The sequence below is a fragment of the Streptomyces sp. Edi4 genome (assembly GCF_040253615.1).
Lineage (GTDB): Bacteria > Actinomycetota > Actinomycetes > Streptomycetales > Streptomycetaceae > Streptomyces.
Genome location: NZ_JBEJGY010000004.1, coordinates 4,060,641 through 4,287,106, shown reverse-complemented (window position 1 = coordinate 4,287,106; position 226,466 = coordinate 4,060,641). Strand labels below are relative to the sequence as shown.

General features: G+C 70.6%; 202 protein-coding genes, 6 tRNA genes and 4 pseudogenes (2 of these 212 cut by a window edge). 109 read left to right on the top strand and 103 right to left on the bottom strand.

Features of this window, described 5'->3' with window-relative positions:
* Positions 1–379: the end of a PP2C family protein-serine/threonine phosphatase gene (locus ABR738_RS21460; protein ID WP_350231612.1), read on the top strand. 1,046 nt of this gene lie to the left of the window's left edge; the window shows 379 of its 1,425 coding nt (coding positions 1,047–1,425); its start codon lies beyond the left edge, outside the window; it ends in the stop codon at positions 377–379.
* A pseudogene (locus ABR738_RS21455) lies at positions 376–648 on the top strand (STAS domain-containing protein); the annotation flags it as partial. The gene ABR738_RS21460 and the pseudogene ABR738_RS21455, both read left to right, overlap by 4 nt.
* Here the strand turns inward: ABR738_RS21455 and ABR738_RS21450 are convergent.
* The 5 genes from ABR738_RS21450 to ABR738_RS21430 form a co-directional block, all read right to left on the bottom strand.
* Complete coding sequence (locus ABR738_RS21450) at positions 556–1,398, bottom strand: ScbR family autoregulator-binding transcription factor (RefSeq protein WP_350231611.1); 843 nt, start codon at positions 1,396–1,398, stop codon at positions 556–558. The pseudogene ABR738_RS21455 and the gene ABR738_RS21450 overlap by 93 nt on opposite strands.
* Positions 1,399–1,478: 80 nt before the next feature.
* The gene (locus ABR738_RS21445) at positions 1,479–2,357 is read right to left on the bottom strand and encodes a response regulator transcription factor (RefSeq protein WP_350231610.1); all 879 of its coding nucleotides are present in this window, start codon (positions 2,355–2,357) and stop codon (positions 1,479–1,481) included.
* A 336-nt stretch (positions 2,358–2,693) separates the two neighbouring features.
* Positions 2,694–3,950 carry an MFS transporter gene (locus tag ABR738_RS21440; RefSeq protein WP_350231609.1) on the bottom strand — a complete coding sequence of 419 codons (1,257 nt, stop codon included), beginning with the start codon at positions 3,948–3,950 and terminating at the stop codon, positions 2,694–2,696.
* A 144-nt stretch (positions 3,951–4,094) separates the two neighbouring features.
* Complete coding sequence (locus ABR738_RS21435; protein ID WP_350231608.1) at positions 4,095–5,228, bottom strand: HesA/MoeB/ThiF family protein; 1,134 nt, start codon at positions 5,226–5,228, stop codon at positions 4,095–4,097.
* 315 nt (positions 5,229–5,543) lie between these two features.
* The gene (locus ABR738_RS21430) at positions 5,544–5,765 is read right to left on the bottom strand and encodes a hypothetical protein (RefSeq protein WP_350231607.1); all 222 of its coding nucleotides are present in this window, start codon (positions 5,763–5,765) and stop codon (positions 5,544–5,546) included.
* A gap of 141 nt (positions 5,766–5,906) precedes the next feature.
* On the opposite strand from ABR738_RS21430, the gene ABR738_RS21425 reads away from it, so the two are divergent.
* Positions 5,907–6,944, top strand: coding sequence for a LuxR C-terminal-related transcriptional regulator (locus tag ABR738_RS21425; RefSeq protein ID WP_350231606.1), 1,038 nt, complete (start codon positions 5,907–5,909; stop codon positions 6,942–6,944).
* Here ABR738_RS21425 and ABR738_RS21420 read toward each other — a convergent pair.
* Positions 6,917–7,744, bottom strand: coding sequence for an isocitrate lyase/PEP mutase family protein (locus ABR738_RS21420; RefSeq protein WP_350231605.1), 828 nt, complete (start codon positions 7,742–7,744; stop codon positions 6,917–6,919). The genes ABR738_RS21425 and ABR738_RS21420 overlap by 28 nt on opposite strands.
* Positions 7,745–7,824: 80 nt before the next feature.
* Positions 7,825–8,226: an ArsR/SmtB family transcription factor gene (locus ABR738_RS21415; protein WP_350231604.1), complete on the bottom strand. Its 402-nt coding sequence runs from the start codon at positions 8,224–8,226 to the stop codon at positions 7,825–7,827.
* A 652-nt stretch (positions 8,227–8,878) separates the two neighbouring features.
* Here ABR738_RS21415 and ABR738_RS21410 point away from each other — a divergent pair.
* Positions 8,879–10,121, top strand: a pseudogene (locus ABR738_RS21410) (MFS transporter).
* Between the two features lie 337 nt (positions 10,122–10,458).
* Here ABR738_RS21410 and ABR738_RS21405 read toward each other — a convergent pair.
* The gene (locus ABR738_RS21405; protein ID WP_350231603.1) at positions 10,459–10,674 is read right to left on the bottom strand and encodes a hypothetical protein; all 216 of its coding nucleotides are present in this window, start codon (positions 10,672–10,674) and stop codon (positions 10,459–10,461) included.
* Between the two features lie 174 nt (positions 10,675–10,848).
* Here ABR738_RS21405 and ABR738_RS21400 point away from each other — a divergent pair, with 174 nt between their 5' ends.
* Together ABR738_RS21400 and ABR738_RS21395 are read left to right on the top strand one after the other, a co-directional pair.
* Entirely contained in the window at positions 10,849–11,010 is a 162-nt protein-coding gene (locus tag ABR738_RS21400; RefSeq protein WP_350231602.1) for a hypothetical protein, read from the top strand.
* A gap of 119 nt (positions 11,011–11,129) precedes the next feature.
* Complete coding sequence (locus ABR738_RS21395) at positions 11,130–11,423, top strand: Dabb family protein (protein ID WP_350231601.1); 294 nt, start codon at positions 11,130–11,132, stop codon at positions 11,421–11,423.
* On the opposite strand, the gene ABR738_RS21390 is transcribed toward ABR738_RS21395, so the two are convergent.
* Positions 11,401–12,189 carry a VOC family protein gene (locus tag ABR738_RS21390; protein WP_350231600.1) on the bottom strand — a complete coding sequence of 263 codons (789 nt, stop codon included), beginning with the start codon at positions 12,187–12,189 and terminating at the stop codon, positions 11,401–11,403. The two genes, ABR738_RS21395 and ABR738_RS21390, sit on opposite strands and share 23 nt — an antisense overlap.
* Before the next feature lie 367 nt (positions 12,190–12,556).
* Between ABR738_RS21390 and ABR738_RS21385 the strand changes: the two genes are divergently transcribed.
* The 3 genes from ABR738_RS21385 to ABR738_RS21375 all read left to right on the top strand — a co-directional run bounded on the left by ABR738_RS21385 (position 12,557) and on the right by ABR738_RS21375 (position 15,436).
* Positions 12,557–13,429, top strand: a complete 873-nt coding sequence (locus ABR738_RS21385; protein ID WP_350231599.1) for an RNA polymerase sigma factor SigF — start codon at positions 12,557–12,559, stop codon at positions 13,427–13,429.
* Positions 13,430–13,684: 255 nt separating this feature from the next.
* A complete protein-coding gene (locus ABR738_RS21380) occupies positions 13,685–14,536 on the top strand; it encodes an RNA polymerase sigma factor SigF (protein WP_350231598.1) in 852 nt (283 codons plus the stop codon).
* A gap of 69 nt (positions 14,537–14,605) precedes the next feature.
* Complete coding sequence (locus tag ABR738_RS21375) at positions 14,606–15,436, top strand: hypothetical protein (protein ID WP_350231597.1); 831 nt, start codon at positions 14,606–14,608, stop codon at positions 15,434–15,436.
* 443 nt (positions 15,437–15,879) lie between these two features.
* Here ABR738_RS21375 and ABR738_RS21370 read toward each other — a convergent pair whose 3' ends face one another.
* Positions 15,880–16,098: a hypothetical protein gene (locus ABR738_RS21370; RefSeq protein WP_350231596.1), complete on the bottom strand. Its 219-nt coding sequence runs from the start codon at positions 16,096–16,098 to the stop codon at positions 15,880–15,882.
* A gap of 614 nt (positions 16,099–16,712) precedes the next feature.
* Between ABR738_RS21370 and ABR738_RS21365 the strand changes: the two genes are divergently transcribed.
* From ABR738_RS21365 to ABR738_RS21355, 3 genes are all read left to right on the top strand, one after another.
* Positions 16,713–17,195 carry a MarR family winged helix-turn-helix transcriptional regulator gene (locus ABR738_RS21365; protein ID WP_350231595.1) on the top strand — a complete coding sequence of 161 codons (483 nt, stop codon included), beginning with the start codon at positions 16,713–16,715 and terminating at the stop codon, positions 17,193–17,195.
* A gap of 181 nt (positions 17,196–17,376) precedes the next feature.
* Entirely contained in the window at positions 17,377–19,776 is a 2,400-nt protein-coding gene (locus tag ABR738_RS21360) for an MFS transporter (protein WP_502964233.1), read from the top strand.
* Positions 19,777–19,952: 176 nt separating this feature from the next.
* A complete protein-coding gene (locus ABR738_RS21355; protein WP_350231593.1) occupies positions 19,953–20,771 on the top strand; it encodes a YceI family protein in 819 nt (272 codons plus the stop codon).
* 24 nt (positions 20,772–20,795) lie between these two features.
* On the opposite strand, the gene ABR738_RS21350 is transcribed toward ABR738_RS21355, so the two are convergent.
* The 12 genes from ABR738_RS21350 to ABR738_RS21295 form a co-directional block, all read right to left on the bottom strand.
* Positions 20,796–21,917 carry an acyltransferase family protein gene (locus ABR738_RS21350; protein WP_350231592.1) on the bottom strand — a complete coding sequence of 374 codons (1,122 nt, stop codon included), beginning with the start codon at positions 21,915–21,917 and terminating at the stop codon, positions 20,796–20,798.
* Between the two features lie 200 nt (positions 21,918–22,117).
* A complete protein-coding gene (locus tag ABR738_RS21345) occupies positions 22,118–22,903 on the bottom strand; it encodes a TetR/AcrR family transcriptional regulator (protein WP_350231591.1) in 786 nt (261 codons plus the stop codon).
* A 78-nt stretch (positions 22,904–22,981) separates the two neighbouring features.
* Positions 22,982–24,679, bottom strand: a complete 1,698-nt coding sequence (locus ABR738_RS21340) for an MFS transporter (protein WP_350231590.1) — start codon at positions 24,677–24,679, stop codon at positions 22,982–22,984.
* A 371-nt stretch (positions 24,680–25,050) separates the two neighbouring features.
* Positions 25,051–27,159, bottom strand: a complete 2,109-nt coding sequence (locus ABR738_RS21335) for an ArnT family glycosyltransferase (RefSeq protein WP_350231589.1) — start codon at positions 27,157–27,159, stop codon at positions 25,051–25,053.
* Positions 27,156–28,499, bottom strand: a complete 1,344-nt coding sequence (locus ABR738_RS21330) for a bifunctional glycosyltransferase family 2/GtrA family protein (protein WP_350231588.1) — start codon at positions 28,497–28,499, stop codon at positions 27,156–27,158. Before ABR738_RS21330 ends, ABR738_RS21335 begins: the two co-directional genes overlap by 4 nt.
* A 65-nt stretch (positions 28,500–28,564) precedes the next feature.
* Positions 28,565–30,277 (bottom strand): HAMP domain-containing sensor histidine kinase, encoded by a 1,713-nt coding sequence (locus ABR738_RS21325; RefSeq protein ID WP_502964232.1) that lies wholly within the window; start codon positions 30,275–30,277, stop codon positions 28,565–28,567.
* A gap of 115 nt (positions 30,278–30,392) precedes the next feature.
* Positions 30,393–31,133: a response regulator transcription factor gene (locus ABR738_RS21320; protein ID WP_350231586.1), complete on the bottom strand. Its 741-nt coding sequence runs from the start codon at positions 31,131–31,133 to the stop codon at positions 30,393–30,395.
* 395 nt (positions 31,134–31,528) lie between these two features.
* The gene (locus tag ABR738_RS21315; RefSeq protein WP_350231585.1) at positions 31,529–31,891 is read right to left on the bottom strand and encodes an antibiotic biosynthesis monooxygenase family protein; all 363 of its coding nucleotides are present in this window, start codon (positions 31,889–31,891) and stop codon (positions 31,529–31,531) included.
* Between the two features lie 88 nt (positions 31,892–31,979).
* Complete coding sequence (locus tag ABR738_RS21310; RefSeq protein WP_350231584.1) at positions 31,980–32,957, bottom strand: DUF2797 domain-containing protein; 978 nt, start codon at positions 32,955–32,957, stop codon at positions 31,980–31,982.
* Positions 32,958–33,025: 68 nt separating this feature from the next.
* Positions 33,026–34,240 (bottom strand): alpha/beta hydrolase family protein, encoded by a 1,215-nt coding sequence (locus ABR738_RS21305; protein WP_350231583.1) that lies wholly within the window; start codon positions 34,238–34,240, stop codon positions 33,026–33,028.
* A gap of 341 nt (positions 34,241–34,581) precedes the next feature.
* Positions 34,582–34,654, bottom strand: a tRNA-Arg gene (locus ABR738_RS21300).
* A 566-nt stretch (positions 34,655–35,220) separates the two neighbouring features.
* A tRNA-Ser gene (locus ABR738_RS21295) sits at positions 35,221–35,314 on the bottom strand.
* Between the two features lie 306 nt (positions 35,315–35,620).
* Between ABR738_RS21295 and ABR738_RS21290 the strand changes: the two genes are divergently transcribed.
* The 3 genes from ABR738_RS21290 to ABR738_RS21280 all read left to right on the top strand — a co-directional run bounded on the left by ABR738_RS21290 (position 35,621) and on the right by ABR738_RS21280 (position 41,452).
* Positions 35,621–36,058, top strand: coding sequence for an SSI family serine proteinase inhibitor (locus ABR738_RS21290; RefSeq protein ID WP_350231582.1), 438 nt, complete (start codon positions 35,621–35,623; stop codon positions 36,056–36,058).
* 151 nt (positions 36,059–36,209) lie between these two features.
* Entirely contained in the window at positions 36,210–40,619 is a 4,410-nt protein-coding gene (locus ABR738_RS21285) for a PAS domain-containing protein (protein ID WP_350231581.1), read from the top strand.
* A gap of 233 nt (positions 40,620–40,852) precedes the next feature.
* Positions 40,853–41,452, top strand: coding sequence for an antibiotic biosynthesis monooxygenase (locus ABR738_RS21280; RefSeq protein ID WP_350231580.1), 600 nt, complete (start codon positions 40,853–40,855; stop codon positions 41,450–41,452).
* Between the two features lie 144 nt (positions 41,453–41,596).
* Here the strand turns inward: ABR738_RS21280 and ABR738_RS21275 are convergent, their stop codons facing one another.
* From ABR738_RS21275 to ABR738_RS21235, 9 genes are all read right to left on the bottom strand, one after another.
* Positions 41,597–43,255 carry a long-chain fatty acid--CoA ligase gene (locus tag ABR738_RS21275; protein ID WP_350231579.1) on the bottom strand — a complete coding sequence of 553 codons (1,659 nt, stop codon included), beginning with the start codon at positions 43,253–43,255 and terminating at the stop codon, positions 41,597–41,599.
* 164 nt (positions 43,256–43,419) lie between these two features.
* Positions 43,420–43,968 (bottom strand): SigE family RNA polymerase sigma factor, encoded by a 549-nt coding sequence (locus tag ABR738_RS21270; RefSeq protein WP_350231578.1) that lies wholly within the window; start codon positions 43,966–43,968, stop codon positions 43,420–43,422.
* A 170-nt stretch (positions 43,969–44,138) separates the two neighbouring features.
* Positions 44,139–45,227: a DUF1906 domain-containing protein gene (locus ABR738_RS21265; protein WP_350231577.1), complete on the bottom strand. Its 1,089-nt coding sequence runs from the start codon at positions 45,225–45,227 to the stop codon at positions 44,139–44,141.
* A gap of 182 nt (positions 45,228–45,409) precedes the next feature.
* On the bottom strand, positions 45,410–46,576 hold the full coding sequence (locus tag ABR738_RS21260; RefSeq protein ID WP_350231576.1) for a lipid-transfer protein: 1,167 nt from the start codon (positions 46,574–46,576) through the stop codon (positions 45,410–45,412).
* Complete coding sequence (locus ABR738_RS21255) at positions 46,573–47,019, bottom strand: MaoC family dehydratase (protein ID WP_350231575.1); 447 nt, start codon at positions 47,017–47,019, stop codon at positions 46,573–46,575. Before ABR738_RS21255 ends, ABR738_RS21260 begins: the two co-directional genes overlap by 4 nt.
* A 74-nt stretch (positions 47,020–47,093) precedes the next feature.
* On the bottom strand, positions 47,094–48,170 hold the full coding sequence (locus tag ABR738_RS21250; protein ID WP_350231574.1) for an acyl-CoA dehydrogenase family protein: 1,077 nt from the start codon (positions 48,168–48,170) through the stop codon (positions 47,094–47,096).
* Positions 48,170–49,264, bottom strand: a complete 1,095-nt coding sequence (locus ABR738_RS21245; RefSeq protein ID WP_350231573.1) for a bifunctional MaoC family dehydratase N-terminal/OB-fold nucleic acid binding domain-containing protein — start codon at positions 49,262–49,264, stop codon at positions 48,170–48,172. The genes ABR738_RS21250 and ABR738_RS21245 overlap by 1 nt, the downstream gene beginning before the upstream one ends.
* The gene (locus ABR738_RS21240; RefSeq protein ID WP_350231572.1) at positions 49,261–50,424 is read right to left on the bottom strand and encodes an acyl-CoA dehydrogenase family protein; all 1,164 of its coding nucleotides are present in this window, start codon (positions 50,422–50,424) and stop codon (positions 49,261–49,263) included. The genes ABR738_RS21245 and ABR738_RS21240 overlap by 4 nt, the downstream gene beginning before the upstream one ends.
* A 481-nt stretch (positions 50,425–50,905) precedes the next feature.
* On the bottom strand, positions 50,906–51,217 hold the full coding sequence (locus tag ABR738_RS21235; RefSeq protein WP_350231571.1) for a hypothetical protein: 312 nt from the start codon (positions 51,215–51,217) through the stop codon (positions 50,906–50,908).
* A gap of 644 nt (positions 51,218–51,861) precedes the next feature.
* On the opposite strand from ABR738_RS21235, the gene ABR738_RS21230 reads away from it, so the two are divergent.
* Positions 51,862–52,725: a bifunctional DNA primase/polymerase gene (locus ABR738_RS21230; protein ID WP_350231570.1), complete on the top strand. Its 864-nt coding sequence runs from the start codon at positions 51,862–51,864 to the stop codon at positions 52,723–52,725.
* Positions 52,726–52,766: 41 nt separating this feature from the next.
* Here ABR738_RS21230 and ABR738_RS21225 read toward each other — a convergent pair.
* From ABR738_RS21225 to ABR738_RS21205, 5 genes are all read right to left on the bottom strand, one after another.
* A protein-coding gene (locus ABR738_RS21225; protein ID WP_502964114.1) for an IS5 family transposase occupies positions 52,767–53,575 on the bottom strand; the annotation gives its coding sequence in 2 pieces (ribosomal slippage) (positions 52,767–53,227 and positions 53,227–53,575; 810 coding nt in all).
* A gap of 172 nt (positions 53,576–53,747) precedes the next feature.
* Positions 53,748–53,829 (bottom strand) — tRNA-Ser (locus ABR738_RS21220).
* Positions 53,830–53,918: 89 nt separating this feature from the next.
* Positions 53,919–54,170, bottom strand: a complete 252-nt coding sequence (locus tag ABR738_RS21215; protein WP_350231569.1) for a hypothetical protein — start codon at positions 54,168–54,170, stop codon at positions 53,919–53,921.
* Positions 54,171–54,305: 135 nt separating this feature from the next.
* Positions 54,306–54,995: an HAD family hydrolase gene (locus ABR738_RS21210; protein ID WP_350231568.1), complete on the bottom strand. Its 690-nt coding sequence runs from the start codon at positions 54,993–54,995 to the stop codon at positions 54,306–54,308.
* Positions 54,985–55,851 carry a GntR family transcriptional regulator gene (locus ABR738_RS21205; protein ID WP_350231567.1) on the bottom strand — a complete coding sequence of 289 codons (867 nt, stop codon included), beginning with the start codon at positions 55,849–55,851 and terminating at the stop codon, positions 54,985–54,987. Before ABR738_RS21205 ends, ABR738_RS21210 begins: the two co-directional genes overlap by 11 nt.
* Before the next feature lie 536 nt (positions 55,852–56,387).
* On the opposite strand from ABR738_RS21205, the gene ABR738_RS21200 reads away from it, so the two are divergent.
* From ABR738_RS21200 to ABR738_RS21135, 14 genes are all read left to right on the top strand, one after another.
* Positions 56,388–56,768 (top strand): RapZ C-terminal domain-containing protein, encoded by a 381-nt coding sequence (locus tag ABR738_RS21200; protein WP_350231566.1) that lies wholly within the window; start codon positions 56,388–56,390, stop codon positions 56,766–56,768.
* A 205-nt stretch (positions 56,769–56,973) separates the two neighbouring features.
* The gene (locus tag ABR738_RS21195; protein ID WP_350231565.1) at positions 56,974–57,243 is read left to right on the top strand and encodes a DUF6284 family protein; all 270 of its coding nucleotides are present in this window, start codon (positions 56,974–56,976) and stop codon (positions 57,241–57,243) included.
* Positions 57,240–58,097, top strand: a complete 858-nt coding sequence (locus ABR738_RS21190; RefSeq protein ID WP_350231564.1) for a DUF2637 domain-containing protein — start codon at positions 57,240–57,242, stop codon at positions 58,095–58,097. Before ABR738_RS21195 ends, ABR738_RS21190 begins: the two co-directional genes overlap by 4 nt.
* On the top strand, positions 58,097–58,429 hold the full coding sequence (locus ABR738_RS21185; protein WP_350234671.1) for an RRQRL motif-containing zinc-binding protein: 333 nt from the start codon (positions 58,097–58,099) through the stop codon (positions 58,427–58,429). Before ABR738_RS21190 ends, ABR738_RS21185 begins: the two co-directional genes overlap by 1 nt.
* A 10-nt stretch (positions 58,430–58,439) precedes the next feature.
* Entirely contained in the window at positions 58,440–58,757 is a 318-nt protein-coding gene (locus tag ABR738_RS21180) for a hypothetical protein (RefSeq protein WP_350231563.1), read from the top strand.
* A complete protein-coding gene (locus ABR738_RS21175) occupies positions 58,754–58,927 on the top strand; it encodes a pRL2-8 (protein WP_350234670.1) in 174 nt (57 codons plus the stop codon). Before ABR738_RS21180 ends, ABR738_RS21175 begins: the two co-directional genes overlap by 4 nt.
* Positions 58,928–59,004: 77 nt before the next feature.
* The gene (locus ABR738_RS21170; protein WP_350231562.1) at positions 59,005–61,131 is read left to right on the top strand and encodes an ATP-binding protein; all 2,127 of its coding nucleotides are present in this window, start codon (positions 59,005–59,007) and stop codon (positions 61,129–61,131) included.
* A gap of 205 nt (positions 61,132–61,336) precedes the next feature.
* Positions 61,337–61,810 carry a hypothetical protein gene (locus ABR738_RS21165; protein WP_350231561.1) on the top strand — a complete coding sequence of 158 codons (474 nt, stop codon included), beginning with the start codon at positions 61,337–61,339 and terminating at the stop codon, positions 61,808–61,810.
* Positions 61,811–61,832: 22 nt separating this feature from the next.
* Positions 61,833–61,991: a hypothetical protein gene (locus ABR738_RS21160; RefSeq protein WP_350231560.1), complete on the top strand. Its 159-nt coding sequence runs from the start codon at positions 61,833–61,835 to the stop codon at positions 61,989–61,991.
* Between the two features lie 19 nt (positions 61,992–62,010).
* Positions 62,011–62,340: a hypothetical protein gene (locus ABR738_RS21155; RefSeq protein WP_350231559.1), complete on the top strand. Its 330-nt coding sequence runs from the start codon at positions 62,011–62,013 to the stop codon at positions 62,338–62,340.
* 87 nt (positions 62,341–62,427) lie between these two features.
* A complete protein-coding gene (locus tag ABR738_RS21150) occupies positions 62,428–63,315 on the top strand; it encodes a bifunctional DNA primase/polymerase (protein WP_350231558.1) in 888 nt (295 codons plus the stop codon).
* A 382-nt stretch (positions 63,316–63,697) separates the two neighbouring features.
* Positions 63,698–65,245, top strand: coding sequence for a YfjI family protein (locus ABR738_RS21145; protein WP_350231557.1), 1,548 nt, complete (start codon positions 63,698–63,700; stop codon positions 65,243–65,245).
* A gap of 296 nt (positions 65,246–65,541) precedes the next feature.
* Positions 65,542–65,727: a helix-turn-helix transcriptional regulator gene (locus tag ABR738_RS21140; RefSeq protein WP_350231556.1), complete on the top strand. Its 186-nt coding sequence runs from the start codon at positions 65,542–65,544 to the stop codon at positions 65,725–65,727.
* A gap of 62 nt (positions 65,728–65,789) precedes the next feature.
* Positions 65,790–67,157 carry a tyrosine-type recombinase/integrase gene (locus tag ABR738_RS21135; protein ID WP_350231555.1) on the top strand — a complete coding sequence of 456 codons (1,368 nt, stop codon included), beginning with the start codon at positions 65,790–65,792 and terminating at the stop codon, positions 67,155–67,157.
* A 143-nt stretch (positions 67,158–67,300) separates the two neighbouring features.
* Here the strand turns inward: ABR738_RS21135 and ABR738_RS21130 are convergent.
* Both ABR738_RS21130 and ABR738_RS21125 read right to left on the bottom strand, forming a co-directional pair.
* A tRNA-Ser gene (locus ABR738_RS21130) sits at positions 67,301–67,387 on the bottom strand.
* Between the two features lie 182 nt (positions 67,388–67,569).
* Positions 67,570–69,228 carry a S1C family serine protease gene (locus tag ABR738_RS21125; RefSeq protein WP_350231554.1) on the bottom strand — a complete coding sequence of 553 codons (1,659 nt, stop codon included), beginning with the start codon at positions 69,226–69,228 and terminating at the stop codon, positions 67,570–67,572.
* Between the two features lie 421 nt (positions 69,229–69,649).
* On the opposite strand from ABR738_RS21125, the gene ABR738_RS21120 reads away from it, so the two are divergent.
* The 3 genes from ABR738_RS21120 to ABR738_RS21110 all read left to right on the top strand — a co-directional run bounded on the left by ABR738_RS21120 (position 69,650) and on the right by ABR738_RS21110 (position 72,281).
* Positions 69,650–70,477, top strand: a complete 828-nt coding sequence (locus ABR738_RS21120; protein ID WP_350231553.1) for a glycerophosphodiester phosphodiesterase — start codon at positions 69,650–69,652, stop codon at positions 70,475–70,477.
* A 53-nt stretch (positions 70,478–70,530) separates the two neighbouring features.
* Positions 70,531–71,142, top strand: a complete 612-nt coding sequence (locus tag ABR738_RS21115) for an ATP-binding protein (protein ID WP_350231552.1) — start codon at positions 70,531–70,533, stop codon at positions 71,140–71,142.
* 173 nt (positions 71,143–71,315) lie between these two features.
* Positions 71,316–72,281: a DUF5926 family protein gene (locus ABR738_RS21110; RefSeq protein WP_350231551.1), complete on the top strand. Its 966-nt coding sequence runs from the start codon at positions 71,316–71,318 to the stop codon at positions 72,279–72,281.
* Between the two features lie 194 nt (positions 72,282–72,475).
* Here ABR738_RS21110 and ABR738_RS21105 read toward each other — a convergent pair whose 3' ends face one another.
* Positions 72,476–73,018: a hypothetical protein gene (locus ABR738_RS21105; protein ID WP_350231550.1), complete on the bottom strand. Its 543-nt coding sequence runs from the start codon at positions 73,016–73,018 to the stop codon at positions 72,476–72,478.
* A gap of 200 nt (positions 73,019–73,218) precedes the next feature.
* Complete coding sequence (locus tag ABR738_RS21100) at positions 73,219–73,881, bottom strand: bifunctional DNA primase/polymerase (RefSeq protein WP_350231549.1); 663 nt, start codon at positions 73,879–73,881, stop codon at positions 73,219–73,221.
* A 462-nt stretch (positions 73,882–74,343) separates the two neighbouring features.
* Between ABR738_RS21100 and ABR738_RS21095 the strand changes: the two genes are divergently transcribed.
* Positions 74,344–75,831, top strand: coding sequence for a PP2C family protein-serine/threonine phosphatase (locus ABR738_RS21095; RefSeq protein WP_350231548.1), 1,488 nt, complete (start codon positions 74,344–74,346; stop codon positions 75,829–75,831).
* Positions 75,832–75,977: 146 nt separating this feature from the next.
* Positions 75,978–77,447, top strand: a complete 1,470-nt coding sequence (locus ABR738_RS21090) for an aminopeptidase P family protein (protein ID WP_350231547.1) — start codon at positions 75,978–75,980, stop codon at positions 77,445–77,447.
* Between the two features lie 33 nt (positions 77,448–77,480).
* Here ABR738_RS21090 and ABR738_RS21085 read toward each other — a convergent pair whose 3' ends face one another.
* Positions 77,481–77,942 (bottom strand): ATP-binding protein, encoded by a 462-nt coding sequence (locus tag ABR738_RS21085; protein ID WP_350231546.1) that lies wholly within the window; start codon positions 77,940–77,942, stop codon positions 77,481–77,483.
* Positions 77,943–78,222: 280 nt separating this feature from the next.
* Here ABR738_RS21085 and ABR738_RS21080 point away from each other — a divergent pair, with 280 nt between their 5' ends.
* From ABR738_RS21080 to ABR738_RS21040, 9 genes are all read left to right on the top strand, one after another.
* Positions 78,223–79,083, top strand: a complete 861-nt coding sequence (locus tag ABR738_RS21080) for a hypothetical protein (protein WP_350231545.1) — start codon at positions 78,223–78,225, stop codon at positions 79,081–79,083.
* Between the two features lie 106 nt (positions 79,084–79,189).
* Positions 79,190–79,906, top strand: a complete 717-nt coding sequence (locus ABR738_RS21075; protein WP_350231544.1) for a YcnI family copper-binding membrane protein — start codon at positions 79,190–79,192, stop codon at positions 79,904–79,906.
* Between the two features lie 44 nt (positions 79,907–79,950).
* Entirely contained in the window at positions 79,951–80,610 is a 660-nt protein-coding gene (locus ABR738_RS21070) for an SCO family protein (RefSeq protein ID WP_350231543.1), read from the top strand.
* Positions 80,607–81,077 (top strand): copper chaperone PCu(A)C, encoded by a 471-nt coding sequence (locus ABR738_RS21065; protein WP_350231542.1) that lies wholly within the window; start codon positions 80,607–80,609, stop codon positions 81,075–81,077. Before ABR738_RS21070 ends, ABR738_RS21065 begins: the two co-directional genes overlap by 4 nt.
* Positions 81,078–81,106: 29 nt before the next feature.
* Positions 81,107–83,050: a copper resistance CopC/CopD family protein gene (locus ABR738_RS21060; protein WP_350231541.1), complete on the top strand. Its 1,944-nt coding sequence runs from the start codon at positions 81,107–81,109 to the stop codon at positions 83,048–83,050.
* 11 nt (positions 83,051–83,061) lie between these two features.
* Entirely contained in the window at positions 83,062–84,402 is a 1,341-nt protein-coding gene (gene efeB, locus ABR738_RS21055; RefSeq protein ID WP_350231540.1) for an iron uptake transporter deferrochelatase/peroxidase subunit, read from the top strand.
* 180 nt (positions 84,403–84,582) lie between these two features.
* Positions 84,583–85,518: a prephenate dehydratase gene (gene pheA / locus ABR738_RS21050; protein ID WP_350231539.1), complete on the top strand. Its 936-nt coding sequence runs from the start codon at positions 84,583–84,585 to the stop codon at positions 85,516–85,518.
* Positions 85,519–86,101: 583 nt separating this feature from the next.
* Positions 86,102–87,391: a serine--tRNA ligase gene (gene serS, locus ABR738_RS21045; protein WP_350231538.1), complete on the top strand. Its 1,290-nt coding sequence runs from the start codon at positions 86,102–86,104 to the stop codon at positions 87,389–87,391.
* The gene (locus ABR738_RS21040) at positions 87,388–88,209 is read left to right on the top strand and encodes an HAD family hydrolase (protein WP_350231537.1); all 822 of its coding nucleotides are present in this window, start codon (positions 87,388–87,390) and stop codon (positions 88,207–88,209) included. Before serS ends, ABR738_RS21040 begins: the two co-directional genes overlap by 4 nt.
* A gap of 291 nt (positions 88,210–88,500) precedes the next feature.
* Here the strand turns inward: ABR738_RS21040 and ABR738_RS21035 are convergent, their stop codons facing one another.
* A complete protein-coding gene (locus ABR738_RS21035) occupies positions 88,501–89,187 on the bottom strand; it encodes a rhomboid-like protein (RefSeq protein WP_350231536.1) in 687 nt (228 codons plus the stop codon).
* A gap of 109 nt (positions 89,188–89,296) precedes the next feature.
* Here ABR738_RS21035 and ABR738_RS21030 point away from each other — a divergent pair, with 109 nt between their 5' ends.
* From ABR738_RS21030 to ABR738_RS21020, 3 genes are all read left to right on the top strand, one after another.
* Positions 89,297–89,980: a FadR/GntR family transcriptional regulator gene (locus ABR738_RS21030; RefSeq protein WP_350231535.1), complete on the top strand. Its 684-nt coding sequence runs from the start codon at positions 89,297–89,299 to the stop codon at positions 89,978–89,980.
* A gap of 157 nt (positions 89,981–90,137) precedes the next feature.
* Positions 90,138–91,415, top strand: a complete 1,278-nt coding sequence (locus tag ABR738_RS21025) for a CynX/NimT family MFS transporter (protein ID WP_350231534.1) — start codon at positions 90,138–90,140, stop codon at positions 91,413–91,415.
* A gap of 651 nt (positions 91,416–92,066) precedes the next feature.
* Entirely contained in the window at positions 92,067–92,447 is a 381-nt protein-coding gene (locus tag ABR738_RS21020) for a hypothetical protein (RefSeq protein WP_350231533.1), read from the top strand.
* Between the two features lie 128 nt (positions 92,448–92,575).
* Here the strand turns inward: ABR738_RS21020 and ABR738_RS21015 are convergent, their stop codons facing one another.
* From ABR738_RS21015 to ABR738_RS21000, 4 genes are read right to left on the bottom strand one after another with little or no spacing between them, the layout of a single operon-like run.
* Positions 92,576–93,295, bottom strand: a complete 720-nt coding sequence (locus ABR738_RS21015; protein WP_350231532.1) for an ABC transporter permease — start codon at positions 93,293–93,295, stop codon at positions 92,576–92,578.
* A gap of 28 nt (positions 93,296–93,323) precedes the next feature.
* The gene (locus tag ABR738_RS21010) at positions 93,324–94,235 is read right to left on the bottom strand and encodes an ABC transporter ATP-binding protein (protein WP_350231531.1); all 912 of its coding nucleotides are present in this window, start codon (positions 94,233–94,235) and stop codon (positions 93,324–93,326) included.
* On the bottom strand, positions 94,232–95,119 hold the full coding sequence (locus ABR738_RS21005; protein WP_350231530.1) for an ABC transporter permease subunit: 888 nt from the start codon (positions 95,117–95,119) through the stop codon (positions 94,232–94,234). The genes ABR738_RS21010 and ABR738_RS21005 overlap by 4 nt, the downstream gene beginning before the upstream one ends.
* Positions 95,109–96,161 carry an ABC transporter ATP-binding protein gene (locus ABR738_RS21000; RefSeq protein WP_350231529.1) on the bottom strand — a complete coding sequence of 351 codons (1,053 nt, stop codon included), beginning with the start codon at positions 96,159–96,161 and terminating at the stop codon, positions 95,109–95,111. Before ABR738_RS21000 ends, ABR738_RS21005 begins: the two co-directional genes overlap by 11 nt.
* Before the next feature lie 224 nt (positions 96,162–96,385).
* Between ABR738_RS21000 and ABR738_RS20995 the strand changes: the two genes are divergently transcribed.
* From ABR738_RS20995 to ABR738_RS20970, 6 genes and pseudogenes are all read left to right on the top strand, one after another.
* Positions 96,386–97,234 (top strand): M24 family metallopeptidase, encoded by an 849-nt coding sequence (locus ABR738_RS20995; RefSeq protein WP_350231528.1) that lies wholly within the window; start codon positions 96,386–96,388, stop codon positions 97,232–97,234.
* A complete protein-coding gene (locus ABR738_RS20990) occupies positions 97,231–99,006 on the top strand; it encodes an SDR family oxidoreductase (protein WP_502964119.1) in 1,776 nt (591 codons plus the stop codon). Before ABR738_RS20995 ends, ABR738_RS20990 begins: the two co-directional genes overlap by 4 nt.
* Positions 99,003–99,935, top strand: a complete 933-nt coding sequence (locus ABR738_RS20985; RefSeq protein WP_350231527.1) for a metal-dependent hydrolase — start codon at positions 99,003–99,005, stop codon at positions 99,933–99,935. The genes ABR738_RS20990 and ABR738_RS20985 overlap by 4 nt, the downstream gene beginning before the upstream one ends.
* Before the next feature lie 38 nt (positions 99,936–99,973).
* Positions 99,974–100,921, top strand: coding sequence for a MerR family transcriptional regulator (locus tag ABR738_RS20980; RefSeq protein WP_350231526.1), 948 nt, complete (start codon positions 99,974–99,976; stop codon positions 100,919–100,921).
* Positions 100,922–101,189: 268 nt separating this feature from the next.
* Positions 101,190–101,583 (top strand): annotated as a pseudogene (locus ABR738_RS20975) (RNA 2'-phosphotransferase); the annotation flags it as partial.
* A 25-nt stretch (positions 101,584–101,608) separates the two neighbouring features.
* Positions 101,609–102,073: a hypothetical protein gene (locus tag ABR738_RS20970; protein ID WP_350231525.1), complete on the top strand. Its 465-nt coding sequence runs from the start codon at positions 101,609–101,611 to the stop codon at positions 102,071–102,073.
* 38 nt (positions 102,074–102,111) lie between these two features.
* Here ABR738_RS20970 and ABR738_RS20965 read toward each other — a convergent pair whose 3' ends face one another.
* Both ABR738_RS20965 and ABR738_RS20960 read right to left on the bottom strand, forming a co-directional pair.
* Positions 102,112–103,011 carry an LLM class flavin-dependent oxidoreductase gene (locus ABR738_RS20965; protein ID WP_350231524.1) on the bottom strand — a complete coding sequence of 300 codons (900 nt, stop codon included), beginning with the start codon at positions 103,009–103,011 and terminating at the stop codon, positions 102,112–102,114.
* Positions 103,002–103,886, bottom strand: a complete 885-nt coding sequence (locus tag ABR738_RS20960; protein ID WP_350231523.1) for a DUF72 domain-containing protein — start codon at positions 103,884–103,886, stop codon at positions 103,002–103,004. Before ABR738_RS20960 ends, ABR738_RS20965 begins: the two co-directional genes overlap by 10 nt.
* A 191-nt stretch (positions 103,887–104,077) precedes the next feature.
* On the opposite strand from ABR738_RS20960, the gene ABR738_RS20955 reads away from it, so the two are divergent.
* Positions 104,078–104,947: a Cof-type HAD-IIB family hydrolase gene (locus ABR738_RS20955; protein ID WP_350231522.1), complete on the top strand. Its 870-nt coding sequence runs from the start codon at positions 104,078–104,080 to the stop codon at positions 104,945–104,947.
* A gap of 153 nt (positions 104,948–105,100) precedes the next feature.
* Here the strand turns inward: ABR738_RS20955 and ABR738_RS20950 are convergent, their stop codons facing one another.
* The 4 genes from ABR738_RS20950 to ABR738_RS20935 form a co-directional block, all read right to left on the bottom strand.
* Complete coding sequence (locus ABR738_RS20950) at positions 105,101–106,858, bottom strand: sensor histidine kinase (RefSeq protein ID WP_350231521.1); 1,758 nt, start codon at positions 106,856–106,858, stop codon at positions 105,101–105,103.
* A gap of 19 nt (positions 106,859–106,877) precedes the next feature.
* On the bottom strand, positions 106,878–110,393 hold the full coding sequence (gene cydD, locus ABR738_RS20945; protein ID WP_350231520.1) for a thiol reductant ABC exporter subunit CydD: 3,516 nt from the start codon (positions 110,391–110,393) through the stop codon (positions 106,878–106,880).
* Positions 110,394–110,485: 92 nt separating this feature from the next.
* Complete coding sequence (cydB, locus tag ABR738_RS20940) at positions 110,486–111,487, bottom strand: cytochrome d ubiquinol oxidase subunit II (RefSeq protein ID WP_350231519.1); 1,002 nt, start codon at positions 111,485–111,487, stop codon at positions 110,486–110,488.
* 18 nt (positions 111,488–111,505) lie between these two features.
* Entirely contained in the window at positions 111,506–113,014 is a 1,509-nt protein-coding gene (locus ABR738_RS20935) for a cytochrome ubiquinol oxidase subunit I (RefSeq protein WP_350231518.1), read from the bottom strand.
* A 309-nt stretch (positions 113,015–113,323) separates the two neighbouring features.
* Between ABR738_RS20935 and ABR738_RS20930 the strand changes: the two genes are divergently transcribed.
* On the top strand, positions 113,324–113,704 hold the full coding sequence (locus ABR738_RS20930; RefSeq protein ID WP_350231517.1) for a cyclophilin-like fold protein: 381 nt from the start codon (positions 113,324–113,326) through the stop codon (positions 113,702–113,704).
* Positions 113,705–113,732: 28 nt separating this feature from the next.
* Here the strand turns inward: ABR738_RS20930 and hisC are convergent, their stop codons facing one another.
* The gene (gene hisC, locus ABR738_RS20925; protein WP_350231516.1) at positions 113,733–114,815 is read right to left on the bottom strand and encodes a histidinol-phosphate transaminase; all 1,083 of its coding nucleotides are present in this window, start codon (positions 114,813–114,815) and stop codon (positions 113,733–113,735) included.
* A 408-nt stretch (positions 114,816–115,223) separates the two neighbouring features.
* Between hisC and ABR738_RS20920 the strand changes: the two genes are divergently transcribed.
* The 3 genes from ABR738_RS20920 to ABR738_RS20910 all read left to right on the top strand — a co-directional run bounded on the left by ABR738_RS20920 (position 115,224) and on the right by ABR738_RS20910 (position 119,029).
* Positions 115,224–116,375, top strand: a complete 1,152-nt coding sequence (locus ABR738_RS20920) for a LacI family DNA-binding transcriptional regulator (RefSeq protein ID WP_350231515.1) — start codon at positions 115,224–115,226, stop codon at positions 116,373–116,375.
* Positions 116,376–116,634: 259 nt separating this feature from the next.
* Positions 116,635–118,005, top strand: coding sequence for a metallophosphoesterase (locus ABR738_RS20915; RefSeq protein ID WP_350231514.1), 1,371 nt, complete (start codon positions 116,635–116,637; stop codon positions 118,003–118,005).
* Positions 118,006–118,189: 184 nt separating this feature from the next.
* Positions 118,190–119,029: a hypothetical protein gene (locus ABR738_RS20910; RefSeq protein ID WP_350231513.1), complete on the top strand. Its 840-nt coding sequence runs from the start codon at positions 118,190–118,192 to the stop codon at positions 119,027–119,029.
* A gap of 106 nt (positions 119,030–119,135) precedes the next feature.
* On the opposite strand, the gene thiC is transcribed toward ABR738_RS20910, so the two are convergent.
* Positions 119,136–120,914: a phosphomethylpyrimidine synthase ThiC gene (thiC, locus tag ABR738_RS20905; RefSeq protein ID WP_350231512.1), complete on the bottom strand. Its 1,779-nt coding sequence runs from the start codon at positions 120,912–120,914 to the stop codon at positions 119,136–119,138.
* Positions 120,915–121,112: 198 nt separating this feature from the next.
* Here thiC and ABR738_RS20900 point away from each other — a divergent pair, with 198 nt between their 5' ends.
* Positions 121,113–122,483, top strand: coding sequence for a YibE/F family protein (locus ABR738_RS20900; RefSeq protein WP_350231511.1), 1,371 nt, complete (start codon positions 121,113–121,115; stop codon positions 122,481–122,483).
* A gap of 4 nt (positions 122,484–122,487) precedes the next feature.
* On the opposite strand, the gene ABR738_RS20895 is transcribed toward ABR738_RS20900, so the two are convergent.
* From ABR738_RS20895 to ABR738_RS20885, 3 genes are all read right to left on the bottom strand, one after another.
* The gene (locus tag ABR738_RS20895) at positions 122,488–122,922 is read right to left on the bottom strand and encodes an SsgA family sporulation/cell division regulator (RefSeq protein WP_350234668.1); all 435 of its coding nucleotides are present in this window, start codon (positions 122,920–122,922) and stop codon (positions 122,488–122,490) included.
* A 743-nt stretch (positions 122,923–123,665) separates the two neighbouring features.
* Complete coding sequence (locus ABR738_RS20890) at positions 123,666–123,887, bottom strand: DUF5326 family protein (protein ID WP_350231510.1); 222 nt, start codon at positions 123,885–123,887, stop codon at positions 123,666–123,668.
* A 160-nt stretch (positions 123,888–124,047) separates the two neighbouring features.
* A complete protein-coding gene (locus tag ABR738_RS20885) occupies positions 124,048–124,365 on the bottom strand; it encodes a cupin domain-containing protein (protein ID WP_350231509.1) in 318 nt (105 codons plus the stop codon).
* Between the two features lie 50 nt (positions 124,366–124,415).
* On the opposite strand from ABR738_RS20885, the gene ABR738_RS20880 reads away from it, so the two are divergent.
* From ABR738_RS20880 to ABR738_RS20870, 3 genes are all read left to right on the top strand, one after another.
* Complete coding sequence (locus tag ABR738_RS20880; protein WP_350231508.1) at positions 124,416–124,796, top strand: phage holin family protein; 381 nt, start codon at positions 124,416–124,418, stop codon at positions 124,794–124,796.
* Between the two features lie 121 nt (positions 124,797–124,917).
* Complete coding sequence (locus ABR738_RS20875) at positions 124,918–126,054, top strand: cystathionine gamma-lyase (RefSeq protein ID WP_350231507.1); 1,137 nt, start codon at positions 124,918–124,920, stop codon at positions 126,052–126,054.
* Between the two features lie 102 nt (positions 126,055–126,156).
* Positions 126,157–126,639, top strand: a complete 483-nt coding sequence (locus ABR738_RS20870) for an NUDIX domain-containing protein (protein ID WP_350231506.1) — start codon at positions 126,157–126,159, stop codon at positions 126,637–126,639.
* Here the strand turns inward: ABR738_RS20870 and ABR738_RS20865 are convergent.
* Complete coding sequence (locus ABR738_RS20865) at positions 126,636–127,280, bottom strand: HAD family hydrolase (protein ID WP_350231505.1); 645 nt, start codon at positions 127,278–127,280, stop codon at positions 126,636–126,638. The genes ABR738_RS20870 and ABR738_RS20865 overlap by 4 nt on opposite strands.
* Positions 127,281–127,411: 131 nt before the next feature.
* Here ABR738_RS20865 and ABR738_RS20860 point away from each other — a divergent pair, with 131 nt between their 5' ends.
* Both ABR738_RS20860 and ABR738_RS20855 read left to right on the top strand, forming a co-directional pair.
* Positions 127,412–127,732 (top strand): hypothetical protein, encoded by a 321-nt coding sequence (locus tag ABR738_RS20860; protein WP_350231504.1) that lies wholly within the window; start codon positions 127,412–127,414, stop codon positions 127,730–127,732.
* A gap of 5 nt (positions 127,733–127,737) precedes the next feature.
* Positions 127,738–128,592 carry a GNAT family N-acetyltransferase gene (locus ABR738_RS20855; protein ID WP_350231503.1) on the top strand — a complete coding sequence of 285 codons (855 nt, stop codon included), beginning with the start codon at positions 127,738–127,740 and terminating at the stop codon, positions 128,590–128,592.
* Positions 128,593–128,686: 94 nt separating this feature from the next.
* Here ABR738_RS20855 and ABR738_RS20850 read toward each other — a convergent pair.
* A pseudogene (locus ABR738_RS20850) lies at positions 128,687–128,893 on the bottom strand (heme-binding protein); the annotation flags it as partial.
* 3 nt (positions 128,894–128,896) lie between these two features.
* Positions 128,897–130,108 carry an MFS transporter gene (locus tag ABR738_RS20845; protein WP_350231502.1) on the bottom strand — a complete coding sequence of 404 codons (1,212 nt, stop codon included), beginning with the start codon at positions 130,106–130,108 and terminating at the stop codon, positions 128,897–128,899.
* 138 nt (positions 130,109–130,246) lie between these two features.
* Here ABR738_RS20845 and ABR738_RS20840 point away from each other — a divergent pair, with 138 nt between their 5' ends.
* Positions 130,247–130,705, top strand: coding sequence for a MarR family winged helix-turn-helix transcriptional regulator (locus ABR738_RS20840; RefSeq protein ID WP_350231501.1), 459 nt, complete (start codon positions 130,247–130,249; stop codon positions 130,703–130,705).
* Positions 130,706–130,729: 24 nt separating this feature from the next.
* Positions 130,730–131,182 carry a GNAT family N-acetyltransferase gene (locus tag ABR738_RS20835; RefSeq protein ID WP_350231500.1) on the top strand — a complete coding sequence of 151 codons (453 nt, stop codon included), beginning with the start codon at positions 130,730–130,732 and terminating at the stop codon, positions 131,180–131,182.
* A gap of 66 nt (positions 131,183–131,248) precedes the next feature.
* Here ABR738_RS20835 and ABR738_RS20830 read toward each other — a convergent pair whose 3' ends face one another.
* The 4 genes from ABR738_RS20830 to ABR738_RS20815 form a co-directional block, all read right to left on the bottom strand.
* Complete coding sequence (locus ABR738_RS20830; protein WP_350231499.1) at positions 131,249–132,652, bottom strand: serine hydrolase domain-containing protein; 1,404 nt, start codon at positions 132,650–132,652, stop codon at positions 131,249–131,251.
* A gap of 106 nt (positions 132,653–132,758) precedes the next feature.
* A complete protein-coding gene (locus ABR738_RS20825; protein WP_350231498.1) occupies positions 132,759–133,541 on the bottom strand; it encodes an oxidoreductase in 783 nt (260 codons plus the stop codon).
* An 80-nt stretch (positions 133,542–133,621) separates the two neighbouring features.
* Entirely contained in the window at positions 133,622–134,200 is a 579-nt protein-coding gene (locus ABR738_RS20820; RefSeq protein WP_350231497.1) for a TetR/AcrR family transcriptional regulator, read from the bottom strand.
* Between the two features lie 116 nt (positions 134,201–134,316).
* Positions 134,317–134,892, bottom strand: a complete 576-nt coding sequence (locus ABR738_RS20815; RefSeq protein WP_350231496.1) for a helix-turn-helix domain-containing protein — start codon at positions 134,890–134,892, stop codon at positions 134,317–134,319.
* A gap of 113 nt (positions 134,893–135,005) precedes the next feature.
* Here ABR738_RS20815 and def point away from each other — a divergent pair, with 113 nt between their 5' ends.
* A complete protein-coding gene (def, locus tag ABR738_RS20810) occupies positions 135,006–135,668 on the top strand; it encodes a peptide deformylase (protein WP_350231495.1) in 663 nt (220 codons plus the stop codon).
* A gap of 461 nt (positions 135,669–136,129) precedes the next feature.
* On the opposite strand, the gene dnaB is transcribed toward def, so the two are convergent.
* Positions 136,130–137,617, bottom strand: a complete 1,488-nt coding sequence (gene dnaB / locus ABR738_RS20805; RefSeq protein ID WP_350231494.1) for a replicative DNA helicase — start codon at positions 137,615–137,617, stop codon at positions 136,130–136,132.
* A 423-nt stretch (positions 137,618–138,040) separates the two neighbouring features.
* Between dnaB and ABR738_RS20800 the strand changes: the two genes are divergently transcribed.
* Positions 138,041–139,390, top strand: a complete 1,350-nt coding sequence (locus ABR738_RS20800; protein ID WP_350231493.1) for an MATE family efflux transporter — start codon at positions 138,041–138,043, stop codon at positions 139,388–139,390.
* Between the two features lie 108 nt (positions 139,391–139,498).
* On the opposite strand, the gene rplI is transcribed toward ABR738_RS20800, so the two are convergent.
* The 4 genes from rplI to rpsF form a co-directional block, all read right to left on the bottom strand.
* On the bottom strand, positions 139,499–139,945 hold the full coding sequence (rplI, locus tag ABR738_RS20795) for a 50S ribosomal protein L9 (RefSeq protein ID WP_350231492.1): 447 nt from the start codon (positions 139,943–139,945) through the stop codon (positions 139,499–139,501).
* A gap of 18 nt (positions 139,946–139,963) precedes the next feature.
* On the bottom strand, positions 139,964–140,200 hold the full coding sequence (gene rpsR, locus ABR738_RS20790) for a 30S ribosomal protein S18 (protein WP_005315025.1): 237 nt from the start codon (positions 140,198–140,200) through the stop codon (positions 139,964–139,966).
* Between the two features lie 43 nt (positions 140,201–140,243).
* Positions 140,244–140,831: a single-stranded DNA-binding protein gene (locus ABR738_RS20785; RefSeq protein WP_350231491.1), complete on the bottom strand. Its 588-nt coding sequence runs from the start codon at positions 140,829–140,831 to the stop codon at positions 140,244–140,246.
* Positions 140,832–140,905: 74 nt separating this feature from the next.
* Positions 140,906–141,196 carry a 30S ribosomal protein S6 gene (gene rpsF, locus ABR738_RS20780; RefSeq protein ID WP_067162183.1) on the bottom strand — a complete coding sequence of 97 codons (291 nt, stop codon included), beginning with the start codon at positions 141,194–141,196 and terminating at the stop codon, positions 140,906–140,908.
* A gap of 265 nt (positions 141,197–141,461) precedes the next feature.
* Between rpsF and ABR738_RS20775 the strand changes: the two genes are divergently transcribed.
* The 3 genes from ABR738_RS20775 to ABR738_RS20765 all read left to right on the top strand — a co-directional run bounded on the left by ABR738_RS20775 (position 141,462) and on the right by ABR738_RS20765 (position 144,135).
* Positions 141,462–141,773, top strand: a complete 312-nt coding sequence (locus ABR738_RS20775; RefSeq protein ID WP_350231490.1) for a hypothetical protein — start codon at positions 141,462–141,464, stop codon at positions 141,771–141,773.
* A gap of 144 nt (positions 141,774–141,917) precedes the next feature.
* Positions 141,918–143,036, top strand: a complete 1,119-nt coding sequence (locus tag ABR738_RS20770; RefSeq protein WP_350231489.1) for a lipid II:glycine glycyltransferase FemX — start codon at positions 141,918–141,920, stop codon at positions 143,034–143,036.
* A 67-nt stretch (positions 143,037–143,103) separates the two neighbouring features.
* Positions 143,104–144,135, top strand: a complete 1,032-nt coding sequence (locus tag ABR738_RS20765) for an alanine racemase (RefSeq protein ID WP_350231488.1) — start codon at positions 143,104–143,106, stop codon at positions 144,133–144,135.
* An 87-nt stretch (positions 144,136–144,222) separates the two neighbouring features.
* Here ABR738_RS20765 and ABR738_RS20760 read toward each other — a convergent pair whose 3' ends face one another.
* Both ABR738_RS20760 and ABR738_RS20755 read right to left on the bottom strand, forming a co-directional pair.
* Entirely contained in the window at positions 144,223–145,731 is a 1,509-nt protein-coding gene (locus tag ABR738_RS20760; RefSeq protein WP_350231487.1) for a glycosyltransferase family 87 protein, read from the bottom strand.
* Positions 145,732–145,875: 144 nt separating this feature from the next.
* The gene (locus ABR738_RS20755; protein ID WP_350231486.1) at positions 145,876–148,569 is read right to left on the bottom strand and encodes a transglycosylase domain-containing protein; all 2,694 of its coding nucleotides are present in this window, start codon (positions 148,567–148,569) and stop codon (positions 145,876–145,878) included.
* Between the two features lie 375 nt (positions 148,570–148,944).
* On the opposite strand from ABR738_RS20755, the gene ABR738_RS20750 reads away from it, so the two are divergent.
* The 3 genes from ABR738_RS20750 (at position 148,945) to ABR738_RS20740 (ending at position 152,113) form a co-directional block, all read left to right on the top strand.
* Entirely contained in the window at positions 148,945–149,628 is a 684-nt protein-coding gene (locus ABR738_RS20750; protein WP_267058324.1) for a PadR family transcriptional regulator, read from the top strand.
* A gap of 50 nt (positions 149,629–149,678) precedes the next feature.
* Entirely contained in the window at positions 149,679–150,761 is a 1,083-nt protein-coding gene (locus ABR738_RS20745) for an inositol-3-phosphate synthase (protein WP_350231485.1), read from the top strand.
* A gap of 83 nt (positions 150,762–150,844) precedes the next feature.
* Positions 150,845–152,113, top strand: a complete 1,269-nt coding sequence (locus ABR738_RS20740) for an MFS transporter (RefSeq protein ID WP_350231484.1) — start codon at positions 150,845–150,847, stop codon at positions 152,111–152,113.
* 126 nt (positions 152,114–152,239) lie between these two features.
* Here the strand turns inward: ABR738_RS20740 and ABR738_RS20735 are convergent, their stop codons facing one another.
* On the bottom strand, positions 152,240–153,682 hold the full coding sequence (locus tag ABR738_RS20735) for a CCA tRNA nucleotidyltransferase (protein WP_350231483.1): 1,443 nt from the start codon (positions 153,680–153,682) through the stop codon (positions 152,240–152,242).
* 209 nt (positions 153,683–153,891) lie between these two features.
* Between ABR738_RS20735 and ABR738_RS20730 the strand changes: the two genes are divergently transcribed.
* The 7 genes from ABR738_RS20730 to trxA all read left to right on the top strand — a co-directional run bounded on the left by ABR738_RS20730 (position 153,892) and on the right by trxA (position 163,460).
* Positions 153,892–156,210, top strand: a complete 2,319-nt coding sequence (locus tag ABR738_RS20730) for a DUF6049 family protein (protein WP_350231482.1) — start codon at positions 153,892–153,894, stop codon at positions 156,208–156,210.
* Positions 156,211–156,255: 45 nt separating this feature from the next.
* Positions 156,256–158,424: a murein biosynthesis integral membrane protein MurJ gene (gene murJ, locus ABR738_RS20725; protein ID WP_350231481.1), complete on the top strand. Its 2,169-nt coding sequence runs from the start codon at positions 156,256–156,258 to the stop codon at positions 158,422–158,424.
* 128 nt (positions 158,425–158,552) lie between these two features.
* Positions 158,553–160,286, top strand: coding sequence for a protein kinase family protein (locus tag ABR738_RS20720; RefSeq protein WP_350231480.1), 1,734 nt, complete (start codon positions 158,553–158,555; stop codon positions 160,284–160,286).
* Positions 160,287–160,311: 25 nt separating this feature from the next.
* Positions 160,312–161,025 carry an RNA polymerase sigma factor SigM gene (gene sigM, locus ABR738_RS20715; RefSeq protein WP_350231479.1) on the top strand — a complete coding sequence of 238 codons (714 nt, stop codon included), beginning with the start codon at positions 160,312–160,314 and terminating at the stop codon, positions 161,023–161,025.
* Positions 161,022–161,978 carry an RsmA family anti-sigma factor gene (locus ABR738_RS20710; RefSeq protein WP_350231478.1) on the top strand — a complete coding sequence of 319 codons (957 nt, stop codon included), beginning with the start codon at positions 161,022–161,024 and terminating at the stop codon, positions 161,976–161,978. The genes sigM and ABR738_RS20710 overlap by 4 nt, the downstream gene beginning before the upstream one ends.
* A 138-nt stretch (positions 161,979–162,116) precedes the next feature.
* Entirely contained in the window at positions 162,117–163,076 is a 960-nt protein-coding gene (trxB, locus tag ABR738_RS20705) for a thioredoxin-disulfide reductase (protein ID WP_350231477.1), read from the top strand.
* A 51-nt stretch (positions 163,077–163,127) separates the two neighbouring features.
* Positions 163,128–163,460, top strand: a complete 333-nt coding sequence (gene trxA, locus ABR738_RS20700; protein ID WP_350231476.1) for a thioredoxin — start codon at positions 163,128–163,130, stop codon at positions 163,458–163,460.
* Positions 163,461–163,545: 85 nt separating this feature from the next.
* Here trxA and ABR738_RS20695 read toward each other — a convergent pair whose 3' ends face one another.
* The 9 genes from ABR738_RS20695 to rpmH form a co-directional block, all read right to left on the bottom strand.
* On the bottom strand, positions 163,546–164,163 hold the full coding sequence (locus ABR738_RS20695; RefSeq protein ID WP_350231475.1) for a GNAT family N-acetyltransferase: 618 nt from the start codon (positions 164,161–164,163) through the stop codon (positions 163,546–163,548).
* 305 nt (positions 164,164–164,468) lie between these two features.
* Positions 164,469–165,566, bottom strand: coding sequence for a ParB/RepB/Spo0J family partition protein (locus ABR738_RS20690; protein ID WP_350231474.1), 1,098 nt, complete (start codon positions 165,564–165,566; stop codon positions 164,469–164,471).
* Entirely contained in the window at positions 165,563–166,639 is a 1,077-nt protein-coding gene (locus ABR738_RS20685; protein WP_350231473.1) for a ParA family protein, read from the bottom strand. Before ABR738_RS20685 ends, ABR738_RS20690 begins: the two co-directional genes overlap by 4 nt.
* Positions 166,640–166,932: 293 nt before the next feature.
* A complete protein-coding gene (rsmG, locus tag ABR738_RS20680; RefSeq protein WP_350231472.1) occupies positions 166,933–167,658 on the bottom strand; it encodes a 16S rRNA (guanine(527)-N(7))-methyltransferase RsmG in 726 nt (241 codons plus the stop codon).
* 113 nt (positions 167,659–167,771) lie between these two features.
* Positions 167,772–168,284 (bottom strand): Jag family protein, encoded by a 513-nt coding sequence (locus ABR738_RS20675; RefSeq protein WP_350231471.1) that lies wholly within the window; start codon positions 168,282–168,284, stop codon positions 167,772–167,774.
* A 14-nt stretch (positions 168,285–168,298) separates the two neighbouring features.
* On the bottom strand, positions 168,299–169,606 hold the full coding sequence (gene yidC / locus ABR738_RS20670; RefSeq protein ID WP_350231470.1) for a membrane protein insertase YidC: 1,308 nt from the start codon (positions 169,604–169,606) through the stop codon (positions 168,299–168,301).
* Between the two features lie 3 nt (positions 169,607–169,609).
* Entirely contained in the window at positions 169,610–169,945 is a 336-nt protein-coding gene (gene yidD / locus ABR738_RS20665) for a membrane protein insertion efficiency factor YidD (RefSeq protein WP_350231469.1), read from the bottom strand.
* Entirely contained in the window at positions 169,942–170,313 is a 372-nt protein-coding gene (gene rnpA, locus ABR738_RS20660; protein ID WP_350231468.1) for a ribonuclease P protein component, read from the bottom strand. The genes yidD and rnpA overlap by 4 nt, the downstream gene beginning before the upstream one ends.
* An 18-nt stretch (positions 170,314–170,331) precedes the next feature.
* On the bottom strand, positions 170,332–170,469 hold the full coding sequence (rpmH, locus tag ABR738_RS20655; protein ID WP_006381191.1) for a 50S ribosomal protein L34: 138 nt from the start codon (positions 170,467–170,469) through the stop codon (positions 170,332–170,334).
* Between the two features lie 381 nt (positions 170,470–170,850).
* On the opposite strand from rpmH, the gene dnaA reads away from it, so the two are divergent.
* From dnaA to ABR738_RS20610, 9 genes are all read left to right on the top strand, one after another.
* The gene (gene dnaA / locus ABR738_RS20650) at positions 170,851–172,668 is read left to right on the top strand and encodes a chromosomal replication initiator protein DnaA (RefSeq protein ID WP_350231467.1); all 1,818 of its coding nucleotides are present in this window, start codon (positions 170,851–170,853) and stop codon (positions 172,666–172,668) included.
* Positions 172,669–173,573: 905 nt separating this feature from the next.
* On the top strand, positions 173,574–174,704 hold the full coding sequence (gene dnaN, locus ABR738_RS20645) for a DNA polymerase III subunit beta (RefSeq protein WP_350231466.1): 1,131 nt from the start codon (positions 173,574–173,576) through the stop codon (positions 174,702–174,704).
* Positions 174,705–174,835: 131 nt separating this feature from the next.
* Entirely contained in the window at positions 174,836–175,711 is an 876-nt protein-coding gene (gene gnd / locus ABR738_RS20640) for a phosphogluconate dehydrogenase (NAD(+)-dependent, decarboxylating) (RefSeq protein ID WP_120722444.1), read from the top strand.
* Positions 175,712–175,753: 42 nt separating this feature from the next.
* Positions 175,754–176,875 carry a DNA replication/repair protein RecF gene (recF, locus tag ABR738_RS20635; RefSeq protein WP_350231465.1) on the top strand — a complete coding sequence of 374 codons (1,122 nt, stop codon included), beginning with the start codon at positions 175,754–175,756 and terminating at the stop codon, positions 176,873–176,875.
* A complete protein-coding gene (locus tag ABR738_RS20630; RefSeq protein WP_350231464.1) occupies positions 176,872–177,417 on the top strand; it encodes a DciA family protein in 546 nt (181 codons plus the stop codon). Before recF ends, ABR738_RS20630 begins: the two co-directional genes overlap by 4 nt.
* Before the next feature lie 438 nt (positions 177,418–177,855).
* Complete coding sequence (gene gyrB, locus ABR738_RS20625) at positions 177,856–179,919, top strand: DNA topoisomerase (ATP-hydrolyzing) subunit B (RefSeq protein ID WP_350231463.1); 2,064 nt, start codon at positions 177,856–177,858, stop codon at positions 179,917–179,919.
* Positions 179,920–179,963: 44 nt separating this feature from the next.
* Complete coding sequence (gene gyrA, locus ABR738_RS20620) at positions 179,964–182,579, top strand: DNA gyrase subunit A (protein ID WP_350231462.1); 2,616 nt, start codon at positions 179,964–179,966, stop codon at positions 182,577–182,579.
* Positions 182,580–182,666: 87 nt separating this feature from the next.
* Positions 182,667–183,218 carry a DUF3566 domain-containing protein gene (locus ABR738_RS20615; RefSeq protein WP_350231461.1) on the top strand — a complete coding sequence of 184 codons (552 nt, stop codon included), beginning with the start codon at positions 182,667–182,669 and terminating at the stop codon, positions 183,216–183,218.
* Between the two features lie 97 nt (positions 183,219–183,315).
* Positions 183,316–183,389, top strand: a tRNA-Ile gene (locus ABR738_RS20610).
* A 302-nt stretch (positions 183,390–183,691) separates the two neighbouring features.
* Here the strand turns inward: ABR738_RS20610 and ABR738_RS20605 are convergent.
* Together ABR738_RS20605 and ABR738_RS20600 are read right to left on the bottom strand one after the other, a co-directional pair.
* Entirely contained in the window at positions 183,692–187,702 is a 4,011-nt protein-coding gene (locus ABR738_RS20605; protein WP_350231460.1) for an nSTAND1 domain-containing NTPase, read from the bottom strand.
* A 388-nt stretch (positions 187,703–188,090) separates the two neighbouring features.
* Positions 188,091–188,747 (bottom strand): hypothetical protein, encoded by a 657-nt coding sequence (locus ABR738_RS20600; RefSeq protein WP_350231459.1) that lies wholly within the window; start codon positions 188,745–188,747, stop codon positions 188,091–188,093.
* Positions 188,748–188,963: 216 nt separating this feature from the next.
* On the opposite strand from ABR738_RS20600, the gene ABR738_RS20595 reads away from it, so the two are divergent.
* Together ABR738_RS20595 and ABR738_RS20590 are read left to right on the top strand one after the other, a co-directional pair.
* Positions 188,964–190,187 carry an amidohydrolase family protein gene (locus ABR738_RS20595; protein ID WP_350231458.1) on the top strand — a complete coding sequence of 408 codons (1,224 nt, stop codon included), beginning with the start codon at positions 188,964–188,966 and terminating at the stop codon, positions 190,185–190,187.
* Positions 190,188–190,290: 103 nt separating this feature from the next.
* Complete coding sequence (locus tag ABR738_RS20590; protein ID WP_350231457.1) at positions 190,291–191,211, top strand: FkbM family methyltransferase; 921 nt, start codon at positions 190,291–190,293, stop codon at positions 191,209–191,211.
* A 67-nt stretch (positions 191,212–191,278) separates the two neighbouring features.
* Here the strand turns inward: ABR738_RS20590 and ABR738_RS20585 are convergent, their stop codons facing one another.
* Positions 191,279–192,040: a glycosyltransferase family 2 protein gene (locus tag ABR738_RS20585; protein WP_350231456.1), complete on the bottom strand. Its 762-nt coding sequence runs from the start codon at positions 192,038–192,040 to the stop codon at positions 191,279–191,281.
* Between the two features lie 295 nt (positions 192,041–192,335).
* Positions 192,336–192,746 (bottom strand): DUF6344 domain-containing protein, encoded by a 411-nt coding sequence (locus ABR738_RS20580; protein ID WP_350231455.1) that lies wholly within the window; start codon positions 192,744–192,746, stop codon positions 192,336–192,338.
* A 222-nt stretch (positions 192,747–192,968) separates the two neighbouring features.
* Here ABR738_RS20580 and ABR738_RS20575 point away from each other — a divergent pair, with 222 nt between their 5' ends.
* On the top strand, positions 192,969–193,103 hold the full coding sequence (locus ABR738_RS20575) for a DLW-39 family protein (RefSeq protein WP_003958712.1): 135 nt from the start codon (positions 192,969–192,971) through the stop codon (positions 193,101–193,103).
* Between the two features lie 134 nt (positions 193,104–193,237).
* Positions 193,238–194,611, top strand: a complete 1,374-nt coding sequence (locus ABR738_RS20570; protein ID WP_350231454.1) for a hypothetical protein — start codon at positions 193,238–193,240, stop codon at positions 194,609–194,611.
* Positions 194,612–194,652: 41 nt separating this feature from the next.
* On the opposite strand, the gene ABR738_RS20565 is transcribed toward ABR738_RS20570, so the two are convergent.
* Both ABR738_RS20565 and ABR738_RS20560 read right to left on the bottom strand, forming a co-directional pair.
* The gene (locus ABR738_RS20565) at positions 194,653–196,104 is read right to left on the bottom strand and encodes a serine/threonine-protein kinase (protein ID WP_350231453.1); all 1,452 of its coding nucleotides are present in this window, start codon (positions 196,102–196,104) and stop codon (positions 194,653–194,655) included.
* Positions 196,105–196,140: 36 nt separating this feature from the next.
* The gene (locus ABR738_RS20560) at positions 196,141–196,689 is read right to left on the bottom strand and encodes a helix-turn-helix domain-containing protein (protein WP_350231452.1); all 549 of its coding nucleotides are present in this window, start codon (positions 196,687–196,689) and stop codon (positions 196,141–196,143) included.
* A gap of 152 nt (positions 196,690–196,841) precedes the next feature.
* Here ABR738_RS20560 and ABR738_RS20555 point away from each other — a divergent pair.
* A tRNA-Ala gene (locus ABR738_RS20555) sits at positions 196,842–196,914 on the top strand.
* Between the two features lie 450 nt (positions 196,915–197,364).
* Here ABR738_RS20555 and ABR738_RS20550 read toward each other — a convergent pair.
* The 10 genes from ABR738_RS20550 to ABR738_RS20505 all read right to left on the bottom strand — a co-directional run bounded on the left by ABR738_RS20550 (position 197,365) and on the right by ABR738_RS20505 (position 207,555).
* Positions 197,365–197,643 carry a hypothetical protein gene (locus ABR738_RS20550; RefSeq protein WP_350231451.1) on the bottom strand — a complete coding sequence of 93 codons (279 nt, stop codon included), beginning with the start codon at positions 197,641–197,643 and terminating at the stop codon, positions 197,365–197,367.
* Positions 197,644–197,722: 79 nt separating this feature from the next.
* Positions 197,723–198,316, bottom strand: coding sequence for an NADPH-dependent FMN reductase (locus tag ABR738_RS20545; RefSeq protein WP_350231450.1), 594 nt, complete (start codon positions 198,314–198,316; stop codon positions 197,723–197,725).
* Complete coding sequence (locus tag ABR738_RS20540; protein ID WP_350231449.1) at positions 198,313–199,521, bottom strand: FAD-dependent oxidoreductase; 1,209 nt, start codon at positions 199,519–199,521, stop codon at positions 198,313–198,315. Before ABR738_RS20540 ends, ABR738_RS20545 begins: the two co-directional genes overlap by 4 nt.
* Positions 199,521–200,936, bottom strand: coding sequence for a dihydroorotase (locus ABR738_RS20535; protein WP_350231448.1), 1,416 nt, complete (start codon positions 200,934–200,936; stop codon positions 199,521–199,523). Before ABR738_RS20535 ends, ABR738_RS20540 begins: the two co-directional genes overlap by 1 nt.
* Complete coding sequence (locus ABR738_RS20530; RefSeq protein ID WP_350231447.1) at positions 200,924–202,054, bottom strand: acyl-CoA dehydrogenase family protein; 1,131 nt, start codon at positions 202,052–202,054, stop codon at positions 200,924–200,926. The genes ABR738_RS20535 and ABR738_RS20530 overlap by 13 nt, the downstream gene beginning before the upstream one ends.
* The gene (locus tag ABR738_RS20525; RefSeq protein WP_350231446.1) at positions 202,024–203,079 is read right to left on the bottom strand and encodes a PrpF domain-containing protein; all 1,056 of its coding nucleotides are present in this window, start codon (positions 203,077–203,079) and stop codon (positions 202,024–202,026) included. Before ABR738_RS20525 ends, ABR738_RS20530 begins: the two co-directional genes overlap by 31 nt.
* Positions 203,076–204,893 (bottom strand): asparagine synthase (glutamine-hydrolyzing), encoded by a 1,818-nt coding sequence (gene asnB / locus ABR738_RS20520; RefSeq protein WP_350231445.1) that lies wholly within the window; start codon positions 204,891–204,893, stop codon positions 203,076–203,078. The genes ABR738_RS20525 and asnB overlap by 4 nt, the downstream gene beginning before the upstream one ends.
* A 48-nt stretch (positions 204,894–204,941) precedes the next feature.
* Positions 204,942–205,883, bottom strand: a complete 942-nt coding sequence (locus tag ABR738_RS20515) for a PLP-dependent cysteine synthase family protein (RefSeq protein WP_350231444.1) — start codon at positions 205,881–205,883, stop codon at positions 204,942–204,944.
* Positions 205,884–205,918: 35 nt separating this feature from the next.
* Complete coding sequence (locus ABR738_RS20510) at positions 205,919–206,698, bottom strand: HpcH/HpaI aldolase family protein (RefSeq protein ID WP_350231443.1); 780 nt, start codon at positions 206,696–206,698, stop codon at positions 205,919–205,921.
* Positions 206,695–207,555 (bottom strand): TauD/TfdA dioxygenase family protein, encoded by an 861-nt coding sequence (locus ABR738_RS20505; RefSeq protein ID WP_350231442.1) that lies wholly within the window; start codon positions 207,553–207,555, stop codon positions 206,695–206,697. The genes ABR738_RS20510 and ABR738_RS20505 overlap by 4 nt, the downstream gene beginning before the upstream one ends.
* Before the next feature lie 303 nt (positions 207,556–207,858).
* Here ABR738_RS20505 and ABR738_RS20500 point away from each other — a divergent pair, with 303 nt between their 5' ends.
* The 5 genes from ABR738_RS20500 to ABR738_RS20480 all read left to right on the top strand — a co-directional run bounded on the left by ABR738_RS20500 (position 207,859) and on the right by ABR738_RS20480 (position 212,917).
* Complete coding sequence (locus ABR738_RS20500) at positions 207,859–208,434, top strand: NADPH-dependent FMN reductase (protein WP_350231441.1); 576 nt, start codon at positions 207,859–207,861, stop codon at positions 208,432–208,434.
* Complete coding sequence (locus tag ABR738_RS20495) at positions 208,431–209,750, top strand: MFS transporter (protein WP_350231440.1); 1,320 nt, start codon at positions 208,431–208,433, stop codon at positions 209,748–209,750. The genes ABR738_RS20500 and ABR738_RS20495 overlap by 4 nt, the downstream gene beginning before the upstream one ends.
* 4 nt (positions 209,751–209,754) lie before the next feature.
* Positions 209,755–210,366, top strand: a complete 612-nt coding sequence (gene epsC, locus ABR738_RS20490; RefSeq protein WP_350231439.1) for a serine O-acetyltransferase EpsC — start codon at positions 209,755–209,757, stop codon at positions 210,364–210,366.
* Between the two features lie 180 nt (positions 210,367–210,546).
* Positions 210,547–211,518, top strand: coding sequence for a PLP-dependent cysteine synthase family protein (locus ABR738_RS20485; RefSeq protein ID WP_350231438.1), 972 nt, complete (start codon positions 210,547–210,549; stop codon positions 211,516–211,518).
* A 151-nt stretch (positions 211,519–211,669) separates the two neighbouring features.
* Positions 211,670–212,917: a NikS protein gene (locus tag ABR738_RS20480; protein ID WP_350231437.1), complete on the top strand. Its 1,248-nt coding sequence runs from the start codon at positions 211,670–211,672 to the stop codon at positions 212,915–212,917.
* Positions 212,918–212,968: 51 nt separating this feature from the next.
* On the opposite strand, the gene ABR738_RS20475 is transcribed toward ABR738_RS20480, so the two are convergent.
* The 3 genes from ABR738_RS20475 to ABR738_RS20465 form a co-directional block, all read right to left on the bottom strand.
* On the bottom strand, positions 212,969–214,165 hold the full coding sequence (locus ABR738_RS20475; RefSeq protein ID WP_350231436.1) for an IS701 family transposase: 1,197 nt from the start codon (positions 214,163–214,165) through the stop codon (positions 212,969–212,971).
* A 126-nt stretch (positions 214,166–214,291) separates the two neighbouring features.
* Positions 214,292–215,218 carry an NAD-dependent epimerase/dehydratase family protein gene (locus ABR738_RS20470; RefSeq protein WP_350231435.1) on the bottom strand — a complete coding sequence of 309 codons (927 nt, stop codon included), beginning with the start codon at positions 215,216–215,218 and terminating at the stop codon, positions 214,292–214,294.
* Complete coding sequence (locus ABR738_RS20465; protein WP_350231434.1) at positions 215,215–215,829, bottom strand: ScbR family autoregulator-binding transcription factor; 615 nt, start codon at positions 215,827–215,829, stop codon at positions 215,215–215,217. Before ABR738_RS20465 ends, ABR738_RS20470 begins: the two co-directional genes overlap by 4 nt.
* A gap of 97 nt (positions 215,830–215,926) precedes the next feature.
* Here ABR738_RS20465 and ABR738_RS20460 point away from each other — a divergent pair, with 97 nt between their 5' ends.
* The gene (locus ABR738_RS20460) at positions 215,927–216,967 is read left to right on the top strand and encodes a ScbA/BarX family gamma-butyrolactone biosynthesis protein (protein WP_502964118.1); all 1,041 of its coding nucleotides are present in this window, start codon (positions 215,927–215,929) and stop codon (positions 216,965–216,967) included.
* Positions 216,968–217,352: 385 nt separating this feature from the next.
* Here the strand turns inward: ABR738_RS20460 and ABR738_RS20455 are convergent, their stop codons facing one another.
* On the bottom strand, positions 217,353–218,060 hold the full coding sequence (locus tag ABR738_RS20455; protein ID WP_350231432.1) for a DUF5324 family protein: 708 nt from the start codon (positions 218,058–218,060) through the stop codon (positions 217,353–217,355).
* A gap of 316 nt (positions 218,061–218,376) precedes the next feature.
* On the opposite strand from ABR738_RS20455, the gene ABR738_RS20450 reads away from it, so the two are divergent.
* Complete coding sequence (locus ABR738_RS20450) at positions 218,377–218,910, top strand: peptidylprolyl isomerase (RefSeq protein WP_350231431.1); 534 nt, start codon at positions 218,377–218,379, stop codon at positions 218,908–218,910.
* 84 nt (positions 218,911–218,994) lie between these two features.
* Positions 218,995–219,885: a rhomboid family intramembrane serine protease gene (locus ABR738_RS20445; RefSeq protein WP_350231430.1), complete on the top strand. Its 891-nt coding sequence runs from the start codon at positions 218,995–218,997 to the stop codon at positions 219,883–219,885.
* A gap of 311 nt (positions 219,886–220,196) precedes the next feature.
* Here the strand turns inward: ABR738_RS20445 and crgA are convergent, their stop codons facing one another.
* A complete protein-coding gene (gene crgA, locus ABR738_RS20440) occupies positions 220,197–220,451 on the bottom strand; it encodes a cell division protein CrgA (RefSeq protein ID WP_350231429.1) in 255 nt (84 codons plus the stop codon).
* Between the two features lie 137 nt (positions 220,452–220,588).
* Between crgA and ABR738_RS20435 the strand changes: the two genes are divergently transcribed.
* The 6 genes from ABR738_RS20435 to ABR738_RS20410 all read left to right on the top strand — a co-directional run bounded on the left by ABR738_RS20435 (position 220,589) and on the right by ABR738_RS20410 (position 224,962).
* Positions 220,589–221,368, top strand: a complete 780-nt coding sequence (locus ABR738_RS20435; RefSeq protein ID WP_350231428.1) for a DUF881 domain-containing protein — start codon at positions 220,589–220,591, stop codon at positions 221,366–221,368.
* A 22-nt stretch (positions 221,369–221,390) separates the two neighbouring features.
* Complete coding sequence (locus ABR738_RS20430; protein ID WP_350231427.1) at positions 221,391–222,086, top strand: class E sortase; 696 nt, start codon at positions 221,391–221,393, stop codon at positions 222,084–222,086.
* Between the two features lie 68 nt (positions 222,087–222,154).
* Positions 222,155–222,334, top strand: coding sequence for a hypothetical protein (locus ABR738_RS20425; protein ID WP_120722459.1), 180 nt, complete (start codon positions 222,155–222,157; stop codon positions 222,332–222,334).
* Positions 222,331–222,969, top strand: a complete 639-nt coding sequence (locus ABR738_RS20420) for an aminodeoxychorismate/anthranilate synthase component II (protein ID WP_350231426.1) — start codon at positions 222,331–222,333, stop codon at positions 222,967–222,969. The genes ABR738_RS20425 and ABR738_RS20420 overlap by 4 nt, the downstream gene beginning before the upstream one ends.
* On the top strand, positions 222,966–224,195 hold the full coding sequence (locus ABR738_RS20415; RefSeq protein ID WP_350231425.1) for a class E sortase: 1,230 nt from the start codon (positions 222,966–222,968) through the stop codon (positions 224,193–224,195). The genes ABR738_RS20420 and ABR738_RS20415 overlap by 4 nt, the downstream gene beginning before the upstream one ends.
* A gap of 26 nt (positions 224,196–224,221) precedes the next feature.
* Positions 224,222–224,962, top strand: a complete 741-nt coding sequence (locus ABR738_RS20410; RefSeq protein WP_350234667.1) for a class E sortase — start codon at positions 224,222–224,224, stop codon at positions 224,960–224,962.
* Positions 224,963–225,065: 103 nt separating this feature from the next.
* On the opposite strand, the gene pknB is transcribed toward ABR738_RS20410, so the two are convergent.
* Positions 225,066–226,466, bottom strand: partial view of a Stk1 family PASTA domain-containing Ser/Thr kinase gene (gene pknB, locus ABR738_RS20405; RefSeq protein WP_350231424.1) — the 3' portion only. 630 nt of this gene lie beyond the right edge of the window; 1,401 of the gene's 2,031 nt are visible here — the last part of the coding sequence; its start codon lies off the right edge, out of view — the gene reads right to left on this strand; the stop codon is at positions 225,066–225,068.

Genomic DNA, 226,466 nt, shown 5'->3' with positions numbered 1-226,466 from the left:
CAAGGGCGGCATGCTGGTCGGCGCGTTCGCCGAAGCCGTCTTCGCGTCACGCACGCTCCATCTGGCCCCCGGCGAGGGACTGCTGCTGTACACCGACGGGCTGACCGAGGCCCGCACCGCCGACGGCCGCATGCTCGCCGACACGGGCCTGGCCGACTTCCTGGCCCGGCGCCCGGCGCCGGTCAGTGCCGGCGCCCTGATCGACGACACCGTCGCGCTCCTGGACATCCTCCCCGACACCGAACGCGACGACGTGGCCCTGCTGGCCCTGTCCGTACCCACCCCCGATGCTGCTCCCGTCGGCATCACCACCACCGCTCACAGCGCCGCCGCCCCGACCGCCGACGTCTCCGTCGGGCAGGAGAACCGACGCCCATGACCGACGCATTCCACATCGACGTCCCGCACACCGACGGTGCCCTGGCCGTGATCGTCCTGTCCGGCGAGTTCGACATCGCCGCCGCACCCGCCGTACGCGCCCGCGCCCTGGAACTCATCGCGAACGGCCATCCCCACCTGGTCGCCGACCTCGCAGGTGTCACCTTCTGCGACTCCTCAGGACTGGGCGCCCTCGTCGGCATCTGGCGCTGCGCCAAGGACGCCGACGGCTCCCTCACCCTGGCGGCCATCCCCGGCCGGCTGAGCCGCCTGCTCGGCGTCACCGGGATGGACACCTTCCTGCCCGCCTACCCCAGCGTCGACGCCGCGCTTGCCGAACGCCAAGGCAACCGCACCACCGCCTGAAGCCTCTCGCCGCGCAGACGACGAGGCGTCCAACACCGCCTGCGCCGCGTCGTTTCGGGGTGTGATGACCAGGTGGCCGATCATGCCCGGGGCGACCATGCCCGGCAGCAGCAGGCGCCACATCGCGGTGACGCGCTCGGGCAGGTCGGCCCGGTCCGTATAGACCTGCGACATCACCTGCATCCCGGCGAACCCGCCCACGATGACGGACGTCGCATCGGCCAGATCCAGGCCGGGCAGGATCTCGCCCTGCGCGCGCGCCTCGTCGAGGAGGCGGCGGATGGCCGCGCTCGACTGGTCGTAGGGCGTGTCCGCCTGGCGTGGGAACGACGTCTTCTCCATCGCGAGCCGCACGATGGCGCGCAGCACCGGATCCCGCTGGAGCTGATGGGCGTACCCGAAGGTCAGGTCGATGACCGACTGCATCCTGGTGGACCGCTCGGGGGCGACCAGAGCCCCGCTGTGCTCCGCGAACAGGGCGACCGCGATGGACTCCTTGGACGGGAAATGGTGGTAGAGCGCGCCCCGGGTCAGCCCGCTGCGCGCCAGGATCTCGTTGGTGCCCGCCGCGTCGAACCCCCGGAGGTCGAACACCTCGGCGGCGGCCTCCAGAAGCGCTCGCCGCGATCTCGTGCCGCGTTCCTGCTTCGCCATGCCCCGATCCCCGCCGCTCCCTCGTCCGTGTCGATACGGACAAGTCTGCACTGTAGCGGCGAGGCGGAAGCGCGGTCCGCTCAGGGCGCGCCCAGGCGGAAGCCGACGCCCCGGACCGTCACGATCCAGTTGTTCGAACCGAGCTTGCTCCGCACGCTGCTGACGTGGGTGTCGATGGTGCGGCCCCCCGGCGCGTCCGAGTCGCCCCAGACCAGGGCCATGAGCTGGCGCCGCGTGACGATCGCGGCCGACTGCGCCGCGAGCAGGTGCAGCAGGTCGAACTCCTTGCGCGTGAGGTCGACGGGCAGGCCGTGCAGCGTGACCTTCCGGGTCTCCGTGTCGATGCGCAACGGGCCGCGCTCGATGGTCCGGACCGCGGGCGCGGGCCGGACGCGGCGCATCACCGCGGTGATACGGGCGAGCAGTTCGTGAAAACCGTACGGCTTGACCATGTAGTCGTCCGAGCCGGCCTGGAGCCCGAGCACCCGGTCGAGTTCGGTGCCGCGCTCGGTCAGGGCGATGACCGGGGTGTTGCTCGTCGCGCGGATGCCCCGGCAGACCTCGAGGCCGTCCAGGTCGGGCAGGTCGAGATCGAGCAGGACCAGATCGGCCCGCCGGTGCGTCTGGAGCGCCTGGCTCCCGGTGGTCACGGCCTCGGCGCGGTATCCGTGCCGGATCAGGTCCTGGACGAGGGCGTGCGCGGCCGGCTCCGCGCTCTCCACGACCAGGATGCGCAGGGCCGGGTACTCCAGCGGCACATACGGGTGGGTCACGGGCCCCTTGGCGCGTGGCGCCGCCCCGTCGTCCACTCGCGCCCTGTCGTCCGCTCGCGCCGTGTCGTCCGCTCGCGCCGTGTCGTCCACTCGCGCCCTGTCGTCCACTCGCGCCGTGTCGTCCGCTCGCGCCACGTCCGCGTGTGCGTCCCCGTGCGCGTCCGCGTCCGGTATCCGCTGGTCCATGTGCTGTGCCCCCCTGAACGCTGACTCGACGTCGGCCGATCACGGAAGATACCAAACAGACTTGTCTGATTGTCAACGGATAGTCAGGGCAGGGTGAAGCGACCCCTGACCATGAGGGCAGGGGGTCGGGGCGGGGCGGAGGCCGGGCCCCTCCCGTACGGACATGGAAAGGCCAGGTCAGCGGTTACCTTGCGGCCAGGTGGACCCGGAAAGGCCGCTCGACCGGCTCTGTCTGGATACCCAACTGGGTTGTCTGTTTCTTTACCGGGCGCCAGCCGGGCGGCGGCACGAAGGACCGCACGCCCCGGAGCCCCGCCTCACCCCCGCAGCCCCGCCTCACGCGGACGGTTCGGCCGCCGCCCGCTCGCGCGTGCTCTCCGGTGCGGGCGGCGCGGAGGTCGCGCCCCGCATCGGGCTGAACCAGGCGAACCCCGCGATGCACAGGCGCACGATCCCGCTCGCGGCCATGATCAGGTACAGGTCGTGGAAGGTGTTCTCGATGGCACCGCCGACGAACGCCGCGAGGGGGATCGAGGCGAAGGCCAGCATGCGGGTGGTGGCGACGACCCGGCCCAGCAGGGCGGAGGGGACGATCCTCTGGCGCAGGGTGAACCAGGACACCATGTTGATCGACGCGCAGGCATAGAGCAGCCCCCAGGCCATCCCGATCAACAGGGGCGCGCGCAGCGGGATCAGGACGAGCGTGGCGCAGCCGGCGACGGCCGTGGTGGTGAGGATGATTCGGCCCGGCGGGAACTTCCTGTTCAGGCGGCCCGCCACCGTCGCGCCCACCACGGCGCCCGCGCCCTGGGAGGCGATGAGGGCGCCGAGCACGGTCGGCGAGAAGTGCCGGTAACTCGTCAGGTAGAAAACGAAGTTGGCCTGCACGATCCAGGTCGCGAAGTTGGTGCCGGTGAACAGGAGGGAGCCGGTGAGCAGCAGCCGGTTCTTACGGAAGATGTAGCGGCCGGCTTCGGCGATCTCCTTGACAAAGGAGGGCTTCGCCGCGTCGGCGTCGCGCACGGCCCGGGGCGCCTCCACCTTGCCGATCAGGACGATGGCACCGGCCGAGACGAAGAACGACAGGGCGTTGACGGCGATCGTGGCCTCATAGCCGAACAGCGTGATGGCGCCACCCGCGAGGACCGGTCCGAGCATGCCCATGATGTTGTCGCCGGACTGCATCCAGCCGTTGGCCTGGGCGAGTTGGTCCTTGGGCGTGACGTCCGGGATGAAGCTCTGGAACGCCGGGTGGTACACCGGCTCGACACAGCCGAGCAGCAGCGCCGCCAGGAGGATCGGCCAGAGCTGGCTCGTTCCCGCGATGACGAGGGTGGCCAGTCCCGTGGCGATGGCCGCGGCGGTCAGGTCGCCGGTGATCAGGATGCGCCGTCTGTTCCAGCGGTCCGCCCACACGCCGCCCGGCAGCGAGAAGATCAGGAAGGGGACGTACTCGACGACGTAGACAAGGCTCGTGCTGAGCGCGGAGCCGGTCTGGTGCAGGACGAGCAGCGGCAGGGTGATCCGGTACACCCAGTTGCCCATCGAGGACGTCAAGTAGGCGCTCAGGAGCAGGTAGTAGCGCTTTCCCATGGCAGTCAGTCCTTCGGCCGTTCCGTCACGCGGGGGGATCTGGGTCTTGCGGTCACGCGGGGGCTCCTGGTCGCGCGGTCGCTCCGGCACCCCGCCCGTGGGCGGCGCCGGAGCGACGTGTGCGACGTGTCAGGGGCCAGGGTGTCAGGCGGGCACGGCGCCGGTCACGGGAACGGACGTACCGCACACGGCGCAGTCGTCGGACCGGGACCAGCGCTCGGCCTCGGACATCGCGTAGTCCTCGAAGCGGAGCTCCATCAGGCGGCCCGCCGCCACCGGCGGAGCAACCCCCGTGATGATCCTGGTGAGTTCGCCGATGAGGAAGCCGGTGGTCATGGTGACCAGTGGCCCGAAGGCGGCGTTGTCGCCGCCTATCCGCCGCTCGGTCTTCTCCGCGAGCAGACCGTGGGAGACCTCGTCCGTGGCCGAGACCTGGTGCCGCCAGCACTGCACACAGCCGCTTTCGCCGGGCACGACGGTGTAGTAGACGGCGCGCTGGGTGTCGAGTCCGCCGGTGGTCAGCGGGATGGAGGCGCGTACGCAGGCCTCGTTCACCCAGTTGACGATCTCCACCTTGGGGCGGTCCGCCACGCAGATGACGAGGTCGGTGCCCGCGATGACGTCGGCGACATCCTGGACCGAGGAGATCTTCATCTCGACCGGCTCGATCGTCATGCGCGAGTTGAACTCCCGGACCCGCTCGACCGCGCGGTGCAGCTTCGGCTCGCCGATGTCCGCCTCGCGGTAGAGGATCTGGCGGTTGAGGTTGGACAGCTCGACCCGGTCGAACTCCACCGCCCGGACGTGGCCCACGCCGAGCGCCGCCATGTCGAGCAGCAGGTGCGATCCGAGCCCGCCGAGGCCGAGCAGCGCCACCTTGCAGTCCCGCAGCCTGCGCTGCGTCTCGTACTTGTTGTCGCCGAGGCGGGCGTAGGAGCCGAAGAAGTTGATGTTCCGTTCCCAGCGCCTGAGTTCGTAGTCGTCCAGGATTCCCTCGGCCGACGCGTTCGCGTCGAGCAGGAACCCCGCGCTGTCGAACTGGGCCACGGCCTGGGCGACCTGCTCGCCGGTCACCTCGGGGAAGTCGGCCGCCAGGTCGCGGTGGAGCTCCGCCTCGGTGCGGGTGCCGTCCATCAGCGCGAGCAGCCGGCGGATGGCGCCGGTCGGGTCGGCGATCGTCGTGACCTCGCCGAATCCGTTGATGAGAACGGTGTCGCCGGATCCGTAGACCGGGTTGGTGTGCTTCAGGAGCGGCAGGACGCGGCTGTCCGGAGGCATGAAGGGGCTCCTATGGGAGAATCGGCTTCATCAAGTGCACAGGGCAGCACCCCGAGGGGTGCCGCCCTGTGGATGGGAGCCCCGTGGGCGTCCCTGTCCGTCGCCGGCGGGCGATTGGAGCGCTCGCCGACGACGGACCGCTGCCTCATCAGGGGGCTCAGCCCTCGAAGGACAGGCCGGCCTGGCTGGCCTTGCGGGTGTTCAGCTCGATCGCCATGAAAATCAACTCCCCTCCGCCGTACGGCACTTGATTTCCCGCCCCGAGCGGGGCGGGAAGTCTCTGGTGGGACGCGGCCCGCTCCCGGCCGCGCTCCCTCATCCCCAGCCGAAGTCGCCGGGCGTTCCTTCTCCAGGGCCCGGGTCCCCGGCGTTCGTGCCACCGGTATTCGTGGCGCCGGCGCCACCCGCGCCGGCCCGCGCAGCGGCCGTACCGTTCGAGCCGTGCGCCACGGAGATTCCCGCCTGGCCCGCCAGCGCGACGAGGAGCAGCAGCACAGCCACGAAGAAGGGGTGCGAAACGCGTTGCTCGGCAGTCATATCCCCCCCAGGACAACGACGTTCGGAGCGGACCGGCTCCGGACACGGTCACTCTGGCGTGGTCACCGCCGCCTGATCCATGATGGGGAGGGGTCCTAACTCGGCCACGCGTGTTTAGGAGGGGTTGAAATCGTGTGGAACGTGACAAGCGGCGAGTCACCTGCCGAGTTGGAGATCCACGACCACGCGCGGGCCGTGTACGGGGCGGTGGTCTCGGCCCCGGGGTCGGGGAGCGAGGAGTTGCGGCGGCGTCTCGGCCTGCCGCCCACCGCCTTCCAGCTGGCCGTGAAGCAGCTGGTGGAGCTGGGCCTGCTGGAGCGCGCCGCCAGTGAGGAGGCGTTTCTCTACCCGGTGACGCCGGCCACCGCCGTGCTGCGGGTGTGCGTGCCCAAGTTCCGTGCGATAGCCGAGGAACAGCGCCAGATGGAACGTCTGTCCTCGTTGATCGCCGCGTTCGCCCCGGTGTACACGGAGAACCTGACGCGCCACACCAGCCACTCGCTCACCGAACGTCTGGTGAGCCTCGACGTGGTGCGCCAGACCATCGCGGAGCTCGCCGCCGGGGCCCGCAGCGAGGCGCTGACCTCACAGCCGGGCGGCCCGAGACCCGAGGAACAGCTCAAGGACTCGATCGACCTGGCGGAGCGGGCACTGCGGCGCGGTGTCCGCATCCGCACGCTGTATCAGCAGTCCGCGCAGTTCAGCCACGCCACCACCGAGTACGTCCAGCGGGTGACGCGGCTGGGCGCCCAGGTGCGTACGGTCAACGACGCCTTCATGCGGCTCATCGTCTTCGACCGCACCACGGCCGTCATGTCCCTGCGCGATCTGCCCCAGGGCGCGCTCGTGGTGCGCGACCCCGACATCGTCCACTTCGCGGTCGGCGCCTTCGAGCGGGCCTGGGCGACCAGTCAGCCCTTTCCCGCGCGCTATGAGAAGCAGCAGGTCAAGGACGCCTCCGAGGCCATGAAGCTGTCGATCATGCGATTACTCGCGGAGGGTGGCGAGATCGGCGCCATCGCCAAGCGCCTCGGCGTCTCCCACCGCACCTGCCAGCGCCACGTCTCGGAGATCATGCACCGGCTCGGCGCCCGCAACCGGCTGCACGCGGGCTTCCTGATCAGCCAGCAGGGCCTGCTCGACGGCCCGGATCAGCCCATCAGCTCGTTGAACTCCTGATACGTGATCCCCCCGGCCAGCGGCTCGTACGTCCCCTCGGTCACCAGGCGCTCCACGGCCCGCCGCACTACCGCGTACGCGGCGGCCGCGAGCGAGGATCCGATGGTGACGCGGGCGACGCCCAGGGCGGCCAGCTCCTTCACCCCGAGCGCGCCGGGACCCACCAGGACGTTCACCGGCGCGTCGATGGCGCCGGTGAGGGCGGAGATGGTCGCGGCGTCCCTGACACCGGGGACGAAGATGCCGTCCGCGCCCGCCGCGAGGTAGGCCCGGGCCCGCTCCACGCTCTCCTCGACCCGCGTGGCCGGCTCCCCCACCGACGACCACCACGCGTCCGTCCGCGCGTTGATGTAGACGGGCAGCCCCGCCGTGTCCGCCGCGGCGCGGGCCGCCGCGATGCGCTGGGCCTGTTCGGCGACGGGACGCAATGTGCCGGGGCGCTCGGGGCAGCTGTCCTCGATGTTGATGCCGGCCGCGCCCGCCGCGATGACGGCTGCGACGGTGCTGGCCACCTCGCGCGGGCCCCGCCCGTACCCCGATTCGATGTCGGCGCTCACCGGGACGGGGACCGCGCCGATGATCCGCGCGACGGCGTCGAGCGCCGCCTCCCCGGACATGTGGTCGCCGTCGGCGCAGCCCGCGCTCCAGGAGATGCCCGCGCTGGTGGTGGCGAGCGCCGTCGCGCCCGCCGCGACGGCGAGCCGTGCGCCGGCCACGTCCCAGACGTTGGCCAGGACCAGGGGCGAGTCCGAGGTGTGCGAGGAGCGGAATGCGGCGATCTTGTCGCGCTGCGAGGCCATGCCCCCATCAGACCAGACAGCCGGGCACGCGCGAAGGGGCCGCCACGCGTCGAACGGGCCCGCGCGGCACCGGGGTTGGGCTAGGACTCCTCCGGGGTCCAGGCCGCGACCAGCCCGACGAGGCCGGGGAAACGCTCTTCGAGGTCGTCGACGCGGACCTGGCTGCGCCGCTCGAGGCCGTACTGGCGCTGCCGGGTGACGCCGGCCTCGCGCAGCGCCTTGAAGTGGTGGGTGAGCGAGGACTTGGGCCGGTCGAGGCCGAACCAGCCGCAGGAGTGGTCGAAGTCCTCCGACTCCAGGAGCAGTTTGCGCACGATGGTCAGGCGCAGGGGATCGCTGAGCGCGCCCATCACCGTCTCCAGGCGCAACGCCTCGACGGGCGGTTCGGGCAGCGGCGCGGGAAGCCCTTCGGGCGCCGCGACGACCTTGATGCCGGGCACGTGGTGCGCCGCCGATGGCCTGGTCGCGCTCGTCGTCCTCATTGCCGTCTCCTCGTCCACGTGACGCGCTCCTTGTACGAGTTGAATCGTACTACCTGCTAAGTTCGACTCAACTCGTACAAGGGGTGCTGAGAAGCACGGAGAGGGGACAGCCATGCCCGCATCTCGAACTGGGGCCACGCATAGGGGTGTTGAAGGACGACAGCCCGGGGCGTTGCCGGCCCCGGTGTGCGCGCCGGCTCCGGGCGCCCCCGTGGCCCTGACGGACGCGCTGGCCCCGGCGGAGGCGCCGACCCCGAAGGCCCTGGTGACTCCGAAGGCCCTGGTGGCTCCGGCGGCCCTGGTAGCTCCGGCGGCCCTCGTGGACTCGTCGGCCCTGACGGACGCGCTGGCCCCGGCGGAGGCGCCGACCCCGGAGGCCCTGGTGACTCCGAAGGCCCTGGTGGCTCCGGCGGCCCTGGTGGCTCCGGCGGCCCTGGTGGACTCGTCGGCCCTGGCGGCCCCGGTGGCACCCGTGGCTCCGATGGACGCGCCGACCTCAGCGACCCTGGTGGACGCGCCGCCCCTGGCAGCCTCCCCGGCCCCGGTAGCCCTGCCGACCCCGGCAACCCCGGCGGGCCCGGTGGCCCCGGTGCACGCGCCGACCCCGGCAGCCCCCGTGACCGCGCCGACCCCGGCAACCCCGGCAACCTCCCTGGCCCCCGGGGTCCCGGCGGACGCGCCGACCCCGGCAGCCTCCCTGGCCCCCGGGGTCCCGGCGGACGCGCCGGGCCGGTGGATTTGGGGGGCCGCCTGGCCGGTGACCGCGGTGTTCGTGCTGTCTAACGCGGCGACACCGCTGTATGCGCTGTGGCAGCGTGACATCGGCTTCTCGCGTGGCACCCTGACCCGTGATCTTCGCCTGCTACATCGTCGGCCTGCTCGGCTCGCTGCTGGTCTCGGGCGTGGTCTCCGACCGGCTCGGCCGCAAACCCGTCCTGCTGCCCGCGCTCGGCCTGGCCCTCGCGGCCTGCGCGATCTTCGCGACCGCGTCGTCGGTGGCGGCCCTGATGGTGGCCCGGCTGTTCACGGGGATCGCGGTCGGAGCGGTCGTCTCGGCCGGCATGGCCGCCGTCACCGATGTCGCGGGGCCGGCCCGGAAGCGCCGCGCCGCCCTGCTCGCCTCCTGCGCGATGGTCTTCGGCGCGGGCCTCGGCCCGTTCCTCGCCGGGTCGCTGTCCGAGACGCTGCCCGGGCCGACCGTCACCGTCTTCGCCGTCGAGGCGGCGCTGCTGCTCACCGCCGTTGTCGCGGTGGCACGGATGCCGGTGCCGCGGCCCGTCGCCCCCGCCCGGGGAAGCTGGGTGCGCGTGCCCGGAGTCCCGCGTGGCAACGGGCCTCAACTCGCCCTCGGAATCGCCGTGTTCGCCCCCGGCATCACCGCGACCTCGTTCGTCCTGTCCCTGGGCCCCTCGCTGCTCTCCGGGCTGCTCGGCACGGAGAGCCGGGTGGTCGCCGGCGCCATGGCCTTCGCCATGTTCCTGACCGCCACCGGGGTGCAGTTCGCGGTCCGGGCGCTGGCCCGCCGCACGATCCTGATCGCCGGAGCCCTGAGCACCGCGCTCGGCATGGCCGTCCTCATCGCGGCGGCGCACACTTCGTCAGCGCCCGCGCTCGTCGCCGCCGCGCTCCTGGCAGGCGCGGGCCAGGGCCTCGGTCAGCTGGGCGGCCTGTCGCTGCTCAACTCCGCCGTACCGCCCCAGCGCCTCGCCGAGGCCAACGCGGCCCTGAACATCGGGGGGTACGCCCTGGCCGGCGTGCTGCCTGTGTCGGCGGGATACCTGAGCGACGCGGTGGGACTGACGCGGGGGACCACCCTCTTCGCGGCCGTCCTGCTGGCGCTCGCGGTCATCGGCGGGCTCGTCGTGGCCCGGGGCCGGACCGACGGTCCTCACTGAGCCGTACCCGCGCGAGGGGGCGAGTGGTGGAGGGGGGTGAAGGGGAGGGGTGGACGGGGGGAGCGGCATCGGGGGGACAAGCCGCTCCCCCCGACGAGAACAGAACCCGCGAGCCCGCGCCGCGTTCAGGGGGAAGCCGGCGGCGCGCGCCCCGCAGTGGGGCCCTGTTCCTGGCCCACCGCATTCCTGCCAGATGAGGTGGGCTCGGAACCATCCTGCTCTTTCGTCACCCGCCCACCGCCGGGCGAAGGGCCCCGATCCCCGGGCCCTTGGTCCTCAACCTGTTTCCTCGACCCGTGCCGGGTGATCAACGGTTGGGTGATCAGCGGTTGGGTGATCAGCGGTTGGGTCGCTTGACCCAGCCCTTCTTCACCAGCTGGTCGCAGTGCCACTTGCTGTAGGCGGGGGACTCGCCCTTCTGCTTGGTGGCGCCCAGGCAGTCCGCGTAGGAGTACGGCGGTGCGGGCTTGGAGACGGGGGCCGCGCTCGCCACCGGAGCGGCCAGGCCGATGGCCGCGACCGCCGTGGCCAGGGCAATGCTGATTCGACGCATGGGAATTCACCTCTCGCTCAACACGGAACATTCGTGAACGCCAACGATCCTGGTCGTTCTATGACACGTCCCCGTGGTCGCGGGATCTCGCACACCGGCCCCGGCCGCCCGGCCCAAGTGCCGGTTAGACTCACCCGACCGCACAGGGGCGGCGCCGGGGAGGGGCTGGGCACAGTGGACATCAAGAAGGTCCTGCTCTACATAGCCGTGGTTTTCGTGCTGTACACGATCATCACGTCGCCAGTGCAGGCTGCCGGGATGGTCCAGACCGGGTTCGAGGGCATTTCGAGCGCGGCCAAGGGCGTCGGGGCGTTCATGACGAACCTCGTCCGCTGAACCGCCGCCGAGCCCGGTGCCCCGGCCGCACGCCCCAGCCGTAGCCGTACGCCGTGAGTCGTGAGTCGTGGCGTTCGCCCCGAGTCGTAGCCGTACGCCGTGAGTCGTAGGAGAGTCGCATGATCCGCCACCTGGTCCTGTTCAAGCTCAACGAGGGCGTGGAGCGCGACGACGAGCGCGTGGTCGCCGGGGTGAAGGCCTTCCAGGAGCTCGACGGGGTCGTGCCCGAGATCGAGTTCTGGGAGTGCGCCTGGAACATCTCCGACCGGCCGATCGCGTACGACTTCGCCATCAACTCCGCCGTCGCCGACGAGGACGCCCTCAAGCGTTACGCCGAGCACCCGGCGCACCAGGCCGCGGCCGGCCTGTGGCGCGAGTTCGCCACCTGGGTCATCGCCGACTACCCCTGCTGATCCCGGGCTGATCCCCCCCGGCTCCGCCACCGGGGCCCCGTAGAAAGAACTCGTTGCCGTCGGGGTCGAGCATGAGGGTCCGTCCGCCCTCACCCCCGGTCGCCCCCACACGGTCCGCGCCCTCGGCCCGGACCGCGCCGAGCGAGACGAGACGGTCGGTCTCCTTTTCGCGGTCGGCGCCCGGGGGCAGGGCCAGCTCGAAGCAGACGCGGTTCGGGCCCGTCTTCGGCGCCACCGGAGGACCGCCCCAGGTGAGCTTCGTACCGCCGCCCGGCGACTGGATCGCGGTCTCCTGGTCCTGGTCCCAGACCAGCGGCCAGCGCAGCGCCTCGCTCCAGAAGCAGCCGACCTCCCGCGTGCCGTCGCAGGCCAGGGCGCCGATGACGCCGGTGCCCGCGAGGAAGGCGTTGCCCGGCTCGATGACGCAGAACTCGTTGCCGTCCGGGTCGCACAGCACCACGTGCCCCTCTTCGGGGAGTTGCCCCACGTCGCAGGAGCGCGCGCCGAGCTCACGGGCACGGGCCACGATGTTGCGCTGGTCCTCCGGGGAGGCACTGGTCAGGTCGAAGTGCGCTCGGTTCTGACCGGTCTTCGGCGCCTCGCCCGGCAGGAAGCGGACGCGGAACCCGCCACCGTCGGCAGGCGCCAGCGTGACGTCGCCGCCCGGCCCGGCGACCGCCTCGCGCCCGAGGAGCCCGGACCAGAACCGCGCCAGGTCCTCCGGCCGCGCCGTACGGAAGCAGATCGCGAACAGCTCACTGGTCATATCCGGTCGTCTCCGGTCCACGGACGGTCGTTGCGGCGCGGCGCCCTCGGCGCGAGCGCAGCCTAGGGCGGCCCGGCGCCCCGCGCACCCGAGTTTCCGGCGGCCTCGGAGCCACCCGTTCAGCACAGCCCGAGGGTCGCCGGCGCGACCGGCGCCCGGCACCACCACCCGGCACCACCCGCCGCCCCGCCGTGCCCCCGAGGGAGCCGGGCCGTCACCCTTCCAGCGGGGCCATCTGCACCAACTTGCCCCCAACACGTGGATATACGGTGCTTGCACACAGTGGACATGTCTTGTGATGCTATGACCGCTTTTGACGGATGAGTTGACCGACGACCAAGACCGAGGACTAAGGGGTGGCGTGACCGTGCCGGCCAGTACTACGCCTCAAGTGCCGCCCCAGAACGAGCCCCAGGACGCCCCCGACGTGCCCGCGCAGGACTCGGAGGGCGCCAGGACTCCCGCCAGGACCTCCACCAGGGGCGCGGACACCCGCGCCCTCACCCAGGTGCTGTTCGGGCAGCTCAAGAACCTGGAGCCGGGCACCCCCGAGCACGGCCGGGTGCGCGACGCGCTGATCGAGGCGAACCTGCCGCTGGTGCGGTACGCGGCCGCCCGGTTCCGCTCGCGCAACGAGCCCATGGAGGACGTCGTACAGGTCGGCACCATCGGCCTCATCAACGCCATCGACCGGTTCGACCCGGACCGGGGCGTGCAGTTCCCGACGTTCGCGATGCCCACCGTCGTCGGTGAGATCAAGCGGTACTTCCGCGACAACGTCCGCACCGTGCACGTCCCGCGCCGGCTGCACGAGCTGTGGGTGCAGGTCAACGGCGCCACCGAGGACCTGACGACGCTGCACGGCCGCTCGCCCACCACCGGCGAGATCGCCGAACGGCTCAGGATCGGCGAGGACGAAGTGCTCGCCTGCATCGAGGCGGGCCGCTCCTACCACGCGACCTCCCTGGAGGCCGCCCAGGAGGGCGACGGGCTGCCCGGCCTGCTCGACCGGCTCGGGTACGAGGACCCCGCGCTCGCCGGGGTCGAACACCGCGACCTGGTACGCCATCTGCTGGTACAGCTGCCCGAACGCGAACAGCGGATCCTGATGCTCCGCTACTACAGCAACCTCACGCAGTCCCAGATCAGTCAGGAACTGGGAGTCTCGCAGATGCATGTGTCAAGGCTCCTGGCCAGGAGCTTCGCCCGGCTGCGATCCGCAAATCGAATCGAGGCGTGACCGGTTCGAGTGATCCGGGCTCCTGGCGCCCTCCGGTAAAAATTTTCGCCAGGAAAGTGCCGCACCCCTCGCGTCCTGCGGGTACTCCGGACCGCCTTGTCGACATGTCACTACAGCGTGTTGCCGACATGTGACATTCTGCTGAAACCGCGTTTGCCGCAGCCCCCCGTCCGGTATTCAGGTGGAGGCTGCTTCCTCCGATGGTCGTGGCCCGCCGCGACCGTCCGCGACCGCCGCAACTTCAAGGGGGTTGGCATGTCCGCAGAACAGGGCAGCTCGAAGGTGCTCACGCTCACCAAGAGCGAACCGGCACCCGACGTGCACCGACACGCCGTACACACCGCACCCATCGACACCCGCACGCTGTCCCGCTCCCTGTTCCTGCGCCTGGCCACGCTGGACACCGACAGTCCGGAGCGGACCTACGTACGCGACACCCTCATCGAGCTGAACCTGCCGCTCGTACGGTACGCGGCCGCCAGGTTCCGCAGCCGCAACGAGCCGATGGAGGACATCGTCCAGGTCGGCACCATCGGCCTGATCAAGGCGATCGACCGGTTCGACTGCGAACGGGGCGTGGAATTCCCCACGTTCGCGATGCCCACGGTCGTCGGCGAGATCAAGCGGTTCTTCCGCGACACCTCGTGGTCGGTGCGGGTGCCGCGCCGCCTCCAGGAGTTGCGGCTCGCCCTCACCAAGGCAAGCGACGAGCTCGCGCAGAAGCTCGACCGCTCGCCCACCGTGCCCGAACTGGCCGCCGTGCTCGGCGTGTCCGAGGAGGACGTGGTCGACGGGCTCGCCGTCGGCAACGCCTACACCGCGTCCTCGCTGGACTCGCCGGCCACCGAGGACGACGGCGGCGAGGGCTCGCTCGCGGACCGGCTCGGCTATGAGGACACGGCGCTCGAAGGCGTCGAGTACCGGGAGTCGTTGAAGCCGCTGCTCGCCAAACTCCCTCCCAGGGAGCGGCAGATCATCATGCTGCGCTTCTTCGCGAACATGACGCAGTCGCAGATCGGCGAGGAGGTCGGCATCTCGCAGATGCACGTCTCGCGCCTGCTGACCCGCACGCTGGCACAGCTCCGCGAGGGCCTGATCTCCGACTGACTCCGGCCTGCATCGGCCAACCCCGCTGACACCCTGGTGATCTGACGCTCCATCAGACACACTGTCGCGATGCGACGACGTGGTGCGCTGATCGGCGTCTCGGCGGTGGTGGCCCTGGGCCTCGGCGGGACGCTGGCCGCCTGCGCGGACGGCGGCGGCCGGACCGGATACGTGGCGGTGGGCGCGGCGGGCGGGTCCCCCTCGGACCCCGGCCACGCGGTCCCGCCACACGGCCGCGTGGAACTGGTCCCGCTGGACGGCCCGGGCGACGGCTCGACGGGCCCTGGTGGGGGCGCGAGTGCGCATACGGGTACGAGTCCGGGTCCGGGTTCGAGTGCGGGCCGGGGTTCGAGTGCGGGCCCGGGTGTGGGTACGGGTACGTCCGGCACATCCGGGCCGGGGCCGACGCCGTCCGGGGCGGGCTCTGCCGCGCCGTCCGGCTCCGGGCCGCCTCCGGTGCCCTCTCCCGACGCGCCGCTCCCCTCGGGCCCCGGCAAACCCGGTGGTGGGCAGGGTGGTTCGGCCCCGGATGCCCCGGGAACACCCACGCCGCCCGACCCCGGCACGCCTTCCGCACCCGCCGGTCCCGCCGGTCCCGCCGTGCTCAGCGTGGGGACGCCGAGCCGTGCGGCGGGGGCGCACCGGTGGTGCGAGAACGTCACGGTGCGGTTCCGCAACACGGGGGGTACGGAGGTGACGTCGGGCAGCGTCACGTTCGCCACGCACGTCATCGGTCTGCTCGGGGTGGACTGGGCGACCCTGACGTCCCGGCAGCCGCTGCCGGTGCCGATCGGGGCGGGGGTGGAGGTGGAGCGGACGTTCGGGGTGTGTGTGGACGCGTGGCGGGTCCCGTTGGGGATGCATGTGGAAACGAGGTCGGCGACAGCAACGTGGTCCTGAGCGCCACCCCCCGCCCCACGGGCTGAAGCCGCTGACACGGGCCAGAACGAACCCCGCCGGGGCGCGAGGAACCGGACAGGCCGGGTGTATGCCCATGCGGACCAGCACCGACCCCGCCAGGGGCGCGGGGAACTGCGCGAGCAGCGACCACGGTCCGCAGGCGAGCTCCCTGGGGGCTCCGCCCCAGACCCCGATCGGCCTCAACGGCCTCGTCCTCAAACTCCCCCAAGGCCTCAAAGGCCAGGGGGGACCCCCACGACAGGCTGGGTGTGCCCATGCAGGCGCGCACCACATACTCACCGGCACGGGCTGAGGATGCCCACCCAGGCCCGCACCAGCCCCGCCAGGGGCGCGGGGAACTGCGCGACCAGCCCGAGGCGACCCGCACCCGACGGCGCGACGCCGGTGCGGGCCGGCACGGGGTCAGGGCCGCGCGGACCAGGTCAGCCCAGGGCCAGCCAGGCCACCGCCGCGAGGATCACGATCACGGCGACCACGCCGACGATCAGCCCGACCCGCGGCCCCGCGGGCGCCGCCGCCGGCGTAGCAGGCCCGCGGCCCTGAGGCGCGCCCTCGTCGACGAAGGCGCGGAACATCTGTGTGGAGCCCGCCGGGTCGTAGTTGCCCTCGGGACCCTGGGGTGCGTGGGGGTTGTGTGCCATGGAGCAGGACCCTAGCGAAGATGGGGAACGGGCCCAACCCCCGCCCCCTGCGCGAGCATTCCGAAATGGCGCCCCCGGCACCCCGCCCGCACTCCCGGCGAGCCACCCGCAGACCCCAGCACCAACCCTGCACACCCCCACGAACCACCCGGCCAGGGCCCCCGCCCCCCCACGAGCCACCCCCACACCACCACCCGGCCAGGGCCCCGCACCCCCGCGAACCAACCACCCACACCACCACCCCAGCGGGGCATCCGCACCACCCGGGCACGACCTCAGCACGCCCCCCACACCATCCGGCACCACCCCGGCCAGGGCCCCGCACTACCCCCCACACCATCCGGCACGCCCGCCACGCACCCCGGGCCACCCTCGGCACCCCCCACACCACCACCCCGGGCAGGGGCTCCGCACGCCCCCTGCGCCCCCCTCCCCCTCCACCCCCAAACCGCATCCGCATCCGCATCCGCATTCGCAAGCCCCCCACCTGCACCTTAACTTTCCACTTGCGAATGCTTTGCATTTCCTTTGCCTCGGGGCCCCCGGATTTCGTTTGCCTTCGGCAACCAACCATCTTATGGTTGCCCTAAGCAACAAGATCTCGGGAGGTGTCCATGGCCGCGCAGAGCCTCTTTGAAGAGCTGGCCCGGCAGCTCAGTGCCATCGGCGCCGTCAAGCGCGGGCTCGCGCGGATCCTGCCGTCGGAGTGCCCCGCGGGCTCGGCCGCCGTGCTGACCCTCCTGGAGCGCCACGGCGAGATGCGGATCAGCAGGCTCGCCGAACTCCTCGCGGTGGACATGTCGGTGACGAGCCGTCACGTGGCGCACGTCGCCCAGCGGGGCTGGATCGAGAGGTCCGCCGACCCCGCCGACAAGCGCTCGCGCATCCTGCGGCTCACCCCCGAGGGCAAGGCGATGATCGACGATCTCGGGCTGCGCACCACGGAGATGTTCGCGCACACCCTGAGCGACTGGACCGACGACGAGGTTGGACAGCTCAACGCGATGCTGGCCCGCCTGCGCGAGTCCTTCGGGGACTGCCGGGCGCCGCACGTACGGCCCCCCGAGACCCGCCCACCGACCGGGGCACCCGCTTAGCGGCGCTCAGCAGAGCCGAGCAGAGCAGCCCAGCAGGGTCGGCAGAGCTCAGCAGCAAGACCCGTACACCCGCCAACAGACGTACAGGAAAAGGAATTTCATGGCTTCGACCACACCAGCCGGTGTGCGGGGCGGCCACGCCAAGCACGGGGGGCACGCGCCCGCCGACAGTGGCGCGCCGATGACTCACCGGCAGATCATGGAGGCGCTGTCCGGGCTGCTGCTCGGCATGTTCGTCGCCATCCTGTCCTCGACGATCGTCTCCAACGCCCTGCCGCACATCATCAACGATCTGGGCGGCGGCCAGTCCGCGTACACCTGGGTCGTGACGGCCTCGCTGCTCGCGATGACGGCGACCACCCCCCTGTGGGGCAAGCTCTCGGACCTGTTCAGCAAGAAGCTGCTGGTCCAGATAGCCCTGGTCATCTACGTCTCCGGCTCGATCGTGGCCGGCCTCTCCCAGAACGCCGGCATGCTGATCGCCTGCCGCGTGTTCCAGGGCATCGGCGTGGGCGGTCTCTCCGCGCTGGCCCAGATCATCATGGCCGCCATGATCTCCCCGCGTGAGCGGGGCCGTTACAGCGGTTACCTGGGCGCCACGTTCGCGGTCGCGACGGTCGGCGGACCGCTGCTCGGCGGTCTGATCACCGACACCGACTGGCTCGGCTGGCGCTGGTGCTTCTACGTCGGCGTGCCCTTCGCGGTCATCGCCCTGATCGTGCTCCAGAAGACCCTGAAGCTCCCCGTGGTGAAGCGGGACGTCAAGGTCGACTGGACCGGCGCCTTCCTGATCAGCGCGGCGGTCTCGCTGCTCCTGGTCTGGGTGACCTTCGCGGGCAACAAGTACGACTGGATCTCGTGGCAGACGTACGCGATGGTCGGCGGCTCGATCGCGCTCGGCGCGCTGTTCGTGTTCGCCGAGTCCAGGGCCAGCGAACCGATCATCCCGCTGCGCCTGTTCCGTAACCGCACCATCACGCTCGCCTCGCTCGCCTCGCTCTTCGTGGGCGTCGCGATGTTCGCCGGCACGGTCTTCTTCTCGCAGTACTTCCAGCTGGCGCGCGGCAAGACGCCGACGATGTCCGGTGTCATGACGATCCCGATGATCGGCGGACTGTTCATCGCGTCCACCGTCTCGGGCCAGGTCATCACCAAGACGGGCAAGTGGAAGGCGTGGCTGGTCAGCGGCGGCGTCCTGGTGACGGCGGGCCTCGGCCTGCTCGGCACGATGCGCTACGACACCCCGTACTGGCACCTCGCGATCTTCATGGCGCTGATGGGCCTCGGCATCGGCATGATGATGCAGAACCTGGTCCTGTGCACCCAGAACCAGGTCTCGCCCGCCGACCTCGGCTCGGCCTCCTCCGTCGTCGTCTTCTTCCGCTCCCTCGGTGGCGCGGTCGGCGTCTCGGCGCTCGGCGCGGTCATGGCCAACCGGGTCACCCACTACGTCACCGACGGTCTCACCGCGCTCGGCCCGCAGGGCGCGGCCGCCGCCAAGAGCTCCGGCGGCTCGGGCACCATCCCGGACCTGGACAAGCTGCCCGCGCCGATCCGCACCGTGATCGAGAGCGCGTACGGGCACGGGGTCGGCGATGTGTTCCTGTACGCGGCGCCCTGCGCGCTGCTCGCGTTCCTGATCACGCTGTTCATCAAGGAGATCCCGTTGCGTACCCGTGCGGTGGGCGGACCCGAGCCCGAGAAGGCGCAGAACACGGCAGCCGCCCCGGCTGCGGCCACCGTCGGGGCCCAGGTTCCCGCGCCGGCGGCGGTCGAGGCCGCGGTGGCGGACACGGTGACCGCCCCCGTCCTGGACGGCGTCCCGGTGCGCGGCACGGTCCGCGCGGCCGAGGGGGCGCCCGTCGCCTCCGCCGCCGTCACGCTGATCTCGCTCGGCGGCAGCCAGCTCGGGCGTGCGGTGGCCGGGGCCGACGGCGGGTACGTGCTCGCCGCGCCCGGCGCCGGTTCGTACGTCCTGATCGCGGCGGCCGACGGCTTCCAGCCGCAGGCCTCCACCATCGTCGTGGGCACCGAGGCGCTGGCGTACGACATCCTCCTGTCCGGCACCAGCGGCCTGGTCGGCGCGGTGAAGGCGGCGGAGAGCGGGGCTCCCGTCGAGGGCGCGATGGTGATCGTGACCGATGTGCGCGGCGACCTGCTCGCCACCGGCAAGTCCGGCGCGGCGGGCGACTTCACCTTCGGTGAGCTCGTGCCCGGGCAGGTCACCGTGGCGGTCAACGCGGACGGCTTCCGGCCGCTCGCGCTGCCGGTGGAGATCTCCGGACACGGCGTGACCCGGATCGAGGCCGCCCTCCAGGCCGGCGCGCTGGTCCAGGGCACGGTACGCGGCGGCGCCGACCGGCGTCCGCTGGCCGACGCCCGGGTCACCCTGCTCGACGCCGCCGGCAACGTGGTCGCCGGCGCGACGACGGGCGACGACGGCGCGTACGCCTTCGCCGACCTGAACTCCGGCGAGTACACGCTGATCGCGACCGGCTACCCGCCGGTGGCCGGAACGCTCACCGTGGCCGGCCGAGGCGTGGACGGCCACGACATCGAACTCGCCCACCCGGGCGAGTAGTTGACCACCGGGCGCGCCGCCGTTCCGAGCGGAGGCGACGGCGCGCCCGGCGTGGAAAGGGGCCCCGGGGAAGGGGCGGCGGGCAGGGGACGGCCCGCCGTCCCGCCCCCGGGGCCCGCCCTTTCGCACGGGGCCCGCGCACACGGGCCCGTTCGCACTTGAGGAGAGAAAACGGGATGGGACTGCGGGCACAGGTACGCACGCGCGACGGCTGGGCGATCTCGCACGCCGTGGTGACGATGACCGACATGACGGGCACGCAGGTGCTGCGGGCCGCCGCGGATCAGGACGGCTCGGTGGCGGCGGACGTGGCGCTCGCGCCCGGCCCGTACACGGTGATCGTGACGGCCGTCGGCTACGCCCCGGCCGCCTCCACGGCGCTGGTGACGGCGAGCGGGCGGGCCGCGGTGGGCACCGTGGTCCTGGCCCGGCAGGGCGGCGTGGAGCTGCCGCCGCCGGGTCCCTGGACGATCGACCCGGTGCACTCCTCGGTCGGCGCGGTCGCCCAGCACCTGGGCATCTCCAGCGTGCACGGGCGGTTCGGGGTGTTCGGCGGGCGCGTGGAGATCGCCGAGGACCTGGAGAAGTCGCGGGTCGAGGCGGTGATCGGGGCGGCGTCCATCGACACGGGCAACGCGATGCGGGACGGGCATCTGAAGTCGCCGGACTTCCTCGACGTCGAGCGCTTCCCCGAGATCACCTACCGCAGCACGGACCTGGCCCCGGCCGGACCCGACCGCTGGACGGTACGCGGTGAACTCGCCCTGCACGGCGTGGTCCGCGAGGTGGACCTCGACCTCTCGTACCTGGGTACGGGGCCTGACCCGTGGGGCGGGGTCCGGGCGGCGTACCGGGCGACGGCGGAGCTGCGCCGGGAGGACTTCGCGATGCGCTACAACCAGGTGGTGCAGGCGGGGATCTCGGCGATCGGCACGACGCTGAAGGTCGAACTGGACATCCAGACAGTCCAGGGCGAAACCCTCCCCACGGCCTGAGCCCGCACCCCGGTCACGCGGACGTCATCGTCCCCGCACGGCCGGGGAGTTCTCGCGAATCTCGTCCATGCCTTTACGGAGCGCCCCTCGGAGCCACTTGCCCAAGGGGCGCTCTCCGAAGCGGTACATCAGGTAGGAAAGCACCGCCAGCACCACGATGAGGACCGCCACGAGCACATGGGCGGGGTAGCGGTCCCGCAGCAGCGCGACGCACGTGAGGCCGATGTTCTCGTGGAGCAAGTACATGGGATAAGTCAGGGCCCCCGCCGTGGTGAGCCACCCCCACTGCACACGGTCGAGCTTCCGGAGTGCGACAAGGGCCATCAGCAGGAAGCACAGGGCCAGCAGCACCTGCGCCGGCCACACGGACGCCACATGGTGTTCGGAGGGGCCATTGAATTTCACCCGCTTCGCCATGTTCTGCTCACCGAGGAAGAACGAGAGCCCCACGATGGCCCACAGAACCGCCGTCGGCTTGAAGCGGTACATGAGGTAGAAGGCTATTCCCGCCACGAAGTAGGGGGAGTAGAGAGGCATGGTCCACATGTCCAGCACCGGGATGTCGACCGTGTAATCCACGATGCCCGCCAGCGTCCACACCGCGCAGAACAGCACACTTCCGCGGTAGGTCACTCCGCGGGCGACGACGATCGCGAAGAGCACATAGAATTTCAGCTCCGCGAACAGCGTCCAGTAGGCACCGTCGATGTCCCTGACTCCCATGCCGTGCTGAAGCATGGTGAGGTTGGTCATCACCTGGGTCCAGTTCTGGACGCTGCGGTATGTGGGCCACAGTGTGATGACGGCGGCCGTCGCCAGAACGGCGATCCAATAACCGGGGTAGAGCCTGGAGATGCGCGATACCGCGAAGTCCCCGAGAGAACGCCCCCAGGTGCTCATACAGATGACGAAACCGCTGATCAGGAAGAAGAGTTCGACCCCGATCCAGCCGTACTGCGAAAAGGAATGAAAGTGCGGGAAGACAGCCTTCGTGTTCTTTCCCCACGCTTCGTTGGTGGCCGTGTAATGAAACAGAACCACGGAGAGCGCGGCGACGACGCGCAGGCCGTCCAGAACGTAAAGGCGTCTGACCGGCCGACTCGGGGTCGGCAGGGTTATGGGCGCGACCTGTTCGCTGAGTTGCATCACACCGTCCTTGGAGAGCGAGACCCGCGCTCCGTGAACGATGCGCGCGGAGGCGTCATGACCTGAACGGCATGAGCGCCCGACAGTCTAAATGCGCGACGGCAACCGATCGGGTGGAGCCCAGTGGCGCTGCTCACCCCGCCGCCTCCGGACGTGGGCCGTGGCGCCCGGGGCGGCGCGGTCTCCGCGCCCCCGGGGCGCTAGGAGCGGGGTGGGGCGCTCAGGGCTTCGATGCCGGCGATCAGGAGCGACAGCGCGAAGTCGAAGTCGCGCTGTCGCATCTCCTGCACCGTCTCGCCGCCCCGCGCCGCCATCACCGACGCCGCGTCGGCGAACTGGTCCCGGTACTCCGGCTGGGCGGCCAGCGCCCCCATCGCCTCCTCGAAGAACTCGTCCTGCGTGCGCCCCGCGTCCGCGCACCGCTGCACGAACGTGCCCTCGATCGTGCCGAACCCGTACACGAACTGGAACACCGCCGCGAGCCCGCCCATCTGCCCGTGCGCGGGCAGCCCCGTGCGGGACAGGATGTGCTGGGCCGCCCGCGAGAACGCCATCGAGTGCGGACCGATGTTGAGGTAACGCCCGATCAGCGCCGACGCCCACGGGTGGCGGACGAAAATCGCGCGGTACCCCACGACGACCGTACGGAGCTGATCGCGCCAGTCGGCCGACTCGTCGGACAGATCGGGCAGTTCGATCTCCGCGAACACCGCGTCGAGGGCGAGTTCGAGGAGGTCGTCCTTGTTGTCGACGTACCAGTACAGGGACATCGCGGTGACCCCGAGCTCGGCCGCCAGGCGCCGCATGGAGAACTTCGCGGCGCCCTCGGCGTCGAGCAGCCGCACGGCCTCGGCGGTGATCCGGTCCCGGTCGAGCGCCGCGCCGCCCTCGCCCGGTTCCGTACGCCGCACCCGGCGGGCCGCCTTGCTCCCGAGCCACACGCTGGTACGCGCCGCAGTTTTCACGCGGTCCGCCGCCGACACCATCGCCGTCCTCCTCGGGCCTGTTCGCTGAGCCCCCCGATGGGTCATATCCGAAATTCGGGTACGCATCCCCCGACGATGCTATGCGCACCCGCCCGGCTGGTCCGGTACGGCGGCGACCCGTTCGGCGCGGTGCAGCAGGGCCGCCGCGAGCAGCCCGCCCGCGAGCACCGCCACCGCGCCGACCAGCTGACTGGTCTCGAGCCCAGAGGCGAACGCGTCGGCGATCCGCCCCCGTTCGGCCTCGCCGTGGGCGGCGGCGAGCGCGGCCGGCAGCGAGGCTGCGGCCACCGGCGCCAGCGCCGCGAACCGCGACCCGAGCACGGCCCCGAGCACCGCCACACCGAGCCCGTTGCCGAACTCGCCCAGCGTCCCGTTCACCCCCGCGCCGACCCCCGCCCTCTCCGGCGGGATCGCGCTCATGATGGCGTTGGCCATGGCCGGCATGGACAGCGCGATGCCCGCGCCCATCACGACGAGACCGAGCAGCGTGCCCCCGTAGTTGTGCCCGCCGAGCAGCGCGATCGAGGCGAGCCCCGCCGCGTTGGCGCTCATGCCGATGGCGATGGCGCGCGGGGTGCCGACCGCGGTGACCAGCTTCGCGCCGACCCCCGTCATGTTCAGCGCGACGACGCTGAGCGCGAGCGGCGCGGTGCGCAGCCCCGCCTCCAACGGGCCGTAGCCGAGCACGAATTGGAGGTGCTGGGTGAGCAGGAAGAGCGAGCCGCCCATGCCGAAGGCGACCAGGATCGACCCGGCCACCGCGCCGATGAACCTCTGGTTGCGGAAGAAGTGCATGTCCAGCATCGGATGCTCGATGGACAGCTCCCAGCGGACGAAGGCGGCAAGGAACACCGCGCCCACCGCCGCCGGGACCAGAACCTGCCCCGACAGCCAGCCGTGGCCCGGGCCGGAGATGATCGCGTAGACGATGCCGGTCATGCCGATGGTGGAGAGCAGCGCCCCGAGCAGGTCGGGCCGGTCACCCTGCGGATTCTTGGACTCCGGTACGAGCGCGAGCACGGCGACCAGGCCGAGGGCCGCGACGGGGATGTTGACCAGGAAGATCGCGCCCCACCAGAAGTGGTCCAGCATGACGCCGCCGATGAGCGGGCCGGCCGCGAAGCCGAGCGAGTTGACCGTCGCCCAGATACCGATGGCCTTGACCCGTGAGGCGTCGTCGAAGATCTGCACCACGACGGCGAGGGTGGTGGTCATGAGCAGCGCCCCGCCGATGCCCATGCCCGCGCGGGCGGCGATGAGCTGCCCCGCGTTCTGCGCGAGGCCGGCCGCGAGCGAGCCGAGGCCGAAGAGCGCGAGCCCCACCGCGAGCATCTTCTTGCGTCCGTAGCGGTCGGACGCGCTGCCCGCCGTGAGCAGCAGCCCCGACTGGACCAGCGAGTATGCGTTGATCATCCACTGGATGTCGGCGGTGGACGCGCCCAGCGAGGTGGTGAGCGAGGGGATGGCGACGTTCAGGACCGTGTTGTCGAGCAGCACGGCGAGCTGCGCCACGCAGATGACGCCGAGGATCAGCCAGCGCTGCGGATGCGGGCCGGCCCCCGGGGGATGTGCGCTGGCCCCCGGTGGCTGCGGGCTGGCCCCCGGCGGATGCGGGCTGGCCCCCGGCGGATGCCCGGGTGAGTGCCCGGCAGGCCCGCCGCTCACCGCCTCGGCTGCTGATTCCGTGCCCCGCACGCTCGGCGACGTGTCCGCGTCGTCACGGGTGTCTCCGGTGCTCCGGGTGTTTTCGGCGTTCCGGGACGTCTCTGCCGTCATGGTGCCCCCCTTGGTCCTTATACGCTGTACGAGGCGGTCGCTGTGCAGCGTATAGCAGCCCTTCTACGCCGTAAAGGGAATTGCGGCGGCGAGGAGTCCTCGCAGGTGGGGGCGGGCGCGGGGCAGGGACGGCGGGCGGGTGGAGGCCGGGGACGGCGGGCGGGTGGAGGCCGGGGACGGCGGGCAGGACGCGGGTCGGGGACGGCGGGCAGGACGCGGGCCGGGGACGGCGGGCAGGACGCGGGTCGGGACAGTCGGCAGGTGCGGGTCGGGGACGGCTGGGCGCACGGACGCCCGCTTCTCCGCACCCCCGCGCCCCCCCGTGTCCGGCGCCCACCCGCACCCCGTCCCTCAGCCCGTCCGGCGTCGCCTCAGCGGCGTACCGGCGAGGTCAGGTCATAGAACGTGGCGGTGCCCGCCGTCACCTTCCGGAACGACGACTCCACCCAGCTGCTGATCGCACTGCCCGACGCCCGGCCGCCGCCGCCGCCCATCATCCCGCCGCCGCTCGCGACGAAGTAGTGAATTTTCCCCTGGGCCACGTACGCCTGGAACTGCGCCAGGGTCGGTGACGGGTCGCTCCCGTTGAACCCGCCGATCGCCATCACCGGCTTCTGGGTGGCGAGTTGGTAGCTCGCGGCGTTCTGCGAGCCGATGGCGGCCGCGGCCCATGTGTACCGGTCCGCGTTCTTCTTCACGAGCGCCTTGGCCTGGGCGCTCACCTTGGCTCCGTCGAGCAGCCCGCCCATGCCGCCGCCACCGGCGCCGCGCGCGCCCGGGCCCTGCCCCGGACCCGCCCCCTGCCCCTGACCCGGCGCGCCCCGGCCCGGACCGCCGCCGAACCGCCCGAAGCCGCCACCCTGGCCGCCCCCGCCAGGACCACCTCCCGGCCCGCCGCCCCTGCTCGCTCCGGCGGGACCCGCAGTGACGATCGACCCCGTGTGCCCGGTGCCGAGGGTGCTCACCGTGTACGCGGCGGGCCCGGCGAGGGACGCCAGGAGGCCCGCCGCCGCGACCCCGAGCGCCACCCGGCGCGGCAGCCTGCGCGCGAGCGCCAGACCCAGCGCGGCCGCGAGCCCGCACCCCAGCACCGCCCAGCGCAGCCAGGGCAGGTAATCCGGGGTCCGGTCCAGGAGCACGTACGCCCAGACCGCCGTGCCCGCGACCGTCACCGCGAGCCCCAGCGCCGCCCAGATCCGCGAGCGCTCCTCCCACAGGACCGTCACGCCCATGCCGGTCAGCGCCGCGATGTAGGGCCCGAGGGCCACCGTGTAGTACTGGTGGAAGATCCCGGCCATGAAGCTGAAGACCACGGCGGTGGTCAGGAGCGCACCGCCCCAGGCGAGGAACGCGGCCCGCGCGGTGTCGGTGCGCCCGGCCCCGCCGCGCGCCTTCCACGTGACGACGAGACCGGCGACGAGCAGCAGCAGGGCGGCGGGGAGCAGCCAGGAGATCTGGCCGCCGATCTCCGAGTTGAACATGCGGCCGATGCCCGTCGCGCCCCAGCCACCGCCCCCACCGCCTCCGCCGCCACCGGGGCGCAGACCCGTCGGCAGTTCCATGCCGCCGGGCCGCGCGCCGCCACCCCCGACGCTGCCCGTCTCGTCGCCGCTGAGCCGGCCGAGCCCGTTGTAGCCGAAGGTGAGCTCGAGGAACGAGTTGTGCTGCGAGCCGCCCACGTAGGGACGCGACGACGCGGGCCACAGCTCCACGACCGCCACCCACCAGCCACCCGTGACAATCAATACCCCTGCGGCGAGAGCGAGTTGACCCAGGCGACGGCGCAGGGACGTGGGCGCGCACACCGCGTACAGCAAGCCGAGGGGCGGCAGGATCAGGAACGCCTGGAGCGTCTTGGTCAGGAACGCGAGTCCGATCGCGGCCCCGGCCCACACCAGCCACCTGGTCCGCGCGTCCTCCAGGGCACGCAGCACGCAGTAGACGGTGACCGTCATCAGGAGCGCCAGCAGCGCGTCGGGGTTGTTGAAGCGGAACATCAGCGCGGCGACCGGCGTCAGGGCGAGCACCGCGCCCGCGATCAGCCCCGCCGCCGGAGTGAACCGGCGCCGCACGGCCGCGTACAGGACGCCGACGGTCGCCACGCCCATCAGGACCTGCGGCAGCAGAATCTGCCAGGATCCGAGACCGAAAAGACGGACCGAAAGGGCCATCGGCCACAGCGCGGCAGGCGGCTTGTCCACCGTGATCGCGTTCGCGGCGTCGAGCGAGCCGAAGAAGAACGCCTTCCAGCTCTGACTGCCCGCCTGGACCGCTGCCGAGTAGAAGGAGTTGGCGTACCCGGAGGCGCTGAGGTTCACCAGATAGCCGGCGCAGGTGACGAGAAGCAGCGCGTACAGCGCGGGCCGCGCCCAGGCGGGGTCGTCCGGGCGGCCGCGCCACAGCCGGCCCGGCACGGACCGGGGCGACCCGGTGTCGGCGCCGCCCGCGCGCGGGGTGGCCCGGGGGGTGGTCGTGGTCATCGTGCGTCGCCCTTCGGTTCGGGGTGGAGCGGGGTCGTGGCGGCGGGGGGCGGCGTCCGGTCGGGGAAGACCCAGGCACGCAGCAGCAGGAAGCGCAGGACGGTGGCGGCGAGGTTCGCGGCGACCAGGACGGCCACCTCGGTGGAGTGCGCGACGCCCGCGTGCGCGACGTCGAGCGCCGCGAGCGAGCCGCTGGTCAGGGCGAGTGCGATGGCGAACACCGCGAGGCCCTGCGCCTGGTGGCGTACCGCGCGGTCGCGGCCCCGCACTCCGAAGGTGAGCCGCCGGTTGGCCGCCGTGTTGACCGCCGTGGAGACCAACAAGGCGGCGGCGTTGGCGAGTTGAGGCCCGGCCGCCGTGCGCGCGGCGACGTACAGGAGGAGGTGGAGGAGCGTGGAGAGAGCGCCCACCACGCAGAACCCGACGAGCTGGCGGGCGAGACCGCCCGGCACTCCGGCGAGGCGCCGGTCCCGGGGGTCGTCGCCGAACGGCCGCGCGAGGCGGTCGAGCGGCAGCGCGCCCACCGCGAGCGCCCGCCCCACGCGCCACACCCCCTTCAGGTCCTCCACCGCCGTCCTGACGATGTGGACGGTGCTGGCCGGGTCGTCGACCCAGTCCACCGGCACCTCGTGGATCCGCAGCCCGGCGCGCTCGGCGAGCACCAGCATCTCGGTGTCGAAGAACCATCCGGTGTCCTCGACCAGCGGCAGCAGCCCGCGCGCCACGTCCCCGCGTATCGCCTTGAACCCGCACTGGGCGTCGGAGAACCGCGCCGCGAGCGACCCGCGCAGGATCAGGTTGTACGTACGCGAGATGAACTCCCGTCTGGCGCCGCGCACCACCCGCGACGAACGGACGAGCCGGGAGCCGATGGCGAGGTCGGAGTGGCCCGAGATGAGCGGCGCGACCAGCGGTAGCAGGGCGTTGAGGTCGGTGGACAGATCCACGTCCATGTACGCGAGCACGGGCGCGTCCGACCCCGACCAGACCGTACGCAGCGCGCGCCCGCGCCCCTTCTCCTCAAGGCGCACGGAGCGCACTTCGGGGATCTCGTCGTCGAGCCGGCGGGCGATGCGGGGCGTCGCGTCGGTACTCGCGTTGTCGGCGACCGTGATCTGGAAGCGGTAGGGGAAGGTCCGCGCGAGGTGGCCGTGGAGGCGCCGTACACAGCGTTCCAGGTCCCGTTCCTCGTTGTGGACGGGGACGGTGACGTCGAGTACGGGCGTGCCGTCCGCCGGCTGGACGGGCAGATGCCGGCGGGCCGGGAGGGCCGCCGGACGCACCGGGCCCACCGCATGCGGCGCGGCCGTGGCGCTCGTGGCAGAACGTTCGGTTCGCATGCGCCGACCCTCGCGGGGGCCGCTGTCACACCTGTGTGGTCAGCCTGTGCCGGGCCTGTGAGACGTCATTCGGGGACGACGAGACGACCCGGGGCGGGGGCGGGTGTGGGGGCGGGGGCCGGTGTGGGGGCGGGGCTCGGCGTGGCGGTGGGCGTCGGCGTGGCGGCGTGGCCCGGCATGGCGGCGGACGTCGGCGTGGCGGTGTGGCCCGGCATGGCGGCGGACGTCGGCGTGGCGGTGGGCGTCGGCAGGAGGACGTCGAACACCGTCCGCCCGGGGGCGCTGCGCACGCTCACCCGGCCGCCGTGCGCGGCCACGACGGCCTGGACGATGGCGAGGCCGAGACCGGTGGACCCGGCGTTGCGGGAACGGGAGGCGTCACCGCGGGCGAACCGCTCGAAGACATGGGGAAGCAGCTCGGCGGGGATCCCGGGGCCGGTGTCCTCGACGGCCACGAGGACCCAGGGCCCGCGCGGCTCGATCCGGGCGGTCACCGTCGTCCCCGGCGGGGTGTGCGTACGGGCGTTGGCGAGCAGGTTGACCAGGACCTGCTGAAGCCGCCCGTGGTCGCCGCGTACGGTGACGGGCTCGGCGGGCAGGTCGAGCTGCCAGATGTGGCCCTGCCCGGCGGCCCGCGCGTCACCGACCACGTCCACGACGAGCGAAGAGAGAGCAGTGCTCTCATACGAGAGCGGGCGTCCGGCGTCGAGACGGGCGAGCAGCAGCAGATCCTCGACCAGGCCCGTCATACGGGCCGCCTCCGACTCGATGCGGCCGAGCGAGTGCCGGGTGTCGGGCCCGATGTCCTCACGTCCGCGCCGCGTCAGCTCGGCGTAACCCCGGATGGAGGCGAGCGGAGTCCTGAGCTCGTGGCTGGCGTCGGCGACGAACCGCCGCACCCGCGTCTCGCTCTCCTGCCGCGCGCTGAGCGCCTTGTGCACGTGGTCGAGCATCCGGTTGAGCGCGGCGCCCACCTGGCCGACCTCGGTCCGCGCGTCCGCCTCGGCGCCCGGCACCCGTTCGTACAGGGTCACCTCGCCGCTGTGCAGGGGGAGTTCGGAGACCCGGGTCGCGGTCGCGGCGACCCGGCGCAGCGGCCGCAGGGCCACCCCGACGATCGCGGCCCCGGCGATCCCGGCCGCCACGAGCCCGGCGGCGGTCACACAGATCACCACGATGAGCAGGGTGCGCACGGTGGAGTCGACGGCGTCGGTGGGGAAGCCCAGCACGAAGCCGCCGTCCGGATCCCACATCGCCCGGTAGTCGCCGAGCCCGGGCACCGAGACGGAGTGCACCGCGTGGTCCTTGGGCACGGCCGCGAGCGCGCGGGTCTGAACAGCGGACAGCGCGGCGCTGCGGGCCTCGCCCTGACGCTCCGGACGGACGGCCTGAGCGCCGGTCATCCGCCCGTCGCCCCCGGGCCCGGCCGCCACGGCGTGCAGAGGCTGCCCCGGCCGCGACACGACGAAGTCGATACGGCCGGCGGGGGCGACGCCTGCGGCGGTGCCGTTCCCGGCGGCGGTGCCGTTCCCGGCGGCGGCGGTGGCGCGGCCCGGGGCGGCGCCGGTGGCGTGACCGGGGGTGGCGCCGTTCGCGGCGCCGGTGGCGTGACCGGCGGTGGTGCCGTTCGCAGCGCCGGTGGTGCTGACGCCGCCCACGTGGCTGGGGTCCGTGCCGGTGAGGGGGCCGGGGTCCGGGGAGTCGTGGCCGCCCATCCGTCCGGGCATGAGCGCGCCGGCCAGCTGGTCGTCCAGCTGACGCTGGAGATTGGCACCCATCGCGAGGACCGTCACGGTGCCGATGACGGCGCCCACGACCGCGAGCAGCGCCACCGCGGACACGACGAGCCGGGTGCGCAGCGACCAGGGCCGCCGGAACCCGACCACCGCGCCCCTACTCCCCGGGCTTGATCAGATACCCCGCGCCGCGCCGGGTGTGGATCATCGGCGAGCGCCCGGCGTCGATCTTCCGCCGCAGGTAGGAGATGTAGAGCTCGACCACGTTGGCCTGCCCGCCGAAGTCGTAGGACCAGACGCGGTCCAGGATCTGCGCCTTGCTGAGCACCCGGCGCGGATTGCGCATGAGGAAGCGGAGCAGTTCGAACTCGGTCGCGGTGAGGTGGATGTTGACCCCGCCCCGGGTCACGTCGTGGCTGTCCTCGTCCAGGGTGAGGTCGCCGACGGTCAGCACCGACTCGCTTCGCAGGGCCGCCGTGCCCGAGCGGCGGATGAGGCCGCGCAGCCGGGCCACGACCTCCTCCAGGCTGAACGGCTTGGTGACGTAGTCGTCGCCGCCCGCCGTGAGTCCGGCGATCCGGTCCTCGACGGAGTCCTTGGCCGTCAGGAACAGCACGGGCACGTCGGGGAGTTCGCGGCGCAGCCGGCCGAGGACGGCGAGACCGTCCATGTCGGGCAGCATGATGTCGAGGACGACGGCGTCCGGCCGGAACTCGCGGGCGTCGCGCACCGCACCGGTCCCGTCGCCCGCGCTGCGCACTTCCCAGCCTTCGTAGCGCAGCGCCATGGAAAGCAGCTCGCTGAGCGGCGCCTCGTCGTCCACGACGAGCACACGGACGGGGCTCCCGTCCGGCCTGAGCATTTCGGTCCGCCCCTGGGGCGAGGAGGTAACGGTCATGGCCTCACCCTGTGAGGGGGCCGTGAGAACAGCCTTTCCCGTTCCTGTGATTTCCCTGAGAAATTTCACGCCGGGGCCGGATGGACAGGGTCTGAGTCGGCGGGTACAGGGGCGGCGGGATCAGGAGCGGCGGGATCAGCGTCGGCCGGTTCAGGAGCGGCAGGATCAGCGTCGGCCGGTTCAGGGGCGGCGGGATCAGGGTCGGCCGGTTCAGGAGCGGCAGGATCAGGGGCGGCGGGATCAGGGTCGGCCGGTTCAGGAGCGGCGGGCTCGCGGTCCGCGGGCTCACGCCGTCGGCCCCGTCGCGTGGCGCGGGGCGGACGCGCCCGAGGCCCGCGCGCTGCCGCCCGTCGCATGGTGTGGGGCGGACGCGCCCGAGGCCCGCGCGCTGCCGGTCACTCCTGCCCGGAGCCGGGACCTCGCTCGAACGCGTAAGCCCGCTCGACCTTGGCGACATGGACGCTGTAGCTCTCGTACCACTCCTTCCGGCCCTGGCGCTGGGCCTGCTGGTGGTCGGCGCGCCCACGCCAGTGCGCGATGGCCTCCACGTCCCGGAAGTAGCTGACCGTGATCCCGAGGCCACCCGCGTTGCGCGCGCTCTCGTGCCCGAGGTACCCCGGAATCTCCCGCACCAGCTCGTCCATCGCGTCGGCGGTCTCGCCGTACCCCCGGTCGCCCTCGGTGCGCAGGGAGGTGAACACGACGGCGTAGTAAGGCGGTTCGATCCCCGAGATCGGCCCCCGTATGTGATCGCTCATGCCTCCACCTTCGGGCGCGAACGGTGGTGCTGTCCAGAACATTTGGGGGACGACCCCGAACCGCACGGATGCCGCCCGAACTCCGGCATCAGAACAGCTGGTCCTGAACCCCGCCCTCCCGCGGCACCTCCCGTACCGGAACGGTGATCCGGCACCCCAGAGGAGCACCGTGCCCGCCGGCCTGGCCACCCCCGCCCGGGCCGGCACCAGCACCACTCCCCCTCCCCCTCGTCCCCACCTCCATGAGGCCCGCCCCCGCCGCCGTAAGGTCCCACCCCCTCATGAGCCGGGTGTCGAGCACCACAACGTGGCCGTCGGCCGCCGCCAGATGCAGATCGGGACCGGCCGCGGCGACGAGCCGGCCGCCCACCACACCGCCGTCGACCAGTTCCACGACGACCCCGGTGGCCGGGGCGAGCCCGGTGAGCCCGAACGCGCCCGCGTGGTCCACGACTTCACCGTCCACCCGCTCCAGCGACTCGGGCCACCCGGCCAGGGCGACGGCCCGCGCCCGCAACTCCGCCACCTCGGCCGTCCGCTCGGCCACCCCGGGAAGCCGGGCCCGCACGGCCCGCTTCTCGGCGTACGCGATCCGGTCCGGCACCCCGAGGGCCGCCCGCAGCAACTCCTCGCAGCGCCGGGCCGCCATCAGGGGCCCGCGCCCGAGCCAGCAGAACGCCACGGCCCCTTGTTCGAGCAGCCGGACCGAACCCCGCTCCTCCGCCGTGATGCCGACCTTGAGCAGCCCGCTCCCGAACCAGGCGAGGTAGACCCGGTAGGTGCGGGGATCGTCCACGAACGTATCCGCCGCGACGGAGTGCGTCCGGTCGAGACGGGCGCACTCGGAACACCGCGCCTGCGTGCTGCGCCCCGGCACCGGCGCCCCCACCGGACAGGGATTCCCCCGCGCCCCCACACAGCTGCGCGCCCCCGCCACCTGGAACGCCAGGACCCGCCCGTAGTCCAACGCACTGCTACGTCCCCCCTCCCACCGAAGCCGCGCCCTTCCCTCGCCGCCCTCACCCACGCCCCAACGAACCCCCTCGCACCGCCACAACCGAGCCACATCTCGAAGCTACCCCCTGCCACTGACAACGGCCCGGGGCCGGTCCCGGCCGTCCCGCGCAGCCGCCGTCATCCGGTCTTGCGCGCCGCGTCGAAGAACCGGATGATCCCGGGCACGGCCAGCCGGACCGACCCGTTGTGATCGACGTCGCCGACGTCGGTCAGCGTCGCGCCGACGCCGTGGGCCGCCAACTGGGCGGCGCAGTACGAGGAGTTGCTGTTGGCGACATCCTGGTCGCCCCGGGCGTAGTAGATGCTCACCGGTACGTCCGGCTTCCAGTCGCAGGTGTGGTCGAGCGGCCGCAGACGCTCCTTCAGGACGCCGCTCGGCTGGCGGACCTTGTTCAGGAAGTCCTCGGTGAACAGCTGCTCGGAGGTGCTGGGCAGCGCTTCGGCGATCTGCTTCTGCGTGGAGTTCCCGTCGAACAGGCCTTCCACCTTCTTGTCGTACGGGTCCTTGAAGGCCTCGCCGGGCGAGTCGTAGAGGCCGTACATCTTGTTCCAGGCGGTGGCGAAGTAGGCGAGGTAGAGGCCGGCGTGGTCGATCTCGTCATTGGCGGCGGCGGCCTCGAAGGCGGACAGATCGAAGGGGCCGCTGACCGGGGCGAGGGCGCCGAGCCGGAAGTAACGGTCGGCCTTCTCCTGGTCGAGCGCGCGTCCCACCATCATGGTCGCGGGCCCGCCCTGCGAGAAACCGCTGACCTGGACCTTCCGCTCCAGTTCCCGGCCTTTGAGGTGGGCGAGCGCACGGGTCGCCCGCAGCGCGTCGACGGACGCCGACACGGTGGCCGACGGGTCGCCGTAGGGGTGGAAGCCGGGGCCGGAGCCGAGGCCCACGTAGTCGGGGGCCGAGACCGCGCGCCCGGTCGAGGCGAAGAGCAGCGCGACGAGCCGGTCAGTGGCTTTCGGGTTCTGCGAGGCGACGTCCTTGCGGTACACGGTGGTGCCGTGCAGCCAGGAGACGGTGGGCAACCGGTGCGCGTCGTTCTTGGGCAGCACGACGAGCTGGCTCGCGGTGGTGGGGGCGCCCGCGCTGTCGGTGGTGCGGTACTCGACCCGGTAGGCCGTCACCCCGAAACGGACCTGCGCCGCGTCGATCTGCCCCCGGAGCTGCCCCGCGACCTCCTCGGGCGTCAGCTGCGCCACCTGCTCCACGGAGACGATGCCACCGCCCTGGCCCCGCCCCTGCGAGGACGACTGCCCGACTGCGGCGGCCGGAGCGGCGGCCGCGCCCACGAGAGCGGCGGCAAGGGCGAGACGAAACACTGTCTGGTATGAACTCATGCCCAAATCCTGGTAGTTGGGCCCCGCCCACACCATGGTGCTGCCCCCCCCGCCCTTACCAGGGGCCACCCCCCCTCAGGGCCCCCTAGGAGCCAGGGAGCCCTAGGAGCCAGGGACCCCTAGGAGCCGGGGCGCCCGTCACCTGCGCGTGCCGAGCTGGATTCGAACCCGCAACCGTCGCTTCGATCGCAGCCACGACCAACGGCGCGCGCGTCACCCTTGACCGCGATCGATCGCACGCCTCGCCGTCATCCAGCTCCAAGACGGCACCGTCCGAAACGGTTGCTGTACACGCCAACGCAAGAGGCCCCGGACTCGACGTCCGGGGCCTCTCACCTGTGTGCACTCGGCAGGATTCGAACCTGCAACCTTCTGATCCGTAGTCAGATGCTCTATCCGTTAAGCTACGAGTGCTTGTGCTTCCGGGGTTTTTTCTGCCCCGTCGGCGTTGCGAGAACAACATTACATGACCTGCGCCGTGACGCGAAATCCGTTAGCTCCACCGGCTCTGACCTGCGGAAATGTCTCTGCGTGAGCGAACCGGGGGCGGCGGGGTGGTCAGGGGGGATGGGCCGGACGGGGGTCAAGGACGGCGCATCCGGGCCCTGAAGAGGTGAAGCTCCGCCCTGGAGAGGTGAAGCTGCCGGCCCGAGCACGCGCACGACGTCCGACCTCCAGCAACCGGGTCCGACATTCGGCATCCAGCAACCGGGGCCGGCATCCCGCATCCCGCATCCCGCATCGGGAACGCGCTCAGCATCAGGTCCGGGACGCGTGCCGCGTCCAGGGCTGGGGCCCGCCGAGCAGCCCGGACCTGGAACGCGCGCGGGCATCCGGATCGAGAGCGGGCGCGGGGCCCTGGGCCGGCCGCCCCGGGCCGGTTCGCAACGCGGGCGCCCCGGCCGAGAAGCCGCGCGGCGCCCCCGCCGGTCCCGGAACGGGCGAAGCCCCGGCCATGAGGCCGGGGCTTCGGGTGGTGCTGGCGGAGGCGGAGGGATTTGAACCCTCGATGGGCTTTAAGACCCAAACCGCATTAGCAGTGCGGCGCCATAGACCGGACTAGGCGACGCCTCCAGCACACCGTCGCTCGCGCGAGTGGTGCGTGCAGATGATGACACAGCCTTGCGGGCCGTCACCAATCGCCCCCCACGGTACTAGGCAGGTGGGCGCGAGAGCAAAGCCGTTCCTGCGGCGCAACGCCGGGCGTTGACGCGCGTTAGACCTCCCAGGACCCCAAAGGACCGGAACTCCCCCCATACGTCCCCCCGGTGCACCCCGGGCACGTCGCGAAGACGTCGCGAACACGCTGCCGGACCCCCACCGCCCGCCCCCGCCGCCCACGACCCCCACTCCCCTCCGAACCCAGGAGACACGAGACCCATGCTGCGCCGCTTCGCCGTCACCGCTGCCGCCTCCCTCACCGCGTTCGCCGCCGCGCCCTCGGCCCTGGCCGGGCCGCTGCCCGTTCCGCTGTCGCTGCTCGGTGGCGGGCAGACCGAGGACCGCCTCACCATCACCGTCGAGCACCAGCCCGGCGTCGAGGGCACGTACACGCTCGAATGCCACCCGGCGGGCGGCACCCACCCGCGGGCGCAGGATGCCTGCGACAAGCTGGACTCGGTCACGACCTGGGGCAAGGACACCTTCGCGCCGGTGCCCCCGGGCCGGATGTGCACGTTCATCTACGGCGGCCCCGCCACCGCCCACATCACCGGCAGCTGGGCCGGGCGCCCTGTGGACGCGACGTACAACCGTGCCAATGGATGCGAGATCTCGCGGTGGGACAACCTGGTCCCGGTGCTGCCCGAAGCCAGGTAGGGCACCCCGTAGGCCCTTCACCCATACGGTGTAGTCACACAACCTTGGTGAGAGCTCCCCCCGATCCGCCGTCGCTCGCACATCCTCAGCCTTTAGACTCCCTTCCAGTGACAGGCCGCAAGGTGCAGTGGTTCAGGGAGGAAGCGTCGTCGTGAGCAGCAGGCCATCCCGAGGCGCTGCTCGCCTCGCAGCCATACTTGACGCCCTCCCGGACGGGCTCCTGCTCGTCAACTGCAACGGCACGGTCGTCAACGCCAACACCGTCGCGCTGGGAATGCTGGAGGCGCCCGGTACGGGTCTGGTGGGGCGGGGAGTGCTCGATCTCCTGCCCTCCTTCGACTCCCGGCTCATCCCCGGCTCCATGCGCCGGCCCGAGAGCGAGGACGACCAGGGCCGCACCAAGCCGACCCGGATGATCGCGCGCCGCACCGACGGCACCGAGTTCCCGGTCGAGGTGACCAGCGCCAATCTGGAGGACGGGCGCGACGCGTACGCCTCCTACGGAAGCGGCGGCGGACCCGGCTCCTACTCCGGCGACGAACTCCTCATGCTCGTCCTGCGGGACCTCTCCGGCACCGTCGACACCGAGGCCGAACTCGCCCGTTCGCAGCGGCAGACCGAGATGATCCTGCGCGCGGCGGCCGAGGGCGTCGTCGGCACCGACACCGACGGCCGGGTCGTCCTGGTCAACCCGGCGGCGGCGCAGATCCTCGGCTACCGCGCCAGCGACCTCGGCGGCCAGGAACTCCACCCGCTGGTGCTGCATTCGCGCGAGGACGGCGAGCCGTTCCCGTACGAGGGCAGCCCCCTCGCCGACACCCTCAAGTCCGGGCGCAAGCACCGGGTGCGCGGGCAGGTCATCTGGACCAAGTCCGGCGCCAAGGTGCCGGTCGACCTCACGACCGCGCCGGTGCGCGACGGCGACCTGCTCGTCGGCGCGGTGATGACCTTCACCGACCGCCGCCCCTACGAGGAGCAGGCCGCCAAGCACGCCGAGGTCCTCGACCGCGAGACCAAGCGCTACGACGCGCTCGCCGCCAGGCACCAGCAGCTGCTTTCGGTGCTCTCGGGTTCGCTGCGCGGGCCGATCGACGAGCTGCGGCGCGAACTGGCCGCGCTCGCCGCCGACGACGCCGGCCAGCTGTGGCCGGAGGCCAACCAGGTCCTGCACCACCTGGCCGCCGGGTACTCGCGCATCACCACGCTCGTCGACAACGTCCTCGGCTACCAGCGGCTCGACGCGGGCGGCGAAGAGCTCAAGAAGACCAAGGTGCTGGTCGATTCGGTCGTCGGCGCGGGTGTCGACGGCGCCGTGGAGCTCATCGGGCCCGGGCGCGCCCAGTTCGCCGTGCACACCCCGCCCATCGAGGCCGAGGTCGACGGGCCACGTCTCTCCACCGCCCTGGCCCATCTCGTCGCGGACGTGGCGGGCGTGGACGCCACCGGCAAGGCACCGGCCGCCCCCGGCGGTTACCTGGACTCCACCGTCGTCGTCGCGGCCGCCGTACGCGGCGAGGTCGTCCGCATCGAGGTGCGCGGCCCCTACGCGGGCGGCGACCCGGTCCACGCGCCCATCGTGCGCGGCATCGTGAAGGCGCACGGCGGCGTTCTGCAGACCGTGGACGTGCCGGGCATGAGCGGTTCCGCGTACGTGCTCGAAGTGCCGCTCGGCGCGGGCGCGGGCACGGTCGAGGCACCCGTGGTCCCGCAGCCCAACGAGGCGCTGCTGCCCGCGCAGCAGGACGGCGGCGGGCGCAGGCGCGGGCGGCGGGCGTCCATGGACGCGTTCCTGGAGAGCCCGGTCGCCGAGGAGAAGTCCCCGACGGGACGCCGCCGTGCGCGTGCCGAGTCCGGCTCCGCGCCCGCTTCCGGCGGTGACGCCGACGCCGGTCCCGACGGCGACCGAGCGCGGATCCCGGCCCAGCAGAACACGGGGGACGCCGTCGACGAGGGCGCGGCCGGTGGACCGGTCTCCGGTGGCGCGGCCTCCGGGTCGGGACGGCGCCGTGGCCGGCCGAGCCCTGCCGAGCAGTCCGCCGTGCGGGCCCCGGGCCAGGGCGAGGCCGCCGAGGGGTCCGTGGTCACCGGCGCGGAGAGCGCCCGCGAGTCCTCCGGCATGGGCCGCGCCGCGCTCGGCGAGACCGTGCCGCCGCAGGGCGTGCCCACCGAGACGACCGGGCGCCGTGCCCGCCGCGCGCTGCCCGCGCCCGGCGGCGCCGACGCGCCGAGCGCTCCGTCCACCGCGTCCGGCCCGTCCGGCGCTTCCGCTTCGGGCCCGGGGGAGTACGCCGCCGAGCCCACGGGCCGCCGGGCCAGGCGCGCCCTGGGTACGGCGTCGGCCAACTCCACGGGTGGCGCCGCCACCTCGGGCGGACCGGGCGGCGGGTCCGCGAACGGTCCTTCGGGCGACGCCTCGCAGGGTGCCGCGGGCGGCGCAGGGCGCGGATCCGCGAACGCCGCCGCGAACGGCCAGGAGGGTGGTTCCGCGCGGACGGCGTTCGCGCTGCCGCCCGCCGACGCCGACCGCGCGCCGCACCCCGCGCCTCCGGCCGCCACTCCCTCCGACGCCCTGGAGCCGGGCCACCCTGCCTCCGTACGCCCTGGGGGCGGCCGGCACCCGGGCGCCGACGCGTCGGGAGCCACGGGCCCCGGTCTGGTCGGTGCCGGTCCGGTCGGCAGCGGTCCTGTTGGCGCCGGGCCCACGGGCGCCCGGGCTGTGGGCGCCGGATCCGCAGCGGGACCTGTGGGTCCCACCCCTGCGGGTGCCCCGACCGTGGGAACCCCGCCCGTCGGCGCCGCGCCCATGGCCGGACCTACGGGTGCCGGACCCATGGGCTCCCCGGACGCGGGCTCCGGCCCCGTGCCGCCCCTCGGTGCGTCGCCTGTGGGTGCCCCGCCCGTCGGCGCCACGTCGGCCGGTCCCGGCTCCCCGGGTGTCGTGGCTGGTGCAGTCGACCCCGCGCGGGCTTCGTCCGCGAGTGCTCACCCCGGGGGCCCGACCGGCCCGCACCCCATGGCCCCCGCCCCAACAGGTGCTCGCCCCATGGGGGTTGGCCCCGCCGGCGGCGACCCTGCCGCAGGGCCGGGCGGAAACGCACCGGGCCGCGCCGGCCACACCCGTGGCAATCCCGGCGGCACCAACCCCAACTCCGCCGCCCCCGCAGACCCCCTGGACGATCACACCCCGCCCCAGCCGCACCCGGCCGAGGCGCCCGCATGGGCGGCCCGCGCGGTGCAGATGCCCGGTGCCCCCGGGCCCGTACCCCCGCAGAGTCCGGGCCACGAGCCGCGCCAGGGCCAGGCCCAGGGCGGACCGGCCGCAACCAGGCCCCCGCGACCCGCTCCGGCCGCACCCACCGGGCCCCTGCGCCAGCCGCTGCCCGCCGAGACCCCGCCCGGGGGGATCCCGGTCGTCTCCGGCGACACCCAGGGCCGCGCCTTCAGCGTGCGGACGCTCGGCCAGGGCGCGCCCTTCGCCCAGATGCAGGCGCAGACGCAGACCCAGACGCAACCGCAGGCACCCGCCGCACGCCCTGCCTCCGCAGCCCAGACGGCTCCGCCCGCCCCGCAGCCCCAGACCGCGCAGACGGCCGGAGGCTCGCTCGGCTCCGGCCGACGGCGCAAGCTGGGCACGCCTCCCGAGGGTGTCGAGCGGCCCACCGAAGCGCCGGCCCGCCCGCACCCCGTGCTGCCCTCGCCCCCCTCGGAGGGCCAGGGCCGCGCGTATGCGATCGGGGCGCCCGACGAGGGTGCCGAGGGTCCCGAGCCGCTTGACGGTCCCGGCGGCGCGGTGGAGGTGGCCAACCGGCCCCAGCCGCAGCCGGTCGACGACGAGCTGCCCCCGGAGCCGCTGGACAACCCGCGCCGGCTCCTGGTGTGGCCCGCGCCCGACGTCTCCACCCAGCAGGCGCTGAGCGAGCGCGGCTACCGGCCCGTGGTCGTGCACTCGCGCGAGGAGGTCGACGCGCAGATCGCGGCCTTCCCCGCCGCGCTGTTCGTCGACCCGCTGACCGGTCCCATCACCCGTACCGCGCTCCAGTCGCTCCGTCAGGCGGCGGTCGCTGCCGAGGTGCCCGTGCTGGTCACGGCGGGTCTCGGACAGGCGACGCGAGAGGCGGCGTACGGCGCCGATCCGGCTGTCCTGCTCAAGGCCCTCGCGCCGCGGGACAGCGAGCAGCACCCGCCCCGGGTCCTTCTGATCGAGGAGCACGAAGAGATCGCGCTCGCGCTCACCGCGACCCTGGAGCGGCGCGGCATGCAGGTCGCCCGCGCCGCCACCGACTCCGAAGCGGTCACCCTGGCCGCACAGACCCGCCCGAACCTCGTGGTGATGGACCTCATGCAGGTACGCCGCCGTCGTGCCGGGATCGTCGACTGGTTGCGTGCCAACGGGCAGTTGAACCACACGCCGCTCGTCGTCTACACCTCGGCGGGCATCAACCAGGCGGACCTCCCGAACCTCTCGTCCGGCGAGACGGTGCTGTTCCTCGCGGAACGCTCCACCAGTGGCGAGGTCCAGGGCCGCATCGTGGATCTGCTGGCGAAGATCGGCACCAACTAGGCACGGCGGGTTGCCGTGCCCCTCGTTACCCGAGGTTGCTGCCGTCCGTTCGGGGTGTTTCACGTGAAACCAGGGCCGCGGAAACCAGGCCATGATGCCCAGGGCCGTGAAACGAGGGTTGTTTCACGTGAAACACCCCCGGACGGACGCGGCTGAATGGCCCTCGACAGGTGGCCGGGTGGTGTGCGTACGCTGACGCGGCGCGCGACACCGTACGACCCACGAGGAGCCCTGTGGCCACCCCGCGCCCTGCCCTGCGTCAGGAACCCGCCGCCGCGCCCGAACACGCCGTCCCCGCCGACAACGGCGAGGTCACCCTGTTGATCGCACGGCAGGTCGAGGATGGGTACGAGGAGTCGTTCGAGGGGTGGGCACGCGACATCCTGGCCGCCGCGACCCGCTTCCCCGGCCACCTCGGACACGGTCTGTTCCGGCCGTCGTCCCCCGGAGCGCCCTGGTTCCTGGTGCACCGCTTCCGGGACGCGGCCGCCCTGGAGCGCTGGCAGAGCTCCAAGGAGCGCGCCCTGTTCTTCGCCACCTGCACGGGCCATCACCACACCGAGATAGCCCGGCGTGAACTGACCGGAATGGAGACGTGGTTCGCCAAGCCCGGTGAGGCCCGTCCCGCTCCGCCCCGGTGGAAAATGGCGATCAGTTCGGGCCTGGCCATCTTCCCGATCTCGCTCCTGGGCAACGCGGTGCTCGGCCCCTATGTCGCCGGGCTTCCGCTGGTGCTGCGGACCGGAGTGTTCACGGTGCTGTTCAGTGTGCTCATGACGTATGTGGCCATGCCGAACATGAGCCGTCTGCTGCGCCGCTGGCTGCACGGCTGAGCGCGATCGAGCCCGCCCAGCCGCGACCCGGCGGGCCCGGACCGCTGCTCGCGCCGGCACCGCTGCTCAGGCCGGCACCGCTGCCCGGCCGAAACCGCTGCCCGGGCTGAGGCATGCTCCAGCCAGGCCCGCTTCCGCGCGCGCCTAGCGCAGCTCCGTCACGTCCAGCTCACCGTCGGCGTACTGCCTGCGGATGACCTTCTTGTCGAACTTCCCGACGCTCGTCTTCGGCACCGACTCCACCAGCGCCCACCGCTCGGGCAGCTGCCACTTGGCGATCCTGGTGGCGAGGAATTCCTTCAGGGCCGCGTAGTCGGCGGTGGCGCCAGGTTTCAGGACGACCGTGGCGAGCGGGCGTTCGCCCCACTTGTGGTCCGGGACCGCGACCACGGCCGCCTCGGCCACATCGGGGTGGGCCATCAGCGCGTTCTCCAGCTCCTGGCTGGAGATCCACTCGCCGCCGGACTTGATGACGTCCTTGGCGCGGTCGGTGAGGCGGAGGTAGCCGTCGGGGCTGATCACACCGACGTCCCCGGTCCGCAGCCAGCCGTCCGGGCTGAACTTGTCCTGCGGCCGGAAGTCCTCGCCGCCCGCGCCGCCGAAGTACGCCCCGGCGATCCAGGGCCCGCGCACTTCCAGCTCACCCGCCGACTCTCCGTCCCAGGGCAGGAACTCCCCGCCCGGCCCGACCAACCGCGCCTCCACTCCGGCGGGGAAGCGGCCCTGCGTGATGCGGTAGGGCCACTCCTCCTCGGCGCTCAGACCGGCCGGCGGGTTGGACATGGTCCCGAGCGGCGACGTCTCCGTCATGCCCCAGGCGTGACAGAGCCGCACGCCGAGCTTGTCGTACGCCTCCATCAGGGCAGGCGGGCAGGCCGCGCCGCCGATGGTGACGTTCCGCATGGAGGTGAGGTCGCGCGGGCGGGCAGTGACCTCGGCCAGCAGACCTTGCCAGATCGTGGGGACGGCCGCCGCGTACGAGGGCTTTTCGCGTTCGATCATGTCGGCGAGCGGGGCGGGCTGGAGGAAGCGGTCGGGCATCAGCATGCTCACCCCGGACATGAACGTGGCGTGCGGCAGGCCCCAGGCGTTCACATGGAACTGCGGCACCACGACCAGTGTCGTGTCCCGGTCCGTGAGCCCCATCGACTCCGACATGTTGACCTGCATGGAGTGCAGATAGATCGAACGGTGGGAGTAGACGACGCCCTTGGGATCGCCGGTGGTGCCGGAGGTGTAGCACATGGCGGCGGCGCTGCGCTCGTCCAACTGCGGCCAGTCGTACGTCGTGGGCCGTCCCGCCAACAGCTGCTCGTACTCGTGCACCCGGGGTCCCGTGCCGTCGATGTCATCCAGGAGCGAACGGTCGCCCGGCCCGGTGATGACGACATGTTCCAGGGTCGGCAGATGGGGGAGCAGCGGCGCGAGAAGCGGAAGCAGCGAGCCGTTGACGATCACCACGCGGTCGGCAGCGTGGTTGACGATCCAGATCAGCTGCTCGGCGGGGAGGCGCAGATTGAGGGTGTGCAGGACGGCGCCCATGGAGGGGATCGCGAAGTACGCCTCGACGTGCTCGGCGTTGTTCCACATCAGCGTCCCCACGGCGCTCGCCTCGCGGACGCCGAGTTCGTCGCGCAGCGCGTGGGCGAGCTGTGCGGCCCGGGCGCCGATCTCGGCGAAGCTGCGGCGTTGCGGCTCCGCCTCGCCGGTCCAGGTGGTGACCTGCGACGCGCCGTGAATCGTCGACCCGTGGGTCAGGATCCGCGAGATCAGCAGCGGTACGTCCTGCATGGTGCTCAGCACGGCGTCCTCCCGAGGAGCGCTATGGTCCGCGCTCTGTGGCGATAGGGGTGTGCCGAATTCTGCGCACATACCGCTCGGTATGTCACTACCCGGGAGTAGTTTCGGCCGAGGTTCCGCGAAGTTACCTGCGGATACCTGGCCGGCGACTGCGGGCCGTGCCCGGATCAGGACCGTATGGGTTCGAGCTCCGGGTCCTCACGGAGCTTGCCGAGCGCGCGCGACACCGCGCTCTTGACCGTGCCCACCGAGACCCCGAGGACTTCCGCCGTCTGCGCCTCGCTCAGGTCCTCGTAGTACCGCAGGACGACCATCGCCCGCTGGCGGTCGGGCAGCTTCATGACCGCCCGCCACATCGCGTCGTGCAGCACCTGCTGATCGGCCGGGTCCGGCGCGGGCACGCTCTCCGGCTCGGGCAGCTCCTCGCAGGCGAACTCGTCCACCTTGCGCTTGCGCCACTGGGACGTACGGGTGTTGAGCAGCGCGCGGCGCACATAGCCGTCGAGCGCCCGGTGGTCCTCGATCCGGTCCCAGGCGACGTACGTCTTGGTCAGGGCCGTCTGCAACAGGTCCTCCGCGTCGCTCGCGTTCGCGGTCAGCGAGCGCGCGGTGCGCAGCAGCACGGGGCCCCTGGCGCGGACGTACGACGAGAACGACGAGTACGCGTGGTAGGGCGTCGCCGCTCGGGAGGCGGTGGAGCAGACGGGCGTTGTCATGTCTCCACGCTATGAGCGCCGCGACCCCGCGGGATCGGCCCCAGGTCCCGAAGCCATGTCCGTCTCAGGTTGTAGGGGTGGGGGTGGCTGCACCTCCTGAAGGTGGAGGACGCATCCTCGGCCCTCAGGGTTCAGCCCTCCGCCGCACCCGCTCGCCGAACCGGTCCGCCTCACGCGATCCGGGCGACCGGCGCGTCGACCTGGTTGCGGTCCACGACGAGGCGGTACCCGCCGTACGTCTCCGTCGCGTCACCGGCGTACTGGTGGATGCGCTGGTGCTGCCAGGCGTCCTCGCGCAGCGACGCCTCCTCGTACACCGCCGGCTCGGTTTGCCAGCGGGCGAACCAGATCACCGCCGGGAGGTCGCCGAGCCCCGACTGCCGGGCCTTCTCCATCTGCCGCACGCCGGAATCCGCGCTGCTGTAGAACCCGGGCAGGTAGCCGCGCCCGCGCACCTCCCGGTTCCAGGCCCGCACGAAGTCGAGCGTGGTGCGGGCGCACGCCGCGTTGCCCGCGTTGTACGCCTCCATGTCGAGGAAGAGCGGGCTGCCCGGCAGGATGCCGAGGGCCTGGGCGTCCCGCACGGCCTGGCCTCCCTCCGACTTGCCCTGCTGCGCCGGCCGGTTGCCGATCCGCACTCCCTTCTTGTTCTCGGCGTACACGCACGGCGCCTGCGAGCCCACGAACACGGGCAGCACCTGCCAGCCCATGTCGTGCGTCTGGCTCACCCAGTCCCGGTTCAGGTTCTTCTGGGCCAGGCAGTGGCGGCCCCGGCCCGAGTAGTAGATGCCGACCGCGTGGTACGGCGAACTCCGCCAGGCCCGCATCGTGGCCAGGGACGGGGTGTTGCAGGTGTCGAAGGCCCTGCCCGTGAAGTGCGCCACCTCCTCCGCGCGCTCGTTGTCCTGCCCCCGCCCCCAGTCGTCCTGACCCCAACTGCCCTGGCCCCAGACGCCTTGGTCCCAGCCGTCCCGTCCCCCATCGTCCCGTCCCTCAGCGTCCCGGTCCCAGGGGTCCCGGTCCCGGTGGTCACGGCCCCGGTGATCGCGGCCCTGGTGGTCATGGTCTTCATGGCTGCGGTCACGCTCACGGTCACGTTCACGCTCACGGTCATCGTTTCCCCGACCGGCGAGGGACCGCGCGGGGGACGGCACCTGGGGGGACGCCGACGCTGCCGCCGTCGGCGTCAGCAGAGCGGCGAGCGTGAGGAGGGCGGCGGCGGAACGGGCGAGAGTCGGCTTGATCTTGAGGCGGCGCATGGCCCGAGTGAACGGTCCCCCACACCGAGCGGCCACCGCTGAAGCCGACCGCGTCGGCCGTCCGGGCAAAGGATCAGCCGTCCGGCGGGAGAGCAGGGCCCGCAACACGGGGGAGCACCCCCTGAACACGGCGAGCGCCGCCCTGCACAACGCCTCGTCAGCCGCCCCTGCCGGGCGGTGCGTCAGCTGTCGCTGCCCAGGACAAGGCCCGAGGTCGGGACGCCCGTTCCGGCCGTGACCAGGACATGCGCCGCGCCGGGTATCTGGTTGACCGACGTTCCCCGCAGCTGCCGTACCGCCTCCGCCACGCCGTTCATGCCGTGCAGATACGCCTCCCCCAGCTGACCTCCGTGCGTGTTGAGCGGCAGCGCGTCCGCCGCGACGAAGTCGGCCGCCTCACCCGGCCGGCAGAATCCGAACTCCTCCAGCTGCATCAGCACGAACGGCGTGAAGTGGTCGTAGAGGATCGCCACGTCGACCTCGGCGGGGGTGAGCCCGGAGGTCCGCCACAGCTGGCGCGCCACCACCCCCATCTCCGGCAGCCCGGTCATGTCGTCCCGGTAGAAACTGGTCATCGCCTCCTGCCGGCGCCCGGCCCCCTGCGCCGCCGCCGTGATCACCGCGGGCCGTTGCCGCAGGTCTCTGGCCCGCTCCACGGTGGTGACGACGAGGGCCTGGCCGCCATCGGTCTCCTGGCAGCAGTCCAGGAGCCGCAGCGGTTCGACGATCCATCGCGACGCCGCGTGGTCGGCAAGGGTGATCGGCTTGCCGTGGAAGTACGCCGCCGGGTTGCCGGCCGCGTGGCGGCGGTCGGTGACGGCGACATGGCCGAACGCCTCGGGCGTCAGACCGTAGGTGTGCAGATAGCGCCGCGCGGCCATGGCGACCCAGGACGCGGGCGTCAGCAGCCCGAACGGGAGCGACCAGCCGAGCGCCGCCCCCTCCGCCGACGGCTCGCGCTGCTGCACCCCGGACCCGAAGCGCCGCCCCGAGCGCTCGTTGAACGCCCGGTAGCAGACCACGACTTCGGCCACGCCGGCCGTCACCGCGAGCGCCGCCTGCTGCACGGTGGCGCAGGCCGCGCCGCCCCCGTAGTGGATCCGCGAGAAGAAGGACAGCTCGCCCATGCCGGTCGCCTGCGCGACCGATATCTCCGGGCTGGTGTCCATGGTGAAGGTGACCAGACCGTCGACGTCCGAGGCCGAGAGCCCCGCGTCGTCGAGCGCCGCGTGGACCGCCTCGACCGCCAGCTTCAGCTCGCTGCGCCCCGAGTCCTTGGAGAACTCGGTCGCCCCTATCCCGACGACGGCCGCCCGCCCCCCGAGCGCGTCCGCCCTGCGTACGCTCATGACTCCACCCCCAAGTCCGTTGCCGCACCGTTCAGTTCGCTGCCACCAGCGGCGGGCTCCGGCCCCGGCACGTACACCCGCACGGTGCCCGTGACGTGATGGCCGAGGCCGTTGGCGCCCGTCACCCTCACCTCGGCGATTTCCCCGTCCACCCGCGTGACCGTGCCCGTCAGCGTCATCGTGTCCCCCGGATAGTTGGGCGCACCGAGTCGTATCTTCACGGCCCGGAGCCGGGACGACGGTCCGAAGCAGTCCGTGATGTAGCGGCCGACGAGGCCGTTGGTGGTCAGGATGTTCATGAAGATGTCCGGGGCCCCCTTCTCCCGCGCGAGCACCGCGTCGTGGTGCACGTCCTGGTAGTCGCGCGAGGCGACCGCGCCGGCCACGATCAGCGTCCGGGTGATCGCGATCTCCAGCGGCGGCAGCGCGTCCCCCTTCCGCACCCGCCCACCCCGCATGCCGTGCCCCCTCCACATGCCACTCCGGCTCCCGCCGCCCCTCCCTGTTGCCTGCCCGTTCATGCCCCCACCCCCTGTACGGTCCCGGTTCCAGGCGGGGCGCCTGCGGCGTCCCGCTCGGACACGATCAACTCACCCAGCTCCGCCAGCAGTTCGGGCCCGCTCCCCAGGTAGGCGTCCAGTTGCCGTCCCCACAGGAAGTGCCGGTGCACCGGATGTGCCAGGTCCGCGCCGAGGCCGCCGTGCAGATGCTGGCCCGCGTGCACGACCCGGGTGCCGGCCTCGGACGCCCACCACGCCGCCGTCAGAGCGTGCGTCCCGTACCGCAGGCCCTCGTCCCTGCGCCAGGCCGCCTCGTAGGACGTGACCCGTATCGCCTCGGTGTCCATGTACGCGTCGGCGGCGCGCAACAGCACGGCCTGGTTGGTGGAGAGGGGCCGCCCGAACTGCTCCCGCGTGGTGGTGTGCCGGACCGCCAGGGCCAGCGATCCCGCGCACACCCCGGCCTGGAGCCCGGCGAACGCGGTGCGGGCAGTGGCCAGCACGTCCTCGTACGCCTCTGCCCCGCCCACCCGTTCCGCCGGAGTGGCGTCGAGCGTCAGCCGCCCCGCCGACCAGGGCGCCGTCGTCTCCACCGGGTCGGCCACCGCGTCGGCGACGCGCACCAGCCACAGCCGCCGGTGCGCGTCCGGGACCAGGACATGGCTGGCGTCCCGCAGCCAGGTCACGAGCGGCACAGTGCCGGTCAGCTCCCCGTCCCCCAGGGCCCGTACGCGTCCCGGCCGGGACGAGAACGCCCCCGCCACCACAGCCGTGCCGTCGCGCAAGACCGGGAGCAGGCGCTCGCGCTGCTCGGTGGTGCCGTGCGCGGTGAGCGCGAGGATCCCGTAGACGCAGCTCGCCGCGAACGGGACCTGGGCCGTGGTTCTGCCCTGCTCCTCGAGGGCGAGCACCAGGCCCAGGAGGCCGACCTCCTCGACGGCCGCGAGCAGTCCCGCCCCGCACAGCGCCTTCCACAGCTCGGCATCCGTGCCCGCGCCGGCTGCCGTAAGCCGCTCATGCGTGGAGAGGTCCCCGAAGATCTGCGCCGCCAGGTCACGCAGGGCTGACTGTTCAACGGTCGGTGTGAAGTCCATCAGGCCACCTCCGCCCGGAACAGCGGAAGCTCCAACTCATCATCCACACGCGTGAATTCGAGCCGTACGGGCATGCCGATCCGCACCTCGTCCGGCGCCACTCCGATCACGTTGCTGACCATGCGCACGCCCTCGGCGAGTTCGATCAGGCCGACCGCGTAGGGCGGGTCGAAGGCGGGGAAGGGGGGGTGGTGCATCACGACGTACGAGAACACCGTGCCCGCGCCGCTCGCCTCGACCGTGTCCCAGTGCGCCGATCCACAGGCGTGGCACCCCGGCAACCAGGGGAAACGCAGCTCCGCACAGTCGTCGCAGCGCTGGATGAGCAGTCGGCGCTCGGCGACTCCGGCCCAGAACCCGGCGTTGTCCCGATTGATCACAGGCCGGGGCCGCGCCGGCCGGGGCGTCACGGGCCCGGGCATCGCGGACCCGGGCATCGCGGACCCGGCCGGCCGCTGCTGGCCCCCTTCTGCCGCAGCTCTGTCTGAACTTCCGTCCGAACCCCTGCCTGAACCCCCGCCTGAGCCGTCGCCTGAACTCCTGTTTGCCGGGGCGTACTTGAGGATGCGGAACCGGTGCGTGCCGGCGAGCTCGCCGTTGGCCAGGACGTCCATCCGGGAGGTGACGAAGTGCCCGGTCCCCAGCTTGGTGGTCTTGCGTTCCGACACCGACTCGATCACCGCGTCGTAGCTGATCCGGTCGCCCGGCCGCAGGTCACGGACGTACTCCTGCTCGCAGTCCGTCGCGACCACCGCGGCGTATCCGGCGCCGTCGAGCAGGTCGAACAGCTCGTCGTAGGCCGTGGCTCGGCCCGTTCCGTCGCCGTGCCCCGAGAGGCCACCCATCGTCCATGCTTGAAGCATGGTCGGCGGCGCTATGGCGTCCGGCCCCGTGTAGGCGGGATGGGTGTCGCCCATCGCCTCGCACCAGTGCCGGATCATCGGCGCGTTGACCAGGTCCTTGCCGACGCCGGCGCGGGCCGCGGGCTGCCCCTCGAACTTCTTCAGACGCGCCAGGAAGTCACTCCCGCTGTGCTCACCCTCCCCCGTCCCCACTCCGCGCCCACCGCCGGTCTCGCCGTGCCCCCTGCTCATCGCTTCCCCCGTTTCATCCCGAGCCGCATCGTCGCGACGATCTCCCGCTGCACCTCGCTCACCCCGCCCCCGAACGTGTTGATCTGTGCCGCCCTGTTCATCCGCTCCAGCTCCCCGTCCCCGAAGGCGCCGGGCGAACCGCCCCGGATCAGACCCGCTTCCCCCACGATTTCCTGACACATTCGATACGTTTTGACCGCGGCCTCCGTTCCCGTGAACTTCACCCCGCTGGCGTCTCCGGGCGCGAGATTTCCGGCCCCCACATCCCCCACCAAACGCCAGCTGAGCAGGCGATTCACCGCCAGCTTGGCGTGCGCGGCAGCCACGGTCGCCTTCACCCATTCGTGGTCAACCCGGCGTTCTGAAGTCACTGGATCGGGTGTGCGGGCGGCGGTGAGCGCGGCCTCGTAGAAATCCTCGGCCTGCATGCCGATCGCGGCGAGCGCGACCCGTTCGTGATTGAGCTGGTTGGTGATCAGTCCCCAGCCCGCGTTCTCCTCACCGACCAGGTTCTCCAGCGGCACCCGGATGCCGTCGTAGTACGTGGCGGTGGTGGTGAGGCCGCCGACCGTCTCGATCGGGGTCCACGAGAACCCGGGCGCGTCGGTGGCCACAAGGAGGATGGAAATGCCCCGGTGCTTGGGCACGTCCGGGGCCGTGCGACAGGCGAGCCAGATCCAGTCGGCGTTCTGGGCGTTGGACGTGAAGACCTTCTGCCCGTCGATCACCCAGGAGTCCCCGTCCCGTGCGGCCCTGGTGCGCAGGGCGGCGAGATCGGTGCCGGCCTCCGGTTCGCTGTAGCCGATCGCGAAGACGAGGTCACCGCTGAGGATCCGGGGCAGGAAGTAAGCCTTCTGCTCGGCGGTCCCGTACTTCATCAGCGTCGGTCCGACGGTGTTCAGGGTGACCATGGAGACGGGTGCGCCCGCGCGGTGGGCCTCGTCGAAGAACACGAACTGTTCGTCGGAGCCGCGCCCTTGGCCCCCGTACTCGACGGGCCAGCCGAGGCCCAGCAGCCCGTCGCGCCCGATCCGGCGCAGCAACGCCCGCTGCCCGCCCGGGTCCGTGGCGGGAGGCGGCCCGCCCGGCATCAACGCGGCGAAGTAGGCGCGAAGTTCGGCCCGCAGTAGCTGCTGGCGCTCGGTCGGAGCGAGGTGCACGACGATGGCCTTCCGCGCGGACGGGTGGGGCGTGCGGTGCGGGTGTATCCGGTGGGGCGTGCGGTGCGGGTGTACGGAATGAGGCGTGCGGGGTGGGGCTGCGGGGTGGACGCGGTGTGATCCGCGTACCGGGTCGAGGGCGGCCTGGTTCCTCGGTGTCCAGGCGTCCCGGGCGCCCCGGGTGCCCCGGGTGCTCCGAGTGCCCCCGACGGCCCCAATGCCCTCGGTGTCACGGAGCCTTGTCCCCTTCGACCGCGGGACTTCGGCACCACCGGAACCACGTTGCTGACTGTCCGTCAGGTTTGCTCGCGCTGTCAATGCCCATGCCACGAACCGGCAGCCAGCAGGCAGCAAACAGCCGAAGCCGACAGGGGCGGGGCAGCTCCTAACGCGAACGGCCCGGGCGACCGTGCCGAAGCACCGCCGCCCGGGCCGTCGATCACCCCCCGGACTGACTCGGCCCCTCAGGCGGGGCCGTGGCTCACCGCAGGCGGGCGAAGTTCACGGCGACGATCCCGTTGCCCTGGTTGATCGACGTGAACGCGGAACCGTTCACCTGGGCGGTGTTGTTCTGATTGGAGGCGCCGGAGCCGACCGCCTGCTGCTGTGTGGTGGACGAATTGCCCCGGTTGTCGTGCCCGACCCCGCTGCCGCTGACGGTCGCCACCGCCGCGTTCGATCCGTTACCCGCGATGGCTCCGTTGTCGGCGGTGGCCACACCCGAGCAGAGGGCGGCAGCCAGGGGCAGCGCGGCAACGGCGGCGAGGACGCGGGCGGTACGGATGCTTGCCATGTCAATTCCTCCAGGAACTGGAAGTACGGGTAGTTCGGCTCGTTCCGGGCCGGCCCTGCGTGGCGCAAGTACGGCCCGTTCCAAGGCAGTTGGCCGACCGCCCCGGACGCTCTGTGACGACGTCGCGACATCAGAGTTGCCCACCGAATCCCCGGCGAACCAGTCATTGGGGCACCTTTCGCCCGCAAGCGTGAGGACAAGTCGATAAACCCGTATGCGCCCCCAACTCGCTCCCCCTTCCGGCATCGATTGCGACCCCCGCCGCAGGAACCCGGGCACGCCAAGGGAAGAACCGTTTCCGCTCGGATTCGGCCAACCTGTGTCGTCACCCGCCGCTCGCCGGAAGTACATCGGGACGCCACCGTGTCGTCGTTCGGGACGGGTGGGGTCGGGGGCGTGCAAGGGGCGGGGGTGCGGGGAGTGCCCCGGGGGGCGCCAGGGGGAGCGGCCGGGGGGCCGGGGCGCGGGGGCGCGGAGGGCGCAAGGGGGAGCGGCTGAGGGGCGTCAGGGGAGGTGATCGGGGGGCCGGGCGCATGGGCACCCGGTCCCCGGGGCGGCCCCGGGGGCCGCGCCGGCCGCCCCGGACCGCCCCCCGCCGCGGAAAGGGGATTCCCTTTCTCGAACATGCGTACGAACATGGAGCCATGGCCACCATCGACCGACAGGCCGCCACCCTGGCCCTCGCCCACGCCCTGTCCGCCGCCGAGCGCGGCCTGCCCGTCATCCCGCTGTCCCGCACCAAGCTGCCCGCGCTGCCCTCGCCGCACCGGGCCGACCCCAAGCCGGCGCTGTGCCGGGGAGAGTGCGGGCTGCCAGGGCACGGGGTGCACGACGCCACCACCGACCCCGCCGGGGTGCGCGCGCTGTTCGCGGCCGCGCCATGGGCCACTGGTTACGGCATCGCCTGCGGCAGGCCGCCGCACCACCTCATCGGGATCGACCTGGACACGAAGCCGCCGGGCACCGATTCCACGGCGGCGCTCCAACACCTGGCCCTGCGGCACCTGTTCACCATCCCGGAGACGGTGGTCGTGATCACCCCGAGCGGGGGCCGCCACGTGTGGCTGACCGGGCCGCCGGACGCGGTCGTGCCGAACTCGGCGAGCCGTCTGGCACCCGGCATCGACATCCGGGGCGCCGGTGGCTACCTCGTGGGACCGGGTTCACTGAGCGCCCAGGGCATCTACCGCCTCGCGCCCGGCACCGCCCACCTGGGCCCCGCCCCCTGTCCCCGCACGCTGCTCGACCTGCTCACTCCCCCGACGCGACCCCACCACCCCCAGCGGCCGGGCGGGCATCACGGACAGGGGCTGGTCCAGTTCGTCCTGGCCGCGCATGAGGGCCAGCGCAATACCAGGCTGTTCTGGGCGGCCTGCCGCGCGTACGAGAACGGCATGGGCGAAGAACTCAACGCCGCCCTCACCGAAGCGGCCATCCGCACCGGCCTCACCCCCCGTGAGGCCCACGCGACCATCGCCTCGGCGGCCCGGATGAGCGCGACGAAGTGACGCACGGGGGCCTGCGGCCGGGGCAACTCTTAGAAGCCATCTCATTTGGCGAGTCGGCGGTAGCAGATGAGGGTGCAGGCGAGGCTGGTGAAGGCTAGGAAGTGGTCGGCCTTGCGTTCGTAGCGTCGGTGGAGGCGGCGGCAGCCGGCGAGCCAGGCCATGGTCCGCTCCACGGTCCAGCGATGGCGGCCCAGCCTCTGTGAGGACTCGACTCCCTTGCGGGCGATGCGGTGGGTGATGCCGCGTTCGCGTAACCATTGCCGCAGGTGGGCGTAGTCATATCCCTTGTCGGCGTGGAGTTTGCCGGGCTTGCGCCGTCGCGGGCCGCGGCGCGAGCGGATCGGCGGGATGCCCTTCACGAGCGGGATCAGGGCTTGGCTGTCATGCAGGTTGGCCCCGGAGATGCCGACGGATATGGGCAGACCGGACCGTTCGGTGATCAGGTGGATCTTCGAGCCGTACTTGCCCCGGTCGACAGGATTCGGACCTGTCAGGTCCCCCTTTTCAGGGCCCGCATGTTCACCGAGTCGATCGCGCACCTCGACCAGTCCAACTCGCCGCGGGCGCCGAGTTCGTCGAGGACCAGGCGGTGGAGCTTGGCCCACACTCTGGCCTTCGACCACTCCGAGAACCGCCGGTGGGCGGTCGCTCCGGACGGGCCGAACGACGCCGAAGTCAGCTGCTGCCAGGTACAACCCGACGTAGCCACGAAGACGATCGCGGCCAGCACTTCCCGGTCGCCGTGCCGACGCCGACCACCGCCCTGCGGCCGCGACGGCGCCTCCGGCACCACCCGCTGGAACAACTCCCACAACTCGTCCGGCACCAGCCGCTCAACGATCCCCACCATGACTCACAGAATACCGAGTCACCCAAATGAGATGGCTTCTTAATCGCATGAGGCTTTGCGGCCTGGGCAGCGACCCACGCCGGGCAGCGCCGCCGCCCCCCAAACCCCGAAAAGGGGCGCCCCGGCAACCGGAACGCCCCTTCTCCGCAGGCCACATGGCCGGCACACGCGGTGGGTGTGGGATTTGAACCCACGGTGACATCGCTGCCACGACGGTTTTCAAGACCGGCCGCCCGTCACTATCCATCTGACCTCTGACCTGGCACTCAAGCCCTTCCGGCCGACCCTGCCCGGCCATTCTGGCCGGAGGTTGGCCAAATACCCCCAAGGACCATGGCCGTGGTCACCGGCCGAACTTCCAGTTGGTGTCGAGGCTTGAAGCGTGCACAGCTGCAATGATCATCGTGATCGCGAGGACGCCGCCTACCCAGTTCCTGGGGTTCCCGAGTACCGACCCTAGGAAGGCTGAGCCGTAGATGACCACTGCGTACATGATCGGGACGATCATCGTGACGACACGTTTCTTGGCTGCGAAGAAGAACAGCGGTGGTGCCAGGAGGCCAGCCGACACCACAACCAAGACGATCCAGATCACCTTATGCAGCGTGTTCGCGTACATGCGGGCCCGGATGGGTGCGTTCATATGCGAGCTGCTCATACACTCCCCCTCATCTAGACAGAGTGTGGCTGACTGCTATTCACCGTGCGGGGTGTTTGAGCACATGGCGGCCTACGAGAAGCTGAGAGCTTCGGCCACAGCGGCCATGGTCGTCACGATCACATCGGCGCCTGCATCGCCTAGTGCGCGTTCCTTGCCGGGCTTGTTGGCGAAGCCGATGGAGCGCCCGCCGGTCGCTTTGGTGGCCTCCACGTCCGTCACCGAGTCTCCGACGAGGGTGCAATCGTGCGGGTGCGTTTCCAGCTCGCTGGATGCCCTCAGTAGCGAGTGAGGGTCGGGCTTCATCGCGTCCGGCCAGTACGGGGCTCGACCAACGACCACGTCCACCAGATGACGGAGTTGGTGGAGCATCAGGAACGCCCGGACGCAGGCGGTCGAGTTGTTGCTGACGATGGCGACCTTCCGGCCCGATGCACGCGCCGCTTCGAGCGCAGCCACGGCGCCCGGGATAGGCGGGCCAGCCAACCGGACAGCCGTCACCTCAGCTTTGGTCAACTCTTCTTCGATCGCCCGCAATGCGGGCTCTCCACCCTGTGGGGCAAGGCGGAGCACTTCCATGGGGTCGTCGGTGCCGTGAGCCTTGCTCCCCAAGACCGCGTCAAACTCCGACAGAGTGTCCGCGAGATGGCGCGCGACGTCGGGTGCCGGACGGCCCGCGAATACGTCGCAGATAGGCCCGTCGAAGTCGAACAGCACCGCTCGGGTGGCGCCGAGCACTTCCGCGAGAGTGCTACTTCCCATCCGGGTCAAAGTCCCTTCCGATGGTCTCCCAAACGCTGTCGAACCACATGCGCGCCTGGCTCACCTGCTGGGCACCACTGGACGACTCGCCCTCGTTCAGCGAGTAGTGGAACAGGGTGGCGTCAGCTCCCACCAGGTCGTAGATCTCTATGGCCTCGCCCTGGGTGACGACCTTGTTCGGCCTAATCGGGTAGTACCCGAAAAAGGCGTCTTCCTGGTTGATCACGTAGAGCTTGAAGAACTGCGTTCCACTGTGGACACGCACGCTTACCTTCGCCTCGCTGACCAGCCCCAGCACGCTGAGTTCGTGCATCGTGTTCGAGATGCTTCGCGTGAAGCTGACCATCATGGCGTGCATACGGGCCCGGAGGCGCGGATCGTCGGCCCCGTCCTCACGCCTGACAGGCGCCGCCTGGGGGACTGACATGTCTGGCACCAGGATGCGGATGTTGATGCTCGCGGGGGTCAGGCGCCCGATACGGATCTTGTCGATCGGTTCCTGAAGGGCGCCGTGCAGCGTCTCGCTGGAGAATCCGGCGAAGTCGATCGAAACGTTCGGGCTGGCGAAGGCCTGTTCCACGTACGGGCGCAGGCCCGCCGGGCGCTCGGTGCGGTTCCGCACGTACACGCCGCTGCCCTTGCGGGAGACGATCAGCCCCTCATCCTCCAGCTCGCGGAGAGCGCGTTGGATCGTGGCGCGGGCGAAGCCGTATGCCTCAGTCAGCTCTTTCTGCGACGGGATCTTGTCACCGGGACCCAGCTTCCGAGTCCGGATGGCGGCGCTCAAACTGCTCGCCACCTGCTCGTATGGCGGCCGGTCGTCGTCCGGGTCCAGGGGCTCAGGCGTGAACGTCATGCCCTCGATGCTACGGCCTCTTTCCTTGATTAGGACAGCCAACTTAGTCAGGTGTTGACGTGGCTAGCCAGGATGGCTACGTTACTCCTATCCGAACCGGGCTAGCCAGGTTGGTCAGGTCGATTCGGGGAGCTCTGCCCAGGAACCGCTCCCATCAGTGCTTGGTGAGTCCCGCGAGAGCGGGAGCCCCTCAGCAAGGGGTTACCGCGCTCATCAGGTAGCTGCCGGTCTTTGTGAACTGAACAGTGAACAGAGGTGAGGTGAGATCCCTTGCCCCCGCGACGGCCGGGTGACGTCCGTTGGCAACGGCACTGCGCGTCGGCGTAGTGCGCACCGTCCTGCGGCTCTGGATAACGCCTGTTTGAGCGCCACCCGCAGCGAGTTGCCCTGCTCAGCGCCAGGCAGAGAGATGGCGCCTCATCCTGCGCCGCACTCGCGTGCGGCGGCCGGTTGCCTGCTCTGCCCGTCCGGCCCGTGTGGTCGTACGGGCGGGGTTGAGGGGAGCCGGAACATCCCTTCGTTTCCTTGGAGTCCTCATGGCTGCTGTTGAGATCGTTTCGTTCGGCTACCTGCACGACGCCGCACCGTCGGCGCACCTGACGATCGACCTGCGTCACCACTTCCGCGATCCGCACGTGTCGCCTGAGCTGCGCTACATGACGGCCGACGACGAGCCGGTACGCGCCGCCGTGCTGGGCACGTCCGGCATCACGGACCTGGTGGAGGCCACGGCTACGGCGGTTGCCGCCTTCGCTTCGGGCCCGAGCGCCGGAGCCGTGACTGTCGCCGACGGATGCGCGGGCGGCAGGCACCGAGCCCCGACCTTCGCCCGCGCACTCGCTGAGCGGCTGCGCGCAGAGGGCCACCGAGTCACCGTCACCCACCGGGACATGCACCGCCCCGTCGTCCAGCGCTGACCCCACCCGCACGTCCCTTCCAAGCCCCGACCCCGCTGTACGGGGGCCGCGACGGCGCCGGATCGAATCCGGCCCGGGGCGCTGGCCGCACCTGCGGCCCGCCGCACCGCTCGCGTGTGGCTTCCACTTCAACGGCACGCGGCCCCGGAGGTGCAACTCCGGGGCCGCTTTCGAGCCGTACCACCTGCTAGGGAGACCACGACTCATGAAGAACATCGCTGCACTTCAGAAGGTTGTTACCGACCTCCTGCCTGACGGGGAGCCGTCGGCGGCCGAGCTGGACGCGATCGACGTGGAGATGCCGCTGATCCTGGCGGAAGTCGAGTTGCTGGACGCTCAGATCATCACGCTCGACCGCACTCCGAACGAGCTGGACGCCCGCCGCATCCGCCGGGCACGCCGCAAGGTCCTCAAGGCCCGCCGGGCGCTCACCAACCTGACCGCTGCGCCGGGCACGACGGGGGTCGGGGCATGAACCGCACCCCCAAGACCCTGTTGGTGCTCGCGCTGGTGGCCGTGGTCGGGATGGCGTTCCGGGTGTCGTGGAACGCGCTCAGGGACGTGGCCCGAGCGATCGGCGCGGACCACACGGCCGCGACGCTCTACCCGTTCGTGGTCGACGGTCTGATGGCTTTGGCGCTGGTCGCCACGCTCGTGCTGACCGCCGATGCCCGCCGGTTCGCGCTGCGGGTGCTGGGCACCTACACGGCCGCGTCGCTGGTCCTCAACTACGTCCACGGGCTCGTTCCGGCGCTGCACGGTGCGTCGGTCGACTGGGGACGGTTGGCCGACTGGAACCCGGCGAACTGGGCGCTCGTACTGCTCGCGACGTCACTTCCGGTCGGGTCGATCTACTTCGGGTCTGATCTCGTCGCCAAGGTCCTCCACCACCAGCCGACTCCGACCGCGAATACGGAGGAAACGGTTGAGAGCGTGAGTAATCGGTCGATGGCTGAGCAGGGGGAATCCGCCCCGCCCATGGTCACCGTGTACCGGGCGCCGATCCCGCTTCCGGTACAGGTCGGCTTCCTCAAGCCGACTCTCCCGCTCAAGCCGCTGTCTGCGATCGAGCCGGTTGCGGTTGAGCCCGTGTCCACGGTGGCGGCCGACTCAACCCGGCCGCGCCGGGCGACCGGTCGGGTTCCCGACGTCGCGCGATCGGCTCGGCCGAAGCGCACCCCGGCCGAACTCCTGCAAGAGGCGCGGGCCGCGTCGGCCGACTGGCCCGACACCCAACTGACGGCCGACCGCATCCGTAAGACGGTCCACACGTCGGCGGAGAAGGCGCGTGGTCTGCGGGATGCGCTGATCGCTGAGCGGGCCGCGTGATGGCCACGCTTCCGGTTTACCGGTGGCGTCTGGCCCCGGATGGCTTTGCCACGCGTCGTCAGCTCCGTGCTCGCGGTCTGCGGCCGGGTGGTCAGGACGTGGCGGCGCAACTGGAGCGGCCCCGGCGACGCCGTGGCCCGCTGGTCGCCTACCTCTACCGCGTCGACCTTGCCAAGCCCGTGCGTCCGATGACGCCGGGGCGGTGGGAGGCACTCGCCAAGGCGAACGCCGCCCGCCGCTGGTGTCCCTCATGCAGGCGGGATGCCGGATACGTCATCCCCGCCTCGCTCGGCACCTGCGTCCCCTGCTCTTTCCCCTCTGCCTCTCTCTGAGGAGTCTGTGATGGGTAAGCCCGACACCCGGCGTCTTGACCGGGAGATTCAGCACAACGAACGCAAGTTGGAGGCGGTCCAGAACCGGGAGCTGTGGCCGCTGAACGGCCGTGAGCGCCGTGCCGTGCTGGGCGGGGTCGTGTCCGGCGCGCGTGGTCTGCACCGTGGCACCGGCACCGATCACGGTGACCGGCGCATGGACACGGCGTGGCAGAGCGCCGAGACCCGCCTGATCGCGGAAATCACCGCGTTGCAGGTGGAGCGGCAGCGGGTCGTCACGGAAGCCGCGCGGGCCAAGGCCGCCAAGAAGTCGTCGGGGTGGTGGTGACCGTGGCCGTCCGTGAGACGCCGCCCGGTGAGTGCCCGCAGTGCTGGCAGCACGCCTACGACCGGCGCGCACACCGCCACCTGAAGCCCCGGCAGGACTGCCCGCAGTGCGTCGACCACATGGTCAACGGCTGCCCCAACGTCGTGCCCAAGAAGTCCCGGTGGTGGTGACCTGCACCCGCCCCGGCCCGCACCACTCCACACAGACCTTCCACCCCCGCTCCCGGGACAGTCAGGAGTCAACTCCCATGAGTTCCAACGTCGTTCGCCTCACCAAAGACGCCACGCCCGCCCCTCAGGGGCCCGCTGACGCGCCGAGTGTTGCTGTAGCAGCGCCGGGCGCCGAAAAGTCGTCTGTGCCCCTGTGGGTCCGCTCCGGGCGGGCCGTGCGCGCCATCGTCACCCACGAACACACCCGCACCGCCGCCCGGTTGACGGTCCGGCACGGCATGTACGCGGTGGGCGGCGCCCGCATCGTCGCCAAGCGCACGTGGGAGGGTCGCACCGCCACCCGCTACGAACGCATGCTCCGGGCCGCCGAAGCCGCAGGAAACTATGAGGTCGCCGCCGAGTGGGAGGAGCGCGGACAGCGCTTCCGCGACGCCCGCCACCGCCGCCGCATGGACCTGCTCCACTCACCGCTCGACGCCGCCAAGGGCGTGGCTGTAAGTGCCGGCATGGGCGTCGGCTCCCTGGTCGCGCTCGGTGTCGTGATGGCGGTGGCGACGAAAGACGTCACGCAGGTCGTCACGCCGTTGATGGCGACGGTGGAGTTCATCAACCTGCTGATCACCATCGTCACGGTGGTGTGGGGCCCGGCTGTCACGATCGGCCCGTTCCTCGCGCTGCTCGCTCTGTGGGCGGTCGGCCAGCACCAGCAGGCTGCCCCGAACTGGGCGCTCCCGGCTGCGGTGCGGAACGGGGAGGGCGAGCCGATCACTCCGTCCATCGTCGTCAAGGCCCTGCGCGACCTGGGCGTGCCCGCACTCGGGCGGGCCATCAAGGAGATGGGCGACGCTGGTGCGGCGATGCTCGGCCCGATCCGCATCGCCGGATGCGGCGTCGAAGTCGACGTCACCCTCCCCTCCGGGGTCTCGACCAACGAGGTGCAGAACAAGCGGCGCAAGCTCGCTGAGAACCTGTCCCGGCATGAGCACGAAGTGTTCATCACCATCCCGCAAGCCGCCCGCACCGTTCGCCTGTGGGTCGCCGACTCGGGGGCACTGGATGAGCCAATCGGGCCGTCCCCGCTGGTCACGGACGAGACGATGACCGCCGACTACGCCAAGGGCCGCGCCCCCTGGGGCGAGGATCTCCGGGGAGACGCTGCCTCGCTCAGCCTCTACCAGCGCCACCTGTTGATCACGGGTCTCTCGAACCAGGGCAAGACGGCCGCGCTGCGCTCGCTGGCGCTGTGGGCGTCGCTGGATCGGCGGGTGGAGTTCCGGATCGCTGACCTCAAGGGCGCCGGTGACTGGGCCATGTTCGATGGCCTGGCCACGGTGCTGATCCAGGGGCCAACCGATGAGCACGTGATCGAAGCGACCGAGATGGTTGAGGGCCTGGTCGATGAAATGAACCGCCGCATTGCGGCGCGTCAGGCGGACCCCACGGTGGTGTTCGACCCGCTGATCGGCGTCGTGGACGAAGCGCAGGTGGCGTTCATGTGCCCGGCCGTCGACGACCAGAAGCGGCCCTACGGCGGGTCCAAGGCCACGTCCCGGTACTTCATGGGCGTGCGCAAGGTCCATAACCAGGGCCGGGTGGTCGACGTGCTGATGCACGAGGGCACGCAGGACCCCACGGACCAGAACCTGCCCAAGCTCGTGCGGGAGGGCGCGCACACCCGTGCATCGCTCGCGCTGGGCACCGAGGCCCAAGCCGTCATGGCCCTGGGTGAGAAGGCCGTCAACGGCGGCGCCGCCCCGCACTTGCTGCGCCAGGGACTGGACAAGGGAACCCTGGTCGTCGCCTCCGACGGCATCGACATCCCCAAGGGACAGTCGTCCATCACGGTGCGCACGCACTTCATCGGCGACGACGACGCGAAGGCCATCACCGACCGGGCGAAGGCGCTGCGCGATGGGGTCACCACCCTGCACGTGGTCGAGCGAGGCGAGAAGCGTGACCCGCTCACCGACATCGCTTCTGTGGTCGGCACGGCCGAGCGGGTGCGGACCAAGGATGTCCTCGCCCGGCTCGCTGCGCTGAACGCCGATGCCTACGGCGAGTGGTCCTTCCTCGACCTCAAGCGCGTCTTGGGCGCCGCCGGGGCCGAGCCCCGCAAGTCCGACGGGGTCATGGTCGTTGACCGTGACCGCGTGGCCCGCGCTCTCGCCAACCGCGACGGCGACGGTTCCGCTTCCGCCGCATAACCCAGGGAGCCAAGCCCCGGCGGGTCAGGGAGGCAGGGAGAACTCCCTGACCCCCTCCCTGACCCGCCTCCCTCCCTCTCACCTGCGCAAATGATCTGTCAGGGAGTCAGGGAGGCCCGCAGGTCAGCACCCCCGAAACCCCCTCCACAACGCCCCTGGCAGGGGGTGTCCCTGCCTCCCTGACCATCTCCCGAAGGGATTCCGCATGTACCCCGACATCACACCCCATGGAGCCACCGTCGGCGCCGGACTGAGCGAGGCGCAAGCCGAGATGGAGGCGCGCCGGATCATCACCGACGCCTACCGGCCCACCGCCTACCGCGACGACACCCCCGTCCCTGCCCACGGCGACACCCCGCCCGTCCCCCAGCCCGGACGGCCCCCGATGAGCCAAGGCGCCACGGACGCCAGCGTGCTCATGCTCACCGGCGGCGCCACCACGACCATGGTCGGCGGCACCGCCGCCGTGCTCATGTACGCATCACAGTTCGCCGACCCCATCGTGTGCGCCCTCGTCTTCGGCGCCCCCACCGCCCTCGTGCTCGCCCTCGCCCGGCTCGCCCGACGCGCCACGCCCGCCCCGGACGTCCACCACCACTACTCGGGCCCGGTCCACCAGGAACAGCGCAACACCCACATCCGTAAGTCCATCTTCAAGCGCAACCACTTCCACAGCTGACCAGCCAGGAAGGGAAATCCCCATGGCTCACACACCGAGCAGGCCACGCAAGCGCTACCCCGGCATGGCCTCCACCACCCCGGGCGGGATCGCCTACATGGGGTCCAGGCCCAACACCGCCCCGCGCGGCAGCGAATACCCCGACACCACCCGCAACCGCCCCCGAACCCACGCCTCCTGACACCGTCGAAAGGCACCCCATGCGCACCCACACCTCCGATGAAGTCCCGCCGACACCCGAAGACGCCTACACCGGTGCCCCCAGCATCCTCAACGAGATCGCGTGGATTGCCCGCACGGCGGCCGATCCCGAGTCCCGCAGCGACCTGGACCGCGAGTACTTCCTGCGCAAAGCAGCCGTCTTCGACCGCATCGCCCTGAGCGGCGACCCCGACATCCCGTACGGCAGCGACACCGAAACCGCCCACGCCACGGCCCTCTACCTGATGGACCTCGACCACGCGCCCGTCATCTGCGACCCGCGCACCTACGTCCGCCAGCAGTACGCCCAGTGGGCGCACCAGCAGTAGCTACGCCAAGGGCGGCCCCCTCTCACGCCAATGAACCGGGGCCGCCCTTGCCTGCCAGCGCTTCTCACAGAACTGGAGACACCCAGCATGACCCAACCCACCGACAACATGCGAGAGCACCTGCGTATCGCTCTCGACCTGGCCGCCTCGCAGATCCCCGTCCTTCCCCTGCGGGCGGGAAAGGTCCCGTTCGGGAACTGCCGACGCTGCGCCGACAACGCGTGCGGCGGGCGGCCGAACATGAAGACGCCGGGACCGTGCGCCTGCCCCGGCCCCTGCCACGCGTGGGCCGCCGCGACCACCGACCCAGACATCATCAACTCCGGTGTCTGGCGCCACGCCTGGTTGCGGGCATCTGCGGTCGCCTACCACCCCGGCGGGGCGGGCCTGACGGTCGTGGACCTGGACAACGCCGACGCGATCGCCTGGGCCCGCGAGAACCTGCCCGCCACGACGACCGTGGCCACCACCCGGGGCGAGCATTGGCTCTACCTGGGGCGGATGCGGTCGGCGAACGCGGTCCGGCCGGGTGTCGACGTCAAGTCGACCATGGCCTACGCCCGCTGGCTGGGGTTCGGCTCCGGCACCATGGCGCTCCTGCCGGACGTTGTGCGCGCGCTGGTCGAGAGGGAAGAGACCACCTCCCCGCCCGGCAGGGTGGTCTCTTCCGTTCCCGGCCGGGCCGCATGGGAGCAGTCGGTGGCCACCGGCTGCCGCCACACCCCCGCCTACGTCCGCACCGGCCTCGAACGGGGCCTCGCCCGGATCGCCGCCCACGCCGAGTCCGGCGCCGGGTCGCAGGCGTTCGCCGTGGCGCAGTTCCTCGCCCACCAGCACGCCCAGTGCCCCGGCCCCTGCGGTCTGGACGTCATGGGGCGCGAGATCGTGGCTGCGGCCGTCTCCGTGGGCGTCCCCGAGGCGTACGCGGGGCGGGCCGTGGCCAACGGCATGGCCCAGGTGGTGAGGGCGGCATGACGCCCCACCGCCCCCGCACCGAGACAGCGGCGTGCGGACAACTCGCCCTGGACGGCCTTCCGGCCGCCCCGGCAACAGAACCATCCGCCGGGCGGGCGGTCGTTGCTCGTAAGACGTCGGCCGAAGGCCGTCCTTTCACGCTTGTCAGCCCTGACCCGCACCCGCCCACCCGGTCCGGCCACGGCACGGTTGTGTCCGGCTGGCTGCGGATCGTCGCCCCACCGTCCTGGACTGGCCAGGCCCGCGCGCGCTGCTGGTGCGTGTGCGGCTTCCAGCGGGACGCCATCGGCCGGGCGGCCGTCCTGCAACTGATCGCCGCGCACGGCGAACACCGCACCTCATGCCCGCTGTTGAGCCCGACTTCGGAAGGAAGGGCCGCCGCATGACGACCAACGACACCAGCGCGGACCTGTGGGAAGGGTTCGAGCACATCGAACCCGAGCAGATCACCGGCCCCGCCTGGGACGAACCTGTCCCCCTCCGTACCCGCCCGCCGCTCCCGGACTTCCCCGTGGACGCCCTGCCCGCCTGGCTGTCCAGCATGGTGCGCGGTGTCGCCGAGGAGACCCAGACCCCCGCCGACCTCGCCGGATGCCTGGCTCTGGCCGTCCTGGCCACCGCCGCCGGGGGACGCGTCAAGGTGTGCGTGCGTGGTCATTGGCGTGAGCCTGTGAACATCTACACCGCCATCGCCCTGCCGCCCGGCAACCGCAAGTCAGCCGTCTTCGACCTGATGGTGCAGCCCCTGCTCGATGCCGAGAAAGCCCTGATCGAACTGTCCGGGCCGGTACGGGCAGAGGCGGAAACCCTGATGGCACTGGCCAAGTCCGCCGCCACCAAGGCCGCAGAGAAGGCCGCCGGGGCGGATGCCGGACTCCGCGAGACGCTGACCGCCGAAGCCGTCCAACTCGCCCAGGACGCCGCGAAGATGCGGGTTCCCGCCGAACCGCAGCTTGTCGCGGACGATGTGACCCCGGAGAACGTCGGGACGCTCCTGGACGAGCAGGGCGGGCGCATCTCGTGCCTGAGCGCCGAGGGCGAGCTGTTCGACATCATCGCCGGGCGCTACACCGGCAAGCCCAACATGGGCATGTTCCTCAAAGGCCACGCAGGCGACATGCTCCGCGTCAACCGGCAGGGCCGCAGCGCCCAGCACGTCGCCTCACCGGCCGTCACGATCGGTCTGGCCGTGCAGCCGGAAGTCCTGGACGCGCTCAGCCGTATCGACGGGGCCGACGGACGCGGACTCCTGGCCCGCTTCCTGTACTCCAAGCCCCTGTCGCTGGTCGGCTCCCGCAGCCTGACCCCCGCCCTGCTGGACGAGCAGGTGGCCGCCACCTACGCCAAACACCTGGCAGGCCTCACGCTCGCTCTGGCGGACTGGACCGACCCCGCTCTCATCCAGCTCACCCCGGAAGCCGACGCGGTTCTGCTGGCCTTCCAGAAGGTCACCGAATCGCGCCTGGGGCCGGACGGGAGCTTCGCACCGATCGTGAAATGGGCGTCCAAGCGGGACGGGGCCGTGGCCCGCATCGCCGGACTCCTCCACCTCGCCACCCACCCCGAAGACGGATGGCACAAGCCCATCGAAGCCCCGACGATGGCCGCCGCCACCGAGCTGGGCGACTACTTCACCGCGCACGCCCTGGACGTGTTCAGCGCCATGAGCGCAGGCCCCGCCCACGAATCTGCCGTGACCGTCCTCGCCCAACTCGTGGCCACCAACCCCGCGCAGTTCACCAAGCGCGAGCTGTTCCGCACCCTGCGGCGGGCCGACTTCCCCGCCATCGGCGACCTGGACCCGGCCCTGGCCCTACTCGAAGAACACGGCTGGGTCCGCCAGCAACCGCCGCCCCCGCGCACGGGACGCGGCGGCCGACCCCCGTCGCCCCGCTACGAAACCCACCCGCGCATCGCACGCGGAGCCTGACACAACCCCCAAACCGCTGACAGAACTGACACAACCCCCACCGCAAGCCGCTGACCTGCACCAACAGCCATGATCGCGGCTCTGACAGAACTGAGTTAAAACTCGACAGAACCCCCGGCCCTCCCGCCAGGCGTCTGTGACAGAACCTCCCCCAGAGAGGTTCTGTCAGGTTTTAATTCGGTTCTGTCAAAGATCCAGAACCTGCAAAACCCGCAGGTCAACGACTTATTAGCGAGGTTCTGTCAGTTCTGTCAGCGACTCCCTGCTTCCAGCTCACCCCGAGAAGGAGTCGCACCGTGGCAAGCCCCAAGATGCTCAAGCTCCCCGAAGTTCTGGAAGAGATCGAGATGAGCCGCGCCGCCTTCTACCGGCTGCGGGCACGGGGCCAGGCCCCGAGGCTCATCAAGCTCCCCAACGGCCAGATTCGTTGCCGCCGTGGCGACTTGGACGCCTGGTGGGAGAAGCACGAAATCGCAGCCTGACCCCCCAGCCATCCCAGTGGGCCCCGCCGAACCGGCGGGGCCCACTTCCGTGAGGGAGCACGATGCACAGCTACGACGTACGCATTTGGAACATCCGTAAGCGCCCCAGCAAGGCAGCACCGTTCCAGCTCCGTTGGCAGGTCGATGGCACGGAGCACCAGGAGAAATTCGCGACCAAGACGCTCGCGGACGCGCGCCGGGCGGAGCTGCTGAGCGCGACGCGCAAGGGGGAGCCGTTCGACACGGAGTCCGGGCTCCCCGTATCGGAGACGCGTGAGCGCAACCGCACGGGCTGGTACAGCCACGCGCGCGCCCACGCGGCCCGGAAGTGGCCGACCGCTGCGGCCAAGCACCGCGCGAGCATCGCTGAGAGCCTGACCATCGCCACCATGGCGCTGTGCCCCACCGGGCAGGGACGCCCCGCAGACGACCTCTTGCGGCGCGCCCTCTATCAGTGGGGATTCAACGCTGGCCGCCACGACCAGGAACCGCCGGGCCCCGAAGCCAAAGCCTTGGCGTGGGTCGACAGTCACGCCCCGGCCGTGGTCGAGCTGGACAGCGCCAAGCGCGTACGCACCGTCCTGGAACACCTGGCCAAGCGGCAGGACGGGAAGCCTGCCGCAGCCAACACTTTCCGTCGGCGGCGTGCGGTGCTGAGCAACTGTCTGCGTCTGGCGGTCGAGAACGAGCTGTTGCCCGGCAATCCGTTGCTGCGCGTCCACTGGGAGACGCCCAAGGCGGTAGAGGAGCTGGACACCCGGAGCGTCGCCACCCCGGCGCAAGCGCGGGCCCTCTTGGACGCTGTTGGTGCTCAAGGGCCGCGCGGCGCCCATCTGGTCGCGTTCTTCGCCTGCATGTACTACGCGGCGATGCGGCCGGAGGAAGTCTCCATGCTCAGCGCCGACCAGTGCGACCTCCCCGAAGAAGGCTGGGGACGGCTCATGCTCTCCGGCGCCCGGCCGCAGGTCGGCTCCGCGTGGACCGACACAGGTAAGCCGTACGAGGAGCGCCAGTTGAAGCACCGGGCCCGCCGTGCAGTCCGTCCCGTGCCGATCCCGCCCGTGCTGGTCGCCATTCTGCGCGCCCATCTGAAGACGATCGGCGCCACATCAGAAGGCCGTCTGTTCAGCGCCGTACGCGATGGTCCGGTCCGGTCTCAGGAGTACGGGGCCGTGTGGAAGGAAGCGCGCCGGAAGGCTCTCTCTCCGGCGCAGGTCGCTTCCCCGCTGGCAGCCATCCCGTACGACCTGCGGCATGCCTGTGTGTCGTTCTGGCTCCGGTCCGGGGTGAGCCTGGCCGAGACCGCCCGCCGGGCGGGCCAGAGCGTGGCCGTGCTTCAGCGCTACTACGCCAAGGTGCTGGACGGTGAGGAAGCGAAGATGAATGCGCTCATCGAGCAGGGGCTGGCCGAGCACGAGGGCGACGCCTAGGGGCCAGATTCCTGGCCGCAGGTTGGCCGCACGCGCTGGTCAGGGGTGGGATACCGCCGGATCAGGGTGAGACAGGGTCATGCAGAAGGGGCGCCGCTCCGGAGAGCCGCGCCCCTTCTGACCTGCAAGCTTCTGACCTGCTGCGGTGGGTGTGGGATTTGAACCCACGGTGACATCGCTGCCACGACGGTTTTCAAGACCGTTCCCTTAGGCCGCTCGGGCAACCCACCCACGCCCCCCGCCTCACCAGGCGCGGAGCGACCTACAGCCTACCGGCCGCGGTGCGCTGTGTGGGCCCTTGGGGTGGGTCGGGTTCGTGGGTGGCCCGCTTGCCGGTCCGGGGGCGTGGAGGCCCGGCGCGGGCCATCACTCGGGGCCCGCCGGGTGACGAGGGCCCGGCTCGGCGGGGTCGTCAGTTGCTGTCGCCCTTTCGTTCGCCCAGGGTGATCGTCACCGTGTTCTCCTTGCCGTCCCGCTTGTACGTCAGCGGGACCTGGTCGCCCGGCTTGTGCGTCCAGATCTCGCTGATGAGCGTCGGGCCGCTGTCGATGGGCATGTCGCCGAACTTGGTGATGACGTCGCCCGGCTTCAGGCCCGCCTTGTCCGCGGGGCCGCCCGGCGTGATCGGCTGCTGGCTTCCGTTGCCCTGCGGGGAGATCTGCGCGCCGTCCGTACTGTCGCCGCCTCCGGGCATGCCGCCCGGGCCGCCCTGCTGGATGCCGACGGAGGCGCCGATCACCGGGTAGACCGGCTGACCGGTCTTGATGAGCTGGTCCGCGACGTTCTTCGCCTGGTTGATCGGGATGGCGAACCCGAGACCGATCGAGCCCGCCTGCGACTGGCCGCCCATGCCGCCGGTGCCCGCCGACTGGATCGCCGAGTTGATGCCGATGACCGCGCCGGCCGAGTTGATCAGCGGCCCGCCCGAGTTGCCCGGGTTGATGGAGGCGTCGGTCTGTAGGGCGCTCATGTACGAGGCCTTGGAGTTCTGCCCGTCGCTCGAGGCCACCGGACGGTTCTTGGCGCTGATGATGCCGGTGGTGACGGTGTTGGAGAGGCCGAAGGGCGCGCCGATCGCGATCGTCGAGTCACCGACCGCGACCTTGTCCGAGTTGCCGAGGGACAGCGGCTTCAGGTTCGCCGGGGCGTTCTTCAGCTTGATGACGGCCACGTCGTAGCCCTGGGCACGGCCCACCACTTCGGCGTCGTACTTCTTGCCGTTGGAGAACGTCGCGGACAGCTTGCCGCCGGTCGCCGCGGAGGCCACCACGTGGTTGTTCGTGAGGATGTGGCCTTCCTTGTCGTAGATGAAGCCGGTACCCGTGCCGCCTTCGCCGTCATTGCCCTGCGCGTCGATCGTCACCACGCTGGGCAGTGAGTTCGCGGCGACTCCCGCCACCGTGCCCGGGTCGCGCTTGAAGTCCTTGGGTGTGTCGGAGGACGCCACCGTGGTGGAACCCGATCCTCCGTTGTCGTGGTCCGCCGCGAAGTAACCGATCGCTCCGCCGATGCCGCCGGCCACCAGGGCCGCCGCCACGACGGCCGCGATCAGGCCGCCGCCGCGCTTGCGCCGGGCGGGGGGCTCGGGGGCGCCCCACGGTTCGCCCGGCCGGCCCTCGCCGTCGCCTCCGTAGGAGCCACCACCACCGTAGGAACCGTCGCCTCCGTAGGAGGGGAGCGTGGGCGGGGGCGGGGGCCATCCGGCGCCGCCGCCCTGCTGCGGGGCCGCCGACTCGTGCGCGGCGTGCGCCTGCGGCGCCGGAGCGCCCGGGGTCGGCGGCAGCGGCGCGGTGGCCGGATCGTGGCCGGGCCGCGGGTCATGGCTGGGCTGCGGGTCATGGCCCGGTCGCGGGTCGGTGCTCTGTGACGGCGGTACGGATCCGTGGACGAGCGTGCTCTCCGCCTCGCCCGGCACCGCGCTCGACGGGGCCGGGGCCGCGTCCGACGGGGCCGCGGCGGCTTCCCGTGCCGGGACAGCGGGAGCTTCGGCGGGCTCGGGAGGTGCAGCAGGTGCAGACGACGGGGCAGGCGGGACGGCCGGGACCGCGGTGCCCTCGTTCTCGGTGCTCACAGCTTGCTCTCCTCGGTTTCCACTTGGTCTTGGGTCCACTTGGTCTGGGGTCTGGGGGACGATCGGTCGGGCGGTCGCACGGTCTGGCGTCGGGCGGTCGCACGGTCTGGCGTCTGGCGTCTGGCGGTCATTCGGTCTGGCGTCGGGCGGGCGGGCGGTCTGACGGGCCGGCAGATGTCGCTGCCTTGGGGCCCGGTGGGGTCCTGCGCGGTGCGGCGGTGCGCGGTGGTGATGCTCGGGGTCGCTGCCGGGCGCCGGCGTGGGGCCCGGCAACAACCATGGTGCGCCAGGGGTCCGACATCGGACCCCGCACTGTGCGGATGACTCCGCTCAGCTTTTCCCACCGCACGTCAGGCCACTGTAAGCAGGAGCTGTGTATTCGCGCGCGAACCTGTGCCCCGGCGGGTGGCACGATGACGCGGTGACTCAAGCACGGCAGCACAGCCCGCACACCCCCGACCCCGCCCGCGTCCAAGTGGTGGCCCACCGAGGAGCCTCCGAGGACGCCCCCGAGCACACGCTCGCCGCGTACACGAAGGCGATCGAGGACGGCGCCGACGCCCTGGAATGCGATGTCCGGCTCACCGCCGACGGCCACCTCGTCTGCGTCCACGACCGGCGCGTCAACCGCACCTCCAACGGCCGGGGCGCCGTGTCCGCCCTGGAACTGTCCGAGCTGGCCGCGCTCGACTTCGGCTCCTGGAAGGACAGCGAGGAGAGCCCGGACTGGAAGGACCGCGAGTTCACTTCCGTCCTGACCCTGGAGCAGCTGCTCGAACTCGTGGCGGACGCGGGGCGCCGGGTCGAGCTGGCCATCGAGACCAAGCACCCCACCCGCTGGGCCGGTCAGGTCGAGGAACGCCTCGTGCACCTGCTCAAGAGGTTCGGCCTCACTCAGCCGCCGCCGGCCGGTCAAACCTCCCCGGTCCGCATCATGAGTTTTTCCGCGCGCTCCCTGCACCGGGTGGCCGCCGCCGTCCCGGAGATCCCGACGGTCTATCTGATGCAGTTCCTGTCGCCGCGACTGCGCGACGGACGGCTGCCGGCCGGCGCGCGGATCGCGGGCCCCGGCATGCGGATCGTGCGCAACCACCCCGCCTACATCGAGCGACTGCACCGCGCGGGCCACCGCGTGCACGTCTGGACGGTGAACGAACCCGAGGACGTGGATCTGTGCGTAAGCCTCGGAGTGGAGGCAATCATCACCAATCGCCCGAAACAGGTTCTGTCCCAACTGGGCCGGATGTAACGGCCATTACAGGGTGTGCTCCGGCGCGTTCATTCCGTATTCGACCGTGACGAATGCGTCTCCCGACGTCGGTTGGCCGGTTTCCGGTCCAGTCCATTGGGGCATTCACACCGTGGCGTGGGGCGAAGGAGGTCTCGGGGGTGGCGTTGGTGGTGGCACAGGAGGTGCCCACGTCGTCGAGCATGGCCGTACCCCATGGCCCTGCGGGCGTGGGCAAGGCACGGCACCGGATGCGCGAGCAGCTGCTCGGCAACGGGGTGTCGGAGCCGGTCGTCGACGATGCCGTTCTGATCCTTTCCGAACTGCTCAGCAATGCCTGCCGGCACGGCAGGCCGCTGGGGCGGTCCGACATAGGTGAGGGCGACGTCGAGGCGGCCTGGCGGATCGACAAGGCGGGGCGGCTGACGGTCGAGGTCACGGACGGAGGCGGCCCGACCCGGCCCGTTCCGGCGACGCCGTCGGTGACCGCGCGCGGCGGCCGGGGGCTGAACATCATCAGCGCCCTCGCCCAGGACTGGGGCATCAAGGACAGCGCGTCCGGCGAGGTCACCGTGTGGGTCATCCTCACGGGGGCACACCGCCACGACGATTTCGCTACGCGCGTCACCGGACCCGCGACGGCGGTCGGCCTGGAGTACGCGGACGCGTTCGACGACCTGGACTGAAGGCAGCCCCGCACCCCGGCCCGTTCGACGACCTGGACTGAAGGCGGCCCCGCGCCCCGGGACCGCCCGCGCCCGGGCCCCGGGGGCGTGGGGCCGCGTCCCGCCGGTCCGGGCGGCTAGGCTCGCGCCGACACAGCGACACCGCACCACCGCAGTCGGGAGAGAGCCACACCATGGCCAAGAAGCGTCCGCAGACGAAGGCCGTCAAGCCGCAGATCAGCGACGGGGAAATCCCGGTCGTCGGGGCCCGTGAGCCCTGCCCCTGCGGCTCCGGCCGCCGCTACAAGGCCTGTCACGGTCGCGCCGCCGCGCACGCCGTGACCGAGCTGGTCCAGCGCCCCTTCGAGGGCCTTGCGGGAGAGTGCGACTGGGTCGCCCTGCGTGAGCTGGTCCCCGCCGCGACCGTACCGCTGACCCTGAAGGACGGGCTGCCCGACGGCGTGCCGTCCGTGACGCTGGCGACCGTGCTGCCGATGGCGTGGCCCGCGTTGCGCCGCGAGGACGGTTCGGTGCTGCTCGGCCTCCAGAACGACACGCCGTCCGGCGACATCAGCCGCGACCTGGCCGACACGCTCCGGCGCGCCCTGGTGGCCGAGCCGGGCTCGCCGGTCGCCGCCCAGCGCGCCGAGTCCGACAGCCCCCGCCTCCAGGATCTGCTCGACCCCGCCGCCCCGTTCGAGCCCGAGGTGCACACCGGCTTCGAGTTCTGGGTGGCGGACGCGGACAGCGCCGCCTCCGAGGTCGCCGCCTCCCTGGAGCGGGCCAACGCCGCCGCGATCCCGACCGTACGGCTCACGTCGGTGGACTCCTCGTACTGGTGCGAGACCCCCGAGAAGAACCACCTGCGCTGGGTCATGCCGCACCCCGAGGAGAAGCTGCTCGACGCGCTGGCGCGGCTGCACGCGGCCGGCACGTCCTCGCTCGGCGAGGGCACCCGCCTGGTCGGCTCGTTCCGGGCGCACGGCCTGACCGTGCCGGTGTGGGACCTGCCGGCCGGGATGGGCGCCGAGGAGTGCGAGAAGCCCGCGGCCGCGTTCGCCGAACGCCTCGCCGGGGCGCTCGCGAACGAGGAGCCGCTGAGCGCGGAGGAGCGCCGGGCCAGGGGCGGGCTCACCAACCGCCAAGTGACGCTCAGCTGAGAGTGACCAAGGACGCCCCTTTCGGTCGGCCGACAGGTGACTCCTGTCACAACTCCCCGTACTGACAGGTAAATCGGTGTCCGAATTACCGAGATCGAATTTGCGAACGACCGATCTCTTGTTACCGTTCTAAGAGCCCGGTCGCTGGTGCATCCCCCGTCGCCAGCGATCGGGCCCTTCATTTTCCGGTTCGGTCAACGAGCCCCGCGTTCCGTGGAGTTGCTGCCGGAACGCAGCAGCAGCGGTGAGTCCTCTCCCGCCCCCGCGAACTCCGCCACCGCCGAATACGCCCCCGCTCCCGCGCCGCGCCCTGGCCGGCTCTCGTGCGGGGTTTCACAGGAATCGGGCTGGTCATCGGCCGCCACCTGGCAGTCCGTCTCCAGCGTCCTGTCCTCGGGACCCATCAGCGTCAGGACGGCGCCCAGCTCCTGGCCGGTCGCGTTGCGGTAGTAGGCGCGCGCCCAGGTGTCGCGCCCCCGGCTCAGCACACACGTCTGCGCCTCGACCCCTTCGGGGGAGAGAAGTTCGGGACCGCACCGCGCCGTCGCGTCCTCGGACGAAGGCAACGGTGACCCGTGCGCCCGCGCGGGGACGTGTGTGAGGGGGCTTTTTGCGTCAACCGCCGGGCCCGTTTTCTCCGGCCCTCCGGCGGGTCCCGCCGAGGCGGCCAGCGGCAGCAGCACGGTGCCCACCACGACAGCCGTGAGCCCGGCCACGCGCAGGTGCTGGAGATTCATGGGGGACCCGCCTGCCCTGGAATTCCTGATGGTGGGCCGAAGATATCCACGGAAACCGGGCGCTTGGTCGCCCGGGCACCCAATTCCCGTACAACCGGGGCCCCCTCGCACCCGAAAGAGTGAAGGCGGCCCGGGAACCGGACCGCCTTCGCGCTCATTGGGCCGGCCCCAAGGACCGGCGCTCCCTCAGTGGGCCTGCTTCAGTAGGCCAGTCGGCTTCCACCGTCCGGTGCGCTGGTGCTCGCCTCGACCAGCGCGTCCACCACCGTCTCCACATCCGGCAGCCAGGGCCCCCTCGCCCCGAGTGGCGGCCGCTCCCAGCGGATCCGGCCCTTGCCGGTCTGTGACGGGGGCAGCACCAGATATCCGCCCTCGCTGTGGAAGCGGAGCGAACTGGGCACCGAGTCCTTGGAGTACAGGAGCTCGCCCAGACGCTCCATCGAGTACGGCGCCACCAGGAGCGACCACCGGGTGGGCGTCGCCACGACGGGGCCGAGCCGCACGCCCATGGAGTCGAGGGCGGCGAGCGCCCGGGCTCCGGCGAGGGCCGGCAGACTGATCGCGCAGGGCGCTCCGGCTCCGGTGGCGAGCAGCACCGGCGCGGCCGGCCGGTTCGTCCACCACCAGCGGATCATGCGCTCGTCGGTGGTGGCCGCGAGCAGCACGGGGTCGAAGGGATGCGCTCCCGGTACCACGCATTCGGGGTCGGGGCAGGCACAGCCGCAGCCGCCCGCGGCCAGTCCCACACCGGGGAGCACGGGCCATTTCCATTGGGTCGCACAGGTCAGCGCGGCGCCGAGCTGAGCAGCCCTTTCACTGCGCCAAAGCCGGAACCTGCGTCGCCTTCCGAGGATCTCGCGCATGGGCGCTCGTTCCTTTCCGTTGAACGCCGAGTCCACATCACATGACGTGTGCATAACTTCACTGCGCGTACGTGCTCCGTGAGCAGGCGGTGGAGATACCCGCCGGGACCGAACGCGGACCGAACGCGGACCGAACGCGGATCGTCACCGCGGCGGGCGACGGCCACTGCCCGTAACCATTTAAAGCATGGCGAAGGGTGGCGCGTGCCTGGCGCTTGCCGTCCTGTTGTGCAAAAACCCCGCCACTCGGGGGTGAGGCGTGGCCGGTCGGCTCTTAAGACGCTGCGGCCGGCCGCAAGGTTCCAGGGCTCCTGAACCGCCCCGGACCACACCGATTACGTACCCAACACGGCTGAAACGACGCACAGTTGAACTTCTTCAGTCGACCCCAGGGCGAGGCCGCCAGGGGCATTTTCCGGACAACTTGAACGCCCCACGGACACCAATAGTCCCGCCAGGACAATGCTGGACATCCCCTCACTTGTGCGTGTACATGTGGAAGCATTGATAGCGGCGCAGAATGACATGGGGGTTTGCGATGCTATTGCGCACAATCGACCAGTCGGAAAGCCGGCTGCCATGAGCGCCCCTCACCTGCCGAAAGTGGCTGGAATCAATCCAGCCGTTCCGCCCCCGGCGCACACTCACGCGCCGCTGCCCTCACCCGTCGCCCCCACCCCACCCGGCGCGGTGCTCCAGGACCGGCTCGCCGGCTGGGTCTCCGACCTCACCACGCTGCACGAACTCACCGAACGGCTCGCCCGCACCACGGCGCTCGACGCCGCCCTCGACGAACTCCTCACGGCGGGCGCCGCCCTGGTCGGCGCCCAGCGCGGCCTGGTCGTCATGGAACCGGCGGACGGACTCGGTCCGGTCGTCACCACCGGCCTCGGGCTCGCCCACGCCGACCTCGGCCACATCGAGACCGTGCCGCGCAGCGCCACCGCCTACGGCCGGATCCTGGACGGGCTGCCCGGCGCCGACGGCGGCGCCGACCTCATGGCGGACCCCGACGGCCTCGACCCGCGCCACCGCGAGGTCGCCGCCCGCCTCGGCTACGCCGCCAGCTACGCCCTGCCCCTGAGCACCGACGGCGCGGGCCGGCTCGGCGCCGCCGTCTGGCTCTACGACGAGAGCGCGGAGCCCGTGGAGCGCCAGCGGCACCTGGCCGGCCTCTACATCCGCTACGCCGCCGAACACCTGGCCCGCCTGGTCGAACTGGAGCGGGCCCGCGCCCGGGTGGCGACCATCGCCGAGGAACTGCTGCCCAGCCGGCTGCCCCGGGTCGCCCGGGTCCAGCTGGCCGTCCGCCACCGCACCGGACCACTGGGCGGCGGCGACTGGTACGACGCGCTGCCGCTGCCCGAGGGCGCGCTCGGGCTCGCGGTCGGCTCCGTCACCGGGTCGGGTCCGAGCGCGGTGGCCGCGATGGGACGGCTGCGCGCGAGCCTGCGGGCGTACGCCGTGATGGAGGGCGAGGACCCCGTGGCCGTGCTCTGCGACCTCGAACTGCTGCTGCGCCTGACCGAGCCCGCCCGCTCGGCAACCGCCCTCTTCGCCTACTGCGAGCCCGCCCGGCGCAAGATCGTGCTCGCCGGCGCGGGACACGCCCCGCCGTTGATCATCGGGGAGCGGCGCACCGAGTTCCTCGAGACCTCGCTCTCCGCGCCGCTGGGCATGCTGGCCTGCTGGGAGGCGCCGAGCGTGGAGCTGTCACCGGGCCCAGGAGAAACGGTGCTGCTGTACACGGACGGCCTGCTGCGCCGCACCGGCGACCCCATGGACCGCGCGTTCGCCCGGCTGCACGCGGCGGCGGCGAGCGTCCCCCGTGCGGTGCGTGACGACCCGGACGCCGTGCTCGACCACGTGCTGCGCGCCCTTCTGCCCGAGGGCGCCGACGGTGCGGACGCCGCCGAGGACGTGGTGATGCTCGCGGCCCGCTTCGCCTAGGGCCGCCCCCGGCGCAGGCCCCGACCAGCGCCGGTAAGAGGCACTACGGCCCTGGACCCCCTTCCGCACGCCCGTACGATGGTGGAGGTCCCCCGTGCTCGCGCAGTACCGGGGGAATGCGACGTCGTACCAAGTGGAGGCAGACCGTGGCGGACCAGCTCACTCCGGAGACCCCGGGGGACGAAGCGGACGAGAAGCCGATCCAGCAGCGGAAGAACGGCCTGTACCCGGGCGTGTCCGACGAGCTGGCCGAGAATATGAAGAACGGCTGGGCCGACACCGAGCTGCGCGGCCTCGAGCCGATCGCCCAGTCCGGCCACACCGCCGACCGCCGCGCCGCGCTCTCCCGGCGCTTCCCCGGCGAGCGTCTGGTGATCCCCGCGGGCAACCTGAGGACCCGCTCGAACGACACCGAGTACAGCTTCCGCGCCTCGACCGAGTACGCGTACCTGACCGGCGACCAGACCGAGGACGGCGTGCTCGTCCTTGAGCCCACTGGTGAGGGCCACGAGGCGACGATCTACCTGCTGCCCCGCTCCAACCGCGAGAACGGTGAGTTCTGGCTGTCCGGCACCGGCGAGCTGTGGGTCGGCCGCAGGCACTCCCTGGCCGAGGCGGAGCAGCTGCTCGGGCTGCCCGCGAGGGACGTCCGCGAGCTGGCCGCCGCCCTGGCCGATGCCACGGGTCCGGTCCGCTGCGTACGGGGTCACGACGCCGCCATCGAGGCCGCGCTCGCCGACAAGGTGACCGCCGAGCGCGACGAAGAGCTGCGTGTGTACCTCTCCGAGGCGCGCCTGGTGAAGGACGCGTTTGAAATCGCGGAGCTTCAGAAGGCGTGCGACTCGACCGCCCGCGGTTTCGAAGACGTCGTCAAGGTGCTCGACAAGGCCGAGGCGACCAGCGAGCGCTACATCGAGGGAACGTTCTTCCTGCGCGCCCGCGTCGAGGGCAACGACATCGGCTACGGCTCGATCTGCGCGGCGGGCCCGCACGCCACCACCCTGCACTGGGTGCGCAACAACGGCGAGGTCCGCTCCGGCGACCTGCTGCTCCTCGACGCCGGCGTGGAGACCAACGAGCTCTACACCGCCGACATCACCCGCACCCTGCCGATCAACGGCACCTTCTCGCCGCTCCAGCGCAAGATCTACGACGCGGTGTACGAGGCCCAGGAGGCCGGCATCGCGGCGGTGAAGCCGGGCGCCCCCTACCGCGACTTCCACGACGCGGCCCAGCGCGTGCTCGCCGAGCACCTGGTCGCGTGGGGCCTGCTCGGCGACCTGGACGTCGACAAGGTCCTCGAACTGGGCCTCCAGCGCCGCTGGACCCTGCACGGCACCGGTCACATGCTCGGCATGGACGTCCACGACTGCGCGGCCGCGCGCACCGAGACGTACGTCGGCGGCGACCTGGAGCCGGGCATGTGCCTGACGGTCGAGCCGGGCCTGTACTTCCAGGCGGACGACCTGACCGTGCCCGAGGAGTACCGGGGCATCGGCGTCCGGATCGAGGACGACATCCTGGTCACCGAGGACGGCAACAAGAACCTCTCCGCCGCGCTGCCGCGCCGCGCGGACGAGGTCGAGGCGTGGATGGCCCAGGTCAAGCAGGCCTGACCCCGCTCCACTCGTCGCCCGGGGGCGCGCCGCTCAGGACACCTTGAGCAGCGCGCCCTCGCGCCATTTGAGGATTTTGTCGAAGCTGACCACCGCGCCCCGGCCGGGCCGGTTCCTGAAGTGCACGTGGTCGGCGAGCTGTTCGATCAGACCGAGGCCCCTGCCGTGCTCGGCGAGGCAGCCGGTCCTGGCGGGCGCCGTGGTGGTGCGCCGGGCGCGCCGGACGGGAAAGCCCGGGCCCGAGTCGGCGACCTCGATGCGGCACTTCTCGCCGTCGAGATAGGCCGTCACCCGGTACGCCGCCGATTCACCCCCCGACACCGTGTCCCCACCGTGCTCGACCGCGTTGGCACAGGCTTCGGTGAGGGCGACCGACAGGTCGTAGGAGACGTCGGGATCGACCCCGGCGCTCTCCATGGCGCCGAGCAGAAGACGACGGGCGAGCGGCACGCTCGCGGCCTCGCGCCGCAAGTGCAGAGACCACCAGATGCTCATGCTCCAGCCTCCTGGCTGCGGCGCTGCGGCTCGTCAGGGCCCTTCTCTCCACGGGCGCAGTATTGCCGCAACCACTCACTCGTAAGCGCCCTCTTGACGTGATGGCGCCCGTTCGGCGGATGTACGCGCCCCGCACGCCGGTGTAAAGCCCCCTGAACCTCCTCCTCCGTATCGCCCGATCGGCAGGAAAGATCACGCCCTACCGGCCGTCCCCCGCCAAAGGCGACCTTTGGGACCTGACGTATGGGGCGGGTAAGCGCAGTGCGATGATGGCCCCGCCATGTCTTCCCTCCACGCCCCAGCAGGCGCCGGGCTCCGGCTGCTCAGGGCCGCGGTGTTCGCCGCGGTCTGCGTCGTGCTGTCCGCGATGGGACACGCCATGGCGGCCTGCGCGAGCGTGCCGTGGTGGACGCTGCTAGCCGGCTTCCTGGGACTGTTCGCGGTCGTGGCACCGCTCGCCGGGCGGGAACGCTCCCTGTCCTCCATCGCGGGCGCCCTCGCGGCCGGCCAGCTCGGCCTGCACACCCTGTTCGGCGTCGGCCAGCACACGGCGGCCGCCTCCGGCGACGGCTCCACCGGCGACCTGCCGCTCATCCGGTTCGCGGGGCACCTGCTCTGCGGCGCGGGCGCGACACCGCTCAGCGCGACCGACGCCCGGCGCATCGTGAGCGACGCGGGCATCGACCCCGCCAGGATCGCCGACACAGGCCACGCCACCGTGCCCGGCACGGCGCGGATGGCCGACCTGATGCCCGGCATGACCATGGGACCCGGCGGGACCTCGGCCCACTCCGCGTCCCTCGCCGCGTCCCTGCTGCCCTCGCTCCCCATGCTGCTGTGCCACCTGCTGGCGGCGCTGGTCACGGGATGGCTGCTGCGGCGCGGCGAGGCCGCCCTGTTCGGTGCGGTGCGCCTGGCCGCCGAGTCCGTCACGATCGCGGCCGAGACCGCCTCCGTACGCTCCTTGCGCCGCGCCCTGTCCTTCGCGCGCGCCCTGTGCGCCGGGCTCCTCGCGGCCGAGGGCCAGGGCCCGCGCGTCCCCCTCGCCGGCCCCCGCGCGACACCTCCCCTGCCCGGGGCGGCACTTCAGCACTCGGTGATCAGGCGAGGGCCGCCCACGGCGTACGCCCTCGCGGCCTGAACGCGGCCCACTCCCCTCACGTACCGCAGGAGTGGTGTCGCGGGGCCCCGCGCACCCGTGCGCGGTGGCCGTCCCCACCCTTTCTGCTCACTGGAGTGTCACTGCCATGAACGCCTTCCGTTCGCGTACCCGTATCGCCCTCGTCGGCTCCCTCGCCGCCGGTTCCGTCCTGCTGCTGTCGGGAACGGCCTTCGCCCACGTCACCGTGCAGCCCGAGGGAGCGGCCGCCAAGGGCGGTTACGCGGTCGTCGACTTCAAGGTGCCCAACGAGCGCGACAACGCCAAGACCGTCAAGCTCGAGGTCGACTTCCCGACCGACCACCCGCTGGCGTCCGTCATGCCGCAGCCGGTGCCGGGCTGGAACGTCGAGGTGACCAAGTCCAAGCTCGACAAGCCGCTGACCGTGCACGGCAAGCAGATCAACGAAGCCGTCACCAAGGTGACGTGGAGCGGCGGCGCGATCGAGGCCGGCCAGTTCCAGAAGTTCCCGCTGTCCATCGGCTCCCTGCCCACCGACACCGACCAGCTGGTCTTCAAGGCGCTCCAGACGTACGACAACAACGAGGTCGTGCGGTGGATCGAGGAGGCGAAGAAGGGCGCGGCCGAGCCCGCGAACCCCGCGCCGACCCTCCAGCTGACCGCCGCCGCGGGCCAGGGCGGCGCGGCCCCCGCCGCCGACAAGAGCGCCAACGCCCAGAAGACCGCGGCCGCGTCCTCGTCGGACACCGACAACACCGCGCGGATCCTGGCCGTCGTGGGCATCGTCGTCGGCGCCGCCGGCGTGGCCTTCGGCGTGTTCGCCGGCCGGCGCCGCTCCGCGTAATCGCCCTGCACTCCTTCCACCGGAAAAGACCGGAACATCACCTCATGCGCACCAAGACCGCGCTGACTGCCGCCGCCCTCGCGGTGGCAGCGGCGCTCACCCTGACCGCGTGCGGCAGCAGCGGTGACGGGGGCTCGAACAGTCCCCTCGCCGATGTCTCCGCCTCCGCGAAGACCCAGGCCGCGACCGTGCTCGACCGGCCGTTCGCCAAGCCCGACTTCGTCCTGACGGACACCAACGGCAAGAAGTTCGACTTCCGCGCCGAGACCAAGGGCAAGCCGACGCTCATCTACTTCGGCTACACCAACTGCCCCGACGTCTGCCCGCTCACCATGGGCAACATCGCCGTCGCCAAGAAGTCGCTGCCCAAGGCCGACCAGGACAAGCTCCAGGTCGTCTTCGTGACCACCGATCCCGAGCGCGACACCCCCGCCTCGCTCGGCAAGTGGCTCAAGGGCCAGGACCCGTCCTTCATCGGTCTGACCGGCGACTTCGCCACCATCCAAAAGGGCGCCCGCTCGATCGGCATCGGCATCGACCCGGCCACCAAGGACAAGGACGGCAAGGTCGTCTCGATGCACGGGGCCCAGGTCATCGCCTTCTCCCCCAAGACCGACCAGGGCTACGTCCTGTACGGCGAGGACGCCACCGTCGCCGACTACACCAAGGACCTGCCGAAGATCATCAAGGGGGAGAACCCGTGAACCGCCGCACCACCCGCACCGCCCGCTCCGCCGTCGCCGCCCTCATAGCCCTGTCCGCGGGACTCGCCCTCGCGGGCTGCTCCGACAACGCCGAGGCCAAGCCGAAGCTCCAGGTGAGCGACGCGTTCATGCCGCTGCCCACCAGCGACATGGCCGGCGGCTTCCTCGTCGTCAAGAACGACGGCAAGACCGCCGACAAGCTCACCAAGGTCACCAGCGACCTGTCGGACGACGTCACGATCCACGCGACGAAGGACCAGAAGATGCAGGAGGTGAAGTCCTTCGACATCCCCGCCGGCGGCGAGCTGGACCTCGAACGCGGTGGCAGCCACATCATGTTCATGGGTCTGAAGAAGAAGCCGAAGCAGGGCGACAAGGTCGCCGTCGAGCTGCACTTCGAGAAGGCCGGCACCGTCAAGGTCGACCTTCCGGTGAAGGAAGCCACCTACAACCCGAAGCACCACTGAGGCGTTCCAGAGGGACTTGAGGCACTGACATGACGGCCACCGCCCCCCGCCTTCGGACCACCGCGAGCAGGCCCCTGACCCGGCTGCTGCTCGTCACGGTGGCGCTGCTCGGCGCGCTCCTCGCGGGCGCCGTGCCCGCGTCCGCGCACGCCGCACTCACCGGCAGCGACCCGAAGGACGGGGCGGTGGTCGCCACCGCCCCCGCCCAGGTCGCCCTCACCTTCTCCGAGGGCGTCGCCCTCGACGCCAACTCCATCCGCGTCCTCGACCCCGCAGGCAAGCGCTCCGACACCGCCGAACTGGTCAACCTGTGCAGCGGCGACATCGTCAAGTACGGCGTACGGCTGCGCACCGGCATCCCCAACGGCACCTACACCGTGGCCTGGCAGGCGATCTCCGCCGACAGCCACCCCGTCTCCGGCGCCTTCACGTTCTCCATCGGCGCCCCCTCCGCGACCGCCGCCGTCCTGCCCGACCAGGAGGCGGGTGGCGGCCTCGTCGGCGCCCTGTACGGCATCGCGCGGTACGCGGCGTACGCCGGTTTCGTGCTCCTGGTGGGCGGCGCGGCCTTCGTGCTCGCCTGCTGGCGCCGGGGCGCGGGCGCGGCCCCGGTGCAGCGCGTCGTCGTCGGCGGCTGGCTCACGATGACGGCCGCCACGCTCGCGATGCTCCTGCTGCGCACCCCCTACACCGGCTCGGGCAGGCTCGCGGACGCCTTCGACCTCAACGGGCTGCGGGCCGTCCTCGAGACCAAGCCGGGCGCCGCCCTCGTCTCCCGGCTGCTGCTGCTCGGCGCCGCCGCCCTGTTCGTCGCCGTCCTGTTCGGCGCGTACGCCAAGCGCGAGGACGAGCATCAGAAGGCCGAGAAGCAGGACCTCACCTTCGGCCTCGCCGTCGGCGGCTCTGTGGTCGCCGCCGGACTCGCCGCGACCTGGGCGCTGGCCGAACACGCCTCCACTGGGCTACAGCCCGGCGTCGCCATGCCCGTCGACGTGCTGCACCTGCTGGCCGTCGCGGGCTGGCTCGGCGGACTCGCCACCCTGCTCGTCGCCCTGTACCGCGCCCCGGACATCGAGCGGGCGGCCGTACGGCGCTTCTCACGCCTCGCCTTCGTCAGCGTGAGCGTCCTCGCCGCGACCGGCCTGTACCAGGCCTGGCGCCAGGTCGGCACCTGGCCGGCGCTCACCGACACCACCTATGGGCGGCTGCTGCTTCTCAAGGTCGCTCTGGTCGCCGTCATGCTCGTGGCCGCCTCCCGCTCGCGGCGCTGGACCGCGAGCCTGTCCGAGCGCGCCGCGCCGCCCGCCGAAACCACCGAACCCGCCGAAACCACCGTGATCGCCGAGCAGCGCGCGAGCGAGCCCGAGCCCGTCACCGTCCCCGACGACGGCAAGGACGCCAAGCGGGCCGCCCAACTCGCGCGCCAGGCGGCCGCGATGAGCACCGCACGCGAAAAGCGGGCCCGCGACGCCGACACCGGGCGCAGCGGCCTGCGCCGCACGGTCCTCGCCGAGGCGGGCGTCGCCGTGGTGCTGCTGGCCGTCACGACCGTGCTGACCTCGACCGAGCCCGCCCGCACCCAGGAGGCCGTGGACCGGGCGAAGGCCGGAACGCAGATCGCCGTCGCGGACCGGCCCGTCGACATCCGGCTGCCGTTCGACACCGGCGGCCCCGGCGGCAAGGGCACCGCCGAACTCACCCTCGACCCGGGCCGCACCGGCGCCAACGACCTGAACGTCTCTCTGACGGACCCGGCGGGCAAGCCGAAGGACGCCCCCGAGGTGAAGGTCGCCTTCACGCTGGCCGCCAAGTCGGTAGGACCTCTGCCCGTCGTGCCCGACCGCGTCGCCGCAGGACACTGGAGCGCGAGCGGAGTGCAGCTTCCGATGGCGGGCGACTGGCAGATCTCGGTGACCGTACGCACCTCCGAGATCGACGAGACGACCGTGGACAAGAACGTCAAGATCGGCTGAGTAGAACTGACATGAGCGAGACCAAGAACGCCGCGCAGGCCAAGTCCGCCCAGACGGCCACGCCCGCCAAGGCCGGCACCTCCGCCGAGAAGACCGAACGGGACCCGGCCGCCACCGGACCCGCCGTGGACATCTCCCGGCGCAGACTGCTCGGCACCGTGGGCGGGGTGGGCGCGGCCGGACTTGCTCTGGGCGCGGTGGGCGGCGCCGGCGTCTACGCGGCCGTCGAAACCCCGGACGACACCAGCCCGTTGGCGTCGGTCGGCGCCACGGAGGTGATGTTTCACGGGAAACATCAGGCCGGGATCAGCACCCCGCTCCAGGCCACCGGCCATCTGATCGCCTTCGATCTGGCCCCCGGCGCCGGGCGCAGGGAGGCGGCCGCCCTGATGCGGCGCTGGTCGCAGACGGCCAAGGCGCTGATGGCGGGCGAGGTCACGGGCAGCGGCGACACCGGCGTCGCCCTGGACGCCGGTCCCTCCTCGCTGACGCTCACCTTCGGCTTCGGCCACAGCTTCTTCGACCGTACGGGGCTCGCCGACCGGCGTCCGGCCCAGCTCGACCCGCTGCCCGACTTCTCCTCCGACCAGCTCGACCCCCAGCGCTCGAACGGCGACCTGTGGGTGCAGATCGGCGCGGACGACGCGTTGGTCGCCTTCCACGCGCTGCGCGCCATCCAGCGGGACGCGGGCACCGCGGCGAAGGCGCGCTGGCAGATGAACGGCTTCAACCGCACCCCGGGCGCGACCAAGAAGCCCATGACCGCCCGCAACCTGATGGGCCAGATCGACGGCACCGGCAACCCCAAGGTCTCGGACGCCGACTTCGAGCAGCGCATCTTCGTACCGGACTCCGGTCAGCCGGCGTGGATGGCGGGCGGCTCCTACGCGGTCGTCCGCCGCATCCGGATGCTGCTGGACACCTGGGAAAAGCTGCCGCGCGCCGAGCAGGAGCAGGTGATCGGCCGCAGGAAGGCGGACGGCGCCCCGCTCACGGGCGGTACGGAGACGTCGGCGATGCGGCTCGACAAGTTCGGCCCGGACGGCAAGCCCGTCATCCCGGCCAACGCCCATGCCCGGATCGCCGCCCCCGAGCAGAACGGCGGCGCGGCCATGCTGCGGCGCGCCTTCTCCTACCACGACGGCGTCGGCGCGGACGGGTCCCCGGACGCGGGACTGCTCTTCGTCTGCTGGCAGGCCGACCCGCTCAGGGGCTTCGTGCCCGTCCAGCGCAAGCTCGACCGGGGCGACGCGCTGTCGGCGTTCGTGCGGCACGAGTCGAGCGGTCTGTTCGCGGTGCCGGGCGGGCCCCGGCCCGGTGAGTACGTGGGCCAGCGGCTCCTGGAGTCGTGACCCGCGCCGAGGGGCCCTCCTCGCCGGCGAACGGGGGCGGAGGAGCCGCCTCGCCGTCAACACCGGGGCGGATGGACCGCTTTCACCGGCAAACCTGGGCGGATGGACCGCTTTCACCGGAACGCGGGCATCGCGCGAAGCGACGGGTGTGCGCCGCGCCGGGCCATTAGTGTGACGTGCATGTCCGCCACGCGATACACCTATCTGGGTCCCGAAGGCACGTTCACCGAGGCCGCTCTGCGCACCCTGCCCGAGGCCGCGACCCGCGAACTGGTCCCCATGGTCTCCGTGCCGGCCGCCCTGGACGCGGTGCGCAACGGGGAGGCGGCCGCGGCGCTCGTCCCCATCGAGAACTCGGTGGAAGGCGGCATCACCACCACGCTCGACCAGCTGGTCTCGGGCGAGCCGTTGATGATCTACCGCGAGGTGCTGCTCTCCATCAAGTTCGCGCTGCTGGTCCGCCCCGGGACCCAGCTGGCGGACATCAAGTCGGTCACCGCGCACCCGGCCGCCCAGCCCCAGGTGCGCAAGTGGCTGCGGGCGAACCTGCCGGACGCGCTGTGGGAGTCGTCCGCGTCCAATGCCGACGGTGCCCGGCTGGTGCAGGAGGGGCGCTACGACGCGGCGTTCGCGGGCGAGTTCGCGGCGGCGACGTATGGCCTCGAACCGCTGATCACCGACATCCACGACGCCGTGAACGCGCAGACCCGCTTCGTGCTCGTCGGGCGCCCGGCCCGTCCGGCGGCGCCGACCGGCGCGGACAAGACCTCGGTGGTCATCTGGCAACGTGAGGACCACCCGGGCGCACTGCTCGAACTGCTCCAGGAGTTCGCGGTGCGCGGCGTCAACCTGATGCTGCTCCAGTCCCGGCCGACCGGTCAGGGCATCGGTAACTACTGCTTCGCCATCGACGCCGAGGGCCACATCTCGGAGCGCCGGGTGGGGGAGGCGCTGATGGGGCTGCGCCGGGTCTGCCCGGAGGTCCGCTTCCTCGGTTCGTACCCGAGGGCCGAGGTGACGCTCGACGACGTACGGCCGCCGAGGCCGGGGACCTCGGACGCGGAGTTCGTGGAGGCGGCCGAGTGGCTGGCCCGCTGCCAGGACGGCCGCCCGTAGGCACCGGAAGCGGGTCGTCCCCAGCTTCGCGGGCGTCCCGGCGTCCGGTCCTACCTGCTGATTTTCGCTGTCCACAGAGTTATCCACAGACCCGCTTCTCGACCTGTGGGTAAGTCGACAACGCAATCGGACACAGTCGACAAATCCCTCTAGTGACGACACATCAGTCCACAGGTCACCAGGGCATCCTCTGTCACCCCAATTCCGTTGATCAACTCTTTAGAGCGAGCAATTCCCACCCGAATGAGTGGGTGTAAGGGGTTTGAGAGAGGAATCCCGAGCCCGCACGCGGTTTTCGGAATGGCCACTTCCGCAGTCCACAGATCTCCCACACAGCCTGTGGATAAGTTTCCGGTCGCGTCCACCGCTGTGGACAAGTCCGGTGCACCGCAAGGGAGTCGGTCAACGAGTGTCCGGAAAGCGCCTCTTTTCAGGGAATAGCGACGCTTTCCTTGACCCCTGCTCAGGAATGGCGGACGCCAGCATCCCTAATTAGGTCAATCCGGACAAAGCGCCACGCTGATGCGGCACGCTGGGGATATACCGGTGGGGCGGCGGGAGTGCGCACCGGTAGCCTGGAGGGGTGATTGACCTTCGCCTGCTCCGTGAGGACCCCGACCGTGTTCGCGCCTCCCAGCGCGCCCGTGGAGAGGACGTCGCCCTCGTCGACGCCCTGCTCTCCGCCGACGAGCTGCGCAGGTCCTCGGGCCTCCGCTTCGACGAGCTGCGCTCCGAGCAGAAGTCGCTCGGCAAGCTCATCCCCAGGGCCACGCCGGAAGAGCGCGCCGAGCTCCTGAAGAAGGCCGAGCAGCTCAAGACCGACGTGAAGGCCGCCGAGGCCGCGCAGAACGAGGCCGACGAGCAGGCCAGGCAGCTGCTCCTCCAGCTCGGCAACATCGTCCACACGGACGTGCCGGTCGGCGGCGAGGAGGACTTCGTCGTCCTGGAGACGCACGGCACCATCCGCGACTTCGGCGCCGAGGGCTTCGAGCCCAAGGACCACCTGGAACTCGGTGAGGCGCTGGGCGCCATCGACGTCGAGCGCGGCGCCAAGGTGTCGGGCTCGCGCTTCTACTACCTGACCGGTGTGGGCGCGCTCCTGGAGCTGGCCCTGGTCAACGCCGCGATCGCGCAGGCCACCGAAGCCGGCTTCATCCCGATGCTGACGCCGGCGCTGGTGCGCCCGCGCGCCATGGAGGGCACCGGCTTCCTCGGCCAGGCCGCCGAGAACGTGTACCACCTGGAGAAGGACGACTACTACCTGGTCGGCACCTCCGAGGTCCCGCTCGCGGCCTACCACATGGACGAGATCCTGGACGCCGACAAGCTGCCGATGCGCTACGCCGGCTTCTCGCCGTGCTTCCGCCGCGAGGCCGGCACCTACGGCAAGGACACCCGGGGCATCTTCCGGGTCCACCAGTTCGACAAGGTCGAGATGTTCTCCTACGTCCACCCGGACGACGCCGAGAACGAGCACAAGCGCCTCCTGGACTGGGAGAAGCAGTGGCTGACCGCGCTCGAACTGCCCTTCCAGGTCATCGACGTCGCCACCGGTGACCTCGGCGCGTCGGCCTCCCGCAAGTTCGACTGCGAGGCGTGGATCCCGACCCAGGGCAAGTACCGCGAGCTGACCTCGGCCTCCAACTGCGACGGCTTCCAGGCCCGGCGCCTGTCGGTCCGCATGCGCGACACCAGCGACGGCAAGAGCAAGGTCACTCCGCTCGCCACCCTGAACGGCACGCTGTGCGCGGTCCCGCGCACCATCGTGGCGATCCTGGAGAACCACCAGCAGGCCGACGGTTCGGTGCGCGTGCCGGCGGTGCTGCGCCCCTACCTCGGTGGCCGCGAGGTCCTGGAGCCGATCGCCAAGTGAGCACCGCCGGGGAACGCCGGTTCCCGTACCAGCTGATCGCGACCGACCTCGACGGGACGCTGCTGCGCTCCGACAAGACGGTCTCGCGGCGCACCCGTGACGCGCTGGACGCGGCCACCGCGTCGGGCGCCGCGCACATCGTGGTGACCGGCCGCTCGGTGGCCTGGACCCGGCACATCCTCGACGACCTCGGGTACGACGGGCTCGCGGTGTGCGGGCAGGGCGCGCAGGTCTACCACGCCGGCGAGCACCGGCTGCTGACGTCGGTGACGCTGGACCGCCAGCTCGCCGGGCTCGCCCTGTCCAAGATCGAGGCGGAGATCGGCCCCGTGGCACTGGCCGCGAGCCGCGACGGGCTCGACGGGGACGTTCTGATCGGCCCCGGCTACCAGGTCCAGGAGGGCCCGCTCCCCTACCACCCGGTCGACGACATCGCCGAGCTGTGGGCGGCCCCGCTGAACAAGGTCTACATCCAGCATCCCGGGTACGACGACGACGCGCTGGCCGGGATCACCCGGCAGGTGGTCGGCAGCCTGGTGGGCGTGGTCATGGCGGGGCCGGGCGTCGTGGAGCTGCTGCCGCTCGGTCTCAGCAAGGCGACCGGGCTCTCGCTGGCCGCGCGCCGGCTCGGCCGCAAGGCGGCGGACACCATCGCGTTCGGGGACATGCCGAACGACATCCCGATGTTCGGCTGGGCCGCGCACGGGGTGGCGATGGCCAACGCCCATGACGAGCTGAAGGCCGTGGCCCACGAGATCACGGCCTCCAACGACGACGACGGCATCGCCGTGGCGCTGGAGCAGTTGCTCGCCCGGTGAGCACGGCGGGCCGGCGCGGTGCGCTCGCGGCCCGCGCGTGTAAGGGGCGTCCGCCAATGGCGGGCGCCCCTTACACGTCGCCTCCGTACGTAGTCAGGGGCGGCCTCGCGCGGACGCGCGCTCGAAGCGGCCGCCCCTGTGCGGCCGCGCACGGACGGCCGGCCGGAGTCGTCGGTGCTGCTCCGGTGCCGGTCTCGCGCCACCCGCGCCCAGGAGCACGGGACCGAGTCATGCGGTCGTCGTCGTGCTCCTCCCCCGTGGGGCGGGCCGCGCGTCACGTGTGCGGCTGCGTCAACTACTGTGCCCGGCACGGTCGTTGGCCGCCACCGGTTTTTTCGGCGCCGCGTCCCTGGTGAGCGGCCAGCAGGCGAAGCCGATGGCAAGCGCGGTCACATGGCCGAGGTCGGTGAACGTGCCGCCGGTGGCGAGCGGAACGCCGAAGAAGGCGAGCACCCCCGCCAGATAGAACCAGCGCCAAGGCCGCGGCAGGCGGTAGACGAGGATGCCCGCCGACGCGGCGAGGCCGTAACTGACCCCGATGTCCACGACATGGGACATGGCGTGCGCCAGACGCTTGGGCAGATGCTGGTTCTGGATCGACCACAGGACGTACTCCTGGCTGATCAGGGTCGCCACCACATGCCCGATACCGACCGTGCACAGCCAGCGCAGCGTTCCGAGCCAGCGCTCCACCGTGCCGTGAATCACCTCGAACATCACCAGGTAGAGCAGGAGCGAGGACGGGTTCTCGATCCAGAAGGCGCTGGTGAAGAGGGACTGCACGGGGTGCTTGGTCAGCTCGTGGATGTTGCTGCTGTTGCGGTGCAGCAGGAAGCGCTCCAGTTCCCGGGTGGAGAGCTGGATGACCAGGCTGGTGATGGCGATGGACAGCAGCCAGATGTGCGTGCCGGGCGTGGAGCGCAGCCAGGCGCGGATCGGCCGCGAGGGCTCGGCGTCCCGGTGGAGCAGGGTCGTCATCCCTCGATGATGGCGCCTGACCCTGAGGAAGGGATGAAAGGCCATGCCGGGGCAGTTGTAGGATGACCAGTTGTAGGATGACTGGGCAACCGGGGGGATGGAGTACGGCATGGCTCTTCGTACGGCGGGACGGCAGTCCCTCGTGGACACCGTGGTCGACCAGCTGCGGGCCCAGCTGACCAGCGGCGACTGGGCGGTGGACGACCGCATCCCGACCGAGCACGAGCTCGCCGAGCAGCTGGGGGTCGGCCGCAACACCGTCCGTGAGGCGGTACGCGTCCTGGTCCACGCCGGGCTGCTCGAATCCCGCCAGGGCAACGGCACCTTCGTACGCTCCACCGCCGATCCCGCCGCGGTCCTCCAGCAGATCCGCGCCGCCGACGCCCTTGACGTCCTGGAACTCCGCGTCGCGTTGGAGGCCGAGGCCGCCCGGCTCGCCGCCGAACGCCGGGACACGAGCGACATGGTGGCCCTGCGTGGCGTTCTGCGAACCCTGCGCGAACACGGCGACCGGGCCGCGGACGCCGACATGGCCTTCCACATGAGCGTGGTCCAGGCCACCCACAACGCGGCGTTCATCGAGGTGTACCGGTTCTTCTCGACGCAGGTGCACGAGAGTCTGGTCACCTCGCTGCGCGACGAGGAGATGCCCCCGATCGACCTGGACACCCATGAGGCGCTGGTCGACGCGATCGAGAGCGGCGACCCGGCCGCCGCGGAACACGCCGTGCGCGAACTGTTGCGCAAGCCGCTTGAGGCGGTACGGGCGGTGACGGTCCGCCACAGCGGCTGAGGCCGGCCTCGGGGCCGCTTGGGGCCCCCAGGCCGCCCGGGACCGGAACCGTCCGGTAGCGCCCGGGACCGGGACCGCCCGGGACCGCCCGGCACGGAGGCGGACCACGCGATGCGGACGAAGCCCCCGCAAGAAGACACGAAGAAAGGTGCTTGTTTTGTCACGCCCGGATACCGACCGTCTGCTGTTGCCCGACGCCGAGGCCGATGTACGGCCCTCGCCCCAGGGCCTGGCCGCACGGCGGGCACTGCTCGCGCATCCGGTGGTGCTGCTGATCGGCATCGTGCTGGCCTCGGTGAACATGCGGGCAGCGCTGGCCAGCGTGTCGCCCCTGGTGGGCGAGATCAGTCAGTCGTTCGGGCTCTCCTCGACGGCGAGCAGCCTCGTGACCTCGGTACCCGTGCTCTTCCTGGGTCTCGGCGCGCTGGTGGCGCCCTGGCTCGCCCGGCGCTTCGGCAGCGAGCCGGTGCTGCTGTTCGCGCTGCTGCTCCTGGCCGTCGGCATCGTGGTGCGGGTGGCGCCGTCGGCGGTGGCGCTGTACGGGGGAGGCGTGCTGGTCGGCACGGCGATAGCCCTGCTCAACGTATTGATGCCCGGTCTGATCAAGCGGGACTTCCCGGACCGGGCCGCGTCCATGACGTCGGTCTACACCGGCGCGATGATCGCGGGCGCGACGCTGGTGGCGGCGTCCTCGGTCCCGCTGGAGAAGGCGTTCGGCGGCAGCTGGGAGGCGTCGCTCGCGGTGTGGTCGCTCCTCGCGGTCCTCGCGGCGGTGGCCTGGCTGCCCCAGGTCCTGATCGCCCGGGGCCGTACGGGGCACGAGGTGCGGGTCACCGTTCCCGCGGGCTCGGCGTCCGGCGCCGACAAGAGCGTGTGGCGCTCGGCCCTCGCCTGGCAGGTCACCCTCTTCATGGGGCTCCAGTCGCTGTGGTCGTACGTCCTGATCGCCTGGATGCCGACGATCTTCACGGACCACGGAATGAGCCGTTCCACGGCCGGTGTGATCTTCGCGTTCAACAACCTGATCCAGGTGGCCGGCGCGTTCGGCGTACCGCTCCTCGCGGGCCGGATGCGAAGCCAGCGTCCGCTGATCGTGCTGGTCACCTCGCTGGTGGCCGCCGGATACGCGGGGCTGATGGCTGCCCCGGTGAGCGGCGCGTGGCTGTGGTCGGGTGTGCTCGGCATCGGCCAGGGCGGCGCGGTGGGTCTGGCCCTCACGCTGATCGTGCTGCGCTCGGGCCACGCGCGGACGGCGGCCCGGCTGTCCGGCATGGCCCAGACGGTCGGCTACCTCCTGGCGGCTGCGGGGCCCATCGCCGCCGGCGCGGTCCATGAGGCCACCGGTGGCTGGACGGTTCCGATCGCGCTCGTCCTCGGCGTGTGTGCGGCCGCCCTGACGGTGGGCCTCTTCGCGGCCCGGGACCGCACGGTCTGACGAGGCTCGGCCGGCCTGGCGAAACGTTCGTTCCCAACAGGTGTTCCCCAGTCGCGTGACTTGTACGAATGTCCGCTCGTTGTCCCCTGTGCGTGGAGGCAACTGGGGTTGGTGGCGTCGTACCTTTCGTGAAGTCGGGGATTGCCGGTCGCGGTATGAGGACCGGTCATTGAGTCAGTGGCGTAGATGAGCGGACCTCCACCCCTGAAGCCCGGGGTTGGGGCCGTCCCTTGTCATGCACGACGACCATGAACGGAAGGCCGACCATGCCGTCCGAAGTCGCTCTACTCGAATCGCGCACATTGCGCGCCGACCATCTGGGGCGTGTCGACGTCCTGGAGAAGGTCAGGACGTTGCAGGTGCTACCCGATGGAATCCACTTGTCCACAGAGGCCGTCGCCCGGTACTTCGAGGTACCCACAGAGGCCGTCAACAGTGTCGTCAAGCGCCATCGCGACGAACTCCACCTCAACGGCCTCGTGACCCTTAAGGGCGCTGAGCTGCAAGTCTTTGAAATGGCCAACTTGGCCATTTCAAACGACCGGCAACCCCAAAGTTATCCACAGGGGCAGGGCGCACCTGCGCCTGTTCACCCGCCGGACCGTCCTCAACATAGCCATGCTTCTTCGCGACAGCGAAGTAGCGCGGTGCGTGCGGACCTACCTCCTCGACACCGAGGAGACCACCCGGACCGTCATCGCGAACGACCCCCGCCACGACGGTCTGGAACTGCGGGTCACCCGTCTGGAGAGCTCCATGGCCCAGATCGGGCCCGCGCTTAAGGAGCTCGGTCCGGTGCTCGGCCGGATGTCGGCGCGGCTGGACTCGCTGGACCACCGCATGGAGGCGATGGACCGCCGCCTGGACGCCGTGGACCGCCGTGTCGCATCCGTGGACCGGCGGCTCGACGCGACCAACCGCGTCGTCGGCGCCATGAGCGTGCGGCTCATGGACCTCACCGAGGACGTCGCCGACATCCAGCGGCGTCTGTCCCGGCCCCCGCACCCGCGTCGCAAACGCCGCAGGCAGTAGGGACGTCGAGACGGCCGGCCGGGAAAACCACACCGGTCCCCCGGCCGGCCCGGGCCGTCGCGCACAACAGGCGGTGCCCGGCGACATGGTGACGTCGCCGGGCACCGCCCCCGTCCGGGAAGCCCCCGTCACTCCTCCCCGGCCAGCTTCAGGGTGCGCAGCTTCTGACCCGCGTACCAGGTGGCCAGGCCGGTCACGCCCACCAGCAGGATCACCGCGAGCGGCAGCCCCACCTCGGAGGAGATCACACCGTTCTCGCCGATCCGCTGGGCCAGCGCGAGCGACCACTGCTGCACGCTCAGCGTGCGCGCGCCCGGCACGAGGCTGCCGAACAGGGCCTCCCAGACCAGCGCGTACACCAGGCCGAAGACCACGGCGTGCCGGGTGACGGTGCCGAGCAGCAGGAAGACCGCGGCGTACGCGATGGACGCGACCAGGGCCGCGACGGTGTAGGCGATGGCGATCTGCTGGCCGTTGCCGTTCAGGATGAAGCCGGCGATGAGCGTCGGAATCGCGGAGAACGCCATTGTCACGGCGATCGCGACGATCAGCTTGGTGATGATGATCGTGGACCGCTTCACGGGCTTGGCGAGCAGATACACGATCGAGCCGTCGTCGATCTCCGGCCCGATCGCGCCCGTGCCGGCGATGACACCGATCAGCGGCACCATGGTGGCCAGCGCGAAGTTGCCGAGGAGGTCGGCGGCGACCTGGTCGTCGGCGCCGCTGAAGGACCGTACGGCCGCCGAGATCACGATCAGCAGCGCGGGCAGGACGAAGAGAATGGCGGCCCGGCGGCGGCCGAGCAGGGCCCGGTAGGTGAGCCGGGCGACGGTCGGGTTGTACATGGGAACGTCCGCTCCTTTCTGGAGGCGCTCAGGCCGCGACGAGGTAGGAGAAGACGGACTCGAGGGATTCGTCCGACGGCGAGACCGTCAGCAGCCGGATGCCGTTCGCCTGGGCCACCTGGGGGAGCAGGGTGGTGAACCGGCCGAAGTCCACGGCCTGTACCCGCAGCGCGCCCTCCTTGAGGTCCACCTCGATCCCGGCGGTCGAGGGGTCCGCGATCAGCGCCGCCGCCAGCGCGCGGTCGTCGCTCGAGCGGATCAGATAGCGGTGCGGGCGGTCCGTCATCAGGCGGCGGATCTTGCGGAAGTCACCACTGGCGGCGTGCCGTCCGGCCACGATGACCTCGATGTGCGAGGCCAACTGCTCGACCTCTTCGAGGATGTGCGAGGAGAACAGCACCGTGCGGCCCTCGGCTCCCATCCGCCGCAGCAGATCCATCAGTTGCATGCGCTGCCGCGGGTCCATGCCGTTGAACGGCTCGTCGAGCAGCAGCACCGAGGGGTCGTGGACGAGGGCGGAGGCCATCTTGACGCGCTGGCGCATGCCCTTGCTGTAGGTCTGGATCTTGCGGTCCTGGGCGTACTCCATCTCGACGGTGGCCAGCGCGCGGCCGGCCTCACGTGCGCCCAGGCCGTGCAACTCGGCGTTGGCGACGACGAATTCGCGGCCCGTGAGGAAGTCGTACATGGCTTCCCGCTCGGGGACGATTCCGATCTTCCGGTAGACGGATTCGTTGCGCCAGATCTTCTCGCCGTCGAGCGTGACCGAGCCGGTGGAGGGGGCGAGGAAGCCGCCCATCATGTTGATGAGGGTGGACTTTCCCGCGCCGTTGGGGCCGAGCAGCCCGGTGACACCCGGCCCGATCGTCATCGTGACGTCGTTGACCGCCACCACGTTGCCGAACCAGCGTGAGGTGTGGTCGATGTCGATGGTGGTCACAGCCCCACCTTCCGGTAGCGGCGCATCAGGACGGCGTACGAGCCGTAGATCAGCGCGAGGACGACGAGCAGGTAGACCACTCCGGCACCGGAGCCCGGTCCGTGGCCACCGGGGAAGGAGGAACTGGCACCCAGGAACGCGGTTCCCACGCCGTCGATGAGCGTGATGGGGGAGAACAGCCCGAGCCACTTGATCACGCCCACCGAGTCCTGGCTCATGGCGATGCCCTGGACTGCGGAGACCGCCGCGAAAGAGACGGTCAGGACGGCGATGACGGCGGCGACGCCGAAGCCCCGGCGCGGTGTCAGGGCGGCGATGACCAGGCCGAGCCCGGCGAAGAGGAGGGAAAGCAGAGCCACGGAGACCAGCCCCTGGGCGAACCCCTTGGTCTGGTCCGCGAAGTCGAGTTTGGCGAGCAGAGCGCCGATATAAAGGATCACCAGCGGCGTGCCCGTGATGATGAACAGGGCCGACGCCATGGCGGCGAACTTGGCCAGGACGTAATCCACGCGCTCGATCGGCCGCGAGAAGTACAGCGGGACCGTCTTGAAGCGCAGGTCGCGCGACACGCTCTGGGGTGCCTGGGCCGCGACGAACAGACCGATGACGGCCTGGAGGAAGATCGCGTACCGCGTGTACGCCACCGGGAGGTCATTGGCCTTGGTGGCGACGGCGACCGCGACCATGATGCCGGCGGGCAGGCACATCACCGCGAACAGCAGCATCGGAAGGATCTTGGACTTGGCGCTGCGGCCGAGCCCGTAGGCCCCGCGCAGTGACTGCGAGAAGAGCGAGCGGCGGGCGTAGGCCCGGCCGAGGCGCGGTCCGTCGTAGTCGCGGTAGCCGATGTTGTGGATCTGGGTCTGGGCGCTGTCAGTTGCCATCGTGGCCGCCTCCCTTCTGCTCGGCGCCCGCCGCGGTGGCTGCCCACGCGGCGGCGCGTTCGGGGACCGGCTCCCGCGCCGGCGTCTGGAAGACCTCGGCGATGTGGTGACGGCGCTGTTCCATCCGTACGAGACCGAGACCGAGGCGGGCCACGGTGGCGGTGACGGTGTCGTAGGTGTCCTCGCCCGCCGCCTCCACCAGCAGGATGTGGCCGGCGCCCGGCAGTCCGTCCTCGACGCCGGCGTGCAGCGTGAGGCCGGCCTCGGCCAGGGCCTCGCGCACCGCCTCCGTGCCGTCGGGGTGGGTGTCGGAGTCGGTGACCTCGACCGCGAGCGTGGTGGTGGTCTGGGTGAAGTCGCTGGTGGAGGAGGAGCGGAGCAGCGTCCCGCCGTCGATGACGACGACGTGGTCGCAGGTGCGCTCCAGCTCGCCCAACAGGTGTGAGGTGACCAGGACCGAGATGCCGAAGTCGGTGTGGATGCGGCGGATCAGGCCCAGCATCTCGTCGCGGCCCACCGGGTCGAGACCGTTGGTCGGCTCGTCCAACAGGACCAGTTGGGGGTCGTGGACGAGCGCCTGGGCGAGCTTGACCCGCTGCTTCATGCCCGTCGAGTAACCGCCGATGGGGCGGTAGCGCTCCTCGTAGAGGCCGACGTGGCGCAGGGTGTCCGCGGTGCGCTCGCGGGCGGCGGTGGCCGGCAGACCGGACATGCGCGCCATGTGCACGACGAACTCGGTGGCCGAGACGTCGGGTGGCAGGCAGTCGTGCTCCGGCATGTAGCCCACCCGCTCACGGATGGCACCGCCGCTGGTGGCGACGTCCAGGCCGAGGACGGCGGCGGTGCCCTCCGTGGCGGGCGAGAGACCAAGAAGAATCTTGATCAACGTGGACTTGCCGGCTCCGTTGGCGCCCACCAGCCCGGTCACTCCGGGGCCGATGTCCAAGGAGAGCCGGTCAAGCGCGGTCACCCGGGGGAACCGCTTGCTCAGGCTTTCGGTCACGATCACAGTCACGTCATCGACGGTAGTGGCGCGCACCACACGAATCGTCAGCCCAGACGGCTGGATCCATGTCCGACTCCAGAGGTACGGCCCCGTAGGGGTCCTTGTACGTAAGGCTGAGGAAGTCACCGCCCCGAGGGACGCGGTTGTCCACAACCGGCCCGTTGTCCACAGGCCGACACGACACCCTTGACGCAGCCGCCGGGCATTGTCACATTCATCAGTGTCAAGTTACGCACGCGTAGGGCGACAGGGGTGGACGGATGCCAGCGGCAGCGCGGATCGGAGCCGAGGCTCGGCTCAGCGGGTTCAGACACGTGCAGCGCCTCGCGTACGAGTGCGCGGAGGCGGTCGCCGCCCAGCTCAAGCCGGGGGTGACGGAGCGGGAGGCCGCCCGCATGCAGCGGGACTGGCTGCGTGAACGGGGCGTGCGGGACTGGTTCCACCTGCCGTTCGCCTGGTTCGGCGACCGCACGGCGTTCACCGGTTTCCGCGTGCCGCTTCAGTTCTTCCCCACCAACCGGCGCCTGGAGGCGGGGATGCCTTTCATCCTCGACATGGCCCCCGTCCACAACGGCTTCACCGCCGACATCGGCTACTCGGGCTGCCTCGGTCTCAACCCCGTGCACAACCGGCTGCTGGCCGATCTGGAGGCGCACCGCGCGCTGATCCTGCGCGAGGTGCGCGAGCGGCGGCCGCTGCGTGAGATCTACGAAAGCGTGGACCGGCTCATGATCCGCCAGGGATACGCCAACCGGCACCGTGCCTATCCGTTCGGCGTGATCGCCCACAAGATCGGCCAGGTGAAGGAGCGCCGCTGGTCGCCCAGCGTGCTGGGGTTCGGAACCCAGGCGCTGAAGGGTTTGGCGAGCGACGTGCTGCACGGCCACCGGGACGGCTGGTCGCCCCTGTGGTCCCCCTACAAGTTCTCCGACCATCCGCCCCGCCCCGGGCTGTGGGCGGTCGAGCCGCACCTGGGATTTCGGGGTACGGGCGCGAAGTTCGAGGAGATCCTGGTCGTCACCGACTCCCGGGACCCCGAGCAGAGCGCGTTCTGGCTGGACGACGACCTGCCGCATGTGCGGCGCTGGGCCGAGGAGAAGGTGGCGTGAGCGTGACGAACGGGCACATCGAAGGAGCGCGCGAGCGCTGGGTGCGGACCGGCGGCATAGAGCTGTGCGTGGCGGAACTGGGTGACGACACCCGGCCCACCGTGCTGCTCGTGCACGGCTACCCCGACAGCAAGGAGGTGTGGTCCGAGGTCGCCGCCCGGCTCGCCGAGCACTTCCACGTGGTGCTCTACGACGTACGCGGCCACGGCCGTTCCACGGCGCCGGCACCGCTGCGCGGCGGCTTCACCCTGGAGAAGCTGACGGATGACTTCCTGGCGGTCGCGGACGCGGTCAGCCCCGGCCGGCCGGTCCATCTGGTCGGCCACGACTGGGGGTCGGTGCAGGGCTGGGAGTTCGCCACGGTCAAGCGCACCGAGGGCCGGATCGCCTCCTTCACCTCGATGTCGGGGCCCTCCCTCGATCACTTCGGGCACTGGATCCACCAGCGCGTGAGCCGTCCGACCCCGCGCGCGGCGGCCCAACTCCTGGGCCAGGGAGCCAAGTCCTGGTATGTGTACATGCTGCACACCCCCGTCCTGCCCGAGCTCGCCTGGCGCGGCCCGCTGGGCAAGCACTGGCCCAAGATCCTCCAGCGGGTCGAGAAGGTGCGCGCCGACGGCTACCCCACGGGCTCACTCCCGCAGGACGCGGCGCACGGCGCCTGGCTCTACCGCGACAACGTGCGCGCCCGGCTGCGCCGCCCCCGCCCGGATGCGTACGCCCATGTGCCCGTCCAGCTCATCACCCCGCTCGACGACGCGTTCCTCTCACCCAAGCTCTCCGCCGGTCTCGAGCACTGGGCGCCGCGGCTGGTGCGCCGCACCCTCCCCGCCAAGCACTGGGTCCCCCGCACCCGTCCCGATCAACTGGCCTCCTGGATCGCCGAGTTCGTCCGTGCCAACGAGGACGGCATACCGGCGCGGGACACTGTCGCGTCGGGCCCGCACGCCGACCGGTTCGGCGGCCAGCTGGTCCTGGTCACCGGCGCCGCGAGCGGCATCGGCCGGGCCACCGCCTTCGCGTTCGCCGAGGCCGGGGCGCGAATCGTCGCCGTGGACCGGGACGCCGAGGGCGCGTCACGGACCGCCGAGATGTCCCGGCTCATCGGGGCGCCCGACGCCTGGGGCGAGGGCGTCGACGTCAGCGACGAGCAGGCCATGGAGAAGCTGGGCGAGAAGGTGGCCCGCGAGTACGGCACCGTCGACGTCCTGGTCAACAACGCCGGGATCGGGCTCTCGGGCTCCTTCTTCGACACCACCGCCGATGACTGGAGGAAGGTCCTCGACGTCAACGTCTGGGGCGTCATCCACGGCTGCCGGATCTTCGGCAAGCAGATGGCCGAGCGCGGGCAGGGGGGCCACATCGTCAACACCGCTTCCGCCGCCGCCTACCAGCCCTCCCGCGCGCTGCCCGCCTACAGCACCTCCAAGGCCGCGGTCCTGATGCTCAGCGAGTGCCTGCGCGCCGAACTGGCAGGACAAGGCATCGGTGTCTCCGCGATCTGCCCCGGCTTCGTCAACACCAACATCACCTCGACCGCGCGCTTCACCGGCGTGGACGCCACTGAGGAGACGCGCCTGCGGAAGAAGGCCTCCCGTCTGTACGGGCTGCGCAACTTCCCGCCGGAGAAGGTGGCGTCGGCGATCCTGCGGGCCGTCGTGAAGAACCAGGCCGTGGTGCCGGTGACCCCCGAGGCTCGTGGCGCCCACCTCATGTCCCGCTTCGCGCCGAGGACGCTGCGCGCGATCGCCCGATTGGAGCCGCCGCTGTGAGCACCGACCGCCCGGACGCCGCCAAGGGCGCGGAGCGCCACCGGATATCCCCGCGCCGGGTCTCCTTCGGCTGGGAGAGGACCCCGCTGCACTGGATACCGGACGAGCCCATCGCCACCCATGTGATCAATGTGCTGCACCTGCTGCTTCCGGCGGGCGAGCGCTGGTTCGTGAGGGTCTTCAAGGAAGCCCTGCCGCTGGTCACCGATCCCGTGCTGCTCCAGGACGTCAAGGGGTTCATGGGCCAGGAGGCGACACACAGCGTCCAACACGCCTACGTTCTCGACCACTTGGCCCGCCAACGGCTCGACACCGCTCCCTACACCCGGCATGTGGACTTCCTCTTCGAGAAGCTGCTCGGCGACGAGCCCCCGTTCGGCGCGCCGGTCACGGCGCGGGAGTGGCTGCGCTTCCGGCTCTCGCTGATCGCCGCCATAGAGCAGTTCACCGCCGTCCTCGGCACCTGGGTCCTGGACGCCGACGGCCTGGACCGGGCCGGCACCGACGCGGTCATGCTGGATCTGCTGCGCTGGCACGGCGCCGAGGAGGTCGAACACCGGTCGGTGGCCTTCGACATGTACCAGCACTGCGGGGGCGCGGGTCTGATTCGGTACGCCCGGCGCATCGAGGGGATGGCCGTCGTGGTCCCGGTCCTGCTGTGGCTGTGGACGTGGGGCGCCTTCCATCTGATCCGGCACGACCCGCAACTCGCCGGCCGCACGCGTTACTCGCTGCGCGAGCACAACCGGGGGGTACGCCGTGGCCTGCTGCCCACCTGGAAGGAGCTGGGCTCGGCCATACCCCGCTATGTGCGCCGGTCGTACCATCCCTCGCAGGAGGGCTCCCTGCGCAAGGCCGTCGAATACCTCGCGGCCTCGCCGGCGGCCCGCGCGGCGGCGGGCGCGGTGGGCCGCGCCGCCCTGGGGTAGAGGGAGTGGGTTTGTCCGGGCAGTCAGCACCGCGACAGGTGGCACCGCAGGCCGCGGCGCCGGCCGAGTACCGGATCGAGGACCTGGCACACGCCAGCGGCGCCACGGTCCGTACGATCCGCGCCTACCAGGACCGGGGCCTGCTGCCCCGGCCCGAACGGCGCGGCCGCTCCAACGTCTACGGCGACACCCACCTCGCCCGGCTGCACCAGATCGCCGATCTCCTCGACCGCGGCTACACCCTGGCCTCCATCAAGGAACTCCTGGAGGCCTGGGACGCCGGGCGCGGCCTCGGCGGAGTGCTCGGCCTGGTCGCCGAGGTCAACGGCCCCTGGACCGACGAGGAGGCCGCCCGTATCTCACGCGCCGATCTCGACGAGACGTTCGGCGGCCGGCCGGACGACGGCGCGGTCGCCGAAGCGGTGGAGCTGGGCATCTTGGAGCGTGTACCGGACAACGACGCCGAATTCCTCGTCCCGAGCCCCCAAGAGCTGGCCGTGGCAGCCGAGTTGCACGCTGCCGGGGTCCCGCTGGATGCCATCTCCGGGCATCTGCGCGAGCTGCGCGGCCAGGTCGAACACATCGCGGCCCGCTTCCTCGACTTCACCACTGAACATGTCTTCGCCCGGTACCTGGGCCACCGCCCTCCCAGCGACACGGAAGCCGCGGAGGCCGCCGATCTCGTACGCCGTCTGCGACCGCTGGCCCAGCAGACGGTGGACGCCGAACTGGCCCGCGCCATGCGCCTGTTCGCCACCCGCCACCTCCAGCGACACCTGGGCGCTCCCGCCCCCGCCCCGCCCCACCTGGACCCCGCCCCGGTGCGGCTGCCGGCGGAGACCGTCAGGGCGGTCGAGGACCTGGTCGGGCGGGACAACGTCTCCGAGTTCATCGCTGCGGCGTCCGAACGCGAGGTACGGGCGCGGGCGTTGGACGCGTTGGCGCGTCAACACCAGGCGGAGCATGCACATCAATCCGTCAAATAGCCTCGCGGGGGCGATTATTGGACAAATGCCATACATGCTGAGGGGGTTGTCCACAGGGCGCCCAAATCGCCTGTGGATAAAGCGTTTTCACTGTGGAACAAACGCAACTCTCGCTCCTATTACGGTGATTGTCGTCACTGTTTCGTCGGAAGGAGGGCGGGTTGGCGGCCGACGCGCTTCCCACGACTGTTCGGGACGTCGTTTGACGCACGTCTGGTCGGCGACGCAGAGCCAGGTCTACGGAGAGCTGGGAAAGCCCACCGTGCGGCTCGCGCACGTGGTCGCCACCAACGACAAGCGACGGTCGCCGTCGAGGGCGGCCGGATCCGCGCCCACCAGGGCCCCACCGTGCGCGTCGATCTCGGCCCGCCGCCCGTGGAGCCGCCCGCGTACCTCTGCCACGGCGCAGTCCCCGCGCCCTTGCGGCGATCCGCACGGAAAGCCTGGGCCCCATGGACCGCCATCACGTCCATCTCTCACCCGGCCGCGAGAGCGCCGACCGCGAGACCGCCGACCTCGTCGGCACCCGCCGCGGCCGTCCCGTGGCGCTGAGTGTGGACGCCGCAGCCATGCACCGGCGAGGACACGTCTTCCACGTCAGCGCCAACGGGGTCTGGCTGGCCTTTTCCGTACCACCCGCGTTTCTGCGGCTGCCACGATGACCTCGCGCTTGGCATGATCGGCGTCATGACGCACCCCCATCTGCCCACCACGCAATCCGTGGTCACGGCGATTCGCGCGATCGCCGACGAGTTCCGTCTTGAGGTCGAGGTCACCGACGACATCGGGGCTGACCGCACCTCTCGGCGCACGTCCGCCGGGGCGTTCGTGGTGCGCGATCCGGACGGCTCCCTGCCACACGAGGCATACGTCGAACTCGGCGGCTCACCGTCGGTGTCCGTGCGGGTGTATCCGGAGGACGACGCTCAAATCACCGTCGACGGCGTCCAGTTCGACGATGTGCCGCGCGAGCGCGTACCCGCCTTCCTGCGGTCCGTCTACGGCGGAATCGCCCACGTCAAGGGCCGCGTCTTCCCGCCGGCGTGGTGGCTGGTCGTGCCACTGCCCGCCGACGAGACGTACAAGGAACTGGTCCTGCCCGGTGTGCTCACACCGTGGATGAGCGCGCGTGTCCGGGGCAGAAAGGGCTAACACTTGTTCCCTGGTCCTGCGGGAGCCGGGCCCACCTCCTAACCGCCGAGTTGGGCCAGGCCTTCGGTGGCGATCCGCTCGAAGACCTGAGGATCGGCCGCGAAGTCGGAGTCAGGGATCGGGGTGTGCAGGACGATCTCGGTGATGCCGAGTTCGAAGTGCCGGCCCGCGAAGTCCACGAACGCGTCCAGCGATTCCAACGGGCGCCCCGGCTGCGGGGTGAAGCCCGTGAGCAGGATCTTGTCCAGCTCGTCCGCGTCCCGTCCGATCTCGTCGCAGGCCGCGCCCAGCTTCTTGAGCTGGCCGCCGATCGCCTGGAGGGACTGCTCGGGCGTGCCGCTCTCGAAGAGTTTCGGGTCGCCCGTGGTCACCCACGCCTGCCCGTACTTGGCGGCCAGCTTCAGGCCGCGCGGTCCGGTCGCCGCCACCGCGAAGGGGATCCTGGGCCGCTGGACGCAGCCTGGGATGTTGCGCGCCTCGACCGCCGAATAGAAGGTCCCGTCGTATGTCACCGAATCCTCGGTGAGCAACCGGTCAAGCAGCGGCACGAACTCGCCGAAACGGTCGGCCCGTTCGCGCGGGGTCCACGCCGTCTGCCCGAGGGCGGTGGCGTCGAAGCCGTTGCCGCCCGCGCCGATTCCGAGCGTGAGACGGCCGTTCGACACGTCGTCGAGCGTGAGCAGGTCCTTCGCGAGCGTCACCGGGTGACGGAAGTTCGGCGAAGTGACCAGGGTGCCGAGCCGCATCCGCGTGGTGGCGGTAGCGGCGGCCGTAAGGGTGGGGACCGCGCCGAACCAGGGGCCGTCGCGGAAGGTCCGCCAGGACAGATGGTCATAGGTGTACGCGGTGTGGAAGCCCAGCTCCTCGGCGCGCAGCCACGTCTCGCGGCCACCGTCGTGCCAGCGGTCGATCGGCAGAATCACAGTGCTCAGTCGCATGGCACGACCCTACGAGAGCCGAGCAGGTGCCGCATCGACTGTGCGGCGCGGACGGCGGCGTCACCGCAACAGTTGTTGAAGAGCACGTGCACCTCCCGGGCCTGTTCGGCCATCGTCCGCACGCGCGGCACCCACTCGGAGAGCTCTTCGGGCGTGTACGCGTGGCGGAACTTCTCCTCCTTGGTGCCCGTCCCCCAAGCGCTGTTGCGGCCGTGCAGGCGCACCAGGGCCAGCTCCGGTGTGGTGACCCGTGCGACGGGCGGCACAGAGGTGGGGAGTGTCTGGACCATGTCCACGGCCACGGCCGCCGTGTCCAGCTCCGCCAGCAGGGCACTCGTCGCGTCGGCGTGCTCCTCACGCCACCAGCCGGGGTGGCGGAACTCCACCGCCACCGGCCAGCCCTTGGCGCGCTCACGGCACCGGCGCAGAAACTCCACGGCCGGCCTGCCCGGCCCCAGCCGGGGCGGGAACTGGAAGACCAGCGTGCCCAGCCGGCCAGCCGCCCGCAGCGGTTCGAGTGCGGAACTGAACCGGTTCCACACCTCGTCGAGCAGGCCGGGATCGGTGCCCGTCTGCCGGCGTGCAAGCGCCGACCGCAGATCGGCCGGCAGCGCTTCCGGCCTGGTGGGATGCCCGGTGAGCAGCGAGAACGCCTTCACGTCGAACCGGAAACCCTCAGGGGTGCGGTCGGCCCACAGAGAACTGTTGCGGGTGCTGGGCAGCCCGTAGTAGGTGGAGTCCACCTCCGCCACAGCAAACTGCGCCGCGTAGTGACGCAGCCTGCCTTCGGCGTCGCGCTGTCCCTTCGGGTACCAGCCGCTGGACACCAGCGCCTTGTCCGTCCATGAGCAGGTTCCCACCCGGATCTCTCCCATCCCGCCAGCCTTCCCCGACCGCGCGGACGGATTCGTCCGGCCTGCGTGCGGCTCGGCCGCACCCCGCCCGTGCCCGGCCGGAGCGCCCCTCCCCTCCCGTACGCCCCCTCGTGCCCCGGGCGCACCGGGCGACGCTCTCATCTGCGCGCCCAGTCGCACGCCCGTGCGTCCGTGTACGGGACAATGGACCGGTGACCTCTGCTACGGATCCCGCCCCGGCCATCCGCCCCGTCCCGACCGCGCCGCGGCTCATCGCGACCGACCTGGACGGCACCCTGCTCCGCGACGACAAGTCCGTTTCGGACCGTACGGTCGCGGCTCTGGCCGCCGCCGAAGAGGCGGGCATCGAGGTCTTCTTCGTCACCGGCCGCCCGGCCCGCTGGATGGACGTCGTCAGTGCCCACGTCCATGGCCACGGCCTGGCCATCTGCGGCAACGGCGCGGCCGTGGTCGATCTGCACGGCGACAGCGACGGCCCTCGCTTCGTGAAGGTGCGGCCCGTGGAAGCGTCGGCGGCCCGCGACGTCGTCGCCCTGCTGCGGGCGGCCGTGCCGGGCACGTCCTTCGCCGTCGAGCGAACCGGTGGCTTCCACCACGAACTCGCCTATCCGCCCATGCACATGGACCCGGCCGCAAGCATCGCGCCGGCGGCGAAGCTGCTGGCCGAGGACAACGACGCCGCCGACCAGCCGGTACTCAAGGTGCTTGCCTTCCATCCCGAGCTGGCCCCGGACGACTTCCTCGCCCTGGCCCGCACCGCCGTGGAAGGCCGTGCCGAGATCACCCGGTCGAGCCCGACCGCGCTCCTGGAGATCAGCGGCGCGGGCGTCTCCAAGGCTTCCACTCTGGCCGTGTGCTGCGCCGAGCGCGGCATTTCCCCCGCCGAGGTGGTGGCTTTCGGCGACATGCCCAACGACATGGAGATGCTGAGCTGGGCGGGCACCTCCTACGCGATGGGCAACGCCCACCCCGATGTCCTGGCCACTGCGGCCGCGCACACCGCTGCCAACAACGAGGACGGCGTGGCGGTCGTCATCGAGCAGATCCTCAAGGCGCTCTGAAGGGCCTGGTCCACCCGGCGCGAGACCCGGGCAGCGGGGCGTTTCACGTGAAACATCTGCTGACCCGAGGGGGCGAGTGCGGCGGGGCGGGCGGTTTTTCGGGGCTGTTTCACGTGAAACAGCCCCCGGGCCGCTCCGCACCCCCGCTCGTCGTCAGAGCGGCGCCTCCCACAGGACGGTCGTACCGCCGCCCGCGTCGCCGATTCCCGGCCCGTAGGAACTCGATCCGCCCAGCGCCTCGGCCCGCCGCTGAAGGTTGCGCAGTCCGCTGCGGCGGCCGCCCGGCGGCATCCCGACGCCGTTGTCCGCGACGGTGAGCCGCACCCCGGGACTGCCGTCCGGCAGTTGTGCCGTGGCATCGACAGCCACCTCGATGCGGGAGGCCTCGGCGTGCCGGAAGGCGTTCGAAAGCGCCTCGCGCAGCGCGGCGATGAGGTTCTTGCCGGTCAGTTCGCCGACCAGGGTGTCGACCGCGCCGAGGAAGCGGTGGGCCGGTTTGAAGCCGAGCGGCACGGCAGCCATGTTGATCTCCCGGAGGACGCGGGTGCGCAGTCCCGAAGGCGCTTCGGCGGGGCCCTGTTGGAGCGCGAAGATCGCGGTACGGATCTCCTGAATGGTGACGTCGAGTTCGTCGACCGCCTGGCCGATGCCTCCCTGCACCTCGGGCACGACAGACTTGCGCTGGGCGCCCTCCAGCATCATCCCGGTGGCGAAGAGCCGCTGGATTACCAGATCGTGCAGGTCACGGGCGATGCGGTCCCGGTCTTCGTACACCGCGAGGCGTTCCCGGTCCCGCTGGGCCTCCGCCATCATCAGGGCGAGCGCGGCCTGCGAGGCGAACTGGCCGGCCAGCGTCCGTTCGACCTCGGTGAAGGGGCGCCCCCCGAGCACCCGGGGCGTGGCGAGAGCGCCAAGGACCCGGCCTCCGCTCTGGAGGGGCAGCAGCATGCTCGGCCCGTAACGCTCCGCCAGTTTGGTGATCATGCGCGGGTCGGAAGCGGCGTTCTCGACGAAGACCGCCTCACCGTCGAGCAGGGTGGAGACGACCGGACTCTCCGGTGGGACCACCATGCCGAGGGAGACCCGCGGGTTGTCGGCTGAGACCGCGACGATCTCCAGACCGCCCTCCTCGGCGGGCAGCAGCACGATGCCCGCGTCGGCGTCGGCCAGATGGCGGGCCTGTTCGGCGACCACCTCCAGGGCGTCGTCCGCGTCGCCGCCCGAGAGCAGAGCGGTGGTGACCGCGACCGAGCCGTCGATCCACCGCTCGCGCTGGCGCGCCGCTTCGTAGAGCCGGGCATTGCCGACGGCGATCCCGGCCTCCGTGGCGAGCACTCGCACCATGTGCAGGTCGTAATCGTTGAACTCGCCTCCACCACGCTTCTCGGTCAGATAGAGGTTTCCGAAGATCTCGCCCTGTACGCGGATGGGAACGCCCAGGAACGTACACATCGGGGGATGGTGCGGGGGAAGTCCGGCCGAGCGGGGATCGGCCGCGATCTCGGCGAGGCGCAGGGGTTCGGGGTGGTGTATCAGCCAGCCAAGGAGCCCCCGATGGCCATCGGGCCGGTGTCCGATCGCCCGGGCCTCCTCGTCGCTGACGCCGTACGTCACGAAGTCGGACAGGCCCCTGCCTCCCTCGTCCACCACGCCGATCGCCGCGTACCGCGCGTCGGCGAGTTCGGCCGCCGTCTGGCAGATCCGGTCGAGAGTGGAGTGCAGTTCCAGGCCTGTGCCGACCGAGCGCATCGCTTCGAGGAGCTGCGGGACGCGCGCGGTCAGCTCGGTTGACAGCCCCCGCAGACTGCGGTCGGCCCGAGCCGCCGCGTCGAGCGGATCATGCTCCCGGCGGTCCGGGCGGTGGACGTCCCTGTGGCCCGGCGATCTCTGCGGGTCTCGCGGCACTGGCATGCCTTGAGAGTAGTTAGTCCTATTTAGCGAGGAAAGTCGGGTACGCCGTGGCCTCCGTCTCGCGTTCACGTTCCAGCATGCGGCGCAGCGGCCCCTCGACGAGCGCCAGGTCCTCGTACGCGCCTCGCTGCACGGTCCTCCCCTCGTCGAGCACGATGACTTCGTCGACGGCGTCCAGACCCCGCAGCCGGTGGGTGATCAGGACGGTGGTGCGGCCTTCGGTGAGATCCAGCAGGTCCGCGGTGAGCGCGTCGGCGGTCGCCAGGTCCAAGTGCTCGGCGGGCTCGTCAAGGACGAGCACCGGGAAGTCGGCGAGCAAGGCCCTGGCCAGGGCCAGCCGCTGACGCTGGCCGCCGGAGAGCCGGGCGCCGTGTTCACCGACGAGGGTGTCGAGACCGTCGGGCAGCGCGTCCACCCAGTCCAGGAGCCGGGCCCTCGCCAGGGCGCCACGCAGTTCGTCATCGGTCGCGTCGGTGCGGGCCAGCCGCAGGTTCTCGCGTACGGAACTGTCGAACAGGTGCGCGTCCTGGGCGCAGAGCCCGACCATGCGTCGCACGTCGTCGCTGTCGAGCTGGGCCGCATCGCGTCCGCCGAGCTCGTACGTGCCCTGTTCGGCGTCGAGGAAACGCAGCAGTACCTGCGCCAGGGTGGTCTTGCCCGACCCCGACGCCCCGACCACAGCCACCCGCATACCGGGGGTGAGGCGCAGCCCGAAATCGTGCAGCGCGTTCCGCTCCTGCCCCGCGTACCGGGCGCTCAGGCCACGCACCTCCAAGGGGAACGGGGTGGCGGGCGCGGCCTGAGGCGCGTCCGGCTCCCGCACCGGGGCCGGGGCGTCAAGCATTTCGTAGACCCGCTCGGCACTGCGCCGGACGCGCTGACGGGCCTGCACGGCCAACGGCAGCCCGGTCACGGCTTCGAAGGCGGCGAGCGGGAGGAGCACCACCACGGCGAGCAGCACCCCGTCCAGGCGGCCGTCCGCGACCGCGCGCACGCCGGCCAGGGCGCCGCCCGCCACGGTGAGACCACAGACCAGCGCGGACAGTCCGCCGCCGAGCGCGGTGGAGGCAGCGCCTCGCGACGCGATCCGGGTCAGCACCGAGTCGGCGTCCTTCACGTCGGTGAGACGGCGATCGACGGCGCCGGCCACGGTCAGCTCACCGGTTCCCGTGAGCAGATCGGCCACCCGGGTGGCGAGCGCGCCGCGAGCCGGAGCGAGCTGCCGCTCGGCCCGCCGGGCCAGCGCCCCACTGACGCATGGAACCAGCACCCCCGCGACGAGGAGTCCCACCGCGAGCACGGCTCCGGCCTCGGGCAGCAGCCAGGCGGTGAATCCGGCGCTCAGGACCGATACGACGACGGCGACCCCGGCCGGGAGCGCCCAGCGCAGCCAGTAGTCCTGGAGTTCGTCCACATCCGAGACCAGACGCGAGAGCAGGTCTCCGCGGCGGGTCTCGCGCAGCCCGGCCGGTGCGATCCGCTCAAGGCGCCGGTACACCGCGACCCGCAGCTCGGCGAGCATCCGCAGAACGGCGTCGTGCGAGACAAGGCGCTCGGCGTAGCGGAACACGGCCCGCCCGATGCCGAAGGCGCGGGTCGCGGTGACGGCGACCATCAGGTAGAGCACCGGCGGCTGTTGCGCGGCACGCGAGATGAGCCAGCCGGACGTGGCCATGAGGCCGACGGCTGAACCGAGGGCCAGCGCGCCGAGGAGCAGCGCGAGCGCGATGCGACCGCGCAGTCCCCGCGCCGCACCGCGCACCCGGGCCAGCGGGTCGCGGCCGGCCGCGTCACTCGTCCCTGACGCGTCCGGGACGAAAGCATCAACGTCCGCCGGTCGCACCGGAGTTGAGGCCGGACCTGATGTTTCTCGCACGGGGACGCTCGACGGCGCCTCACCGGGCCGCAGTCCCACCACGCGGTCCGCGACGGCGAGCAGCGCGGGCCTGTGCACGACGAGCAGGACCGTGCGGCCCAACGCGAGCCTGCGCACCGCCTCGACGATGCCGGCCTCCGTCTCGCCGTCCAGCGCCGCCGTGGGCTCGTCGAGCAGCAGCACCGGCCGGTCGGCCAGAAAGGCCCGGGCCAGAGCGAGGCGCTGGCGTTGTCCGGCCGAGAGCCCCGCGCCTTGCTCGCCCAGGACGGTGGCCACGCCCTCCGGCAGCGCGGCCACGAAGTCGTAGGCACCCGCGTCGCGCAGGGCGTCGAGTACGGCCGCGTCGTCGGCGTCGGGCCGGGCCAGGCGGACGTTGTCGGCGATCGTCCCCGCGAACAGATGCGGCCGCTGCGGTACCCAGGCGACGCGCTCACGCCAGTCCTCCAAGGACAGCGTCGCGAGGTCCGTACCGGACACGAGGATCCGGCCGCCTTCCCGAGGCGCCACGAAGCCGAGCACGGCGTGGAGGAGCGTCGATTTGCCGACGCCGCTCGGCCCGGTCAGGGCCACTGTCTCGCCCGGCTCGACCACCAGGGAGGCGTCCGCGAGGGAGGGCTCCGTTCGTCCGGGATGGCGCACGGTCACGGCGTCCACCACGATACGGACCGGCCCCTCCGGCACCGTGGCACTGCCACCCTTCGACAGCGGGGTCTCCAGAACCTCGAAGATCTCCTCGGCGGCCGAAAGCCCCTCCGCCGCCGCGTGGTACTGCGCCCCGACCTGTCGCAGCGGCAGATAGGCCTCCGGAGCCAGGATCAGAATCGTCAGACCGGTGGAGAGATCGAGGTCGCCGTGGACCAGGCGCATGCCGATGCCCACCGCGACCAGCGCCACCGAGATCGTCGCGAGCAGTTCCAGGGCAAAGGACGAGATGAAGGCGATCCGCAGCGTCTTCAGGGTCGCTCTGCGGTAGTCGGAGGTGATCGTCCTGATGGACTCGGCCTGCGCCTTGGCCCGGCCGAAGACCTTGAGCGTCGGCAGCCCGGCGACCACGTCGAGGAAGTGCCCCGACAGGCGCGACAGCAGCCGCCACTGCCGGTCCATCTGCGACTGGGTCGCCCAGCCGATCAGCATCATGAACAGCGGGATGAGCGGAAGGGTGATCACGATCGTCGCGGCGGACACCCAGTCCTCGGTGACGATCCGCGCGAGCACCGCCACCGGGACGACCACAGCCAGACCCAGTTGCGGCAGATAGCGGGCGAAGTAGTCGTCGAGGGCGTCCACCCCTCGCGTGGCCAGCGCGACGAGTGAACCCGTGCGCTGTCCGCCCAGCCATTCAGGGCCAAGCCCCGCCGCGCGCTCCAGGAGCCGGCCACGCAGTTCCGATTTGACCGCGGCGCTCGCCCGGTGGGCGGCCAGCTCCGTCAGCCAGGAGACCAGACCCCTTCCGACCGCGACCGCGGCGAGGAGCAGTAGCGACGTCCTCAGCCCGGCCACGGTATGGCCGTGCTGGAACGCTCCTACGACGACATTCGCGATGAGCATCGCCTGGGCGACGATCAACCCGGCACCGACCAGGCCGAGCACCACCACGGCGGCGAGGAAAAAGCGCGTGGCGCGGGCGTACCGGAGCAGACGCGGGTCGATGGGTTTCACGTGAAACATCCCCCAACGGGAAGGGTTCAGAGTCGGCCCGGAGGGCGTGTTTCACGTGAAACACGCCCCACCGAACCGGGGGACCGCAGAGGTTAGTGCGTTTCGGCGATGTTCTTGGTGCCGATCCGCTTACGGAAGACCCAGTACGTCCAGCCCTGGTAGAGCAGTACGAGCGGAGTCGCGACCCCGGCGCACCACGTCATGATCTTCAAGGTGTACGGACTGGACGAGGCATTGGAGACCGTGAGGTTCCATGCGCCGTTCAGCGAGGACGGCATGACGTTCGGGAAGAGTGCCAGGAAGAGCATCGTCACCGAGGCGGCGATCGTGATGCCCGACAGCGCGAACGACCAGCCCTCGCGCCCGGCCTTGATGGCTACGATCGCCCCGACCAGCGCGAGCACAGCCACGACCATCGCGACCAGGCTCTTGGTGTCACCACGCGAGACCTGGGTCCAGACCAGGAAACCGAGCGCGAGCACGGCCGCCACCAGACCCAGCTTGAGCGCCAGCGCCCGAGCCCGTTCGCGGATGCCGCCCAGCGTCTTGAGCGAGGCGAACACCGCGCCGTGGAAGGTGAACAGGGAAAGCGTGACCAGCCCGCCAAGGAGAGCGAACGGATTGAGCAGATCCCAGAAGCCGCCGACGTACTCCATGTGCGCGTCGATCTTGACCCCTCGCACGATATTGGCGAAGGCCACGCCCCAGAGGAACGCGGGGACGAGCGAGGTCCAGAAAATGGCCTGCTCCCAGTTGCGCTGCCACGACTCCTCGGGTCGCTTGGCGCGGTACTCGAAGGCGACACCCCGGACGATCAAGCAGACCAGGATGATCAGCAGCGGCAGGTAGAAGCCGGAGAAGAGCGTCGCGTACCACTCGGGGAAGGCGGCGAACGTCGCGCCGCCGGCCGTGAGCAGCCACACCTCGTTGCCGTCCCACACGGGCCCGATGGTGTTGATCAGGACGCGCTTCTCGGTGCGGTCCCGGGCCAGCAGCTTCGTCAGGATGCCGATCCCGAAGTCGAATCCCTCCAGGAAGAAGTAGCCGGTCCACAGGACGGCGATGAGTACGAACCAGACGTCGTGGAGTTCCATGCCTCGATCTCCTCAGCCTCAGTACGAGAAGGCCATCGGCCGGTCGGGGTCGCGGTCGTCCCCGCCGATCTTGGTGGGCGGGTTGAGGTCGTCCTCGGTGAGTTCGGGCGGTCCGGCCTTGACGTACTTGACGAGCAGCTTGACCTCGACCACCGCGAGCACGGCGTAAAGGAGCGTGAAGACGATCATCGAGGTGAGCACTTCGCCCTGCGAGACGCTGGGGGAGACCGCGTCCCGGGTGCGCAGCACGCCGTACACGACCCAGGGCTGGCGACCCATCTCGGTGAAGATCCAGCCCCACGAGTTGGCGATCAGCGGGAAGCCGAGCGTCCAGACCGCGGCGAACCAGTACCACTTGGTCAAACGGGCGCCGAGTGCCTTGCTCTTGAAGAGCACCAGATGCGGCACCTCGTCCTCACCGGTCCTCATCGCCGGGGCCAGCATGAACTTCTTGCGGGTCAGCCAGAGCCCGACGAGTCCGATGGCGAAGGACGTCATGCCGAAGCCGATCATCCAGCGGAAGCCCCAGAAGGTGACCGGGATGTTGGGCCGGTAGTCGCCGGGCCCGAACTTCTGCTGCTCGGCCTTGTTCACGTCGTTGATGCCCGGCACGTAGGACGAGAAGTTGTTGTCGGCGAGGAAGGACAGGACTCCCGGCACCGATATCTCGACGTCGTTGTGGCCCTTGGCCACGTCACCGACGGCGAAGATCGAGAACGGCGCGGGCTGCTCGCCGTCCCACAGGGCCTCGGCGGCGGCCATCTTCATGGGCTGCTGCTTGAACATGACCTTGCCGAGCGAGTCACCGCTGACGGCCGTGAGCAGTCCCCCGATCACCAGCGTGATCAGGCCGAGCCGGAGCGAGGTGCGCATCACGGGGATGTGCTTCTTGCGGCGCAGATGGATGGCGGCCACGCCGACCATGAAGGCGCCACCGGTGAGGAACGCGGCGGTCAGTGTGTGGAAGGCGACGACCAGGGTGGTGTCCTGGGTCAGGACCTTCCAGAAGTCGGTGAGCTCCGCGCGGCCGGTGGCCTTGTTGAGCTTGAAGCCGACCGGGTGCTGCATCCAGGAGTTGGCCGCAAGGATGAAGTAGGCGGACAGGATGGTGCCGAGGGAGATCATCCAGATGCAGGCGCAGTGGATCTTCTTCGGCAGCTTGTCCCAGCCGAAGATCCACAGCCCGATGAAAGTGGACTCGAAGAAGAAGGCGATGAGCGCTTCGAAGGCGAGCGGCGCACCGAAGATGTCGCCGACGAACCGCGAGTAGTCGGACCAGTTCATGCCGAACTGGAATTCCTGGACGATGCCCGTGACCACACCCATCGCGATGTTGATCAGGAAGAGCTTGCCCCAGAACTTGGTCGCCTTGAGGTACTTCTCCTTGCCGGTCCGTACCCAGGCGGTCTCCAGGCCGGCCACGAGGGCGGCGAGAGAGATCGTCAAGGGAACGAAGAGGAAGTGGTAGACGGTGGTGATGCCGAACTGCCATCGCGCCAGAGTCTCCGGCGCCAGAGCCAGGTCCACGTCGGCACTCTCCTTACATCGCCGTGGTCACAGCCGCAGGCTTGCCCCTTTAATCCGCCCGATCATGGGAGGAAGCGGGGCGCTTGTGAACGCGTTCACATTCACAAGCATTATGTCGTACTGGCTGTCGACCGTTCCAGGGGGGGTCCCCTCAGAGAGTCCAGGGGCCCACTCCGGAAGCCCAGGGGTCTCCTGCGGAGGCCCGAGGCCGGGCGCCCTTCGGAAGCCCAAGGCCGGGTGCCCTTCGGAAGAAGGCGGGCGTGGACACCCCCTTCCCAAGGACTTCAACATCTTGTTGAATTCGGCGCCATGGAGAACCAGCTGCGCATACGCATCTCATGGCCCGCGGGCAGCCTCACCGCGACGCTCGAGAAAACCCCCACCAGCACGGCGCTGGCAGGGGCCCTTCCGATCACGTCCACCGCCCACACCTGGGGCGAGGAGGTCTATTTCGACACCCCCGTCTCCCCGGCCAGAGAGGCGGGCGCGCGGCAGGTGGTGGAGCCGGGCACGGTGGCGTTCTGGACGGACGGCGACGCACTCGCGCTGGCGTACGGGCCCACCCCCATCTCGCGCGGTGACGAATGCCGGCTCGCGAGCCCGTGCAACGTACTCGGCCGGATCGACGGCGACCCCCGGCTGCTCGCCACCGTCCGCTCCGGCGACCCGATCCGGGTCGACGCCCTCTGAGAGACCCGAGGGGCCGCCCGGTAACGCGTCAGGCCTGCTTGCGGAAGCCTTCGGCGACCTTGAGGAAGAGGTCGTTGGCCTCGGTCTCGCCGATCGTTACGCGTACGCCCTCGCCCGCGAACGGCCGCACCACGACGCCCGCCGCCTCGCAGGTCGCGGCGAAGTCCATGGTGCGCTCCCCCAGGCGCAGCCAGACGAAGTTCGCCTGCGTCTCGGGCACCGTCCAGCCCTGCTGCACCAGGCCCTCGTACACCCGGTCCCGCTCGCACACCAACGAGCCGACGCGACCCATCAGTTCGTCCTCGGCCCGCAGGGAGGCGACCGCCGCGTCCTGGGCGAGCTGGCTGACGCCGAAGGGCACGGCCGTCTTGCGCAGCGCGGCGGCGACCGGCTCGTGGGCCACCGCGAAACCGACCCGTAGGCCGGCGAGCCCGTACGCCTTGGAGAAGGTGCGCAGGACGGCCACGTTCGGGCGGTCCCGGTAGATCTCGAGGCCGTCCGGCACCTCGGTGTCGCGGATGAACTCCCGGTAGGCCTCGTCGAGGACCACGAGGACGTCGGAGGGCACCCGGTCGAGGAACCGTTCCAGCCCGGCCCGGCGCACCACGGTGCCGGTCGGGTTGTTCGGGTTGCAGACGAAGATCAGCCGGGTCCGGTCGGTGACCGCGTCCGCCATCGCGTCGAGGTCGTGCACGTCGCCCGGGGTCAGCGGCACCCGCACGGACGTCGCTCCACTGATCTGCGTGATGATCGGGTAGGCCTCGAAGGAGCGCCAGGCGTACATGACCTCGTCGCCGGGGCCCGACGTGGACTGGATCAGCGACTGGGCCACCCCCACCGAACCCGTGCCGGTGGCCAAGTGCGCGTGCGGGACCCCGAAGCGCTCCGCCAGCTCGTCCATCAGCGCGGTGCACGCCATGTCGGGGTAGCGGTTGAAGTTCCCGGCGGCCGCGAGGGCGCTCTCCATCACACCGGGCAGCGGCGGGTAGGGGTTCTCGTTCGAGGACAGCTTGTAGGCGACCGGCCCCTCGGACGCCGCGGCGGGCTTGCCCGGCTTGTAGGTGGGGATGCCGTCCAGCTCGGCGCGCAGCTTGGGGCTCGTCTCGCTCACCGCAGGTCCTCCTCGACCGTCGCGTACAGATGCTGTGCACGCCGCCGCGGACAGCTCCGTACACATCCAATGCTTCTCACCTTATGAGGATTCGGGCCGCCTGCGAATAGCGGACGGGAACCGGTTCCGGGCGGGCGCACAGGCCGGGGGGAGCGCTCCTGCGTCTGCCGCACGCCGGTGGCACGCGCCGTGGCGCGCATCACCCGTGAAGGTGAGTTGAGACCTCTTCGATACATCGGACAGTTGGCAGCCGCCCACGGGTCGATGAGGGCCACCAGGACACAGAATCGCCCAACTCCCTTGCATAGCAAGGTCATTGACGGTTTTCGATCATGCAGAAACGTGCCTGTCAACGCGTGCATATGCACCCGGGCCAACCACCCGTCATCGCCCTACTATCGGCTCGCCATGACAGCAGCAGGGAAGCACCAGGTGAGCCGGTCGACCGGTCGCCGGCTGGGGCGGGCGGGCATTCGGGACGTGGCCGCCGCAGCCGGTGTCTCCATCACGACCGTCTCCGACGCGCTCAACGGCAAGGGCCGGCTCCCCGACGCCACCCGCCGCCACGTCCGCGAGGTCGCAGACCGGCTGGGCTACCGCCCATCCGCAGCGGCCCGCACGCTCCGTACCGGCAAGTCCGGCCTCATCGGCCTGACCGTGACGACCTACGGGGATGAACCTTTCACCTTCACCGAATTCGCCTACTTCGCCGAAATGGCGAGAGCCGCCACCTCCGCCGCGCTGGCCCGCGGCTACGCCCTCGTCATCCTTCCCGCCACCTCACGCCGCAGCCCGGCGGACGTCTGGTCGAACGTCGCCCTCGACGGCACCGTCGTCATCGACCCCTCCGACCAGGACCCCGTGGTCACCGAACTCGTACGCCAGGGCCTTCCCGTCGTCTCCGACGGCCGCCCGGCGGGCACCCTGCCCGTCACGGCCTGGGTGGACAACGACCACGAGGCCGCCGTACTCGACCTGCTCGACCACCTCGCCGCCGCCGGCGCCCGCCGCATCGGTCTCCTCACCGGCACCACCACCGACACCTACACCCGGTTGTCCACCGAGGCCTATCTGACCTGGTGCGGACGGGTCGGCCAGGATCCGGTGTACGAGTCCTATCCGGCCCACGACCCCTGTGCGGGCGCCGTCGCAGCCGACCGGCTGCTCGCCCGCCCGGACCGGCCGGACGCCGTCTACGGACTCTTCGACCCCAACGGCACCGACCTGCTCGCGGCCGCACGGCGCTACGGCCTGCGCGTACCGGAGGACCTGCTCCTCGTGTGCTGCAGCGAATCCACCGTGTACGCCAGCACCGAACCGCCCATCACCACCCTCTCGCTCAAGCCCAGGCGCATCGGCACGGCCGTCGTCCAGCTCCTGATCGACGCGATCGAAGGAATCGACAACGGTCATCCGATCGAGCAGGTGATACCGACCGAACTGATCGTGCGGACCTCCTCCCAGCGCCGTCCGCCGCGCACCACGGTCAGCCCGCCCCGCTCCCCGGCGAAGGGCCAGCCCGGCCAGCAGGGCCAGTCGGGTCAACCCGGACAGAACTGACCGGCCGTCCGGCCGGGTGCCGACCCCCGGCCGGACGGCGCGGCATCAGCAGTCCTGGGAACGGCAGGAATCAGCCTGTCTCGGACCGCCACATTAAGGGCATAACCACCCGCGAACCCCGCTCGCACCCGGATTGACCACCCCTGGTGCGTCACACAGCATGAGGCGCATTCCTATGATGGGCGCACGACACCACGGATCCCCGCCCGACCTGGCGGCTCCCACGGTGTACGGCGGCGCGACGGTGGTGGAGGGGTCGATGACTCAGGGGGCCGGTCAGGGACCCGTGCGGACGGAGACGTTGCGTGACTTCCGGGTGCCGCCGTACGCGCAACAGGCCCCCGTGCCACCACCGGAGGAACCGCCCGCGCTTCCGGAGCCGATGACGCCGGAGCTCCGTGCGGAGCGGGCGGCCCCGGAGTTCCCCCAGGGGCCGGCCGCCCCGGAAGCACGCCACGAGCCGGCCGGTGCGGGTTTCCAGCGGGGCGCGGCGGGTCCGGGTTTTCAGCAGGGTGCGGCGGATCCGGAAGCGCGCGACCAGCTGATGGCCTCCGAGCCCCACTTCGGGCCGGTGGCCCCGGAAGCGAACCACGAGTCGGCGGCTCCGGAGTTCCAGCAGGAGCCCCCGGCAGCCCACCCACAGGCCTCCGCGCCCCTCACGCCTCCGCCGGCGCCCGGCACGGCCACCTCTTGCGGTGACGAGGCGCCCGAGGGCTACACGCCGACCGCACGCGACCTGCCGGTGATCACTCGGGGGGACACCCTCCAGGTGCCGCTGGCCGAGCCCGCCCCCGCGTCGGCGCCCAGCGGACCCGGCCCGCTGTACGTCGTCGGCGACGTCCACGGCTACCTGGACGAACTCATGGCCGCCCTGCGCGAGCAGGGTCTCATCGACGAGTCGGGCAGCTGGGCCGCCGGCACCGCGCGCCTGTGGTTCCTCGGTGACTTCACCGACCGGGGCCCCGACGGCATCGGCGTCATCGACCTGGTCATGCGGCTCTCGGCCGAGGCCGCGGCCGCCGGCGGTTACTGCAAGGCCCTCATGGGCAACCACGAGCTGCTGCTCATCGGCGCCAAACGGTTCGCCGACACCCCGGTCAACTCCGGCGCGGGCACGGCCACCTTCCAGGCCGCGTGGTTGCTCAACGGCGGCCAGAAGGCCGACATGGACCGGCTCCAGGACGTCCACCTTCAGTGGATGTCCCGTCTCGACGCGATCGAGCAGGAGGACGACCACCTGCTCATGCACTCCGACACGACCGCCTATCTGGAGTACGGCGACTCCATCGAGGCGGTCAACGACACCGTCCACGCGATCTTGACCCGTAACGACGCCGACGAGTGCTGGGACCTGTTCCGCAAGCTCACCAAGCGGTTCGCGTTCCGCGACGGCGCCGGCCCCCAGGCCGCGCGTGAGCTGCTCGCGGCCTATGGCGGCCGGCGCGTGGTGCACGGCCACAGCCCGATCCCGTATCTGCTGGGCGAGGTCGGCACCGAGGACGGCGAAGAGGACTCGCGCCCGGTGGTCGAGGGTCCGCACCTGTACGCCGACGGACTCGCCCTCGCGATGGACGGCGGCGTGACCATGGCCGGAAAGCTGCTGGTCCAGCAACTCCCGCTGGGTGACTGAGGCATGACGCAGGGGTGACCGGGAAGGCGTTCCGCAAAGCGCCGGGTATGCCATTTCCGGAAACACCCTGTCACCTCATGCCGTAGCGGCTCTACCATCGGGTTATCCGCAGCAGGCTCTCCTCCGTTTCCGCCCAACTGCCCGTGCACCAGGCGGGCTTCCCGGCCCTACGGAGCATCGGGGGATGCACATGAACAGCGCTCCGCACCTGCTTCCCGAGGACCGCCAGGAGTTCGAGCGGATCCTCGACGAGGCGCTGCGCACCGCGCACGAACGGCCCGAGCTGTCCAGCATCGGCGAGCGTCTGAACGCGGTGCAGCTGCGCACCATGGTGCTCGCGGCCGGATCCTTCATCACCGAGCGCGCCGCGCCCGAGTACGAGAACTATGTCGAGGCGCGCGCGGCGCTGCGGCCCCCGGGCACCACGCCGGACACCGCCCTTGTGACCTCCGACGGCACCTCACTCGAACCCTCGGGCGCGGGCGTCGGCGCCGTCGTCACCGTGCTGGCCCCGGTGCTCGCCGGAACGGCCGCGGTGATATTCCTGCTGGTCGGCTACATCCTGAAGATGCTCAACCCGGTCCCGGCCTTCGCGGACACCATGCTGACGGCCGGCTGGTTCTTCGGCGCGCTGACCGCCGCGGCGATCCTCGCCGCCGCCGTCGGGCTGCTGATCACCGCGGTGCGCAACGGCGCGACGCAGGTGGTGGCGGTCGACGAGGCGAGCGAGGCGGACGCGCCCGACGAGCGCACCCAGGAACTCTCCCGCGCCCGCGAGGCCTGGCGGCACGCCCTCCTGGAACGCGGGATCTACCCGTTCCTGCGGGACGCGCTCGCCGACCCGAGCGTCGACCCCGGCGCCCCGGCGCCCCGCCGCCCGAACGGCCGGATCCCGTCCCTCGGCTACGACCGCCCCGGCTTCGGCAGCCCCGACGAGGGCGCCTCCCCCGCCAGCCACCCCAGCTTCACCAGCCCCGACTTCACCAGCCCTGACTTCGGCGGCCCGGAACACCAGCCGGACTGACCGGGACCGGGGAGCAGGCATTCCGGGGGCCTGCCGACCCCGAGCGACCAGCGTGCCGCTGCTCCGGGGGGCCCGGACCCCCCAAGCAGCGCGAACGCCCCACGCCTCAGTCGGCGATCGGCAGATAAACCCGGTTCCCCGCGTCCGCGAACTCCTTGGACTTCTCCGCCATCCCGGCCTCGATCTCCTGCGACTTCAGGTCGCCGCCGTGCTCACGCCTGATGTCCTGCGAGATCTTCATCGAGCAGAACTTCGGACCGCACATCGAGCAGAAGTGCGCGGTCTTGGCCGGCTCGGCGGGCAGCGTCTCGTCGTGGAACTCCCGGGCGGTGACCGGGTCGAGGGCCAGATTGAACTGGTCCTCCCAGCGGAACTCGAACCGGGCGTCCGAGAGCGCGTCGTCCCACTCCTGGGCGCCCGGGTGCCCCTTGGCCAGGTCCGCCGCGTGCGCGGCGATCTTGTACGTGATGACGCCGGTCTTCACGTCGTCACGATTGGGCAGACCAAGGTGCTCCTTGGGCGTGACGTAGCAGAGCATCGCGGTGCCCCACCAGGCGATCATCGCCGCGCCGATACCGGAGGTGATGTGGTCGTAGGCGGGCGCCACATCGGTGGTCAGCGGCCCCAGGGTGTAGAACGGGGCCTCTTCGCAGATCTCCTGCTGGAGGTCGATGTTCTCCTTGATCTTGTGCATCGGGACGTGCCCCGGGCCCTCGATCATCGTCTGTACGTTGTGACGCTTGGCGATCGTGTTGAGTTCCCCGAGCGTGCGGAGCTCCGCGAACTGCGCCTCGTCGTTGGCGTCCGCGATGGAGCCCGGCCGCAGGCCGTCACCCAGCGAGTACGTCACGTCGTACGAGGCGAGGATGTCGCACAGCTCCTCGAAGTTCTCGTACAGGAACGACTCCTTGTGGTGCGCCAGGCACCAGGCCGCCATGATCGACCCGCCGCGCGAGACGATGCCGGTCTTGCGGCGGGCGGTCAGCGGAACGTAGCGCAGCAGCACGCCCGCGTGGACCGTCATGTAGTCGACGCCCTGCTCGGCCTGCTCGATGACCGTGTCCTTGTAGATCTCCCAGGTCAGGTCCTCGGCACGGCCGTCGACCTTCTCCAGCGCCTGGTACAGCGGCACCGTGCCGATGGGCACGGGCGAGTTGCGCAGCACCCACTCGCGAGTGGTGTGGATGTTGCGGCCCGTGGAGAGGTCCATGACCGTGTCCGCGCCCCATTGCGTGGCCCAGGTCATCTTGTCGACCTCTTCCTCAATGGAGGAGGTGACCGCGGAGTTCCCGATGTTGGCGTTGACTTTCACCAGGAACCGCTTGCCGATGATCATCGGCTCGATCTCGGGGTGGTTGATGTTCGCGGGCAGCACGGCACGGCCCGCCGCGATCTCCTCGCGTACGACCTCGGGGGAGACGTTCTCGCGGATCGCGACGTACTCCATCTCCGGGGTGATCTCGCCGCGCCGGGCGTATGCGAGCTGGCTAACGGCCTGGCCGCCACGGCCGCGACGGGGCTGGCGCGGACGCCCGGGGAAGACCGCGTCGAGGTTCTTCAGGCCCCCGCGCGGCGAGGTGTGCTTGATGCCGTCGTCCTCGGGACGGACCGGGCGCCCCGCGTACTCCTCGGTGTCGCCACGCCCGATGATCCAGTTCTCCCGGAGCGGGGCGAGGCCTCGGCGGACGTCGGTCTCGACGCCCGGATCGGTGTACGGACCGGACGTGTCGTACAGCGTCACGGCCTTGCCGTTGGTGAGGTGCACCTGGCGGACCGGCACCTTGAGGTCGGGGCGCGACCCCTCGATGTACCCCTTGTGCCAGCCGATGGACTTCCCGCTTTCCTCAGTGCTGGAGGCAGGCGTGCGTGCGTCCTGAACGGTCATGAGACCTACTCCCTACGCCGGCATTACCCGGTAACAGGTTCGGCGGTCGGCGCAGCCTCTTCCGTACGGTTCGTACGGCTTTCAGCGCCCTCTCAGCCCGGTGCTCCGAGCTCCCGCGTGTGCAAAGGTGTCACCACGCTAGCGCCCGCACTGGCGCGCTGAACAGAGGGCCCCCTCCGTTCTTGCGATGATCGGGCGGTGACCCCACCAGAACCGCACCCTCCGCATCCCCCCGGCGGACCCGGCCAAGGACACGGCCACACGCACGGCCACACGCACGGCCACTCACACGGCCACGGGCCCGCGGCACCCGTCTCCAAGCACCTTCGCAAGGTCATCGCCGCCGTCCTGATCCCCTTCTCCGCAGCGGTACTTGTGGGGCTCGTGGTGCTCTGGCCCGGTGGCGCCCCACCGCACCAGCGCACCGGGGTCGGCTTCGACCGCCAGACCCAGCAGGCCAAGGTCCTCACGGTGGACAAAGTGGACTGCGCGTCGGTCCACGCGGGTCAGGCCCCGTCGAACGGTGACACCTCCACCGCCGAGAGCGGGCAGGCGAGGAACGCCCCGCGCCAACCGTGCGGCAAGGCCACCGTCGAGGTCACCTCCGGCAAGGAGAAGGGCCGCACCTTCACCGAGATCGTCCAGCCCGACTCGCCGCGCCAACTGCACGCCGGTCAAAGCGTGATCGTCTCGTACGCCCCCGACGCCCCCCACGACCTCCAGTACTCGGTGACCGATGTGAACCGGCGCCTCCCGATGGCGCTGCTCGGGGGGATCTTCGCGCTCGCGGTCGTGGTCGTCGGCCGGCTGCGCGGGGTGATGGCGCTGATCGCCCTGGTGGTCTCGTTCGCCGTGCTGACCTTTTTCATCCTTCCGGCGGTGTTGCAGGGTTCCAATCCGCTGCTTGTGGCGGTGGTCGGGGCGAGCGCCATCATGCTGATCGCGCTCTACATGTGCCACGGCCTGTCCGCGCGCACCTCGGTCGCCGTACTCGGCACCCTCGTCTCGCTGATGCTCATCGGGCTGCTCGGCTCGCTCTTCATCGGCTGGGCCGCGCTCACCGGCAACACCGACGACAACACCGGCCTCATCCATGGCCTTTACCCGGGTATAGACATGTCCGGCCTGCTGCTCGCGGGCGTCATCATCGGCTCGCTCGGCGTGCTGGACGATGTGACGGTCACCCAGACCTCGGCGGTGTGGGAGCTGCACGAGGCGAATCCGACGATGGGCCCGCGCGGCCTGTACCGGGCGGGCATCCGGATCGGCCGCGACCACATCGCCTCAGTGGTCAACACCCTGGTGCTCGCCTACGCGGGCGCCGCGCTGCCCCTGTTGCTGCTGTTCTCGATCGCGCAGAGCAGCGTGGGCACGGTGGCCAACAGCGAGCTGGTGGCCGAGGAAGTCGTCCGCACGCTCGTCGGGTCGATCGGGCTGGTCGCTTCGGTGCCGCTGACCACCGCGCTGGCCGCGCTGGTCGTCTCCGCGGACCGGCCCGCCCCCGGCGGCCGCGCGTCGCCCCGGCCGGCCGTGAGACGCGGCGCGGGCGGTCATCGCCGCAGGAAGTAGGGGGTCAGCCCGCGTTCTCCTCCGCCAGGATGCGCCCGAGCGCGTCCTCCAGGTGGCCGTCGAACTCCCCGAGCGCCCACTCCTGTCCCAGGGGTACGAGCTTGTCGGTACGGTCCAGGAAGGCCACCAGGGGCGCGACGCCGGCCCGGAAGAGGGCGCGGTCGGCGCCCACTTGGAGCTTGATGTGGACATCGCACAGCTCATCGGGCTCGCTGGGCTCGATCCGTACGTCGCCGTCCCCGGCCGGTTCGTTGATCCCGTCGAGCAGCAGTTCCCGCCCGAAGGTCCAGGTGACAGGCGCGTCTCCGGGGAGATGGAAGGTCATGCGCACGGCATAGGGGTCCGTCGCCTCGTACGTCAGCTCCACCGGGATCCGGAAGGCAAGCTCCTCGGAGACGAGGAACTTCATCATCACTTCTGCCTGAACCGACTCATGCATCGTCATGTACCCCGCTTTTGGCTGAAATCGGCCAGGAATGAACCCTCAGGGCCTTGGTGACGCCATCGTGCTGTACGCGTCGGCAGATCACAAGGAGTGAGTTTTCAGATACCGATAGAGAACATGAGCGAACGGTGCGGCGCGCCCCCCTCACCGCGCAGGCGTTCGACGACAGGCAGGGGCCGTTCCGCCTGGTGAAGGGGACGGAAAAGGCCAAGGTCTCGGCGCCGGAACCTGTCGTCAGGGGGATCGCGGCGCATACGGCGCTGAGGGCGTGCTCCAGGCGTTCGACGAGGAGACTCTTACGCTGCGTGATCGCGACGGGTTCCGTCAGGGGCCTGGCGATTCCATATGGTGCAGGGCTTGATCGCTTCGATCGGGGCCGGTCGAGGTGGTCCTCGCGGGCCTGGTCGTCGGGCCGGCCGCGTAGGCGCTGCCCGAACGCTTGGGCGTGCCCGGTCGCCGGGAAGTGGGTTCACTCCTCGACGGCGGGCGCGGTGGGAGTGTCGGCAACCCGGCGATCGCGATCTCACCCTCGCGGTGGACAGCGATGTAGACGGGCACCCCCGAGGGAATCCCGCCAACGGTCCAGAGAGTCAGTGATCTTGCTGCGCCTTCCGCGGCGCGCCGTGGTGGGCCGGCCGCTCGGCCGCCGCACCACAGCTCACCTTCAGGCGTGCTGCCGGGCGCCACGCCCGCCCGCATGGGACGCCGGGCGGAACTTCAGTTCCGCCCGGGTTCCGCTACCAGCCGCCGCGCGAGGAGGACGAGGAGGACAGGAACCTGCGCACCACGTAGATCAGACCACCCACCAGAGCCACGAAGACCAGGACCTTGAAGAGCAGTCCGAACAGGAAGCCGACCACGCTCGCGATCAGGCCGCCGAACACGACCAGGGCGATGACGGGCACGGCGACCCACTTCACCCACCAGGGCATCCCCGCGAATATCTCCCGTGCGGCCATCGTCCTTACCTCTTTCTGTTAGTTTCTGTCAGTTTTCTGCCAGTTCACGCATTCCGTGCCTTCGACACTCTCGATGCTAGGGGCGACCGGGTACCCAGCGGGGCGGTCGCAGCCCTTGAACTCCCCTGACCGGACCCTTAGGGAGAGTCAGGGGCGACCCTCAGCTCTCCGGCGGAGAGAAGACGACCAGAACCCTCAGATCCTCGGTGATGTGGTGGAACTTGTGGGCCACTCCGGCGGGCACATAGACCACGCTGCCGCGCGAGACCTGCGTCGTCTCCAGGCCCACGGTGATCGAGGCGCGGCCGCTGGCCACGAAGTAGATCTCGTCCTGGGCATGCGGGGACTGCGAGTCGTGTGCGCCGGCATCGAGCGCGTACAGCCCCGCCGACATGTTCCGCTCCCGCAGGAACTGCAGATACGCACCGTCGTTGGCGGCCCGTTCCGCCTCCAACTCGTCGAGCCGGAAATCTTTCATCGCCGTCCGCCCCTGCACTCGTGCCGATCGTGTCTGCCACGATCGGGCCCATGAAGAATTTTGTAGTCAAAACGATCGCCAACGCGGGCGCGCTGGCAGTGGCCGTCTGGCTGATGAAGAACATCACCCTGACCGGCGACAACACCGGGAAGAAGGCCTTGACGCTGATTCTGGTCGCGCTGGTCTTCGGCGTGGTGAACTTCGTCGTCAAGCCGGTGGTGAAGCTGCTGTCCTTCCCGTTGTTCATCCTCACCCTCGGCCTGATCACCCTGGTGATCAACGCGTTGATGCTGCTCCTGACGTCGTGGCTGGCCGACAAACTGCATCTCAGCTTCCACGTCGAGGGCTTCTGGACCGCACTGCTCGGCGCCCTGATCATCTCGATCGTCTCGTGGGCGCTGCACCTCGCCCTTCCCGACGACAAGGACTGAGCGGTACCCCCCATTCGTCTCGGTGCGCGCGCCGACCGTCGGCGCGTACCGTGACGGTGCTCGGCGAGCACGATGGTGGAACGTCCCACACGGCACGGCGGTTCCAGAGGGAGTGTGTGGCATGACAGGTGACGGCACGCGGTCCGTTCGCGCCGGTCTTCCCGACCCGGTCGCCTACGAGCCCACCCTTCCGGGCCCGGTGTTCGCCGCCCACTTCCACCTGCCCGGCGAGGCGTCCGGGCCGTACACCTACGGCCGTGACACCAACCCGACGTGGACCCATCTGGAGCGGGCCATCGCCGAACTCGAGTCGCCCGACGAGAGCGCGGAGGCAATCGTCTTCGCGTCCGGGATGGCGGCGGTGTCGGCCGTCCTGCTCTCCCAGGCGCGCTCCGGCGACACGGTGGTCCTGCCCGAGGACGGCTACCAGGCCCTGGCCCTGATCCGTGAGCAACTGGAGGCCTACGGCATCGAGGTGCGCACGGCACCGACTGCGGGCGACGCTCAACTGGCCCACCTGGCCGGCGCGAAGCTGCTGTGGATCGAGACACCGTCCAATCCGGGTCTCGACGTGTGCGACGTACGCCGCCTCGCGCGGGCGGCGCATGAGGCCGGCTCCCTGGTGGCAGTCGACAACACCCTGGCCACTCCGCTCGGGCAGCGCCCCCTCGGCCTCGGCGCGGACTTCGCGGTCGCCAGCGGCACGAAGGGGCTGACCGGGCACGGCGATCTTCTGCTCGGCTATGTGGTGTGCCGCGCCCCGGAGCTCGCCGCGCGTGTACGCAAGTGGCGCAAGGTCGTCGGGGCGATCCCAGGGCCGATGGAGGCGTGGCTGGCCCACCGCTCGCTGGCGACCCTTCACCTGCGGGCCGACCGGCAGGCCGAGAACGCCCTGGCCCTCGCCCAGGCGCTGGCCGGGCGCGACGAGGTCACGCACCTGCGCTACCCGGGCCTGCCGTCGGACCCCGCCCACCGGCTGGCCTCGGCGCAGATGCGGCGCTTCGGCTGCGTGGTGTCCTTCGACCTTCCCGACCGCGCCTTCGCCGAACGCTTCCTGGAGGCACTGCGCCTGGTCGACGACGCCACCAGCTTCGGCAGCGTGCGCTCCACCGCCGAACGGCGCGGCCGCTGGGGTGGTGACGCGGTGGGGGAGGGGTTCATCCGGTTCTCCGTCGGCGCGGAGGACGCACCGGATCTGATCGCCGACGTGGAGCGCGCGCTGGACGAGGCAGGTTCGGCCTGCGGCGGCTTCCGCTGAGGGAGCGCTTTCCGCTCGTCGGGCGCCGCCTGCGCTTACCCGCTTCGCGGCGGGGCACGCCGGGAGAGTTTCGCCGGGGCCCCTTCGGGCCACATTCCTCCCATGACCGTACGTCCAGTGGTCAAGCGCACCGCACGAGCCGTTCTGCTCGACGGCGACGACCTGATTCTGATCAAGCGCACCAAGCCCGGCATGGATCCCTACTGGCTCACGCCCGGCGGCGGGGTCGAGCCCGAGGACTCCACCGTCGTCGAGGCCCTTCACCGCGAGGTGCACGAGGAGCTGGGCGCCAAGATCACCGATGTGGTGCCCTGCTTCGTCGACACCGTCGAGCACATCGGCGCCGACGGGGGCTCGACGGGAGTGAAGGTCCAGCACTTCTTCGTCTGCCACCTCGACTCCATGGACCCTTCGTTGCGCCACGGCCCCGAGATCGAGGACCCCTGCGGGGAGTACGAGATCGTCCGGATCCCGTTCACCCGGGTGGGGATCGCCTCCGTACACCTCGTGCCGCTGTCGCTCAGGCACTATCTGGACGGCAACATTGAGGGAGTGCGGGCCATGCACGCACCCGACCTGGGCTAGCTCCCGCTCTCGAGCTCTCTCCGGACCAGCGCGTAGGCCTCCCGCAGGTCGTCGCCCGTGTACGTATGGGTGGCGAGCCCGGCGAGATGGTGGTCGGCGTTCACCGCGACCGACACGGGCACTGCGGCGAAGAGATCCACGTCGGACATGGAGTCCCCGTACGCCACACAGCTTGCGGGGTCCACTCCGAACTGGGCACACAGCCGCTTCATGACGGTGACCTTGGCCGCCGGGCTGAGGATGCCGGCCGGGTCCACGGGCCGCGTGAAGGGCACGTCCGGGAAGAGTGAACCGTGCGTGGCGTGGGCGCCCCAGCCGAGCAGCCGCTCCACGAAGAAGGACGGGGAGAGCGAAATGACGGCGCAGTAGTCGCCGCGTTCCCGGATCTCCCGCCAGACGTCCTGGATCCCGGTGAGCCATGGGGCGTTCTCGAAGGCGCTCGTCACCTGCACATCGGTGAGCCCTGACCACAGGGCGTGCACACGCACCCCGTACTCGGGCGGTCCGATCATCCCGGTGACCAGCTCCCGCTCCAGCTCTCCGATCTCATGGAGGAGTCCAAGCTGCCGGGATATCTCGATGGGCGCGGCGGAGCCCCGGATGAGCGTGCCGTCGAGATCGAAGAGGTGAAGTCTCGCCATGTACGCCGAGGCTAGTAGGTCGGGTTACTCCCCCGGCCGGACGCCCTGACCAGTCGCTCGGCGCCATCCTGTTTCACGTGAAACAACCACGATGAACCACACGCAGCCTCACGCGCCGCCCGCCGTTTCACGTGAAACATCTCCGTCGGCGGGTGCGCCGGGTCTGCCTGGTGGTCCATGTCGCCGCCTCGGCATGCTGGCTGGGCCTGGCCGTCGGCCTGCTCGGGCTCGGCCTGTCCGCCTTCTTGCTCCGCCTGGAGATCAACAACGCCGTCACCGCCGGCGTCCCCGACACCAGCCTGGTGGCCGCCCCGGTCGTGTCCTCCTTCGCGTACTTCTTCATGACGGCGATTTCGGTGCTCAAGTCGTGGGGAGCGACGGCGCGTGGCCGGAAGTACCGTGCCGACAGTCAGAAAAAGGTGGACGTCGCGCCGGTGCGTCGGACAATCTGACCCTCATGCCCTCACCGCTCAGCGAGCTCCCCCTGCGCCGTCTCACCCTGGAAGACCTCACGGCCTGCGCCGACCTCTCCGAAGACCGGGGCTGGCCGCGCGAGGAGCACAAATGGGGGCTCCTCCTCACGGCAGGGGCCGGGTACGGAATCGACGCCCCTGACGGCAAGGGCCTGCTCACCGCGTGCGCCGTCACCTCGTACGGCCCAGGACTCGCGGCCATCGGGATGGTCCTGGTGGCCGAGCGCTTCGCTCGGCAAGGCGTCGGACGCCGCCTCATGAAGGAGGTGCTGCGCGAGCTGGCGGGCACTCCTTTGACCTTGCACGCCACAGTGCAGGGACGCCCGCTGTACGAGGCGCTGGGCTTCAATGCGATCGGCCGCGCGGAGATGGTCAGGGGCAACTTCCAGCCGTCCGGCCCTGCGCCGACGGTGGCGACCCGTCCCGCGACCGCCGACGACCTGCCCGCGATCCTCCGGCTCGACGCCGAGGTGTTCGGCGAGGACCGCACGCACATGATCGCCCGCCTGCCGGCCTTCAGCGATCAGCTGCGGGTCGCCGAAGACGCCTCTGGACTGACTGGTTTCGCGGCCGCCTGGCCCAACATGCACACCCACGTGGTGGGTCCGTTGATCGCCCGTGACACGGAGACGGCGAAGGCTCTGGTGGCCTCGCTCGCGGCGGGCACGGACCGCCCGCTGCGCACGGATGTGGACGTACGCCATGAGGAGCTGCTGAGCTGGCTCAAGGCATCCGGCCTTGAGCCGGTCGGTTTCAACGCGGTGATGACGTACGGTGTCCCGGAGCTCCCCGGCGACTGGACCCGCCGCTTCGCTCCCCTGACGGTGGCGGCGGGCTAGCGGGCAGGGCAGGCACCTGCGGCTCCCCTCCCTGACGGGCCTGCGCATCCTCATGTGCCGTGACCCGAGGGGCACTTGAGGGCGTACGGGGTGATCAGCTCCCGGTCAGGGACTCCACCGCCGCGCTCGCGAACGCGTGGTCCTGCTCAGGGGCGCCGCCGCCCACGCCTATCGCTCCGACGAGACGCCCGTCCCGCTGAACGGGGACGCCTCCCGCGATGAAGAGGAGCGGCCGGTCAAGGGCCGTCGGCAGCGTGTGGAAGAGGCCGCCCGGCTGGACGGCGTCCACGAGGTCGGCAGTTGATCAGTGAGGGGCCGTGGTGGCCGGTGTCGGTTCGGCCACCCTGTCCGTGACTGGCCGCGCGTTCGCGTTCGTACGGCGCTCCAGAACGCTGGAGGCGACGGCGAGCACGACGGCGGACGCGGCCAGTGCGGCGCCGACCCAGTTGGGCGCGGTGTAGCCGAACCCGGCCGCGATGACGATGCCGCCGAGCCAGGCGGAAAGAGCGTTGCCGAGGTTGAAGGCGCCGATGTTCACGGCGGAGGCCAGGGTGGGAGCGCCCGCGGCCTGGTCGAGCACGCGCTTCTGCAGCGGGGGCACCGTGGCGAACCCGAGTGCGCCGATGAGGAACACCATGACGGCCGAGGCGAGCTTGTCGTGGGCGGCCACCGTGAACAGCGCCAGGACCACGGCGAGCCCGGACAACGACACGAAGAGCATCGGCATCAGCGCGCGGTCCGCGAACCGGCCCCCGATGAGGTTTCCCGCGACCATGCCGAGCCCGAAGAGGACAAGCAGCCAGGTGACAGAGGTGTCGGCGTAACCGGCGACACCCGTCATCATCGGGGTGATGTAGGTGATCGCGGCGAACACTCCACCAAAGCCGAGCACGGTCATCGCCATGGCGAGCAGCACCTGGACGTTGCGGAACGCGGCGATCTCGTGCCGCAGCCGTACGTCCTCGGCCTTCGGCATGTCCGGGACGAGCTTGGCGACGCCGAGCAGACCGAGTACTCCGAGCGCCGCGACCACGAAGAACGTCGCACGCCAGCCGACTTGCTGCCCTATGAGGGTGCCGGCCGGCACTCCCACCACGTTGGCCACGGTCAGGCCGGTGAACATCATGGCGATCGCACCCGCCTTCTTCTCCGGAGCGACCAGATCGGCCGCGACGACCGAGCCGATCCCGAAGAAGGCGCCGTGCGCGAGCGAGGCGACGAGCCGTCCGGCCAGCATCAACCCGAAGGCGGGCGCGACCGCGGAGAGCACATTTCCTGCGATGAAGAAGCCCATCAGGAGCGTCAGCATCCGCTTGCGGGAGATCCTCGTGCCGAGGACGGTCATCAGCGGCGCGCCGAACATCACGCCGACCGCGTAGCCGCTGACCAGGTATCCGGCGGTGGGAATGGAGACGTCGAAGGTGCCGGCCACCTCGGGTAGCAGCCCCATGATCACGAATTCCGTGGTGCCGATACCGAACGCCCCCATGGCGAGGGCTAGGAGCGCGAGTGGCATGGGTTGCACCCTCCAGGAGATTGCGTAAGGCCCTTACAGGCGTACACAATAATTGCAGACGCGCACTAAATGCAAACGCGGGCTATTGCAATAGTGGACTATCCTGAGGACAAGCCGCTCCGGACGGAGGACACCCGCATGACCGCGACGGACCCCGCTCTCACTGCCCTCGCCCAGGGCTGGTGTGCGCTCTCCCTGCTGCACGGCAGGATCGACGCCCATATCGAACGCGCACTGCAGTCGGCGCACGATCTCAGCGTGCGCGAGTATTCGCTGCTCGACGTCCTCAGCCGCCAGCACAGCGGTCCGGGCGGCCACCTCCAGATGAAGCAGGTCGCTGACGCCGTGGTCCTCAGCCAGTCAGCCACGACCCGGCTCGTGTCCCGTCTGGAAGACCGGGGCCTGCTGACCCGCTACCTCTGCGACACCGACCGGCGTGGCATCTACACCGATGTGACCGAGGCCGGCCTCGTCCTGCTCGCCGAGGCCCGGCCCACCAATGACCGGGCGCTGCGCGAGGCATTGGACGAGGCCGCGAAGAAAGCGGAGCTGGCGCCCCTGGTACGCGCGGTCGAGGAGCTTCACGTCGCCGCCTGAGGGGCCGGGCGTATCGTCCCGATCATGACCAATCTGAAGATCAGACCCGCGAGGACCGAGGACATCCCTGCGATCGTGGCGATGCTCGCGGACGATCCGCTGGGCGCGGTGCGCGAGTCGCCGGACGACCTCACGCCCTATCGCACCGCGTTCGACCGGCTCGTCGATGACCCGAATCAGCACGTAGTGGTGGCTGACCGGGGTGGCGAGGTCGTCGGGACGCTCCAGCTCACGGTCATCCCCGGCCTGTCCCGCCGCGGTTCCACCCGCTCGGTCATCGAAGGTGTGCGCGTGCACGGCGCGGAGCGAGGCAGCGGTCTCGGCACCCAGCTCATCGAGTGGGCCGTGGAGGAGTCGAGGCGCCAGGGCTGCCAGTTGGTCCAGCTGACCTCGGACGCCAGCCGCGCCGACGCACATCGGTTCTACGAGCGGCTGGGGTTCGAGGCCTCCCATGTGGGGTTCAAGAAGCCCCTGTAGGTCGGTGTTTCACGTGAAACACCGACCTGTTCCGGCTCTCAGGGTCGGCCCGTTTCACGTGAAACGTCAGACGCCCCGCCAGCCTTCGGGGTCCACGCCTCCCGGCACGACTGCCGCCTCGGGGCCATACGGCTCGCGGGTGAACACGAAAGACCCGAGGTCGAGGTGGCTCACGGAGCCGTCGGACCGCACCATCGCACGCAGCGTCTCCCCGCGGTGGTAGCCGTCAAGTCCCGTCCACGTCCCCTCCGTGTCGGCCTTGAACCGGGAAGGCCGCCCGGAGCCGCGCAACGGCTCCAGGGCCACGCCCCCGCCGGTGGTGAGCCGCAGCCCGTAGGCGTGGGTGCCCCAGTACCAAAGCCCGGTGAGCGCGAGAAGCCGCTCGTCCGCCTCGGGGAGGGGGCGCCAGGGTACGGGGAAGCGTGGCTCGGCCTTCGCCACGATCTCCACGAGATCGGCCGCCAGCGTGCCGCACAGCGGCCCGGAGGTCGCGTTGGCCAGCGCGACGGCAACCACCCCGTCGGCCACACTCACCCAGAGACCGGCGACGAATCCGGGCAGTGAGCCGGTGTGGCCGGCGAGTTCACGTCCTCCGGTCCGGGCGAGCTGCAGGCCGAGTCCATACCCGCTGTCCCAGGCGCCGGCCTCCGGCGCCACCGCCGGGGCGCGCATCTCCGCCACGGATTCGGCGCTCAGGACCCGCTCGTCGCCCTCGGCCAAGAAGAGGGCGAACCGGCAGAGGTCCGCCGCCGTCGACCACAGCTGTCCAGCGGGCGCCATCAGCCCCAGGTCTTCCGACGGTTCGGGCAGCAGGACATCGGCCCAGGGGTGCACGGCCCACCCGTCCGCGTGGGGGTCCATCGGGTGCGTACTCGTCCGGTCGAGCCCCAGCGGTACCAGGATTTCGTTCCGCAGCGCCTCCTCCCAGGACACGCCGCGTACCGCCTCCACCAGGGAGCCGAGCAGCGTGTAGCCAGGGTTGGAGTAGTGGTGCACTCGTCCCGCCGGATGCGGAGCCGGCCGGTCGCCCAGTACATCGACGAGCTCGGGCCGAAGGTCACCGGCTGTCCGTTCCCACCAGGGCGCGGGTGCCTCGGCCGCCAAACCGGCGGTATGGGAAAGGAGTTGGGCAATCGTGGCCCCACCGGCCGCGGTACCGGGCAGATGCGCTTCCAGCAGGTCGCCGAGGTCCAGCAGCCCCTCGTCACGGAGCCTCAGCACCAGCACGGCGGTGAAGCATTTGGTGATGGAGCCGATGCGGTACTGCACATCCGCATCCGGACCGTGCCCGTCGACGGAGGTGCGCGACCCCGACCACACCATCCGGCCGTCGCGCGCCACAGCCGCGACGAGCGAGGGAGCCCGCCCTCGGGACTGCTCCACCGCGACGCGGTGCAGCAGGGCACGCCGCGTCGCGGGCAGCAACTCCTCGAAAGGGGCCGGTGATACGGGGGAGGTGAATGAAGTCATGGAGCCAGGTCTAACCGCCAGCCCCGCCCCCCGTCGACACCATTTCGCCGCCGTCCCGCACTTGCGTCCGCCGGAGGCCGCAGGCGGGACGGGTGGCGTTCTTTCGCTAGAGCGTCTTGATGGTGCCGCCGTCGATGACGTAGTCGGCGCCTGAGATGTTGCCGGCGACATCGGAGAGCAGGAAGGTGATCAGAGCCGCCACTTCCTGGGGCTCGGTGATGCGACCGGTGGTGATGCCGAACGCCTCCGGGAGCCGCTGGAGGAACGCCGCGTGTTCCGCCCCGGCCCCTGCCGCCACCCTGCCGCCGAAGCCGTCCGGGTCCTCCCAGATGGCGGTGCGGACCACACCCGGGGAGACGGTGTTCACCCGCACGCCCTGGGGCCCGAACTCCTCGGCCAGGGACTTCCCGAGCGCCGCGAGGGCCGCCTTGGCGGCGCTGTAGGCGACCGGGCCAGCGGCGGGCAGACGGGAGTTGACGGACGAGACGTTGACGATCGCTCCGCGGCGTTCGACGAGGCTGGGCAGCGCCGCCCGGCTGGCACGGACCGTGCTGAGCAGGTTGAGATCGAAGATGCGGGCCCACTGCGCATCGTCGGTGTCGAGGAACCCGACGGGCTCCACATCGTCACCCGCGCCGACGTTGTTCACGAGCAGGTCGATACCACCGAGCTCGGCGAAGGCCCGGTCCATCAGATGGGCGACACCTTCAGCGGTGCTCAGGTCGGCGGAGACCGCGTAGGCGCCGGTCTGCTCCAGTTCGGGGGTGATGGTGCGGGCGGCCCCGACGACGCGGACGCCCTCTTCGGCCAGGGAACGCACGGTCGCGAGTCCGATGCCCCGGCTCGCACCGGTGACAACAGCTGTCTTGGACGCCAGATTGAGGTGCACGACACTCCAATTCTTGAACTTCAGGTACAAAATGTGGGCACAAAGCCTCCAGGCGGAATGGATGCCGCCTGGAGGGTCAGTCAGAAGGAGTCGAGCGTCGCGTCGATCACGCGAGCCAGTCGGCCGGGCCCCTCGGCGACGCGCGCGATGAGCCGCAGACCAATGATGGTGTTCAGGAGCATGCTTCCCAGCGCAGCCGGATCGCGGTCGGGCGCGATCTCGCCCGAGCGCTGCCCCTGCTCGATCAGAGCCTGGAACGCGGCTTCGGTGCGGTCGAACATGCGGCGTACGAGCTCGGCGGCCACGTCATCCGTCGCGGCGAGTTCGGCCGCGGTGTTCACCGCCATGCACCCCCGGCGGTCCGGATCGGCGAGGTCCATCACGGCCAGCGCCTCCAGCGCCGTACGCAGCCGCGCCTTGACCGGCCCCGGTTCCTCCAGCATCTCGATCAGGGCGACGGCCTGACTGTCGCGGTACCGCCGAAGCGCCCGCTCGAACAGCGCGTGCTTGCTGCCGAAGGCGTTGTAGAGGCTGCCCTTGCCGATGCCGAGCGCGTCGACGAGGTCCTGGGGGGTGGTCCCGGCATACCCCTTGCTCCAGAACACCTCCATGGCCTGCTCGACGGCGACATCCGGATCGAACTGCTTCGCCCTTCCCATGACAAGGACCCTACCACTTTTCTGTACCCACAAGTCAAGAAAGCGCCGGCATCGGATCCGGGCGGGTCATCGTCCCGGTGGCGCGCGCAAGTGAGTGCGGAGCGGTCGACGACTCCTCAGCCCTGGTCCGTGCCGTCTGCTGTGTGGGGCAGCAGCGGGAACAGTCGGGCGATGAGGGCCACCGGACGGGCGCCGTCCGGCCGGGCCAGGGGGCGTTGTTCGCGGTCCCGATAGGGCGCGAGGGCCCGTTGGATCACGTCCGCGACCCGGCTCATCTCTGCGGGTGTCAAATAGGCAACGGCGCTGAAGGCTTCGTCGTGGCGCCATTGGGACGGAGCCTCGTCTCGCTGGGTCAGCCATCGCTGCCAGCTCTCGTCCTCCAGCCCGCGGGCCAGGTCGCCGAACTGCTCCTCCATAGGCGCGTCGGCAGCGTGGGCCTGCTGCTTCAGACGCCAAGGACGTGCCCGGCCCCCGCTGTGGGGAGCCTCTTCGATACGTCCGTGACGTGCGAGCTGCCGTAGGTGGAATGAGCAGAGGCCAGAGCTATGGCCCAGTCGGGAGGCGGCTTCGGTCGCGGTGACGGTGCCGACTTCAGCCAGTAGGTCCAGCAAGGCTGTGCGGATCTCGTGCTCGCGCAGTTCTTCGCTATTGCCGGCTGTCCCGCCCGGGCTGTAGACATCATCCTTAGTCACTTTGCAAAGTTTGCTACTTTGCAAAGTGCTTGGCAAGCCGTAGTCCTTATTGAAGTCATCAGCTGCGGTGACCCCCGTGGCATCTGTGACGTGCGTAAAAAGGGGAGATGCGTATGTCTGTTCGTCACGAGCGGTCCCGTCCCGTCGACCGACGAGTCCGTGTCCAAGGCCGCCCGGTGGACGCCTGTCCGGCTCTGCCACCAGAGGCGGAACGCGGTTCGGTTCGCAGGGTCACGGTGGTGGGTGAGGAGGTACTGAGCCGTCCGTGTCGGGAGGTGACCGAGTTTGGCACTCCGCAGTTGTCGGCGTTGATCGACGACATGTTCCTGACCATGTATGTGGCCGACGGAGCCGGCCTGGCTGCCAACCAGGTGGCTGTCGGCCTGCGGCTGTTCGTCTACGACTGCCCGGACGACTACGGGATCCGCCATGTCGGCCACATCATCAACCCGGTTCTGGACCTGCCGGATCCGGGTAACCGCCGACTCGTTGACGACTTCGAGGGCTGCCTGTCCGTGCCCGGTGCGCGCATGCCGGTCCCCCGCACCGATCGTGCCGTCGCTCGCGGGCTCGACAAGGACGGCAACCCCCTCGTCATCGAAGGAACGGGTTACTTCGCCAGGTGTCTGCAACACGAGACCGACCACCTCTTGGGTCACACCTATCTCGACCGACTCTCCAAGCGCCATCGCAAAGACGCGCTACGGCAGATGGCAGAGCGCCGTGAGGACGTCTTCGCCCAACGCGCGATCAAGACGTCCCGCTTGGGCCAATGAGACGCCTGGTGGAAGCGGCCACGTTTCTGCCGAAGGGGGCCGCATCCTGCGGCCTGCTCGGGGGTGCGGAGGGCGGGGGGGTGGCGGCTCCACCGCGTGGCCGAAGGGCGATGTTGTGGGTGTGGGCCCGTGGCCCACGTTCGCGGTACTCATGCCGATTTCACGGGCAGGGTCCGGCAGAGTTCGGCGGCGGTGGACGTACTGCTCAAGGAGCCAGTCCCGTTCGATGGCGCCGCGGCGCCTGGAGTCCTGTGAGCCCTCGCGGAGCGGGATTCCGTACTCCTTGGCGAGATCGGTCAGGACTCTGCGCGAGAGGCCCGTAAGGGTGGCAACCTGCTGGAGGACCGGAGTTCTTCGAGGTAGAGCTGGGTGAGGCGCTCTGCCGGGATGGCGGACCATCTCCTGGTCACCGAAGCGGGGCCCGTGGTCGTAAACGTGAAGCCATTGCCCCGTAGGCCTCATCAGGTCTGAGCCATGTCCACGAAGCGGGAGTAGTGGCCCTGGAAGGCGACGGTGATGGTCGCCGTCGGGCCGTTACGGTGCTTGGCGACGATCAGGTCCGCCTCGCCCGCACGGGGCGATTCCTTCTCGTACGCGTCCTCTCGGTGCAGCAGGATGACCATGTCCGCGTCCTGCTCGATGGAGCCCGACTCACGCAGGTCGGAGACCATCGGCTTCTTGTCCGTGCGCTGTTCGGGGCCACGGTTCAGCTGCGAGAGGGCGATCACCGGCAACTGGAGCTCCTTCGCCAGGAGCTTCAGGTTTCGCGACATGTCCGAGACTTCCTGCTGGCGGCTCTCGGCCCGCTTCGAGCCGCCCGACTGCATCAGCTGCAGATAGTCGATGACGACGAGCCGAAGGTCGTTGCGCTGCTTCAGACGGCGGCATTTGGCGCGGATCTCCATCATCGACAGGTTCGGCGAATCGTCGATGTAGAGCGGCGCCTGGGAGACGTCCGGCATGCGGCGGGCCAGCCGCGTCCAGTCCTCGTCGGTCATGGTGCCCGAGCGCATGTGGTGCAGGGCGACCCGCGCCTCGGCGGACAGCAGACGCATCGCGATCTCGTTGCGCCCCATTTCGAGGGAGAAGATCACGCTGGGCAGGTTGTGCTTGATCGAACAGGCCCGCGCGAAGTCCAGCGCCAGGGTGGACTTACCCATGGCGGGACGGGCAGCGATGACGACCATCTGGCCGGGGTGCAGGCCGTTGGTGAGCGAGTCGAAGTCGGTGAACCCGGTGGGCACCCCGGTCATTTCGCCGCTGCGCGACCCGATCGCCTCGATCTCGTCGAGCGCGCCCTCCATGATGTCGCCGAGGGGCAGGTAGTCCTCGCTGGTGCGCTGCTCGGTGACCGCGTAGATCTCGGCCTGCGCGGAGTTGACGATGTCGTCGACGTCTCCGTCCGCCGCGTATCCCATCTGCGTGATCTTGGTGCCCGCCTCCACGAGCCGGCGGAGCACCGCCCGTTCGTGGACGATCTCCGCGTAGTAGGAGGCGTTGGCAGCCGTCGGCACCGACTGGACCAGGGTGTGCAGATACGAGGCGCCGCCGACCCGGGTGATCTCACCGCGCTTGACCAGTTCTGCGGCGACCGTGATGGGGTCCGCGGGCTCGCCCTTGGCGTAGAGATCAAGGATCGCCGTATAGACGGTCTCGTGCGCCGGCTTGTAGAAATCGTGACCCTTGATGATCTCCACGACGTCCGCGATGGCGTCCTTGGAGAGCAGCATGCCACCGAGCACCGACTGCTCGGCGTCGATGTCCTGCGGGGGTACGCGCTCGAAGCCGGACGACCCGCCGTCCCAGTCGTCCTGGCCCCGGTCGTGCTGATCGTCCCGGCCCCGCCCGCGGCCTCGCACCTCGCTGTCGCGGCGCTGGCGGGAAACAGGCAGACGGTCGCTCGGACCGGTATCGGCCCAGGGCTCGTCCAACGGCTCGGGAATGCTCACCGGGCCACCTCCTCCCGTCCGCTCCGCGGACCTAGCCGTGCCACTCTTTCTACGGCACGACACTGACAAAACGAGATGCCCGACTCCGGTTCCGGCGCGTCGGGCGCCGGACCACGTTAGGCCCGGGAGCGGCGTCAGCCAATCTGGTTATCCACAGGGCATGTGGACGAAGGACCGGATGCTGTGGAGAAGTGTTCTGAACCTGTGCACGGACCGGGGGACAGCACTGTGGACAAAGTCATAGCCTCTCCATCATCAAGGGGCTGACCTGCACCTTCTCCGTCCACCGGCTGTGGGGGAGAAAAACTTTCCCGACTGGCTCAAGATCAGGGGACCCGGGCTGGGGAAGAACAGGATCAGGGCTTACAAGTAAGGACCACTGATGTATTGCGACCGTTACCTGTGGAAGATTAGATTGACCCCATGACACAGGCTCCCGTGGCACCGGAGAACGACCGGCGCACCTCCCGACGCCGACACGATCGCGAGATCCTGTCCCTCGCGGTCCCGGCCTTCGGCGCGCTCGTCGCGGAGCCGCTCTTCGTGATGGCCGACAGCGCGATCGTGGGCCATCTGGGGACCCCGCAACTGGCCGGTTTGGGTATTGCCGCTCCCCTGCTCACCACCGCCGTGAGCATCTTCGTCTTCCTCGCGTACGCCACCACCGCCGCCGTGTCCCGGCGCGTGGGCGCCGGAGACCTGCCCGGGGCGATACGTCAGGGCATGGACGGCATCTGGCTCGCCCTGCTCCTTGGAGCGGCGGTCGTCGCCGCGGTGCTTCCCGGTGCCCCTTGGCTCGTCTCCCTGCTCGGCGCCTCGGACACCGCGGCCCCCTATGCCACCACCTACCTCCGCATATCGGCCCTCGGTATACCCGCCATGCTCGCCGTGCTCGCCGCGACCGGCGTACTGCGCGGACTTCACAACACCAGGACGCCCCTGTACGTGGCGGTCGGCGGCTTCGCCGTGAATGGCGCACTGAATCTGGGGCTCGTCTACGGAGCCGGGCTAGGCATCGCCGGCTCGGCCTGGGGCACGGTCATCGCCCAGCTCGGCATGGCTGCCGTCTACCTCGTCGTCGTCGTGCGCGGGGCGCGCGAACACGGTGCCTCCTTGCGTCCTGACGCCGTCGGCATACGAAACAGCGCCCGCGCGGGCGTGCCTCTGCTGATTCGTACGCTGTCGCTGCGGGCCGTGCTGATGGTCGCCACCGCCGTGGCCGCCCGCCTGGGCGACGCCGATGTCGCCGCGCACCAGGTCATCCTGTCCCTGTGGACCCTGCTGGCCTTCGCCCTGGATGCGATCGCCATAGCCGGGCAGGCGATCATCGGCCGGTATCTGGGGGCCGGCGACGCCAAGGGCGCCCGTCAGGCCTGTCGCCGCATGGTCGAGTGGGGTATCGCCTCCGGCGTGCTGCTCGGCCTCCTCGTGGTGGCCACCCGTCCGTTCTTCATCCCGCTGTTCACCGGCGACCACACCGTCCAGGACGCCTTGCTCCCCGCCCTGCTGGTGGTGGCCCTCGTCCAGCCGGTGGCCGGAGTCGTATTCGTACTCGACGGCGTCCTGATGGGTGCCGGTGACGGCGTCTATCTGGCGAGGGCCATGGTGGTGACTCTCGTCGTCTTCGTCCCCGCCGCGCTGCTCGTGCCGGCACTCGGCGGCGGTCTGACCGAGCTCTGGTGGGCGATGGCGCTGATGATGGTGGTCCGCATGCTGACCCTCACCTGGCGGGCTCGATCGGGACGCTGGCTGGTCACTGGCGCGACGCGCTGACCCAAGAATGGCCGGACAAGGAGGGCCCAACCACGCCCGACGTTGTTTCACGTGAAACGGAGAAAGGGCCGCACCCCGGGGGGTACGGCCCTTTCTGCAACGCTGTGCTTAGGCGGCGATGACCTCGACGCCAAGCTTCGCGACAACGTCGGCGTGCAGACGCACGGACACCTGGTGGGCACCCAGGGTCTTGATCGGCGAACCGAGCTCGACGCGGCGCTTGTCCACGTCCGGGCCACCGGCGGCCTTGATCGCCGAAGCGACGTCAGCCTGGGTGACGGAGCCGAAGAGACGGCCGGCGTCGCCGGAGCGAACAGCCAGACGCACCTTCACGCCTTCGAGACGGGCCTTGACCTCGTTGGCCTGCTCGATGGTCGCGATCTCGTGGATCTTGCGCGCACGACGGATCTGCGCGACGTCCTTCTCGCCACCCTTGGTCCAGCGGATCGCGAAACCACGCGGGACCAGGTAGTTGCGAGCGTAGCCGTCCTTGACGTCAACGACGTCGCCGGCAGTGCCGAGGCCAGAGACCTCGTGGGTGAGGATGATCTTCATTTTTCGGTCACCCTTCCCTTATCGCGCGGTGGACGTGTAGGGCAGCAGCGCCATCTCACGGCTGTTCTTGACGGCCGTGGCGACGTCACGCTGGTGCTGCGTGCAGTTGCCGGTCACGCGGCGAGCACGGATCTTGCCGCGGTCGGAAATGAACTTCCGCAGCATGTTCGTGTCCTTGTAGTCCACGTAAGCGGTCTTGTCCTTGCAGAAAGCGCAGACCTTCTTCTTAGGCTTGCGCACAGGCGGCTTCGCCATGGTGTTTCTCCTGTGTGATCAAGATGTGGGGTAGCGAGCAGCCCTAGAAGGGCGGCTCGTCCGAGTAGCCGCCGCCGGAGCTTCCGCCCCAGCCGCCACCGCCGCCGCTACCCTGCTGCGGCTGTCCGCCGCCGGCCGGCGCGCTGGAGGCCCACGGGTCGTCGGCGGGGGCACCGCCGCCGGCCTGCTGGCCACCGCTGGGAGCTCCGCCCCAGCTGCCGCCCTGCTGCTGAGCGCCGCCGCCGTATCCACCCTGGCCGCCGCGACCGGTGGTCTTGGTGACCTTGGCCGTGGCGTTCTTGAGACTGGGGCCGACTTCCTCGACGTCCAGCTCGTAGACCGTGCGCTTGACGCCCTCGCGGTCCTCGTAGGACCGCTGCCTCAGCCGGCCCTGCACGACGACGCGCATGCCTCGCTGAAGCGACTCAGCGACGTTCTCAGCCGCCTGCCGCCAGACCGAGCAGGTCAGGAACAGGCTCTCGCCGTCCTTCCACTCATTGGTCTGACGGTCGAAGGTGCGGGGAGTGGACGCGACACGGAACTTCGCGACGGCCGCACCGGAGGGGGTGAAGCGCAGCTCGGGGTCGTCGACGAGATTGCCGACGACCGTGATGACGGTCTCGCCTGCCATGGATGAACCTCTCGGCGGGGATTGCTGCTGGCTGCTGTGTTGCTACTCGGACCCGATTGCCTCTGAGCGGAAGCTCAGTGGGTCTCGGGACGGAGGACCTTGGTCCGGAGGACCGACTCGTTCAGGTTCATCTGACGGTCGAGCTCCTTGACGACCGCAGGCTCGGCCTGGAGGTCGATGACCGTGTAGATGCCCTCGGGCTTCTTCTTGATCTCGTAGGAGAGACGACGACGGCCCCAGGTGTCGACCTTCTCGACCTTTCCGTTGCCCTCACGGACGACGGAAAGGAAGTTCTCGATCAGGGGAGAGACAGCGCGCTCCTCCAGATCGGGGTCGAGGATGACCATCACCTCGTAGTGACGCATGTGGAACCCACCTCCTTTGGACTCAGCGGCCACGGTCGTTCCGTGGCAGGAGGGTCGTGATGCGTAAGCAACGGTATCCGCCCCCACTGACAATCCCCCTCCGTGAGGAGTGGGAGGGCATGCGGGCACGGCTGACACCGGTGCAGACCGTCCAGAGTACCTGTTGACCCGCTTCCGGTTGAAATCCGGTGGACGGGGGACGCAATCTGTACAGATCGGGTGTGTGCGGCGTCACCCTGCGCCGCCTTCCGCCAGGAGGTGCCCCATGGCACAAGCAGTCCGACCGAATGCCCCGTCCCTCTTCGCCACCGACGGCAAGGCCCATCCCCTCCAGGACACGTTCATGGCCGTCACGGTCGTCCTGGGCGTGCTGTCCTTCACCACGGCCTGGTTCTACAACCTCCACCTGGTCAGCTCGTGGGCCGGCCTGATCGGAATCCTCACTGGTGCGTACGGCCAGTTCATCTCGGCGACCACGCGTGAGCGGTTCCTGCTGATCCTCGGACTCGGTGCCTGCGCCGTGGGGTTCTTCCTCGGCATGGCCCACGGCGGTCTCTTCGGCGGCGTCGTCGGCTGACGCGGCGCGGCGGCCGGCACCGCGGGATGCCGCACGGCGGTGTGCCGTGCGGCCATCGAGGGCGCTCCTGTGGCCCAGTAGGCTTCGGCACGAGAGCCGGAGCCCCTGACCCCATGGGGACACACCTGCCGAGGAGCGCCCCGCATGAGCCTGACCCTGAGGACCATCAGCCGTGAGCAGCATCTGGCGTACATCCAGAACCTGCCCTCGGCGAGCCACTGCCAGGTCCCGGCGTGGGCTGACGTCAAGACGGAATGGCGTTCGGAGAGCCTTGGCTGGTTCGACAGGAACGAGCAGCTCGTAGGCGCCGGCCTGGTTCTCTACCGTCAGCTCCCCAAGGTGAAGCGCTACTTGGCGTACCTGCCCGAGGGCCCGGTCATCAACTGGTACGCCCCCAACCTGGACGAGTGGCTGAAGCCGATGCTCGCCCACCTCAAGCAGCAGGGCGCTTTCTCGGTGAAGATGGGCCCGCCCGTCGTCATCCGCCGCTGGGACTCGGCCGCCATCAAGTCCGGCATCCAGGACCCCGATGTGAAGCGGCTGCGCGATGTCGAGGCCACGCACATCGAGGCGCGGGCCTTCGAAGTGGCCGACCGGCTCCGCAAGATGGGCTGGCAGCAGGGCGAGGACGGCGGCGCGGGATTCGGTGACGTCCAGCCGCGCTACGTCTTCCAGGTCCCCCTGGCCAACCGCTCCCTGGACGACGTCCTCAAGGGCTTCAACCAGCTGTGGCGCCGCAACATCAAGAAGGCCGAGAAGGCCGGCGTCGAGGTGGTGCAGGGAGGCTATGAGGATCTGGCCGAGTGGCAGCGTCTGTACGAGATCACCGCGGTGCGCGACCACTTCCGGCCGCGCCCCCTGTCGTACTTCCAGCGCATGTGGACGGTCCTCAACTCCGAGGACCCCAACCGCATGCGGCTCTACTTCGCGCGCCACAACGGAGTGAACCTGTCCGCCGCGACCATGCTCGTCGTCGGCGGGCACGTCTGGTACTCCTACGGCGCCTCCGACAACATCGGCCGCGAGGTGCGGCCCTCCAACGCGATGCAGTGGCGGATGCTCCGTGACGCCTACGCGATGGGGGCGACGGTCTACGACCTGCGCGGCATCTCCGACTCGCTGGATGAGACCGACCACCTGTTCGGCCTCATCCAGTTCAAGGTGGGTACCGGTGGTGAGGCTGCCGAATACCTCGGTGAGTGGGACTTCCCGCTCAACAAGCTGCTCCACAAGGCGCTGGACATGTATATGTCGCGCCGCTGACCCGGTTGCGTAATCTCGTTCCTCGTATCTGCGACACCTCGCAGTCATCAGAAAGGTCCGGACGGCCATGGCGCTCACCCTCTATGTCGACTCCGCTCGCTGGCGGGCGCACCAGAAGTCCGTGATCGACCAGTTCCCGGGCATCGTCCCGGTCTGCAAGGGCAACGGCTACGGTTTCGGCCATGAGCGGCTGGCGGACGAGGTGTCCCGGTTCGGCTCGGACATCCTGGCGGTCGGCACCACCTACGAGGCAGCACGGATCAAGGACTGGTTCAGCGGCGACCTGCTCGTCCTGACGCCGTTCCGGCGCGGCGAGGAGCCGGTGCCGCTGCCCGACCGGGTCATCCGCTCCGTCTCCTCCGTGGACGGTGTGCACGCTCTGGTGGGCGCCCGGGTGGTCATCGAGTGCATGAGCTCGATGAAGCGCCACGGCGTGAAGGAGGAGGAGCTTGGTCTGCTCCGCTCCGCCATCGAGGACGTACGCCTCGAGGGCTTCGCGCTGCACCTTCCGCTGGACCGCACCGACGGCTCGGACGCCGTCGAGGAGGTCATCGCGTGGATGGACCGGCTGCGCGCGGCCCGGCTGCCGCTGCACACCATGTTCGTCAGCCATCTGCGCGCCGAGGAGCAGGCCCGGTTGCAGCAGCAGTTCCCGCAGACCCGCTTCCGGGCGCGCATCGGTACGCGGCTGTGGCTCGGCGACCACGAGGCGACTGAGTACCGGGGCTCCGTCCTCGACGTCACGCGGGTCACCAAGGGCGACCGGTTCGGCTACCGCCAGCAGAAGGTGGCCTCCGACGGCTGGCTGGTCGTGGTCGCGGGCGGCACCTCCCACGGTGTCGGGCTTGAAGCTCCCAAGGCCCTGCACGGCGTGATGCCGCGCGCCAAGGGAGTGGCCCGCGCGGGACTGGCCACCGTCAACCGCAATCTGTCGCCGTTCGTCTGGGCGGGCAAACAGCGCTGGTTCGCGGAGCCGCCGCACATGCAGGTTTCCATCCTGTTCGTGCCCTCGGACTCGCAGGAGCCGCGCGTGGGCGACGAGCTGGTGGCTCACCTGCGCCACACGACGACGCAGTTCGACCGCCTCATCGAGCGCTAGACGGGACTCTCCCGCCCCGCACACTTCGGGCCCCTGACCGGCGACAGCCGCCGCCGGTCAGGGGCCCGAGCCGTGCTCGTACGTCCTTCAGGACGCCGAGGTGCGCGCGCCCCACTCGACCCGTGGTCCTTCTTCGAGGGTGACCGCGTGCCGCGGGGGATGGGCCGCCTGGCCGAGCACGAAGACGTCCTCGGCGCGGTCGAGCACCCCGCCGGACGGATCGTCCGACCCGTCGCGGCGTACGACGTCCCGTTCCGGCATCAGGATGTCGCGCACCACTGCGGCGCACAGGTACAGCGTGGCCAACAGGTGCACGGCGATGGCGAGTTGATAGCCCTCGGGCGGCAGGCCCTGGTGCTTCTCCCCGCTCATGGTGTACGCGAGGTACAGCCAGATTCCGAGGAAGTAGGCGACCTCACCGGCCTGCCAGATCAGGAAGTCCCGCCAACGGGGCCGGGCAAGCGCGGCCAGCGGGATCAGCCACAGAACGTACTGCGGTGAGTAGACCTTGTTGGTGAGGATGAACGCGGCGACGACCAGGAAGGCGAGCTGGGCGAAGCGAGGGCGGCGCGGCGCGGTGAGGGTCAGCACCGTGATGCCGGCGCAGGCGAGCACCATCAGGAGCAGAGCCAGCGTGTTCACCAGATCGGTGTCCAGGCCCTTGCCCGTGCGCTGCGAAATGATCAGCCAGAACGATCCGAAGTCGACGGACCGCTCCTGGCTGAAGGTGTAGAACTTCTTCCACCCCTCGGGCGCCAGGAGCATCACCGGCAGGTTCACGATCAGCCAGGCACCTGCGGCCCCCAGCGCCGCCGCCCCGAACTCCCGCCATTTGCCGGCCCGCCAGCACAAGACGAGCAACGGCCCGAGGACCAGTACGGGGTAGAGCTTCGCGGCCGTCGCGAGGCCGATCAGGATCCCGAAGGCCAGCGGACGGCTGCGCGACCACATCAGCAGGGCGACCGCGGTGAGAGCCACGGCGAACAGGTCCCAGTTGATGGTGGCCGTGAGCGCGAAGGCAGGGGCGAGGGCGACCAGCAGGGCGTCCCAGGGGCGGCGACGGTGCGTGCGCGCCACGCAGACGGCGATCACGGCCGTGCAGACCATCAGCATGCCCGCGTTGGCCATCCAGTACATCTGCTCGCGGTGCTGCATGTCGCCGCTGCCCGGAGTGAGCCAGGAGGCGACTTCCATGAACAGCCCCGTAAGCACCGGGTATTCGAGGTAGTTCATGTCGCCGTTGAGGCGGTCGAAGTACGGCACCAGGTTGTCGGCGAACCCACGCAACGAGTACAGGTGGGGGATGTCCGAGTAACAGGCGTGCGTGTACTGCGAATTGGCGCCCCGGAACCAGGCCCAGTCGTAGCACGGCACTTTCTGGGCCATCCCCAGGGCGAACATGCCGAGCGCGACGAGCACGACGATCCTGACCGGCGTGAGCCAACGGTGGCCGGGCCTGGCCCAGCGGCCGATCGGGCCACCGATCAGCTGGCTGCCCGCTGCGGCGACCTCGTCCTGCTCCGTGGGGCGCACGACGGGTTCTGCGGAGTCTCCGCGCCGGTCCTCGTACACACGGGGGCTCGTCTCGCTCGTCATGCCGGACATCCTGCCGTACACCGCTGTGGATACGGGGAGCAGCCGTGTTTCACGTGAAACGACATCGCGAGCGAACGCCGTTTCACGTGAAACGGGGGGGGTGTGTTTCACGTGAAACACACCCCCCGTCGTCAGTCGGCCGCGCTATCCGCCGGTTCCTCCGAACCAGCCCCCGGGCCCGCCGCCCGGTCCGCCACCGCCTCCGCCAGTGCCCGGCCCGCCGGGCTTGGATCGGGTGGGCGTCGGGCTGGGCAGCGGCCCGCCGTCCGCACCGCCCGTCGTCGGGCCCTGGTTGGTGCCACCCGTGTCGTTGCACGTCCAGTCCCACTTGCTGCAAGAGGCGCTGGGGCTCGGGGACGGGGAGGCCGAGGGGGTGTGGGACGGCTTGATGGACGGAGACGGCGAAGGCACGGTGCTGGGGGTCGGAACCGGGGTGGGGCTGGGCGACATGCCGCCGCCGTAGACCTTGTCACCGATCTTTTCGGGAGCCGGGAAGGAGAGTGCGGGGGAGTTGCCCAGCGCCTGCTCCATGTAGTCGTGCCAGATGGTCGACGGGAACGACGCACCATGGATCTTCTCCTGGCCGCCCGTCCCGAACATCTTCAAGAACTCGCGCTTCTTGCTGGTCTCGTTGTCGTCGAGCCGGTACATGCCGACCGCGGTCGAGTACTGGGGGGTGTAGCCGACGAACCATGCCGACCGGTTGCCGTCGGTGGTACCGGTCTTTCCCGCCACCTGACGCCCGCTGAGCTTGGCGTTGGTTCCGGTGCCCTTGTCGACCACGGTCTTCAGCACGTCCGTGACGTTGTTGGCCACGGCGGCGGGGAAGGCGCTCTTGGCCTGGTCCTCGTGCTGGAAGATGACCTTGCCGTCCTTCTTCACGGACGTCACGGAGTACGGGTCGCGCTGTGTGCCGCTCGCGGCGAACGTGGCGTACGCGCCGGCCATCCGGATCGCGCTGGGCGACGACGTGCCGATGGAGAACGACGGCACGCTGGAGGAGGCCATGCTGGTCTTGCTGTCGCGCAGCCCAGCGGCCATGGCGGCCTGCTTCACCTTGTCGGTGCCGACGTCCATACCGAGCTGCACATAGGGCGTGTTCACCGACTCCTGCATGGCGTAGCGCAGGTCGATGGCGTAGCTCGGCGGGTTGTAGGACTCATTGCCGTCGTTCGTCTGAAGCCACTCGTTGCCGTTCTGGTCCTTCCAGACGCTCCCGTCGTAGTTCTTGATCTTCAGCTTGTTCTTGCCGCTGTAGATGCTGTCCGGCGAGACGGGGGTGCGGGCCGAGTCGCTTTGGGAGGCCGGCTTGTTCGGGTCGCGCTTTCCGTACTCCATCCCGGCCGCCAGGACGAACGGCTTGAAGGTCGAGCCGACCTGGGCGCCGGTTTCGTCGGCGTTGTTGGTGAAGTGCTTGGTGGCGTCGTCACCGCCGTAGATGGCCACGATGGCCCCGGTCTTCACATCCACCGATGCGGCGCCGAACTGGACGAAGGTGTCCACGTCGGGGCGCTTCTTCGGGTCGATGTTCTTGTCCCGGACCTTCTGGACCACGCTCTCCATCTCCTGGACCTTCTTCTTGTCGAAGGTCGTGTAGATCTGGTAGCCGCCCTGGGCCATGTTGATGTCCGGGTTGCTGTTCTTCGCGGACGCCTGGGCCAAGGACACCAGGTAGCCGATCTGCCCGCTCAGGTTCGCGCTCTTCTTCGGCTTGTCGGGCATCGGGAACAGGCGGTACTTGGCGCGCTCGGCGGCGGCCATGTGCTTGTCCTTGACCTCCTGGTCGAGGATCCAGGCCCAGCGCTCGGTGGCGTTCTTGGTGTTCTGCTCCGCCGTGGCCGCGGGATCGATCTCGGGGGCGCCGGCCGGGTCGAAGTAGGTCGCGCCCTTGAGCAATGAGGCGAGGAAGGCGCACTGGCTCGGGTCCAGGTCCTTGGCGTCCTTGCTGTAGTACGTACGGGCCGCCGCTTGCAGACCGTAGGCACCCCGGCCGTAGTAGGCGGTGTTCAGATAGCCCGCCATGATCTCGGACTTCTTCGTGGTCGCGCCGACCTTGATGGAGATGAAGAGCTCTTTGAACTTGCGGCTGATCGTCTGCGACTGGTCGTCGAGCTGCGCGTTCTTCACGTACTGCTGGGTGATGGTCGAGCCGCCCTGGGTCTGGCCGCCCTTGGCCATGTTCAGCAGGGCGCGGGCGATGCCCTGCGGGTCGACGCCGCTGTCGGTCTCGAAGGTCTTGTTCTCGGCCGAGATGACGGCGTACTGCATCGCCTTGGGGATCTGCTCGTACGGGATGATCTGGCGGTTGACCTCGCCGCCGGTGGCGACCATCTGGGACCCGTCGGCCCAGTAGTAGACGTTGTTCTGGGCCTTCGCCGCCTGGGCGACATCCGGAATGGCCACCATGTAGTAAGCCACGCCGATGAAGGCGACAAGCAGGCCGAAACAGCCCAGGCAGCAGGCGCTGACGAGCTTCCAGGACGGCACCCATCGTCGCCACCCCTGCCTGCCGAAGCGCGGGTAGTCGATGAACCGCCTCTTGGGCGGCTTGCCACCCGCCGCACCCGCCCTGCCCGGCCGCCTTCCCGGGCCACGGGGAGGACCCGCCACATCCGCGCCGCGCCTTCGGCTTCCGCCTCGCTGGGCGCGGCGCGCCTCGGCCCGGCCGCCGTAGGAGGGCTCCTCCTCCCGAGGGGCGGACGTCGATCCGTACGGCTCCGACGGGGAATGGGCCGACGGCCGAGCCCCCCTGCGACCGGGGGGCTGCTGCGCGGCGCGTCGGGCCGCAGCACGTCCACCGCCTTGGGGCTGCGGCGGTTTGCGACGGTGCTCGCTCATCGAACGACTACTCCTCGGGCAGGCGAGAGCGCCTGGAAACGGCAGCTGAGTTCCTGTCCCCCCGGTGTGCGCCGCGGTCCCGCGTGGGACACCGCCGCACTGCGTCCCGTGTGCCGATGGCGTGGAACACGCCGACGCCCCCTGACGTCACTCGGCACACAGTGGTCTGCATGGCGCACAGACTACGCACGCTCAAAACCTCCCTAGGGCCGAAGTTCACCCCAAATCAGGCAACTTGCTGCCTGTGAATCCAGGATGTGACGCCGTTCACCATGGCCCCTCTTGCCGCGACTGCCGCGCCGCCCTATCGTGCTGATGTATCGAGTCGATACATCAGCACGGCATAAAGGTCCCCGACCGTCGAGGAGGCGAAGGATGAGCAGGCGCTCCGGCATCCTCGAATTCGCCGTACTCGGGCTGCTCCGCGAGGCCCCGATGCACGGTTACGAGCTGCGCAAGCGGCTCAACACGTCGTTGGGGATCTTCCGGGCCTTCAGCTACGGGACCCTCTATCCCTGCCTCAAGACGCTGGTCGCCAACGGCTGGCTGATCGAGGAGCCGGGCAGCGCACCCGAGGAAGCGCTGGCCGCTTCACTCGCAGGGCGCCGCGCCAAGATCGTCTACCGGTTGACGGCGGAGGGGAAGGAGCACTTCGAGGAGCTGCTCTCCCACACCGGCCCCGACACCTGGGAGGACGAGCACTTCGCCGCCCGTTTCGCCTTCTTCGGCCAGACGGAGCGCGAGGTGCGGATGCGCGTGCTGGAAGGGCGTCGCAGCCGGCTGGAGGAGCGTCTGGAGAAGATGCGCGCCTCCCTGGCCCGTACGCGCGAGCGCCTGGACGACTACACGCTTGAGCTGCAGCGCCACGGCATGGAGTCCGTGGAGCGCGAAGTGCGCTGGCTGAACGAGCTCATCGAGAGCGAGCGAGCGGGGCGGGATCAGCGATCCGGTCCCGCCACCGGCTCCGCTCAGCAGGACCACACATCAGGAGAGACGGGCGGTCTGCCCCGGCACCGGGACAGCACCCGGCCGGATCCGTCCGAGGACACCGCCAACTGAAGTGCCTGCGTACGCAGGGCTTCGAAGAGATCTAACAGGGAGCAACCGGAATGGGTTCGGTTCGCGTAGCCATCGTCGGCGTGGGCAACTGCGCCGCCTCGCTGGTGCAGGGCGTCGAGTACTACAAGGACGCCGATCCGGCCGCCAAGGTCCCGGGTCTGATGCACGTCCAGTTCGGCGACTACCACGTCGGTGACGTGGAGTTCGTCGCCGCGTTCGACGTCGACGCCAAGAAGGTCGGCCTCGACCTGTCGGACGCCATCGGCGCCAGCGAGAACAACACCATCAAGATCTGCGACGTCCCGAACAAGGGCGTCACGGTCCAGCGCGGCCACACCCTGGACGGTCTCGGCAAGTACTACCGCATGACCATCGAGGAGTCCCCCGAGGCTCCGGTGGACATCGTCCAGGTCCTCAAGGACAAGCAGGTCGACGTTCTGGTCTGCTACCTGCCGGTCGGTTCCGAGGACGCCGCGAAGTTCTACGCGCAGTGCGCCATCGACGCCAAGGTCGCGTTCGTCAACGCTCTCCCCGTCTTCATCGCCGGCACCAAGGAGTGGGCGGACAAGTTCACCGAGGCGGGCGTCCCGATCGTCGGCGACGACATCAAGTCGCAGGTCGGCGCCACCATCACGCACCGCGTGATGGCCAAGCTGTTCGAGGACCGCGGTGTCCGTCTTGAGCGCACCATGCAGCTCAACGTCGGCGGCAACATGGACTTCAAGAACATGCTGGAGCGCGACCGCCTCGAGTCGAAGAAGATCTCGAAGACGCAGGCCGTCACCTCGCAGATCCCCGACCGCGACCTGGGCGAGAAGAACGTCCACATCGGTCCCTCGGACTACGTGGCCTGGCTGGACGACCGCAAGTGGGCGTACGTGCGCCTCGAGGGCCGCGCCTTCGGCGACGTCCCGCTGAACCTGGAGTACAAGCTCGAGGTCTGGGACTCCCCGAACTCCGCGGGTGTCATCATCGACGCTCTGCGCGCCGCGAAGATCGCCAAGGACCGCGGCATCGGTGGCCCGATCCTCTCGGCGTCGAGCTACTTCATGAAGTCCCCGCCGGTCCAGTACTTCGACGACGAGGCCTACGCCAACGTCGAGAAGTTCATCAAGGGTGAGGTCGAGCGCTAGAGCTCGCCCCTCCCCAGGACCGTCGAGGGTCCCCGTGCGCCCGGTGCGCACGGGGACCCTTGTCGTATGTGACGCTTGCTCACATGCCCGTCGTACGTGACCTCCGCGTGCTCCTGCGCCTGAAGCACTTCCGGCACCTGCTGGCGGTACGGCTGCTGTCCCAGGCCGCGGACGGTGTCTACCAGGTCGCTCTCGCCACGTACGTCGTCTTCTCCCCCGAGAAGCAGGCCTCACCCGGCGCGATCGCCTCGGCCATGGCCGTACTGCTCCTTCCGTACTCCCTCGTCGGCCCCTTCGCGGGAGTACTGCTCGACCGCTGGCGACGCCGGCAGGTCTTCCTGTACGGCAATCTGCTGCGCACCGGGCTCGCGGCCTGCACGGCGCTGCTCGTGCTCGGCTCCGCACCCGACTGGCTCTTCTATGCCTCCGCCCTCGCCGTGACAGCCGTCAATCGCTTCGTCCTCGCGGGGCTCTCGGCTTCCCTGCCCCGCGTCGTCGACGCCGAGCGGCTTGTCATGGCCAACTCCCTCTCCCCGACCGCCGGAACGCTGGCAGCCACCGTGGGCGGCGGCCTCGCCTTCGCGTTACGCCTCGTCATCGACGCCGACGCCGCGACCGTCCTTCTGGGCGCCGCCCTCTACTTGGGTGCGTCCCTGGCCTCCCTGCGTCTGCCGGCCGGACTGCTCGGGCCCGACCCCACGACCGTGCGGCCCGGCCTGGCAGCCGTACTCCGTTCCACGGCATGCGGACTGGCCGACGGCGTACGGCACTTGAACGAGCGCAGGACCGCGGCCCGCGTCCTCACCGCGATGACGCTGATGCGCTTCTGCTACGGCGCGCTGACCGTCATGCTCCTGATGCTGTGCCGCTACGCCTGGGCCGGAGACGCGGGCGATGACAGCGGGACCGGTGGGCTCGCCCTGCTGGGACTCGCCGTGGCCATCTCGGGCGCGGGCTTCTTCGTAGCGGCCGTCATCACGCCCTGGGCAGTGGCCCGGCTCGGCCAGTACGGCTGGATCGTGGTGTGTGCCGGCGCCGCCGCGGTGCTCGAGCCTGCGCTCGGCCTGCCCTTCGCCCCGGCCCCCATGCTGGTCGGGGCCTTCGTCCTGGGTCTCGTCACTCAGGGAGCGAAGATCACCACGGATACAGTGATCCAGACGACGGTGGACGACGCGTTCCGGGGCCGGATCTTCTCCCTCTACGACGTCCTCTTCAATATGGCGTTCGTCGGGGCTGCGGCCGTCGCGGCCGTGATGCTGCCCGCCGATGGGCGTTCGTCCACCCTCGTCATCACGGTGTCCCTCATCTATGCGACGGTCGCGGCATCCATGACCCGCTTCTCGCGCACGTGAGTTCCCGTTGAGGACATGGCTTCGCCCGCCGGACGCGGACCACATCGGCCCCGGGCCGGTGTTTCACGTGAAACACCGACCCGGGGCGGGCACGGCGAGCCGTCATGTTTCACGTGAAACATGGCCTCAACCCTGCGCGGACCACCACTCCTTCAACGCCGCGACGGCCGCGTCGTGCTCCATGGGGCCATGTTCGAGGCGCAGTTCCAGCAGGTGCTTGTACGCCTTGCCGATGGCGGGCCCCGGCCCGACGCCCAGGATCTCCATGATCTGGTTGCCGTCCAGGTCGGGGCGGATGGAATCCAGCTCCTCCTGCTCCTGGAGCTCCGCGATCCGCTCTTCCAGACCGTCGTAGGCTCGCGACAGTGCGCTCGCCTTGCGCTTGTTCCGCGTGGTGCAGTCCGAGCGGGTCAGCTTGTGCAGGCGATCGAGAAGCGGGCCCGCGTCGCGGACGTACCGGCGCACCGCCGAGTCGGTCCACTCCCCGGTGCCGTAGCCGTGGAAGCGCAGGTGCAGTTCCACGAGCTTCGAGACGTCCTTGACCATGTCGTTCGAGTACTTCAGCGCGACCATCCGCTTCTTGGTCATCTTCGCGCCGACCACCTCGTGGTGGTGGAAGGAGACCCGCCCGTCCGACTCGAACCGCCGCGTCCTCGGCTTGCCGATGTCGTGCAGCAGCGCCGCGAGGCGCAGGACCAGGTCGGGCCCGTCCTGCTCCAGGTCGATCGCCTGGTCCAGGACGATCAGCGAGTGCTCGTAGACGTCCTTGTGCCGGTGGTGCTCATCGCTCTCCAGCCGCAGGGCCGGCAGCTCCGGCAGCACATGGTCGGCGAGCCCGGTGTCGACGAGGAGCCGCAACCCCTTCTTCGGGTGGGCCGAGATCAGCAGTTTGTTCAGCTCGTCCCGCACCCGCTCCGCCGAGACGATCTCGATACGGCCGGACATGTCCGTCATCGCCGTCACGACCCCGGGAGCCACCTCGAAGTCCAGCTGGGCGGCGAAGCGCGCGGCGCGCATCATGCGCAGCGGGTCGTCGGAGAAGGACTCCTCGGGCGTGCCGGGCGTACGCAGCACCCGCGCGGCCAGGTCTTCCAGGCCTCCGTACGGATCGACGAACTCCTTCTGCGGCAGCGCCACCGCCATCGCGTTGACCGTGAAGTCGCGCCGGACGAGGTCTTCCTCGATGGAGTCGCCGTAGGACACCTCCGGCTTGCGCGAGGTCCGGTCGTACGCCTCGGAGCGGTAGGTCGTCACCTCGATGAGGTAGCCGTCCTTCTGGCAGCCCACCGTGCCGAAGGCGATGCCGACCTCCCAGACCGCGTCCGCCCAGGGCCGCACGATCTTCAGCACGTCCTCGGGGCGGGCATCGGTGGTGAAGTCGAGGTCGTTGCCGAGCCGCCCGAGGAGCGCGTCCCGGACCGATCCGCCGACCAGGGCGAGCGAGAAGCCCGCCTCCTGGAATCGGACGGCCAGATCGTCCGCGACTGGGGACACCCGCAGCAGTTCACTCACCGCGCGGCGCTGCACCTGGCTCAGGGCACTGGGATTGTCTTCGTTGGCGTTCGGCACAACAGAAAAGGGTACGTGGCCCGGCCGACCGGGGCGTCACCGTTTGTCGCGACCCCCGGTATGCCCACGCGGGACGGACCCCGGTCGCCAGGGCCGCCCGGCGGTACGGCACCCTTCCGATCATGTCGAGCAGTCCGCGGCACTTCGCCACAGTCCGCATCGTTACCATGCGTGGACGCAGCAACCGACAGCGAGGGACGGGCAAGCGCGTGGCCGACGCGGCAGATTTCCAGGGGACGACTCCCTCTCCTGCCCGCCGGTGGCTTCGCCGCACGGCGGCGCTACTCGTAGCGGCGCCGCTGTTCGCGAGCCTCCTGTCCGCAACGGCCGCGCCGATGGCGCAGGCGGCCGGGGACGCGTCCGGCCAGAGCGTGGCGGTGACCCTGGACGCGGTGGCCCCCTCGGCCCCCATCAAGAGCGACACGCTGACCATCTCCGGAACGGTCACCAACACGGGCAAGCAGGCCGTCACCGGCGCCCATGTCGCGCTACGGGTGGGATCGAAGCTCTCCGGACGCAGCGCCATCGAGGAGACGGCCTCCCGCAAGGGATTCGCGCCGGGCATCGACGCGGCGGAGCTCAGCGACGGGCCCACGGTCAAGTTCGACCGGATCGACGCCGGGATCAGCCAGGACTTCACCCTCTCGGTGCCGGTCTCCAAGCTCAGCCTCGGCGAGGACGGGGTCTACCCGCTCGGTGTCTCCCTGTCCGGCCGTACCTCGAGCCACCCGTCGGACCGCGTGCTCGGCATCCAGCGCACGTTCCTGCCGTGGCAGCCTGAGGGCAGCGAGGGCAAGAAGACCCAGCTCACGTTTCTGTGGCCGCTGATCTCCTCGTCCCACCTCACCGCCCAGACGGGTTCGGACGCCCAGCAAACCCCGGTCTTCGCCGATGACTCGCTGGCGCGGGACATCGGGCCGGGCGGCCGGCTGAACCAGATGGTCGCGCTCGGCAAGCAGCTGCCGGTGACGTGGGTCATCGATCCCGACCTGCTGGCCACCGTCGACGCGATGACCCGCAACTACAAGATCAAGGCCGGCGACACCCTCGTCAACGGCACCGGCCAAGACGTGGCCAAGGCATGGCTGAGCGCACTGGAGGCCGCAGTCCAGGGCGAGAAGGTCGTGGCGCTGCCCTTCGCCGACCCCGACCTGGCCTCGCTCGCCCACCACGGCCGGGACGTCCCTGGCACGCTGGGCCATCTGCGGGTGGCCACCGAGGTCGCCCAGAAGACCATCGACACGATCCTGCACGTGACTCCGTCGGTCGACTACTCCTGGCCCGTGGACGGCGCCGTCGACCCGTCGATCGTCGATGTCGCAACGTCCGCCGGCGCCCACAACGTGATCGCACGCAGCGACAGCCTGCGGGACGCCTCCTTGTCGTACGCGCCCACGGCGGTCAGACCGATCGGTGGCGGCGCGAGCGCCGTCGTCGCCGACGCCGGCCTCTCCACCGCCTTCCAGGGCGACCTGTCCATGGCCGACAGCTCGACCCTGGCGGTGCAGGACTTCCTCGCGCAGACCCTCGCGATCACGCTCCAGGACACGGACAAGCAGCGCAGCATCGTCGTCGCTCCTCAGCGGATGCCGTCCGTCAGCCAGGCGCAGACGATGGCCGCGTCCCTGCACGCGCTCGATCCGCAGCGCTGGACCCAGCCGCTCGACCTGTCGGCGGCGGCCACGGCCAAGCCCGACCCGCTCGCCACGACGAAGGTGCCGGGCACGGGCGCCTACTCCGACACGCTGCGTCGGCAGGAACTGCCGGTCGACGCCTTCCAGGACATGCGGAGCACCCAGGGCACCCTGGACCGCTTCAAGGTGATCCTGACCGCGCCGGACCGCGTGGTGACCCCGTTCGGCAACGCCATCAACCGGGAGATGTCGACGTCCTGGCGCACGGACGCGGACGCGGCCCAGAGCTACCGGTCCGGTGTGCAGCTCTATCTGGACGGCCTGGCCAATCAGGTCCATCTGATCCAGAAGTCGACCGCGACCATGTCGGGGCGCAGCGCGACCATCGCCGTCACCGTGCAGAACAAACTGGTGCAGGGCGTCGGCCACCTGGTGCTCAGAATCCAGCCGAAGAGCCCCACCCGACTGCAGCTGGGCGAGGACGGCGCCGCGATCGGCGAACAGCCGGTGAAGGTGGACGGCGACCGCAGCCAGTCGGTGAAGTTCACCGCCATCGCCAATGCCAACGGCCCCGTCCCGGTCACCGCCCGGCTCTACACCGAGGACGGCACCCCGTACGGTGACCCGATGGAGTTCACCGTCCAGGTCTCCGAGATCACTCCGACGGTGATGCTGGTCATCGCCGGCGGCGTTCTGCTCCTGGTGCTCGCGGGCATCAGGATGTACACCCACCGCAAGCGCTCCACGGCGCGCGATGAGCCTCAGGGCGACGACGGTCCGGGCCGTCCGAACGGTTCGGCGGACGCCGATCCCGGGCAGCCGAGTGACCCGACACCGGACACCGGTCCCGAAAGCGGGGCCGCGCCCGGCCCGGGTGAGAAAGTGGACCATTGAGCTATGTCGTGGCCGGTCGGCCGGGGACGATGAGGTGGGGTAACCATGAACGCGCCGTACGACGGTGACCGTGGGCAGGGCGCCGGCAATGGTGCCGTGCCCTCGCCGGGCATGCCCCCGGCACCCGCCCAGCAGGGCCAGGTCCCGCCGCCGCAGTCCGCGCCGGATCCGTACATCCAGGACGCCTATGCCTACGACCCGTACCGGTCGCAGGACCTTTGTGCCCAGGACCCGGTGACCGAGGCGCTGTACGACCGTGCGGCGCACCCGCCGCCGCCCCCGGGCACCTACGCCGAGCAGCAGCCGCTCTATCAGCAGCCCGTCGCTCAGCAGTACGCGCCCGACCCCCGGATCTGGGCGCAGACACCGCCGCCCGAACCGGAGGGACCCTCGCGTCATCTGCCCTATGGCGACGACGCGCGGACCACCCAGTTCGTGGGCGTCGACGACCTGGTCACCCAGGCCGGTGAGGAACTGCCCGAGCAGGACGCGTTCGCCCATCTCTACCGCGACCAGCAGCAGGCGGGCCCGCCTGCGGTGCCCCCGGGGCCCGAGCCCGCTCCCGCGCCGCCCCGGCAGTCGGGCGGCCGCGCCTCCAGCCTGATGAAGTCGAGTGCCGTGATGGCCGCGGGCACCCTGGTGTCCCGGCTCACCGGCTTCGTCCGCAGCCTGGTGATCACTGCTGCGCTCGGGGCGGCCCTGCTGGGCGACACGTTCAGCATCGCCCTGACTCTGCCGACGATGATCTACATCCTCACGGTCGGCGGCGGTCTGAACTCGGTGTTCGTGCCGCAGCTGGTCCGCTCCATGAAGGACGACGAGGACGGCGGCGAGGCCTACGCCAACCGGCTTCTGACGCTCGTCATGGTCGCGCTCGGCGCCATCGTGACCCTCGCGGTCGTCGGAGCGCCGCTGCTGATCCAGCTGATGTCGCCCACCATCGGCAACGACGCGGCCGCCAACAGCGTCGCCGTGACCTTCGCCCGCTACTGCCTGCCCACGATCTTCTTCATGGGTGTACACGTGGTGATGGGCCAGATCCTCAACGCCCGCGGCAAGTTCGGCGCGATGATGTGGACCCCGGTCCTCAACAACATCGTGATGATCTGCACGTTCGGCCTGTTCATCTGGGTATACGGCACATCCGCCGAATCCCGCATGGGCGTCCAGACGATCCCGCACGACGGCGTGCGGCTGCTCGGCATCGGCACCCTGCTGGGTCTCGTCGTGCAGGCCCTGGCGATGCTGCCCTACCTGCGCGAGACCGGCTTCCGCTTCCGTCCGCGCTTCGACTGGCGGGGCCACGGACTCGGCAAGACGGTCAAGCTCGCCAAGTGGACCGTCATGTTCGTGCTCGCCAACCAGGCCGGCGTCATCGTCGTGACGCGTCTCGCCACCGCGGCCGGCAAGCAGTCGGGCCGGGACGGCGCGGGCTTTTTGGCCTACTCCAACGCCCAGCTGATCTGGGGCATGCCGCAGGCCATCATCACCGTCTCGGTCATGGCCGCACTGCTGCCGCGCATCTCGCGCGCCGCGCACGACAACGACCCGGGCGCGGTCCGCGACGACATCTCCCAGGGCCTGCGCAACTCGGCGGTGGCGATCGTGCCCGTCGCCTTCGCCTTCCTCGCCCTCGGCGTCCCGATGTGCACCCTGCTGTACGCGTCAAGCGGCGTCCAGGCCGCCCAGTCCATGGGCTTCATCCTGATGGCGTTCGCGCTCGGCCTGATCCCGTACTCCGTGCAATACGTCGTGCTGCGCGGCTTCTACGCCTACGAAGACACCCGCACGCCCTTCTACAACACGGTCATCGTGGCGGCCGTCAACGCGGCGGTCTCGGCGGCCTGCTACGTGGTGCTCCCCGCCCGGTGGGCGGTCGTGGGCATGGCGGCGGCCTACGGTCTGGCCTACGCGGTGGGTGTCGGCGTGGCCTGGCGTCGGCTGCGCAACCGGCTGGGCGGCGACCTGGACGGCGCGCACGTCCTGCGTACGTACGCCCGCCTGTGCCTGGCCGCGGTCCCGGCCGCTGTGGTGGGCGGCGCGGTCGGCTTCGGCCTGCTGAAGTTCCTGGGCGAGGGCGCGGGAGGATCGGTCGTAGCCCTGGTCATCGGCGGCGGGGTGCTGCTCGGAATCTTCTTCGTCGCGGCCAAGCGCATGCGCATCGAAGAGCTGAACGCCATGGTCGGAATGGTGCGCGGACGGCTCGGCCGCTGAGGCCGGGGCCCCCGCACAACCATCGTCGGCCACCGCGTGTCGTGCATAGTGCTGGACTGTGGGCACAATTGGCATGACTTTGCATGGCTGGCCAACAGCACGCAACGGATGGGGAGGCAGGAGCGACGGTGGCGGAACGTAGCACGGCTGCCGTCGACGTAGCCGACAACAGCGGTGACACACCGCTGACCGCCCAGGCGGACCAGGCGACGACCGACGGGGTGACGGAGTCCATCGACACGGCAGACACGGCGGAGCAGAGCACGAACAGCACCGGCGGCGAGCGCAAGGCCTCTGAGCCGTCCATCGCGACGCCCGAACTGCACAGCGGTCACAAGCTGGCCAGAAGGTACCGCCTCGAGGAGTGCGTCACCCGTCTGGACGGTTTCAGCAGCTGGCGTGCGGTCGACGAGAAGCTCCGCCGAGCCGTCGGCGTCCACCTGCTGCCCGCCGACCACCCGCGCGCCCGCTCCGTACTGGCCGCCGCCCGCTCCTCCGCGCTGCTCGGCGACCCTCGCTTCGTGCAGGTCCTGGACGCGGTGGAGGAGAACGACCTCGTCTACGTCGTCCACGAATGGCTGCCGGATGCCACCGAACTCACCGCGCTCCTCGCGCTCGGCCCGCTGGAGGCGCACGACGCCTACCAGATGGTCACGCAGATCTCCCAGGCCATGGCCGCCGCCCATCGTGAGGGCCTGGCCCACCTCAGGCTGACCCCCGGCTCGGTCCTGCGGACCTCCACGGGGCAGTACCGCATCCGTGGGCTCGCCGTGGCCGCCGCCCTGCGCGGCATCAACTCCGACACCCCCCAGCGCACCGACACCGAGGCCATCGGCGCCCTCCTGTACGCCGTGCTCACCCAGCGGTGGCCGTACGAGAGCGACGCCTACGGTCTGCACGGCCTGCCCAAGGGCGTCGGTCTGATCGCCCCCGACCAGGTACGCGCGGGTGTGCACCGGGGTCTGTCCGAGCTCGCCATGCGGGCGCTGGTCAACGACGGCGCCACCGCGTCCCGGCAGGAACCGCCGTGCACCACCCCGGACGAGCTGGTCAAGGCCATCGGGGAGATGCCGCGCATCCGCCCGCCGGAGCCCGCGTTCACCGCGCCGCCCGAGTACCAGCGCACCACCTACCAGCAGGGGACGTACGGCCGCCCGGCCGCCGGCCCCGGCCCCGCCGTCACCCAGCCCGTCGTGCCTCCGCCGCCACCACTCCAGGGCCGCACCGGCAAGGCTCTGAAATGGGCCGTCTCCGCGCTCCTGATCGCCGCGCTCGGTCTCGGCAGCTGGCAGCTCGCCGACGCGCTGCTCCAGCACGACAAGGGCGGCACCAACGAGACCGGGAACACCACGACCACGGACACCGGCAACGACGGCGACAAGCCGAAGGCGCCCGTGCCGATCAAGATCCAGGATGCCCGGGAGTACGCGCCGGACGGGAAGCCGCAAAACGCGGATGGTGTCACCAGCACCTACGACGGCAAGTCCTCGACGTTCTGGCGCTCCAAGAGCTACGTGGACGGCCCCGAGCTGGCCCCCTTCAAGAAAGGGGTCGGTATCGTCTACGATCTCGGCTCCGAGAGGGACGTCTCGACCGCCTCGATAGCGCTCCGTTTCAGCGGCGATCACACCACCATCGCGCTGTATGCGACCGACTCCATGTCATCGAGTCGAAGCGTTTCCGGCATGAAGCAGATCGCCACGACGACGACCAACGGCACCACGGCGGACCTCAAGGCGAAGGCCGGGGTGAAAACCCGGTACGTGGTTCTCTGGCTCACCGCCGCTCCGTACGCGGCAGGTGACGGTTACAGCGATCCGGGCTTCAAACAGGGCATCACGGATGTGAAGTTCACCGGCTGACCGAACGGCGGGGGGAGGCTCACTGTTGGATGACGCCACGCTCGGCGACATGAGCGACCAGGACCTCCTGGCGCGCCATGTCGACGGCGACCCCGACGCCTTCGGTGAGATCGTGCGGCGTCACCGCGACCGGCTGTGGGCGGTGGCGCTGAGAACTCTGGGAGACCGCGAGGAGGCCGCCGACGCCGTCCAGGACGCCCTCGTCTCCGCGTACCGGGCCGCCCATACCTTCCGGGGCCAGTCGGCCGTCACGACCTGGCTGCACCGCATCACCGTGAACGCCTGCCTCGACCGGGCCCGCAAGGCCGCCTCCCGCAGGACGTCCCCGGTCGACGACACCGAACGCCTCGACCAGCTCCTGGAGCCCCACGAGTCGGCCGAGGCGCCGGCCGAGCGCCAGGACCTGCACCGGCAGCTCATAGCGGCCCTCGGCACCCTCCCGCCGGACCAGCGCGCCGCCCTCGTCCTCGTCGACATGCAGGGTTACCCCGTCGCCGAGGCCGCAGCCGTCCTCGAGGTCCCCACCGGCACGGTGAAAAGCCGCTGCGCCCGGGGCCGCGCACGGCTGTTGCCGTTGCTCACTCATCTGCGCGCCGATACAGCCGATACAGGGGGTAGCGGTGAGTCTGGTGGGGGAAGGAACCGGACGCCGGGGACATCCGTCCCACCTGAGTCGGACACGGACGACGCAGGACCGAGCGATTCGGCCGCAGTGAAGGGCGGAGGTGGGCGCGCGTGACATCCACGACCGGAGCAACGGAACACCCGGACGTCTCGGAGATCTCCGAACTCACCGAGGGCGTCCTCCCTCCCCGCCGCACGGCGGACGTCCGCCGCCATCTCCAGGACTGTGCGCTGTGTGCCGATGTCCGGGACTCCCTGGAAGAAATCCGGGATCTGCTCGGGACGCTGCCGGGCCCCTCGCGCATGCCCGCCGATGTAGCGGGGCGCATCGACGCGGCTCTGGCGGCCGAAGCCCTTCTGAACGCCACCGCACCCGAGCGGGCCCCACGTGAAACCGCGCATGTTTCACGTGAAACACCCGCCGCCGTGAGCACACCTGTCGCCGACCCCGCCGCCTCTCGGCCGGGAGCCGCTACCGCCCCGGCCGACCGTCCCGCGGGCCATGCCCGCGCGGCCACAGGCCCGGGCCGCGCCAAGTCGCGCAGGCGTCGCGGGGCGCTGCTCACGGCCGTGCTCGGCGCGGCGGCCATCGGCGCCGGGATCTTCTTCGTGCAGGGCATCGAGACGGGTACGACGCGCCCCCACGCCGAGCAGGCCACGTCCCGAGCCTCCCAGCCCGGCGGCACCGCCTTCTCCGCATCCAGCCTCGAAGGACGCGTCCAGGCGCTGCTCACGTCCCCGGGTGGCCGGAGCACGCAGAAGGCACCCTCGGCGAAGATCGCTCCGCCCCAGCAGAACGTGCCCAACACCAACGAGAACCCCTCGAACAGCCTGCGCTCGGCCGCCGCCGTCCCGCCGTGTGTCCAGGCCGGCACCGGACGACCCTCCCAACAGCCGCTGGCCGCCGAACAGGGCACTTACGAGGGCACCCGGGCGTATCTCGTCGTCCTGCCCGACCAGACCGACCCGGCGAACGTGCAGGCGTACGTCATCGACGCCTCCTGCGAGAACGCGGGGTCCTCGGCCCCCGGCAAGCTGTTGCTGACCCACTCGTATCCGCGCGGCTGAGGGCCCGCCCGGACCGCGGCCCTGCGCTGCTGTCCGGCGCGGGAATGCATCCCCCGTAGGATCCGTTGGGTGGGGTGAGAGTCCTGGACCGGGGCCCCGACAGGCAACAGACAGTCCGTAGAGACGAGGAAGAAACCCGTGAGCGACGTCCGTAACGTGATCATCATTGGCTCGGGCCCGGCCGGATACACGGCCGCGCTGTACACCGCACGTGCGTCGCTGAAGCCGCTGGTGTTCGAGGGCGCCGTCACCGCCGGCGGTGCGCTGATGAACACCACCGAGGTGGAGAACTTCCCTGGCTTCCAGGACGGCATCATGGGCCCGGAGCTCATGGACAACATGCGCGGTCAGGCCGAGCGCTTCGGCGCCGAGCTGATCCCCGACGATGTCGTCGCCGTCGACCTGACGGGTGACATCAAGACCGTCACGGACACTGCGGGAACCGTCCACCGGGCCAAGGCCGTCATCGTCACCACCGGCTCGCAGCACCGCAAGCTGGGTCTGGCCAACGAGGACAAGCTGTCCGGCCGTGGCGTCTCGTGGTGTGCCACGTGCGACGGGTTCTTCTTCAAGGACCAGGACATCGCCGTGGTCGGCGGCGGCGACACCGCGATGGAGGAGGCGACCTTCCTCTCGCGCTTCGCCAAGTCGGTCACCATCGTCCACCGCCGCGACAGCCTGCGTGCCTCCAAGGCGATGCAGGAGCGTGCCTTCGCCGACGAGAAGATCAAGTTTGCCTGGGACAGCGAGGTCGCCGAGATCCACGGCGACCAGAAGCTGTCGGGGCTGACGCTGCGCAACACCAAGACCGGCGCCACGTCGGAGCTCCCGGTGACGGGTCTCTTCATCGCCGTGGGCCACGACCCGCGCACCGAGCTCTTCAAGGGCCAGCTCGACCTGGACGAAGAGGGCTACCTGAAGGTCGAGGCCCCCTCGACCCGGACCAACCTGACGGGTGTCTTCGGCGCGGGCGACGTGGTCGACCACACCTACCGCCAGGCCATCACCGCGGCCGGCACCGGCTGTTCCGCCGCCCTGGACGCGGAGCGCTTCCTTGCCGCCCTCGCCGACAGCGAGAAGGCCGCCGCCGGGGTCTGATCAGCCCCTCCCCAGCTTTCCCCTCCCCCCAACACCCCTTAGGAGACTGCCGTGGCCGGCACTCTGAAGCACGTGACCGACGCCGACTTCGACGAGGTCGTCCTCAAGAGCGACAAGCCCGTCCTGGTGGACTTCTGGGCCGAGTGGTGCGGCCCGTGCCGCCAGATCGCCCCGTCGCTGGAGGCCATCGCGGCCGAGCACGGCGACCAGATCGAGATCGTCAAGCTCAACATCGACCAGAACCCGACGACCGCCGCCAAGTACGGCGTGATGTCGATTCCGACGCTCAACGTCTACCAGCACGGCGAGGTCGCCAAGACGATCGTCGGCGCGAAGCCGAAGGCCGCGCTGCTGCGTGACCTCGACGTCTTCATCGGCGAGTAGTAGGGCCCCACGCGCTCGCTGTTTCACGTGAAACGGGCCCGCCCCCTTTTGGGGGCGGGCCCGTTTCACGTGGGCGGGACGCCTGCTACAGCGGCCGGAGGGCCGGTTCCTTCTGGACCGCGCCGAGCAGCCTGTCCAGGGCGAGCTCGACGTCCTCCTTCCAGGACAACGTCGTCCGCAGTTCCAGGCGCAGCCTCGGATGCCGGGGGTGGGGCCGTACCGTCTTGAATCCGACAGACAAGAGATAGTCGGCCGGCAGCACGCAGGCGGGCTCCTGCCACTGGGCGTCCCCGAATGCCTCGATGGCCTTGAAGCCCCGGCGCAACAGGTCCTTCGCCACCGTCTGCACCATCACGCGACCGAGCCCCTGTCCCTGGTAGCCCGGCATGATCCACCCGGTCATCAGTTGGACGGCGTCGGCGGCCACCGGGCTGGTGGGAAAGGCGGTGGAGCGGGGCACATAGGCGGGCGGCGCGTAGAGCACATAGCCGACCGGGATGTCATCGACATGGACGACCCGGCCGCAGGAACCCCATTCCAGGAGCACCCCCGAGATCCAGGCCTCCTTCTCCACCTCTGGCCGGCCCGCCTTTAACGCCGCTTCTCCGCTGACGGGATCGAGTTCCCAGAAGACGCAGCCGCGGCAGCGCTTGGGGAGGTCCGGAAGGTTGTCCAGCGTGAGCGGTACGAGCCGACGCCCCATTGCGGATGTTCCTCACTTCCCTCGCCTGCCGCCCCCCGCACGGCCGACAGCGCGCTCAGCTCCCGCAGCAGGCTGCCGACGAACCCGCCGACCGCCCCGAGACCGAGCCCCGCCGTCACCAGTTGAGTGCGGCTCACCGTTCGCATGGCCCCCGCCCTCCCTAGAGGATGGATCAAGGTCGTTGTGCCATACGAGAACGCATCGTATCCAGCGCCCCACGGCAGGGACACCGTCCGCACGCAAAGGGCGGGCCGTGTTCCGGTAGAACCGGAACACGGCCCGCCCTCGAGCGGGACCGGACGAACTCAGCTGTCGTCCTCCTGCGAGGCGTGCTCGGCGAGCCCCTTCTCCAGGACCCGTCCCTCGCCGGGAGCGAGCGTGCCGAGGATCCGCTCCAGATCCTCCATCGAGGCGAACTCGACGACGATCTTTCCCTTTTTCTGCCCGAGGTCGACCTTCACCCGCGTCTCGAAGCGGTCCGAGAGCCGGGTTGCCAGGTCGCTGAGCGCCGGCGAGACGAGAGCGCCTGCCCGGGGCCCCTTGGCCTTCGGGGCGCTCTTGGACTCCGAGTTCATCAGCGTGACGATCTCCTCGACCGTCCGCACCGAAAGCCCCTCGGCCACAATGCGCTTGGCGAGGCCGTCCTGTTCCTCGGAGTCCTCCACCGAGAGCAGCGCCCGCGCGTGCCCCGCCGAGATCACCCCGGCGGCCACCCGCTTCTGCACCGGCGGCGAGAGCCGCAGCAGACGCAGCGTGTTGGAGACCTGCGGCCGCGAACGGCCGATGCGGTCGGCCAGCTGGTCATGGGTGCACTTGAAGTCCCGGAGCAACTGGTCGTAGGCGGCGGCCTCTTCCAGGGGGTTCAGCTGAGCCCGGTGCAGGTTCTCCAGGAGAGCGTCCAGGAGAAGCTTCTCGTCCTCCGTCTCGCGGACGATCGCGGGAATCCGTTCAAGGCCCGCCTCACGGCAGGACCTCCAGCGCCGCTCGCCCATGATGAGCTCGTAGCGCTCAGGGCCGGTCTGCCGGACGACGACGGGCTGAAGAAGCCCGACTTCCTTGATGGAGGTGACAAGTTCGGAGAGCGCGTCCTCGTCGAACACCTCACGCGGCTGGCGCGGGTTAGGAGTGATCGAGTCGATCGGCAGCTCGGCGAAGAACGCACCGGCCGGGGCAGCGAACTCCGGCGTGGGCTCCGGCTCGGGCACTGCGGTTGTTTCACGTGAAACAGGGGCGGCAGGCAACGTCGCCACCTTCGCGGCTGCCACCCCCCGTTCCGCGGTGAGTACGGGCACCGACGACGGAGACGTGGAAGCCGTCCCCACCGAGGAGCCCGCCTTCTCCTGCGCGGCAGAAGGGATCAGCGCGCCGAGCCCCCGTCCCAGTCCTCTACGTCGCTCACTCACTGGATCCCCTCCGACATGCTGTGCTGGTTGTTCTGGCTGACCACATGCGCGTGCGTGGGGTCGTACTGCACACCGACACCGCGCAAGGCGATCTCGCGGGCAGCTTCGAGGTAGGAGAGCGAGCCGCTGGAGCCCGGGTCATAGGTGAGCACCGTCTGCCCGTAGCTCGGCGCCTCGGAGATGCGGACCGAGCGCGGGATGCTGGTCCGCAGCACCTCCTTGCCGAAGTGGCTGCGTACCTCGTCGGCCACCTGGGAAGCGAGCCTGGTCCTGCCGTCGTACATGGTGAGCAGGATCGTCGAGACGTGCAGCGTCGGGTTGAGGTGGCCGCGTACGAGATCGACGTTCCTCAGGAGCTGCCCCAGCCCCTCCAGGGCGTAGTACTCGCACTGGATCGGGATCAGCACCTCGGCTCCCGCGACCAGCGCGTTGACCGTCAACAGGCCCAGCGAAGGCGGGCAGTCGATGAGGATGTAGTCCAGCGGCTGCTCGTACGCCTGGATGGCGCGCTGCAGTCGGCTCTCTCTGGCCACCAGGGACACCAGCTCGATCTCCGCACCGGCGAGATCGATCGTGGCCGGCGCACAGAAAAGACCCTCGACGTCCGGGACGGGCTGAACCACTTCAGAGAGCGGCCTGCTCTCCACCAGAACGTCGTAGATCGACGGGACCTCGGCGTGGTGATCGATGCCCAGGGCCGTCGAAGCGTTGCCCTGGGGGTCGAGGTCGACAACCAGGACCCGCGCACCATGCAGCGCGAGGGACGCGGCGAGGTTGACCGTGGAAGTGGTCTTCCCTACGCCTCCCTTCTGATTGGCAACGACCATGATTCGGGTCTGCTCCGGCCGGGGCAGACCCTCACCGGCACGGCCGAGAGCTTCCACCGCCAGCTGGGCAGCACGACCGATGGGGGTGTCGTCCATCGGGGGCGGTGTTTCACGTGAAACATCCTCCCCCGCCGATTCGGTACGGGGACCGGGGACCGGATCGGTCATCGGTCCCGCGATGTTGGCGTCGGACCGCAAGGATTCACTCTCCTCGACTTCAGGCTCGCAATGAACAGAGCCTCCCATGTCTTCGGGGCAGTGAACCAGCGAGGCCCGGGCTTCTGTGGACGAATCCACCTCTGTGGACAACTCCGTAGCCCCTGCGGGGGACCCGAGGCCCCCCGCGAACGGCTTGCGATCGCGCGGCGAGGAAGCCGCACGGCCGCGGCTGATGATTCCATGCAGCAGTGAGCGACGTTTCACGTGAAACACGATGCATCCGTGCTTCACGGAGACCGCTACGACACTCCGAAATGCGTACGTATGCCGCCTTCTATGGAGCATTCCCCCACGGAACCGTCTTAGCGTGGGGCGGGAGGTCAGCGACGGCGCCGCGTACGGCTCGTCCTGGCGGCCTTGGCGCGCTTGGCGGCGAACCGCACACCACCAGGACTCTCGCCCACCTCTACCCGGACGACCGTGGACAGCGGGTCCACCACGCCCTCGCCGACATGGAGCACCGACGTCTCCACCACACCGAGCTTGCTCAGTGCGGCACGCGCACCCTGGATCTCCTCCTCGGCCGTGTCGCCCTTGAGCGCCAGCATTTCGCCGTAGGGACGCAGCAGCGGCACACCCCAGCCGGCCAACCGGTCGAGCGGTGCCACGGCGCGCGCCGTCACCACATGGACCGGGGCCACCTTGCCCAGCATCTCCTCGGCCCGCCCGCGCACCACGGTGACGTGGTCCAGACCCAGGAGCTCCACGACCTCCTGGAGGAAATTGGTGCGCCGCAGCAGCGGCTCAAGAAGCGTGATCTTCAGGTCGGGGCGCACCAGCGCCAGCGGGATGCCCGGCAGGCCCGCCCCCGAGCCGACGTCGCACACCGTGACGCCCTCGGGAACGACTTCGGAGAGCACCGCGCAGTTCAGCAGATGCCGCTCCCACAACCGCGGCACCTCACGCGGACCGATCAGACCGCGCTTGACCCCCGCATCCGCGAGCAGCTCCGCATACCGCACGGCTTCGGGGAAGAACTCCCCGAACACCTCCCGCGCCTCATCCGGCGCCGGGGGAAGCTCCGCTGCTGCCTCTGCCTCCGTCACGGGGACCGTCCTTCCCTACCTCGGCGGCGTTGCCGCACTGTGGTGGCCGACTATCAGGCTGACAAAGATCGGCCCCGCCTGCGAACAGACGGGGCCGAGAAAGCAATGACCGCTCAGGCGGGCAGTACGACGACGAAGCGCTGCGGCTCCTCGCCCTCCGACTCGCTGCGCAGCCCGGCGGCCGCGACGGCGTCGTGCACAACCTTGCGCTCGAACGGCGTCATCGGGTCGAGCTTCACCGGCGCCCCGGTGCTCTTGACCTCTTCCGCAGTCTTGGCGCCCAGCTCGGCGAGCTCCGTGCGCTTCTTGGCCCGGTAGCCCCCGATGTCCAGCATCAGACGGCTGCGGTCACCGGTCTCCCGGTGCACGGCCAGGCGCGTGAGCTCCTGAAGCGCCTCCAGCACTTCACCGTCACGGCCGACCAGCTTCTGCAGGTCACGGCTGTTGCTGTCACTGATGATCGAGACCGCGGCTCGATCCGCCTCGACGTCCATGTCGATATCGCCGTCGAGGTCGGCGATGTCGAGCAGGCCCTCCAGGTAATCGGCGGCGATCTCCCCCTCCTGCTCCAGGCGGGAGAGGGTGTCGACGCCCTCAGCGGCCGGGGCGGTGGTGCCTTCCGTCACGGATGGACTCCTTCTTACTTCTTGGTCGGGTGCTTGGGCCGCTGCTGACCCTTGCGCTGTCCCGACTTGGCTCGTGCCTGGCCCGCGGTGGGCTTGCCCTGCTTCGGCTTGTTCTCCTGCTGGGGCTTGGCGCCCTGCGGTTCGGTCCGCTTGTCCTGGGGCGCCTCGGCCGCGGAGTCACCGGCGTCCGTGGAGTCCTTCGTCAGCGAGGTCTTCGCGGCCGCGTCGTCCTGCTGGACCACCGTCGCGCCGCCCTGCCGCTGCGCCTTGGTCTGCCGCTTGGGCTGCTGGCGCTTGGGAGCCGCGCCGCCCTCGGCCTCCAGGAGCGCCGTGTCGCTCTTCACCACGGTGCCGTCGGCCTGGGCCACGAAGCCCTGCTTGGAAAGGCCGGTGATGAACTTGCGCTCGTTGTCGTTGCGGTCCGGGCCCTTGGCCACGATCGCCTGGACGACGGCGCGCCGGCGCTTGCCCTGGACCTCACCGTGCTGGGTCACGCTCTTGACCAGCCGGTCCAGGTAGTGCGCCTGAGCCTTGGAACCCGGCGTCGGGTTCTGGTTGATGACGTACATCTGCTGGCCCATGGTCCACACGTTGGTGGTCAGCCAGTAGACGAGGACACCGACGGGGAAGTTGATGCCCATCACGGCGAACATGACGGGGAAGACGTACATCAGCATCTTCTGCTGCTGCATGAACGGCGTCTTGACCGTCAGGTCCACGTTCTTCGTCATCAGCTGGCGCTGGGTGAAGAACTGCGAGGCCGACATCATCACGATCATGATCGCGGTGATGACCCGGACGTCCGTCAGCGTCGCTCCAAGGCCCTCGACCTTGGAGGCGCTGTCCATGAACTTCGCGGCCAGCGGCGCGCCGAAGATATGGGCCTTCTGGGCGCTCTCGAGGAGCGGCTGGTTGATGACGCCGATGGTCTTGCCGTTGGCGATGCCCGAGAGCACGTGGTACAGCGCGAAGAAGAACGGCGACTGAGCGAGGATCGGAAGGCACGAGGAGAGCGGGTTGGTGCCCGTCTCCTTGTACAGCTTCATCATCTCTTCGGACTGACGCTGCTTGTCGCTCTTGTAGCGCTCCTGGATCGCCTTCATCTTCGGCTGGAGCGCCTGCATGTTCCGTGTCGACTTGATCTGCTTCACGAAGAGCGGGATCAGACAGATACGGATCAGCACCACGAGGGACACGATCGACAGGCCCCAGGCCCAGCCCGTGTCCGGCCCGAAGATCGCGCCGTACAACTTGTGGAACTGGACGATGACCCAGGAAACAGGCCAGGTGATGAAGCTGAACAGACTGGCAATCGTGTCCACTAATCAGGCTCCTTGAGCATTGGGCGGGGTCTCTGCGGCCGGGCTTGTCTCGGTCTCAGCGGCGGACTGCCCGCCCTTGTCGCCGCGCCAGGCAGCGCGCGTCGCCTCGTGCCATCGAGGTCGCTTGCGCTCCGGCACGTAGTCCACACCGCCCGGCGACCACGGATTGCACCGCAGAATGCGCCAGGCGGTCAGGGCGGTGCCTTTGACGGCACCGTGCCGGTCGATCGCCGTATATCCATAGTGGGAACACGACGGGTAGTACCGGCAGACGGGCCCAAGGAGTGGGCTGATCGTCCACTGGTACAGCTTGATCAGGGCCAGCAGCGGGTACTTCATCGCGCGCCCCCTCCCAGCAGCCGCGCGAGGGCGGCGTCCAGGTCTCGGGCCAGCTGTGCATGGTCGGCATCACCCGCACCGGGCAATGCCCGTACGACCACCAGGCTACCGGGGGGCAACTGGGACAGCCGTTCGCGCATGAGATGGCGGAGCCTGCGCTTCACCAGGTTGCGGACGACAGCCACGCCGACGGCCTTGCTGACAACGAAACCCGCACGCGTCGGGGGAGCGCTCTCCCCAGGCGCGTGCGGGTCCGTTGCACCGCTGCGTAGATGGACGACGAGGAGCGGGCGACCGGCCCGGCGTCCTCGGCGAACCGCGGTCGCGAAGTCCTCGCGCCGCCTCAGCCGATTCTCGGTAGGCAGCACGTCATGACCTGTTAGCTGTTACGCGGACAGGCTGGCGCGACCCTTGCCACGGCGGTTCGCGAGAATCGCGCGGCCGGCGCGGGTACGCATCCGCAGGCGGAAGCCGTGGGTTTTGGCGCGGCGACGGTTGTTCGGCTGGAAGGTGCGCTTGCTCACTCGGGGGCTCCAGAAATGATTCGTTGGCGGCGGGACATCGCCTGGCTGTCACCGTGCGCCCACGAGTAGCTCGCGTATACGCCCGTGTGCACCGCTTCACGACCACAGATCGTGATCTTTGCCCATCGGAGGCAGGCGGCAGCAGCCATCGACAACTCGACCTGGTTACGGTACGCGCGGCTACGCCATCCGGTCAAACCGGCTCCTCGTCGGCCCCCGGTATGCACAGGCTGTGGACAACAACTTGAACCACGTCAGTGGGCCCGACTACCGTGGCTGAACTCCGAGTCTTCTCCCCATCTGTCCTTGCCTGTCTGTCTATGCCATCCCATACCGTCCCGAGAACCACACATTCGTGGGACCTGCGAGAGAGCGTGCCCTGTGGCTGACGTACCTGCCGATCTTGCCGCAGTGTGGCCACGAGTGCTGGAGCATCTCCTCGGGGAGGGGCAGCAGGGCATCGAGCCCAAGGACAAACAGTGGATCGAGCGCTGCCAGCCGCTCGCGCTCGTGGCCGACACCGCGCTGCTGGCCGTCCCCAATGAATGGGGCAAGCGGGTCCTCGAGGGCCGGCTCGCGCCGCTGATCAGCGAGACCCTGAGCCGCGAGTGCGGCCGCACCATCCGGATCGCGATCACCGTCGACGACTCGGTGGGCGAGCCCGCGCCGCCCGCCCCCCAACAGCCCTCGTCGCAGCAGCAGCGCTACCAGGACGACCCCTACGGCCGCCCCGCCGACGACGGCCTGCCCACCGTCCGGCCCGCCTACCCGGGCGAGTACCAGCAGCGCCCCGAACCGGGCGCCTGGCCGCGCGCCCAGGAGGATCTGTGGCAGCAGCCCCGGCTCGGCGGCTTCCAGGACCGCGACTCCTCGGGCGAGCAGTGGCGCGAGCCCTACGGCGCCGGCCGCCCCCAGCAGCCCCAGCACGACTACCGCTCCCCCCAGCTGCCCGAGCGCGGCCCGTACGACCAGGACCGGGGCCAGTACGACCAGGACCGCGGTCAGTACGAGCAGCCCAAGCCCCCCTCGTACGGGCAGCAGCGCCACGAGCAGCGGCCCGAGCGGCGTGAGCTCCCGGAAGGACAGCCTCCCCAGCGCGGTGGCTCGGGCCATCTCGCGCCGTCACCCTCCGGCGGCGCGCCCGCGAAGGGCGGCCCCGGCGAGCCGCACGCGCGGCTGAACCCGAAGTACCTCTTCGACACCTTCGTCATCGGCTCGTCGAACCGGTTCGCGCACGCCGCGGCCGTCGCGGTCGCCGAAGCGCCGGCCAAGGCGTACAACCCCCTGTTCATCTACGGCGAGTCGGGCCTCGGCAAGACGCACCTCCTGCACGCGATCGGCCACTACGCGCGCAGCCTGTACCCCGGCACCCGGGTGCGGTACGTGAGCTCCGAGGAGTTCACCAACGAGTTCATCAACTCCATCCGCGACGGCAAGGGCGACACCTTCCGCAAGCGTTACCGCGATGTCGACATCCTGCTGGTCGACGACATCCAGTTCCTGGCGAGCAAGGAGTCGACGCAGGAGGAGTTCTTCCACACCTTCAACACGCTGCACAACGCCAACAAGCAGATCGTGCTGTCCTCGGACCGGCCGCCCAAGCAGCTGATGACCCTGGAGGACCGGCTGCGCAACCGGTTCGAGTGGGGGCTGACCACCGATGTGCAGCCGCCCGAGCTGGAGACGCGTATCGCGATCCTCCGTAAGAAGGCGGTGCAGGAGCAGCTCAACGCCCCGCCGGAGGTGCTCGAGTTCATCGCGTCCCGGATCTCGCGCAACATCCGTGAGCTGGAGGGCGCGCTGATCCGGGTGACGGCGTTCGCGTCGTTGAACCGGCAGCCGGTGGACCTCGGCCTCACCGAGATCGTCCTGAAGGACCTGATCCCCGGCGGCGAGGACGCGGCGCCCGAGATCACCGCGAGCGCCATCATGGCGGCGACGGCCGACTACTTCGGTCTGACGGTCGAGGACCTGTGCGGATCCTCGCGCAGCCGGGTCCTGGTGACGGCCCGACAGATCGCCATGTACCTGTGCCGTGAGCTCACCGACCTCTCCCTGCCCAAGATCGGGGCGCAGTTCGGCGGCCGCGACCACACGACGGTGATGCACGCCGACCGCAAGATCCGCGCGCTGATGGCGGAGCGCCGCTCCATCTACAACCAGGTCACCGAGCTCACCAACCGCATCAAGAACGGCTGAGCCCGCCCGCACCCAGCACCGCGCCGGCGCCGCACCAGCACCTCTGAGGGCGCCCGGGATCCACCATCCGGGCGCCCTCAGGCGTTCCCCGACGGCCTCGGCGGGCCCCGGGATACGCGCGTACGACGCCGACATGAGCGTGTGTACGAGTCCCGCGGCGCCCCCGATGTTCGAATACCGGCTGGTCAGCGGCGGTTCTCCACAGATCTGATGACTTTCTTCCGTCCACAACCTGGGGACCGCGAAGTTGTCCAGATTGCTTCCACAGGCATGGCGCCTGATACTCCATCACCCCAGGTCAACCGCCTGGGGATTTGTGGGCAGTCGCATTCCACAGCTTGTGGACGGTTTCACTGTCCACAGCCTGTGGGTGAAGTTTTCCACCGGCGGCCCACAGGCTTCGTCCCGTTGTCCCCAGCTTCTCCACAGCCCTGTCCACTGTTCGGCAACGCAACACCCGCGATCACCGGGCCGAGTGAAAGCCGTCACACCAAGGGGGTGGGTTGGCCTGTGGGGAACCGGGGTAAAACTGGGGACAGCGCTGGGGAGAACTACCCCTGTCCTGTGCACGGGATGTGCAGAACTTTCGGGCGTCCACAGAAACCCCGAGTTGTCCACGGGCACCGCCCACAGGGCCGGTGGACAAAAAACGCGCTGTGACCTGCGCAAACGGGGTTATCCACCGTTTCCACAGGCCCTACTACTACTCCCACTTAGAGTTAGCTCGGAATCCGCTTCGAAGTGGGGCCTGTGCACAACTGGCCGCCGGAGCCCCGACCGCCCCTCGACGCGACTTGACCCCGACGCGCACCGACTGTCAGCGGCGTACGTCAGACTGGTCCCCGGCGATACAGCCGACGACGAAAGCCAGCAGGGCGAGCCAGCAACAGCAGGAGGCGGTTCCGGTGAAGATCCGGGTGGAGCGCGATGTACTCGCGGAGGCGGTGGCCTGGGTGGCCCGCAGCCTCCCGGCCCGTCCGCCCGCGCCCGTACTCGCGGGCCTTCTTCTGAAGGCGGAGGACGGCGCGCTCAGCTTCTCCAGCTTCGACTACGAGGTCTCGGCGCGGGTCTCGGTCGACGCCGAGGTCGACGAGGACGGCACGGTGCTCGTCTCCGGCCGCCTCCTGGCCGACATCTGCCGTGCCCTGCCCAACCGGCCGGTGGAGATTTCCACAGACGGTGTACGAGCCACCGTGGTCTGCGGCTCGTCGCGCTTCACCCTCCACACCCTGCCGGTGGAGGAGTACCCGGCACTGCCGCAGATGCCGACGGCCACGGGCACCGTTCCCGGTGAGGTCTTCGCCTCGGCCGCCGCGCAGGTCGCCATCGCGGCCGGCCGTGACGACACGCTGCCCGTCCTGACCGGTGTGCGCATCGAGATCGAGGGCGAGACGGTCACGCTGGCCTCCACCGACCGCTACCGCTTCGCGGTCCGCGAGTTCCTGTGGAAGCCCGAGAACCCGGACGCCTCGGCGGTCGCCCTGGTGCCCGCCAAGACGCTCCTTGACACCGCCAAGGCGCTCACCAGCGGCGACACGGTCACCCTCGCGCTCTCGGGCTCCGGCGCGGGCGAAGGCCTGATCGGCTTCGAGGGCGCGGGCCGGCGCACCACCACCCGCCTGCTCGAAGGTGATCTGCCGAAGTACCGCACCCTGTTCCCGACCGAGTTCAACTCGGTCGCGGTGATCGAGACCGCCCCGTTCGTCGAGGCCGTCAAGCGTGTGTCCCTGGTGGCCGAGCGCAACACCCCGGTGCGGCTCAGCTTCGAGCAGGGCGTCCTCATCCTGGAGGCGGGCTCCAGCGACGACGCACAGGCTGTGGAGAGGGTCGACGCCGGCCTTGAGGGTGACGACATCTCGATCGCCTTCAACCCGACCTTCCTGCTCGACGGCCTGAGCGCCATCGACTCCCCGGTCGCCCAGCTGGCCTTCACCACCTCGACCAAGCCGGCGCTCCTCAGCGGCAAGCCCGCGCCGGACGCCGAGGCGGACGACGCCTACAAGTACCTGATCATGCCGGTGCGTCTTTCCGGCTGAGCGGCTTGAACACGTACGCCCCGGGGCACCCGGGGCGTACGTCTGAGCGGCTGACCCCGCAGGTGTGTACCAGGGCTCCGGCGTAGGCTCGGACGCGGGTACGAAACGCCTCAACGTCAAAGGATTCTGTGATGGAGCTCGGTCTCGTCGGCCTCGGCAAAATGGGCGGCAACATGCGCGAGCGCATCCGCCGCGCGGGCCACACCGTCATCGGTTACGACCGCAACCCGGACGTCGCCGATGTCCACAGCCTCAAGGAGCTTGTGGACAGTCTCAAGGGCCCGCGCGTTGTGTGGGTGATGGTCCCCGCGGGTGCGGCGACGCAGTCCACCATCGACGAGCTCGGCGAGCTCCTGTCGCCCGGAGACATCGTCGTCGACGGCGGCAACTCCCGCTGGACGGACGACGAGAAGCACGCCGTCGAGCTGGGTCTCAAGGACATCGGCTTCGTGGACTGCGGCGTCTCGGGCGGCGTCTGGGGCCTGGAGAACGGCTACGCGCTGATGTACGGCGGCGACGCCGAGAACGTCGCGAAGGTGCAGCCGATCTTCGACGCGCTCAAGCCCGAGGGCGACTTCGGCGCGGTCCATGCCGGCAAGGTCGGCTCCGGCCACTTCTCGAAGATGGTCCACAACGGCATCGAGTACGCCATGATGCAGGCCTACGCCGAGGGCTGGGAGCTCCTGGAGAAGGTCGACTCGGTCACCGACGTCCGCGAGGTGTTCCGCAGCTGGCAGGAGGGCACGGTCATCCGTTCCTGGCTGCTCGACCTCGCGGTCAACGCCCTGGACGACGACGAGCACCTGGACAAGCTCAAGGGCTTCGCGCAGGACTCCGGCGAGGGCCGGTGGACGGTGGAGGCGGCCATCGACAACGCCGTGCCGCTTCCCGCGATCACCGCCTCGCTGTTCGCCCGCTTCGCGTCCCGTCAGGACGACTCCCCGCAGATGAAGATGATCGCCGCGCTGCGCAACCAGTTCGGCGGCCACGCGGTCGAGTCCAAGTAGCTCCCAAGCGCAGCAGGTCAGCCGGGGGAGGTCGGCGACACCATGCACGTCACGCATCTCTCGCTGGCCGACTTCCGCTCGTACGCCCGGGTCGAGGTTCCGCTCGACCCGGGCGTCACCGCGTTCGTGGGCGCCAACGGCCAGGGCAAGACCAACCTGGTCGAGGCCGTCGGCTACCTCGCCTCGCTCAGCAGCCACCGCGTCTCCTCGGATGCCCCACTGGTGCGGATGGGCGCCGAGCGCGCCGTGATCCGCGCGGCCGTCACCCAGGGCGAGCGCTCCCAGCTGATCGAGCTCGAACTGAATCCGGGCCGCGCGAACCGGGCCCGTATCAACAGGTCCTCGCAGGTCAGACCCCGTGACGTCCTCGGGATCGTCCGGACCGTGCTGTTCGCGCCCGAGGATCTGGCCCTGGTCAAGGGGGACCCCGGCGAGCGCCGCCGCTTCCTCGACGAGCTGATCACCGCCCGCTCACCCCGGATGGCGGCCGTGCGCTCCGACTACGACCGTGTCCTCAAGCAGCGCAACACCCTCCTGAAGTCCGCCGCGATGGCCCGCAGGCACGGCGGCCGGGGCATGGACCTGTCCACACTTGACGTGTGGGACCAGCACCTCGCGCAGGTCGGCGCCGAGCTCCTGGCCCAGCGCCTCGACCTGATCGCGGCGCTGGGTCCACTCGCGGACAAGGCGTACGAACAACTCGCCCCGGGCGGCGGCCCGTTGGTGCTTGAGTACAAGCCGTCGGCGCCCGGCACCGGGCACACCCGCGAGGAGCTGTACGGGCAGCTCATCGCGGCGTTCGCGGACGTGCGCAAGCAGGAGATCGAGCGGGGCGTGACGCTGGCGGGGCCGCACCGCGACGATCTGACGCTGCGCCTGGGCGAGCTGCCGGCCAAGGGGTACGCGAGCCACGGGGAGTCCTGGTCGTACGCGCTCGCGCTGCGGCTCGCCTCCTACGACCTGCTGCGGGCCGAGGGCAACGAGCCCGTGCTCGTACTCGACGACGTGTTCGCGGAGCTGGACGTCAAGAGGCGCGAACGGCTGGCGGAACTGGTGGCCGAGGGCGAGCAGGTTCTGGTGACGGCCGCGGTGGACGATGACGTTCCGGGGATCCTCGCGGGCGTCAGGTACGAGGTCGCGGAGGGCGAGGTGACGCGGGCATGACGGAGGCGAAGGGGCCGGGGGGCGAGGCGCCGAAGGTGCCGGAGTCCTCCGGCGTGGATCTGGCGAGGGTCGCGCTGCGCGCCGCGAAGGAGCAGGCCAAGGCGCGCGGTGACGCCGCCCAGCAGAAGAAGCAGGCCCGCAGGGGCGGCGGGCTGCGCTCCGGAGCCCGCGCGGACGGGCGGGACCCGTTGCCGCTGGGCGCGGCGATCAACCGTCTGATCAACGAACGCGGCTGGGAGGCGCCCGCGGCGGTCGGCGGCGTGATGGGCCGCTGGCCGCAGATCGTCGGCGAGGACCTGGCCAATCACTGTGTGCCCAAGTCGTACGACCAGGCGGACGCGGTGCTGACCGTGCAGTGCGACTCGACGGCCTGGGCCACCGAGCTGCGTCTTTTCGCGCCCCAGCTGGTGGCGCGCATCAACGCCGACCTCGGTCACGGCACGGTCCGGCTGATCAAGGTGCTGGGCCCGGGCGGGCCGCCGCAGCGCTACGGCCGGCTGCGCGCGCCGGGGAGCACGGGGCCGGGCGACACCTACGGGTGAGCGGCCGGGCCGGCGCCCCCTCTTTTCCTGTGCCCTGCCCCGCGAAGTGCTGCCGGGGCAGGGCACACGCGTCTCCCTGGCACACCCTGTGACGTGCGAAAACGGGGCTCCGGAGGCCTCCGGTGGCGGGTGTGGGTGATGAGGCGTCCCTCACGGTAGTCGGAGGTTGACAGGCCGAAGCGCTGAACGCCCGTGTGAGGCTCCTGGGGCCCCTCCCCGAATATGGGGAGTCGGTAGGCGCCCGCCCAGGGCGGCACATGCGGACTCAGGTACCGGCAAACCCCCATTCATGTCGGCGCTACCGGTAGACTGGTCGACAATCCCGCCGTCCTCGCGGGACCCACCGAAAGACGCGATCGGACGCCCGCCGCCACGGCGGCGCCCGACGCCGACCATCGCTGAACGACGCAGCCGCTCCTGCCTGTACAGGGGAGGCTCGTGCTGTGCCAGAAAGGGCGCTTCGTGGCCGATTCCGGCAACCCCAACGAGAAGACCCCGTCCACTGCCGGCGGTGAGAACGGCGAGGTGACCACCTCGTACGACGCCAGCGCGATCACCGTCCTGGAAGGTCTGGACGCGGTCCGCAAGCGGCCCGGCATGTACATCGGCTCGACCGGTGAGCGTGGTCTGCACCACTTGGTGCAGGAAGTCGTCGACAACTCGGTCGACGAAGCTCTCGCCGGTCACGCGGACACGATCGACGTCACGATCCTGCCCGACGGCGGCGTGCGCGTCATCGACAACGGCCGTGGCATCCCCGTGGGCATCATCCCCTCCGAGGGGAAGCCGGCCGTCGAGGTCGTGCTGACCGTCCTGCACGCGGGCGGCAAGTTCGGCGGCGGCGGTTACGCCGTCTCCGGTGGTCTGCACGGTGTGGGCGTCTCCGTGGTGAACGCCCTGTCCACGAAGGTGGCCGTCGAGGTCAGGACCGACGGCTACCGCTGGACGCAGGACTACAAGCTGGGTGTCCCGACGGCGCCGCTCGCCAAGCACGAGGCCACCGAGGAGACCGGCACCTCGGTCACCTTCTGGGCCGACGGCGACATCTTCGAGACGACCGAGTACTCCTTCGAGACGCTGGCCCGGCGCTTCCAGGAGATGGCCTTCCTCAACAAGGGCCTGACGATCAAGCTGACCGACGAGCGCGATTCGGCGCGTGCGGTCTCGGGTGCGGACTCCGCGGAAGAGGGCGAGGAGCCCGAGCCGCTCACGGTGACGTACTTCTACGAGGGCGGCATCGTCGACTTCGTGAAGTACCTCAACTCGCGCAAGGGCGAGCTGATCCACCCGACCGTGATCGACATCGAGGCCGAGGACAAGGAGCGACTTCTCTCGGCCGAGATCGCGATGCAGTGGAACTCTCAGTACAGCGAGGGCGTTTACTCCTTTGCGAACACCATCCACACGCATGAGGGGGGTACGCATGAGGAAGGGTTCCGCGCCGCGCTCACGGGCCTGGTCAACCGGTACGCCCGCGACAAGAAGCTCCTGCGCGAGAAGGACGACAACCTCTCGGGCGAGGATATCCGCGAGGGTCTGACGGCGATCATCTCCGTCAAGCTGGGCGAGCCCCAGTTCGAGGGCCAGACCAAGACCAAGCTGGGCAACACCGAGGCGAAGACGTTCGTCCAGAAGGTGGTGCACGAGCACCTGACCGACTGGTTCGACCGCAACCCGGTCGAGGCCGCGGACATCATCCGCAAGTCCATCCAGGCGCAGACGGCCCGCGTCGCCGCCCGCAAGGCGCGTGACCTGACCCGCCGCAAGGGACTGCTCGAGTCGGCGTCGCTGCCCGGCAAGCTCTCGGACTGCCAGTCCAACGACCCCACCAAGTGCGAGATCTTCATCGTCGAGGGGGACTCCGCCGGTGGCTCGGCGAAGTCCGGCCGCAACCCGATGTACCAGGCCATCCTGCCCATCCGAGGCAAGATCCTGAACGTCGAGAAGGCGCGGATCGACAAGATCCTCCAGAACACCGAGGTCCAGGCGCTGATCTCGGCGTTCGGTACCGGGGTCCACGAGGACTTCGACATCGAGAAGCTTCGCTATCACAAGATCATCCTGATGGCGGACGCCGATGTCGACGGCCAGCACATCAACACCCTGCTGCTGACCTTCCTGTTCCGCTTCATGCGGCCGCTGGTCGAGGCCGGGCACGTGTACCTGTCGCGTCCGCCGCTCTACAAGATCAAGTGGGGCCGGGACGACTTCGAGTACGCGTACTCCGACCGTGAGCGCGACGCGCTCGTGGACCTCGGCAAGCAGAACGGCAAGCGCATCCGCGAGGACTCGATCCAGCGGTTCAAGGGTCTTGGTGAGATGAACGCCGAGGAGCTGCGCATCACCACGATGGACGTCGAGCACAGGGTGCTCGGCCAGGTCACCCTGGACGACGCGGCCCAGGCCGACGATCTGTTCTCGGTGCTGATGGGTGAGGACGTCGAGGCACGCCGCTCGTTCATCCAGCGCAACGCGCGGGACGTCCGCTTCCTCGACATCTGACTCGGTCTGTCGCTGACCGCTTCGAAAGGACTTGAGAACCAGCAATGGCCGACGAGAACACTCCTACGCCCACGGAAGCCGCCGAGGCGGCCGCCGCCGCTGAGGCAGCCCTCGCCCTGCGCATCGAGCCCGTCGGGCTCGAGACGGAGATGCAGCGCTCCTACCTCGACTACGCGATGTCCGTCATCGTCTCGCGTGCGCTGCCCGACGTGCGGGACGGTCTGAAGCCCGTCCACCGCCGCGTCCTGTACGCGATGTACGACGGCGGCTACCGGCCCGAGAAGGGCTTCTACAAGTGTGCCCGTGTCGTCGGTGACGTCATGGGTACCTATCACCCCCACGGCGACTCCTCGATCTACGACGCCTTGGTGCGCCTGGCCCAGCACTGGTCGATGCGCATGCCGCTGGTGGACTCCAACGGCAACTTCGGCTCTCCGGGCAACGACCCGGCCGCCGCCATGCGGTACACCGAGTGCAAGCTGATGCCGCTGGCCATGGAGATGGTCCGGGACATCGACGAGGAGACCGTCGACTTCACGGACAACTACGACGGCCGCAACCAGGAGCCGACGGTCCTGCCGGCGCGCTTCCCCAACCTCCTGGTCAACGGCTCGGCCGGCATCGCGGTGGGCATGGCCACCAACATCCCGCCGCACAACCTGCGCGAGGTCGCCGAGGGCGCCCAGTGGTACCTGGCGAACCCGGACGCCTCGCACGAGGAGCTTCTGGACGCGCTGATCGAGCGCATCAAGGGCCCCGACTTCCCCACCGGCGCGCTGGTCGTGGGCCGCAAGGGCATCGAGGAGGCGTACCGCACCGGCCGCGGCTCCATCACGATGCGCGCGGTCGTCGCGGTCGAGGAGATCCAGAACCGCCAGTGCCTGGTGGTCACGGAGCTGCCCTACCAGACCAACCCCGACAACCTCGCGCAGAAGATCGCCGACCTGGTCAAGGACGGCAAGGTCGGCGGCATCGCCGACGTCCGCGACGAGACCAGCTCCCGTACGGGACAGCGTCTGGTGATCGTCCTGAAGCGGGACGCGGTCGCCAAGGTCGTCCTGAACAACCTGTACAAGCACACCGACCTCCAGACCAACTTCGGCGCCAACATGCTGGCGCTGGTCGACGGCGTGCCGCGCACCCTCTCGATCGACGCGTTCATCCGCCACTGGGTGACGCACCAGATCGAGGTCATCGTGCGGCGTACGCGCTTCAGGCTGCGCAAGGCCGAGGAGCGGGCCCACATCCTGCGCGGCCTGCTCAAGGCGCTCGACGCGATCGACGAGGTCATCGCGCTGATCCGGCGCAGCGACACCGTCGAGGTCGCGCGTGTGGGCCTGATGGAGCTGCTGTCCATCGACGAGATCCAGGCCAACGCCATCCTGGAGATGCAGCTGCGCCGGCTCGCGGCCCTGGAGCGCCAGAAGATCGTCGCCGAGCACGATGAGCTTCAGGCGAAGATCAACGAGTACAACGCGATCCTGGCCTCGCCCGAGAAGCAGCGCGCGATCGTCAGCGAGGAACTGGCCGCGATCGTCGACAAGTTCGGCGACGACCGCCGCTCGGCGCTGGTGCCGTTCGACGGCGACATGTCCATCGAGGACCTGATCGCCGAAGAGGACATCGTCGTCACCATCACCAACGGCGGCTACGTCAAGCGCACCAAGACCGAGGACTACCGCTCGCAGAAGCGCGGCGGCAAGGGCGTGCGGGGCACCAAGCTGAAGCAGGACGACATCGTCGACCACTTCTTCGTCTCCACCACCCACCACTGGCTGCTGTTCTTCACCAACAAGGGCCGCGTCTACCGCGCGAAGGCGTACGAGCTCCCCGACGCCGGCCGGGACGCGCGCGGCCAGCACGTCGCCAACCTGCTGGCCTTCCAGCCGGACGAGAAGATCGCCCAGATCCTCGCGATCCGCGACTACGACGCGGCGCCCTATCTGATCCTGGCCACCAAGGGCGGCCTGGTGAAGAAGACGTCGCTGAAGGACTACGACTCGCCCCGTTCGGGTGGCGTCATCGCCATCAATCTGCGCGAGACGCCGGACGGCGGCGACGACGAACTGATCGGCGCGGAGCTGGTATCGGCCGAGGACGATCTGCTGCTCGTCAGCAAGAAGGCGCAGTCCATCCGCTTCACGGCGACGGACGACGCGCTGCGCCCCATGGGGCGCGCGACCTCGGGTGTCAAGGGGATGAGTTTCCGCGAGGGAGACGAACTGCTCTCGATGAATGTCGTCCGGCCCGGTACGTTCGTCTTCACCGCAACCGATGGCGGGTACGCCAAGCGCACCCCCGTCGACGAGTACCGCGTCCAGGGCCGCGGCGGCCTCGGCATCAAGGCCGCCAAGATCGTGGAGGACCGCGGCTCGCTGGTCGGCGCGCTGGTGGTCGAGGAAACGGACGAAATCCTCGCCATCACGCTCGGCGGCGGTGTGATTCGTACGCGAGTCAACGAGGTCAGGGAGACGGGCCGTGACACCATGGGCGTCCAACTGATCAACCTGGGCAAGCGCGATGCCGTGGTCGGCATCGCCCGTAACGCCGAGGCGGGCAGCGAGGCCGAAGAGGTCGACGGGGCCGAAGACGCCGAGGGCGCTATTGCCGAGGCTGCTGCCGAGGGCGCCCAGCCCTCGGCCGGGGAGCACGAGGAGTAAAGCGTGAGTGGATCCACGGGCGCCGGAGCGGCCGCTTCCGGAGCGAACGGTGCCCGTGGCCCTGCCGCGGACTCCCAGGGGGTAACGGTGACGGAAACCCGCGGGGCCAAGGGCCGGGCGGAGTACGAGGGCGGCGCGCTGCCCGGCGAGCGCGACAAGAGCACGCAGGGCGGCCAGGGGCCCTACCATCCGCCGGCGGCCTACCCGGCGCCCCAGCGCACCGGCGAGGGCATGCGACGGCCGCGTACCGGGGCCCGCACGACGCCCCGCACGCGCAAGGCGCGGCTGCGGGTGGCCAAGGCCGACCCGTGGTCGGTGATGAAGGTCAGCTTCCTGCTGTCCATCGCGCTCGGCATCTGCACGGTGGTCGCGGCCGCGGTGCTGTGGATGGTCATGGACGCGATGGGCGTCTTCTCCACGGTGGGCGGCACGATCAGCGAGGCCACGGGCTCGAACGAGTCCAACGGCTTCGACCTCCAGTCGTTCCTGTCGCTGCCGCGGGTGCTGCTGTTCACCTCGGTCATCGCGGTGATCGACGTGGTGCTGGCCACGGCGCTCGCGACGCTCGGAGCGTTCATCTACAACCTCTCGGCCGGCTTCGTGGGCGGCGTCGAGCTCACGCTGGCCGAGGACGAGTAGCCGCAGTTCACGGCGGCGCGGATACCGATTTTGGGACTGGCCGTCCCGTGCGCTAATCTTCAGAGGTCAGCGCGCGGGACACCCCGAAAAGCGCGGCGGGGCTATAGCTCAGTTGGTTAGAGCGCATCCCTGATAAGGATGAGGCCACAGGTTCAAATCCTGTTAGCCCCACAGAAGCAGTACCGATGAAGAGGGCGTCTCCCCGAGTGGGAGGCGCCCTCTTCGCGTATGTGCCGTGGCCAGTGTGCTGTGGCTTCTGTGCTGTGGCTTGAGTGCCGTGGAGGGGGATACGCGAATGCCCGACCGCTGGCGACGGGGGATGCACCAGCGGTCGGGCTTGTAGGCAACCCTAACAACGCAGCCCGCAGGGGGAACTGACTGCCCGTGCGGAATGGCGAATTGTGACGGGTATCACGTTCTTCCGGTCGCCCGCCACGGCCATGGGCCAGGGGCCACCGGTCACCGGCCGCCGGTCACCCCTCGCACGGCGGGGCGTAGGACAGGCGCGGCAGATACTCGTGCCACTTCTGCGGGGTCAGGACACCCCGGGTGGTGGAGCAGATGTGGCTCTTGGCCTCGGCGGTGTCCAAGTTCCACAGCCGGACCGTGTCGCTGCCGCTCGACACGCCGAGCATGTGGCTCCTGGGGCTGAAGGACAGGAAGTTTCCTGTCTTGGCGTTGGGGCTCATGGACTGCCCGATCGGTGACGCGGCGGACGGGTGGGCCAGGTCCCAGAGCCGGACCGTGTTGTCGTTGCCGCCGCTGGCCAGGGTGCGGCCGTCCTGACTGAACGTCAGCGACACGACCGCCTCGGTGTGTCCGGTGAGCGGGGCGCCCAGCAGCCTTGCCACGGCCGGACGGGTGGTGTTCCAGAGCCGGACGGTGTCGTCGTCGCTGCCGCTGGCCAGCGTCTTGCCGTCCCGGCTGAAGGAGAGCGTGTTCACGGGCCCGAGATGGCCCGTGAGGGGTGGGCCCAGGGGAGCGGGGCGGTGCGGGTCGGCCACGTTCCAGAGCCGGATGGTGTCGTCCGCGCTGCCGCTGGCGAGCGTGCGCCCGTCGGGGCTGAAGACAAGGGAGTTGACGTAGCCCTTGTGACCGGTGAGCGGCGCGCCGAGCGGAAGGTGGTGGGACGGGTCGCCGACGTCCCACAGCTGGATGGTGCGGTCGTCGTAGTCGGTGGCCAGCATGCGGCCGTCGGGGCTGAAGGCCAGCGCGCCGGCGCCCGCGAACCGGGTCCGCAGCACGATGGGGGAACCGTAGGGGGCGGGGCGGGAGGGATCGGCGACGTTCCACAGCCGTACCGAATGGTTGCCCATCAGCACCGCGAGGGTCCGGCCGTCGGGGGAGAACACCAGGGAACGCGCGGAGCCTTCCCCGGGCGGGGTGAAGGGCGCGCCGAGCGACACCGGCCGGCCCGGAGCGTCCACGTTCCACAGCCGCACCCGGTTGTCGCGCGCCGCCGTCGCGAGAACGCGGCCGTCCGGGCGGAACGCTCCGACCTGGCCGATCATGTCCGTGGCCGGAATCGACCACAGGCGGACCTTGCTGTCTCCGCTTCCGGTGGCGAGGGTCCGGCCGTCGGGGCTGAAGGCCAGGGCGTACATCTCGCCGCTGCTTCCCGCGAGGGGTTCGCCCACCTGCGAGGGGTAGGCGGGGTCGCTGATGTTCCACAGGCTCGCCGTGCTGTCCGCGCTGGCGGCGGCGAGCATGGTTCCGCTCGGGTTGAACGCCACGGACCAGATGGGGCCGGTGTGGCCGGTCAGGGGCGTCCCGATCGGTGCCGCGTGACGGGGGTCGGTCACGTTCCAGAGCCGGACGGTGTCGTCCGAGCCTCCGCTGGCCAGCGTGTGACCGTCGGGGCTGAACGCCACGGAGTGCACGGTGCTCGCGTGACCGGTCAGCTCGCTCCCGATCGGTTCCGGCCGCGCCGCGTCGCTCATGTCCCACAGCCGGATCGATCCGTTGTCGGCGCCCGCGGCGAGCGTGCTTCCGTCGGGGCTGAACGCCACGGAGCGCACGGCTGCGGTGGGGCCCGTCAAGACGTCGCGCGTCCTCGGCCGGCCCGGGTCGGCCACGTCCCACAGACGGATGGCCTGGTGTTCCGTGGCGGCGGCCAGCGTGTGGCCGTCCGGGCTGAAGGCCAGGAGGTAGATCGTGCCGTCGTGGCCGGTCAGCGGCGTACCGAGCGGTTGCGGGCGGCTGGGGTCCCGTACGTCCCACAGCCGGATCGTGCCGTCGTCGGAAGCGCTGGCCAAGGTGGTGCCGTCCGGGCTGAAGACCGCGCTGCTCACCCAGCTCGTATGGCCGGCAAGCGGGGAGCCGAGCGGCTTGGGGCGCGAGGGGTCGGCCACGTCCCACAGGCGGACGGTCCGGTCGTAGCTGGCGGTGGCCAGGACGCGGCCGTTGGGACTGAACGAGGTGAGGTAGACGGCGCCGGTGTGGCCCAGGAGCGGGGTGGCAAGCGGCGCGTTCACGATCGAGATCAGCCGGTTGGCCGCGCCCTCGTCGTCCGGCCGCAGACCGTGCGCCACCAGGGCCAGCTGGGCCGACAGCGAAGGATCCGTGTGCTGGACGCGGTCGGCCTCGGCGACGACCTGCTCGAACACGGCGTCGTCCCGCTGCTGCCAGGCGACCACCGCGGCGCCGACAGCCAGCAGCGCGAGGACGACCAGGGCCGAGATCGCACCGCGCATGATCCAGACCGTACGCTTGCGCAGCTTGACCGAAGCGGCCAGGAAATCCACCGCGGCCCGGGTCAGAAAGGTGTCACCGGCGGTCCTGGCCCAGGCGCGGGCCTGTTCAAGGCGGGAACCCCGGTAGAGCAGGGAGGTGTCCCGCTGGGATTCCTCCCAGGCCCTGCCGTCCTCCTCCAGGCGCTGGCGCAGCAGATTGCCGGCCCTGTCCTCGTCGATCCAGTCCCGCAGGCGCGGCCACGCGTGGAGCAGCGCCTCATGGGTGATTTCGACGGTTTCGGCGTCGAGCGTCACCAGGCGGGCGCGTGCCAGCGCCTCGAGCGATTCCTCCGTCTTGCGGCAGTCCGTCGACTCCTGGGCGAGCTGGCGCCGGGTCCCCCGCCTGCGCGTGGCCTGGGTGTCCTCGCCCAGCCTGACCAGCCGCAGAAGGAGCAGCCTGGCGGCGGTGCGTGCCGCCGGATCGAGATCCGACCAGGCCCGTTCGGCGGTCGCCGCCACCGCGCCCTGGATTCCGCCCGCCGCGCGGTAGCCGGCCAGGGTCAGCTTCCCGCTCTTTCGTCGCTGCCAGGTGGCGAGCAGGGCGTGGGAGAGGAGCGGCAGGGCGCCCGCGCTCTGTGCGCCACGGGGGCCGTCGGTGCTCACTTCGCGGACGATCAGTTCCGTCAGGCCCGGTTCGAGTTCCATGCCCACGGCCTTGGCCGGACCGGTCACGGCTTCGCGCAGCTCCGCGCCGGTCAGCGGGCCGAGCACCATGTGCCGGTGCTGGAGCGCGTCGGCGAGTTCCGGGTGGGCCAGGCACTGCTCGTAGAAGTCGGCGCGTATGCCGAGCACGACGAGGACGGGGGCCGGCTCGTCCGCGTCGGCGGGTGTGCAGGCCGCGTGGAGGAGCTGGATGAACCGGCGCCTGTCCGCCTCGTCGGGGCAGAGGGTGAACGTCTCCTCGAACTGGTCCACGATGACGACCGGAGGGACGGCCGCCGCCTGGCGTCGCGCCCAGGCCGAGAAGGCCCGGCGCACGGCGGGGCCGTGTCGCAGGGCACGGTGGGCGTCGGAGTCGGCCTTCGATCCGGCCAGGACCAGGGGCGCGAGTTCGGGAATCCGACGGGTCAGCTCGCCGACGGGATCCGTTCCCGGTACGAGGTGCACGACCGCCCGTGCCCGGCCGTTCTCGCCGCTCAGGGCGCCGTCTTGGAGCATGGGCGCGAGTCCGGCGTTCAGCAGGGACGACTTTCCCGCCCCCGAGGCGCCCACCAGCATGACCAGGCCGCCGGTCGCCTCCACCGCGCGAAGCTGCGCCACGAGGGCGTCCGTGCTGCGCTCCCGGCCGAAGAACCAGCGGGCGTCCTGCCGGCGGTAGGGGGCCAGGCCCCTATAAGGACACACACCACCGGGAACCGCCGGCGCGTCGGCGGGCGCCGGCTCCTTGGCCGGCGCGGGCTGCTCGCCGGCGATCGGGTCGGCGACCGCGTGCTCCCACAGACGCTGCCAGTGCGCCAGGTCGTAGAGACCGGGGGAGACCGGTGCGGCCCGCGTGCGCCGTGCTTCGGGGATCAGGATGTGCAGCACCACCGCGAGGGCGGCGAACTGCGCCGGCACGTTCCTGGCCCGCCGCCAGTCACTGATCCGCTGGGCGGACACCCGCACCGGGCGCCCCCGCTCGTCGACGCGCTGAAGCCGGACGACGGCCTCCGCGACGCGCTTGAGGGGCGGGTCCCCCGCCTCCTTGTACAGCAACGCGAGACGTTCCGCGAAAGCCGTGCGTGCCCCTGAGCCTGGACTCAAGGCCTCCACCTCTCACTGTCCTGCGCACCTGGCATCCGGACCGGAAAACTCACCCTATAGGGCTGACCTGCGGAGAAACCGTCCGCGTGGTGTCCGGACCTCCTCACTGCGAGCCCTTCCTGGCAGGATCTGGCCGTAGCAGGACAGCCACGGGGCGTAACCCGGTCGAGCCACCAGGTCCTCGCTCGAAGAGGCCATCATGCCGTCGCGTGTTCTCAGTCAATCTACGGCGGAGTAACGAGAGTGCGGCAAGGCCTCGCGTCGCCAGTGTGGTGCGGTACCGGTCCCAACAGGGGAGGGACCGGTGCCGCAGCACACGGTCGCTCAGGGTGCGCCGGGCCGCCCGGGGCGCCGCCGACCGCGCGCGGAGCGGGTCGGCGGATTCCCCGGAGCGCTCTCAGAAGTGGGTCATCGCCATCACGTCGGCGCTCCTGATGCCGGTCGCGACCGGCACGACCCGCTCCTCGGGACGCGTCCAGCCCGCCGCTTCGGCCGCCGCGACGGCGGCCTTCTCGGCGGCGTCCGCCTCGGCGTTCAGGGTCTGGTTCTCTCCCCCGGCTCCGGCGGCCGACGCGGCGCCCGCCGCTTGAGCCGCCTTCAGCGCGGCCCGGGAGGCTGTCGCGGCGAGTTCGCCGCCCTCGTCGTGGAGCTCGCCCATCCGGGCGGCCTGGGACGCGGCGGCGGCCGCGTTCCGCGCGCAACGGGAGTCGGCCGCGGGCTGGGGCCGGCCTTCGTGGAGCACGGCCAGGGCTTGCGCGGCCACGCGTGCGGCGTGGCCGGCCTTGAAAAGGATCTCGGCTCGTGTGCCCGCTCCGGCCCGCTCCTCCTCGGCTCGTGTGCCCGCTCCGGCCCGCTCCTCCTCGGCCCCCGCGCCCGCTCCGGCCCGCTCCTCCTCCGCGCGGGACCCCTCGATGTGGCGCAGGACGGCGGCGGCGCGTGAGGCGGCGCTGTGGGCGCGCGCCAGGTGCGCTGTCCTGAGGGGGCTCTGCGGCTCATGGTCCTCGGCGGCTTGGGACGGCGTGCCCGCTCCTTGGCCGTGCTGGTGCTCGCTCATTGCCTTCTCCTCGTCGACCGGGACGACAGCGCGCGTGACGCTCTCCGCCGGCGCATCGCCCCGGAGAGCCGGCGATGCCGCGCAGGGTGGCACGCCGGGCGGCAACAGACCAGGGATACGGGCGCTTGCCGTCCACCAGGGCGCGCCATACCCTGAATCTGATGGACCGTCAGATCCGGAGTCGGTGGCACCGGCAGGCAGCTGGGGGTAAGTACCGTGGTCAGTACGGACAGTGGCAGCCGGGAGCTTCCCCGCGTCGTCAGCGTGGACGATCACGTGATCGAGCCCGCGCACCTCTTCGCGACATGGCTCCCGCGCAAGTACCGGGACCGGGGGCCCAAGCCCTTCACGGCCGGGATCGGGGAGCTGGCGTACATCGGGGGGAAGTACAGGTTCACCACCGACCCGGAGGGACAGCTCACGGACTGGTGGGAGTACGAGGGCAGCATCTTCCCGTACAAGCGGGTCATCGCGGCCGTCGGTTTCTCCCGGGACGAGATGACGCTCGACGGCATCACACGCGAACAGATGCGGCGCGGATGCTGGGACCCCGGCGCCCGCCTGAAGGACATGGACCTCAACCACGTCGAGGCGTCCCTGTGCTTCCCGACCTTCCCGCGCTTTTGCGGGCAGACCTTCGCCGAGGCCAAGGACAAGGAGGTGGGGCTCGCCTGCGTGCGCGCCTACAACGACTGGATGGTCGAGGAGTGGTGCGGCGACAGCGGCGGCCGGCTCATCCCGCTGTGCCTCATCCCGCTGTGGGACATCGGCCTCGCGGTGGCGGAGATCAGACGCAACGCCGCTCGTGGCGTGCGCGCAGTGACGTTCTCGGAGATTCCGACGTACCTCGGCCTGCCGTCCATCCACTCCGGCTACTGGGACCCGTTCTTCGCCGCGTGCCAGGAGACGGGGACGGTGGTGAACATGCACATCGGTTCGTCCTCGCAGATGCCGGCCGCCTCCCCCGACGCCCCGCCCGCCGTCCAGGCCTCGCTCAGCTTCAACAACGCCATGGCGTCGATGATGGACTTCCTCTTCTCCGGGGTCCTGGTGAGGTTCCCGGGGCTCAAGCTCGCCTACAGCGAGGGCCAGATGGGGTGGATCCCCTATGCCCTGGAGCGGGCGGACGACGTGTGGGAGGAGCACCGGGCCTGGGGCGGGGTCAAGGACCTCATCCCCGAACCGCCCTCCTCGTACTACTACCGGCAGATCTTCTGCTGCTTCTTCCGCGACCGGCACGGGATCGAGTCCATCGAGACGGTCGGGGTGGACAACGCGACCTTCGAGACGGATTACCCGCACGTGGACTCGACCTGGCCGCACACCAAGCAGGTGGCCACCGAGCACATGGCCGGGCTTCCCGACGACGTGGTGTACAAACTGCTCAGGGGCAACGCCATCCGCATGCTGGGGCTTCCGCTCGATCAAGGCCACGTCTGATCGACGAGGTCACGCCCGGTCAACAAGGTCACGTCCGATCAACCAGGTCACGTCCGGTCAAGCGGAGGGTTACGGTGGCCCGGGCTCCATGGAAGGCGGGCACATGACCTCTTTTCTCCCGGACGTGCTGGTCACCCTCGGCCGCAGGTACGTGCGTGACGCTCCGGTCGGCGCGGGCAAGGCGGCGCTCGCCGACCGCTTCTTGAACCCCCGCCTGCGAGACCACCCGCGCCGACGGGTCGTCCAGGCCCGCTCCGGGGCGAGGTTCGCGGTCGACACCCAGGACCTGATCGAGCGTTACCTCTATCTCTTCGGGGTGTGGGAGCCCCATATGACCCACTGGTTGCAGAGCCGCCTGCGCCCGGGCGACGTCTTCGTCGACGTCGGGGCCAACATCGGGGCGTTTTCCGTGCTGGGCTCTCGTCTGGTGGGGGAGCGGGGACGCGTCGTGGCCATCGAGGCATCCCCCGAGTTCCACCGCCGCGTGCTGCGGCACGTCGAGCTCAACCGGTGCGGCAACGTCCGACCGGTCAACGTCGCCGTGGCCGACCGCCCGACGACCCTGACCTTCGTGCTCGCCAGCTCGCGCAACAAGGGCGCGAACTCGATCGTCCCGTACGAGGGGCCCGCCGAGTCCACCTTCGAGATGGCGGCGCTCCCCCTGTCGCAGGTCCTGCGGCCGGACGAGATCGCGAGGGCCCGCGTGATCAAGATCGACGTCGAGGGCGCGGAGGGCGGGGTCGTGCGCGGCCTCGCCCCTGTGCTCGGCGACCTGCGGGCGGATGCCGAGATCGCCGTCGAGGTGACGCCGGAACGGATGGCCCGGCTCGGCGACTCCGTCGAGGAGTTGCTGCGGACCATGCGCGAGCACGGGTTCAACGTCTACCGCCTGGTGAACGACTACTCCCCGGCGAGCTACCCCGGCGCCGTTCGCGACCCGGCCCCGCCCGTGCGGTGGCGCGGCCCGATCGTCGGTGAGACGGAACTCGTGTTCTCACGGGTGGACGCCGAGACGCTGGCGTGACACCGGCGCCGCGCCCGGCTGCCGGGCCGGGAGCCGGCGAAGGGCCCGGCCGGCTACGCGTTCCCGCTCACGTCGAGCTGACCGGCCAGCGCCACTGGAAGTGGTCCAGGGCCCGCGCCCGCGCCTCGACGACCGCCATCCGCGCGTCGCGCTCCCCGGCGTCGGTGTGCGCGGACTGTCCCGTGGCCTGGCCCTCCCACTTGCGGTAGAGCAGCCCCACCTCCGCGCAGAACCAGCCGCGTGCCACGGCGTTCAGGGCCAGCAGGAGACCGGTGTCCTCCGAGGCGGGCAGCGCCATCCACCCGCCAAGGGCGAGAAGCAGATCGCGGCGGACGAAGAGCGTCGCGGGGTGGACCTGTGCGCGGTAGTCGTGCGCGGCCCAGTGGTCGAGGACGGCCCCGCGCTCGATGGCGCCCGGTTCGGGGTCGCCGGGAAAGCCCGTGGTCGTCCCGTCGGGCAGCAGGTCCAGGGCGCGCGAGGTGGCCCAGCCGATCGACGGGTCGGCTTCGAGGGCCGCGAGGTCACGGGCCAGGGTGCCCGGCGCGAGCTGGTCGTCCGCGTCCAGGATCTTCACGTACTCGCCGTCGGCGCGCGCCAGGGCGATGGTGCGCGCGACACCGGGGCCGCCGCGCCGCCCCTGCCGGAAGGAGACGCGCTCATCGGCCGGTACATGGGGAGCGACGTCGTCACTGGTGCCGTCCTGCTGGATCAGCCACCGCCAGTCCCAGCCGTCCGGCAGCTCCTGCGCGCACAGGGACGCGAAGGCGTCCGGCAGAAAGGGGGCCGAAGGCCCGTGGACGGCGGTGACGACGATGATGCGCCGGGTCACGGCTCACCACCTTTCCCAGTCAGTCGTGTTTCCCAGTCGGTCGTGAACAGAGATTGCGTACGGTCCCCCGGCAGCGAGACGCCGGCCCGCGAGGCGCCGTCCGGACCGGCTCGTACGCCTTGGCCATGTGCTGCACACCGTCCCGTCGATCCGGCCCACGCAGCGTACGACTCCACAAAAGGACCCGGTGAGGGGCCCCTCGACGGGTTGCTCAGGACGCCGAAGAGCCCGGCGACTCGGGGGAGTCGCCGGGCTCGCAGCTCGGGCGGAGCGGGGTGGGGTGGGGTTGGGGGGCTCAAGGGGAATCGGGCGAAGGGGAAGCCGCTCCGGCCGGGTCTTCGGAGGTTTCCTGGGCCGTTTCCCGCGCGGTTTCCTGGCCGCCGCCGTCGTCCGTGGCCGACGCCGAGTCGTCCGCCGCGTCGCGTACATCGGCGCGGTGGCGCGAGGAGGGCGATGAGCCGTGCGCCTCGGCGCGGATGCGCTGCTTCATGGTGGGCGGCAGCGCCGATGCGGCGGGCAGCGCCCATTGCACGGCCGGCGCAACGGAGGTGGCCGGTTCGCTGCGGTTGTACGTCACGTCGTGCTGCGGTACGGAGGCCGAGGGGGCGGCGGCGGTGGCGTGGCCCGCGAGGCCGAGCGAGGCGAGGAGCGCGACCAGCGCGCCGATGAGTGCGGTCCACCAGGTCGTGAGCTTGCTGGTTGCCATGTCGTCCTCGCCTCTTCCGTAAGCGGTGCGTGCTGTTGGGTTGCCCGAATTGCGTTGTATCCGATGATGTGCGGGGGTGGCGGAAGAGGCTAGGAACGACGCACCGTATCGACGGATCTTCCGATGAACTACACACGGATGGAGCATCACCGGTTGATATCGATCGGTGTGTATAGTCGGGCGGCAGAGGTCCCTTACGTCAAGGAAAGACGAGGTCGCGCGGTGAAGAAGCTTCTCCTGGTCGCACTGGCTGCCATCGGCGGGCTCCTCGTGTACCGCCAGATCCAGGCGGATCGCGCCGAGCAGGATCTGTGGACGGAGGCGACCGACTCCGTGCCCGCAGGTTCGGGTGTGTGAGACCGAAAGACCCGTTGCGAAGCCCCGGCCACCTCAGTGGCCGGGGCTTCGTGCTGTTCCGGGCCGTACCGGACACGGTTGAGTTCACGTGAGCGAAGAGTTGACTTGCGAGGGCGAAGGTGGGGCGGGGCGACGTGAGGACGAGGCTCGGCGGGGTCGGGGTCGGGGCGGCGGGGCGGCGCCGGGGAGCCTCGGCACGGAAGGTGGGAGCGGCCGCGGCGGCGCTCTGCGCGCTGTTCGCGGCGCCGGGCCCAGCGCACGCCGCCGGGCCGCCGCCCGCGTACCGCTTTCCCGAGGGCGTCCAGGACGTCCCGGGGGGCGCGAAGGACACCGACGGGCCGGTCCTTGAGGCTGGCACCGCCTATAGGTCCGTCATCAAGCCCAGTGGCAAGCTCTATTTCCGGCTGATTCTCGACGGGACCAAGGACGCCTACGCCTCCGCGGTCGCCGTGCCCGGGCCCGTGGGCGCCAAGCTCGCCTACAGCGACTCCATCCGCGTCACGATCCAGGACGCCGACGGCGGGTCCTGCGACTCCCAGCGGACCTCCATCGGCGCGGCGCAGTACCCGCACCCCTTCGCCGCCTACGCCTACCGGTCCGTACGCACCAGCCTGCCCTCGTGCCGCAGACCCGGCACCTACTACCTCGTCGTGGAGCGGGAGGGCGACGCGACGTCCACGCCCTCCGACTGGGGCCTTGACCTCAGCTATTCGACCGAACCCGCCCGCGAGGGCGCCGGGCCCGGCACCGCGCCGACCGGCTGGCCCTCCGCGTCGCCCGCCCCGCCGGCCACCGCCCCGCGCCGGGTCCACGGCGGCACCGGCTTCCACGACGCGACCGCCCTGTCCGAGGGGCAGTGGCGAGACACCGTCCGGCCGGGCGAGACCCTTTTCTTCCAGGTTCCGCTCGACTGGGGCCAACAACTGTTCGTGAGCGGAGCCCTGTCCGGCATCACCACGGACAAGGAGGGCTATGTCAGCACCGCCCTGTCCCTCCAGCTCTACAATCCGCTGCGCGGGCCGGCCACCGGGGCGTCGGCGCCGTACGACGGCCGGCAGAAGGAGGCCGCGCTCGACCTGCTCCCGCCCGTCGCCTACGAGAACCGGTACGCGCCCTCGAGCGACACCTCCGCGATGCGGGTCGCGGGCCCCTACTATCTGGCCGTCTCGCTCAGCCCCGAGGTCGGGCGGACCTTCGGGAACACGCCGTACGACCTGACGCTGCGTCTGACCGTGCGCGGAGCGAAGAAGGCCGCCCCCGCGTACGCGGGCCCCGCGCCGGACTTCTCCGGCGGCTCCCCCTCTGCGGGCGACAGCTCGATGAAACGTCTCGCGGCCCTCGGAATCGGTTCGGGCACGGTGCTCGTGACCGGGCTCGGGATGTGGGCGCTGGTGGCCCGTCGGCGTACGGCCGCCACCATCCCCGGGGCCGGTCCGGACGCCACCGGTGCGCCGGGGGCGGCGCGGAGCCCCGACGGGCAGGGCTTCGGACCGCCCAGCGCCCGGTAGCGGAGCGCTCGGGCCCGCGCGCCCTGGCGGAGCGCGCCCCCTCAGATCTGGAACAGCGCCCAGAATCCCACCGCGAAGCAGACCAGCGCCACCAGGAGGACCGGAATCACGACCTTGGCGGGCGGCCCGGGGCGCGATCGCGGCGCGGACCCCTCGAAAGAGGCCTCCCGGACGGGAACTTGGGGGGCCACGGCGGCATTGGGGTACGAGGCGGCGTACGGCTGCGCCGTATAGGGAGCCGGGTACGCCTGCGCCGCGTACGGCGAGGGGTTCGGGGCCGTGTACGGGGCGGTCGGGGGCGTTCGCGGTGTCTGTTCGTGGTGCGGCGGCGGATACGAGGGCGTCGGCGCCTGCGTGGGCGGGGTGGGTGGCTGCGCCGGGGCGGGCGGGACGGCGGCCGGGCTGGGGGGCCGCGAGGTGTGGGGGGCGGGCAGGGCGCCCGAGGTGGCCGGTCCACGTGAGGCGCCGGAGGACGTAGGGGCACCCGAGGCGTCCGGGCCGTCTGAGGTGTCCATGGCGGGAGAGGCGTCCATGGCGGGAGAGGCACTCGGGAAACCCGGCGCGTGAGACGCGCCCGTGCCCCCCGGAGGCCCCTCCGCGCCGGACGCCCGCGTCTCGGGCCCCTGGTCGGTGAAGCCGGGTGGGAGCGGGCCGATCTGGTCGAAGACTTCGACGGGCTCGTCGTCCGGGTCCTGCTCGGGCAGCAGCTCCACCGCGGAGGCCAGCGCCTTGCGTGCCCCCGTCGCCGTGCGGAACCGGTTCTGCGGATGCGGCTGGAGCAGCCCCGCCAAGACCTGCCAGAGGGGTTCGGGGATGCCCTGGGGGGCGCCTGGGGTGCCGTGGGTGGCGAAGTACTCGACGAGGGCCCGCGCGTCGGGTTTGCTGCCCTCGAGGAGATAGAGCGCGACGAGGCCGACGGCGAACAGGTCGGCGGGGAAGTCGGGTTCGGACCCCGCCATCTGCTCGGGCGCGAGGTAACCCGGCGTCCCCACCACGTAGTTGGTCTCGGTGAGCCGGGGCTCGTCCTTGCGCAGGGAGATGCCGAAGTCGGAGAGCCGCAGATGCGGGCGGCCGCTTCCGGTGGCCTCCAGCAGGATGTTGGCCGGTTTGATGTCACGGTGGACGACGCCCTCGGCGTGCACGGCCGCGAGCCCGGCGAGCAGCTGGTCGAGCAGCACGCACACGAACCGGGGAGGCAACGGCCCGTAGTCGCCGATGAGATGGGCCAGCGAGCCGCCGCTCACCAGGTCCATGGTGAAGAGGACCTTGTCGTCGTCGGCGGCCCAGCTGGCCGGCGCGAGCACGTGCGGGTGGTCGATCCTCAGGGCCTGCTCGCGGACGAACCTGAGCAGGGTGTGGGCGTCGCTCTGCTGGAGGACCTTCGCCGCCACGTAACGGCGCCGGCGCCGGTCCCAGGCGCGCCAGACGGCTCCGGCCCCGCCCCGTCCGACCGGATCGACCAGTTCGTACCGGCCGGCGAAGACCTCACCCACCCGGCGCCCTCCCCCAGGATCGCGAACGGACCGTTGTCAGCTCTGGTGCGCCTCGTAGTGCGCGACGGCGTCGGAGGTGCGCCCCGCGCCGTACACCCGCAGGAACTCCGCCAGTTCGGGGTGGGCGGGGGCGAGCGTGCCCGCCGCGTCGATGATGTCGCCCGCGGCCGCGACGGAACGCAGCAGCGACTGGATCTCGCGCACCACACGCCGCACCGTGGGCGCACCCGAACTGGACGTACTCTGGCCGGTGTTGGTCAGCACCGAGCCTCCCTGCGACTTCTTGATCTCTTCCATCCGGTCGGTGGCCTCCACGGCGCTCACGCTGCCGTCGGCCACCTGCCCCGCGAGGTCCTGGAGCGACTGGACGCGCTGCACCACGGCCGGATTGCCGATCTTGGCGCGCTGACCGCTCATCAGCTGCGACAGCATGGGCGCGGAGAGCCCGAGAACAGCGGCGAGCCGGGCCTGATTGAGCCCGAGGTCGTCTATCAGCCGACGGAAGAGCGCCCCCAGCGGCTCCCCGTACCAGCTGCGCTGAAGCTCCCTGGCTCTTGCGGTCGCTTCCTGCTGTGCTGTGTCCATTGCGCGTCTCCCCATCGCTTCCCCAGTGAGGCCGCTTCACGGGTGCGAACCTCGCCGAGCATCTTACGGAGAGTGGTCGTTCACCGGGAGTCCCAATCCTTTTGGGAGATCCCCCGTTCCACCCGGTACTCTTGTTCCGCACCACCTCATCCGGGGCCTTAGCTCAGTTGGTAGAGCGCTGCCTTTGCAAGGCAGATGTCAGGAGTTCGAATCTCCTAGGCTCCACAGAAGGAAAACCCTCCGACCTGCGAGAACGCGGGTCGGAGGGTTTTCTGCTGCGCCTGGTGGGCACCGAGTGGGCACGTGCCTTCCATCAGTGTCTGCGCATGGCCCGCGCCGAGACCGCGGCCGGCGCTGGCCGCCGGGATGGACCGAGGGTCATGGTTGTGTCGCGGCCGGCGCCGCCAGGAGAGCGAGGGTCCCCAGGACCGGCCGGCCCTCGGACGCGAGGCGCTGGGCTGGAAGAAGCACGCCAAGCCGGCGGAGGGCGTCCACCGGCCCGACCATGTCCGAGCCCTTCGAGGGCATGGCCGTCGTCGAAGGGACCAGGGCCGCGGCGCCTTGCTGCCCGGCTTGGCGTGAACGCTCCCGGCCCGTGTCCGCGACGACCCGACGGGCGGCCGGCATCCCTCCCGCGCACGGGGGTGGCGCGGGAGGGACGTGGGTGGGGGCAGGTCAGGCCGTGGCGCTGTCCTGCCCGAGGACCTGGGCGATGGTGTCCGGCTCGAAGTTCACGGCGCTGCACCAGCCGCCGAGGGTGAGCTGGAACCAGATGTCGCTGACGATCTCCCCGTTGGGGTTCTCGCCCTCGACGACCTCGTCGCCCTTCACCCAGTCGACGGCCTGGTAGCTCGTACCGTCGCCAGGGAGCAAATGCCGCTGGATGTGGCTGTCGAGGGACGGGCCGGAGCGGACGTTGGCGTCACGCCAGATGGGGCCAAGGGTGTGCGGCATGGAGCGGACTCCTTCGGATGGTTGGGTCGTCCGGCCGGCTTCGGGGACGGCCGGCGTCGGGGACGGATGGTGGCGGGGGTCAGACGGTGACGAGGTCGGCGGTGGTGTGCGCGCGGCTCAGGAAGAGCACCTGGGAGACCATTTCGATCATCTTCTCCCGGTGGTGCGGCTCGGCCAGTGCGGTGTCCGAGATGAGCGCGTTCGCGTGCGGCACGACCACCCCGAGCGGTGTGGGCCAGCCGCGCAAGGAGTGGCTGATGGTACGCAGGGTCCCCAGGGTGGACACCGTGCCCTGGGTGCCGGCGCCGACCGCGACGCAGCCGATGGCACGGCCGTCCAGGAAAGGCCGCGGGCCGCCGAGGTCGTTGGCGTAGTCCAGGGCGTTCTTGAGCAGGCCCGACACGGTGCCGTGGTAGGTCGGTGAGACCAGGACCACGCCGTCCGCCCGGCCGAGTTCGCGCAGGAACTCCCGCAGAGCCTCGTGGTGTTCGGACAGACCGGGCTGGTAGAAGGGGAAGTCGATCTCGGCGCCATGGAAGGTCCGGGTCGTGGCGCCCCTCTCCCGGCACTGTTCGGCACACCACCCGGCGATCCGGTCCGACGTCGACCCGGGCCGCAGCGAACCGCTGATCAGCACGATGTGCGGGATTCGTCCTGTCTCCGCCGTCTTCATGCTTCAGCGGCCTTCCGTGAGAGGTGGGATGTGGGGGTCCAGGCGACGACGTCGAAGATCGACTCGTCCTTGCGGCCGTGCGCCTTCATGAAGTCGTTGCGCGCCGTCTCCTCGGCCTGGCTGGCGCCCTGGTCCAGCGCGCCCTGGCGGCGCGAGTGCAGCACCACGGCCGACGTCCGCTCGATGCGCTGCCGTTCGTACTCCTTGAGAGCGATGTCCACGTCGTCGTGGTCCCGCAGCGCCGCGGCCAGGACCACGGCGTCCTCGAGCGCCATGTTCGCGCCCTGGCCCATCGCCGGGACCATGGGATGCGCGGCGTCACCGAGCAGGGCGACCCTGCCGTCGAGCCACGTGGGGGCCGGGTCGCGGTCGTGGATGTCGGTCACGGCGACGTCGGGGTCCGCGTCGCGGATCAGGTCGACGATCGGCTCGTGCCAGCCGTCGAGGGTCTCCAGGAGCGCGGCGAGCGCGGCCGTGCGGCCCATCGCGGGCCAGACCCCGGCCTCGGCGGTGATCTTGGCGGCCCAGTACATCGCGCCGCCGCCGACCGGGGCCACGAACAGCTGGACCCCGCGCCCGTTGGCGACGAACGGCTGCGGGTACAACGGCGAACCGCTGGTGCGGCCGCGTACCGAGGTGTAGCCGCGGTAGTGCGGGAGGCCGTCGTCCAGCATGTGCCGGCGGATGGCCGACTTGATGCCGTCCGCTGCCACCAGCAGGTCGGCGGTCACGGCGGAGCCGTCCGACAGACGGACCGTCACCCGGCCGTCCGGCGCGCCGGCGTACCCCTCGACCGCCAGCGCGAGACGCACGCTCGCGCCCATGGCGACCGCCTCGTCCAGCAGGGCCGTCTGGAGGGCCGTACGCAGAATCGGGATCTGCGGCGCGCCCAGCCGTTCTCCCACCTGGCCGATCGGCTCCTTCGACAGCACGTTCCCGGTGCTGTCCAGCAGCAGTCGTACGTCGTCCGGGCCGGTGACATGTCCGTCGGCGCGGACGCGCGCGCCGAGGCGGGCGCTGATGGCGTCGGCTGCCCGGACGCCGTTCGCGTACAGCATCAGACCGGACCCGACGTCGAGGATGCTCGGGGCCCGTTCGACGACCGTGACCTCAAGGCCGGCGCCGGCCAGCGCGGCGGCTGCGGCCAGCCCGCCGATGCCGCCGCCCGCGACGACCGCGGTGCGCTTGTGCGACACCTGCTCCATCAGCGTGTTCCTTCCTGGGCGAGCGCGGGTTCCCGGGCCGGCGCGGCGGCCGTGCCCAGCCAGCGCCCGTCGTACGCCCCGAACTCCCCGGTGGCCGCGTCCCACACGGTGCGGCCCGCCCGCAGGGTGCGTTCGACGCGGCCGGTCATCGTCCAGCCCTCGTACGCCGACCAGCCGCACTTGGCGCGCACGTCGCGCGCGGAGAGCATCCACGTGGCGTCGGGCGCGAAGAAGACGAGGTCCGCGTCGGCGCCCGGGGCCAGCCGGCCCTTGCCGGGCAGCTGGAACAAGTCGGCCGGACCGGACGCGAGATGGCGGACCAGACGGCCGACCGCGACGTCCGGGTCCTCGTCCGGCCAGCGGCGGCGCATGCCCGTCCACACGCTGACGGCCAACTCCTGCACACCCGGCAGCCCGGGCGGCGACTGCTGGACCGAGCGCGTCTTCTCAGCGATGGTGTGCGGCGCGTGGTCACTGCCGATGGTGGCGGGCTGCCCGGCGCGCAACGCCTCCCACAGCCGGTCCTGGTCGGCCTGGCCGCGGATCGACGGCGACAGCCGGGTACGGGCGCCCAGCCGCTGGGTGTCCTGGTCGGTGAACGACAGGTGGTGTCCGGTCACCTCGAAGGAGATCGGCATTCCGGCGGCCCGCGCCGCGCACACCAGGTCCGCCTCCTCCGCGCTGGACAGGTGCAGGATGTGGGCCTTCGTCCCGTGCCGGCGGACCAGTTCGATGACCTTGGCCACGGCGGCGATGCCCCCGCTGCGGGGCCGCCGGGCCTCGTACTGCCGGTAGCTGTCCGGCTCGCCCCACCAGCCGTCGAGCAGCTGGAACAGCTGGTCGTCCTCGGCGTGCAGGACCAGCTGCACGCCGCCTGCGGCGGCGGCGACGAACGCCTTTTCCAGCACGGCCGCGTCGCGTACGACGGTGGGTGCCGTGTGGTGTCCGGCCATGAAGAGCTTGGCACTCGTGGCGACGTCCGGGTCGAGGCCGGCCAGCAGCCGGGGGTTCTCGGGGTCGACGCCGATGTGGAAGCGGTGGTCGACCAGGGAGTGGCCCGCCACCAGGGCGGCCTTCTCCCGCATCGCGTCCTCGGTCAGCGTCGGCGGGACCGTGTTGGGCATGTCCATCACCGTGGTGAACCCGCCGGCGACAGCGGCTCGGCTGCCGTGCTCCCAGTCCTCCTTGTGCGTCAGACCGGGGGTGCGGAAGTGGACGTGCGAGTCGATGAGTCCTGGCAGGACGTAGTACTCCCCGGCGTCCATGCGGCGCGCCGCGGCGGGGGCGGTGTCCTCGTCGGTGATGGCCACGACGCGCCCGTCGGCGATCAGCACGTGCCCGGGGCGCACCCCCTCGGGCGCGACCAGTCTCCGGCCGGAGACCACCAGGTCGACGCTTGCGGTCAGCTCTGCCATGTCACCGCCACCAGCTCTCGCGCGAGGTCGTTCGTGGGTCCCATCAGCGCCACCGCGCGGGCGTCGGCGAGCAGCCGGTTCAGCCGCGAGGAGGTGACGTAGCCGGCGGAGCCCAGCATCCGGGCCACGTCCAGGCAGATCTCCTCCGCCACGGTGGACGCGTACAGCTTGCTGTGCAGGGTCGTCATGCCCGGTGCCGCCGACGTACGGGCCCCGGCCCGCTCAACGAGGGCCCGCGCCGACTCCAGCCGCGTGGCCAGATCGGCCAGGCGGTGCCGCACGGTCGGCCTCTCCAGCAGCCCGCGCCGCTCGGCGTGGTCCACGACCAGGTCGAACGCGGCCTGCGCGGTGCCCACCGCCACGGCCCCCAGCGTCGCCCCGGACTCCCGCACCCCCGCGATGATCTCGGGCGCGTGGCCCTCGGGTCCCAGCCGGTCGGTGGCCGCGACCACGCACTGGCGCAGCGTTACGAAGCCGGTCGCGGAGCCGCGCATGCCCGCCAGGTCCAGGCTCAGGTCCGGCACCAGGCCCGGGTTGTCGGCGGTGACGAGGAAGAACGTCTGCCCCGTGGCCCCATACACCCGGCGCGCCTCGTCCTCGGGCTTCTCGGTCTGTACGAGGACGAGGTAGAGGTCCGCGACGGACGCCCCGGTGGTGAAGGACTTTGCGCCGTCGAGCACCCAGGTGCCGTCCGGGCGGCGGGTGCCGGTGCTGCTGAGCTTCTGCTTCGCCGCGCCGGCGCCCGGCTCGCTCCACGCCGACGCCGCCAGACAGGTGCCGTCCGCCAGCAGCGGCAGCAGGGTGGCCTTCTGCTCGTCCGTGCCCCACTCGGCGATGCGCGCGCTCACCGCGAAATGCTGGAAGGCGATGATGGACACCGAGGGGTTGACGGTCGCCAGCTCCTCGACGATCCGGTTGACCTCCCGCGCGTCGCCGCCCGCGCCGCCGTACTCGGCGGGAACGGCCGTGGCGAGCAGGCCCGACGCGCGCAGTTCCTTGAGCGCCTCGTCATCGGGCGCGCCGGTCAGCGCGGTCGTCTCGGCCGACTCGCGCAGCCGCGCCCGCAGGTCGGGCGTGAACCGCGTACTCACGCGGACGCCGCTGACAGTGCCAGGCATTGGGTAATCTCCTCAAAGTGCAGATGGGCCAGCGGTTCGAGTACGAACGAGCCCTGGAAGGTGACCTGTTTGCGTCCCACGCCGACCCAGGTGAGCGTCGGCTCGCCACCGTTCTCGTGCGTGGTGGCGGTGACCGCTGTGTCGCCGCCGGGGGTGGTGATGTCGATGAGGCCGCCGTCGCGGCCCAGTTCCCGGGCCAGCTGCCAGGGCACCGTGCCGGGGACCTGGGTCGCCGCGCCCAGACAGACCGCGCCCGTCAGGGCGATCGTGGGGTGCCAGCTGGGCACCGAGATCGCCCGTGCGGCGATCCTGCCCCCCGCCGTCGGCATGATCGCCGCGATCTTGGGGAACGCGCCGTCCGGGGACCAGCCCAGCCGTTCGGCGGCCGCGAGGCGGATCCGCCCCATCCGCTCGAACAGGTCGCTCCCGGCCGAGAACAGCGCGGTGTGGTCCCGGACGCCCAGCTCGCGGGCGTCCACGAACACATAGGCGTTGCCGGCCGAGACGAGCGAGACCGGGTAGATCCTGCCGTCCGCCTCCAGCGCGGTGCGCGGTTCGCCGGCCAGCAGCAGCCGCGAGACCGGTACGGCGCTGGACTGGACGAAGTAGACAGTCAGGCGTACTTCGTCGCGGCCCGTGGCGTCGATCTCGCACACCACGCTGTCGCCGTTGTTCAGGACGTTCACGCGGACCCGGTCGCCGGCCGTGAGCTTCGCCAGCATGCCGGCCCGCTCGGCCGACACGACCGCCGACAGGATCGAATGCCCGCAGGAACCGCGGAAGTCGAAGCGGTCAGGACCGCCGGGCAGGGCCTGCACGAACCGGTAGTCGAGGTCGAACATCGGGTGGTCCGAGGGGCGCACCAGAGCGAACTTCAGCACGTGGGAGCCGCCCGCCGCGTCCAGGTAGCGCCGGACCTCGGTCAGATCGCGCCGGATGGTGTCCTCGTCCGGCGCCATCCGGCCGGCGTCCAGCACGACCGTCGGGCAGGGGCTGCCCGTCGCGTAGGCGAGGTGGCCGATCATGCCGGGACCGCCACGGCCGGTGCCGCCGCCGCGCGCTGGAACTGCTCGCGCCACACCTCGTGCACGAGCAGTGCCCACACGGTCAGGGCGGTGGTGTCGTCGGGCTTCTCGGCCTGGACCGCGAAGAGGCCGTCGACGGCGCGCGGGTCGAGCTGGCCCGCTGCGCGCAACCGCCGCGGGTCGAGCATGTCCCGGGCGTACTCCCACAGCGCCGTACCCGGCGCCAGCATGGCCGTGACGGGCAGGGTGAACGGCTGCTTGGGCCGGTTGAGGACCTCGTCGGGCACCAGGCCGGCGGCCGCCGTGTACAGCGTCCGCTTGACCTTGCCGTCCCGCACGCGCAACGCGTCGGGCAGGCCACGGCCCACGTCCACGATGCTCCGCTGGCAGAACGGCAGCCGGGTCTCGACCGAACTCGCCATGCTCAGGTGGTCGACGCGGCGCAGATGATAGGCGGGCAGCCGGTGGCCGAGCTCGAACTCGGTGATCCGCTCCAGCACTGTGCCGGAGCCGTCACGCAGCCTCGACAGCGCCTCGCCGGGGATCGCGTCCGTCTCCCTCACGAGGGAGCGGTACGCGTCGGTGTAAAGGGCGTGGCGGCGGTGGGACGGCAGGACGCCCAGCTCGTCCACGTAGTCCGCGTACCATTCGCCGCCGCCGGAGGCGGCCGCCTGGGCCGCGGCGCGCATGCGGGAGTAGCCGCCGAAGATCTCGTCGGCCGCGTCACCGGTCAGCGCGACCTTGAAGCCCGCGTCACGCACCGCCTGGAAGAGGGCGTACGTGCTGAGCGTGATCGGGTCGGCGTTGGGCTGTCCCAGGTGCCAGACGACGTCCTCGATGAGGGAGGGGAACGTCGCCGGGTCGATCTCCACCTGGTGGTACGTCGCCCCCGCGCGCTGTGCCGCTTGCCGGGCGAAGTGCCGCTCGTCGAACGGCCAGTCGCCCCGGTAGGCGATGTTGAAGGAGTCCACCGGGCCGTGCTGCGCCGCCAGCGCGGTGACGAGACTGGAGTCGAGCCCGCCCGAGGTGATGACGGCGACGGGCACGTCGGCGACCAGCAGACTGCCGACCTCGGCGGTCAGCCGCTCGCGCACCAGCGCGCCCGCGGCCTCCTCGTCGTCGAACGGGACGCCCTGCCAGGCGTGTTGGGGCCGCCGCGCGAGGCGCGGTGTCCCGCCGAGTTCGCACACCATCGTGGCGGCCGGGGGCAGGACCTGCACGTCGGCGAACATCGTCTGCTCGCCGAACGGTGTCTTGGTGGCGAGGTAGGCGTCAAGACCCGGCTGCCAGGCGCCGGTGGAGACACCCCCGAACCCGAGCAGGGCGGGGATCTCGGAGGAGAAGTGCAGGGACCGGCTCACCGCGTCCCAGCGGTAGTAGAGCGGCTTCATCCCGATGTGGTCGGTGGCCAGCAGCAGCCGGGGCCGCTCGCCGCGCAGGTCCACCACGGCGATGGTGTACATGCCGTCGAGGTGGTCGGTGAACTCGTCGCCGTACTCGGCGTACAGGGCGGGCAGCACGTTGCCGTCGCAGCGGTCGGAGAAGGTGTGGCCGAGTCCGCGCAGCCGGTCGCGCAGGGCGTCGTGGTTGTAGATCTCGCCGTTGAAGACGACCTTGACCGCCTCGCCCAGCGTGTACGGCTGCTGTCCGCCGTCGAGATCGACGATCGCGAGCCGGTTGTTGCCGATTCCCCAGCTCCCGTCGCGGGCGCTGCCCCGGCTGTCGGGCCCGCCGTGCCGTTGCAGCGCGGCGACGGCGCGGAGTTCGCCGGGAGTGGTCGAGGGTGCGTTGAAGTAGCCGTAGATGCGGCACATGTGTGAGTGAGTCCTTCGCAGGTTCGTGTCGCCGGGGGTGCGGGTTCCCTAGGCGGGGCCGCGCATCGACAAGTACCGCTCGCCCGTATCGGGAAAGACCGTCACGATCGTCGCCCCCGACCATCTCTCGCGCTGTGCCAGCACGCGGGCCGCGTACGCCGCGGCGCCCGATGAGATGCCGGCCAGCAGACCGGTCGCCCGGTTCACCTCGTGCGTGGTCGTGGCGGCGGCCTCGTCCGGGACCGCCACGACCTCGTCGATCAGATCGAGGTCCATGATGTCCGAGACGTAGCCCGCGCCGATGCCGGGAATCCCGTGCGGACCCGCCTCGCCCCCGGAGAGCACGGCCGCGCGGGCCGGTTCGACGGCGACCACGTGCACCTGGGAGCCGGGCTGCTCCTTGAGGTAGCGCGCGACACCGGTCAGGGTGCCGCCGGTGCCGACTCCGCAGACCAGCACGTCGACCTGGCCGTCCGTCGCCTCCCAGATCTCCGGACCCGTGGTCTCGTAGTGGGCGCGGAGGTTGGCCGGGTTCTCGTCCTGGTGGGCAAGCCACGCGCCGGGGGTGGAGCGCTGGAGCTCCTCGGCGTACCGCCAGGCGGGCAGCAGCCCGTCCTGGTGGGGTACGAGGACGATCTCGGCGCCGAACTCCCTGAGGATCTGCCGGCGTTCCTCGGTCGCGTTGTCGGGCATGACGATGATGCAGCGGTGGCCGCGCCGGGCCGCCAGGGCCGCGATGGATATGCCGGTGCTGCCGGAGGAACACTCGATCACGGTCCCGCCCCGGGCCGGCAGCGCGCCGGACTCCTCGGCCTCGCGCATCATGTAGAGCGCCGGGCGGTCCTTGACGTTGGACAGCGGGTTGAACATCTCCAGTTTGGCCAGGAGTTGGACGCTGTCGGGAACCCCGGGGAGGCGGACCTCCATCAGCGGGGTGTTGCCGACCAGTTCCTCCATCGACCGCACGATGCGGCCGGTGCGGGTGGTCATGGTTGCCGTAGTTGCGTTCACAGCCGGTTTCCCCTTCAGGCTCGCGCGGCGGCGAGGTGGTCGGTGGCGGCCTGCTGGAGGTGGGTGATGTCGCTGGAGACCGTGGCGAAGGTGAAGCCTTCCGCGAGCCGCCGGGCGGCCGTGGCGCCGTCGAGGCAGTGGATGCCGCAGGCGATGCCCGCCGCCTCGGCCGCCGCGGTGATGCGGCGCAGCGCCTCCTCCAGTGCCTGCTGGGCGTCCGGGTCGCCGAACCAGCGCGCGCCGAGGGCGACGGACAGGTCGGCGGGTCCGACGTAGACCGCGTCCACACCCGGCGTGGCGCAGATCGCCTCCAGGTTCTCCAGGGCCGGGGCGGTCTCGATCATCACGATGCAGGCGACGGCGTCGTCGACCTCGGCCGGTACGGAGCCGAGCCGCAGTTCGCCGCGGACCGGCCCGCCCAGGCTGCGCGTGCCGTGCGGGTGGTGACGGCACGCCCGGGCGGCCACGGAGGCCTCCTCGGCGGTGTTCACCATGGGGACGATCACGGCACGGGCCCCGGAGTCCAGGGCCACGCCGATGGCGATCGGGTCGACCGAGGGGACGCGCAGCACGCCCGCGGAGACCTGGCGGGCGTCCACGGCGAGCATCGCCGTCTGCCAGCCCGCCACATGCATGACGCCGTGCTGGCCGTCGACGCCGATGTAGTCATAGCCGACTCCGGCGATCCGCTCGGTTCCGGCCGGGTTGTCGCAGGCGATCCAGTACCCGAGGAGCCGTTCGCGGCCACGCAGCCGGGCGGCGAACGCCGCGGGGTTCGAAGCGACGGCGCTCACTCGCCCTCCAGGATCGTGTAGCCGCTCTTGCCGTCGAGGCCGACCGGCACGTCACCGGTGATGGACACGCGGTGCAGGACGCGCTGGTGGCCGTCGTAGTCGTTGACGGCGTAGTGCTGGGTGTTGCGGTTGTCGAAGATCAGCACGTCGCCCGGCCGCCACGTCCAGCGGGCGGTGTTCTCCGGCCGGCGCACGTAGTTCTGCAACACGTCGATGATCGGGCGGGACTCGCGCAGGTCCATGCCGACCAGGCGCTGGGCGAAGCCGCCGAGGAAGAGGCTGGGCTCGCCGGACTCCGGGTGCACCCGCACCACCGGGTGCGCGGCCTCGAACCGCTTGGCCAGGAACGCCTTGCGCACCTCGGCGCCGCGCTCGGTGTCCAGGCGGGGCTGCTCGGCGTGGTTGGTGTGCACGGCCCAGAGCCGGTCGGCTATCTCGCGCAGCTCCGCCGGCAAGTCCTTGTACCCGGCGGCCGCGTTGGCGACGAGGGTGTCACCCCCGTACGGCGGGAGCACCATGGCACGCAGCGTGGTTCCCAGGGACGGGGCCGCGGTGAAACTGATGTCGGTGTGCCAGTGGTTGGCGCGCTGGTCCTCGCCGTCGACCGGGATCACCTGCGGGGCGCCGTCGACGGTCCGCATCATCGGGTGCTTCTGCGTGAGCGGACCGAAGCGTCCGGCGAAGGCCAGCTGCGCCTCGTCGGTGATGTCCTGGTCACGGAAGAAGAGGACCTTGTGCTGCAAGAAGGCCTCGTGGATCTGCGAGAAAACCGATTCCGTGAGATCGGTGCTCAGATCCACACCGAGCACCTCGGCGCCGATCCGGCCGCCTACCTTGCGGATGTCAAAGGCGGACATCATTCATTCCTTTCGGGAACATGAGCTCTTTGCCGCGCAGGGAATTCGCCTGCGGTTCGCGTCCAGCGAATCCGCGGCCTGCCGTCCTGGGGTGAAGGGAGCGAAGCACGGGGAAGATTTGGCAGGCAACAGCCGCCGAGGTAGTCGTGGCGACTTCAACGACTTGCCGAAGTGCTGCCGACGATTTCGACAAGTCGTAGGAGTCGCGCCGATTCGCCGGGGGGTGGTTGCCGCGGGTCAGAGCCGTGTGGTGTGCTCCCAGTCGCCATCGAGAAAGACCAACGGGGAGAACAGGAAAGGGCCATGGCAAGAATTGCCCTCATGTCCGGCAGCCTGCGTGCCGAGTCGGCGAATTCAGCCGTGATCGCCACCGCCCGGCACATCATCGAAGGGCGCGCGGAAGGACACCGGACGTCGGTCGTCTCTCCGCGGGACTTTCCCTGGTTCGACGAGGACGTGGAACGCACAGGCGCCGCCGAACCGCTGTCCGCCGCGCGGGAACGCATCGCCACGGCCGACGCACTGATCATCAGCAGCCCCGCCTACAACGGATATCCCTCCGGGGTGCTGAAGAACGCGCTCGACTGGCTGTCCCGGCCGACGGGCGGGGGTGCGCTGTCCGGCCTGCCGGTGGCGATCGCCAGCGCGTCCCCCGGCCGCGCGGGCGGTGCGAACGTCCAGCCCCATCTGCGCAGCATCCTCATCAACTGCGGCGCGGTCGTGGTCGAGTGCGACGAGGTGGCGATCGGTGACGCTGTCCGCCTGCGCACGGCCGGAGGTCTCATCGTGGAGCCCGGCGCCGTCAAGACGCTGGAGCGGCTGACCGAGGCGGCCCTCGCGGCGGCACGGGAGCGGGCGGCCCGCCGGGTGTGCCCGTGACCCCGGGTGGGCAGGGGAACCCGTCCGCGAAGGGGAGCTTCCCCAAGTACCGCTATCTCGCGGCCATGTCGGCCGAGGCCGTCGGCGGCGGCATGTATGTGCCGATCTCCCTGCTCTACTTCCACCGGATCTCCCAACTCCCGCTGGGTCAGGTGGGCACCGGACTGACGGTCGCCGCCCTGATCGGCCTCGCCGTCAGCCCGCTTTTCGGGGCGCTCGTCGACCGGTGGGGCGCCCGGACCGTGGTGACCGTCGGATTCACCACGCGCGCCGCGGGGTTCGTGTGCTACCCGTTCGTGCACCACTGGTGGCAGTTGCTGCCCGCGGCCACGCTCGTCGCGCTCGGTGACCGCTCGTTCCAGGCATCCATCCAGGCGCTGATATCCGAGATCGCCACCGGCGTAGAGCGGCAGCGGATGATCGCCACCCAGTCCAGTCTGCGCAACGCGGGCTTCGGCGTGGGCGGTCTCCTGGCCAGCCTGGCGATGATGGCCTCGGCCGACTGGGCGTACCACGCCGTCGTCCTCGGCAGCGCCACGGGGCTCGCACTGGCCGCCGCGCTCATCGCGAGCCTGCGTCTGCCCGGCGCGCCGGGAGGGACCGCCGGCGCCGGGGGCGGCACAGGGGAGGCGGCCGGCTACCTCGTCGTCCTGCGCGACCGGCCCTACCTCGGCCTGACCCTGGCCACCGTCCCGCTGGCGTTCTGCTATTCCTCGCTGAGCGTCATCCTGCCCGTCTACACCACGCAGGTGCTCCATGTGTCCGCGGCGCTGCCGGGTCTGCTGTTCACCGTCAACACGGTGCTCGTGGCGTTGGCCCAGGTGCCCGTCACCACCTGGATGACACGGCGTCCGCGCACCCGGGTCGCCGCGATGGGCGGCGTCGTCTTCGCCGCGTCGTTCGCGGGCTTCGCCCTGCTGTCGGTTTCGGACGCCTCGGTCCTGCTGGTGTCCGGGCTGTTTTTGACCACCGTTCTCTACACCGGGGGCGAGCTACTGCACAGCCCGTCATCCGGCGCCCTGGCCACCGATGCCGCGCCCGACAGCCTGCGCGGCCGGTATCTCGCCGTCTACTACATGTCGTGGTCGGTGGCGAAGGCGGCCGCGCCCGCGCTGTTCACCTCGCTGCTGGCGGTGTCCCCCACCCTCACCTGGCTGCTGCTCGCCGGGACGGTGCTGCTCGGCAGCCTCGCCCTGGTCCGGCTGGAGCCGCGACTGCCCGCACACGCGGTCCGCCCCATGGAACAGGAATCGAACCCAGGATCCACCGCACTGGCCGACGAGTCCGGTACAACCGGCCGCACCAGGAGGAATTGACGCCATGCCGTCCACCGAGCCCGGCCTGCTGGGCATGATGCGCGAGGACCTTCAGGTCGTCGTCGACCGGGACCCCTCCATCCACAGCCGAGGGGAGGGCCTCCTGCACCCCGCGCTGCCCGCCCTGTGGGCCCATCGCGTCGCCCACCGGCTGCACCGGCGGGGCCGGCGGATCTCCGCCCGGATCATCGCCTACCTCGCCCGTCGGCACACCGGGGTGGAGATCCATCCCGGTGCGGTGCTCGGCCGCCGCGTCTTCATCGACCACGGCTCGGGTGTCGTCATCGGTGAGACGGCCGTGGTCGGCGCCGACGTGACGATCTTTCACCAGGTCACACTGGGCGCCGTCGGCTGGTGGAGCGACAACGACCGGCCCGCCGGCGAACGCCGCCATCCCGTGGTGGGCGACGGCGTCATCCTCGGGGCCAACGCGACCGTCCTGGGCCCCGTCACGGTCGGGGACGGCGCGCTGGTCGGCGCGATGGCCACGGTGACGAAGGACATTCCGCCCGGCGGCCGGGTCTACGCCGCCGCGTCGGTCATCAAGAGCCCCGCCGGCGACCTCACTCCCGCCACGGACCCGATCCGCCTGCTGGCCTCCGCCGGCTCGTGGTGACGGTTCGGGGGCGGATGCGTCCCCACTGTCGAACCGCCCGCGTCAGCCGGTTCCGTACGGCCACGGGCGCCGTCACCCCGACAGGCTGCCCCGCCGTCGACCCACGGCACCACACCGCACCGCTCCCTCCCGACGGCGGCATCGGCCGCCTCGTCCCGCCCCGACCCCGTAGGAGTCACGATGACCGCTACCGCGAACGCCACGGACCCGGCCGCGGCCCCAGCCACCGCCCCCCGCATCGCCGACGGCCTCGAAGACCTCATCGGCGGCACTCCCCTGGTCCGCCTCCACCTGGAGGGCGCCGGCCCCACCGTGCAGGTCCTCGCCAAGCTGGAGGCCGCCAACCCCTATTCGAGCAGCAAGGACCGCGCCGCCCTCCGGATGATCCGCGGCGCGGAGGAGCGCGGCGACCTCGCGCCCGGCGGCACGGTCGTCGAATCGACCTCCGGCAACACCGGCATCGCCCTCGCCGCGCTCGCCGCCGCCCGCGGCTACCGTTGCGTGGTCGTCCTGCCCGACAGCGCCACGCCCGAACGGGTCGGGCTGCTGCGGGCGCTCGGCGCCGAGGTCGTGCAGACGCCCAGCGACGACGGCTTCGCCGGCGCCATCACCAAGGCCGAGGAGATCCACGCCGCCACACCCGGATCCTGGTACTCCCGCCAGCACGAGAACGACGACAATGTGCTCGCCCACTACGAGACGACCGGCCCGGAGATCTGGGCCGACACCGCGGGCCGCGTCGATGTCCTGGTCTGCGGCGTCGGCACCGGCGGTACGCTCACCGGCATCGCCCGCTACCTCAAGGAGCGCAACCCCGCCGTCGAGGTCGTGGCCGTGGAGCCGGAGAACTCGCCCGTCCTGTCCCGCGGTTTCGGCGGACTGCACCGCATCCCGGGGCTCAACGGCGGCTTCGTCGCGCAGACCACCGACACCACCCTCATCGACCGCGTCCTCACCTGCTCCGACGAGGACGCGCTCACCTCCGCCCGGGCACTCGCCGTGCGGTCCGGCCTGTTCGTCGGGGTCTCCTCCGGCGCCGCCGCGCACGGGACGGCCGCCCTGGCACGGATGCCCGCCTACGCGGGCAGCACGATCGTCACCGTGCTGCCCGACACCGGCGAGCGCTACGTCAGCCTCTGGAACGAGTCGTAGGCCCTTTTTCCGCGGCTCTACCGCGGATTCCCCGGACCCCGGGGCCCCCGGGCTTACCGGGGTCTCCTGAGTGTTCGCGATGTTTCACGTGAAACCGCGTCCCCGCACCTGCCCTGACTTTCCCCCGCCCTTCCCCGAACGAGGTGCCCGCATGACCGCGCTGATTCTGCACCGCGGCTCCTTTCGCGCCAACCCGTACGAACGCTGGCTCGACGGCTACGGTTCGGACGTCGTCGTCCTGGCCTCGCACGAGCAACTCGTCGTCCACGGAGAGGAGTTGCCCACCGCCGCGCCCTACGTGCACGCCGAGAGCCTGCCGGACTACGACACCAGCTCGCGTGTGGCCGAGCGGGCCGCCGAGCTCATCCAGGAGTTCGGGGTGAGCGACCTCGTGGCCTGCCAGGAGAATGACTTGGAGCGCGCCGCCCATCTGCGCGCCCGTTTCGGCCTGCCCGGGCAGCGCCCGGAGTCCGTCGTTGCCTACCGTGACAAGTGGGAGATGAAGCGCGCCGCCGTCCGGGCGGGTATACCCGTCGCTCGTCACGCACTGGTGTCGGCGCCCCAGGATCTGACGGATTTCATCGCCGCTCATGGGCTGCCGGTGGTCGTCAAACCACGGCGTGGCGCGGGCTCGATCGACCTCGCCGTGCTGCGTACCGCCGCGGCGGTGGACGCGTGGCTCGCCGGGCCGTGGCTCGACGGCGGCGACGAAGGGGGCGGGGCGGGCTGGCTGGTGGAGGCATTCGTCGAGGGCGCGATGTGTCACATCGACGGCGTGGTGCTCGACGGACGCATTGTCTCGATGTGGCCCTCGCAGTACACCTACGTTCTGGCCGACTACCGCGACCGCTCCGGCCGTATGGACATCGCGCTGGACGCCGATGATCCGCTGCGGCACCGCCTGACCGCCTTCGGTGAGCGCCTGCTGGAGGCCTTCGGTCACGACGGGAACTTCGCCTTCCATATCGAGGTTTTCCGCACGCCCGATGACGAGCTCGTGCTCTGCGAGGCCGCCTGCCGCGCGGGCGGCGCCGGCGTCCGGGACGTCTACCGCGCCATGTTCGGCTACGACCCGGCCGAACTCCCCGTCCGCAGTCAGCTCGGGCTCCCGCTCACCCACGGGAACGTGGAGGAGAGGCGCGCTCCCGCGCGGATCGGCGGCCAGCTGCTGTTCATGCGGCGCCCCGGGACCGTACACCGGCTGCCCGATCCCGCGGGGATGCCGGAGGGTGTGGTGCAGCACAAGTACTTCGCCGCGCCGGGCGACCGGATGGCGGAGGCCTGGCACTCCGGGGACTTCCTCGCGGCGTTCGTCGTCGTGGGAGCGGACCGCGCACAGTGCGAGGAGCGTATCCGCGCTCTGGAGAAGTGGTTCCTGGCGGGCCTCGACGTACGGTGACGACGGACGGAGGCGGCGGAGGGGCCGCGGCCCCCCGCCGCCTTCCGCGTCTCAGGCGGAGAGCCGCCCGACGAACCGCAGCTGGGGGTGGCTCCACCCGGCCAGCCGGTCGAAGCCGTACGCGGCGGAGACGAGCGTCATGTGGTGGTGCCAGCCGGGGAAGGACCGGCCCTCGAAGTCACGGAGCCCGAAGTCGCTCTCGAGCGTGCGGACCGCGGTCGTGGTGCAGGACTGGAGGCCGGTGAGGGTGAGCAGGTGCTCGGGTCGGTGGGTGAGGTTCGTGATCCAGACCCGGTCGTGCGGACGCTCGGCGGCGTCGTGCTCGGTGAACGCCCGGTAGGTGTGCTGCGGTTCGCCAGCCGCGGGGCCGGCGTGCCCCGGCAGTTGGAGCAGAGCGACGTGCGGCCGCTGTCCGCGGGCGTCGCCGTACCCGTCCGGTGTCTGCAACAGCCGCTGGACGGGTACGGGCGCGAGGGTGCGCGGTACGGACGCGCCTTCGCTGCGCAGATGTCCGCCCGGGACGACGGGCAGCGTGCCCGGCACGGCGACGATGAAGTCGCAGCCGATGCGGCCCAGGCCGCGGATCAGGGAAACCGCCTCGGCACCGTCGCTCATGTCCGCGACGACAGGCAGCGGTGTGGCGGTCGTCCGCGCGTGGAGGGTGTGCACGAGGTCGAGCACCTGGCCGGACGGGGACCGCTCGCTCACCATGCTGGTGCGCGGTATCCGGGTCCGCTCCCGCAGATCGGGATCGTCCGACCAGCGGGCCGGCAGCAGGATCCGCCAGCCCAGGGGGACCGGGCCGCTGTCGGTGGACAGGAAGATGCCCACGCCGACCTGGCAGTTGACGGTGCGCCCCGACGCCGGGTCGAAGCGACGGTGCACGCCGACCGAGCGGTCACCCCGCTTGGGCACGACGGCCGTGCCGACAGTCCAGGCGCGGGGCGTGGAGCGGCGCAGGCTCCAATGGGCCAGGTGCCGCAGGGCCGGACCCCAGTCCCACGGGCTGGAGTTGACGAACTGGTACAGCGACTGCGAGGCCGTGGGCGAGGGGGTGACGGCTGCCGCCAGGCGCCGGACCGTCTTCTTGCCCTGAGTGGACAGCAGTCCCGCCAGATAGGCATGGGCCCAGCGCCGCTGGTCGGCGCGGGGCAGGTAGCCGAAGACCTCCTCGACGAAGGAGCCGAGTGGAGCAAGGTCGCCCGGTGTCTGTGGGCGGGAGATGTAAGGCCTGCTGTGCACGGCCATCGTACTTTCCCCTCCTGATGCCTGTGCCGCCGGAGGATGGCCCCGGCGGTACCGGATAGAATACAGATCGACCATTTTGTTTTGCAGTCAAGAAGCAGCCGGAATCCGGCCGTTTCGCCGCTCAGGTCAACGCTGGAGACGCTCCCGGTACCAGCCGGCCGACTCGGCTGACCGGGCGAGGAAGCCGGGCCCCGGATCGATGCCGGCTGCGGACCACACGGCCTCGCTCCGGTACCAGTGGTCCCGCGCCAACAGGGAGAACTGCCGCTCGCTGCCCTGCCCGGAACACTCCCGCAGCGCGGTGAGGCACCGCGCCCAGTCCCAGTCCGCCTCGGCCCGCGGCAGAACCCCGTGACCGGCGAGTGCCTCCAAGAGCTCCCCGTTGCGCACAGGCACGGGGTGGCTCGCGTGATAGATCCCTCCCGGTACGGTCCCGGCCGTCAGCGCGGCGATCAGACGTGCCAGGTCGCGGACGTCCACCACGGACAGCAGTGCCCGCCCGCCGTCCCATCGGGCGGGCACCCGGCGCAGGAACTCGGCCAGGGCCGGCACGACCCACCGGTCTCCCGCGCCGAGGACGAGACCGGGCCGCAGGACGACGCCGCCGGCGGCGAGGACGGGCACCTCACCGGCGAGGCGGGTGCGACTGGCGGGGGAGACGGGGGCGGGGGGCACCTCGTCGACATCGAGGCCGGCGTGCGGCCCGGGCCCGTAGACGGCGGTGGTGGACAGCGAGACGAGGCGGGGCACCCCGGCCCGTACCGCCTCCGCGGCGATCGCGGCGCTGCCACGCTCGTTGACGGCCGCGCACCGGTCCGCGTCGGAGCCCACACAGGAAGCCAGGTGCAGCAGCACGTCGGCGCCGTCGCAGATTCCGCGCAGCGAGTCCGGGGCGCTGAGGTCACCCTTGACCCATTCGACGCCGGGCGGCCTCGAGCCGGCGTCTCGCCGCGCCAGCGCGCGTACCCGCCCCGCCCGCCCGGCGAGTTCGCGCAGGACGGCGGAGCCGATGAACCCGGTGGCGCCGGTGAGGACGATCCGCGGCGCGCTCACACGCCGGCCGGCTCGAACGTCAGCGCCTCGCGCGCCTGGGCCGTGGCGATGCCCGGCAGCAGGTAGCGCCAGAGCGACTCGATCCGCCGCAGCAGGTCGGCGCGGCCGGTGGAGATCTGCGAGAAGAGCTGTGTGCCGGTGTAACAGCTCACCAGGACCCAGGCCAGTTCCCGCTCGTCCACCTCGGGCAGCAGCTCGCCCCTGGCGCGGGCGAAGATGAGCTGCTCGTGGAACCGGTCGACCCAGTTCTGGTATGCGCTGTCGTCCTGGACGCCGAACTCGCCCTGCTCGACGGCGAGCCGGACCCCCGCGCGCAGCATGACATTGCTCTGCAACTCGACCGCGAGGTGGAAGGTCAGGCTGACGAGGCGCTGGAGCCCGTCCTCACCCTCGGGCAGCGCCACCCCTTCGCCCTGCTCGTGCATGACGGCACGGGCGAGGTCCTCCTTGGACTTGAAATGGAAGTACACCGACCCCTGTGTGGCGTCGGCACACTTCGTGATCTTGCTGATGCTCGCGCCGCTGAAGCCGAACTCGTCGAAGACCTCGGCTGCCGCGCGGATGATCACTGCGCGGGTCTTCAAGGCCCGGGCCTGCCTGGGCTTCGTCATCGGCCGGTCTCTTGCCATCTCTCGACAAACAAAACGAACACCTTTTATCTTACTGCCGTCTGTACGACCGTGCCACAGTCCGTCCCGAAAGCTAGTGATGCATCCGCACGTCCCTCCTTGCGTCCCTCCGTACATCTCCCCGTACGTTCCTCAGCACGCCTCCCTTTCCGTGGCGCAGGCCCCCGTGCCCTCCTTCACCACGTGTGTGCCGCGGCAATACGTCCACAAGCAGGCCTTGGCGGAAGTCCTGCTCACCGGTTGGCACCAAGTCACCGAAGACGTGTTCCTGGTGGGTGCCCAGTGGTCGCGCAGCCATGGCTTCTACACCCCCGGCGAGGGAACGTACGACCCGGTCCTCTTCGTCGAGACCGTGCGCCAGACCATCCCGCTCCTGTCCCATCTGGCCTATGATGTCCCCTTCGGGTACCACCTCATATGGGACCATTTCAGTTTCGAACTCGCTCCCGGGACGATGGCCGTGGGGCCCACCCCGGCCGGCCTCGAACTGCGCATCGAGTGCAGTGACGTCCGCCGCCGCCGGGACCGGCTCACCGCCCTGACGATGAACGTGACCGCCACCCGCGACGGCCGGCATCTGGGCATCGCTCGCGCCCGTTTCACCAGCCAGCCGCCGGCCGTCTACCAGCGGTTGCGCGGAGCCTACGGCGACCTCGCGGCCGCGGTGGCCCGCACCCTTCCGCTCGCCCCGCCCGTGCCGCCGCAGCGTGTCGGCCGCGACCGCTTCCACGACGTGGTGCTCTCACCCACCGACTCCGGCCAGGTCTGGCAGCTGCGGGTCGACACCGGCCACCCGGTGCTCTTCGACCACCCCGTCGACCACGTCCCCGGCATCCTCCTGATCGAAGCCGCGCACCAGGCGACCCGTGCGGCACTCGGCCCGCACCGCTGCGTATCGGTGCTTGGCATGGAATCGGTCTTCACGCAGTACGTCGAGCTCGACAGCCCGTGTCTGATCGAGGCCACGGTGCTGCCCGGCGAAGCGGGCGGCCGGGTGCGTACGCGCGTCGTCGCACGGCAGGCCGGCCGGGAGATGTTCTCCGCGGTGGTGACGAGCGAGGCCCCGACGGCCGCCGACCTCGTCGAGCAGGCCGCAGAGGGACAACTGCTGCCCGCCTAGCAGACGTTGAGCGGGTCCTGGTAACCGGGCGCCCCAGGCCGGCAGGCCATCCCCGCTGGCCCGGGCGGGGTGCCCGCCGGGCTCGCAGGTGGCCGTGAGGCCTGTGCGTGGCCGGAGCGCCGGTGCGCGGCGGACGGTCTTGGGGATGGTCGTCGGCTTGATGCACGGGCTCGCGGGCCTGTGTGTGACCGTCGGCCCCGTGGCGAAGGGCGGCCGTGTGCGCGGTGGGCGGCCACTGTGGGCGGCGGGCGACTCCGCGCGCCCCGGCCACCGCACACCACGGGCGCCCCGGGCCTGATGAGGCCCGGGGCGCCCGGGTGTTCCGTACCGTCGGCGCGCGCGGCGCCCGGCGACGGCGGTGTGCCGCTGCCGGAGCGCGCCGTGCTCAGCGGCCGTCCTCGACGTCCGTAGCGTCCGCCTCCGCTTCCGCCTGCTTGGCCTGGACCTCGGGGTCGAGGACGTCCGCGCTGCCGTCCACCGAGGCGAGCGGCGGCCGGTCGGCGACCTCGGTCGCCTCCGGGGGCTCGACCAGCCAGTCCGGGTTGGCCTGCTTGTCCCACCACCGCCACGCGGCGAACGCGCCACCCGCCAGCACGCCGAGGACCAGGGCCCCCTTGGCGAACCGCGCGTTCCTCGCGCGGCGCCGGTGCTTGCGCGCCAGCTTCTCGATCTCACGCGGCGTCACCTGGCCGCGCAGCGCCGCGAGGGCCGCGGTGGAGCGCGCCATGGCCTCCTCGCGCAGCGGCTGGGCGGCGGCGACCGCCTGCTCCACGCGCGGCGCGGCGTACTCGGCGGCCTGCCGGGCCGCCCGGCGGGAACGCGCCGCCGCCTGGTGGGCCACCTCGTCCATCCGCGGCGGCACGTGCGGCGCGACACGCGCGTCGTACTGCTGCTTGGCCTGGCTGCGCGCCTGCGCCGCGGCCTTGGACACCTTGGGCGCCACGCGTACGCGTGCCTCCTGGGCGTAGTGCTGGGCGTACTGCGCGGCCTGCTGCCTGGCCGAATCGGCGTAGGGCGCCACCACTTCCGCGGCGTGCAGCACGCTCTCCTTCGCCGATCCGGTTGCGGCGCGCACGCTCTCCATGCGGGTCACGTGATCCTCCTCCTTGGTGGCGGTTCGGTATGTCGCCTTTCCACCCAGCTCGAAATCATGCCTGTCCTGCGGGTACCCGGCATGTGCGCAAAGGCATCCGGGTGGGCGTCATGTCTTTGGGGCAATCGCTGGACGCGGTACGGAATGTCGTCCTTCGGGGAAGCTCGCGGACGACAATGCCACGGTTGGGGCCGGTACGGCGGTGTTCGGCGGGTATCTGTCGTCAACGAGGCGCTTTTCCACCCGTCGGCGTGGTCCGTGGGAGGATCGTGGGACGTCAGTGCAGACCTTTTCAGAGCTTTAAGGAAGGCAGATCGTGGCCGAGCAGCTTTACGCCACCCTGAAGACCAATCGGGGCGACATCGAGATTCGGCTCCTGCCGAACCACGCACCCAAGACGGTCAAGAACTTCGTGGAACTCGCCAAGGGCGAGCGCGAATGGACCCACCCGGCGACCGGTGAGAAGACCACTGCCCCGCTGTACGACGGCACGGTCTTCCACCGCGTGATCAGCGGCTTCATGATCCAGGGCGGCGACCCCCTGGGCAACGGCACCGGCGGCCCGGGCTACGAGTTCGCCGACGAGTTCCACCCGGACCTCGGCTTCGACAAGCCGTACCTGCTGGCCATGGCCAACGCGGGTCCGGCCACCAACGGCTCGCAGTTCTTCATCACCGTGTCGCCCACCGCGTGGCTGACCCGCAAGCACACGATCTTCGGCGAGGTCTCCACCGACGCCGGCCGCAAGGTCGTGGACGAGATCGCCGCCGCCCAGACCAACCCGCGCACCGACCGCCCGGTCAACGACGTGGTCATCGAGTCGGTCGTCGTGGAGAGCCGCGAAGGCTGAGCTCCGGCTCCGCAGGAAACTTTCCGCCCCGCTCGTGCGTATGACGAGCGGGGCGGAGCTGCTGCACCAGGACGAGGGAGCCCGATGAACCAGGACCAGGACGAGGCACGGCAGTCGAGCCTGCCCGGCTGCTACCGGCACCCCGAGGTGCACACCGGCATCAGCTGCGCGCGCTGCGCCCGGCCGATCTGCCCGCAGTGCATGATCAGCGCGTCCGTCGGCTTCCAGTGCCCCGAGTGTGTGCGTTCCGGCTCGGGCACCGGCCACGCGCCGGGCGCGAACCGCCCGCGCACGGTGGCGGGCGGGGCCCTGCGCGCGGGCGATCCCCAACTGCTCACCAAGATCCTCATCGGGATCAACGCCGTGGTCTTCCTGGTGCAGCAGACGGTCGGCGACCGCTTCACCGACGCCTTCTTCCTGATCGGCAGAGCCGGCATCCCGGGGTTCGACGGACCGCAGGGCGTCGCCGAGGGCCAGTGGTACCGGCTGCTGACCTCGATGTTCCTGCACGGAGGCTTCGCCCACATCGCCTTCAACATGCTCAGCCTGTGGTGGCTCGGCGGCCCGTTGGAGGCCGCGCTCGGCCGGGCGCGCTATCTGGCGCTGTACATGGTGTCGGGTCTCGCGGGCGGGGCACTGACGTATCTGCTCGCCGCCTCCAACGAGCCCTCGCTCGGCGCGTCCGGCGCGATCTTCGGCCTCTTCGGCGCCATGGCGGTGCTGATGCGGCGGATGAGGTACGACATGCGGCCCGTCATCGGGCTGCTCGTGGTCAACCTGATCTTCACGTTCAACCCGTGGGTGGGCATCGCCTGGCAGGCCCACGTGGGCGGTCTGGTCGCGGGCGTCCTGGTGGGCATCGGCATGGTCCACGCCCCCGCGCCCCGGCGCGCGCTCACGCAGTGGGGCAGCTGCGTCCTGGTGCTCGCGGCGTCACTGGCCCTTGTCCTGATCCGTACCGCCGAACTCATCTGAGCTGCCGCGAGAGAACCACGCCGCCTGAATTTCCTCCGCCCGGAACACCCCGCTCGACACGGCGGGTACGAGCTTTCCCCAGAGTTGTCCACAGCGGGTGCCCGAACTTGTGCACTGTGTGGGGAACACCCGTGCCCCTCGCTCCTGACCTGGGTCTTCCAGGCGGGGCAAGGGGCACAAGGGGTGTACGGGGGCGGCGGAGCCGGTCACACCGGCGTCAACGTCCCGGAAGTTATCCACAGATCGTCTGAGTTATCCACTCCCCGTGGATAGCGCTGTGGATAACTAGGGGCAGAGCTTGATTTCGGCCGTTACTTCCACTGCGTGGAGACGCCGAAGCCACCCGCGATGAAGCCGAAACCGACCACGATGTTCCAGTTGCCGAGCGCCTTCAGCGGCAGATCGCCCTCGGTGACATAGAAGAGGACGATCCAGGCGAGACCGATGAGGAACAGCGCCAGCATCACCGGGGCCACCCAGCCCCGGTTGCCCAGTTTGAGGGCGGTCGCCTGCTTGGGCGGAGGCGGCGTGAAATCGGCCTTCTTGCGGATACGTGACTTCGGCACGAGGAACTCTCCTGTCGATGCGCTGCGTGACCGCGCAGGGAACTGTGGCGGCGCCGGGGGACGGGGCTGCGGGGGAAGCCTCCCCCAAGCGTCCGTTAGCGTAGTGCTTCCGTGGCGCCGAAGGAGATAAGGGTACGTTGAGCAATTCTGCCGACTCCCCCGACGGGGTCCCCGAACCGCCCCGGCGGCGGCTGCGCGGCCACCCCGTGCGGCTGCTCTCGGCCGCCGTGTTCGCCCTCGCCGGCCTCATCTTCGTCACCAGCTTCAACACGGCCAAGGGCACCAACATCCGCACCGACGCCTCGCTCCTGAAGCTGTCGGACCTGATCAAGCAGCGCGACCACAAGAACAAGGAGCTCGGCGACTCCACGGCCGCCCTGCGCGCCGACGTGGACGGGCTCGCCCAGCGCGACGACGGCTCCACCAAGGCCGAGGACCAGCTCCTCAACGGCCTCAAGGACGCCTCCGGCACCGCGCCCGTCTCCGGCAAGGGGCTCACCGTCACGCTCAACGACGCCCCGCCCAACGCCACCGCGGCCCCCGGCTACCCCGCCCCGCAGGCCAACGACCTCGTCATCCACCAGCAGGACCTGCAAGCCGTGGTCAACGCCCTGTGGCAGGGCGGCGCCCAGGGCATCCAGGTCATGGACCAGCGGCTGATCGCCACCAGCGCGGTCCGCTGCGTCGGCAACACCCTGATCCTCCAAGGGCGCGTCTACTCACCCCCATACAAGATCACCGCGGTCGGCAGCACCGGAAAGCTGCGCGCGGCCCTGAACGCCTCCCCGGCGATCCAGAACTACCAGCTCTATGTGAAGGCCTACGGGCTGGGCTGGAAAGTCGACGAGCACAAGACGATGACTCTGCCGGCCTACTCGGGCACAGTGGATCTCCACTACGCGAAACCGGTGCAGTAGCGGCGCGAAGGGGGCACCGCCGATGTCCGTACGGGTCGTCGTCAGGTCCCTCAGCGAACTCTGCGTCACCGTCGGTTCGGTGATCGTCCTGTTCGTCGTCTACCTCCTGTACTGGACGGGCGTGAAGGCCGACGACGCCGCGGGCGACCAGATGGCCGGCCTGCGGGAGCGGTGGGCGGTGGCCCAGAGCCCCGGGCCCCACCCGGCCGCGCCCCGGCCGGGCCCCGCCCCCGCTCCCGCCGCCTATGGCGAGGGCCGCTCCTTCGCCGTCATGTACATCCCCCGGCTCGGCCGCGCCTGGCACAGACCCGTCCTGGAGGGCACCGCCGTCAAGGACCTCCAGAAAGGCCTCGGCCACTACGCGAACACGGCCCGGCTCGGTGACCAGGGCAACTTCGCGGTCGCCGGCCACCGGCGCACCTACGGCGACCCGTTCAAGGACTTCCCCGACCTGCGGCCGGGCGACGCGGTCGTCCTGCGCGACGACACCACCTGGTACACCTACCGCATCGACAACCGGCCCCTGCGGACCGTGCCCGGCGACATCGGAGTCCTCGACGCCGTCCCCGCCGAGTCGCCCTTCCGCTCCCCCGGCCGCTATCTGACCCTCACCACCTGCGACCCGGAGTGGGGCAGCAGCCACCGTCTGATCGCCTGGGGACACCTCGACTCCACCCAGCCCGTGACGCGTGGCGAGCCCCCGGCTTTGGACGGCTGACCCCACCGCACAGCCCCGGCCCTTACTCTGGTCCCGTAACGATCGTCGGAAGGGACAGCGGGGACGGCATGTACGGCTGGATCTGGCGGCATCTGCCGGGCAACGCGTGGCTGCGAGCGCTCATTTCGCTCGCGATGGTGCTCGTGATCGTCTATGTGCTTTTCCAGTACGTCTTCCCGTGGGCGGAGCCGCTGCTCCCGTTCAACGACGTGACGGTGGACCAGGGGATGGGGACGACGGCCCGATGAACGCGCGCATTCTCGTAGTGGACAATTACGACAGCTTCGTCTTCAACCTCGTCCAGTACCTGTACCAGCTGGGTGCCGAGTGCGAGGTCGTCCGCAACGACGAGGTGTCGCTCGGCCACGCACAGGACAACTTCGACGGCGTCCTGCTCTCCCCCGGCCCCGGCACCCCCGAACAGGCGGGTGTCTGCGTCGACATGGTGCGTCACTGCGCCACCACCGGCGTCCCCGTCTTCGGCGTCTGCCTCGGCATGCAGTCGATGATGGTCGCCTACGGCGGCGTCGTGGGCCGCGCCCCCGAGCTGCTGCACGGCAAGACGTCGCCGGTGCTGCACCAGGGCGCGGGGGTCTTCTCCGGTCTGCCCTCCCCGTTCACCGCGACCCGCTACCACTCGCTGGCCGCCGAGCCGGCCACCCTGCCGGCCGAGCTCGAGGTCACCGCCCGCACCGAGGACGGCATCATCATGGGGCTGCGCCACCGTGAACTGCCGGTCGAGGGCGTCCAGTTCCACCCCGAGTCGGTGCTGACCGAGCACGGCCACCGGATGCTCGCCAACTGGCTGGTCCGCTGCGGGGACACCGGCGCCGTGGGGCGTTCGGCGGGGCTCGCGCCGGTGGTGGGCAAGGCTGCGGCGTGACTCCGGCGCGACCGGAGCACGAGTACGACCCGCTGACGGACCCCCTGCCTCCAGCCGAGGGATCCCCCTGGTTCCGGTCCGGCAACCCGGCGCCCGGCGCCTCAGCCCCCGTACAGGAGCCCGTATCCGAGCCACCGCCGCGGCCCCGCCCGGCCGGGCCCGCGCCGGGCCCGCAGGTGTACGAGCCCGCTCCGGCGGCGCCCCAGGAGTGGTACGAGCCGTCCTCCGCCGCCGGTCAGCGGCCCTGGTACCCCGCGCAGGAGCCCCTGGCGCAGCCGGCCGCTCCCGCCCCGACCCCGATACCGGGCGAGGGCGCCCCGGCCGAGGCGGCGACCGCCGTCTTCGAGGCGATAACCGCCCCGCCCGCCACCGGGGCCGCCGGGGCTTCCGCGGTCCCTCCGGCCACCGGCGGCCGCGCCGAACGGCGCAAGGCCGCCAAGGGCAAGCGGCGCGCGACCCCCGCCCGGGCCGCCGCGCCGGCCCCCTCGCCGGCCCCCGCGCAGGACGGGCGCCGGCTGACGCGGGCCGAGGCGCGCCGCGCGGCCAAGGCACGCAAGGAAAGCCCGGCGGTGATCGCCAGCCGGGTCCTGGGCGAGGCGTTCATCACGCTGGGCGTGGTGATGCTCCTGTTCGTGACGTACCAGCTGTGGTGGACCAACGTCCGCGCCCACCAGGAAGCCGGCAGCGCCACCAAGAAGATCACTCAGGGCTGGGCGGACGGCCGCAAACCCGACGCGTTCGCACCGGGCCAGGGCTTCGCCATCATGCACATCCCCAAGCTCGACATCGTCGCGCCGATCGCCCAGGGCACCAGCAAGTCCAAGGTCCTGGACAAGGGCATGATCGGCCACTACGACGAGGCGGGCCTGAAGACGGCCATGCCGTCGGACGCCACCGGCAACTTCGCGGTCGCCGCTCACCGCAACACCCATGGCGAGCCCTTCCGTTACATCAACCGTCTCAAGGCGGGCGACAAGGTGGTGGTGGAGACGCAGGACGCGTACTACACCTACGAGATCACCAGCGAGCTCCCGCAGACCCCGCCGTCCAACGTCTCGGTGCTCAAGCCGATCCCCACCGGATCGGGCTTCACCAAGCCCGGCCGCTATCTGACGCTGACGACCTGCACACCGGAATTCACGAGTACCTACCGTCTGATCGTGTGGGGCAAGATGGTCGACGACCGACCGCGCAGCAAGGGCAAGCCCGACGCGCTCGTGGGATGACCGAACGGACAGCAGGGGCGGGTGCGGTGGCCACGGAGACCGACCACGACGAGCGGACGGGCACGCCCGGTCCCGCCGGGACCCGGAGCGGGCGCAGGGCCGTCGCCGCCGCCATCAGCGTCCTGGGCGAACTCCTCATTACCGGGGGCGTCCTGCTCGGCCTGTTCGTCGTCTACTCGCTGTGGTGGACGAACGTCATGGCCGACCGCGAGGCCTCCGCCCAGGGCGACAGCGTGCGCCGCCACTGGGCGAGCGCCACCGGTCCCGGCGCGCTCGACACCAAGGGCGGCATCGGCTTCCTGCACGTCCCCGCGATGAGGAACGGCGAGGTGCTGGTCAAGAAGGGCACGGACACCGACATCCTCAACGACGGTGTGGCCGGCTACTACCTGGACCCGGTCAAGGCGACCCTGCCGACCGCGGGCACCAGCGGAAACTTCACGCTCGCCGCCCACCGGGACGGCCACGGCGCCAAGTTCCACAACATCGACAAGCTGAAGAACGGCGATCCCGTCGTCTTCGAGACCAAGGACACCTGGTACGTCTACAAGGTGTTCGCCGAGCTGCCCGAGACCTCGAAGTACAACGTCGACGTGCTGCAACCGGTCCCCAAGGGCTCGGGCGTCAAGAAGCCCGGCCAGTACATCACCCTGACGACGTGCACCCCGGTCTACACCTCGAAGTACCGCTACATCGTGTGGGGCGAGCTGGTACGCACGGAGAAGGTCGACGCCCAGCGGACGCCCCCGGCCGAACTGCGTTCCTAGCGCCGCCGGTTGGTCCGCGTCGGCATGGAGCCCCGGCACCCTGTCCAAGGGTGCCGGGGCTCCGTCGCTGTCACCGCCGGGCGGCGGCGGCTCGGGGGGTCGTCTAAAGGCCGTCGAAGGGGTTGTTGCCCCCGTTGTCGTTCTGGCCGCCGCCACCGCCGCCGATCGTGGTCAGCGTGACCGGCTGGTTCGGGTCGGCCGTGGTGCCCGGACCGGGCGTCACGATCATGACGTGCGCCTTGTCGTCATTCGAACTGCCCTGAGTGAACTGGATGTTGCTGAAGCCGGCCTCGTTCAGCGTCTGCGTCGCCTTCTTCACCGTCATCCCGACGATGTTGAGGGGGATCTGCGCCTGGCCGCCCGTCGCCGGGGGCGTCGGCGTCTGCGGGCCCTTGGAGACGCGCAGGACGATCTGGACGTCCTTGGGCTGACTGGTGTCGCCACTCGGGGTCATGGAGACGACCTGGTTGAGCGGCTTGTCGTTGTCGACGTCCTGGCGGGAGACGTTGGTGAAGCCGAGGGCGCTGAGCTGCTGGACCGCCGCCGTGTAGTCCTTGTTCACCACGTTGGGCAGATTCGTGGTCTGCTTCTTGGCGATCGAGAGCGTGACCGTCGAGTTCTTCTCCGCCTGCGAGCCGCCTGTCGGCTCCTGGCTGACGACCGTGCCCGGCGTCGAGCCGGACTCGACCTCCTTGGTCTTCACCTGGAAGCCCTTGCTCTGCAGGTACTGAGTGGCGCTGTCCTTGTCCTTCTGCGTGACGTCCGGGACCTCGATCTTCGGCGCGCCCGTGGAGACGGTGACCGTGACCGTGTCGCCCTTCTTCATGGTGCCGTTGGCGGGGGCCTGGGTGCAGATGTTGCCCTTGGGCTGGTCCGCGCACGGCTCGTTCTTGGACACGGACATCTTGACGCCGGCGTTGGTCGCCATTTTCTCCGCGTCGCCCTGGCTGCTGCCGACGAGCTGGGGAACATTCACCGTGGTGCTGTCGGCGTTGCCGTTGAAGACGGACTTGCCGATCAGGATCGCGCCGACCAGGACCAGGACGCCCGCCAGGATCAGCAGGACCGTCGAGGTGTGGGACTTCTTCTGGTTCTGCCGCCGCCTGTCGGGGCGGTCGTCGTAGCCGTATCCGCCGTCGTCGGGGCTGACCGGCGGCAGCATCGACGTCTGGCCACCGCCGCCCGGGTCCGCCTGGCGCAGCGCGGCCGTCGCCTGGTCGTTGCCGTAACCGTTGTTGTAGCCGTGCCCGTTGCCGTAGCCGACCGCGCCCAGGGTGGCGGTGGCGGCGACGGGCTGGCCGTCGAGGTAGGCCTCGATGTCGGCGCGCATCTCGTCCGCCGACTGGTAGCGGTAGTCGGGGTCCTTGACCAGTGCCTTGAGGACGATGGCGTCCATCTCGGGCGTGATCTCGGAGTCGAAGTTCGAAGGGGGCTGCGGCTCCTCGCGCACGTGCTGGTAGGCCACCGCGACCGGAGAGTCCCCGACGAAGGGGGGCCGGACGGT

What these genes read in the sequence shown, in the direction of transcription:
- ABR738_RS20840 (WP_350231501.1), top strand. Translation starts at nt 130,247, where the DNA reads ATGACCGCGACGGACCCCGCTCTCACTGCCCTCGCCCAGGGCTGGTGT.
- pheA (WP_350231539.1), top strand. Translation starts at nt 84,583, where the DNA reads ATGTCCGCCACGCGATACACCTATCTGGGTCCCGAAGGCACGTTCACC.
- ABR738_RS21005 (WP_350231530.1), bottom strand. Translation starts at nt 95,119, where the DNA reads ATGGCAACTGACAGCGCCCAGACCCAGATCCACAACATCGGCTACCGC.
- ABR738_RS20950 (WP_350231521.1), bottom strand. Translation starts at nt 106,858, where the DNA reads ATGCCAGTGCCGCGAGACCCGCAGAGATCGCCGGGCCACAGGGACGTC.
- ABR738_RS21290 (WP_350231582.1), top strand. Translation starts at nt 35,621, where the DNA reads ATGCTGCGCCGCTTCGCCGTCACCGCTGCCGCCTCCCTCACCGCGTTC.
- ABR738_RS21155 (WP_350231559.1), top strand. Translation starts at nt 62,011, where the DNA reads ATGCGCACCCACACCTCCGATGAAGTCCCGCCGACACCCGAAGACGCC.
- ABR738_RS20745 (WP_350231485.1), top strand. Translation starts at nt 149,679, where the DNA reads ATGGGTTCGGTTCGCGTAGCCATCGTCGGCGTGGGCAACTGCGCCGCC.
- ABR738_RS21265 (WP_350231577.1), bottom strand. Translation starts at nt 45,227, where the DNA reads ATGCGCCGCCTCAAGATCAAGCCGACTCTCGCCCGTTCCGCCGCCGCC.
- murJ (WP_350231481.1), top strand. Translation starts at nt 156,256, where the DNA reads ATGAACGCGCCGTACGACGGTGACCGTGGGCAGGGCGCCGGCAATGGT.
- ABR738_RS21270 (WP_350231578.1), bottom strand. Translation starts at nt 43,968, where the DNA reads ATGACAACGCCCGTCTGCTCCACCGCCTCCCGAGCGGCGACGCCCTAC.
- ABR738_RS20630 (WP_350231464.1), top strand. Translation starts at nt 176,872, where the DNA reads ATGACGGAGGCGAAGGGGCCGGGGGGCGAGGCGCCGAAGGTGCCGGAG.
- ABR738_RS21320 (WP_350231586.1), bottom strand. Translation starts at nt 31,133, where the DNA reads ATGACCGTTACCTCCTCGCCCCAGGGGCGGACCGAAATGCTCAGGCCG.
- ABR738_RS20835 (WP_350231500.1), top strand. Translation starts at nt 130,730, where the DNA reads ATGACCAATCTGAAGATCAGACCCGCGAGGACCGAGGACATCCCTGCG.
- ABR738_RS21415 (WP_350231604.1), bottom strand. Translation starts at nt 8,226, where the DNA reads ATGAGGACGACGAGCGCGACCAGGCCATCGGCGGCGCACCACGTGCCC.
- efeB (WP_350231540.1), top strand. Translation starts at nt 83,062, where the DNA reads ATGAGCGAGACCAAGAACGCCGCGCAGGCCAAGTCCGCCCAGACGGCC.
- ABR738_RS21420 (WP_350231605.1), bottom strand. Translation starts at nt 7,744, where the DNA reads ATGGCCTCGCAGCGCGACAAGATCGCCGCATTCCGCTCCTCGCACACC.
- ABR738_RS21075 (WP_350231544.1), top strand. Translation starts at nt 79,190, where the DNA reads ATGAACGCCTTCCGTTCGCGTACCCGTATCGCCCTCGTCGGCTCCCTC.
- ABR738_RS20750 (WP_267058324.1), top strand. Translation starts at nt 148,945, where the DNA reads ATGAGCAGGCGCTCCGGCATCCTCGAATTCGCCGTACTCGGGCTGCTC.
- ABR738_RS20865 (WP_350231505.1), bottom strand. Translation starts at nt 127,280, where the DNA reads ATGGCGAGACTTCACCTCTTCGATCTCGACGGCACGCTCATCCGGGGC.
- ABR738_RS21325 (WP_502964232.1), bottom strand. Translation starts at nt 30,277, where the DNA reads ATGGGTGCCAATCTCCAGCGTCAGCTGGACGACCAGCTGGCCGGCGCG.
- ABR738_RS21345 (WP_350231591.1), bottom strand. Translation starts at nt 22,903, where the DNA reads ATGGTGTCGGCGGCGGACCGCGTGAAAACTGCGGCGCGTACCAGCGTG.
- ABR738_RS21360 (WP_502964233.1), top strand. Translation starts at nt 17,377, where the DNA reads ATGACTCACCGGCAGATCATGGAGGCGCTGTCCGGGCTGCTGCTCGGC.
- ABR738_RS21375 (WP_350231597.1), top strand. Translation starts at nt 14,606, where the DNA reads ATGCGACGACGTGGTGCGCTGATCGGCGTCTCGGCGGTGGTGGCCCTG.
- ABR738_RS21450 (WP_350231611.1), bottom strand. Translation starts at nt 1,398, where the DNA reads ATGGCGAAGCAGGAACGCGGCACGAGATCGCGGCGAGCGCTTCTGGAG.
- ABR738_RS21230 (WP_350231570.1), top strand. Translation starts at nt 51,862, where the DNA reads ATGGCCACCATCGACCGACAGGCCGCCACCCTGGCCCTCGCCCACGCC.
- ABR738_RS20430 (WP_350231427.1), top strand. Translation starts at nt 221,391, where the DNA reads ATGTCCGTACGGGTCGTCGTCAGGTCCCTCAGCGAACTCTGCGTCACC.
- ABR738_RS20845 (WP_350231502.1), bottom strand. Translation starts at nt 130,108, where the DNA reads ATGCCACTCGCGCTCCTAGCCCTCGCCATGGGGGCGTTCGGTATCGGC.
- ABR738_RS20890 (WP_350231510.1), bottom strand. Translation starts at nt 123,887, where the DNA reads ATGGCCGCACGGGAGATATTCGCGGGGATGCCCTGGTGGGTGAAGTGG.
- ABR738_RS20485 (WP_350231438.1), top strand. Translation starts at nt 210,547, where the DNA reads ATGACCGCTACCGCGAACGCCACGGACCCGGCCGCGGCCCCAGCCACC.
- ABR738_RS21430 (WP_350231607.1), bottom strand. Translation starts at nt 5,765, where the DNA reads ATGACTGCCGAGCAACGCGTTTCGCACCCCTTCTTCGTGGCTGTGCTG.
- gnd (WP_120722444.1), top strand. Translation starts at nt 174,836, where the DNA reads ATGGAGCTCGGTCTCGTCGGCCTCGGCAAAATGGGCGGCAACATGCGC.
- ABR738_RS21150 (WP_350231558.1), top strand. Translation starts at nt 62,428, where the DNA reads ATGACCCAACCCACCGACAACATGCGAGAGCACCTGCGTATCGCTCTC.
- ABR738_RS21085 (WP_350231546.1), bottom strand. Translation starts at nt 77,942, where the DNA reads ATGAGCATCTGGTGGTCTCTGCACTTGCGGCGCGAGGCCGCGAGCGTG.
- ABR738_RS20540 (WP_350231449.1), bottom strand. Translation starts at nt 199,521, where the DNA reads ATGGAGCAGGTGTCGCACAAGCGCACCGCGGTCGTCGCGGGCGGCGGC.
- ABR738_RS20875 (WP_350231507.1), top strand. Translation starts at nt 124,918, where the DNA reads ATGACAGGTGACGGCACGCGGTCCGTTCGCGCCGGTCTTCCCGACCCG.
- ABR738_RS20995 (WP_350231528.1), top strand. Translation starts at nt 96,386, where the DNA reads ATGCCAGCGGCAGCGCGGATCGGAGCCGAGGCTCGGCTCAGCGGGTTC.
- ABR738_RS20475 (WP_350231436.1), bottom strand. Translation starts at nt 214,165, where the DNA reads ATGGCCGTGCACAGCAGGCCTTACATCTCCCGCCCACAGACACCGGGC.
- ABR738_RS21335 (WP_350231589.1), bottom strand. Translation starts at nt 27,159, where the DNA reads ATGACCACGACCACCCCCCGGGCCACCCCGCGCGCGGGCGGCGCCGAC.
- cydB (WP_350231519.1), bottom strand. Translation starts at nt 111,487, where the DNA reads ATGGAACTCCACGACGTCTGGTTCGTACTCATCGCCGTCCTGTGGACC.
- ABR738_RS20580 (WP_350231455.1), bottom strand. Translation starts at nt 192,746, where the DNA reads ATGGCAACCAGCAAGCTCACGACCTGGTGGACCGCACTCATCGGCGCG.
- rplI (WP_350231492.1), bottom strand. Translation starts at nt 139,945, where the DNA reads ATGAAGATCATCCTCACCCACGAGGTCTCTGGCCTCGGCACTGCCGGC.
- ABR738_RS20545 (WP_350231450.1), bottom strand. Translation starts at nt 198,316, where the DNA reads ATGAAGACGGCGGAGACAGGACGAATCCCGCACATCGTGCTGATCAGC.
- ABR738_RS21395 (WP_350231601.1), top strand. Translation starts at nt 11,130, where the DNA reads ATGATCCGCCACCTGGTCCTGTTCAAGCTCAACGAGGGCGTGGAGCGC.
- ABR738_RS21100 (WP_350231549.1), bottom strand. Translation starts at nt 73,881, where the DNA reads ATGCGCGAGATCCTCGGAAGGCGACGCAGGTTCCGGCTTTGGCGCAGT.
- ABR738_RS20600 (WP_350231459.1), bottom strand. Translation starts at nt 188,747, where the DNA reads ATGAGCGAGCACCAGCACGGCCAAGGAGCGGGCACGCCGTCCCAAGCC.
- ABR738_RS21245 (WP_350231573.1), bottom strand. Translation starts at nt 49,264, where the DNA reads ATGAGCAGGGGGCACGGCGAGACCGGCGGTGGGCGCGGAGTGGGGACG.
- ABR738_RS20525 (WP_350231446.1), bottom strand. Translation starts at nt 203,079, where the DNA reads ATGATCGGCCACCTCGCCTACGCGACGGGCAGCCCCTGCCCGACGGTC.
- ABR738_RS21235 (WP_350231571.1), bottom strand. Translation starts at nt 51,217, where the DNA reads ATGGCAAGCATCCGTACCGCCCGCGTCCTCGCCGCCGTTGCCGCGCTG.
- rpsR (WP_005315025.1), bottom strand. Translation starts at nt 140,200, where the DNA reads ATGGCGAAGCCGCCTGTGCGCAAGCCTAAGAAGAAGGTCTGCGCTTTC.
- ABR738_RS21160 (WP_350231560.1), top strand. Translation starts at nt 61,833, where the DNA reads ATGGCTCACACACCGAGCAGGCCACGCAAGCGCTACCCCGGCATGGCC.
- ABR738_RS21340 (WP_350231590.1), bottom strand. Translation starts at nt 24,679, where the DNA reads ATGACGGCAGAGACGTCCCGGAACGCCGAAAACACCCGGAGCACCGGA.
- ABR738_RS21180 (WP_350231563.1), top strand. Translation starts at nt 58,440, where the DNA reads ATGGGTAAGCCCGACACCCGGCGTCTTGACCGGGAGATTCAGCACAAC.
- ABR738_RS20420 (WP_350231426.1), top strand. Translation starts at nt 222,331, where the DNA reads ATGAACGCGCGCATTCTCGTAGTGGACAATTACGACAGCTTCGTCTTC.
- ABR738_RS21190 (WP_350231564.1), top strand. Translation starts at nt 57,240, where the DNA reads ATGAACCGCACCCCCAAGACCCTGTTGGTGCTCGCGCTGGTGGCCGTG.
- ABR738_RS20695 (WP_350231475.1), bottom strand. Translation starts at nt 164,163, where the DNA reads ATGGGGCGTCGGCTCGTACCGCTCACGCTGGACAACCTTCCGGACCTC.
- rpsF (WP_067162183.1), bottom strand. Translation starts at nt 141,196, where the DNA reads ATGCGTCACTACGAGGTGATGGTCATCCTCGACCCCGATCTGGAGGAG.
- ABR738_RS21185 (WP_350234671.1), top strand. Translation starts at nt 58,097, where the DNA reads ATGGCCACGCTTCCGGTTTACCGGTGGCGTCTGGCCCCGGATGGCTTT.
- ABR738_RS20855 (WP_350231503.1), top strand. Translation starts at nt 127,738, where the DNA reads ATGCCCTCACCGCTCAGCGAGCTCCCCCTGCGCCGTCTCACCCTGGAA.
- ABR738_RS20820 (WP_350231497.1), bottom strand. Translation starts at nt 134,200, where the DNA reads ATGGGAAGGGCGAAGCAGTTCGATCCGGATGTCGCCGTCGAGCAGGCC.
- ABR738_RS21350 (WP_350231592.1), bottom strand. Translation starts at nt 21,917, where the DNA reads ATGCAACTCAGCGAACAGGTCGCGCCCATAACCCTGCCGACCCCGAGT.
- asnB (WP_350231445.1), bottom strand. Translation starts at nt 204,893, where the DNA reads ATGTGCCGCATCTACGGCTACTTCAACGCACCCTCGACCACTCCCGGC.
- ABR738_RS20800 (WP_350231493.1), top strand. Translation starts at nt 138,041, where the DNA reads ATGACACAGGCTCCCGTGGCACCGGAGAACGACCGGCGCACCTCCCGA.
- ABR738_RS21115 (WP_350231552.1), top strand. Translation starts at nt 70,531, where the DNA reads ATGCGTCTCCCGACGTCGGTTGGCCGGTTTCCGGTCCAGTCCATTGGG.
- ABR738_RS20885 (WP_350231509.1), bottom strand. Translation starts at nt 124,365, where the DNA reads ATGAAAGATTTCCGGCTCGACGAGTTGGAGGCGGAACGGGCCGCCAAC.
- ABR738_RS21195 (WP_350231565.1), top strand. Translation starts at nt 56,974, where the DNA reads ATGAAGAACATCGCTGCACTTCAGAAGGTTGTTACCGACCTCCTGCCT.
- recF (WP_350231465.1), top strand. Translation starts at nt 175,754, where the DNA reads ATGCACGTCACGCATCTCTCGCTGGCCGACTTCCGCTCGTACGCCCGG.
- ABR738_RS21060 (WP_350231541.1), top strand. Translation starts at nt 81,107, where the DNA reads ATGACGGCCACCGCCCCCCGCCTTCGGACCACCGCGAGCAGGCCCCTG.
- ABR738_RS20830 (WP_350231499.1), bottom strand. Translation starts at nt 132,652, where the DNA reads ATGACTTCATTCACCTCCCCCGTATCACCGGCCCCTTTCGAGGAGTTG.
- ABR738_RS21145 (WP_350231557.1), top strand. Translation starts at nt 63,698, where the DNA reads ATGACGACCAACGACACCAGCGCGGACCTGTGGGAAGGGTTCGAGCAC.
- ABR738_RS21440 (WP_350231609.1), bottom strand. Translation starts at nt 3,950, where the DNA reads ATGGGAAAGCGCTACTACCTGCTCCTGAGCGCCTACTTGACGTCCTCG.
- ABR738_RS20500 (WP_350231441.1), top strand. Translation starts at nt 207,859, where the DNA reads ATGGCAAGAATTGCCCTCATGTCCGGCAGCCTGCGTGCCGAGTCGGCG.
- ABR738_RS21080 (WP_350231545.1), top strand. Translation starts at nt 78,223, where the DNA reads ATGTCTTCCCTCCACGCCCCAGCAGGCGCCGGGCTCCGGCTGCTCAGG.
- ABR738_RS20740 (WP_350231484.1), top strand. Translation starts at nt 150,845, where the DNA reads ATGCCCGTCGTACGTGACCTCCGCGTGCTCCTGCGCCTGAAGCACTTC.
- ABR738_RS21200 (WP_350231566.1), top strand. Translation starts at nt 56,388, where the DNA reads ATGGCTGCTGTTGAGATCGTTTCGTTCGGCTACCTGCACGACGCCGCA.
- ABR738_RS21315 (WP_350231585.1), bottom strand. Translation starts at nt 31,891, where the DNA reads ATGAGCGATCACATACGGGGGCCGATCTCGGGGATCGAACCGCCTTAC.
- ABR738_RS20590 (WP_350231457.1), top strand. Translation starts at nt 190,291, where the DNA reads ATGACCTCTTTTCTCCCGGACGTGCTGGTCACCCTCGGCCGCAGGTAC.
- ABR738_RS20505 (WP_350231442.1), bottom strand. Translation starts at nt 207,555, where the DNA reads ATGTCCGCCTTTGACATCCGCAAGGTAGGCGGCCGGATCGGCGCCGAG.
- def (WP_350231495.1), top strand. Translation starts at nt 135,006, where the DNA reads ATGTCTGTTCGTCACGAGCGGTCCCGTCCCGTCGACCGACGAGTCCGT.
- ABR738_RS21165 (WP_350231561.1), top strand. Translation starts at nt 61,337, where the DNA reads ATGTACCCCGACATCACACCCCATGGAGCCACCGTCGGCGCCGGACTG.
- ABR738_RS21250 (WP_350231574.1), bottom strand. Translation starts at nt 48,170, where the DNA reads ATGGACTTCACACCGACCGTTGAACAGTCAGCCCTGCGTGACCTGGCG.
- ABR738_RS21330 (WP_350231588.1), bottom strand. Translation starts at nt 28,499, where the DNA reads ATGCGAACCGAACGTTCTGCCACGAGCGCCACGGCCGCGCCGCATGCG.
- ABR738_RS21355 (WP_350231593.1), top strand. Translation starts at nt 19,953, where the DNA reads ATGGGACTGCGGGCACAGGTACGCACGCGCGACGGCTGGGCGATCTCG.
- ABR738_RS20910 (WP_350231513.1), top strand. Translation starts at nt 118,190, where the DNA reads ATGCACATGAACAGCGCTCCGCACCTGCTTCCCGAGGACCGCCAGGAG.
- ABR738_RS20895 (WP_350234668.1), bottom strand. Translation starts at nt 122,922, where the DNA reads ATGCATGAGTCGGTTCAGGCAGAAGTGATGATGAAGTTCCTCGTCTCC.
- ABR738_RS21205 (WP_350231567.1), bottom strand. Translation starts at nt 55,851, where the DNA reads ATGACGTTCACGCCTGAGCCCCTGGACCCGGACGACGACCGGCCGCCA.
- ABR738_RS21170 (WP_350231562.1), top strand. Translation starts at nt 59,005, where the DNA reads ATGAGTTCCAACGTCGTTCGCCTCACCAAAGACGCCACGCCCGCCCCT.
- ABR738_RS21380 (WP_350231598.1), top strand. Translation starts at nt 13,685, where the DNA reads ATGTCCGCAGAACAGGGCAGCTCGAAGGTGCTCACGCTCACCAAGAGC.
- ABR738_RS21405 (WP_350231603.1), bottom strand. Translation starts at nt 10,674, where the DNA reads ATGCGTCGAATCAGCATTGCCCTGGCCACGGCGGTCGCGGCCATCGGC.
- ABR738_RS21030 (WP_350231535.1), top strand. Translation starts at nt 89,297, where the DNA reads ATGGCTCTTCGTACGGCGGGACGGCAGTCCCTCGTGGACACCGTGGTC.
- thiC (WP_350231512.1), bottom strand. Translation starts at nt 120,914, where the DNA reads ATGACCGTTCAGGACGCACGCACGCCTGCCTCCAGCACTGAGGAAAGC.
- ABR738_RS20920 (WP_350231515.1), top strand. Translation starts at nt 115,224, where the DNA reads ATGACAGCAGCAGGGAAGCACCAGGTGAGCCGGTCGACCGGTCGCCGG.
- ABR738_RS20770 (WP_350231489.1), top strand. Translation starts at nt 141,918, where the DNA reads ATGAGCCTGACCCTGAGGACCATCAGCCGTGAGCAGCATCTGGCGTAC.
- ABR738_RS20965 (WP_350231524.1), bottom strand. Translation starts at nt 103,011, where the DNA reads ATGCGACTGAGCACTGTGATTCTGCCGATCGACCGCTGGCACGACGGT.
- ABR738_RS21390 (WP_350231600.1), bottom strand. Translation starts at nt 12,189, where the DNA reads ATGACCAGTGAGCTGTTCGCGATCTGCTTCCGTACGGCGCGGCCGGAG.
- ABR738_RS20760 (WP_350231487.1), bottom strand. Translation starts at nt 145,731, where the DNA reads ATGACGAGCGAGACGAGCCCCCGTGTGTACGAGGACCGGCGCGGAGAC.
- ABR738_RS21135 (WP_350231555.1), top strand. Translation starts at nt 65,790, where the DNA reads ATGCACAGCTACGACGTACGCATTTGGAACATCCGTAAGCGCCCCAGC.
- ABR738_RS21210 (WP_350231568.1), bottom strand. Translation starts at nt 54,995, where the DNA reads ATGGGAAGTAGCACTCTCGCGGAAGTGCTCGGCGCCACCCGAGCGGTG.
- yidD (WP_350231469.1), bottom strand. Translation starts at nt 169,945, where the DNA reads ATGAAGTACCCGCTGCTGGCCCTGATCAAGCTGTACCAGTGGACGATC.
- ABR738_RS21370 (WP_350231596.1), bottom strand. Translation starts at nt 16,098, where the DNA reads ATGGCACACAACCCCCACGCACCCCAGGGTCCCGAGGGCAACTACGAC.
- ABR738_RS20465 (WP_350231434.1), bottom strand. Translation starts at nt 215,829, where the DNA reads ATGACGAAGCCCAGGCAGGCCCGGGCCTTGAAGACCCGCGCAGTGATC.
- ABR738_RS21070 (WP_350231543.1), top strand. Translation starts at nt 79,951, where the DNA reads ATGCGCACCAAGACCGCGCTGACTGCCGCCGCCCTCGCGGTGGCAGCG.
- ABR738_RS20960 (WP_350231523.1), bottom strand. Translation starts at nt 103,886, where the DNA reads ATGGGAGAGATCCGGGTGGGAACCTGCTCATGGACGGACAAGGCGCTG.
- ABR738_RS21015 (WP_350231532.1), bottom strand. Translation starts at nt 93,295, where the DNA reads ATGTACAACCCGACCGTCGCCCGGCTCACCTACCGGGCCCTGCTCGGC.
- ABR738_RS20445 (WP_350231430.1), top strand. Translation starts at nt 218,995, where the DNA reads ATGAACCAGGACCAGGACGAGGCACGGCAGTCGAGCCTGCCCGGCTGC.
- ABR738_RS20530 (WP_350231447.1), bottom strand. Translation starts at nt 202,054, where the DNA reads ATGCCTGGCACTGTCAGCGGCGTCCGCGTGAGTACGCGGTTCACGCCC.
- ABR738_RS21305 (WP_350231583.1), bottom strand. Translation starts at nt 34,240, where the DNA reads ATGAGTTCATACCAGACAGTGTTTCGTCTCGCCCTTGCCGCCGCTCTC.
- ABR738_RS20785 (WP_350231491.1), bottom strand. Translation starts at nt 140,831, where the DNA reads ATGGCAGGCGAGACCGTCATCACGGTCGTCGGCAATCTCGTCGACGAC.
- ABR738_RS21035 (WP_350231536.1), bottom strand. Translation starts at nt 89,187, where the DNA reads ATGACGACCCTGCTCCACCGGGACGCCGAGCCCTCGCGGCCGATCCGC.
- ABR738_RS20480 (WP_350231437.1), top strand. Translation starts at nt 211,670, where the DNA reads ATGACCGCGCTGATTCTGCACCGCGGCTCCTTTCGCGCCAACCCGTAC.
- ABR738_RS20460 (WP_502964118.1), top strand. Translation starts at nt 215,927, where the DNA reads ATGCATCCGCACGTCCCTCCTTGCGTCCCTCCGTACATCTCCCCGTAC.
- epsC (WP_350231439.1), top strand. Translation starts at nt 209,755, where the DNA reads ATGCCGTCCACCGAGCCCGGCCTGCTGGGCATGATGCGCGAGGACCTT.
- ABR738_RS20970 (WP_350231525.1), top strand. Translation starts at nt 101,609, where the DNA reads ATGACGCACCCCCATCTGCCCACCACGCAATCCGTGGTCACGGCGATT.
- ABR738_RS20425 (WP_120722459.1), top strand. Translation starts at nt 222,155, where the DNA reads ATGTACGGCTGGATCTGGCGGCATCTGCCGGGCAACGCGTGGCTGCGA.
- ABR738_RS20550 (WP_350231451.1), bottom strand. Translation starts at nt 197,643, where the DNA reads ATGCCGCACACCCTTGGCCCCATCTGGCGTGACGCCAACGTCCGCTCC.
- ABR738_RS20535 (WP_350231448.1), bottom strand. Translation starts at nt 200,936, where the DNA reads ATGGCAGAGCTGACCGCAAGCGTCGACCTGGTGGTCTCCGGCCGGAGA.
- ABR738_RS20870 (WP_350231506.1), top strand. Translation starts at nt 126,157, where the DNA reads ATGACCGTACGTCCAGTGGTCAAGCGCACCGCACGAGCCGTTCTGCTC.
- ABR738_RS20755 (WP_350231486.1), bottom strand. Translation starts at nt 148,569, where the DNA reads ATGAGCGAGCACCGTCGCAAACCGCCGCAGCCCCAAGGCGGTGGACGT.
- ABR738_RS20765 (WP_350231488.1), top strand. Translation starts at nt 143,104, where the DNA reads ATGGCGCTCACCCTCTATGTCGACTCCGCTCGCTGGCGGGCGCACCAG.
- ABR738_RS20930 (WP_350231517.1), top strand. Translation starts at nt 113,324, where the DNA reads ATGGAGAACCAGCTGCGCATACGCATCTCATGGCCCGCGGGCAGCCTC.
- ABR738_RS21445 (WP_350231610.1), bottom strand. Translation starts at nt 2,357, where the DNA reads ATGGACCAGCGGATACCGGACGCGGACGCGCACGGGGACGCACACGCG.
- ABR738_RS20880 (WP_350231508.1), top strand. Translation starts at nt 124,416, where the DNA reads ATGAAGAATTTTGTAGTCAAAACGATCGCCAACGCGGGCGCGCTGGCA.
- ABR738_RS21260 (WP_350231576.1), bottom strand. Translation starts at nt 46,576, where the DNA reads ATGAGCGTACGCAGGGCGGACGCGCTCGGGGGGCGGGCGGCCGTCGTC.
- ABR738_RS21110 (WP_350231551.1), top strand. Translation starts at nt 71,316, where the DNA reads ATGGCCAAGAAGCGTCCGCAGACGAAGGCCGTCAAGCCGCAGATCAGC.
- ABR738_RS21095 (WP_350231548.1), top strand. Translation starts at nt 74,344, where the DNA reads ATGCTGGACATCCCCTCACTTGTGCGTGTACATGTGGAAGCATTGATA.
- ABR738_RS20560 (WP_350231452.1), bottom strand. Translation starts at nt 196,689, where the DNA reads ATGGACACAGCACAGCAGGAAGCGACCGCAAGAGCCAGGGAGCTTCAG.
- ABR738_RS20515 (WP_350231444.1), bottom strand. Translation starts at nt 205,883, where the DNA reads ATGACCACCCGCACCGGCCGCATCGTGCGGTCGATGGAGGAACTGGTC.
- ABR738_RS21365 (WP_350231595.1), top strand. Translation starts at nt 16,713, where the DNA reads ATGGCCGCGCAGAGCCTCTTTGAAGAGCTGGCCCGGCAGCTCAGTGCC.
- ABR738_RS20915 (WP_350231514.1), top strand. Translation starts at nt 116,635, where the DNA reads ATGACTCAGGGGGCCGGTCAGGGACCCGTGCGGACGGAGACGTTGCGT.
- gyrA (WP_350231462.1), top strand. Translation starts at nt 179,964, where the DNA reads ATGGCCGACGAGAACACTCCTACGCCCACGGAAGCCGCCGAGGCGGCC.
- ABR738_RS21435 (WP_350231608.1), bottom strand. Translation starts at nt 5,228, where the DNA reads ATGCCTCCGGACAGCCGCGTCCTGCCGCTCCTGAAGCACACCAACCCG.
- ABR738_RS20685 (WP_350231473.1), bottom strand. Translation starts at nt 166,639, where the DNA reads ATGGGAGGCTCTGTTCATTGCGAGCCTGAAGTCGAGGAGAGTGAATCC.
- ABR738_RS20775 (WP_350231490.1), top strand. Translation starts at nt 141,462, where the DNA reads ATGGCACAAGCAGTCCGACCGAATGCCCCGTCCCTCTTCGCCACCGAC.
- ABR738_RS21105 (WP_350231550.1), bottom strand. Translation starts at nt 73,018, where the DNA reads ATGAATCTCCAGCACCTGCGCGTGGCCGGGCTCACGGCTGTCGTGGTG.